The 221,638-nt window shown below is 63.6% G+C and carries 229 protein-coding genes, 1 tRNA gene and 2 riboswitches (2 of these 232 only partly in view); of the genes, 113 read left to right on the top strand and 117 right to left on the bottom strand.

Features of this window, described 5'->3' with window-relative positions:
- The 5 genes from H5P29_RS01705 to H5P29_RS01690 form a co-directional block, all read left to right on the top strand.
- Positions 1–1,840: the 3' portion of a transglycosylase domain-containing protein gene (locus tag H5P29_RS01705; RefSeq protein WP_154384556.1), read on the top strand. It extends 404 nt beyond the left edge of the window; only the last 1,840 of its 2,244 coding nucleotides appear in the window; its start codon lies beyond the left edge, outside the window; its stop codon occupies positions 1,838–1,840.
- A gap of 176 nt (positions 1,841–2,016) precedes the next feature.
- The gene (locus H5P29_RS32395; RefSeq protein ID WP_246670727.1) at positions 2,017–2,472 is read left to right on the top strand and encodes a hypothetical protein; all 456 of its coding nucleotides are present in this window, start codon (positions 2,017–2,019) and stop codon (positions 2,470–2,472) included.
- Positions 2,469–2,996 carry a hypothetical protein gene (locus H5P29_RS32390; RefSeq protein ID WP_246670728.1) on the top strand — a complete coding sequence of 176 codons (528 nt, stop codon included), beginning with the start codon at positions 2,469–2,471 and terminating at the stop codon, positions 2,994–2,996. The genes H5P29_RS32395 and H5P29_RS32390 overlap by 4 nt, the downstream gene beginning before the upstream one ends.
- Before the next feature lie 118 nt (positions 2,997–3,114).
- Positions 3,115–3,825: a DUF2865 domain-containing protein gene (locus tag H5P29_RS01695; protein WP_154384557.1), complete on the top strand. Its 711-nt coding sequence runs from the start codon at positions 3,115–3,117 to the stop codon at positions 3,823–3,825.
- A gap of 49 nt (positions 3,826–3,874) precedes the next feature.
- A complete protein-coding gene (locus H5P29_RS01690; RefSeq protein WP_067954914.1) occupies positions 3,875–4,729 on the top strand; it encodes a hypothetical protein in 855 nt (284 codons plus the stop codon).
- A gap of 89 nt (positions 4,730–4,818) precedes the next feature.
- On the opposite strand, the gene ybaL is transcribed toward H5P29_RS01690, so the two are convergent.
- Complete coding sequence (ybaL, locus tag H5P29_RS01685; RefSeq protein WP_154384558.1) at positions 4,819–6,630, bottom strand: YbaL family putative K(+) efflux transporter; 1,812 nt, start codon at positions 6,628–6,630, stop codon at positions 4,819–4,821.
- Between the two features lie 191 nt (positions 6,631–6,821).
- On the bottom strand, positions 6,822–7,271 hold the full coding sequence (locus H5P29_RS01680) for a host attachment protein (protein ID WP_067954909.1): 450 nt from the start codon (positions 7,269–7,271) through the stop codon (positions 6,822–6,824).
- 421 nt (positions 7,272–7,692) lie between these two features.
- Here H5P29_RS01680 and cysG point away from each other — a divergent pair, with 421 nt between their 5' ends.
- Genes cysG through H5P29_RS01655 form a run of 5 tightly spaced genes read left to right on the top strand, consistent with a single transcriptional unit; the run spans position 7,693 to position 12,419 of the window.
- Positions 7,693–9,144 (top strand): siroheme synthase CysG, encoded by a 1,452-nt coding sequence (gene cysG / locus H5P29_RS01675; protein ID WP_154384559.1) that lies wholly within the window; start codon positions 7,693–7,695, stop codon positions 9,142–9,144.
- Positions 9,141–9,446: a DUF2849 domain-containing protein gene (locus H5P29_RS01670; RefSeq protein ID WP_067954908.1), complete on the top strand. Its 306-nt coding sequence runs from the start codon at positions 9,141–9,143 to the stop codon at positions 9,444–9,446. Before cysG ends, H5P29_RS01670 begins: the two co-directional genes overlap by 4 nt.
- A gap of 20 nt (positions 9,447–9,466) precedes the next feature.
- Positions 9,467–11,137: a nitrite/sulfite reductase gene (locus H5P29_RS01665; RefSeq protein ID WP_067954905.1), complete on the top strand. Its 1,671-nt coding sequence runs from the start codon at positions 9,467–9,469 to the stop codon at positions 11,135–11,137.
- Positions 11,112–11,870: a phosphoadenylyl-sulfate reductase gene (locus H5P29_RS01660; protein ID WP_067954904.1), complete on the top strand. Its 759-nt coding sequence runs from the start codon at positions 11,112–11,114 to the stop codon at positions 11,868–11,870. The genes H5P29_RS01665 and H5P29_RS01660 overlap by 26 nt, the downstream gene beginning before the upstream one ends.
- A 12-nt stretch (positions 11,871–11,882) precedes the next feature.
- On the top strand, positions 11,883–12,419 hold the full coding sequence (locus H5P29_RS01655) for a DUF934 domain-containing protein (RefSeq protein ID WP_154384560.1): 537 nt from the start codon (positions 11,883–11,885) through the stop codon (positions 12,417–12,419).
- A gap of 55 nt (positions 12,420–12,474) precedes the next feature.
- Here the strand turns inward: H5P29_RS01655 and H5P29_RS01650 are convergent, their stop codons facing one another.
- Positions 12,475–12,684, bottom strand: a complete 210-nt coding sequence (locus tag H5P29_RS01650) for a hypothetical protein (protein WP_154384561.1) — start codon at positions 12,682–12,684, stop codon at positions 12,475–12,477.
- A 253-nt stretch (positions 12,685–12,937) separates the two neighbouring features.
- Here H5P29_RS01650 and grpE point away from each other — a divergent pair, with 253 nt between their 5' ends.
- From grpE to H5P29_RS01630, 4 genes are all read left to right on the top strand, one after another.
- Entirely contained in the window at positions 12,938–13,570 is a 633-nt protein-coding gene (gene grpE / locus H5P29_RS01645) for a nucleotide exchange factor GrpE (protein ID WP_067965778.1), read from the top strand.
- Positions 13,571–13,691: 121 nt separating this feature from the next.
- A complete protein-coding gene (locus tag H5P29_RS01640) occupies positions 13,692–14,324 on the top strand; it encodes a trimeric intracellular cation channel family protein (protein ID WP_067954898.1) in 633 nt (210 codons plus the stop codon).
- A gap of 69 nt (positions 14,325–14,393) precedes the next feature.
- Positions 14,394–15,746 carry an NAD(P)/FAD-dependent oxidoreductase gene (locus tag H5P29_RS01635; RefSeq protein WP_083948264.1) on the top strand — a complete coding sequence of 451 codons (1,353 nt, stop codon included), beginning with the start codon at positions 14,394–14,396 and terminating at the stop codon, positions 15,744–15,746.
- Between the two features lie 25 nt (positions 15,747–15,771).
- Positions 15,772–16,119 carry a hypothetical protein gene (locus H5P29_RS01630; RefSeq protein ID WP_154384562.1) on the top strand — a complete coding sequence of 116 codons (348 nt, stop codon included), beginning with the start codon at positions 15,772–15,774 and terminating at the stop codon, positions 16,117–16,119.
- A 26-nt stretch (positions 16,120–16,145) separates the two neighbouring features.
- Here the strand turns inward: H5P29_RS01630 and H5P29_RS01625 are convergent, their stop codons facing one another.
- The 8 genes from H5P29_RS01625 to H5P29_RS01590 all read right to left on the bottom strand — a co-directional run bounded on the left by H5P29_RS01625 (position 16,146) and on the right by H5P29_RS01590 (position 24,002).
- A complete protein-coding gene (locus tag H5P29_RS01625) occupies positions 16,146–16,625 on the bottom strand; it encodes an SRPBCC family protein (protein ID WP_067954894.1) in 480 nt (159 codons plus the stop codon).
- Between the two features lie 20 nt (positions 16,626–16,645).
- Positions 16,646–16,999 (bottom strand): MmcQ/YjbR family DNA-binding protein, encoded by a 354-nt coding sequence (locus H5P29_RS01620; protein ID WP_067954892.1) that lies wholly within the window; start codon positions 16,997–16,999, stop codon positions 16,646–16,648.
- A 4-nt stretch (positions 17,000–17,003) separates the two neighbouring features.
- Complete coding sequence (locus H5P29_RS01615; protein WP_246787043.1) at positions 17,004–17,834, bottom strand: GNAT family N-acetyltransferase; 831 nt, start codon at positions 17,832–17,834, stop codon at positions 17,004–17,006.
- Between the two features lie 201 nt (positions 17,835–18,035).
- Positions 18,036–20,327, bottom strand: coding sequence for an ATP-binding protein (locus H5P29_RS01610; protein WP_067954889.1), 2,292 nt, complete (start codon positions 20,325–20,327; stop codon positions 18,036–18,038).
- A 101-nt stretch (positions 20,328–20,428) separates the two neighbouring features.
- The gene (locus tag H5P29_RS01605; protein ID WP_169808288.1) at positions 20,429–21,058 is read right to left on the bottom strand and encodes an SH3 domain-containing protein; all 630 of its coding nucleotides are present in this window, start codon (positions 21,056–21,058) and stop codon (positions 20,429–20,431) included.
- 396 nt (positions 21,059–21,454) lie between these two features.
- Positions 21,455–21,946 carry a signal peptidase II gene (gene lspA / locus H5P29_RS01600; protein ID WP_067954885.1) on the bottom strand — a complete coding sequence of 164 codons (492 nt, stop codon included), beginning with the start codon at positions 21,944–21,946 and terminating at the stop codon, positions 21,455–21,457.
- Between the two features lie 113 nt (positions 21,947–22,059).
- Positions 22,060–22,896: an RNA methyltransferase gene (locus H5P29_RS01595; protein ID WP_067954883.1), complete on the bottom strand. Its 837-nt coding sequence runs from the start codon at positions 22,894–22,896 to the stop codon at positions 22,060–22,062.
- Positions 22,893–24,002 carry a class I SAM-dependent rRNA methyltransferase gene (locus tag H5P29_RS01590; protein WP_067954881.1) on the bottom strand — a complete coding sequence of 370 codons (1,110 nt, stop codon included), beginning with the start codon at positions 24,000–24,002 and terminating at the stop codon, positions 22,893–22,895. The genes H5P29_RS01595 and H5P29_RS01590 overlap by 4 nt, the downstream gene beginning before the upstream one ends.
- 142 nt (positions 24,003–24,144) lie before the next feature.
- Here H5P29_RS01590 and H5P29_RS01585 point away from each other — a divergent pair, with 142 nt between their 5' ends.
- The 3 genes from H5P29_RS01585 (at position 24,145) to H5P29_RS01575 (ending at position 25,727) form a co-directional block, all read left to right on the top strand.
- Complete coding sequence (locus H5P29_RS01585; RefSeq protein ID WP_154384564.1) at positions 24,145–24,837, top strand: YafY family protein; 693 nt, start codon at positions 24,145–24,147, stop codon at positions 24,835–24,837.
- Between the two features lie 66 nt (positions 24,838–24,903).
- Positions 24,904–25,281, top strand: coding sequence for a VOC family protein (locus H5P29_RS01580; RefSeq protein ID WP_154384565.1), 378 nt, complete (start codon positions 24,904–24,906; stop codon positions 25,279–25,281).
- A gap of 2 nt (positions 25,282–25,283) precedes the next feature.
- Positions 25,284–25,727, top strand: a complete 444-nt coding sequence (locus H5P29_RS01575) for an EVE domain-containing protein (RefSeq protein ID WP_154384566.1) — start codon at positions 25,284–25,286, stop codon at positions 25,725–25,727.
- On the opposite strand, the gene H5P29_RS01570 is transcribed toward H5P29_RS01575, so the two are convergent.
- The 4 genes from H5P29_RS01570 to sppA are packed head-to-tail and all read right to left on the bottom strand — an operon-like array spanning position 25,711 to position 28,394.
- On the bottom strand, positions 25,711–26,682 hold the full coding sequence (locus H5P29_RS01570; RefSeq protein WP_154384567.1) for an ornithine cyclodeaminase family protein: 972 nt from the start codon (positions 26,680–26,682) through the stop codon (positions 25,711–25,713). The genes H5P29_RS01575 and H5P29_RS01570 overlap by 17 nt on opposite strands.
- 36 nt (positions 26,683–26,718) lie before the next feature.
- Entirely contained in the window at positions 26,719–27,048 is a 330-nt protein-coding gene (locus H5P29_RS01565; protein ID WP_067954871.1) for a LapA family protein, read from the bottom strand.
- A 44-nt stretch (positions 27,049–27,092) separates the two neighbouring features.
- A complete protein-coding gene (locus tag H5P29_RS01560) occupies positions 27,093–27,377 on the bottom strand; it encodes an integration host factor subunit beta (RefSeq protein WP_055981346.1) in 285 nt (94 codons plus the stop codon).
- 42 nt (positions 27,378–27,419) lie between these two features.
- Positions 27,420–28,394, bottom strand: a complete 975-nt coding sequence (sppA, locus tag H5P29_RS01555; RefSeq protein ID WP_067954869.1) for a signal peptide peptidase SppA — start codon at positions 28,392–28,394, stop codon at positions 27,420–27,422.
- A gap of 267 nt (positions 28,395–28,661) precedes the next feature.
- Between sppA and lptC the strand changes: the two genes are divergently transcribed.
- The 6 genes from lptC to ptsN all read left to right on the top strand — a co-directional run bounded on the left by lptC (position 28,662) and on the right by ptsN (position 33,870).
- On the top strand, positions 28,662–29,381 hold the full coding sequence (gene lptC, locus H5P29_RS01550; protein WP_067954867.1) for an LPS export ABC transporter periplasmic protein LptC: 720 nt from the start codon (positions 28,662–28,664) through the stop codon (positions 29,379–29,381).
- 40 nt (positions 29,382–29,421) lie between these two features.
- On the top strand, positions 29,422–29,931 hold the full coding sequence (locus H5P29_RS01545; RefSeq protein ID WP_172582912.1) for an LptA/OstA family protein: 510 nt from the start codon (positions 29,422–29,424) through the stop codon (positions 29,929–29,931).
- Positions 29,932–30,753 carry an LPS export ABC transporter ATP-binding protein gene (gene lptB, locus H5P29_RS01540; RefSeq protein WP_067954865.1) on the top strand — a complete coding sequence of 274 codons (822 nt, stop codon included), beginning with the start codon at positions 29,932–29,934 and terminating at the stop codon, positions 30,751–30,753.
- 190 nt (positions 30,754–30,943) lie between these two features.
- The gene (rpoN, locus tag H5P29_RS01535; protein ID WP_067954863.1) at positions 30,944–32,476 is read left to right on the top strand and encodes an RNA polymerase factor sigma-54; all 1,533 of its coding nucleotides are present in this window, start codon (positions 30,944–30,946) and stop codon (positions 32,474–32,476) included.
- A 280-nt stretch (positions 32,477–32,756) separates the two neighbouring features.
- Complete coding sequence (hpf, locus tag H5P29_RS01530) at positions 32,757–33,341, top strand: ribosome hibernation-promoting factor, HPF/YfiA family (protein WP_067954861.1); 585 nt, start codon at positions 32,757–32,759, stop codon at positions 33,339–33,341.
- Positions 33,342–33,405: 64 nt separating this feature from the next.
- On the top strand, positions 33,406–33,870 hold the full coding sequence (gene ptsN / locus H5P29_RS01525; RefSeq protein ID WP_067954859.1) for a PTS IIA-like nitrogen regulatory protein PtsN: 465 nt from the start codon (positions 33,406–33,408) through the stop codon (positions 33,868–33,870).
- A gap of 93 nt (positions 33,871–33,963) precedes the next feature.
- Here ptsN and H5P29_RS01520 read toward each other — a convergent pair whose 3' ends face one another.
- Both H5P29_RS01520 and H5P29_RS01515 read right to left on the bottom strand, forming a co-directional pair.
- Complete coding sequence (locus H5P29_RS01520) at positions 33,964–34,221, bottom strand: DUF1150 family protein (RefSeq protein WP_067954857.1); 258 nt, start codon at positions 34,219–34,221, stop codon at positions 33,964–33,966.
- 62 nt (positions 34,222–34,283) lie between these two features.
- Positions 34,284–34,709 carry an Hsp20 family protein gene (locus H5P29_RS01515; RefSeq protein WP_154384569.1) on the bottom strand — a complete coding sequence of 142 codons (426 nt, stop codon included), beginning with the start codon at positions 34,707–34,709 and terminating at the stop codon, positions 34,284–34,286.
- A 129-nt stretch (positions 34,710–34,838) separates the two neighbouring features.
- Here H5P29_RS01515 and H5P29_RS01510 point away from each other — a divergent pair, with 129 nt between their 5' ends.
- Entirely contained in the window at positions 34,839–35,780 is a 942-nt protein-coding gene (locus H5P29_RS01510; protein ID WP_154384570.1) for a nucleoside hydrolase, read from the top strand.
- A gap of 72 nt (positions 35,781–35,852) precedes the next feature.
- Here the strand turns inward: H5P29_RS01510 and H5P29_RS01505 are convergent, their stop codons facing one another.
- The 7 genes from H5P29_RS01505 to H5P29_RS01475 all read right to left on the bottom strand — a co-directional run bounded on the left by H5P29_RS01505 (position 35,853) and on the right by H5P29_RS01475 (position 40,204).
- The gene (locus H5P29_RS01505; RefSeq protein WP_067954851.1) at positions 35,853–36,467 is read right to left on the bottom strand and encodes a LysE family translocator; all 615 of its coding nucleotides are present in this window, start codon (positions 36,465–36,467) and stop codon (positions 35,853–35,855) included.
- Between the two features lie 67 nt (positions 36,468–36,534).
- Entirely contained in the window at positions 36,535–37,434 is a 900-nt protein-coding gene (locus H5P29_RS01500) for a ribokinase (protein WP_067954849.1), read from the bottom strand.
- A gap of 66 nt (positions 37,435–37,500) precedes the next feature.
- Entirely contained in the window at positions 37,501–37,932 is a 432-nt protein-coding gene (locus H5P29_RS01495) for a hypothetical protein (protein WP_246790358.1), read from the bottom strand.
- A gap of 32 nt (positions 37,933–37,964) precedes the next feature.
- Complete coding sequence (locus H5P29_RS01490; protein WP_067954846.1) at positions 37,965–38,462, bottom strand: hypothetical protein; 498 nt, start codon at positions 38,460–38,462, stop codon at positions 37,965–37,967.
- On the bottom strand, positions 38,429–38,818 hold the full coding sequence (locus H5P29_RS01485; protein ID WP_067954844.1) for a hypothetical protein: 390 nt from the start codon (positions 38,816–38,818) through the stop codon (positions 38,429–38,431). The genes H5P29_RS01490 and H5P29_RS01485 overlap by 34 nt, the downstream gene beginning before the upstream one ends.
- A gap of 34 nt (positions 38,819–38,852) precedes the next feature.
- Complete coding sequence (locus H5P29_RS01480) at positions 38,853–39,326, bottom strand: hypothetical protein (protein WP_067954842.1); 474 nt, start codon at positions 39,324–39,326, stop codon at positions 38,853–38,855.
- Positions 39,327–39,937: 611 nt separating this feature from the next.
- On the bottom strand, positions 39,938–40,204 hold the full coding sequence (locus H5P29_RS01475) for a hypothetical protein (protein WP_067954840.1): 267 nt from the start codon (positions 40,202–40,204) through the stop codon (positions 39,938–39,940).
- 218 nt (positions 40,205–40,422) lie between these two features.
- On the opposite strand from H5P29_RS01475, the gene H5P29_RS01470 reads away from it, so the two are divergent.
- Positions 40,423–41,337, top strand: a complete 915-nt coding sequence (locus H5P29_RS01470; RefSeq protein ID WP_154384572.1) for an EamA family transporter — start codon at positions 40,423–40,425, stop codon at positions 41,335–41,337.
- Here H5P29_RS01470 and H5P29_RS01465 read toward each other — a convergent pair.
- Positions 41,267–42,193 carry a methylated-DNA--[protein]-cysteine S-methyltransferase gene (locus tag H5P29_RS01465; RefSeq protein ID WP_154384573.1) on the bottom strand — a complete coding sequence of 309 codons (927 nt, stop codon included), beginning with the start codon at positions 42,191–42,193 and terminating at the stop codon, positions 41,267–41,269. The genes H5P29_RS01470 and H5P29_RS01465 overlap by 71 nt on opposite strands.
- A 62-nt stretch (positions 42,194–42,255) precedes the next feature.
- The gene (locus tag H5P29_RS01460) at positions 42,256–42,750 is read right to left on the bottom strand and encodes a DUF2244 domain-containing protein (protein WP_154384574.1); all 495 of its coding nucleotides are present in this window, start codon (positions 42,748–42,750) and stop codon (positions 42,256–42,258) included.
- Positions 42,751–42,772: 22 nt separating this feature from the next.
- Here H5P29_RS01460 and nth point away from each other — a divergent pair, with 22 nt between their 5' ends.
- Positions 42,773–43,579, top strand: coding sequence for an endonuclease III (gene nth / locus H5P29_RS01455; protein WP_154384575.1), 807 nt, complete (start codon positions 42,773–42,775; stop codon positions 43,577–43,579).
- On the opposite strand, the gene H5P29_RS01450 is transcribed toward nth, so the two are convergent.
- Positions 43,573–44,013: a DUF2214 family protein gene (locus tag H5P29_RS01450; protein WP_154384576.1), complete on the bottom strand. Its 441-nt coding sequence runs from the start codon at positions 44,011–44,013 to the stop codon at positions 43,573–43,575. The genes nth and H5P29_RS01450 overlap by 7 nt on opposite strands.
- 141 nt (positions 44,014–44,154) lie before the next feature.
- Here H5P29_RS01450 and H5P29_RS01445 point away from each other — a divergent pair, with 141 nt between their 5' ends.
- On the top strand, positions 44,155–44,382 hold the full coding sequence (locus H5P29_RS01445; protein ID WP_067954828.1) for a YdeI/OmpD-associated family protein: 228 nt from the start codon (positions 44,155–44,157) through the stop codon (positions 44,380–44,382).
- 176 nt (positions 44,383–44,558) lie between these two features.
- On the top strand, positions 44,559–45,119 hold the full coding sequence (locus H5P29_RS01440) for a GNAT family N-acetyltransferase (RefSeq protein WP_154384577.1): 561 nt from the start codon (positions 44,559–44,561) through the stop codon (positions 45,117–45,119).
- Here the strand turns inward: H5P29_RS01440 and H5P29_RS01435 are convergent.
- A complete protein-coding gene (locus tag H5P29_RS01435) occupies positions 45,099–45,671 on the bottom strand; it encodes a transglutaminase-like cysteine peptidase (RefSeq protein ID WP_067954824.1) in 573 nt (190 codons plus the stop codon). The genes H5P29_RS01440 and H5P29_RS01435 overlap by 21 nt on opposite strands.
- Positions 45,672–45,953: 282 nt before the next feature.
- On the opposite strand from H5P29_RS01435, the gene H5P29_RS01430 reads away from it, so the two are divergent.
- The 5 genes from H5P29_RS01430 to H5P29_RS01410 are packed head-to-tail and all read left to right on the top strand — an operon-like array spanning position 45,954 to position 49,771.
- The gene (locus tag H5P29_RS01430; protein ID WP_067954822.1) at positions 45,954–46,625 is read left to right on the top strand and encodes an amino acid ABC transporter permease; all 672 of its coding nucleotides are present in this window, start codon (positions 45,954–45,956) and stop codon (positions 46,623–46,625) included.
- On the top strand, positions 46,625–47,296 hold the full coding sequence (locus H5P29_RS01425; protein ID WP_154384578.1) for an amino acid ABC transporter permease: 672 nt from the start codon (positions 46,625–46,627) through the stop codon (positions 47,294–47,296). The genes H5P29_RS01430 and H5P29_RS01425 overlap by 1 nt, the downstream gene beginning before the upstream one ends.
- A complete protein-coding gene (locus tag H5P29_RS01420; RefSeq protein WP_067954817.1) occupies positions 47,297–48,028 on the top strand; it encodes an amino acid ABC transporter ATP-binding protein in 732 nt (243 codons plus the stop codon).
- Position 48,029: 1 nt separating this feature from the next.
- Positions 48,030–48,953 (top strand): isoaspartyl peptidase/L-asparaginase, encoded by a 924-nt coding sequence (locus tag H5P29_RS01415; RefSeq protein WP_067954815.1) that lies wholly within the window; start codon positions 48,030–48,032, stop codon positions 48,951–48,953.
- A 20-nt stretch (positions 48,954–48,973) separates the two neighbouring features.
- A complete protein-coding gene (locus H5P29_RS01410) occupies positions 48,974–49,771 on the top strand; it encodes a transporter substrate-binding domain-containing protein (RefSeq protein WP_154384579.1) in 798 nt (265 codons plus the stop codon).
- A 47-nt stretch (positions 49,772–49,818) separates the two neighbouring features.
- On the opposite strand, the gene H5P29_RS01405 is transcribed toward H5P29_RS01410, so the two are convergent.
- A complete protein-coding gene (locus H5P29_RS01405; RefSeq protein ID WP_154384580.1) occupies positions 49,819–50,817 on the bottom strand; it encodes a LacI family DNA-binding transcriptional regulator in 999 nt (332 codons plus the stop codon).
- A gap of 84 nt (positions 50,818–50,901) precedes the next feature.
- Here H5P29_RS01405 and H5P29_RS01400 point away from each other — a divergent pair, with 84 nt between their 5' ends.
- Together H5P29_RS01400 and H5P29_RS01395 are read left to right on the top strand one after the other, a co-directional pair.
- Entirely contained in the window at positions 50,902–51,816 is a 915-nt protein-coding gene (locus H5P29_RS01400) for an ROK family protein (protein WP_154384581.1), read from the top strand.
- A complete protein-coding gene (locus tag H5P29_RS01395) occupies positions 51,809–52,534 on the top strand; it encodes a copper homeostasis protein CutC (RefSeq protein ID WP_154384582.1) in 726 nt (241 codons plus the stop codon). Before H5P29_RS01400 ends, H5P29_RS01395 begins: the two co-directional genes overlap by 8 nt.
- A gap of 7 nt (positions 52,535–52,541) precedes the next feature.
- Here H5P29_RS01395 and H5P29_RS01390 read toward each other — a convergent pair whose 3' ends face one another.
- The 3 genes from H5P29_RS01390 to H5P29_RS01380 are packed head-to-tail and all read right to left on the bottom strand — an operon-like array spanning position 52,542 to position 57,396.
- Complete coding sequence (locus H5P29_RS01390) at positions 52,542–54,098, bottom strand: SpoVR family protein (RefSeq protein ID WP_067954801.1); 1,557 nt, start codon at positions 54,096–54,098, stop codon at positions 52,542–52,544.
- Positions 54,099–54,107: 9 nt separating this feature from the next.
- Positions 54,108–55,424, bottom strand: coding sequence for a YeaH/YhbH family protein (locus H5P29_RS01385; protein ID WP_067954800.1), 1,317 nt, complete (start codon positions 55,422–55,424; stop codon positions 54,108–54,110).
- A 22-nt stretch (positions 55,425–55,446) separates the two neighbouring features.
- Entirely contained in the window at positions 55,447–57,396 is a 1,950-nt protein-coding gene (locus H5P29_RS01380) for a PrkA family serine protein kinase (RefSeq protein WP_067954797.1), read from the bottom strand.
- A 403-nt stretch (positions 57,397–57,799) separates the two neighbouring features.
- Here H5P29_RS01380 and H5P29_RS01375 point away from each other — a divergent pair, with 403 nt between their 5' ends.
- The 10 genes from H5P29_RS01375 (at position 57,800) to H5P29_RS01330 (ending at position 68,449) form a co-directional block, all read left to right on the top strand.
- Complete coding sequence (locus tag H5P29_RS01375; protein ID WP_067965774.1) at positions 57,800–58,237, top strand: OsmC family protein; 438 nt, start codon at positions 57,800–57,802, stop codon at positions 58,235–58,237.
- Between the two features lie 135 nt (positions 58,238–58,372).
- A complete protein-coding gene (locus tag H5P29_RS01370; protein WP_154384583.1) occupies positions 58,373–59,323 on the top strand; it encodes a sugar-binding transcriptional regulator in 951 nt (316 codons plus the stop codon).
- 200 nt (positions 59,324–59,523) lie between these two features.
- Positions 59,524–60,834, top strand: coding sequence for a sugar ABC transporter substrate-binding protein (locus tag H5P29_RS01365; protein WP_154384584.1), 1,311 nt, complete (start codon positions 59,524–59,526; stop codon positions 60,832–60,834).
- A 93-nt stretch (positions 60,835–60,927) separates the two neighbouring features.
- Complete coding sequence (locus H5P29_RS01360) at positions 60,928–61,800, top strand: carbohydrate ABC transporter permease (RefSeq protein WP_154384585.1); 873 nt, start codon at positions 60,928–60,930, stop codon at positions 61,798–61,800.
- Between the two features lie 10 nt (positions 61,801–61,810).
- On the top strand, positions 61,811–62,635 hold the full coding sequence (locus H5P29_RS01355) for a carbohydrate ABC transporter permease (RefSeq protein ID WP_154384586.1): 825 nt from the start codon (positions 61,811–61,813) through the stop codon (positions 62,633–62,635).
- Positions 62,636–62,656: 21 nt separating this feature from the next.
- Positions 62,657–63,655: an ABC transporter ATP-binding protein gene (locus H5P29_RS01350; protein WP_154384587.1), complete on the top strand. Its 999-nt coding sequence runs from the start codon at positions 62,657–62,659 to the stop codon at positions 63,653–63,655.
- Positions 63,652–64,428, top strand: a complete 777-nt coding sequence (locus tag H5P29_RS01345) for an L-iditol 2-dehydrogenase (RefSeq protein ID WP_182573578.1) — start codon at positions 63,652–63,654, stop codon at positions 64,426–64,428. Before H5P29_RS01350 ends, H5P29_RS01345 begins: the two co-directional genes overlap by 4 nt.
- Positions 64,429–64,606: 178 nt before the next feature.
- A complete protein-coding gene (locus H5P29_RS01340) occupies positions 64,607–66,085 on the top strand; it encodes a mannitol dehydrogenase family protein (RefSeq protein ID WP_154384588.1) in 1,479 nt (492 codons plus the stop codon).
- A gap of 157 nt (positions 66,086–66,242) precedes the next feature.
- The gene (locus tag H5P29_RS01335) at positions 66,243–67,814 is read left to right on the top strand and encodes an FGGY-family carbohydrate kinase (RefSeq protein ID WP_154384589.1); all 1,572 of its coding nucleotides are present in this window, start codon (positions 66,243–66,245) and stop codon (positions 67,812–67,814) included.
- Between the two features lie 65 nt (positions 67,815–67,879).
- Positions 67,880–68,449, top strand: coding sequence for an isochorismatase family protein (locus H5P29_RS01330; RefSeq protein WP_154384590.1), 570 nt, complete (start codon positions 67,880–67,882; stop codon positions 68,447–68,449).
- A 12-nt stretch (positions 68,450–68,461) separates the two neighbouring features.
- Here the strand turns inward: H5P29_RS01330 and H5P29_RS01325 are convergent, their stop codons facing one another.
- The 4 genes from H5P29_RS01325 to H5P29_RS01310 form a co-directional block, all read right to left on the bottom strand.
- Positions 68,462–68,626 carry a hypothetical protein gene (locus H5P29_RS01325; protein ID WP_182573575.1) on the bottom strand — a complete coding sequence of 55 codons (165 nt, stop codon included), beginning with the start codon at positions 68,624–68,626 and terminating at the stop codon, positions 68,462–68,464.
- A gap of 165 nt (positions 68,627–68,791) precedes the next feature.
- On the bottom strand, positions 68,792–69,184 hold the full coding sequence (locus tag H5P29_RS01320) for a hypothetical protein (RefSeq protein WP_115729565.1): 393 nt from the start codon (positions 69,182–69,184) through the stop codon (positions 68,792–68,794).
- Positions 69,185–69,254: 70 nt separating this feature from the next.
- A complete protein-coding gene (gene groL, locus H5P29_RS01315) occupies positions 69,255–70,880 on the bottom strand; it encodes a chaperonin GroEL (protein WP_154384591.1) in 1,626 nt (541 codons plus the stop codon).
- A 39-nt stretch (positions 70,881–70,919) separates the two neighbouring features.
- Positions 70,920–71,234 (bottom strand): co-chaperone GroES, encoded by a 315-nt coding sequence (locus H5P29_RS01310; protein ID WP_154384592.1) that lies wholly within the window; start codon positions 71,232–71,234, stop codon positions 70,920–70,922.
- Positions 71,235–71,493: 259 nt separating this feature from the next.
- On the opposite strand from H5P29_RS01310, the gene H5P29_RS01305 reads away from it, so the two are divergent.
- A complete protein-coding gene (locus H5P29_RS01305) occupies positions 71,494–71,721 on the top strand; it encodes a hypothetical protein (RefSeq protein WP_067954773.1) in 228 nt (75 codons plus the stop codon).
- Between the two features lie 406 nt (positions 71,722–72,127).
- Here the strand turns inward: H5P29_RS01305 and H5P29_RS01300 are convergent, their stop codons facing one another.
- From H5P29_RS01300 to H5P29_RS01285, 4 genes are all read right to left on the bottom strand, one after another.
- Positions 72,128–72,970 (bottom strand): ChaN family lipoprotein, encoded by an 843-nt coding sequence (locus H5P29_RS01300; RefSeq protein ID WP_154384593.1) that lies wholly within the window; start codon positions 72,968–72,970, stop codon positions 72,128–72,130.
- A gap of 5 nt (positions 72,971–72,975) precedes the next feature.
- Complete coding sequence (locus tag H5P29_RS01295) at positions 72,976–73,698, bottom strand: hypothetical protein (RefSeq protein ID WP_185910226.1); 723 nt, start codon at positions 73,696–73,698, stop codon at positions 72,976–72,978.
- Between the two features lie 9 nt (positions 73,699–73,707).
- Complete coding sequence (locus H5P29_RS01290; RefSeq protein ID WP_154384595.1) at positions 73,708–75,444, bottom strand: ABC transporter ATP-binding protein/permease; 1,737 nt, start codon at positions 75,442–75,444, stop codon at positions 73,708–73,710.
- Positions 75,445–75,508: 64 nt separating this feature from the next.
- Positions 75,509–77,809 (bottom strand): TonB-dependent hemoglobin/transferrin/lactoferrin family receptor, encoded by a 2,301-nt coding sequence (locus H5P29_RS01285; RefSeq protein WP_154384596.1) that lies wholly within the window; start codon positions 77,807–77,809, stop codon positions 75,509–75,511.
- A 358-nt stretch (positions 77,810–78,167) separates the two neighbouring features.
- Between H5P29_RS01285 and H5P29_RS01280 the strand changes: the two genes are divergently transcribed.
- The 8 genes from H5P29_RS01280 to H5P29_RS01245 all read left to right on the top strand — a co-directional run bounded on the left by H5P29_RS01280 (position 78,168) and on the right by H5P29_RS01245 (position 92,049).
- The gene (locus H5P29_RS01280) at positions 78,168–79,928 is read left to right on the top strand and encodes a peptidase domain-containing ABC transporter (protein ID WP_154384597.1); all 1,761 of its coding nucleotides are present in this window, start codon (positions 78,168–78,170) and stop codon (positions 79,926–79,928) included.
- A 75-nt stretch (positions 79,929–80,003) separates the two neighbouring features.
- Positions 80,004–80,216, top strand: a riboswitch (cobalamin riboswitch).
- A 109-nt stretch (positions 80,217–80,325) separates the two neighbouring features.
- Entirely contained in the window at positions 80,326–83,211 is a 2,886-nt protein-coding gene (locus H5P29_RS01275) for a ribonucleoside-diphosphate reductase subunit alpha (protein WP_154384726.1), read from the top strand.
- Between the two features lie 27 nt (positions 83,212–83,238).
- A complete protein-coding gene (locus H5P29_RS01270) occupies positions 83,239–84,366 on the top strand; it encodes a ribonucleotide-diphosphate reductase subunit beta (protein ID WP_154384598.1) in 1,128 nt (375 codons plus the stop codon).
- Positions 84,357–84,590, top strand: coding sequence for a hypothetical protein (locus tag H5P29_RS01265; RefSeq protein WP_154384599.1), 234 nt, complete (start codon positions 84,357–84,359; stop codon positions 84,588–84,590). Before H5P29_RS01270 ends, H5P29_RS01265 begins: the two co-directional genes overlap by 10 nt.
- Positions 84,587–85,345 (top strand): precorrin-6A synthase (deacetylating), encoded by a 759-nt coding sequence (gene cobF / locus H5P29_RS01260; protein ID WP_154384600.1) that lies wholly within the window; start codon positions 84,587–84,589, stop codon positions 85,343–85,345. Before H5P29_RS01265 ends, cobF begins: the two co-directional genes overlap by 4 nt.
- Positions 85,346–85,531: 186 nt before the next feature.
- Positions 85,532–89,269, top strand: coding sequence for a methionine synthase (gene metH, locus H5P29_RS01255; protein WP_195763176.1), 3,738 nt, complete (start codon positions 85,532–85,534; stop codon positions 89,267–89,269).
- Between the two features lie 87 nt (positions 89,270–89,356).
- Positions 89,357–89,564: riboswitch (cobalamin riboswitch) on the top strand.
- A gap of 117 nt (positions 89,565–89,681) precedes the next feature.
- Positions 89,682–90,929: an aromatic ring-hydroxylating dioxygenase subunit alpha gene (locus H5P29_RS01250; protein WP_154384601.1), complete on the top strand. Its 1,248-nt coding sequence runs from the start codon at positions 89,682–89,684 to the stop codon at positions 90,927–90,929.
- A 22-nt stretch (positions 90,930–90,951) separates the two neighbouring features.
- Positions 90,952–92,049 carry a hybrid-cluster NAD(P)-dependent oxidoreductase gene (locus tag H5P29_RS01245; protein ID WP_154384728.1) on the top strand — a complete coding sequence of 366 codons (1,098 nt, stop codon included), beginning with the start codon at positions 90,952–90,954 and terminating at the stop codon, positions 92,047–92,049.
- Positions 92,050–92,098: 49 nt separating this feature from the next.
- On the opposite strand, the gene H5P29_RS01240 is transcribed toward H5P29_RS01245, so the two are convergent.
- The 16 genes from H5P29_RS01240 to exbB all read right to left on the bottom strand — a co-directional run bounded on the left by H5P29_RS01240 (position 92,099) and on the right by exbB (position 109,967).
- Entirely contained in the window at positions 92,099–92,857 is a 759-nt protein-coding gene (locus H5P29_RS01240) for an ABC transporter ATP-binding protein (protein WP_154384602.1), read from the bottom strand.
- Positions 92,854–93,795: an iron chelate uptake ABC transporter family permease subunit gene (locus tag H5P29_RS01235; RefSeq protein ID WP_246787010.1), complete on the bottom strand. Its 942-nt coding sequence runs from the start codon at positions 93,793–93,795 to the stop codon at positions 92,854–92,856. Before H5P29_RS01235 ends, H5P29_RS01240 begins: the two co-directional genes overlap by 4 nt.
- Positions 93,788–94,750 (bottom strand): ABC transporter permease, encoded by a 963-nt coding sequence (locus H5P29_RS01230; protein ID WP_154384603.1) that lies wholly within the window; start codon positions 94,748–94,750, stop codon positions 93,788–93,790. Before H5P29_RS01230 ends, H5P29_RS01235 begins: the two co-directional genes overlap by 8 nt.
- A complete protein-coding gene (locus tag H5P29_RS01225) occupies positions 94,750–95,655 on the bottom strand; it encodes a siderophore ABC transporter substrate-binding protein (protein ID WP_067954745.1) in 906 nt (301 codons plus the stop codon). Before H5P29_RS01225 ends, H5P29_RS01230 begins: the two co-directional genes overlap by 1 nt.
- A 72-nt stretch (positions 95,656–95,727) precedes the next feature.
- Positions 95,728–96,573: a sugar phosphate isomerase/epimerase gene (locus tag H5P29_RS01220; RefSeq protein ID WP_067954744.1), complete on the bottom strand. Its 846-nt coding sequence runs from the start codon at positions 96,571–96,573 to the stop codon at positions 95,728–95,730.
- Positions 96,570–97,871 (bottom strand): DUF6005 family protein, encoded by a 1,302-nt coding sequence (locus H5P29_RS01215; RefSeq protein ID WP_067954742.1) that lies wholly within the window; start codon positions 97,869–97,871, stop codon positions 96,570–96,572. The genes H5P29_RS01220 and H5P29_RS01215 overlap by 4 nt, the downstream gene beginning before the upstream one ends.
- Positions 97,871–99,139: an AMP-binding protein gene (locus tag H5P29_RS01210; protein ID WP_185910225.1), complete on the bottom strand. Its 1,269-nt coding sequence runs from the start codon at positions 99,137–99,139 to the stop codon at positions 97,871–97,873. Before H5P29_RS01210 ends, H5P29_RS01215 begins: the two co-directional genes overlap by 1 nt.
- Positions 99,140–99,149: 10 nt before the next feature.
- Entirely contained in the window at positions 99,150–100,862 is a 1,713-nt protein-coding gene (locus H5P29_RS01205) for an IucA/IucC family siderophore biosynthesis protein (RefSeq protein WP_067965769.1), read from the bottom strand.
- The gene (locus tag H5P29_RS01200) at positions 100,846–102,627 is read right to left on the bottom strand and encodes an IucA/IucC family siderophore biosynthesis protein (RefSeq protein WP_067954738.1); all 1,782 of its coding nucleotides are present in this window, start codon (positions 102,625–102,627) and stop codon (positions 100,846–100,848) included. The genes H5P29_RS01205 and H5P29_RS01200 overlap by 17 nt, the downstream gene beginning before the upstream one ends.
- 92 nt (positions 102,628–102,719) lie before the next feature.
- Positions 102,720–103,004, bottom strand: coding sequence for a DUF2218 domain-containing protein (locus H5P29_RS01195; protein WP_067954736.1), 285 nt, complete (start codon positions 103,002–103,004; stop codon positions 102,720–102,722).
- A gap of 59 nt (positions 103,005–103,063) precedes the next feature.
- Complete coding sequence (locus tag H5P29_RS01190) at positions 103,064–105,370, bottom strand: TonB-dependent receptor (RefSeq protein WP_067954734.1); 2,307 nt, start codon at positions 105,368–105,370, stop codon at positions 103,064–103,066.
- A 130-nt stretch (positions 105,371–105,500) separates the two neighbouring features.
- A complete protein-coding gene (locus H5P29_RS01185; protein WP_067954732.1) occupies positions 105,501–106,472 on the bottom strand; it encodes a FecR domain-containing protein in 972 nt (323 codons plus the stop codon).
- A 114-nt stretch (positions 106,473–106,586) separates the two neighbouring features.
- The gene (locus H5P29_RS01180; protein ID WP_169808286.1) at positions 106,587–107,090 is read right to left on the bottom strand and encodes an RNA polymerase sigma factor; all 504 of its coding nucleotides are present in this window, start codon (positions 107,088–107,090) and stop codon (positions 106,587–106,589) included.
- A gap of 371 nt (positions 107,091–107,461) precedes the next feature.
- Positions 107,462–108,364 (bottom strand): energy transducer TonB, encoded by a 903-nt coding sequence (locus H5P29_RS01175; RefSeq protein ID WP_067954729.1) that lies wholly within the window; start codon positions 108,362–108,364, stop codon positions 107,462–107,464.
- On the bottom strand, positions 108,361–108,822 hold the full coding sequence (exbD, locus tag H5P29_RS01170) for a TonB system transport protein ExbD (RefSeq protein ID WP_067954728.1): 462 nt from the start codon (positions 108,820–108,822) through the stop codon (positions 108,361–108,363). Before exbD ends, H5P29_RS01175 begins: the two co-directional genes overlap by 4 nt.
- A gap of 11 nt (positions 108,823–108,833) precedes the next feature.
- Entirely contained in the window at positions 108,834–109,967 is a 1,134-nt protein-coding gene (gene exbB, locus H5P29_RS01165; RefSeq protein ID WP_083948245.1) for a tonB-system energizer ExbB, read from the bottom strand.
- A gap of 421 nt (positions 109,968–110,388) precedes the next feature.
- On the opposite strand from exbB, the gene H5P29_RS01160 reads away from it, so the two are divergent.
- The 7 genes from H5P29_RS01160 (at position 110,389) to H5P29_RS01130 (ending at position 116,448) form a co-directional block, all read left to right on the top strand.
- Entirely contained in the window at positions 110,389–110,784 is a 396-nt protein-coding gene (locus H5P29_RS01160) for a cupin domain-containing protein (RefSeq protein WP_067954724.1), read from the top strand.
- Positions 110,785–110,813: 29 nt separating this feature from the next.
- A complete protein-coding gene (locus H5P29_RS01155; protein ID WP_067954722.1) occupies positions 110,814–111,809 on the top strand; it encodes a hypothetical protein in 996 nt (331 codons plus the stop codon).
- A 10-nt stretch (positions 111,810–111,819) separates the two neighbouring features.
- Positions 111,820–112,512: an HpcH/HpaI aldolase/citrate lyase family protein gene (locus H5P29_RS01150; RefSeq protein WP_067954720.1), complete on the top strand. Its 693-nt coding sequence runs from the start codon at positions 111,820–111,822 to the stop codon at positions 112,510–112,512.
- Entirely contained in the window at positions 112,509–112,859 is a 351-nt protein-coding gene (locus H5P29_RS01145; RefSeq protein WP_067954718.1) for a RidA family protein, read from the top strand. Before H5P29_RS01150 ends, H5P29_RS01145 begins: the two co-directional genes overlap by 4 nt.
- A 107-nt stretch (positions 112,860–112,966) precedes the next feature.
- Positions 112,967–114,142: a Gfo/Idh/MocA family protein gene (locus H5P29_RS01140; RefSeq protein WP_083948239.1), complete on the top strand. Its 1,176-nt coding sequence runs from the start codon at positions 112,967–112,969 to the stop codon at positions 114,140–114,142.
- The gene (locus H5P29_RS01135; RefSeq protein ID WP_067954715.1) at positions 114,139–114,966 is read left to right on the top strand and encodes a sugar phosphate isomerase/epimerase; all 828 of its coding nucleotides are present in this window, start codon (positions 114,139–114,141) and stop codon (positions 114,964–114,966) included. The genes H5P29_RS01140 and H5P29_RS01135 overlap by 4 nt, the downstream gene beginning before the upstream one ends.
- A gap of 12 nt (positions 114,967–114,978) precedes the next feature.
- The gene (locus tag H5P29_RS01130; RefSeq protein WP_154384604.1) at positions 114,979–116,448 is read left to right on the top strand and encodes an amidase; all 1,470 of its coding nucleotides are present in this window, start codon (positions 114,979–114,981) and stop codon (positions 116,446–116,448) included.
- A 2-nt stretch (positions 116,449–116,450) separates the two neighbouring features.
- Here the strand turns inward: H5P29_RS01130 and H5P29_RS01125 are convergent, their stop codons facing one another.
- The 6 genes from H5P29_RS01125 to H5P29_RS01100 all read right to left on the bottom strand — a co-directional run bounded on the left by H5P29_RS01125 (position 116,451) and on the right by H5P29_RS01100 (position 123,350).
- A complete protein-coding gene (locus tag H5P29_RS01125; protein WP_083948237.1) occupies positions 116,451–118,160 on the bottom strand; it encodes a glycoside hydrolase family 3 N-terminal domain-containing protein in 1,710 nt (569 codons plus the stop codon).
- Between the two features lie 110 nt (positions 118,161–118,270).
- Positions 118,271–119,071: an ABC transporter permease gene (locus H5P29_RS01120; protein WP_067954711.1), complete on the bottom strand. Its 801-nt coding sequence runs from the start codon at positions 119,069–119,071 to the stop codon at positions 118,271–118,273.
- A complete protein-coding gene (locus H5P29_RS01115; protein ID WP_067954708.1) occupies positions 119,064–119,984 on the bottom strand; it encodes an ABC transporter permease in 921 nt (306 codons plus the stop codon). The genes H5P29_RS01120 and H5P29_RS01115 overlap by 8 nt, the downstream gene beginning before the upstream one ends.
- Complete coding sequence (locus H5P29_RS01110; RefSeq protein ID WP_067954706.1) at positions 119,981–121,030, bottom strand: ABC transporter ATP-binding protein; 1,050 nt, start codon at positions 121,028–121,030, stop codon at positions 119,981–119,983. Before H5P29_RS01110 ends, H5P29_RS01115 begins: the two co-directional genes overlap by 4 nt.
- Positions 121,031–121,060: 30 nt before the next feature.
- Positions 121,061–122,122: an ABC transporter substrate-binding protein gene (locus tag H5P29_RS01105; RefSeq protein WP_154384605.1), complete on the bottom strand. Its 1,062-nt coding sequence runs from the start codon at positions 122,120–122,122 to the stop codon at positions 121,061–121,063.
- A gap of 538 nt (positions 122,123–122,660) precedes the next feature.
- Positions 122,661–123,350 (bottom strand): TetR/AcrR family transcriptional regulator, encoded by a 690-nt coding sequence (locus H5P29_RS01100; RefSeq protein ID WP_154384606.1) that lies wholly within the window; start codon positions 123,348–123,350, stop codon positions 122,661–122,663.
- A 282-nt stretch (positions 123,351–123,632) separates the two neighbouring features.
- Here H5P29_RS01100 and H5P29_RS01095 point away from each other — a divergent pair, with 282 nt between their 5' ends.
- Positions 123,633–124,121 (top strand): RidA family protein, encoded by a 489-nt coding sequence (locus H5P29_RS01095; protein WP_067954698.1) that lies wholly within the window; start codon positions 123,633–123,635, stop codon positions 124,119–124,121.
- A 71-nt stretch (positions 124,122–124,192) separates the two neighbouring features.
- On the opposite strand, the gene H5P29_RS01090 is transcribed toward H5P29_RS01095, so the two are convergent.
- Positions 124,193–124,432 (bottom strand): hypothetical protein, encoded by a 240-nt coding sequence (locus tag H5P29_RS01090; RefSeq protein WP_067954696.1) that lies wholly within the window; start codon positions 124,430–124,432, stop codon positions 124,193–124,195.
- Positions 124,433–124,446: 14 nt separating this feature from the next.
- Here H5P29_RS01090 and H5P29_RS01085 point away from each other — a divergent pair, with 14 nt between their 5' ends.
- Positions 124,447–124,656 carry a cold-shock protein gene (locus H5P29_RS01085; protein ID WP_067954694.1) on the top strand — a complete coding sequence of 70 codons (210 nt, stop codon included), beginning with the start codon at positions 124,447–124,449 and terminating at the stop codon, positions 124,654–124,656.
- Positions 124,657–124,796: 140 nt separating this feature from the next.
- Positions 124,797–125,021, top strand: coding sequence for a hypothetical protein (locus H5P29_RS01080; RefSeq protein WP_067954693.1), 225 nt, complete (start codon positions 124,797–124,799; stop codon positions 125,019–125,021).
- Between the two features lie 285 nt (positions 125,022–125,306).
- On the opposite strand, the gene H5P29_RS01075 is transcribed toward H5P29_RS01080, so the two are convergent.
- The 11 genes from H5P29_RS01075 to H5P29_RS01025 all read right to left on the bottom strand — a co-directional run bounded on the left by H5P29_RS01075 (position 125,307) and on the right by H5P29_RS01025 (position 137,930).
- Positions 125,307–125,462 (bottom strand): hypothetical protein, encoded by a 156-nt coding sequence (locus tag H5P29_RS01075; protein WP_154384607.1) that lies wholly within the window; start codon positions 125,460–125,462, stop codon positions 125,307–125,309.
- A gap of 155 nt (positions 125,463–125,617) precedes the next feature.
- Positions 125,618–126,805: an efflux RND transporter periplasmic adaptor subunit gene (locus H5P29_RS01070; protein WP_083948234.1), complete on the bottom strand. Its 1,188-nt coding sequence runs from the start codon at positions 126,803–126,805 to the stop codon at positions 125,618–125,620.
- Positions 126,806–126,807: 2 nt separating this feature from the next.
- Positions 126,808–129,171, bottom strand: a complete 2,364-nt coding sequence (locus H5P29_RS01065; RefSeq protein ID WP_154384608.1) for an ABC transporter permease — start codon at positions 129,169–129,171, stop codon at positions 126,808–126,810.
- Entirely contained in the window at positions 129,168–129,917 is a 750-nt protein-coding gene (locus tag H5P29_RS01060; protein WP_067954687.1) for an ABC transporter ATP-binding protein, read from the bottom strand. Before H5P29_RS01060 ends, H5P29_RS01065 begins: the two co-directional genes overlap by 4 nt.
- A gap of 200 nt (positions 129,918–130,117) precedes the next feature.
- Complete coding sequence (locus H5P29_RS01055) at positions 130,118–130,819, bottom strand: VIT family protein (RefSeq protein ID WP_067954684.1); 702 nt, start codon at positions 130,817–130,819, stop codon at positions 130,118–130,120.
- Positions 130,816–132,720 (bottom strand): heavy metal translocating P-type ATPase, encoded by a 1,905-nt coding sequence (locus tag H5P29_RS01050; protein WP_154384609.1) that lies wholly within the window; start codon positions 132,718–132,720, stop codon positions 130,816–130,818. The genes H5P29_RS01055 and H5P29_RS01050 overlap by 4 nt, the downstream gene beginning before the upstream one ends.
- Positions 132,721–132,724: 4 nt before the next feature.
- Positions 132,725–133,702 carry an FAD:protein FMN transferase gene (locus H5P29_RS01045; protein WP_154384610.1) on the bottom strand — a complete coding sequence of 326 codons (978 nt, stop codon included), beginning with the start codon at positions 133,700–133,702 and terminating at the stop codon, positions 132,725–132,727.
- On the bottom strand, positions 133,683–135,890 hold the full coding sequence (locus H5P29_RS01040; RefSeq protein WP_154384611.1) for a PepSY domain-containing protein: 2,208 nt from the start codon (positions 135,888–135,890) through the stop codon (positions 133,683–133,685). Before H5P29_RS01040 ends, H5P29_RS01045 begins: the two co-directional genes overlap by 20 nt.
- A gap of 10 nt (positions 135,891–135,900) precedes the next feature.
- Positions 135,901–136,371, bottom strand: a complete 471-nt coding sequence (locus H5P29_RS01035) for a DUF2271 domain-containing protein (protein ID WP_154384612.1) — start codon at positions 136,369–136,371, stop codon at positions 135,901–135,903.
- Positions 136,372–136,411: 40 nt separating this feature from the next.
- Positions 136,412–136,795 (bottom strand): hypothetical protein, encoded by a 384-nt coding sequence (locus H5P29_RS01030; RefSeq protein WP_154384613.1) that lies wholly within the window; start codon positions 136,793–136,795, stop codon positions 136,412–136,414.
- 823 nt (positions 136,796–137,618) lie between these two features.
- Entirely contained in the window at positions 137,619–137,930 is a 312-nt protein-coding gene (locus H5P29_RS01025) for a PepSY domain-containing protein (protein ID WP_154384614.1), read from the bottom strand.
- Positions 137,931–138,072: 142 nt separating this feature from the next.
- Here H5P29_RS01025 and H5P29_RS01020 point away from each other — a divergent pair, with 142 nt between their 5' ends.
- The 9 genes from H5P29_RS01020 to H5P29_RS00980 all read left to right on the top strand — a co-directional run bounded on the left by H5P29_RS01020 (position 138,073) and on the right by H5P29_RS00980 (position 144,593).
- Complete coding sequence (locus tag H5P29_RS01020; protein WP_067965767.1) at positions 138,073–138,732, top strand: response regulator transcription factor; 660 nt, start codon at positions 138,073–138,075, stop codon at positions 138,730–138,732.
- Positions 138,733–138,788: 56 nt separating this feature from the next.
- Positions 138,789–140,081 (top strand): ATP-binding protein, encoded by a 1,293-nt coding sequence (locus H5P29_RS01015; protein ID WP_246787009.1) that lies wholly within the window; start codon positions 138,789–138,791, stop codon positions 140,079–140,081.
- Between the two features lie 501 nt (positions 140,082–140,582).
- Positions 140,583–140,918: a hypothetical protein gene (locus H5P29_RS01010; RefSeq protein WP_154384616.1), complete on the top strand. Its 336-nt coding sequence runs from the start codon at positions 140,583–140,585 to the stop codon at positions 140,916–140,918.
- A 15-nt stretch (positions 140,919–140,933) separates the two neighbouring features.
- Complete coding sequence (locus tag H5P29_RS01005; RefSeq protein ID WP_185910224.1) at positions 140,934–141,299, top strand: hypothetical protein; 366 nt, start codon at positions 140,934–140,936, stop codon at positions 141,297–141,299.
- Entirely contained in the window at positions 141,283–141,972 is a 690-nt protein-coding gene (locus H5P29_RS01000) for a hypothetical protein (RefSeq protein ID WP_154384617.1), read from the top strand. The genes H5P29_RS01005 and H5P29_RS01000 overlap by 17 nt, the downstream gene beginning before the upstream one ends.
- Positions 141,972–142,346 (top strand): hypothetical protein, encoded by a 375-nt coding sequence (locus tag H5P29_RS00995; protein WP_154384618.1) that lies wholly within the window; start codon positions 141,972–141,974, stop codon positions 142,344–142,346. Before H5P29_RS01000 ends, H5P29_RS00995 begins: the two co-directional genes overlap by 1 nt.
- Complete coding sequence (locus H5P29_RS00990; protein WP_154384619.1) at positions 142,339–142,791, top strand: hypothetical protein; 453 nt, start codon at positions 142,339–142,341, stop codon at positions 142,789–142,791. The genes H5P29_RS00995 and H5P29_RS00990 overlap by 8 nt, the downstream gene beginning before the upstream one ends.
- 223 nt (positions 142,792–143,014) lie before the next feature.
- On the top strand, positions 143,015–143,578 hold the full coding sequence (locus H5P29_RS00985) for a hypothetical protein (protein ID WP_154384620.1): 564 nt from the start codon (positions 143,015–143,017) through the stop codon (positions 143,576–143,578).
- On the top strand, positions 143,571–144,593 hold the full coding sequence (locus H5P29_RS00980; protein WP_154384621.1) for a DUF5131 family protein: 1,023 nt from the start codon (positions 143,571–143,573) through the stop codon (positions 144,591–144,593). The genes H5P29_RS00985 and H5P29_RS00980 overlap by 8 nt, the downstream gene beginning before the upstream one ends.
- A 4-nt stretch (positions 144,594–144,597) precedes the next feature.
- Here the strand turns inward: H5P29_RS00980 and H5P29_RS00975 are convergent, their stop codons facing one another.
- The gene (locus H5P29_RS00975) at positions 144,598–144,852 is read right to left on the bottom strand and encodes a DUF982 domain-containing protein (RefSeq protein WP_154384622.1); all 255 of its coding nucleotides are present in this window, start codon (positions 144,850–144,852) and stop codon (positions 144,598–144,600) included.
- A 47-nt stretch (positions 144,853–144,899) separates the two neighbouring features.
- Between H5P29_RS00975 and H5P29_RS00970 the strand changes: the two genes are divergently transcribed.
- From H5P29_RS00970 to H5P29_RS00925, 10 genes are all read left to right on the top strand, one after another.
- A complete protein-coding gene (locus tag H5P29_RS00970; RefSeq protein WP_154384623.1) occupies positions 144,900–145,202 on the top strand; it encodes a hypothetical protein in 303 nt (100 codons plus the stop codon).
- Between the two features lie 4 nt (positions 145,203–145,206).
- Entirely contained in the window at positions 145,207–145,464 is a 258-nt protein-coding gene (locus H5P29_RS00965; protein ID WP_154384624.1) for a helix-turn-helix domain-containing protein, read from the top strand.
- A complete protein-coding gene (locus H5P29_RS00960; protein WP_154384625.1) occupies positions 145,457–146,503 on the top strand; it encodes a hypothetical protein in 1,047 nt (348 codons plus the stop codon). Before H5P29_RS00965 ends, H5P29_RS00960 begins: the two co-directional genes overlap by 8 nt.
- Entirely contained in the window at positions 146,500–147,003 is a 504-nt protein-coding gene (locus H5P29_RS00955; protein WP_154384626.1) for an ASCH domain-containing protein, read from the top strand. The genes H5P29_RS00960 and H5P29_RS00955 overlap by 4 nt, the downstream gene beginning before the upstream one ends.
- Positions 147,000–147,446 (top strand): hypothetical protein, encoded by a 447-nt coding sequence (locus H5P29_RS00950; protein WP_154384627.1) that lies wholly within the window; start codon positions 147,000–147,002, stop codon positions 147,444–147,446. The genes H5P29_RS00955 and H5P29_RS00950 overlap by 4 nt, the downstream gene beginning before the upstream one ends.
- The gene (locus tag H5P29_RS00945; RefSeq protein WP_154384628.1) at positions 147,443–147,994 is read left to right on the top strand and encodes a hypothetical protein; all 552 of its coding nucleotides are present in this window, start codon (positions 147,443–147,445) and stop codon (positions 147,992–147,994) included. The genes H5P29_RS00950 and H5P29_RS00945 overlap by 4 nt, the downstream gene beginning before the upstream one ends.
- Entirely contained in the window at positions 147,991–148,188 is a 198-nt protein-coding gene (locus H5P29_RS00940) for a hypothetical protein (RefSeq protein WP_154384629.1), read from the top strand. Before H5P29_RS00945 ends, H5P29_RS00940 begins: the two co-directional genes overlap by 4 nt.
- Complete coding sequence (locus H5P29_RS00935; RefSeq protein ID WP_154384630.1) at positions 148,178–148,420, top strand: hypothetical protein; 243 nt, start codon at positions 148,178–148,180, stop codon at positions 148,418–148,420. Before H5P29_RS00940 ends, H5P29_RS00935 begins: the two co-directional genes overlap by 11 nt.
- On the top strand, positions 148,417–148,626 hold the full coding sequence (locus tag H5P29_RS00930) for a hypothetical protein (RefSeq protein ID WP_154384631.1): 210 nt from the start codon (positions 148,417–148,419) through the stop codon (positions 148,624–148,626). The genes H5P29_RS00935 and H5P29_RS00930 overlap by 4 nt, the downstream gene beginning before the upstream one ends.
- Before the next feature lie 100 nt (positions 148,627–148,726).
- On the top strand, positions 148,727–149,524 hold the full coding sequence (locus tag H5P29_RS00925; protein WP_185910223.1) for a glycosyltransferase family 25 protein: 798 nt from the start codon (positions 148,727–148,729) through the stop codon (positions 149,522–149,524).
- Between the two features lie 317 nt (positions 149,525–149,841).
- On the opposite strand, the gene H5P29_RS00920 is transcribed toward H5P29_RS00925, so the two are convergent.
- The 6 genes from H5P29_RS00920 to H5P29_RS00895 form a co-directional block, all read right to left on the bottom strand.
- Positions 149,842–150,126, bottom strand: coding sequence for a hypothetical protein (locus tag H5P29_RS00920; protein WP_154384633.1), 285 nt, complete (start codon positions 150,124–150,126; stop codon positions 149,842–149,844).
- Between the two features lie 2 nt (positions 150,127–150,128).
- Positions 150,129–150,383, bottom strand: coding sequence for a hypothetical protein (locus H5P29_RS00915; protein WP_154384634.1), 255 nt, complete (start codon positions 150,381–150,383; stop codon positions 150,129–150,131).
- Between the two features lie 17 nt (positions 150,384–150,400).
- Positions 150,401–150,733, bottom strand: a complete 333-nt coding sequence (locus H5P29_RS00910; RefSeq protein WP_154384635.1) for a hypothetical protein — start codon at positions 150,731–150,733, stop codon at positions 150,401–150,403.
- Positions 150,734–150,756: 23 nt separating this feature from the next.
- Positions 150,757–151,149 carry a hypothetical protein gene (locus tag H5P29_RS00905; protein WP_154384636.1) on the bottom strand — a complete coding sequence of 131 codons (393 nt, stop codon included), beginning with the start codon at positions 151,147–151,149 and terminating at the stop codon, positions 150,757–150,759.
- An 11-nt stretch (positions 151,150–151,160) separates the two neighbouring features.
- Complete coding sequence (locus H5P29_RS00900; protein ID WP_154384637.1) at positions 151,161–152,015, bottom strand: N-acetylmuramidase domain-containing protein; 855 nt, start codon at positions 152,013–152,015, stop codon at positions 151,161–151,163.
- Between the two features lie 110 nt (positions 152,016–152,125).
- Positions 152,126–169,273, bottom strand: a complete 17,148-nt coding sequence (locus H5P29_RS00895) for a PLxRFG domain-containing protein (RefSeq protein ID WP_154384638.1) — start codon at positions 169,271–169,273, stop codon at positions 152,126–152,128.
- Positions 169,274–169,429: 156 nt separating this feature from the next.
- On the opposite strand from H5P29_RS00895, the gene H5P29_RS00890 reads away from it, so the two are divergent.
- The gene (locus H5P29_RS00890) at positions 169,430–170,275 is read left to right on the top strand and encodes a hypothetical protein (RefSeq protein WP_154384639.1); all 846 of its coding nucleotides are present in this window, start codon (positions 169,430–169,432) and stop codon (positions 170,273–170,275) included.
- Here H5P29_RS00890 and H5P29_RS00885 read toward each other — a convergent pair whose 3' ends face one another.
- From H5P29_RS00885 to H5P29_RS00745, 29 genes are all read right to left on the bottom strand, one after another.
- Entirely contained in the window at positions 170,276–171,475 is a 1,200-nt protein-coding gene (locus H5P29_RS00885; RefSeq protein ID WP_154384640.1) for a hypothetical protein, read from the bottom strand. It lies immediately after the preceding gene.
- Between the two features lie 26 nt (positions 171,476–171,501).
- Entirely contained in the window at positions 171,502–172,857 is a 1,356-nt protein-coding gene (locus tag H5P29_RS00880; protein WP_246787008.1) for a tail fiber domain-containing protein, read from the bottom strand.
- Positions 172,806–173,258: a GNAT family N-acetyltransferase gene (locus H5P29_RS00875; RefSeq protein ID WP_154384641.1), complete on the bottom strand. Its 453-nt coding sequence runs from the start codon at positions 173,256–173,258 to the stop codon at positions 172,806–172,808. Before H5P29_RS00875 ends, H5P29_RS00880 begins: the two co-directional genes overlap by 52 nt.
- A complete protein-coding gene (locus H5P29_RS00870; RefSeq protein ID WP_154384642.1) occupies positions 173,255–173,674 on the bottom strand; it encodes a hypothetical protein in 420 nt (139 codons plus the stop codon). The genes H5P29_RS00875 and H5P29_RS00870 overlap by 4 nt, the downstream gene beginning before the upstream one ends.
- Positions 173,671–173,928 carry a hypothetical protein gene (locus H5P29_RS00865; protein ID WP_154384643.1) on the bottom strand — a complete coding sequence of 86 codons (258 nt, stop codon included), beginning with the start codon at positions 173,926–173,928 and terminating at the stop codon, positions 173,671–173,673. The genes H5P29_RS00870 and H5P29_RS00865 overlap by 4 nt, the downstream gene beginning before the upstream one ends.
- Positions 173,925–175,544, bottom strand: coding sequence for a hypothetical protein (locus H5P29_RS00860; protein WP_246670734.1), 1,620 nt, complete (start codon positions 175,542–175,544; stop codon positions 173,925–173,927). The genes H5P29_RS00865 and H5P29_RS00860 overlap by 4 nt, the downstream gene beginning before the upstream one ends.
- 140 nt (positions 175,545–175,684) lie before the next feature.
- Entirely contained in the window at positions 175,685–176,206 is a 522-nt protein-coding gene (locus tag H5P29_RS00855) for a DUF4376 domain-containing protein (protein ID WP_154384645.1), read from the bottom strand.
- Positions 176,207–176,216: 10 nt separating this feature from the next.
- Positions 176,217–177,317, bottom strand: a complete 1,101-nt coding sequence (locus tag H5P29_RS00850; protein WP_154384646.1) for a hypothetical protein — start codon at positions 177,315–177,317, stop codon at positions 176,217–176,219.
- On the bottom strand, positions 177,317–177,604 hold the full coding sequence (locus H5P29_RS00845; RefSeq protein ID WP_246670729.1) for a hypothetical protein: 288 nt from the start codon (positions 177,602–177,604) through the stop codon (positions 177,317–177,319). The genes H5P29_RS00850 and H5P29_RS00845 overlap by 1 nt, the downstream gene beginning before the upstream one ends.
- Positions 177,601–178,110: a hypothetical protein gene (locus H5P29_RS00840; RefSeq protein WP_154384647.1), complete on the bottom strand. Its 510-nt coding sequence runs from the start codon at positions 178,108–178,110 to the stop codon at positions 177,601–177,603. Before H5P29_RS00840 ends, H5P29_RS00845 begins: the two co-directional genes overlap by 4 nt.
- A complete protein-coding gene (locus H5P29_RS00835; protein WP_154384648.1) occupies positions 178,103–178,528 on the bottom strand; it encodes a hypothetical protein in 426 nt (141 codons plus the stop codon). Before H5P29_RS00835 ends, H5P29_RS00840 begins: the two co-directional genes overlap by 8 nt.
- Complete coding sequence (locus H5P29_RS00830) at positions 178,528–179,151, bottom strand: hypothetical protein (protein WP_185910222.1); 624 nt, start codon at positions 179,149–179,151, stop codon at positions 178,528–178,530. Before H5P29_RS00830 ends, H5P29_RS00835 begins: the two co-directional genes overlap by 1 nt.
- Positions 179,151–179,846: a DUF6682 family protein gene (locus H5P29_RS00825; protein WP_154384649.1), complete on the bottom strand. Its 696-nt coding sequence runs from the start codon at positions 179,844–179,846 to the stop codon at positions 179,151–179,153. Before H5P29_RS00825 ends, H5P29_RS00830 begins: the two co-directional genes overlap by 1 nt.
- 6 nt (positions 179,847–179,852) lie before the next feature.
- A complete protein-coding gene (locus tag H5P29_RS00820; RefSeq protein ID WP_154384650.1) occupies positions 179,853–180,533 on the bottom strand; it encodes a hypothetical protein in 681 nt (226 codons plus the stop codon).
- Between the two features lie 100 nt (positions 180,534–180,633).
- Positions 180,634–181,092 carry a hypothetical protein gene (locus H5P29_RS00815; RefSeq protein WP_154384651.1) on the bottom strand — a complete coding sequence of 153 codons (459 nt, stop codon included), beginning with the start codon at positions 181,090–181,092 and terminating at the stop codon, positions 180,634–180,636.
- Between the two features lie 77 nt (positions 181,093–181,169).
- On the bottom strand, positions 181,170–182,270 hold the full coding sequence (locus H5P29_RS00810; protein ID WP_154384652.1) for a N4-gp56 family major capsid protein: 1,101 nt from the start codon (positions 182,268–182,270) through the stop codon (positions 181,170–181,172).
- 87 nt (positions 182,271–182,357) lie between these two features.
- Positions 182,358–182,585 carry a hypothetical protein gene (locus H5P29_RS00805; RefSeq protein ID WP_154384653.1) on the bottom strand — a complete coding sequence of 76 codons (228 nt, stop codon included), beginning with the start codon at positions 182,583–182,585 and terminating at the stop codon, positions 182,358–182,360.
- 21 nt (positions 182,586–182,606) lie between these two features.
- A complete protein-coding gene (locus H5P29_RS00800) occupies positions 182,607–183,524 on the bottom strand; it encodes a hypothetical protein (RefSeq protein ID WP_154384654.1) in 918 nt (305 codons plus the stop codon).
- Between the two features lie 92 nt (positions 183,525–183,616).
- The gene (locus H5P29_RS00795; protein WP_154384655.1) at positions 183,617–185,821 is read right to left on the bottom strand and encodes a portal protein; all 2,205 of its coding nucleotides are present in this window, start codon (positions 185,819–185,821) and stop codon (positions 183,617–183,619) included.
- The gene (locus tag H5P29_RS00790; protein ID WP_154384656.1) at positions 185,814–186,248 is read right to left on the bottom strand and encodes a hypothetical protein; all 435 of its coding nucleotides are present in this window, start codon (positions 186,246–186,248) and stop codon (positions 185,814–185,816) included. The genes H5P29_RS00795 and H5P29_RS00790 overlap by 8 nt, the downstream gene beginning before the upstream one ends.
- Entirely contained in the window at positions 186,245–186,709 is a 465-nt protein-coding gene (locus H5P29_RS00785; RefSeq protein WP_154384657.1) for a hypothetical protein, read from the bottom strand. Before H5P29_RS00785 ends, H5P29_RS00790 begins: the two co-directional genes overlap by 4 nt.
- A complete protein-coding gene (locus H5P29_RS00780) occupies positions 186,706–188,322 on the bottom strand; it encodes a hypothetical protein (RefSeq protein ID WP_154384658.1) in 1,617 nt (538 codons plus the stop codon). Before H5P29_RS00780 ends, H5P29_RS00785 begins: the two co-directional genes overlap by 4 nt.
- Positions 188,319–188,957 carry a terminase small subunit gene (locus H5P29_RS00775; RefSeq protein ID WP_154384659.1) on the bottom strand — a complete coding sequence of 213 codons (639 nt, stop codon included), beginning with the start codon at positions 188,955–188,957 and terminating at the stop codon, positions 188,319–188,321. Before H5P29_RS00775 ends, H5P29_RS00780 begins: the two co-directional genes overlap by 4 nt.
- On the bottom strand, positions 188,957–189,217 hold the full coding sequence (locus H5P29_RS00770) for a hypothetical protein (protein ID WP_154384660.1): 261 nt from the start codon (positions 189,215–189,217) through the stop codon (positions 188,957–188,959). The genes H5P29_RS00775 and H5P29_RS00770 overlap by 1 nt, the downstream gene beginning before the upstream one ends.
- Entirely contained in the window at positions 189,214–189,528 is a 315-nt protein-coding gene (locus tag H5P29_RS00765) for a hypothetical protein (protein WP_154384661.1), read from the bottom strand. The genes H5P29_RS00770 and H5P29_RS00765 overlap by 4 nt, the downstream gene beginning before the upstream one ends.
- On the bottom strand, positions 189,525–189,755 hold the full coding sequence (locus H5P29_RS00760) for a hypothetical protein (RefSeq protein WP_154384662.1): 231 nt from the start codon (positions 189,753–189,755) through the stop codon (positions 189,525–189,527). The genes H5P29_RS00765 and H5P29_RS00760 overlap by 4 nt, the downstream gene beginning before the upstream one ends.
- A gap of 280 nt (positions 189,756–190,035) precedes the next feature.
- Positions 190,036–190,287: a DUF2312 domain-containing protein gene (locus tag H5P29_RS00755; protein WP_154384733.1), complete on the bottom strand. Its 252-nt coding sequence runs from the start codon at positions 190,285–190,287 to the stop codon at positions 190,036–190,038.
- A gap of 125 nt (positions 190,288–190,412) precedes the next feature.
- Positions 190,413–191,312 carry a hypothetical protein gene (locus H5P29_RS00750; RefSeq protein WP_154384663.1) on the bottom strand — a complete coding sequence of 300 codons (900 nt, stop codon included), beginning with the start codon at positions 191,310–191,312 and terminating at the stop codon, positions 190,413–190,415.
- Positions 191,309–191,710 carry a hypothetical protein gene (locus H5P29_RS00745; RefSeq protein ID WP_154384664.1) on the bottom strand — a complete coding sequence of 134 codons (402 nt, stop codon included), beginning with the start codon at positions 191,708–191,710 and terminating at the stop codon, positions 191,309–191,311. Before H5P29_RS00745 ends, H5P29_RS00750 begins: the two co-directional genes overlap by 4 nt.
- A gap of 94 nt (positions 191,711–191,804) precedes the next feature.
- Here H5P29_RS00745 and H5P29_RS00740 point away from each other — a divergent pair, with 94 nt between their 5' ends.
- The 10 genes from H5P29_RS00740 (at position 191,805) to H5P29_RS00695 (ending at position 198,085) form a co-directional block, all read left to right on the top strand.
- Positions 191,805–192,194: a hypothetical protein gene (locus H5P29_RS00740; protein WP_154384665.1), complete on the top strand. Its 390-nt coding sequence runs from the start codon at positions 191,805–191,807 to the stop codon at positions 192,192–192,194.
- Positions 192,195–192,465: 271 nt separating this feature from the next.
- Positions 192,466–192,678 (top strand): helix-turn-helix domain-containing protein, encoded by a 213-nt coding sequence (locus H5P29_RS32885; protein ID WP_371818660.1) that lies wholly within the window; start codon positions 192,466–192,468, stop codon positions 192,676–192,678.
- A gap of 729 nt (positions 192,679–193,407) precedes the next feature.
- A complete protein-coding gene (locus H5P29_RS00730) occupies positions 193,408–193,668 on the top strand; it encodes a hypothetical protein (protein ID WP_154384667.1) in 261 nt (86 codons plus the stop codon).
- Between the two features lie 111 nt (positions 193,669–193,779).
- The gene (locus tag H5P29_RS00725) at positions 193,780–194,241 is read left to right on the top strand and encodes a MucR family transcriptional regulator (protein ID WP_371818598.1); all 462 of its coding nucleotides are present in this window, start codon (positions 193,780–193,782) and stop codon (positions 194,239–194,241) included.
- Positions 194,242–194,298: 57 nt separating this feature from the next.
- On the top strand, positions 194,299–194,610 hold the full coding sequence (locus H5P29_RS00720; RefSeq protein ID WP_154384668.1) for a hypothetical protein: 312 nt from the start codon (positions 194,299–194,301) through the stop codon (positions 194,608–194,610).
- The gene (locus H5P29_RS00715; RefSeq protein WP_154384669.1) at positions 194,607–194,951 is read left to right on the top strand and encodes a hypothetical protein; all 345 of its coding nucleotides are present in this window, start codon (positions 194,607–194,609) and stop codon (positions 194,949–194,951) included. Before H5P29_RS00720 ends, H5P29_RS00715 begins: the two co-directional genes overlap by 4 nt.
- Positions 194,951–195,502 (top strand): hypothetical protein, encoded by a 552-nt coding sequence (locus tag H5P29_RS00710; protein WP_154384670.1) that lies wholly within the window; start codon positions 194,951–194,953, stop codon positions 195,500–195,502. The genes H5P29_RS00715 and H5P29_RS00710 overlap by 1 nt, the downstream gene beginning before the upstream one ends.
- Positions 195,503–195,517: 15 nt before the next feature.
- Positions 195,518–197,176: a ParB/Srx family N-terminal domain-containing protein gene (locus tag H5P29_RS00705; RefSeq protein ID WP_154384671.1), complete on the top strand. Its 1,659-nt coding sequence runs from the start codon at positions 195,518–195,520 to the stop codon at positions 197,174–197,176.
- Position 197,177: 1 nt separating this feature from the next.
- Positions 197,178–197,873: a hypothetical protein gene (locus tag H5P29_RS00700; protein ID WP_154384672.1), complete on the top strand. Its 696-nt coding sequence runs from the start codon at positions 197,178–197,180 to the stop codon at positions 197,871–197,873.
- The gene (locus H5P29_RS00695) at positions 197,870–198,085 is read left to right on the top strand and encodes a hypothetical protein (RefSeq protein WP_154384673.1); all 216 of its coding nucleotides are present in this window, start codon (positions 197,870–197,872) and stop codon (positions 198,083–198,085) included. Before H5P29_RS00700 ends, H5P29_RS00695 begins: the two co-directional genes overlap by 4 nt.
- Here the strand turns inward: H5P29_RS00695 and H5P29_RS00690 are convergent.
- Both H5P29_RS00690 and H5P29_RS00685 read right to left on the bottom strand, forming a co-directional pair.
- On the bottom strand, positions 198,063–199,385 hold the full coding sequence (locus H5P29_RS00690; RefSeq protein WP_246670730.1) for an integrase: 1,323 nt from the start codon (positions 199,383–199,385) through the stop codon (positions 198,063–198,065). The genes H5P29_RS00695 and H5P29_RS00690 overlap by 23 nt on opposite strands.
- Positions 199,386–199,500: 115 nt before the next feature.
- Positions 199,501–199,590, bottom strand: a tRNA-Ser gene (locus H5P29_RS00685).
- Positions 199,591–199,937: 347 nt separating this feature from the next.
- Between H5P29_RS00685 and H5P29_RS00680 the strand changes: the two genes are divergently transcribed.
- The 5 genes from H5P29_RS00680 to H5P29_RS00660 all read left to right on the top strand — a co-directional run bounded on the left by H5P29_RS00680 (position 199,938) and on the right by H5P29_RS00660 (position 203,390).
- Positions 199,938–200,651, top strand: a complete 714-nt coding sequence (locus tag H5P29_RS00680; RefSeq protein WP_154384674.1) for a hypothetical protein — start codon at positions 199,938–199,940, stop codon at positions 200,649–200,651.
- 70 nt (positions 200,652–200,721) lie between these two features.
- Positions 200,722–201,042: a hypothetical protein gene (locus H5P29_RS00675; RefSeq protein ID WP_067954665.1), complete on the top strand. Its 321-nt coding sequence runs from the start codon at positions 200,722–200,724 to the stop codon at positions 201,040–201,042.
- 45 nt (positions 201,043–201,087) lie between these two features.
- A complete protein-coding gene (gene msrA / locus H5P29_RS00670; RefSeq protein WP_154384675.1) occupies positions 201,088–201,753 on the top strand; it encodes a peptide-methionine (S)-S-oxide reductase MsrA in 666 nt (221 codons plus the stop codon).
- A 194-nt stretch (positions 201,754–201,947) separates the two neighbouring features.
- The gene (locus H5P29_RS00665; RefSeq protein WP_067954662.1) at positions 201,948–202,937 is read left to right on the top strand and encodes a BMP family protein; all 990 of its coding nucleotides are present in this window, start codon (positions 201,948–201,950) and stop codon (positions 202,935–202,937) included.
- A gap of 81 nt (positions 202,938–203,018) precedes the next feature.
- Entirely contained in the window at positions 203,019–203,390 is a 372-nt protein-coding gene (locus H5P29_RS00660) for a VOC family protein (RefSeq protein ID WP_067954660.1), read from the top strand.
- A 20-nt stretch (positions 203,391–203,410) separates the two neighbouring features.
- Here the strand turns inward: H5P29_RS00660 and H5P29_RS00655 are convergent, their stop codons facing one another.
- The gene (locus H5P29_RS00655; protein WP_067954658.1) at positions 203,411–203,620 is read right to left on the bottom strand and encodes a SlyX family protein; all 210 of its coding nucleotides are present in this window, start codon (positions 203,618–203,620) and stop codon (positions 203,411–203,413) included.
- Between the two features lie 181 nt (positions 203,621–203,801).
- On the opposite strand from H5P29_RS00655, the gene H5P29_RS00650 reads away from it, so the two are divergent.
- From H5P29_RS00650 to deoA, 6 genes are all read left to right on the top strand, one after another.
- A complete protein-coding gene (locus H5P29_RS00650; RefSeq protein WP_154384676.1) occupies positions 203,802–205,334 on the top strand; it encodes an ABC transporter ATP-binding protein in 1,533 nt (510 codons plus the stop codon).
- Positions 205,331–206,473 (top strand): ABC transporter permease, encoded by a 1,143-nt coding sequence (locus tag H5P29_RS00645; RefSeq protein ID WP_067954655.1) that lies wholly within the window; start codon positions 205,331–205,333, stop codon positions 206,471–206,473. The genes H5P29_RS00650 and H5P29_RS00645 overlap by 4 nt, the downstream gene beginning before the upstream one ends.
- 1 nt (position 206,474) lies before the next feature.
- Positions 206,475–207,446 (top strand): ABC transporter permease, encoded by a 972-nt coding sequence (locus tag H5P29_RS00640; protein ID WP_154384677.1) that lies wholly within the window; start codon positions 206,475–206,477, stop codon positions 207,444–207,446.
- Between the two features lie 327 nt (positions 207,447–207,773).
- Positions 207,774–208,163, top strand: a complete 390-nt coding sequence (gene cdd, locus H5P29_RS00635; protein WP_154384678.1) for a cytidine deaminase — start codon at positions 207,774–207,776, stop codon at positions 208,161–208,163.
- Positions 208,160–208,966 (top strand): purine-nucleoside phosphorylase, encoded by an 807-nt coding sequence (locus H5P29_RS00630; protein WP_154384679.1) that lies wholly within the window; start codon positions 208,160–208,162, stop codon positions 208,964–208,966. Before cdd ends, H5P29_RS00630 begins: the two co-directional genes overlap by 4 nt.
- Positions 208,967–209,029: 63 nt before the next feature.
- Positions 209,030–210,349, top strand: a complete 1,320-nt coding sequence (deoA, locus tag H5P29_RS00625) for a thymidine phosphorylase (RefSeq protein ID WP_154384680.1) — start codon at positions 209,030–209,032, stop codon at positions 210,347–210,349.
- A gap of 33 nt (positions 210,350–210,382) precedes the next feature.
- Here the strand turns inward: deoA and H5P29_RS00620 are convergent, their stop codons facing one another.
- Entirely contained in the window at positions 210,383–211,597 is a 1,215-nt protein-coding gene (locus tag H5P29_RS00620; RefSeq protein WP_154384681.1) for an MFS transporter, read from the bottom strand.
- Between the two features lie 75 nt (positions 211,598–211,672).
- Between H5P29_RS00620 and H5P29_RS00615 the strand changes: the two genes are divergently transcribed.
- On the top strand, positions 211,673–212,629 hold the full coding sequence (locus H5P29_RS00615; protein ID WP_067954635.1) for an AraC family transcriptional regulator: 957 nt from the start codon (positions 211,673–211,675) through the stop codon (positions 212,627–212,629).
- Between the two features lie 3 nt (positions 212,630–212,632).
- Here H5P29_RS00615 and H5P29_RS00610 read toward each other — a convergent pair whose 3' ends face one another.
- The 3 genes from H5P29_RS00610 to H5P29_RS00600 form a co-directional block, all read right to left on the bottom strand.
- Complete coding sequence (locus tag H5P29_RS00610; RefSeq protein ID WP_067954630.1) at positions 212,633–213,175, bottom strand: TIGR02281 family clan AA aspartic protease; 543 nt, start codon at positions 213,173–213,175, stop codon at positions 212,633–212,635.
- A 100-nt stretch (positions 213,176–213,275) separates the two neighbouring features.
- Positions 213,276–213,902, bottom strand: coding sequence for a uracil phosphoribosyltransferase (upp, locus tag H5P29_RS00605; RefSeq protein ID WP_067954623.1), 627 nt, complete (start codon positions 213,900–213,902; stop codon positions 213,276–213,278).
- 102 nt (positions 213,903–214,004) lie between these two features.
- Positions 214,005–214,979, bottom strand: a complete 975-nt coding sequence (locus H5P29_RS00600) for an adenosine deaminase (protein WP_154384682.1) — start codon at positions 214,977–214,979, stop codon at positions 214,005–214,007.
- A 110-nt stretch (positions 214,980–215,089) separates the two neighbouring features.
- Here H5P29_RS00600 and ubiE point away from each other — a divergent pair, with 110 nt between their 5' ends.
- The 7 genes from ubiE to kdpA all read left to right on the top strand — a co-directional run.
- Positions 215,090–215,866, top strand: coding sequence for a bifunctional demethylmenaquinone methyltransferase/2-methoxy-6-polyprenyl-1,4-benzoquinol methylase UbiE (gene ubiE, locus H5P29_RS00595; protein ID WP_154384683.1), 777 nt, complete (start codon positions 215,090–215,092; stop codon positions 215,864–215,866).
- A gap of 13 nt (positions 215,867–215,879) precedes the next feature.
- Positions 215,880–217,454, top strand: a complete 1,575-nt coding sequence (gene ubiB / locus H5P29_RS00590) for a 2-polyprenylphenol 6-hydroxylase (RefSeq protein WP_154384684.1) — start codon at positions 215,880–215,882, stop codon at positions 217,452–217,454.
- A 7-nt stretch (positions 217,455–217,461) separates the two neighbouring features.
- On the top strand, positions 217,462–217,686 hold the full coding sequence (locus tag H5P29_RS00585; protein ID WP_154384685.1) for a type II toxin-antitoxin system VapC family toxin: 225 nt from the start codon (positions 217,462–217,464) through the stop codon (positions 217,684–217,686).
- 9 nt (positions 217,687–217,695) lie between these two features.
- A complete protein-coding gene (coaBC, locus tag H5P29_RS00580) occupies positions 217,696–218,913 on the top strand; it encodes a bifunctional phosphopantothenoylcysteine decarboxylase/phosphopantothenate--cysteine ligase CoaBC (RefSeq protein ID WP_154384686.1) in 1,218 nt (405 codons plus the stop codon).
- 126 nt (positions 218,914–219,039) lie between these two features.
- Positions 219,040–219,645 carry a glutathione transferase GstA gene (gene gstA / locus H5P29_RS00575; RefSeq protein WP_154384687.1) on the top strand — a complete coding sequence of 202 codons (606 nt, stop codon included), beginning with the start codon at positions 219,040–219,042 and terminating at the stop codon, positions 219,643–219,645.
- Positions 219,646–220,014: 369 nt separating this feature from the next.
- A complete protein-coding gene (gene kdpF, locus H5P29_RS00570; protein WP_067954606.1) occupies positions 220,015–220,104 on the top strand; it encodes a K(+)-transporting ATPase subunit F in 90 nt (29 codons plus the stop codon).
- A gap of 31 nt (positions 220,105–220,135) precedes the next feature.
- Positions 220,136–221,638, top strand: the 5' portion of a protein-coding gene (gene kdpA, locus H5P29_RS00565; RefSeq protein ID WP_154384688.1) for a potassium-transporting ATPase subunit KdpA. The gene runs 201 nt beyond the window's last position; only the first 1,503 of its 1,704 coding nucleotides appear in the window; its start codon is at positions 220,136–220,138; the stop codon falls past the right edge of the window.

Here is a 221,638-nt window from a genome sequence, read left to right as displayed (position 1 = left end):
CGGCCTGCACCAGATGTCGCCCTACATCCCGCAAGCCGTGATCGCGATCGAGGACAAGCGCTTCTATTCGCATTTCGGCTTCGACCCGATTGGCCTGGCGCGTGCCGTGTCGACGCGGTTCCTCAATGGCCGCTTCACCCAGGGCGGCTCGACGCTGACCCAGCAGCTGGCCAAGAACCTGTTCCTGAAGCCCGACCGCACCTTGGAGCGCAAGGTCCAGGAAGTGCTCCTGGCAATGTGGTTGGAGCAGAAGCACACCAAGGACCAGATCCTTGAGATGTATCTCAACCGGGTGTTTTTCGGCTCCGGTTCTTATGGCGTGGAGGCCGCCTCGCGGCGCTATTTCGGCAAGTCCTCGCGCGACGTGACATTGGCCGAGGCGGCACTTCTGGCCGGCCTGCTCAAGGCGCCGTCGCGGCTGTCGCCGGCACGCGATCCCAAGGCCGCGGGCGACCGCGCCCAACTGGTCCTTGCCGCCATGCGCGACCAGGGCATGATCGGCGACAAGGAACTGGCCAACGCAATGAATGCGCCGGCGACCCGTGTCGCCTCGTTCTGGACCGGTTCGGAAAACTACGTCGCCGACCGCGTCATGCAGGAGTTGCCCGAGCTCATCGGCGAGGTGCAGTCGGACATCGTCGTCGACACGACAGTCGACATGACGCTGCAGGAGATTGCCGAGAAATCGATCCGGCGGCTCGTCGACGAGAACGGCCAGAAGCTGAATGTCAGCCAGGGCGCGCTGGTGTCGATCGACAATACCGGCGCCGTGCGCGCCATGGTCGGCGGCTACGACTATGCCACCAGCCAGTTCGACCGCGCTTCCGAAGCGCGGCGCCAGCCGGGCTCGGCGTTCAAGCCCTTCGTCTACATGGCGGCACTTGAGCAGGGCCGCACCCCCGACAGTATGCGCAACGACGCGCCGATCAAGATCGGCAAGTGGACGCCGGAAAACTACAACGGCAAATATTATGGCCGGGTGACGCTGAAGACGGCCCTGGCGAAGTCGCTGAATTCGGTGGCGGCACAGCTCGCCATGGAAGTCGGGCCCAACGCTGTCGTCGAGGCAGCCCATCGCATGGGCATCGAATCCGAGTTGCAGCCCAACGTATCGATCTCGCTCGGCACATCCGAGGTAACCCCGCTCGAGCTGACCGCTGCCTACGTGCCTTTCGCCAATGGCGGCTACCGGCCCGAAGTCCACATCATCCGCCGTGTCACCACCACCGACGGCAAGGTGCTCTACGAGAACACGGCTGGAGGCGGGCCGCGGGTGATCAGTCCCGAGGTCGTCGGCATGATGAACGCGATGATGACCGGCGCGGTCGAGGAGGGTACGGCCAAGAAGGCTGCCTTTGCCTGGCCGGCAGCCGGCAAGACAGGCACAAGCCAGAACTCGCGCGATGCCTGGTTCGTTGGTTTCACCGCCAACCTGACCACCGGCGTGTGGTTCGGCAATGACGACGGCAAACCGATGAAGAAGGTCACCGGCGGCGCACTGCCGGCGCTGGCCTGGCACGAATTCATGGTTGCAGCCCACGAAGGCGTGCCGGTGGCGGCGCTTCCGGGCTCGTGGACACCGGGCAGCGGGGCACCTGACGTCGCCGTTGACGACCAGCCGGCCCAGCAAATGGATGAAAACACCTTCCCGCCAGCGCCGAAGCCGGCAAAGCAGCAGGTCGGCGCCGTCAACGTCCGGCAGGACCAACCCACCGCCTCGATCGGCCGACCCGTGCCGCCCGCAGATGTCGGCGGCGGCCGCCCGGTTCCTCCCGGCGAAGTCGGCGGTCCGACCCAGCGCCGCGAAACGTCGATCCTGGACGTGCTTCTGGGGAACTAGGCACTCCAAATCCCTGATGATCTGCGTATGTCTGTGACGTTCGCAACAGACGTGCGCGGACGTCTATCGGTCATGATGCTTTCCGGAAATATCCCCGACGGTTGTTGTTGACGATCGGTGAAGTATTCATTTGATGTTATGAGTTTTCAGAACATCGAATATTTCATGAGGATGTTATGACGATATTGCTCCGAATTCTCCGTATGGCATTTTGCGCCGTCATGGGGATCGTGATCTTTGCCGCATTGATTGAGTTCGTAAACGCACTCCCTGTCGCAAATGGCTTCCCATTACACGCGCTGTGGTGGGGCGTTGTATTTCGTGCGCCAGCGTACGTCTTCTTTGGTGCTGCGCCATTGCTTTTCATGCTCACCATCATGGAACTGCGCGGTGTGCAAAAGCAGTGGCCCTACTTTCTCGTCTGGACAGCCGGAGGGCTGTTCCTGGGGCGAGCAAACTTGCTGGCTGCGGCGGTTTCGGCGCCGGCCGCAGGCTACTTTTACTGGCTGTCGGCCGGTAAGTCGGCGGGCGACTGGATTTCGGCTTGGCGTGAACAAAAGAGTCAGCCGGGGTTCAGCCCGGAACCTATCTCGCTTACGCAGTCGTTGCCTATTTTGCTGCCCAAGCAGTGAGCTACGGCTACTATGGAGGAAAACTGCTGTGGGTAAGCTACGTAAGCGAACCCGGCTTGGGAACGCCGCCCGTGCCTTTGCGGAAGATGTCCGCAGCTCGGAAGGTGGCGTTGATGGATTTTCCCGACGTGGCATCCTGCCTGTCGAGGAACGCCGATAAGGCCTCCCCAAATTACCTTGAGCAGATGGATTGGGACCGCATCAACAACGTGAGTGAGGCCGAGGTCTGCATGTTCAGGCTTCTTGCTTCCTACAGAAACATTTCGCATGCAACGAAATGGTTCGAAGCCCAAGGCTTCACAGTGCCCAAGTCGTTCAGCAGCGCACGTCCAAACATCAGTTATGACGGCACCCAGCATGTTCATGGCTCCTACTCTATCCGCAAGAATGGTCCGAAATTTCCGACACGCGGGGTATTTCGACGGCTGTTTGGTTCGATCCCCTATGGCATGAATTCGGCTTCGACTTGGAGCAAGGACGGGACTCAACTCCTCCGGGTCGATATCTCACTCAACATACTTTGACTGCCGAAACCACTCGCCGCAGCCTCACGGGGCGGCTCGCTCGCTGCGAGCTGTCGCCGTCAAGCGCGAAATCCAGGCCGCACCGCGCCGAGGCAACGGCGCTGCGATCAGGGCGCGTATGTCGGCATTGGGCTGCAGCCAGATGGTGCGCGCAGACCGGGCAAGTCGGACAGGCCCCTGTCATATGCCGGGCTGGCGATGCTCTGCTGCGTGCGGCTCAAGGACGGGTACTATTCTTCCGGCGCCCAACGCCCAGTTCGTCAATGCCGGCCATTACGACAACACGCTCGATCGTTGCCGGTACATCTGCAACGACAAGGCAATGGACGTCTATGAGCTTGACGACATCGGGCGTGAAACCGAGGAGATGGTTTCGGTGAGGACGCGCCAGTCCTACAGGGACCTGCCACCTGCTTTCGCTTATCGCGAAATGGCCGATTTCCACGGCTGCGACCTGCCACGCTATTATCGCCGCGCCGACGAGATGCGGGCGCGGACGGTGATCCCGCTGCCGCAAGCCAAGTCCGAACTGTTTCTCGACGGTACCGTCACCGATTTTCGTACCCGATGCGCCGGCGACGACGCGCAAGGTCCGCATCGTCGGGGCGCCGTTCCTGCTGACCGGTTCGCTTCAGTCTTTTTCGCGCTGAGTCGTCATCTCTGCGCGCTTGGCGTCGCCAAGATGTCTGCCCCGGATGTCCGCAAGGGGGAAGCTTGGAGCGGGCAAGGGCGCGCCGGTGTGACCGCCTGTTGCTGCAATGTATCACTGTTGCCGGAAAACCAGCCAGGGTTGTGCTTGGTCGGGTTCTGTTATCTTTCCCTTGCGTAAATTAGCGATATGAGATGTTGCATCGCATTTTTTTGACGAGGGGCCATCCATGAAGAAACTGCTCGCTGCCGCCGGGCTTGTCGTGCTCACGACGCCGGCTTTCGCCGCCGATCCGACGCAACCGGTCGAGGAAACCGTTCGCCAAGTCTCCGGCTACGGCCAGATCTATGGCGGCGGGCTGTGGATCAGCGAATTCTCCGACGAGACCCTGTGGGCAGCCGGTGGCGCGGCGCGCATCAACGTGCCGTTTGCCGAGCGCTGGAACGCCCAGGGCGACTTCACCGTCGATGCCGTCGGCCAGGACGGCAACAGCCTGCACGGCGTTGGTGGTGCGGCGCACATCTTCTGGCGCGACCCGGCTTCCTACGCTTTCGGCGGCTTCGTCCAGGCCAGCACCTACGGATTTTCAGGCGGCTCGGATGAGGACCTCTGGAGCTGGAAGGTGGGCCCCGAGGCCCAGGCCTATTTCGGCAACGTGACGCTTTATGCGCAGGCCTATTACGGTGCCCTCGAATCCGACTTCCTGCCTTTTGACGTCGATCTCATGGGCATTCGCGGCGTCGTGCGCTATTTCGCCCAGGACAATCTGCGTTTCGACGGCGAGCTCGGCTTCCATCGCGCCAACCTGAGCCAGGGTGGCCTGGAGGCCGATTTCGACACCATCGCCGCAGCATTGCAGGCGACCTACCGCTTTGACGGCACGCCCTGGTCGGTGTTCGGCCGCTACCAGTACGAGAACATCTCGATCTCGCAAGGTTTCGGCGAGGCAAGCTTCGATTCGCACAAGGTGATGGTCGGCCTGCGCGCCAGCTTCGGCAGCAGCACGCTGATCGACGAAGATCGCAATGGCGCGACGATGGACACCTATCAGCCCAACTTCGTCATGCCGTTCCCCTTCCTCTGAGGAAGGCTGCGGGCTTTGCCCGCGCGCCAATGAAAAAGGCCGCGCTGATTGCGGCCTTTTTTGCTTTGGAGGGCTTTGCTTCGGCCGGCTCAGGCCGCCGCCGGCGGGGCGTCGGGTTCTGGATCGTTGGCCGGCGGTTTGCCCGAACCTTCCAGTACCTGTTCGACGATGCCGCGGGCGATCTCGCGCTCGCCCATGATCACCTTGTCGGCGCCGAGCCCGGTCAGGTGCTCGACCTCGGCGTCGGAATGGGCACGAGCGATGATCAGCATGCCGGGGTTGGCGGCCTTGGCCTTAAGCACGATCTGGCCGGCCTCGAAGGCATTGGGGATGGCTAGGATCAGACGCCTGGCGCCGGCGGCATTGGCCGCGCCGAACACCTCGCCCTTGACCGCGTTGCCGGCGACAGTCTCTACGCCGTCTGCCATCAGCTTGGCGATGGTCTTGTCCGAGTCCTCGATGACCAGGAAGGGCAGGCCGGCGTCCTTGAGCGACTGGCCGACCAGCGAGCCGACGCGGCCGTAGCCGATCAGGATGGTGTGGTCGGTGAGTTTTGTCGGCGGCGGCGTGTCGTCGTCGACCTTGGCCGATGCCACTGGCGTGGTGGTGGCGACTTCGCCGGGCTCGGTGGCCGGGCCGATCGGCACGGCTTCGACTGTTTCCGGCACCTTGCCCGAGCGCTTTTCCAGCCACGGCTTCAACCGCGCGACGCCGGCAAAGACCACCGGGTTGAGTACGATCGACAGGATGGCGCCCGCAAGGATCAGGTCACGGCCTTTTTCGGGCAATAGGCCTAACCCCACGCCGAGCTCGGCCAAAATGAACGAGAACTCGCCGATCTGCGCGAGGCTGGCCGAGATGATCAGCGCTGTCGCCACCGGATAGCCGAAGGCAATCACGATCAGGAAGGCGGCGACCGACTTGCCGATGATGATGATGAACAGCGTGGCAAGGATCGGCCAGGTGTTGCTGAGCAGGCTGGTCGGGTCGAACAGCATGCCGACCGAAACGAAGAACAGTACCGAAAACGCGTCGCGCAGCGGCAGCGTTTCCTCCGCCGCCTGATGGCTGAGCTCGGATTCGCTCATGATCATGCCGGCGAAGAAGGCGCCCAGCGCCAGCGAGACGCCGAACAGCTTGGCGGCACCGAAGGCGACGCCGAGCGCGATCGCCAGCACCGACAGGCGGAACAGTTCGCGCGAGCCGGTGTGGGCGACGTAGTGCAGAACCCACGGGATGACCCGGCGGCCGACGACCATCATGACCACGACGAAGGCCGCGACCTTGGCCAACGTCAGGCCGATGACGCCCCAGACGCCGAAATCGAAGCGCAGGGCAAGGATGTTGGGAGTCTCGGTCGTCTGAGCTTCGCCGCCGAGTACGCCGGCAAGCGCGGGCAGCAGCACCAGCGCCAGCACCATCGCGAGATCTTCGACGATCAGCCAGCCGACGGCGATGCGACCGCGTTCGGTCTCGATCATCCGCCGCTCCTGCAGCGCGCGCAAAAGCACGACGGTAGAGGCGACCGAAAGCGCCAGGCCGAAGACGAGGCCGGCGCCAAGCGACCAGCCGAGCATCCAGGCAAGGCCTGCGCCAAGCGCCGTGGCAAAGGCAATCTGGACGATTGCGCCGGGCACCGCAATGGCGCGGACGGAGAGCAGGTCCTTGAGCGAGAAATGCAGGCCAACGCCGAACATCAGCAGGATGACGCCGATCTCGGCGAGCTCAAGCGCCAGCTCCTGGTCGGCGACGAAGCCGGGCGTGTTCGGCCCGACCAGCACGCCGGCGATCAGATAGCCGACGAGCGGCGGAACCTTGAAGCGATTGGCGAGCGCGCCGAAGATGAATGCCAGCCCCAGACCGGCGACGATGGTTGCGATGAGGGGCGTGTCATGCGGCATTGTCCCGGCGGCACCTTTCGAAAATGAGCATTGTTTTGGGATGCAGCGGCGAAATCCGCTGCATTTCCAATATGGTGGACGCAGGCGCGCATGCGCAACCCTAAGCGGCCAAGAAACTTGGCCGATATCAAGAAAAGTGCCGGCAATCGCTGCCGGCACGCAAGGACTGGAGTTCTGAACGACAGCGGGGATCAGGCCGCCATCAGGATGGTCTCGATGTCGCTGACGCTGTGATTGGTCAGCGTCTTGGCGATCTCCGCCGCAACGCGCACGTCGACCTCCTTGTGCAGCTTCTTGCGCAACTCGCCGAGCACCAGCGGCGGTGCCACCAAGATGATCTCGCGGAAATCGCCGGCATGGGCAAATGTGTACAGCCGGGCAGCGATCTCGTCGGCGAAGCGCTCCTTGGCGATACGGTGCCAGTCGGTGTCGTCGACTGCGCTGCGGTGGATCGAGGGCCCGTCGCTGGAGCGGCCGGGACGATCGCTGCCCTGTTCGCGCGTCGGCGGGTTGTCCTGCTCCATCTCGCGCACGACCTCGAGGTTGGGGTATTTGGTGTCGCCCCGGTTCTTCAGGAACAGCGCCTTTTCGCCATCCGCTACCAGCACCCAGATGCCGTGCTTCAGTTTGAGGTGGGTCATGTCGTGCTCCTTCTGCTGTCAGCCCCTTTTGCGGAACGTCGACGGTTGATGGATGTTCCGGACAAGTGGCAAATCGAGGATTGAGCGCCGTCACGCTTAATTCTACTAACTTAGTAGAAATTAGGAAAAACGCATCCGGGCGGCTTTTCGGTTCGGTACCGCGTCTCGGCACAAGTGGGGCATCGCCAACCCTTGTAACTCCGGCGATTTCAAGGGCTGCGGGCGGTCAGCCTGACATTTGCGGGCATTGTCGCAGGCGTAGCTCGGAAACATGTGCGTCGACCAGCAGTTGGAATAATTTTCTCTTGAGGCATCAGGGCGGGCAAAAGCGATTGCCTCCCTTCTCGGCGCGCGCGAGTGCATTTCTTCTGCAGCGCAGCAAGGGCGGCTAAAAATGGCAGACATTCCGGAACCCTGCGTCATGACCCCAGCTGCCGCCAAGCTCAACGCATTCCCGATCTTCCTCAAGGTCGAAGGCGAAGCCGTGGTCATCGTCGGCGGTGGCGACGAGGCGCTGGCTAAGGCCCGTTTGCTTACCCAGTCGAGCGCCGAAATCCGCATCATCGCCGACCATGTCGAGCCGCATCTGCGCGACTGGATCGCCGCCAACGGCGCGACCCGCATCCATGCGCCCTATGACGCCTCGCTGATCGAGCGCGCCGTGATGGTGTTCGCTGCGACCGGCGACGAGGCGCTCGACCGTCGCATCTCTGTCGATGCGCGTGAACTGGGCATTCCGGTCAACGCCGTCGACCGTCCCGAGCTCTGCGATTTCTTTACCCCCGCTCTGGTCAATCGTGCGCCGGTCGCCGTTGCTATCGGCACCGAAGGGGCAGGGCCTGTCCTGGCCCAGATGATCCGCGCCCGCGTCGACCGCATGCTGTCGCCGCAACTCGGCGCACTGGCGACGCTTGGCGCCGGCTTCCGCGACGCCGTCGAGCGCCTGCTGCCCAAGGGCAATGTCCGCCGCGGCTTCTGGCGCGAATTCTTCGAAGGCGCGCCGGCGCGTGCGCTCGACAACGGCCAGCTTGCCGAGGCGCATGACGCGGCGACCGAGCTTTTGCTGCAGAAAGGCGCGATCAAGGGTCACGTTGCGCTCGTCGGCGCCGGTCCTGGCGCCGAGGATCTTCTGACGCTACGCGCCCATCGCCTTTTGATGGAAGCCGACGTCATTGTCCATGACGCGCTGGTTCCCGAGGCGGTGATCTCGATGGGCCGTCGCGATGCCGAGCGCCTGCCGGTCGGCAAGCGCAAGGGCTGCCACTCCAAGACCCAATCCGAGATCAATGACCTGCTGGTCGAGCTGGCGCAGGCCGGCAAGCGCGTCGTCCGCCTCAAGTCGGGCGACCCGCTGGTGTTCGGCCGCGCCGGCGAGGAAATGCAGGCGATGCGCGATGCCGGCGTGTCTTACGAGGTCGTGCCGGGCGTTACCTCGGCCTTCGCCGCCGCCGCCGACTTCGAGTTGCCGCTGACGCTGCGCGGCGTCACCTCCTCGATGGTGTTCACGACAGGCCACGACCTCAAGGGCGGTTCGCTGCCCGACTGGGCCAAACTCGCCATCTCAGGCGCGACGGTCGCCGTCTATATGGGCCGCTCGGTCGCCGCCGACGTCGCCGGCCGCCTGATCGACGCCGGGCTGTCGCCCGATACGGCGGTGGCCGTCGTCGAGAACGCCAGCCTGAAGAACCGCCGCCGCTTTCACGGCACGCTCGCCGACCTGCCGTCGCTCGAAACGCGCAGCGATCTCGACGGCCCGGTCATGACGATCATCGGCGATGCGGTCGCCGGCGCCAACTTTGAACTTTCCGAGCCGCTCGCGGCACATAGGCACGAACAGGCCGCCCGCGCGGCGCTCGAAGGAAGCAGGGCATGAAAATCCTTACCGCCAACAGGCTGACCGACGGCGAGGCTGTGTGGTTCGCGGCCGACGGTACCTGGGCAGAGACAATCGATGTCGCCGAGACCGTCGGCGACAAGGCCGGCGAAGCTCGCCTGGAGGCGATCGGCAAGGCCGCCTACGACAACAACGAAGTCGTTGACGTCAACCTCATCGACGTCAGCGTCGTCAACGGTGCGATCCAGCCGCTCAGGCTGCGCGAGGTCATCCGCGCCGCTGGTCCCAGCAATCGCCTCGACCTTGGCAAGCAAGCCCGGCCCGCCGCCGGCGCCGCCTGAACACAGACCGGAAGACGACCATGTACCGTTACGACGAGTTCGACCATGATTTCGTGAAGGCCCGCGTCGCCGATTTCAGCGACCAGGTCGAGCGTCGCCTTGCCGGCGAGATCACCGAGGATCAGTTCCGGCCGCTGCGCCTGATGAACGGCGTCTATCTCCAGCTGCACGCCTACATGCTGCGCATCGCCGTACCTTACGGCACGCTGAGCTCAAAGCAGATGCGCATGCTCGGCCACATCGCCCGCAAATACGACAAGGGCTACGGCCACTTCACCACGCGCCAGAACATCCAGTTCAACTGGCCCGCACTGTCGGATATTCCTGCGATCCTCGCCGACCTCGCTTCGGTCGAGATGCACGCCATCCAGACCTCGGGCAATTGCATCCGCAATGTCACGGCCGATCACTTCGCTGGTGCTGCCGCCGACGAGGCTGCCGACCCGCGTCCCTATGCCGAGATCCTGCGGCAGTGGTCGTCGGTGCATCCGGAGTTCTCGTATCTGCCGCGCAAGTTCAAGATCGCGGTGACGGGTGCCGAGCGCGACCGCGCCGCCATCCAGACCCACGACATCGGCCTGCATCTGAAGAAGAACGACAAGGGCGAGCTTGGTTTTGCCGTCTATATCGGCGGTGGCCAGGGCCGCACGCCGATGGTCGCCAAGAAAATCCGCGACTTCCTGCCGGAAGAGCACCTGTTGTCCTACACCACCGCGATCCTGCGCGTGTACAATTTGCACGGCCGCCGCGACAACAAGTACAAGGCGCGCATCAAGATCCTGGTCCATGAGACCGGCGTCGACGAGATCGTTCGCCAGGTCGAGCATGAGTGGCAGGCACTGAAGGACGGCGAACTCAGGCTGCCCGAGGCCGATGTCGCCGCGATCCAGTCCTATTTTGCGCCGCCGGCGCTGACGGCTCGGCCGGGAGGCGACGAGGCCGTCAAGCTGGCTCGGCTCGATTCCAGGAGTTTTGGCGACTGGGTCGACCAGAACGTCTTCACCCACCGCAATCCCGACTACGCCGCGGTGACGATCTCGCTCAAGGGCATCGGCGAAGTGCCGGGCGACGCCACCGACAGCCAGATGGAGGCTGTCGCCGACATCGCCGAGAAATACGGCTTCGACGAGATCCGCGTCAGCCACGAGCAGAACCTGATCCTGCCGCACGTCGCTCGCGCCGACCTCAAGGCGGTCTATGACGCGCTGGTGGCGATCGAGCTCGCGACGTCGAACTCCAACCTGATCAGCGACATCATCGCTTGCCCGGGCCTCGACTATTGCGCCCTGGCCAACGCCCGATCGATCCCGGTGGCTCAGGAAATCTCCAGGCGTTTTGCCTCGCTGGAACGCCAGCGCGACATCGGCGAGCTGAAGCTCAAGATCTCCGGCTGCATCAATGCCTGCGGCCACCACCATGTCGGCCATATCGGTATCCTCGGCGTCGAGAAGAAGGGCGCGGAACTCTACCAGGTGACGCTCGGCGGCTCGGCCGACGAGCACACCTCGGTCGGCGAGATCATCGGCCGCGGCTTCGGCCCGGAAGAGATCACCGACGCCATCGAGACGATCGTCGAGACCTATCTCGGCATCCGCCTCGACCGTTCGGAAAAGTTCCTCGACGCCTATCGCCGTGTCGGCCCAGCGCCGTTCAAGGAGGCGCTTTATGCTAGCGAAGCCAAGGCAGCCTGACGCCGGGACCGAAGCTCAGGTTCTGGCCGAGGCTGTGGCGCTCGACGCGCTCTACGGGCATCTGTCACCCGTCGAAGTCATCGCGCGCACTGCCACCGAGCGCTTTGTCGGCGAGATTGCGGCCGTCTCGTCCTTCGGGGCGGATTCAGCCGTGCTGCTGCACATGATTTCAGAGGTCGACCGCAAGCTGCCGGTGATCTTTCTCGACACCGGCAAGCACTTCGGCGAGACGCTCGACTATCGCGATGCACTGGCCGCCGATTTTGGCCTGACCGACATTCGCATCGTCACGCCCGACGAGGCAGCACTTGCCCGCATCGATCCGACCGGCAATCTGCACCAGACGAGCACCGACGCCTGCTGCGACGTGCGCAAGGTCGAGCCGATGGCGCGTGGCGTCGAGCCGTTCCGGGCCTGGTTCACCGGCCGCAAGCGTTTCCAGGCCGCCACACGCGCGGCCCTGCCGGTGTTCGAGCAGGTCGGCCCCCGCTTCCGCATCAATCCGCTGGCGCGCTGGACCACCTCCGACCTCGCCGACTACATGCGCAAGCACGCGTTGCGCGAGAACCCGCTGGTCGCCTATGGTTACCTTTCGATCGGCTGCTTTCCCTGCACGCAGATCGTCAAACCGGGCGAGGACGCGCGCAGTGGACGCTGGGCCGGACAGGCCAAGACCGAGTGCGGCATCCATCTTTCGGGTCTCGAACAGTCGCTGACCGACGCATCACTTTAGGAATTCTTTTTCATGACCGAAGCGACACCGGCGCCGCGCCTCTGGACACCAGAAGGCTTCAGGGACGATGGCTGGACCCATGCCGAGGATGCGAGCGCGCTTTCCGGCAACAGCCGGGTGATCCTGCCGCTTCAGGCCTTTCTCGAGCTTTCGGCCGAACAGCGCGAAGCCGCAAAGGAACGTCTCGGCGTGTTGCTGCAGCCCGGCGACCAGCTCGAGGAGATCATCGACCATCTCGCCCACTTGTCGCTGGTGGCGCTTGCCTTTCCGGCCTTCAACGACGGCCGGTCCTTCTCCAAGGCCGAATTGCTGCGCAGCCGCCACGACTTCGAAGGTGTGGTGCGCGCCACCGGCCAGGTGCTGATCGATCAGTTGCCGCACATGTTGCGCGTCGGCTTCAACGAATTCGAGGTGTCGCACCCAGTGCTGTTGAAACGGCTCGAGGCCGGCCAGGTCGGCGGCTTGCCGCTCTACTACCAGCCGACCGCCAAGCCGGCGGCAACGCCTGGGGGAGGCGCGAAGTATTCCTGGCGCCGCAGCGCGACCTGAGCGCCGCAGAGCGACGGGAAAATGGCTGGAACCCTGGACTGAAGCGCGCAGCGCGCTAGCTTCTGCGGAGCATCTTGCGAAGCGGCTTGTCGTGCTCGGCGGCATCCAGCCTGTCGAGCAGGCGGCGCAGTTTCTTGGGCAGATGTTCGTCGGCCTGGAACGCCGGCAGCGCTTCCAGCACGCGCAGATTGCTTTCGGAGGCCAGCTCTCGCCTGATGTTCGTCGCCACCTTGGCTGCTGTCTTGCTGATGCGTGCGCTGGACATGATCGAGACCTGTTTTCGCTGGCAAAACTCCCGCCAGATGCAAATGGTTCCCACATTGCTTGCCCGCCGCAGACATGGTCGGCCCGGATGGTAAAACTTGAATTAACATTGAATGGCTGGTGCCGGCCGCACCGGCGATGAGGCGCCGAAAGGCGCGGCATCCGGTCCCGGCGGCCCTTGCCCCTTGATTTTTGGCACCCAAACCTCGATATCGGGCGCAACTTAGAACGTGTCCAAACAACGGGAAATGGCGATGAGCGATCAGGCAAAAGACGAACGCGTGCTCGACGAAGCCGCGACTGCCGAGGCCCAGGCCGACAAGATCGAAGGCAGCGTCGAAGGTGATTATGAAGCCCTCGTAAGGCTGCTCAAGGAAAACGAGGAGCTGAAGGACCGCGCCCTGCGCGCCGCGGCCGAGATGGAAAACCTGCGCCGCCGTACCGCGCGCGACGTGCAGGATGCCCGCGCCTATTCGGTCGCGAATTTCGCCCGCGACATGCTGTCGGTCTCGGACAACCTGCGCCGGGCGATCGAGGCCGTCACGGACGATGCCAAGACAGCTGGCGGTGCTGGACTGGCCAGCCTGATCGAGGGCGTCGAGGTGACCGAGCGGTCGATGCTGTCGGCGCTGGAGCGTCACGGCGTGCGCAAGCTCGACCCTCTGGGTGAGAAGTTCGATCCGAACTTTCACCAGGCGATGTTCGAAGTGCCGAACCCCGACGTCGCCGCCAACACGGTCGTGCATGTCGCCCAGTCCGGCTACACCATCGGCGACCGCGTGCTGCGCCCGGCCATGGTCGGCGTTGCCAAGGGCGGCCCCAAGCATGTCGCCGATGCCCCGGCCGAACCTGGCCCGGTCAACGAGCAGGCCGAGAAAGACGCCTGAAAAGCGAATAGCGAATAGGGAGTAGCGAACAGGGAATTCATCGCTACAGTGACCCCAAAGACAGGGGGGCTGCAATGTTCTTTCCCTACGCGCGATTCACCACTCCCTATTCGCTCCTTCCATGAACCCTCTGCTCTACCTCGACTATGCCGGCGTGGCGGTGTTTGCCGCCACAGGTGCGCTTGCCGCCTCGCGCAAGGAGCTCGACGTCATCGGCTTCCTGTTCCTGGCGAGCTTTACCGGCATCGGCGGCGGCACCGTTCGCGACGTCATCCTCGGCCTGCCGATTTTCTGGGTGATCAATCCGGCCTATGTGCTGGTCTGTGCTTCGGTCGCGGTGCTGGTCTTCTTCACCGCCCATCTTGTCGAATCCCGCTACAAGCTGCTGCTCTGGCTCGATGCGCTCGGCATGGCCGCCTATGCCGCCATCGGCGCGGCCAAGGGGCTGGAGGCCACGGGGTCGCCGACCGTCGCCATCATCATGGGCATGCTGACAGCCACTTTCGGCGGCATCCTGCGTGATCTGCTTGCAGGCGAGCCGTCGGTGCTGCTGAAGCCCGAGATCTATGTTTCCGCGGCGATGACGGGCGCCGCCATCTACACGCTTGCCGAACTGGCGGAATTGCCGACTGAGTTGTCGACCGTCGTTGCCTTCGTCGCGGCCTTCATGGTGCGTGGCGGTGCGCTGAGGTTCGGCTGGACCTTTCCTGCCTATCGCAGCCGTCCCGGCCGCCGCCCCGAAGATATTCCCTGAGAAAGCTGGCTCTATACCTGTCCGCGGCGCCGGTTCTACTATGTGCCGACGAAGCAGAGGACAGGTCGGATGCAGCATCGCGTGGTGGTCGTGGGCGCCGGCTTCGGCGGGCTTGAGGTCGTCAAGGGGCTGGCAGGCGCAGCAGTCAGCGTCACCTTCATCGACCGGCGCAACCATCACCTGTTCCAGCCTCTGCTCTACCAGGTAGCGACGGCTTCGCTGGCCACCTCAGAGATCGCCTGGCCGATCCGTTCGCTGGTCTGGAACAGGCCGGACGTGACAACAATCCTGGCCAGCGTCACCGGCGTTGATGCCGAACGGCGCCACGTTCTGCTCGAAGGTGGCGAGACGGTACCCTATGACAGCCTGGTGCTGGCGACCGGGGCGCGGCACGCATATTTCGGTCACGACGAGTGGGAGCCCTTTGCGCTCGGCCTGAAGACGCTCGAGGACGCAACTACCATCCGCCGCCGCATCCTGGTAGCGTTCGAACGCGCCGAACGGGAGACAGATACGGAAAAGCAGGCGGCACTGCTGACCTTCGTCATCGTCGGTGCCGGCCCCACCGGGGTGGAAATGGCCGGAACGATCGCCGAACTGGCGCGGGACACGCTGCCGCGCGATTTCCGCAACATCGACACCGGCAAGGCGCGGGTGGTGCTGATCGAGGCCGGTCCGCGCGTCCTTGGCGGGTTCCCCGACGACCTTTCCGAATATGCGTTGCGCTCGCTGCGCAAGCTCGGCATCGAGGTCGAACTCGGTCGCGCCGTCTCCGACTGCAACGCCGACAGCGTCACCTATGGCGACACCAGGCTGGCGACGAAGACCATCATCTGGGCCGCCGGTGTTCGCGCATCGCCCGCCGCCGAATGGCTCGGTGCCCCGGCCGACAGGGCCGGCCGTCTCCAGGTCATGCCCGACCTGACGGTGCCCGGCCACGCCGAGATCTTCGCCGTCGGCGACACGGTGACGGTGAACGGGCCGGACGGGAGGCCGGCGCCCGGCATCGCTCCCGCCGCCAAGCAGCAGGGCCAGCACGTCGCCTCCAGCATCAAGGCTCGGCTGCGCGGCGACGCCGGGCCGCGGCCGTTCCGCTACCGCCACCAGGGTAGCCTGGCGCAGATCGGCAAGCGACGCGCGGTCATCGATTTCGGATGGATCAAGCTGAAAGGGGCGCTGGCGTGGTGGTTGTGGGGCATCGCCCATATCTACTTCCTCATCGGCTCGCGGGCGCGGCTGAGCGTCGCCATCAACTGGTTGTGGATTCACGCCCGCAACCAGCGCGGCGCCCGTCTGATCACCCAAGGCGAGGCGCAGATCGACGCGAGCGGCGTTGCCGCCGTCGACGAGCTGGCAACCGCCGACGCGTTGCGCCGGCCCCCTGCGGCGGACGCCATGCATGCGCCGCCCACGCCTCAATGACCGCCTTCGCCGGGGCGCCGCTGGCATGACCGGGCAGAACCAGCCGCACCGCCTCATAGCTATCCTTGGCCATGTGGGCCTTGTCGTCGCACTGCCCATCGCCTTGTTCGGGCTGATGCCAGCGAACGAGTATACGGCTTGGGGCGGCGCGGGCATCGACTGCGACGGCCCTGGCCCGGTGCTGCTCTTCAGCACTCTCGGATTGGCGATCTATGGCGCGGGCGCGGTCCTCAACGGCAGGCATTTCAGAAAACCGTTGCGGCTGCTGGTCGCCGGGACCTGCATGCTGGTCTGCCTGGCGCTGATGGCCAACATCGCCGACGCCGTCAGGGAGCAGCGGGTCAACGATCTCGCTTCCGATACCTGCGGCTGATCAGATGCCTCGCGCGACTGGCACCCTTAGCGGGCTTCGACGAAGGCCGCGAGGTTTTCAAGCGACGAGGCGATGCCCTCGCGATGGTCGTCCTCGCTGATGCCCGGGGGCACGTTTTCGCAGCTGACGGTGACCCGTGTGCCGCCTTCGACCGGTTCCAGTGTCGTCACGATCCGCATGGTCCCGGCAAAGGACGGGTCGTCCGATTCGAATTCGACGAGCTCGATGACGCGGCGGCCAGGAATCAGTTCGGCAAACCGGCCCTCGAAGACATCGGCATTGTCGGTGGTCTTGCCGTGCCCATGCTCGTCTTCATAGATGAAGGCCATACGAAAGGTGCCGCCCTCGCGCGCGTCGAAGGCCAGGACTTCGCCGCGCATGCCCTGTGGCGGACGCCAGCTCGCCACGGCTTGCGGCTCGATCAGCGCCCGGTAGATGATGTCGGGCGTAGCCTTGATGAGGCGCGATCCCGTGTCCGTCCGTCCGTGCTCACCAGCGCCTGCCATCTGCGCCTCGTCCCTGTTCGTCAGCCGGCTGCTTGCCGCGCCTTGAGCAGGCTCTTCGGTGCCTGCCTCAACCAGGCGTGTTCGAGCTTTGTCCTCAGCTGATCGGCTGGAATGTCGTGGATGCGCACCAGGAACACCGGCCAGCCCTTGTAGTGGGCGGTCTCGAAATAGAGATGCGGATCGGCCTCCATCAGCATCTCCTTTTCCTCGAGCGCGCACACCACCGCCACCGTGTCGGCATCCTTGACGCGGCAGAGGAATTTCTTGCGGACGTGAAGCGACGGCGTGCCGTAGGAGGTGCCTTCGACCACCTCAGCCAGTCCTTCGGCCGCAGCTAGCAGCTTGTCGAAGGCAGGCCGGAGGTCGTCGGTCATGGCACTAGGCGGCGAAGCGCTGGGTTTCGCCGCCGTAATAGTTGATGTAGCGGGCGCCGATTTCCTTGACCGGCATGACGATGAAGACGTCGGTCGTGCCGAAGTCGTGGTCGATGACGCAGCCGTCGCCGATCTTGGCGCCAACGCGCAGATAACCCTTGATCAGCGGCGGCATCGCAGCGATCGCCGACTTGGCGTTGACTGCTTCGATCGGCATCAGGTCCATGGCGCAATAGCGTCCGGCAACTGCCCGCACGTCCCAGTCTGCGCTGGTGCGGCAGTGATGGGCGAGATAGGTCAGCGCCTCGGCATGCGCTGCGGGCACAGTGCCGTGGAACGATGCGCAACCGGTCATGACGTCGATGTCATAGCGGTTCAGATAGGCCCAGATGCCTTGCCACAGCGCCTCGATGGTGCGCTTGGAGCGGTATTCGGGCAGCACGCAGGAACGGCCGAGTTCGAGGAAGCGCTGGCCGGGATGGCGGGCGATGAGCTTGTTCAGCTCGAACTCGTCGTCGGAGTAGAAGCCGCCGGCCGCCGTTGCGCGCTCTTGGCGCAGCAGGCGATAGGTGCCGACGATTCGGCGATGCTCGGGGCCATTGATCGAGGTATCGAAGACCAGCAGGTGATCGCAAATATCGTCGAACCGGTCGGCGTCGCGCCGCTCGATCGAGTGCAGCGCCTGCTTCCTGGCACCGAGTTCGTCGAAGAACACGCGGTAGCGCACTTCCTGGGCGGCGGCGATTTCCGCCTCGTCCCGGGCGAGGCGAACCTCAAGCGTCCCGATCCGTCCGAGCGGCGTCCCTGGCAGTAAAGGTTTGGAAGGCACTGTCACCTTGGCGCCGTTGGCTTTCTGAGTGTCACTGTCCGGCAAGGCTGTATGCACGGGTGATTCTCCTTCGAGCCATCCCTCCTGGCGCGGGGATACGGTGTCGGTGCTACAGGATTGTGACAGTATCGTGATCAACCTGTCGCGGCAAGTCTGGGCGGGCAAGCAACGTCGAGTAGCCGGCTAGGAAAATCACCGTGATTTAGTTCACGCAGCGGCCCGCTGCTCGACGAGATTGATCAGGACATCGGGGTCGAGCGGCTTGGTGACGAAGCCGCTGGCGCCATGGGCGAGCACCGCGTGGCGGGTTTTTTCCTGGCTGTCGGCGGACAGCACCATGATCGGCACGGCAGCCAGGCCATGCTGCTCCTCATGCCTGCGAATGGCCGAAATGGCGTCCAATCCGTCCATCACGGGCATATGCATGTCCATCAGCACGACATCGTAGCGCCGCTTGCGGCTGGCGCCCGTCACCGCTTCGACGGCGGCCTTGCCATTGTTGACGACGTCGACGCGATGGCCTGCTTTCACCAGCACGGCGCGGGCGAGCATGGCATTGATGTCGTTGTCCTCGGCGATCAGCACCGACAGGCCGCGAAGCTGCGAATGATTCGCGGGCTTGGCCGCAGCGCGACGGCTGGCAAGCTGCGGCTTGCCCGGCACCACGCCCTGATTCGCCAGAAGTATCCGCAGCAGCGTCTCGCCGCGAACCGGCCGGGCCAGGAAGGTGGCATAGCCGCTGGCGCGCAGTTCGCCGAGCAGTCCGCGGTCGGTCGGCGCGATCAACGTGATCGCCTCGCTGGCGGAGAAGCCGGTTTCGCGCAATTGCTTGAGCAGACGGCCGTCATTGTCCTCGAGCGCGGCGTCGACCAGCAGCGCGTTGCAGCCTTCGGCGAATGCGGCGGCCTGTTCGGGCGTCACCGCAATGTCGGCGCGGCCGCCATGCGCGCGAATGGTTTCGGCCAGTGCTTCTGCCTCGGTGGTGTTTCTTGACAGGATGACGGCACATCGGCCGGCCAGCGCATCGGCATTGGTCTGGGGCGTATCGGTTGCGCCAAAAGCCGGCAGTTCGAAGGCGAATTGCGAGCCTTCGCCGGGTTGGCTGGTGACGGTGATCGTGCCGCCCATGGCGGTGACCAGCCGTCTGGAGATGGCGAGCCCGAGCCCGGCGCCGCCATGCGAGCGTGTCGAGGTGCCGTCGGCCTGCTCGAACTCCTCGAAGATGCGCTCGACGTCCTCGGGACGCAGGCCGGGGCCGGTATCGCTCACTGTGAAGCGGATCTTGCCGGGATGGTCGTCGCTGGTCCGCTTGACGCTGAGCCGGACGCCCCCGGCGTCGGTGAACTTGATGGCGTTACCGATCAGGTTGAGCAGCACCTGGCGGACGCGGCCAGGATCGGCCGAGATCATCTGCGGCACGTTGGACGCGACATGGCAGCCGAGCCCGATGCCCTTGGCGAATGCGCGCGACGCCAAAAGCTCGACGACACTGTCGGCGATCTCGCGCGGCGACATCGGCTGGGGCTCGGGATCGAAGCGGCCCGCCTCGATCTTGGAGTAGTCGAGCAGGTCCTCGATCAGCGCCAGAAGCGCGCTGGCCGAGGTCGAGACGGCGCCGACATAGGTGCGCTGCTCGGGCGACAGTTCGGTGTCGTGCAGAAGCTTGGCCATGCCCATGATACCGTTCATCGGCGTGCGGATCTCGTGGCTTACGGTTGCCAGGAAGCGCGACTTCGCCTGGCTGGCATATTCGGCGCGCTCGCGGGCGCCGATAAGGGCGGCTTCGGCGCGCTTGCGGGCGGTGATGTCGCGGGCGATGGCCCGGTGCGACACTGCGTTGCTGGCCTTGTCGCGCACCGAAAGCTCGATCCACGAGAACCAGCGCACGACGCCGTTGGAGCGGATGCCGACATCGGTAGAGCTCAGGCATTCGCCGTCTGAGAAGGCGGCGTCCGGCACCACGCCGACATCGACGCCGAGTTCGGCAAGCGTGCGGCCGGCGAGATCGCGCGGGTCCTGGCCGATGAGTCCGGCGAACACCTTGTTGGCATAGACGATGCGACCGTCGCGGTCGCGATGGACGACAAGATCGCCAAGCGCGTCGATGAGGCCGCGGAAGCGCTCTTCGCTTTCCTGCAACTCCCACATCCGGTCGGCAAGGGTCTCGATCTCGGCCCGGTTGCGCGAAGCGTTCTCGGTGATCTCTTCCGCGGCTCGCGCGCGCTCGCCCAGGCTGCGCGACAACAGCACCATGCCGGCGAGGCCGATGGCAAACAGGCTGGCGCTGATGAAAACAGGCGCGCCGGTCAGATGCGCGAGGCCCGACAGCACCAGCACCGCGACGATGATCGCGAAATAGAGGCCGCGCGGCGGCTCCTTCGGCAAAGCGGGGGCAAGCGGTGGCGGCGTGATGATACGGCGGTGCGACTGGGCATCGGTGTCGGCGATGGCCGCGCCTTGCGTCGTCTTTTCTCCCGTCGTGCCAGATTCCGTCATCATGGCGGAAGCCTAGCACCGAGAGCTTAGGGAAGATTTTGGCAGATAGATCGAATTTTAGCGGTCGTGCTTTTTAGCAATAGGACGGCCGGGAAATACTGCGATTACTGGACGTAGCTCTTGTAAACGTAGCCGCGCTTGCCGTTGAAAACGATTTCGCACCATTGGGTGCAGGAAACCAGTTCGACTGAGGTCTTGGCCGGAATGACGCCGAGCACCGCGCCGCCTTTTTGCGGTTTGGCGCGCATGTTGACCGAGCGCTTGATGACGGCAGCCTTGCCGCCCTCGCGGGCCTCGGCAGGCTTCGCCTCGGCGTCGATCGCCTTGACTGCTGCGGTTTCGGCCGGATCGGTCTTGGCGTTGGTGTCGGTCAGCGCGAGTGCCGCCGTCTCGGTCGGGTCCTTGGCGATGACCTTTTCGGCGCCGGGAATGGCCGGCATGGCTTCGAGCGGTTGGGTTGCGCCCGCCTTGACCACCTGCGCCCATCGCGGGTCGGCGGCCAATGGCATGTCGGAGGCTTCCTCGGCGGCAGCATCCGAAACGATGATCGAGCTGGCAGCGGAAGCGACGCGGCTCTTGCGGCCGGTTGGCTCGGCGATGATGGTGGTGATCTTTTCCTTGGATGGCTCGGTCTCGACCTGCCTGGCTTCCTGCACGGTGTCGGCCGAGTTCTGGCCCATATGAGGCACGATGAAGAGGGCGGAGACGGCGGTTACGCTCATCAGGGCGGTCATTGCCAATACACCGCAAACCAAGCCGCGGTTCGGCGCGTTCTCGCGCCAGGAAGCCGGCTCGGCTTTCATAAACATCATCGCGGAGCGCGGCTGATTGGCTGCGCCCAACCCGAAGGGCATTTTCACTAGCAACTCTCCACTCAGGCCCCAAGTGCTCGGAATAGCGAGCTCCCCCACCTGTCGTTTTGACCCGCAAATCTACGCCGCGTAGCCGCCAGACAGTTCAGTCGGTACCTTTCGGCCCGTCCACCAAACGCACCATGATGAGCGATTGTGGCAGACCTTGGACCCGATTGCGACCTTAGTGAAAAAAATCTTAACCGCTTAGTCAAGTCTGTGGGTAAGCTGCGGATGACCTCACGGCTCTGTCACATATTGTATTGTGACTTGATCGACCTATTTGTCGGCCGCCTTGGGTTCGCTGCGGCTGCGCCGCCAGGCGATGAATTCATCCAGCACCACCAGCGCTGCGCCCACCGAAATGAACACATCCGCCAGGTTGAAGATGGCAAAAGACCACACCGGCGTGTGGAACAATATGTAGTCGATGACGTGGCCGTAGACGGTGCGGTCGATGAGGTTTCCCAGCGCGCCGCCGACGATCAGCGCAAAGCCGAAGCGCGAGATCACCTGCGCTGGCGTGGTCTTGATGGCGAGGAAGGTGACGAAGGCGACGACGACAGTCGTCAGCACGATCAGGCCGGTATCGCCGACATTGGAGAACATCGAGAACGCGATGCCGGTGTTGTAGGTGCGATAGAGCGCCAGGAACGGCAGCAGGTCGACCTTGTCGTGCATGACAAGATTGGCCTCGACGAGCACCTTGATCCATTGGTCGAGTGCCACGGCAAGAGCTGCGACGATCCCGTAGACTGCGACTGGCTTCAACAGCGGCCTCCTTCAGCGCCGCGTACCCTCCCGGGCACGCATGGGACGCCGTAACAGTTTGATTTCGTGCATGATCCTTTCCAAAAATCGAAGCTGATTTTTGGGGTCATGCACTAAAGCTTCAGCGCGCCGCGCCGGATTTCGAACAGCATGACGCCGGTAGCGACAGCCAGATTGAGCGAATCGGCGCGGCCCGCCTGCGGGATGCGCAAAAGCTTGTCGCAGGCGTCGGCGAGATTGTCGGGAAGGCCCTGCTGCTCGTTGCCCATCATCAACAGCACCGGGCGGTTGCCAAAATCGACGGACCGGTAATCGACAGCGCCCTTGAGATGCGTGCCGGCGACGGTGCCGGGGAAGTTCTTGCGCCATTCGAGGAAGGCATCCGGATGCGTCTTGGCAACAGGCACGGCGAAGATCGAGCCCATGGTCGCCCGCACGGTTTCGAGTGAGAAAGGGTCGGTGGTGTCGCCGACCAGGATGACGCCCTTGGCGCCAACCGCATCGACGGTGCGGATGACGGTGCCGAGATTGCCGGGATCGCGCACCCGGTCGAGCGCCACCCAGACGTCGTTGCCTTTCGGCCTGATGTCCTTGAGCGGCACGAAACGCTGGCTGAACACGCCGACAACCGCCTGCGGATTGTCGCGGCGGGTGATCGCCGTCAGCACTTTTTCCGAGACTTCGAGCACGTCGCCGCCCAGCGCCACGGTGCGCGCGGCGATCTTTTCGACTGCCTGGTTGCCGAGCGCCGACTTGGCGAAGATCAAAGTCTTGATCGTCCATCCGAGGTCGAGCGCGTCGATCACCAGCTTCAGGCCTTCGGCCAAAAAGGCGTTCTGCTGGTCGCGGAATTTCTTCAGCGAGAGCGCCTTGATGTCCTTGACCAGCGGGTTGGCCAGGCTGGTCACTTCCTTGACGCGGCCAGGGGCTCCGGTGCGGTGTTCGCTCATTTGGCCACCCAGCGTGAGAACAGCGATGTCGAAAGCGCCCGTCCTGCCGACTTCTCGCGGATGACGAGTTCGCCCGATTCGATGGTGCCGCCCATGCCGGCGAAGGTATCGCGCATCAGGGCATGGATGGCGAAGAACGAGGCGCGGATCGAATAGGCAGTAAGCACCACCGCCAGCGGCTTCGGCGTCAGGATCGAGCGGCAGATGTCGGTCATCGCCGGCAGGCTCTCGAACAGCTGCCACACCTCACCCTTGGGACCGCGGCCATAGGCCGGCGGATCGAACAGGATGATGTCGTAGCGGCTGCCGCGACGCTCCTCGCGCTCGACGAACTTCATCGCATCCTCGCAGATCCAGCGGATCGGCTTGCTGGAAAGGCCTGCCATTTCCTGGTTCTCGCGGGCCCAGCCGATGGCCTTCTTCGAGGCGTCGACATGGGTCACTTCGGCGCCGGCACGCGCCGCGACCAGCGAGGCAAGGCCGGTGTAGCCGAACAAATTGAGCACCTTGACCGGGCGTTTGGCGTCGTCGATCAACCGGGCCATGTGGTCCCAGTGCGTCGCCTGTTCGGGAAAGACGCCGACATGGCGGAACGAGGTGAAACGGCCCTGGTAGGACAAGCCGTCATGACGCATCGGCCATGTTTCGCCGAGCGGCGCCTTCGGAAAGCGCCAGCGGCCAATGCCTTCTTCGTCAGTGTCGCCGGTGAAGACGGCGTCGGCGCGGTCCCAGTCCTTCGCCGGCAGCGCGCGCTGCCAGATCGCCTGTCCCTCTGGGCGGACGATGCGGTAGGGGCCGTATTGTTCGAGCTTCTGGCCGTCGCCGCTGTCGAGCAGCGCATAGTCATCGTTCGGCGCAACCTCGAGGATCAGCGGCAGGCGTTCGGCCGGCAGTGCGCCTTCGCGGCGGGCAAGCTTGCGCGGTTCCGATTTCGGCTCGGCCTGATGCTTTGGTTCTGCCTGATGGTCCTGGCGCAGGGTTGCGCGTTGCTCCGGCTTGCGCTCTGGCTGCCGCTCGGTGCGGTCGCGCGTCTGTGCGGGAGCGGCACCGCCCTTGCGGGGCGGCTGCGGGCGGCTGTCGCGGCGTTTGTCGCGCGGATGCTTCAAGGAACGGCGTCTCCGGATGGTTGGCCGCTTTTGACACAGGCCACGGTACACCGCAACCGGACGGGCGGTCGCGGGCGTCTCGCAGCCGCCTTCCGGCGCCGCCGTCTCCGCTCTATCGTGCTGCCAAACCCGCCCGAGAATCATGTCGCGCTCCGAACGCCTGCTCGACCTCATCCAGATCCTGCGCCGCCACCGCCGGCCGGTGAGCGGCTTGACGCTTGCCGGCGAGCTGGACGTGTCGATCCGCACGCTCTACCGCGACATCGCTACCCTGCAGGGCCAAGGAGCGCCGATCGAGGGCGAACCGGGGCTGGGGTATGTGCTGAAGCCCGGCTTCATGCTGCCGCCGCTGATGTTCACCGACGAGGAGATCGAGGCGATCGTGCTCGGCTCGCGCTGGGTGGCGAAGCAGCCGGACACAAGGCTGTCTGCGGCCGCCGCCGATGCGCTCGCCAAGATCGCTGCCGTGCTGCCCGACGATTTGCGCGAGGAGCTTGACGCCACGGCCCTTCTGGTTGGCCCGAGTGCCGAGGCGACACGCGAGGGCGCTGATCTCGGCATCATCCGCCAGGCGATCCGCGCCGAGCGCAAGCTAGAGATGACCTATCAGGACGCTTCGGGCACCGGCTCGCGGCGCATCGTCTGGCCCTTTGCGCTCGGGTTCTTCGACAAGGTCCGCGTCATGGTGGCGTGGTGCGAGATGCGCCAGGATTTTCGCCACTTTCGCGCCGACCGCATTTCGGAACTCGCCGCGATCGACACTCGCTATCCGCGCCGCCGCGCCGCCATGCTGAAGGAATGGCGGGCGACGCTCGACACCACAAGGAAGCTTTGAACGCCACTGCCAGAATCTGACAGTGGTGCCGGCTAGGGTTCTCCGCATCCAACAAGGAGAACAGCGATGCGCAGCCCCAGCTTCATTATTCTTTATGTCGACAAGCCGGAAGCCAGCGGTGCCTTCTATGCCAAGCTGCTCGGCCGCCAGCCGGTGGAGACGTCACCGACCTTTGTCATGTTCGTGCTCGACAACGGTTTCAAGCTCGGCTTGTGGTCGCGCCGCACCGCTCAGCCGGCGGCGTCCGCAGCGGGTGGCGGAGCGGAACTGGTGCTTGCCGTGGAATCGCCCGGGGCGGTTGACGCGACCCATTCAGACTGGGCGGGCCGTGGACTCAACATTCTGCAGGCGCCAACCGACATGGATTTCGGCCGCACCTTCGTCGCGCTCGACCCTGACAATCATCGCTTGCGTGTCTACTGCCTCGACGAAGCGGCGGTGTAGCTATGGGCACGGGCAATTGGCTGGCCGTCGCCTCGGCCGATCATGTGCGTATCGGCAGGGTCAGCGGCTTCATGCAAGTCTGCCATGGCAAGGTAGGCCCACTGCGGCGGATCGGTGCCGGAGACGGGGTGGTCTATTATTCGCCGGCGAACGTCATGGGTGGTAAGGACGGGCTGAAATCCTTCACCGCAATTGGTTGGGTGCGGGCGGGCGACGCCTATCGGTTCGACATGGGCGGCGGCTTCGCGCCTTCCCGCAAGGATGTTGATTGGGCGGCGGCACGGGAGGTACCCGTAGCGGCGCTTGCCGGCCAACTCGACTTCACCGCCATGCCCAATTGGGGTTACCAGCTGCGTTTCGGTCTCTGTCCGCTGTCCGCGCACGACTTCCGCCTGATTGCGGAAGCCATGGAGGTGGACGAAGTGGAGCTCAGGCCTTCGGCTTGAGCGACTCGTAAACGGCGATGCCGGCGGCAAGATCTTCCAGAGCGGCACCGACCGACTTGAACAGGGTGATCTCGTCCGCCGACTGGCGGGCGGGCTTCTGGTCGCGGGCGAGTTCATGCAGGTCGGCGACGATGGCGTCGGCCGTTAGCACGCCTGCTGCGATCGGCTGGACGATGTCGCCGGCTTCCTTTGTGGCGCCGGCGCGGGTGTCGACATAGACTCGCGCCTTGGCGATCGCGTCGTCATCGGCCTCACGCATGCCGGGCGTGAAACCGCCGACGAGATCGACATGGGCGCCGGGCTTGAGCCTGGCACCCTCGACCAGGGGCGTGGTCGAGATCGTGCCGGCGGTGATAATGTCGGCCCAGCCGAGTTCGGCATCGAGGTCGGAGACGGCAGTCGCCTCAAACCCCTCGTCGCGCAGCGAGGCAGCAAGCGTTTCGGCGTTGGCCGGCGTCCGGTTCCAGACGCGGATCTCTTTGATCGGCCGCACAGCTGCATGTGCCCGTGCCAGGAACCTGCACTGGGCGCCGGCACCGATGACCAGCAGCTTCGAGGCGTCCTCGCGCGCCAAGTAGGACGCGGCGAGTGCCGAAGCGCAGGCGGTGCGCCATTGGGTCAGGCGCGGGCCGTCCATCAGCGCCTGCGGCTCGCCGGTGATCCCATCGAGCAGCAAATAGAGCCCGACGACCGCCGGCTTGGCGATGTCGTTGTTGTCGGGCGAGACAGTGACGATCTTGACGCCGATATGCCCGTCGGCCCCTGCACCCGCGGCCTTGAAGTCAGTCCAGGCCGGCATCAGCAGCAGGGTCGAATCGGTGCCCTTGGCACGCTCCACTGTGTGGTGATGACGCACGGGCTGCACCGCACCCTCGCGAAAGGCCGTGCGCAAAGTCTCGACCAATCCCGGAAAGGTCAAGGCGCGGTCGATGTCATCGGCCGAAAAGTGCAGCATGAAGTTCTCCCTGAAAGGTGGTCGCGCCCAAGCGGATCAGTTGGGGCGCGGCAGGGCCGGGCCCTGGGCAACCGGCGGCCGCTGGGCGGCTGCCTGGCGAAGGCTTTCGGCCTCGAGGCCGCGCTGGCGAGCGATCTTGCGAAAGCGGCCCTGTTTGAACCAGGTCACGGCACCGCCGAGAATCACCCCGAGCGCCAGTGCAACGAACAGCAGCACGAACAACGGTGCCTGGATGGTCAAAGCCGGATTGCCCGGATTGAATGGGTCGAGCGTGAACGCAGTCGGTGCGCGATTGGCCACGGCAAGCGCGATCAGCACGATCGCCACCGGCACGAAGACAACGATGAGCATGAAGCGGTTGAACATGTATTTTCCCGTTTAAAGTCCCGCCGCCGCAGCCGCCTGGCGGTCTATTTGGCCGAGTTCAGCCGCTCGCGCAGCTCCTTGCCGGTCTTGAAGAAAGGCACCCACTTTTCCTCGACCTCGACGGATTCGCCGGTGCGCGGGTTGCGGCCGGTGCGGGCAGGGCGGTTCTTGACCGAAAAAGCGCCGAATCCGCGCAACTCGACGCGGTTTCCGTCGGCAAGGGCATCGGTGATTTCGTCGAAAATGGCGCTGACGATGTTCTCGACATCCCGCAAGAACAGATGCGGATTGCGTGTGGCAATGATTTGCACCAGTTCAGACTTGATCATGTGCTCGGTCCCCGTCGAGATGGTGATGATTTTATTTGTTTTTCAGCCGCCTGAGACAGCTTTTTCAGCCTGCCAGAGCGACAGCATACCGTCAAGGAACAAGCGGTCGGCGCCGATTTCCTTGAGCAATTCCGACGAGACGTCGCCCATGCCGAGTGCGTGGCCAAGGGCCTGGGCAATCGAGTTTGGCAGGAGGAAGCTGCCGGTGCGGGCCGGCTTCCATTCGATGACCTCGAGCTTGGCGTCGACGCCCTTGGTGCCGAGCCAGGCGATCGCCTGGTCCTCGCCGCCGACCTCGTCGATAAGCTTGTTGGCGAGTGCCTGGCGTCCGGTCCATACCGAGCCGTCGGCAAGGGCGGTGGCCTCGGCCTTCGACATCGAGCGGCGTTCAGCGACGGTACCGACGAACCAGTCGTAGCTGTCGAGGATCATGTTGCGCATCATGGCGCGCTCTTCGTCGGTCGTCGGGTTGAATGGATTGGGCTCCGCCTTCAGCGGCGACGACTTGATCTCCTCGAGCTTGACACCAAGCTTGTCCATCAGCCCGGTCAGGTCGGGAAACTGCACAAGGACGCCGATCGAGCCGACGATGGACGATTTGCGCGCCACGATATGGTCCGATGCCGAGGCGATCATGTAGCCGGCGGATGCGGCAAGCGTGCCGACCTGGGCGACGACAGGCTTTTCTGCCGCGATCTTGCGCACGGCGTCGTAGATCGCCTCGCCGCCGGCGGTGGTGCCGCCGGGCGAATCGATCGACAGGATCACGCCCTTGACGGAGGCCGACTTGCGGACCTCGTCGAGGCGGCGCAGCAGGTCCTCGTCCTCGGTGATCGTGCCTTCGATGCGGATCTTGGCGATATGGCTGGCGGTCACGCCCGGAATGCGCTCGCCGGCCAGCCATGTCGACATGCCGACGACGGCGAAGGCTGCGATGAGAAACGCTACGACCCGCCAAAAGGTCAGCTTGCGTCGCAAGCGGCGTCGGTCGATCAGATCGTCGGCTTTCATGGACATGGCGTGCCTCGCATGCTGTGCAGGCTAGCGCTTTTAAAGCAACGCTTTGGCGAGAGCCACAGCTTTCCTGCCGCAGCTGACGTTGCGGGAGTTGGGATTTGTAAGCTAAATAGCCATATTGGGGTTTGCATCCAGGCAGCCGGACGCGGGGCAGCAGTGCGTTCGGTCGCAACTCTTTGACCTTATGGTCATATTTTCGTGGCTTTCATCCGCTTCACCGTGCCGGCCTGAAGGGCGGCTTGGACAGTTTGAAGAAGGACATTGCAGTTGGCGCGACCAATCGAGACGAGTGGCGGCGGAGGCGGCGTCGCGGCTGACACCGCAATTGCGCTTGCGACTTCGCGCGCCGATGCTTTCGACCTCGCAGCGCGTCATTCGCGCCGCGTCCGTTTCCTCAAGCGCGCTTTGCCGTTGGCGGCGCTCGCGCTGGCGGCACTGTTCGGTGGCTACACCTACCTTGCCGCGCCGCCGTCGCTGAAGGTCAAGGCGGAAGGTGCCGCCTTCTCCGAAGGCAAGCTGGTGATGGCCAAGCCCCAACTCAGCGGCTTCACCCGCGACAACCTGCCTTATTCGATGACCGCCGACCGTGCCGTGCAGGATCCGGCCAACCAGGGCGTCGTCGAATTGCTCGGCATCGATGCCAAGCTACCGATCTCAGCCGAGAACGTCGCCCAGGTCGATGCGGCGCGCGGGGTCTACGACCGCGAGGGAAATACGCTCAATCTGACCGAGCAAGTAATCGTAAAGACCAGCGACGGTATGGTCGCCAAGCTCAAATCGGCGTATCTCGACATGGGCAGTGGCGCGATGAAGTCTGACGAACCGGTTGAAATAAGCCTTGACGGTTCAAAGATCACGTCCGATTCGATGTCCATGCTCGAAAACGGCAAGGTTGTCGTGTTCGAGAAAAAGGTACGCGTGGACATCGATCCCGCGCGAATGAAGGCGGCGCAGAATGGCAGCGGAGGCGGGAGTGCGGCAAATTAGGTCTTGGCGGTCATTGGCCGCGTTAACATGCGCGGGCGTGATGCTGTGCACCGCCGGCGCTTTTGCGCAGGATAGCCAGAGCAGGCTTTCAGGTCTCAAGCTCTCGGGCGACCAGCCGATCCAGATCGAGAGCGACAAGCTCGAGGTCCGCGAATCGGAGAATCTCGCGATCTTCACCGGCAATGTCAGCGTCACCCAGGGCCCGACTGTCATGAAGTCGGGCAAGATGACCGTCTATTACGCCAAGGATGGCGGCTCGGCCGCCACCGGCTCGGCCAACATCGACAGGCTTGAAGTCGACGACAAGGTCTATGTGAAGTCCGACAAGCAGGTGGCCACCGGCGACCGCGGCACCTTCGATATGAAGACCGAGGTGCTGGTGATGTCCGGCAAGGAAGTCGTGCTGTCCGAAGGCGATAACGTGCTGGTCGGCTGCAAGCTCACCGTGCAGATGAAGACCGGGCTTGCCCAGGTCGACGGCTGCAACAAGGGCACCAAGGGCAATGGTCGCGTTATGATGTCGATCACACCGGGGTCGCAGAAGAAATAAATGACTGAGGCATCTTCGCTGTTGTCGCGTCTGAAGCCTGGCTCGGCGCAAAAACTTGCCGCGCCCGCGACAACAGGCAGTGCCAAGAGCGGTAAGTTCAAGGGCACGCTGATCGCCAAGGGGCTGACCAAAGCCTACAAGGGCCGGCAGGTGGTCTCGGGCGTGACGCTCGGCGTCCGCGCCGGCGAGGCCGTCGGCCTGCTCGGCCCCAACGGCGCCGGCAAGACGACCTGCTTCTACATGGTTACGGGGCTCGTTCCCGTCGACCAGGGCACGATCGAGATCGACGGCTTCGACGTCACGGCCATGCCGATGTACCGCCGTGCCCGTCTCGGCATCGGCTACCTGCCGCAGGAAGCCTCGATCTTTCGTGGCCTGTCGGTCGAAAACAACATCCGCGCCATTCTCGAAGTGGTGGAGAAGAGCCGCAAGGAGCGCGAGAAGTCGCTCGATGCGCTGCTCGAGGAGTTCCACATCAGCCATCTCCGGAAGTCGCCGGCGATCGCCTTGTCGGGCGGCGAGCGCCGCCGCCTCGAGATCGCGCGCGCCTTGGCGAGCCGGCCCAACTACATGCTGCTCGACGAGCCTTTCGCCGGTATCGACCCGATCGCCGTCGCCGACATCCAGCAACTCGTCCGACACCTGACCAAGCGCGGCATCGGCGTTCTGATCACCGACCACAACGTCCGCGAGACGCTGGGCCTGATCGACCGTGCCTACATCATCCATGCCGGCGAGGTGCTGACCCATGGCCGCGCCGACGAGGTCGTCGCCAATCCCGACGTCCGCCGTCTCTATCTCGGCGAGGGCTTCACCCTTTAGGGCTGCCCGCCAGCGCACAACGTGCCGGTGAAATGCGCAGCCTTCCTTCACCATTGCCGGGCAATGCGCCGGCAATCTCGATAGCGAATCCCCAATCTGCTTGACATGCAAAAGCCGGGCCAGTTTTATCGCGGCTGGCGAGCGCGCCGGTTTTCGGCTGCGCAGGATCGGGATCGGACCACTTCGAGCAATGGCGCTGTCGGCGAAACTACAGCTACGGCAGTCCCAATCGCTGGTGATGACGCCACAGCTGATGCAGTCGATCAGGCTGCTGCAGTTCACCCATACCGAGCTTGAACGTTTCATCGACGACGAGATCGAGCGCAATCCGCTGCTCGAACGGGCAGAAGTGCCTGACGACGCGCCGGCTGACCAGTTCCCCAAGATCGAGACCCAGGGCGAGGCCAGCGCGGCCGGCGAGGACTGGTTCGAAGGCGAGGCCGGCTGGAGTTCCGAGGCCATCTCCGAAAAACTCGACACCTCGCTCGAAAACCTGTTCCCCGATGACCCCGGTGCCGTCGAGCGCATGGGACCCGACCTTGCCATGCAGTGGAAGTCGGCGTCTTCCGGCTCCGGTTCGGGCGGCGGCTCCGAAGGTTTCGACATGGAGGACATGGCGGCGGCCGCCGTCACCTTGCGCGACCATGTCGGTGAGCAGATATCCTTCGCCTTCACCGACCCGGTAGAGCGGCTCGTTGCCTCCGAATTGAGCGACTGGCTCGACGAAGCGGGCTATTTCCGTGGCGAAGCCGACGAGATCGCGGCGCGCTTCGGTGTCGACGAGGCCTTCGTGCTGAGGGTCCTTGCCGATTGCCAGGCTTTCGATCCTGCCGGCTTGTTTGCCTGCGACCTGGCAGAATGCCTGCGCATCCAGCTCATCCGCCGCGACCGGCTCGATCCGGCGATGGCAGCGTTGATCGACAATCTCGACCTTCTCGCAAAACGCGACTTCCAGAGCCTGAAGCGCATCTGCGGCGTCGACGAGGAGGATCTGCTCGCCATGCTGGCTGAGATCCGCGCACTCGATCCCAGGCCCGGCGGAGCCTTTGTCGGCGGCTCAGCCGATACCATCGTGCCCGATGTCGAGGTGCGCCAGGCCGCCGACGGCAGCTGGGCGGTGGAGCTCAATCCTGACACCCTGCCACGCGTGCTGGTCGACCAGGTGTATTTCGCCCAGGTCACCGGTCGCACCAAGGACGCGGCTGAACGCAACTTCCTCAGCGAGTGCTTGCAGAACGCCAACTGGCTGACCCGTAGCCTCGACCAGCGCGCCAAGACCATTCTCAAGGTCGCCTCGGAGATCGTGCGCCAGCAGGATGCCTTCCTGGTCCACGGCGTGCGCCATCTCAGGCCGCTCAACCTGCGCACCGTGGCCGATGCCATCGGCATGCACGAATCGACCGTCAGCCGAGTCACAGCCAACAAGTACATGCTGACGACGCGTGGCGTGTTCGAACTGCGCTACTTCTTCACCGCCTCGATCGCCTCGGCGGAAGGTGGCGACGCGCATTCGTCGGAGGCGGTACGCGACCGTATTCGCCAGATGATCGAGGAAGAGCAGGCCTCCGACGTGCTGTCCGACGATGCCATTGTGGATATCCTCAGGAAAAGTGGCGTCGACATCGCCCGCCGTACGGTCGCCAAGTACCGGGAAGGCATGAACATCGCCTCGTCGGTGCAGCGCAGGCGTGAAAAACGCGCGCTGGCAGGTGCCGCCGGCTAGGCCGAAAGGCGCGGAATTCAGGCCTCTCCCGCGCTTGATTGACAATCCTTAATGAAGTGTCTAGAAGCCCGCCCGCATGAAGAGGGCTCAGCCCACCAAGGAAAGATGCGGCACAGGATGGCTTGTGACACGAGCCTGCGGCTGCCGGCGGGTGGCCCAAGATCAGCCGACAAGTTCGGACTTAAAATTGGTGTGACAGGCGAGCCAACGCTTGTTTGCATCTGCCACGGGTATAAACTCGGACCGGTTTGAAGTCTGAACAGAAAAGGTCAGTTTTCAGATGAGCCTGCGCATATCAGGAAAACACATGGACGTCGGCGATGCGTTTCGTACGCGCATTGAGGGACGTATCGGCGAAGCGATCGGCAAGTATTTCGATCGCGGCTTCTCCGGGCACGTCAACGTCGTGAAGGCCGGCTCGCGCTACACCGCCGATTGTGTGGTACGGCTCGATTCGGGCATGTCGTTGCAAGCGACCGGTGACGCACAGGAACCGACTGCCGCGTTCGACGCGGCGGCCGACAAGCTCGAGACTCGCCTGAGGCGTTACAAGCGCCGGCTGAAGTCGCACAATCTGGGCGCCGGCAACGGTGAATTGACCGATGTCGCCTATTCGGTGGTCGCAGCGCTCGTCGATGACGACGAGGATGTGCCCGAAGATTTCGCGCCCGCCATCGTTGCCGAGTCGACGATGGTTCTGAAGACGATGTCGGTTGCATCGGCCGTCATCGAACTCGACACCAAGGATAGCCCTGTTGTGGTCTTCCGCAATGCCGGCAATGAGCACCTCAACATCGTCTACCGCCGGTCTGATGGAAACATCGGCTGGATAGATCCCTCGACCGCAAAGGTCGCCCAGGGATAGTAGCCGCCACCGCATGTGGGGTTTTGGGGCAATGCGGCGGTGAGCACAGCAAGGGAATTTCAGCATGGATCTGAGTGATCTGATCGAGGCTCCGGCAATCATGCCGGCCTTGAAGGCGAATTCGAAGAAGCAGCTTCTGCAACTTCTCGCCGAAAGGGCCGCATCGATTTCCGGTATCCCCGAGCGGGAGGTGTTCGACACCATCCTTCAGCGCGAGCGTCTTGGCTCGACGGGTGTCGGCAATGGCATCGCCATCCCGCATGGAAAGCTCGCAGGCGTAAAGCGCATCACCGGCGTTTTTGCGCGTCTGGAAACGCCCGTCGATTTCGAGGCGCTGGACGACCAGCCGGTCGATCTGGTCTTCCTGCTGCTGGCCCCCGAAGGGGCGGGAGCCGACCATCTCAAGGCGCTGTCGCGCATTGCACGCGTGCTGCGCGACGCCGATACGGTCGCCAAGATTCGCGGCACGCGTGATGCGGCGGCGATCCACGCGCTGCTGTCGGAAACGCCGGCTTCGCACGCCGCCTGATTTCGATGTTTCGGAAAAGTTTGGGAAGGGCCGCATTTTGCGGCCCTTTGCCGTTTCGCCATCCTGTCGCCGGCCGAAAGCGCGGGCTACAGGTTAGTGGATGGCTACGGTCGTCAGGTCGTTTTCCATCGCACCCGCAAGCGCGCGGTCACGGGCATCGGACAACAGGATCGGTTCGCCGGTCGCGGCAAACAGCGCCCACAACTCGAGGCCGGGATCGATCTCGGTCAGGCCTGGGAAACGGCCGCGCAGATCGTCGCTGGATACCTTCCTGAGATAGGCGACGGAGCCTTCGCCGAGATGGGCGAGCTCGCCCGTGGTCATCGTGTGTCTCTGGGCAGTATTGGGCATTGTAGCCTCCTTCTAGCCAGGATGCCGTATTGGCCATCCCGCATGAGAGCCATCGGCAGTGCTTAGTCTGCTACCGATATGTTTATTTTCCGTACCAGTCGCTCGGCTTCCGGCCGGTCGAGATCGACCGAGAGCAGACCGTTCTTCAGATCGGCCGCAATCACCCGCATCCCGTCGGCCAGCACGAAGCAGCGTTGGAACTGTCGTGAGGCGATACCGCGATGCAGGAACTCGCGCTCCTTGTCGTCGCTCTGTCGACCGCGCACGATGAGCTGATTCTCCTCGACGGTGACTTCGAGATCGTTTTCGGCGAAACCGGCGACCGCAAGCGTGATCCGCAGCCTCTCGCTCCGTTCATCGGCATCCCTGATGCGTTCGATGTTGTAGGGCGGGTAGCTGTCGCCCGACTTGGCAAGGCGCTCCAGCGTCTTTTCCATCGTGTCGAAGCCCAGGAGAAGCGGGCTTGAGAAGGGCGTCATACGGCTCATGTTACAGCTTGTCCTCCGAGAGCGACATAATGCGGAAAAACCCGGATGGCATTTTCCCGTCTGTTGTTGATATGGTCCGCGCCGTCGGCAACTTCAAGACTGCAAAAAACTGCCCAACAAGGAAAGAAAATGCCCGTACCGCGCAAGATAATCATCGACACTGACCCCGGTCAGGACGATGCCGTCGCCATTCTGCTGGCGCTGGGGAGCTCCGAGCTCGACATTCTGGGAATTACCGCTGTTGCCGGCAACGTGCCGCTCAAGCTGACCGAAAACAATGCCCGCAAGATCTGCGAGCTGGCAGGCCGTCCCGACATCAAGGTCTATTCCGGCGCCATCAGGCCGCTGATCCGCGAACTGGTCACCGCCGAGGAAGTGCACGGCAAGACCGGCCTGAACGGCCCCGATCTGCCCGAACTCACAATGAAGCTGCAGGAACAGCATGCCGTCGACTACCTCGTCGAGACGCTGATGCGCGAGGAAGCCGGCACCATCACTTTGTGTCCGCTCGGCCCGCTCACCAACGTCGCGCTCGCCCTCATCCGCGAACCCAGGATCGCCCCACGTATCAAGGAGATCGTCTTGATGGGCGGCGGCTTCTTCGAAGGCGGCAACGTCACCCCTGCCGCCGAGTTCAACATCTATGTCGATCCGCATGCGGCCGACGTGGTGTTCCGCTCGGGCGTGCCGATCGTCATGATGCCGCTCGACGTCACCCACAAGGCGCTGACCACGACCAAGCGCATCGACGCCTTCCGCAAACTCGGCACCAAGGTCGGCCTTGCCACGGCGCAGATGCTTGAATTCTTCGAACGCTATGACGAAGGCAAATACGGCACCGACGGCGGCCCGCTGCATGATCCGTGCGTCATTGCTTACCTTCTCAAGCCGGAGCTGTTCCAGGGCCGCCACTGCAATGTGACAGTGGAAACCTCCTCGGAGCTGACCATGGGCATGACCGTCATCGACTGGTGGGGCGTCACCAAGCGTCCGAAGAACGCCATGGTGATGCGCGACATCGACCATGACGGCTTCTTCGCGCTGCTCGTCGAGCGCCTTGGCCGGCTGTGAAGCCGCCAATGTTTGGAGGAAGAAGGGGCGGTACATGGCCGCCCCTTTTGCATTGCCGATCTGGCGAAAGATCTACCGCGTCCGCGAAAACGCCAGCCAGACGCCGCCGCCGACAAGGAACGTGCCCGAGATGCGGGTCATCAGCTTGAGGCGTTTGGCCGACAGGAACTTGCCGGCGCGGCCTGCGGCAATCGCGTAGGCCGAATCCGACATCGCCGCGAAGACCATCGCTGTGACGCCCATGATGACGATCTGTTGGGCGTAGTTGGCGCTCGGGTCGATGAACTGCGGGATGAAGGCGCCGAAGAAGATCAACGTCTTGGGGTTGCTGATCGCAACCAGGAAGCCCTGCAGGAAAAAGCCGCCGCGCGGCCGCCTGGGCGTGCCGTCGGCGGCGAGCTCGCCTCCCGAGCGGAACATCTGAATGCCGAGCCAGATCAGATAGGCGGCGCCCAAAAGCCGGACCCATTCGAACCAGTGCCCCATCGCCTCGATCATCTGGTTGAGGCCGATGCCGACGATGGCGATCATCATGGCGACGCCGATCTGCGTGCCGGCGGCGTTGGCGAGGCCGGCGCGCGTGCCATGCCTGATGCTGGACGCGATGATCAGCGTGACCGTCGGCCCCGGTATCAGCACGATGACGATGCAGGCGACGACATAGGCGGCGTAGAGTTCAAGCGACATGTTCCATTCCTCCGGCGGTCGACCGACACTAAGCACGCGAAGTTTTTGCGTGTCTAGTGGGCGGAACTCAACCCATGAGTGCTGTGTCCACCTCGGCGGCCAGCGGGATCGCCGGCTGGGCGCCTGGCTTCAGGCAAGCGAGCGATCCGGCGGCGGCGGCGCGGCGGAGCGCGTCCTTGAGGTCGAGTCCCGCGGACAGGCCGGCAGCGAGATAACCGCAGAAGGTGTCGCCGGCACCGACGGTGTCGACAGGGGTAATCTTTAGCGCCTCGACATGGATGAGCTCGTCGCCTCTTGCCGCCAGGACACCATCCCCGCCGAGCGTGACGATGACAGTGGCGCCGGTGCTCCGGGCGAATTCGCCCATCCGCTCCGGCCGTTCGCCCGCGGGCAGCGAAAGCGCCTCGGCGTAGAGGTCGAATTCGGTTTCATTGGCTATGACATAGTCGGCCTTGCCGACGAAGCTTGCCGCCTCGGCGCGGAAGGGGGCGGTGTTCAGTATGGTCACGGCGCCGGCACTGCGTGCCGCCTCAAGCGCCGCGTCGACGGTCGCAAGCGGGATCTCGTGCTGCAGGAGCACGATGTCGCCCTTCTTGAACTGTGCCTTGGCGAGATCGCCCGGCACCACCGAACCGTTGGCCCCCGGCACCACCGCGATCATGTTCTCGCCGTCACCGCCGACAAGGATCAATGCGATGCCTGTGGCGGCCTGGATCTCGGCCACGCCGGAAAGGTCGACGCCGCCGCTTTTGAGGAAGGCGACGGCCTCGCCGGCGAAGGCATCCTTGCCGACCGCGCCGACCATGCGCACCTCAGCGCCCGCGCGTGCGGCGGCAAGCGCCTGGTTGGCGCCCTTGCCACCGGGCGCCGACTTGAAGTCGCCGCCGGGTACGGTCTCGCCCGGGCCGGGCAGGCGGCCGACGGTTGCGATGAGGTCGAGGTTGATGGATCCGACAACGGTGATCACGGCAGTCTCCTGAAAAGTCAGCCGGAAACTACATTGTGTCGCGGTCGCTTGCCAGATGGTGCCTGGTCATTCGCAGCGGAAGACGACCTGGGCCTGGTAGGTGCCGGCCGGGAATATGCCGGTCGACTTGGTGGCTGTCAGGTTCACCGGGATGATCCTGGTTCCGTTTGACACCCGCGTGATCGTGCTGCCGCCATAAGTCACACTATCCACCGTGTAGGTGGAGGCGAAGGTCACGTTGGCATCGCCGCCGCTTGGCGCCGAGAGGAAGTTGACCGGGGCGGGTGCCGACAGGCCATAGCAGTCGAGCAGGTTCAGGATCGAGCACAATAGCGAGCTGGTTGTCACTGTCACCGAGGCGGCCGAGCCCCCGGCCTGGCTGGAGCCGAAGACATTGATCGTCGGATTGGGCGACAGCGTGCCCGTTGTCTGGACGTTGATGGTGCAGGTGCCGATGATCGCCGCCTGCGCAGGCGCAGCGGTGAGCCAGAGGCTCAAGATCCCCAGGACAGAAGCGCCGGCGCGCATGTTCACTGCCCCGTCTGTTTTGGTGGCGGCGTCTTGCCATCGGTCCAGCCGCTGTCTGCCCAGCCCGCCTTGGAATGCTGCACCGAGCCGGTGACATCGCCTCCGCCGGGTGCACCCAGCCCCATCTTGAGCAGCTTCAGCTCCATCTGCAGCCGCGCCACTTCGAGCTCATAAAGTTTGGAGCAGTCGAGCCGTTTCGGCGTGCGCCCGATCGGGATGACGACGCGGCCATAAGTGGCGATGTCGTTGTTCTCGCGGTTGTTGCCCTGGATCACGCCGACATCGAGATAGGCGCCGCTGCCCGATACGGCCGAACGGCAGGTCGTGCCATCCGCGGCGCGCACCTCGTCCTGGCCTTGCGGCAATGTCACGCCCGGCAAGGAGAAGCCGCTCTGGTTCTGGTTGAGATTGTAGACGTCCTCTGCCCAGGACGCGCAAGGCGTCAATGCGGCGAGGCTCGTGAGCGTCAGAAACGCCGCTGTCCGAGGAATTTTCCGCATATTTGAGCCTTGATCTGCGTCTGTTCATTTGGAAATGGCACGCTTTCCGTACATATACGCACTTTACGCTCATTGTTGCCGTCGAACGGCACGACCACGAGGACCGGTCGTGACGCCTCTGCCCCCAGCATGAAACTGTCGGGCGCTATCTTGGCGTCGACCGGCTGGAAGTTCTGGTCGTAGACCCGGACATCGATCCGGATCTTCTTGTTGTAGGGGTTGGATGGAAACACCCGCACAGCGAAGGCATCGGTGAAACTCGTCACTTCGCCGCGCATCGGCGACATAGACTGTGCGGACGCGGGGCTGGCCGCCAGACCCATTCCGAGAAATGGAATTGCCAGACTGCGTAACATCAAGCTCTCCCTGTCTTTCCTGTCTGCGCAGGCGTTACTGGCATGTGACCGTGACGGTGGCCGAATAGTTGCCGGCGGCGAAGATGTCGGAGCCGGTCTTGGTGCCGGTGAGGTGGACGGTGACGGTGTCGACGCCGGGCGTCGACAGGTTGGAGGAGGCCCCTGTTTCCGCAACCGTATGGGCACCTGCCACCGAATAGGTCGGCGCCCAGGTGATCGGGGTGACATCGGCCGGCGGCACGGTGATTGCAGTTGGCGCGCCAATGCTGATCGCGACATTGCCCGTTGTGGTGGCCGTGATAGTGCCGGCCACGCCGCCGGCATTGTGCGAGCTCAACGATTGCAGGTCTGGGCTCACCGTCATCGTGCCGCTGCCGTTGGTGACGACCAGCGTGCAGATTGCCGCGACAGTGCCGTTGAAGGTGACGTTGCCGGTGGCCGCGAGCGCCGGCTGGGCAATAGAGCAAGCCGCTACGGCAAGACCTGCAGTGAGAATGCAGTATTTCATTCTGCTCTCCGGGACCGCAAAAAAATGCATCTGTCCTGGAGGCGACGGTGATCCAGTATGGTTAATTTGATATTAACGCCAAACTCTGACCAAAAGTTCGTTTGTATGCATATAATTTATTCTACATGAATTCGAGATTTTCGACACGGCGTCAATCTCGTTTGCTGTGTTGAATTAAAGTATATTTTATAAATTGTTTTGTCGCAGCAAATTATTTGCTCGAATTGAGCGGCCATCCCGTCAAGTATCTGTGCGTTACGATTGAACCAGCCGTGAGGTGAGTATGGTCCACAGCAGCAAGAATATGCTCATCGACTAAGCATGGCGAGACTTTGCCGCAGTCTCTTTCAAACAATATGATCGATGGCTGATATAATCTCGCCATGGCGCGCAGCACAAGCATACGAGCTTATGCGGCGTCAGGCCCGCAGTTGACCCAACAGCAGCGGGCGCGAGTTAGCCAAGCTCAACCAACCAATGAAGATTGGCGAACCAGCTGATTAGATTGAGCTTGAAAAGCGTCGCCTGGAACTCGATACCTTCAAGGAGCCAAGACGAGAACACGATTTCGTCACCGCCGGAGGCGGGCCGTCATCATTTGCAGATTGGTGCTACTGCTTGGAGCCGCCACTGGGTTGCTTTGACGCTTCGATCAGGTCCGCCTGGCGGACGAGGCCTTCTGCGATTTTCCGTGCCTGGTGCGGCTTTATCAGAAGTTCCACACTCTCAGCCGTGGCCTCTCCACGACGAACCCGCTCGATATGCTCCTGGGAGGTCACATACTCAAGACGAACAATAAGGTTCCCCGGCTCCAACGCGTTGATATGCACGTTGATCAGGTTCGGTGTGTTGGTCGTGTTTTCAAATTTTGCAGGCATGGGCGTTCCTTCCGAATCTGCGGATCATGCCGCTCCACCAACCAATAGTCCATCAGCCGCCTCAACGCACTTCTCGCCAACGAGTGCGATCGACCGTGATCAGAGATGAAACCCGAAGCCGTCGCAATGGGCAGGTCTTTCCCTCCGGGTCATCATCGTATAGGATAAAAAGTCAATAAATTCAAATATTTGATCGATAGCGTCAGGAAAATTGAAGCATGCGCCCGCGCCATCTGCTGCTCGCCCTGAGCATTGTTCTGATCTGGGGCGTCAACTTCGCCATCATCAAAATCGGCCTCAAGCAGGTGTCGCCACTGGCCCTCGGCGTCGCCCGCTTCTTCCTGGCTGCCTTCCCGTGGGTCTTCTTCATCAAGCGCCCGAACGTGCCGCTGTCGATGATCGCTACCTATGGCCTGCTGATTTTTGCGTTGCAGTTCGGCTTGCTGTTCACGGGGATGAAGATCGGCATGAGTGCGGGGCTGTCGTCGCTGATCCTGCAGTTGCAGGTGTTCTTCACCATCGGCCTGTCGATGATCCTGCTCGGCGAGCGGCCGACACCCTGGCAGTTGGCCGGCGCTGCGCTGGCGTTTGGCGGCGTCGGGCTGGTTGGGCTGCATGTCGGTGGTGACGTGACCATGGTCGGATTGTTGCTGCTGATCGCAGCGGCTGCTGCCTGGGGCGGCGGCAACGTCGTTTCCAAGCAGATTTCGCAGCGTGCCGCCACGGCACCCAACGTGCTCGGCCTCGTCGTCTGGGGCAGCCTCTTCGCCTTGCCGCCGCTGCTGGTCGTGGCATTGGTCCTCGACCCCGAGCATTTCGTCAGCAGCTTCACCGGGCTCGACTGGGCGTCGGTCGGCTCGATCGCCTATATCGTCTATCTCTCCACGCTGTTCGGCTTTGCGGCCTGGAGCGGGCTCCTGGCGCGCTATCCGGTTTCGACCGTTGCGCCCTTCACCTTGCTGGTGCCGGTGTTCGGTTTCCTCGGTTCGGCGGTGCTGCTGGGCGAGCCACTACAAGACTGGAAGCTGGTGGCTTCCAGTCTTGTCATCGCCGGACTGTGCATCAACCTGTTCGGGCCACGGCTGTTTTCGCGTCCGCAGCGGTCAGTTGCCCCGCCTCCCAGCCCAGAATAGCCCGCTTGCGTGTCAGACCCCAGTGGTAGCCGGTCAGCGCGCCCGACTTTCCAAGCGCCCGGTGGCAAGGCACGACGAACGACAGCGGGTTGGCTCCGACGGCAGCGCCAACCGCCCGGCTTGCCTTGGGCGAGCCGACTTCCGAGGCGATCGCAGAATAGCTGCAGGCCCGACCCATCGGGATCTTGAGCAGCGCCTCCCACACCCGCACCTGGAAGTCGGAGCCGATCATGACCACGCGCAAGGGCTGATCCTGGCGCCAGCGCGTCGGGTCGAAGATGTGTGCGGCATAAGGGGCCGTTGCACTCATGTCCTCGACATAGGTGGCGTTCGGCCAGCGGCCGGACATGTCGGCGAAGGCGGCGCGCTCTTCGCCGGCGTCGTTGAAGGACAGGCCGGCGAGGCCGCGGTCGGTGACCATGACAAGCGCCACGCCGAAGGGCGAGATGTGAAAGCCGTAGCGGATGGTGAGCCCGGCGCCGCGTGTCTTGTAGTCACCCGGCGACATCGCCTCATGGGTGACGAACAGGTCGTGCAGGCGGCCCGGCCCCGACATGCCGACCTCGAATGAGGTTTCGAGCAGCGGCAGGCCGTCGTCGAGCAGCTTGCGGGCGTGGTCGAGCGTCACCGCCTGCAGGAAGGCTTTCGGCGACAGGCCGGCCCAACGGCTGAACAGCTTCTGCAAGCTTGTCGGTGTCTCGCCGACCTCGGCGGCCAGCGTCTCGAGCGACGGCTGGTCGCGGTAGTCGAGGCTGATCTTTTCGATCACCCGGCGCACAGTCTCATACTCCGAACCGGTCGGCGTGATGTCGTGCTGCAGCGTGGCGACAGGTTTCATTTGCGTCTGGGCGTTCATGGCTTGATCTCCTTGGACGCCAATGTCGCGTTGGCTGTGGGTATTTCCCACCCGATTCCTGCTCATCTGCTCCTTGCGGTTGCAAGAGCCCGCGAAAAAGCCGTGGCAAAGCTCTCGCGGTCATCGGGGTTGAGGAAACTTCCGATCGCTACGCTGTTGTCACGCGTCTCGACCGCCATGCCGGTGATGCCGATCTCGTCATGACGGGAAACTGCGAATCGCGTCCAGAACGGATTGAAATGGTATTGCTCCGACTTGCCCGACGGGGCGGTCTTGAGGATGTCGAGGCTGGTGCGGGAGACGCTGACCTCCTCTCGGGCGCGCGCGGCGCGATAATTGAGCCGGAAGGCGACATAAAGGGCTACGACGTCGAGGCCGAGGAAGCCGAAGATCGGCCAGGCACCGTGGCTGAGAAATATGGCGCCGGTGACCATGCAGCCAAAGGTCAGCGAACCCATCAAGATCATGAATCCGGTGTGCCCGAGCGAGCGGTGCGGCAGAAGCAACGCTTTGAAGAATGGCTCGTCGGCTGCAAAAGTGGCGTTTGTCTCGCTCATGCCTGACAATTATAGAGGGGCGATGAAAAACCCCAAGCCCAAAGATAAGGCCAAGGCCCTGCCGAAAGGCCGCACGTCCGGTGCCGCAGCCAAACCGCGCGCCACGCGCCGCCGTTCACTCTATTCGGCGGCCGAAGTGCACGAGATCTTCCGCCGCTTTTCGGTCCAGCGGCCGGAGCCGAAGGGCGAGCTCGAACACGTCAACGCGTTCACGCTTTTGGTTGCGGTGGTGCTGTCGGCGCAGGCGACCGACGCCGGCGTCAACAAGGCGACGCGCGCGCTGTTTGCCATCGCAGACACGCCCGAGAAGATGCTGGCACTGGGGGAGGAAATCGTGGGCCAGCACATCCGCACCATCGGTCTGTGGCGCAACAAGGCCAAGAACGTGATCGCCCTGTCCGAGGTGCTGATCCGTGATCATGGTGGTGCGGTGCCCGACGACCGCGACCAGCTCGTCGAGCTGCCCGGCGTTGGCCGCAAGACCGCCAATGTCGTGCTCAACATGGCCTTCGGCCAACACACCATGGCCGTCGACACCCACATATTGCGCATCGGCAACCGCATCGGTCTGGCACCTGGCAAGACGCCCGAGCAGGTCGAAGATACGCTGGTCAGGATCATCCCTGACGAGTTCATGCGCCATGCCCATCACTGGCTGATCCTGCATGGCCGTTATGTCTGCAAGGCACGCAAGCCCGACTGCTGGCGTTGCGTCATCGCCGATATCTGCAAGTCGCCTGACAAGTCGACCAGCGAACCGGCGCCGCTGGTGCCTCTCGACGACATCGACCCGATCGAGGTCGCCGAAGCCGAAGTGGCGGCTCAGTAGCCGCGCGCCATCGCCGCCGCAAATATCGGGATCAGCGCGAACACGGCGATCTCGGCCTTGAGGAAGTTGCGCACCCTGGCAATCTCGGCATTCGGGACGACATAAGCCTCGCCACCGCCGGCGCCACGCCAGCGCGCGATACGGATCGTGGGTGCGATCGACAGCAGGCCTACGGCCGCGAACGCCACCATCTTGGCCCAGAAGGTCGGGTTGTAGATATAGAACTCCCAGCCCTTCAGTCCGAAATAGACACGCGACGCGCCGATGAGCACCAGCAGTGCTGCAAGTCCACCATAGACCGCGTCGATGCGTCCGAGCAGTGCGAGATTGCGCCGGCCGAGCCCGGGGCGAACCAGTATCACCTCGGCAGCGAGCACGCCCGCAAGGGAGAATGCCAGGAGGTGGTGAATGATGGTCAGGATAAGGTCAGTCATCAGTGCCTCGTGATGCGACTCGACCGCGGCACCTTAGCAACGGACGTAGGGCAAGCATATGACGAGGCAGATGTCAGCAAATGTCAGCTGTCTGTCACTTGTCGAATTGACGAAGAGACTGAGGAAATACACGTTTCAACCATGGCGCTGACACGACAGATCAATCCGATGCCCGACTGGATCCGCAACGAGCTCGTCTCGCGTGGCTTGGTCGGCGCCTATGAGGGGCGGCCAGACTACCAGCGCAATGATTATCTTGGCTGGATCGATCGCGCCAAGCTGGCGACGACCCGCCGCAAGCGGCTCGACCAGATGCTGGATGAGCTCGATCGTGGCGACGTCTATATGCGGATGGCCTGGCACGGTTAGAGCATGGTTCTGAAAGCAGGGACGGTTTCGGATAAGACCCCACGAGGAAGCCCGGGCCGTTCCATTTCTCGGACTAGGACAGGTTGGCCACTGGCGGACAGCGTCACTGGGTTCTGGCCTGCTGTTCTGCCGGCCATCTGTGCTAGACCCGCTGCCATTGTCCATGGAGATCGACGATGGCCGCCTTTTCCCTTGCCGACATTCCCGTCATCGAGACCGAGCGAACGGTGCTGCGGCCGCATCGGCTTGAAGACTTCGATGCCTATGCCGGGATGTGGGCCGATCCGGTCGTCACGCGCTTCATCGCCAAGCCGCGCACACGCGAGGAAAGCTGGCAGCGTTTCCTCCGTCATGCCGGTTCATGGTCGCTGATTGGCTACGGTTTCTGGGCGATCGAGGAAAAGGCGACGGGCCGCTTCATCGGCGAAGCGGGTTTCCACGATCTCAAGCGTGACATCACGCCTTCGATAGAAGGTATCCCTGAGGCCGGCTGGGGTTTTGTCGCTGACATGCACGGCAAGGGCATCGCCAGCGAGACGGTCGCGGCCTTCGTGCGCTGGGCCGACAGCCGCTTTGCCGGCCCTACCGTCTGCATCATCGATCCGGCAAACGGTGCGTCGTTGCGGGTCGCCGAGAAGAACGGCTACCGCGAGACCGGCCGGACCACCTATCACGGTGAGCCGACCATCCTGCTAGAGCGGAGAGGTTCGGTTGGGTCAGCCGCCCACGGCGGTTGAGGTGACCGGCTTGGCGCCGCCGATGCGTTCCCAGCTTCGGCCGTTGCCCTGAGCCTGGCGCGCGAAATAATTGTAGGGCGTGCTGGACCAGTCGCGGACCGAACTGGTCAGGTTGTCCAGGATCAGGTCGCCCTCGTTGGTGCGCACCGTCAGCACCGTGTGGCCCTGGCCGCGGTAGCGCGCCACCGTCAAAAGCAACGCCGAACCGGGCCAGCCGCGCTTCAGCAATTCGCGCTTCTTCAGGATCGCGAAATCCTCGCAATCGCCTGATGAAACCGGCACGCGCCAGTCATCGCCGATATCGTTGCGTTCCTTGATGCGCGAATTGACGGCGCGGTTGATCTGCTTGAGCTCGGACTTGAGGTCGGCGTGCAAGGCAACAACCTTGCTGCCGCCGGATGTGCTGCACAGGCCCGGCTCACGGCCGCAGAACGAGGCGAATGCGGGCGGCGCAAAAGCCTTACCCTTGGTCTCCATGGTCGTTCCGGCCTGGGCAGCAAGCGTACAGGCAAACGACGCCGATAGCGCGATCAGCGCGACGATACTTTTCACAGTGGTAGTCCCCGATGCGTAGAAAAAGGATGACGTGTGTCGGTTAATGAGCGGTTGCTAAAATGACGATTGGTCGCAAACGAGGCAGCGCCCCTAACAAATTGTAAACCGAACACATAAGAGTTGAGACATTGTCCCACCGGCCGGTCGCAGGGGCGGCGAACCGAGGCTCTTGGCGGGACGTTCCCCGATGAAAAAACTGCAACTCAGCCTGTCGAGGCGTTGACATCGCTTCGGCCGTTTTGCAGAGTGAAACCGGTTTCACTTTTGGGAACGTGCCGCTTGAAGTTCGACCTGTCGATCCTTGCCAAGCATATCCCCTTCCTGTTGGAAGGGGCGTGGCTGACGTTGCAGGCCTGCACGCTTGCCGTCGTCGGCTCGCTGGCGCTGGGTCTTGTCGTTGGCGCGATGCGCACCTCGGCGTCGCCGCTGCTCAACCGGGTGGCTGCGGTCTATATCGACATTTTCCGCAACATCCCGTTCATCGTGCAGCTGTTCTTCTTCTATTTCGGCCTGCCCGAGATCGGCATCTACATCGACGCCTTCACCACCGGCGTCGTCGCGCTGTCGATCGCCGGCGGCGCCTTCACCTCTGACGTCATTCGCTCGGGCATCCTGGCAATCGACCCGGGCGTCATCGAGGCAGCGCAGGTCAGCGGTCTGAGGAAGATCACAATCTTCCGCAAGATCATTCTGCCGATTGCCCTGCGCGCCTCGGTGAGACCTTTGGGCTCGGTCTTCATCAACCTGATCCTGACCTCGTCGATCCTGTCGACGATCACGCTCAACGAACTGACCGGCTCCGCCAAGATCGTCGCATCGAACACCTTCCGTCCGTTCGAGGTCTATTTTGTCCTGCTCGTCGCCTACGCCGCGCTGACCTATGCCGTTTCGATCCTGATCGGCATGCTGCACCGCTACCTCAACCGTCACCAGGAAGAGGGAGCCGTCTGATGCGCTACGGGGATTTCACGCCGTTCGACATCATTCTGCTGCTGCAGGGTCTTGGCGTTTCGCTGGCCTTGTTCGTCTCGACCACGCTGATCGGCCTCGTCATCGGCACCGCATGGGCGGTGGTCCGCTTCTACCGCGTGCCGGTGCTGATGCAACTCGTCACCTTCGTCGCCGAACTGCTCAAGAATTCGCCTGTCCTGGTGCAACTGTTCCTGGTGTTCTTTGGCCTGCCGGCGTTCCTCAAGATCAACGTCACGCCGACTGAAGCCGCCGTCATCACGCTCTCGGGCAACAGTGCCGCCTTCATCTACGTCATCGCCGTTTCGGCCATCGAGTCGGTCGGTCGCGACCAGATCGAGGCCGCGCGGGTCTTCGGCCTGACGCGTTGGCAGATCCTGCGCCGGGTGATCGCGCCGCAGGCGACAGCCTTCGCCATCGGGCCGCTGACCGGCCTTCTGGTCAACCAGTTGCAAGTCACCTCGCTGATCTCGGTCATCGGCGTGATGGATCTGACCAAGGTCGGCAACATTCTCAACCTGCGCACGCTGAAGCCGTTCATCGTCTGGACCGCCGTAGGCCTGGTCTATTACCTCACCGCCAAGCTGGTGACCTATGCCGGCGCGCGCTTCGAGAAGCGGCTTCGCGCCCATACCGCCTGGAAGGGTCTGTAAATGATCAGCATCACCGGCCTGCGCAAATCCTTCGGCGCCGCCACTGTCCTCAACGGCATCGACCTCGAGATCCGCCAAGGCGAGGTCGTCTCGGTGCTCGGCTCGTCCGGCTCGGGCAAGTCGACGCTGATCCGCTGCATCAACGGCCTGGAGAAGATCGACGCCGGCAAGATCACTGTCGACAATTTTGACGTCTCCAAGCCGCGCGAGCTTGCCGAGGCGCGCAAGCGTTCGGGTACCGTGTTCCAGCTGTTCAATCTTTATCCGCACATGACTGCAGTGCAGAACGTGGCACTTGCCCCGGTCGAGGTGCTGAAGGTGCCGCGCAAGCAGGCCGAGGCAGAGGCGCGCGAGCTGTTGAATTCAGTCGGGCTTTCCGAGCGTGCCGACGCCTATCCTTCCCAACTGTCAGGCGGCCAGCGTCAGCGCGTCGGCATCTGCCGGGCGCTGGCGATGAAGCCGAGCTATCTTCTGCTCGACGAGGTCACCAGCGCGCTCGACCCCGAGATGACGTCGGAGGTGCTGTCGATCCTGGCCAATCTCGCCAAGGGCGGCACGACGATGGTCTTCGTCACCCACGAGATCGAGTTTGCGCGCTCCATTTCGTCGCGCATTGCTTTCCTCGACAAGGGCCAGCTCATCGCCGACCTGCCGACCGAAGATTTCTTCTCCGCCACGGGCATGGCCCTGCCGCGCGTGGCCCAGTTCCTCTCCAAGATGCGTAAAGACTGAAATGATCCTGCTTGCCAATTCCGAGGCCTGGCCCGGCTTCTCCAAGAGCGTCGAACTTCTGAAGGCTGGCCGCCACGGCATCGATGCCATGGTTGCCGGCATCAGCGAGGTCGAGCGCGAGGTCAAGGTCCGTTCGGTCGGCTTCGGCGGCTGGCCGAACATGCTCGGCCGCATGGAGTTCGACGCCGGCGTCATGGACGGCACGACGCGCGAAGTGGGCTCGGTCGGTGCGGTGCCCGATACCATCCCGGTGGCAGCGCTCGCCCATGAGGTGATGAAGAGGCTGCCGCACGTCATGCTGACCGGCGACGGCGCCCGCCGCTTCGCCACCGAGATCGGCTTCGGCGTCGACGAAACGCTCTACGAAGACAGCAAGCGTGTCTGGTGGCAGCGGCTCGAAAAGGAACTGTCGCCGGAGGAGCTGGCGAAGTTCCCCGACATCGCGCTCGCGCCGCTCAGCCGCACCATCACCGACCCCGAACGGGTACGCGACACCACAGTATTCCTGTCCAAGGACAGCCTTGGCGGGCTCAATGTCGTGACCTCGACGTCGGGCTGGGCGTGGAAATATCCCGGCCGTCTCGGCGACTCGCCGATCCCAGGCGCCGGCTTCTACGCCGACAGCCGTTTCGGCGCCGCCGCTTGCACCCATACCGGCGAGATGACCATGCGCTGCGGCACCGCGCGCACCATCGTGCTCGCCATGCGCCTCGGTCATTCGCTGGAGCAGGCCATAGCCCTTGCCATCGACGAGCTGCGCGAGCTGAAGGACGGCTTCTTGGCCGGCGTCGTCATCCACGCGCTCGACGCCAAGGGCAACCACAAGGTTGTCAGCCTGAATTGCGAAGAGCAGATCAAATACTGGTTCTGGGACACCGATTTGCCCGAACCGGAACATCGCTTCGCCGAACCGTTCACATCCTAACAACCCGAGGGAGAGGGAATATGAAGAACCTGATCACGAAACTCGCCGGCATGGCCCTGGCCGTGGGCCTTGCGGCCACCGGTGCTGCCCAGGCCGGCAAGATCGACGAGATCCGCGAGCGCGGCACCGTGCGCATCGGCGTGTCGCTTGGCGGCGAGCCGATCGGCTTCCGCGACGCCCAGAACAACCCGGTCGGCTATGACGTCGACGTTGCCACCCAGCTCGCCGAGAAGCTCGGCGTGCCGGTCGAATTCGTGGACGTGTCGGGCGACGCCCGCATCTCGATGCTGGTGTCGGGCCAGATCGACATCGCGGTTGCCAACACCTCGGCGACGCTCGAGCGCGCCAAATCGGTGGATTTCTCGATCCCTTACAACCGCGCCGGCCTGCGCATCATCGTCCAGAAGGACGCCGGCATCACCTCGCTGGAAGGCCTCGCCGGTAAGAAGATCGTCGTCGGCCGCGGCTCGACCGGCGAGACCTTCATCAAGAAGGCAGCACCTGAGGCCGAGCTCGTTTATACCGACAACTTCTCGCCTGAAGGCGTGCTGCTGCTGCAGCAGAAGCGGGTCGACGCGGCCATCGAGGACTCCTCGCTGCTCGACTATCTCGCCACCAAGAACGAGAACCTGGTGACGCTACCGGGCCTGCACTCCAACGACCCGATCGGCATCGCTGTCGCTAAGGGCGACGAGGGCTTCGTCCGCTGGATCGACATGTTCGTCTCCGACTATATCCAGAGCGGCGCTTATGAGACGAACTACAAGAAGTGGTGGGGCGAAACAGCCAACCCGCCGGCACTGACCCCGCTCTGGTAAGACAGGGCTGAGGCAGCGGGCAGGCGGGAAGCCTGCCCGTTTTGCATTCAGGACGTTGCCCTTGCCACGAAGAAGGTCGGCACCGTCACCTCGGCATGGCCGTTGCCAAACTGCTCCGGCGTCGCCAGGAAGCGCAGGATTTCGCCGACATAGGTCTTTTTGTCATAACCGATCGACGAGATCGGGTAGGCCTCGAAATCGGTCAGCGACAGATTGTCGAAGCCATAGAGGCGGAAGCGCTCTGGCCTGTTGCCGGGAAAGGCATCGCGGTGGACGTCCATGATGCCCATGGCCATCGCATCCGAGGTGCAGAACACCGCGTCGGTCGTTGGCCATTCAGGCGACAGCGCGACGTGGCGGCCGCTCTGGTAGGAGTAGTCACCGCGCAGTTCGGCAACCAGCCTTATGCCGCGCTTGGCCATCTCGGCCTTGTAGTTGGCGATGCGCTGCTGCTCGACCGGTGAGGACACGCGGCCGGTCACAAGCGCTGCGGTGGCAACGCCCTTGCTGGCGGCGTCGGCGACAGCTCCGGCAATGCCGGTCGCTTCATCGGGCACGACTGAAGGCGACGAGCCGTCATGCATGCCGTTGAGCATCAGAACGTCGTCGCTGCGGAACATCTTGCGTACGCTTTCGGCGTCGGCGAAGTCGGAAAACACCAGTGCGGCATCGACATGATAGGCAACGCCGTTGCGCAGGAACTCCTCGATGCGCTCGACCGAGCCGACGCGCAGGAAGATCACCTGCTTGCCGATCGACTGGATGTCGCTGATCAGCAGGTCGAACAGGTCGAGGTCGGAGAAGTCGTGGATGTGGTTGACGATGACGGCAATCAGGTTGACCGTCTTGGTGGTCAGGCTGCGGGCCAGAAGATTGGGCTTGAAGCCGAGCTTGTCTGCTGCTTCAAGCACACGCGCGCGCTTGTCGGCGGAGACGGGACGGCTTTCGCTCGACAGCGCCCGCGAGGCGATCGCGCGCGACACGCCAGCCAGCTCGGCGACATCGGCGATGGTCGGCGACGTTCGTCGTTTGCGCGTACTGTCCATAAGTGCCTTTGCGAGTTTTGGTCTTGAAATTCGGGCGCCGTGGCCAGACGTCCCGCAGCATTCATCCATCCGGGAACTGATTTCATGCTTACCTGCTTCGACATTGGCGGTTCAACGATAAAAAGCGCGCGTGCGCGCTCGCCCGGCGAAATCGAGATCATCGACCGGGTGAAGACACCGCTCGACGACTTCACGGCTTTCGCCGCCGTCATTGCCGAACGCGTGGCGCTGGATCGCGGCACAACACGGGGCGTTGCCATTTCGATCGCCGGCGTCGTCGACCCGGCCTCCGGCAGCCTGAAATGCGCCAACATCCCTTGCGTCGACGGCCGCATCATCGCCGCCGATCTCGAGGCTGAGATCGGCCTGCCGGTGTGGATCGCCAACGATGCTGACTGTTTTGCCATGGCGGAAGCGACTGAAGGGGCAGGGCGCGGCCATCGCAATGTCTTCGGCATCATCCTTGGAACCGGCGTCGGCGGCGGCCTGGTCATCGACGGGCGCTTGGTCACCGGTGCTGGCGGTTACGCCGGCGAATGGGGCCACGGCCAGGCGCTTGCCACAAGGGTCGGCACGCCGCCAGTCGACATCCCGCATTTCACCTGCGGCTGCGGCCAGGTCGGCTGCGTCGACACCATCGGCGGGGCGCGCGGGGTCGAGAAGCTGCATCATTTCCTGTGCGGTGACGCGCTGTCGAGCACCGAGGTCATCGACCGCTGGCGCGAAGGGGAGCCGAAGGCGCGCCGCACCATGGGCATTTATCTCGAGCTCGTCGGCGTTCCGCTGGCGCTGACCATGAACATCATCGGCTCGTCCATCGTTCCCGTTGGTGGCGGCCTGTCCAACGTGCCCGAGCTGATCGAGGCGCTCGACAACCAGGTGCGCAGCCGCACGCTGCGGCGTGCGCAAGGCCCGCTGGTGGTCAAGGCCGCCTTGACCACCGAACCGGGCCTCATCGGCGCCGCAGCCGTCGGTTTCCAGGAGCTCGCCAATGTCTGAGAAAATCCGTCTCGAAGTCTGCGTCGACAGCCCGCAAAGCCTGGCTGCGGCGATTGAAGGCGGTGCCGACCGCATCGAATTGTGCGCGGCGCTCGAAACCGGCGGCCTCACGCCGTCGCCCGGCCTGATGGCGCTTGCCGCCCAGGCGCCGATCCCGGTCTATGCAATGATCCGCACCCGCCCCGGTGCCTTCGTCTTTGACGATGCGGATGTTGCTACCTTGCTGGCCGACATCGACGCGGTGCGTGCCGCCGGGCTGGCGGGTGTCGTGCTCGGCGCCAACAGGCCGGACGGTTCGCTGGACCACGAGTTACTTGCGCGCCTGGCCGGCCAGGCCAAGGGGCTCGGCATGACGCTGCATCGCGCCTTCGACCTTGCCGGGCCTGACTTCAGCGAGGCGGTCGAGCTCGCCGTCGCTCTCGGTTTCGAGCGCATCCTGACCTCGGGCGGCGAAACCACGGCATTGAAGGGGCTCGACGCGCTGGCTAGGTGCTTCGACCATGCGCAAGGCCGCATCGTCATCATGCCGGGATCCGGCGTCAATCTCGACACTGTCGGCGCGATCAAGGCGCGGCTGCCGCTGCGCGAAATCCACTCGTCCTGCTCGTTGGCATCAGACGCACCCGCCGACAAGGCGCTGGAACTCGGCTTTGTCGCGCTCCGGCCAAAGCACACCGACACAGGCGTCGTGCGCAGGATGAAGGCGGCACTGGCGTAGGGTGGGCTCAGGCCTTCTCGCCCAGTTCTTTGGACGAGACCTCGTAGAGTACCTTGTCAGTCTGGGCGTCGACACCGACAAGGCTGACCTCATGGCCCCAGAGCCGCTGGATGTAGCGTATCGTCTCGTTGCGCGTTTCCTCGACCAGCGTCGCGCCATTGTGCACGGTGTGCTTGATGCGCAGCTTGCGGTCGCCCTTGAGGTCGGCATCCACTGCCTGGATGTCGGGCTGGGTCATGCCGACATCGTAGCTGTTGGCGAGGCTCGAACGCACGCGTTCGTAACCGCGCTCGTCGTGAATCGCCATCACCTCGTAATAGGGGTCCGATGATTCTTCCTGCAGCGAAAACAGCCGCATGTCGCGGATCAGCGCCGGGCTCAGGAACTGCCGGATGAAGGATTCGTCGCGGTGCGTGGCCCAGGCGTCGAGCAGTGTGCCGCACCAGTCGCCATTGCCGGCGAAGTCGGGGAACCAGTCGCGGTCTTCCGCCGTCGGTTCGGTGCAGATGCGCTGGATGTCGCGCATCATGTTGAAGCCCAGCGTATAGGGATTGAGCCCACCGTAGCGCGGGTCGTCGAAATGCGGCTGGAACACGACGTTGGAATGGTTCTGCAGCACCTCCAGCATGGTGCCTTCGCTGATCTGGCCCTTGTCATAGAGGCTGTTCATGATTGTGTAGTGGACAAAGGTGGCGCAGCCCTCGTTCATCACCTTGGTTTGCCGCTGCGGGTAGAAATACTGCGCGATGACCCGGACGATGCGCAGGATCTCGCGTTGCCAGGGCTTGAGCACGGGGCTGTTTTTCTCCAGGAAGTAGAGCAGGTTCTCCTCGGGATACTCGATCGCCGACTGCCGTTCCGACATGTCGGTCTGGACCTCGCGCGGGGCTTCTGCCTCGGCCGCTTGCGGCAGGGTGCGCCACAGGTCGCTGAAGGTGCGCTCTTCGTGCTCCAGCCGCTCTCGAATGCGTGCCCGCTCGCGCTCGACCGACAGGCGCGGACGGCGGCGGTAGCGGAACACTGCCTGCGGCATCAGCGCGTGCGCTGCATCCAGCACGGCCTCGACGGCAGCCGGGCTGTAGCGTTCCTCGCAACGCGCGATGAAGCTCTTGGCAAACTCCATATAAGGGAGGATTGCGCCAGCGTCGGTCCATTGCTGGAACAGGTAATTGTTCTTGAAGAAGTGATTATGGCCGAACGACGCATGCGCGATGACCAGCGTCTGCAGCGCCATGGTGTTTTCTTCCATGAGATAGGTGATGCAGGGATTGGAGTTGATCACCAGCTCATAGGCGAGTCCCATCCGCCCCTTGCGATAAAGGTTGGACTCGTGGACGAAATGTTTGCCGAAGGACCAGTGCTGGTACATCAGCGGCATGCCGATCGAAGAATAGGCGTCCAGCATCTGCTCGGACGAGATCACCTCGATCTGGTTGGGGTAGAAGTCGAGGCGAAGCTCGTTGACCGCGATCTCGCGGATCGCGTCATAGGCGCGCGACAGGTCGTCAAAGTTCCAGTCGGAACTGGTGAACAGCAGCGGCAACTGTTTCGAACGTTTTTCCAACTTGCATCCTCATCCGCGTTTGGCCGGGGCTGGCGCCTTGGCGAACAACTCGTGAAAGACGGGATAGATGTCGGACGGCTTGGCAATGCGTGTCATCTCGAAGTTCGGCCATTCGGCGCTGACTTCGCGGTAGGCATTCCACAATGACGTGCCGTTGTCGGCGTGGCGGAACATCTCGCTTTCGCGCTCGTCGATGATCTCGACATAGGCGTAGTACTGGCAGAGCCGCATCAGCGTGCTGTCGAGCATCGACACGCACTTTTCTGAATCGTTGGGGATGTTGTCGCCGTCGGATGCCTGGGCGGCGTAGATGTTCCACTCCTTGGCCGGATAGCGCTCACGGATGACGCGCAGCATCTCGTCGAGGGCGGTGGAAACGACGGTGCCGCCGCTCTGGGTGCTGTAGAAAAAGGTGTCCTCGTCGACCTCCGATGCCTCATGGGTGTGGCGGATGAAGACGATGTCGGTCTTGGCGTAACGCCGCTTGAGAAACAGGTGCAGCAAGACAAAGAAGCGCTTGGCGAGGTCCTTCTCGCGCTCGCCCATCGAGCCGGAGACATCCATCAGGCAGAACATGACGGCATTGGCATTGGGCACCGGCTGCGGCTCGAACCGGTTGAAGCGGATGTCGATGGGGTCGATGTAGGGGATCAGCTTTCGCCGCCGCGCGAGTGTTGCAAGCTCCTCGCGCAAGGCCGCGATGCGTTGCAGAATGGCGGCGCTTGGCCGCCTCTCACCCTCCAGCTTGGCGAGCTCCGCCGCGACCGCGTCGATCTCGGCCTGCCGCGGCCGCCGCAGCGCGATGCGCCGGCCGAAGCTGTTGAACATGGTGCGCCCGACACTGATGCTCGTCGGGTTGCCGCTCATCGTGAAACCTGCCCGGCGCGGCCGGAACGTCACCACTTCCTTGAGGTTGAGCTTGACCAAGTCGGGCAGTTCGAGGTCCTCGAAGAACAGGTCGAGCACTTCCTCACGCGACAGCACGAAATTGAAATCGTCCTCGCCGTCGCCCGAGGACGATGGGTCCGACCCCTTGCCGCCGCCGGCGGCCGGGCGCGGGATGCGGTCGCCGGTGCCAAACGTCTTGTTGCCGGGAAGGACCTCCTCTCGGCGGCCCGAATGTGGTGCGCGTTGAAAGGTCGGCTCCCCGATCCCCTTGCGCGGGATCGGGATGACCTGGTCTTCCCCCACCGCGTCGATCTTTCCGGACCTGACCCGCTCGTTGATCGCCCGTTTCAACTCGTCCCGGGCGCGCCTCAGAAAACGCTGCCTGTTGCCAAGGCTCTTGTCCTTGGGATTGAGGCGCCGATCGATAAAGTTCGGCATTTCGGTCCCCGCTCGCTCCCGGTCAGCCTGCCTTGTTGACCCGCATGTACCAATCGACGAGGCGCCGCACCTGGCGCTGCGTGTAGCCGCGTTCGGTCATGCGTTCGACGAATTCAGCATGCTGCTTCTCGGTGGTGCTGTCGCGCTTGGCGCCGAAGCTGATCACCGGCAGAAGGTCCTCGACCTGGCCGAACATCCGCTTTTCGATCACCTCGCGCAGCTTCTCGTAGCTCGTCCAGGACGGGTTGCGACCATTGTTCTTGGCCCGTGCCCTCAGCGTGAACTTCACCACCTCGTTGCGGAAGTCCTTGGGGTTGGCGATGCCGGCCGGCTTCTCGATCTGCGACAGCTCGGAATCGAGGATGCCGCGGTTGAGGATCTGGCCGGTGTCGGGGTCCTTGTAGTCCTGGTCCTCGATCCAGGCATCGGCATAGGCGATATAGCGGTCGAACAGGTTCTGGCCGTATTCGCTGTAGGATTCGAGATAAGCCTTCTGGATCTCGTGGCCGATGAACTCGGCATAACGTGTCGCGATCTCCGACTTGATGAAATCCAGGTAAGAGGACTCAATCTCGCCCGGGAACTGCTCGCGCTTGATCGCCTGTTCGAGCACATACATCAGATGCACCGGGTCGGCGGCGATCTCCTTGGTGTCGTAGTTGAACGTCTCCGACAGCACCTTGAAGGCAAAGCGCGTGCTGACGCCGTTCATGCCTTCGTCGACGCCGGCGGCGTCGCGATACTCCTGCATCGACTTCGCCTTGGGATCGACGTCCTTCAGGTTCTCGCCGTCATAGACACGCATCTTGGTATAGAGCGGCGAGTTCTCATGTTCGGCGAGCCGTGTCGAAACGGTGAAGCGGCTCAAAATGTCGAGCACTTCGGGTGCGCATGGATTGCTCACCAGTTCGCTCTCGCGCAGCAGCTTTTCGTAGATCTGGCGCTCTTCGGTGACGCGCAGGCAATAGGGCACCTTGACCACCAGGATGCGGTCGAGGAAGGCCTCGTTGTTCCTGTTGCTCTTGAATTGCAGCCATTCGGACTCGTTGGAGTGCGCCAGCACGATGCCCTGGTAGGGGAAGGCGCCGAAGCTTTCGGTGCCGTTGTAGTTGCCTTCCTGGGTCGCGGTCAGGAGCGGATGCAGAACCTTGATCGGCGCCTTGAACATCTCGACGAATTCGAGAAGCCCTTGCGTCGTCCGGTTGAGGCCGCCGCTGTAGGAGTAGGCGTCGGGATCGGCCTGGCTGAAATTCTCGAGCTTGCGGATGTCGACCTTGCCGACAAGCGCCGACACGTCCTGGTTGTTCTCGTCGCCGGGCTCGGTCTTGGCGATGCAGATCTGCCGCAGCCTGGACGGCATCAGCTTGACGACGGAGAACTTGGAGACGTCGCCGCCGATTTCTTCGAGCCGCTTGGCGGCCCATGGCGAAATCAGGCCGGTCAGCCGGCGTCGGGCGATGCCGTATTTGTCCTCGAGAAGGCCGGCCATGCGTTCGGGATGGAACAGGCCGAGAGGTGATTCGAATATCGGGCTGAGCTGGCCGTTGACCTTGAGCGTGTAGATCGGCCGCTCCTCCATCAGCTTCTTCAGCCGCTCCGCGAGCGACGACTTGCCGCCGCCGACCGGGCCGAGCAGATAGAGAATCTGCTTGCGCTCCTCGAGCCCTTGGGCGGCATAGCGGAAGTAGCCGACGATGCGCTCGATCGTGTCTTCCATGCCGTAGAACTCGGCAAACGCCGGATAAACCTTGATTGTTCGGTTCGCGAAGATGCGGCCCATGCGCGGGTCGGCACTGGTGTCGATCAACGTCGGCGCGCCGATCGCGTCGACCATTCTTTCGGCTGCCGTGGCGTACATGGAAGGCTGGTCGCGGCAGGCGAGAAGATATTGCTGGAGGCTCATCTCCTCGGTCGTCTGACTGCTGTAGATTTCCGAGAAGAGATTGAAGACGTCGTTTTCACGTGTTTGCATGGCACCCTCACAATGCCGAAGACGGTGGGAGTGTAACACCACTTCGACCTTTTGCCTTCCTCTCAACTTCCCTGAACAGGCAAAGTTCCGCACAGAATGTCGTGATCGAAGATTTAGTTTGCATGCGTCGAATTGTGGCGCGGCGCGGGCTTCGATCTGCCTCGGTCAACGCCGGATTCCACGGGCACTCGACAGGGCTTTCGTCTCAACTTTCGGCTGCACGCGACGCAGCCTCTCGAACACACGGTCGCTCGGCAGGACAAGTTTCGGATCGTCGTCCGCGACGATTTTTCCGGCTCAAAAGGCCTCCCACTCATGGCCAAGTACTCGACGCTCCGGCCGGCATCCGGCTATGAACGTTGACCGCAGTCGCGGAACGTTTTTGCAGGGAAGGATCGCCGTCATGAAGGCACGCATCAAATGGGTTGAGGATCGCACCTTCGTCGGTCAGTCGGGCAGCGGGCACAAGATCGTGCTCGGGACCTCCAAGGAACCGGGTGGCGAGACGCCTGGTCCGAGCCCGATGGAGCTGATGCTGATCGGCGCCGGCGGCTGCTCGGCCTATGACGTCGTCCACATCCTGGAAAAGGGCCGCGAGGCGATCGAGGACTGCTCCGTCGAACTCGATGCCGACCGCGCCGACACCGACCCCAAAGTGTTCACCCGCATCCACATGCATTTCGTCGTCAAGGGTCGTGGCCTTGCGCCGGCCAAGGTCGAGCGCGCGGTCAACCTGTCGATCGAGAAATACTGCTCGGCTTCGGCGATGCTCGCCAAGTCCGCCGTCATCACCCATGACTTCGAGGTCGTCGACACCTCCGCGCCGGCCAGCGCCGACTGACCCGCGCCGACTGGGAGTGGCCGTGGCTGCCGCGTTCTGTCCAGAATCGATGCCGAGCAAATGCGCGATTTCAGGGCAATTGCGCATTTCCGAAAACCCTGCGAAACTGCCTCGTCAGATGAAGAGGCGTGACGCATGAGTTCCCGGAGCGAAAACCCAAGGCTCGACGAGGCAGCCCGCGCCGGCTGGCTCTATTATGTCGCCGGCAACACCCAGGACCAGATCGCAACCAAGCTCGGCGTCTCGCGCCAGACCGCGCAACGGCTGGTGTCGCTCGCCATGTCGGAAGGCCTGATCAAGGTTCGGGTCGACCATCCGATCGCCAACTGCCTCGATCTTGCCGCCAAGCTTCGCTCGCGCTTCGCGCTCGACCTCGTCGAGGTCACGCCAAGCGATCCGGATTCGTCGTCGACGACCATCGGCATCGCGCAGGCCGCGGCCGCCGAGATCGAGAAGTGGCTGCGTTCGCCCGAGCCGATCGTGATGGCGATCGGCACCGGCCGCACGCTGAAGGCTGCGATCGAGCAACTGCCGCCGATGGAGTGTCCGCAGCACAAGGTGGTGTCTTTGACCGGCAACATCTCGCCGGACGGTTCGGCCGCCTTCTACAACGTCATCTTCACCATGGCCGACACCATCAAGGCGCGCAGCTTTCCCATGCCTTTGCCGGCGATCGCCTCGTCTTCCGACGAGCGTCGCATGCTGCATGGCCAGCCACTTATCCAGCCGACGCTGGCGCTTGCCGCCCAGGCCGACGTCACCTTCGTCGGCGTCGGCGACATGGGCCCACAGGCGCCGCTCTATGAAGACGGCTTCATCACCGAGGCCGAGCTCAAGGCGCTGCAGAAGGCCGGCGCCGTCGGCGAGATCGTCGGTTGGGCCTTCGACCGCGACGGCAAGCTGATCGAAGGCATCACCAACGATCGCGTCGCCTCGGCACCGCTGCCGTCGCGCGAGCGCTCGCTGGTGGTGGCGCTGGCCATGGGCGAGCGCAAGCTGCCAGGCATCCTCGCCGCCATCACCCGCCGCCTCGTCAACGGACTGATCACCGACGAGCGCACCGCGGCGGCACTGCTCGCCGGCTAGCACCGTCCTTTTCCGAATTGCCCGGTGCCGCGCTTCAGTGCGCCGTCTTACGCCATTTCCCGGCATTCTTTCCTGCGCGTCGCCCGCCGGACTGGCGGTTGCACTGTCATGTCCAGATTCCCGCTTGACATAAATCACATCAGATGAATAATTGCCCACAGCCAAGGCAAATGCTCACTTTGGCTTTTGGGAGGAATTCGATGAAACTGAACACGCTCTTCCTGGGCCTGTGCGGAGCGAGCGCGCTTGCGTTTGCCGCTCATGCCGAGACCATCACCATCGCCACTGTCAACAATGGCGACATGGTCCGCATGCAGAAGCTGACGGACGACTTCACCGCCAAAAATCCCGACATCCAGCTCGAATGGGTCACGCTCGAAGAGAACGTGCTGCGCGAGCGCGTCACCACCGACATCGCCACCAAGGGCGGCCAGTATGATGTGATGACCATCGGCACCTACGAGGTTCCGATCTGGGCCAAGCAGCAGTGGCTCTTGCCGCTCGACAACCTTGGTGCCGACTACGACGCCGCAGACATCATCCCGGCCATCGCCGGTGGCCTTTCGGCTGATGGCAAGCTCTACGCCGCGCCCTTCTATGGCGAGAGCTCGTTCGTCATGTACCGCAAGGATCTGATGGAGAAGGCAGGGCTGACCATGCCCGACGCGCCGACCTGGGATTTCATCGCCGACGCGGCGCGCAAGATGACCGACCGCGCCGCCGACATCAACGGCATCTGCCTGCGCGGCAAGGCTGGCTGGGGCGAGAACATGGCCTTCCTGACCGCCATGTCCAACTCGTTCGGCGCGCGCTGGTTCGATGAGAAATGGCAGCCGCAGTTCGACCAGCCCGAATGGAAGAAAACACTGCAGTTCTATGTCGACCTGATGAAGGACGCCGGCCCGTCCGGTGCCTCCTCCAACGGCTTCAACGAGAACCTGGCGCTGTTCCAGCAGGGCAAGTGCGGCATGTGGATCGATGCCACCGTCGCTGCCTCCTTCGTCTCCAATCCGAAGGATTCGACGGTCGCCGACAAGGTCGGCTATGCGCTTGCTCCCGACACCGGTCTCGGCAAGCGCGGCAACTGGCTGTGGGCATGGTCGCTCGGCATTCCGGCCGGCACGCAAAAGGCCGAGGCGGCGCAGAAGTTCGTCTCATGGGCGACCGGCAAGGGCTATCTCGACCTCGTCGCCTCGAAGGAAGGTTGGGCCAACGTTCCGCCCGGCACGCGCACCTCGCTCTACAACAACCCCGAGTACCAGAAGGCCGCGCCCTTCGCCAAGATGACGCTCGACTCGATCAACTCGGCCGATCCGACCAAGCCCACCGTCAAGCCGGTGCCTTATGTCGGCGTCCAGTTCGTCGCCATTCCCGAGTTCCAGGGGCTGGGCACGACGGTCGGCCAGTTGTTCTCGGCGGCACTCGCCGGCCAGTCGAGCGTCGATGACGCGCTTGCCGGTGCACAGACCGCAGCGGTCCGTGAGATGACCCGCGCCGGTTACATCAAATAGGCAGATCCTCCCTGCCTGGCCGTCCGGTCTCCCAGTTCGGACGGCCCCTTTCGGTGACCTGAAACATCATCTGTCCGAACCGGGGTGATCGCCATGGCTACTCGACAGACCAGTTCGCTGGCGCGCCTGATGATGGCGCCTTCGGTGATCCTCCTTTTCATCTGGATGATCGTGCCGCTGGCGATGACCCTGTGGTTCTCGTTCCAGAACTATAATCTGCTCAATCCGGCCAATGTCAGCTTTGCCGGCCTGTTCAACTACAAGTTCTTCTACACCGATCCGGCCTTCTTCCAATCGATCTGGAACACGCTGGTGCTGGTGGTCGGGGTGTTGTTGATCACCGTCGTTGGCGGCATCGCGCTGGCGCTTTTGCTCGACCAGCCGATGTTCGGCCAGGGCATCGTCCGCATCCTCGTGATCTCGCCTTTCTTCGTCATGCCGCCGGTGGCCGCACTGGTGTGGAAGAACATGATCATGCATCCGGGCTATGGCGTGTTCGCCGACATCGCCAAGTTCTTCGGCGCCCAGCCTGTCGACTGGTTTGCGCAGTACCCACTGTTTTCGATCATCATCATCGTCGCCTGGCAATGGCTGCCATTCGCGACGCTGATCCTGTTGACGGCGCTGCAATCGCTCGACGGCGAGCAGAAGGAAGCCGCCGAGATGGACGGCGCCGGCTTCGTCAGCCGCTTCATCTATCTGACGATCCCGCACATCTCGCGCGCCATAACGGTCGTCATCCTGATCCAGACGATCTTCCTGCTCGGCGTCTACGCCGAGATTCTTGTCACCACCAATGGCGGCCCGGGCTACGCCTCAACCAACCTGCCATTCTTGATCTACCGCACGGCACTGCTCGGCTACGACGTCGGCGGCGCTTCGGCCGGCGGCATCATCGCAGTCATCCTTGCCAACATCGTCGCCTTCTTCCTGATGCGCGCCGTCGGCAAGAACCTGGACAAGTGAGGAGGAGACGATGGCACGCGCAGTTTCGACACGTCGCAAGATCGGCTTCACCGTTGCAGCCTGGGTGGTTGCCCTGCTGATCTTCTTCCCGATCCTCTACACCATCATCACCAGCTTCAAGTCGGAGACCGAGGCGATCGCCGGCTTCAGCCTGGTGCCTTCGGGCACGCTGGAGAGCTACGCCGAGGTTCAGGCGCAGAGCAACTATTTCAAGTTCTTCCTGAACTCGGTGGTCATCGCTGTCGGCTCGACGATCCTGGCGTTGCTGATCGCCATTCCGGCCGCCTGGTCGATGGCGTTTTCGCCGACCAAGCGGACCAAGGACATCCTGATGTGGATGCTCTCCACCAAGATGATGCCGGCTGTCGCCGTGCTGGTGCCGATCTACCTGATCTTCCGCGACGCCAACCTGCTCGACACCCGCATCGGGCTGACGGTCATGCTGATGCTGATCAACCTGCCGATCGTGGTGTGGATGCTCTACACCTACTTCCGCGAAATCCCCGGCGAGATTCTTGAAGCCGCACGCATGGACGGCGCCACCCTATGGGGCGAAATCGTCCATGTGCTGACGCCGATGGCGGTGCCCGGCATCGCCTCGACCATGCTGCTCAACATCATCCTGGCGTGGAACGAGGCCTTCTGGACGATCCGCCTGACAACCACCAACGCAGCACCGCTGACCGCCTTCATCGCTTCGTTCTCCAGTCCACAGGGGCTTTTCTGGGCGAAACTGTCGGCGGCATCGACGCTCGCCATCGCACCGATCCTGATCATGGGCTGGTTCTCCCAGCGCCAGCTCGTCCGCGGCCTGACATTCGGCGCCGTGAAGTAGTCGACCCCGCGGGAGGAAACCATGGGAAACATCACCCTCAAGAAAGTGTCGAAGTCATTCGGCGCAACGACAATCATCCCGGAGATCGATCTCCAGATCGAAGACGGCGAATTCGTCGTTTTCGTCGGGCCATCGGGCTGCGGCAAGTCGACCTTGCTCCGGCTGATCGCAGGATTGGAGGACACGTCAGGCGGCAGCATCAGCATCGATGGGCGCGATGTTACCGGCGAGGCGCCGGCCAAGCGCCGGCTGGCGATGGTGTTCCAGTCCTACGCGCTCTATCCGCATATGACCGTCTACAAGAACATCGCCTTCCCGCTGAAAATGGCGGGCGAGGACGCAGCCGTCATCGACAAGAAGGTCAAGGACGCGGCGCGTGTGCTGAACCTGACCAACTATCTCGAGCGCCGTCCCGGCCAGCTCTCGGGCGGCCAGCGCCAGCGCGTCGCCATCGGCCGCGCCATCGTGCGCCAACCCTCGGCCTTCCTGTTCGACGAGCCTCTGTCCAATCTCGACGCCGCGTTGCGCGGCACGATGCGGCTGGAGATCAGCGAGCTGCACCACCAGCTCAAGACGACGATGATCTACGTCACCCACGACCAGGTCGAGGCCATGACCATGGCCGACAAGATCGTGGTGCTGAACGCCGGCAACATCGAGCAGGTCGGCTCGCCGATGGAACTCTACAAGACGCCGAAGAACCTGTTCGTCGCCGGCTTCATCGGTTCGCCCAAGATGAACCTGATCAACGGCACCGCCGCCGCCAAGCATGGCGCGACGACGATCGGCGTGCGACCCGAGCATCTGGGCATCTCGACCACATCAGGCGAGTGGAAGGCGACAGTCGGCGTCGCCGAACATCTCGGCTCCGACACGTTCCTGCATGTCCAGGCAGGCGACGTCGGCACGCTCACGGTACGGGCCGATGGCGAGCTTGGCGTGCGCCATGGCGAAACTGTCTACCTGACACCGAGCCCGAACAAGATCCACCGTTTCGGCGCCGACGGGAGGGCCATGTGAGCGGTCGTCTCGAGGGCAAGTCGGCGCTCATCACAGGGGCCGCGCGCGGTATAGGCAGGGTGTTTGCCGAGGCGTACATCCGCGAGGGGGCTAGGGTCGCCATTGGCGACATCAATCTCGACGCGGCGATGAAGACGGCAGCCGAAGTCGGCCCGTCGGCCTATGCCGTCAGCCTTGACGTCACCAACCAGAGCTCGATCGAGGCGGCGATCAAGGTCGTCGAGCAGAAGACCGGCGGGCTCGACATACTGGTCAACAACGCCGCGCTGTTCGATCTCGGCCCGATCGTCGAGATTTCCAGGGCGAGTTACGACCGGCTGTTTTCGGTCAACGTCGCCGGCACCTTGTTCACCTTGCAGGCCGCCGCCCGCTCGATGATCGCACGGGGTAAGGGCGGCAAGATCATCAACATGGCGAGCCAGGCCGGGCGTCGTGGCGAAGCGCTCGTCGCCGTCTATTGCGCCACCAAGGCGGCTGTCATCAGCCTGACCCAGTCGGCCGGGCTCGACCTGATCAAGCATGGCATCAACGTCAATGCCATCGCCCCCGGCGTGGTCGACGGCGAGCATTGGGAGCATGTCGACGAGCTGTTCGCCCGTTACGAGAACCGGCCCCGCGGCGAGAAGAAGCGCCTCGTCGGCGAGGCCGTTCCCTTTGGCCGCATGGGCACCGCCGAAGACCTCGTCGGCATGGCGATCTTCCTCGCCGGAGCCGAGAGCCAATATGTCGTCGCCCAGACCTACAACGTCGATGGCGGCAACTGGATGAGTTGAAATGTCCTTCTCCCTTGGGGAGACGGTGGCCGAGTGGGGCGAGGTCGGATGGGGTGTTCCAGTGTGACGCTCCGTCCAGCAACCCTCATCCGTCTCGGCACTGCGCGCCGATCCACCTTTTCCCGCAAGGGGAGAAGGTGTCGCGAAAGTCGGCGCCTAAACAGGAAAGCGTCGAACCATGACCGTGAAGCTCTCCCTCGCCACACTGCCGGATTTGCCTGCCAAGGTCGCGCGCCCGACTTACGACCGCGCCTCGCTGAAGGCCGGTATCGTCCATTTCGGCGTCGGCAACTTCCATCGCTCGCACCAGGCGATCTATCTCGACGAGCTGTTCAACACCGGCCTCGGACATGACTGGGCGATCGTCGGCGCGGGCGTGTTCGAGGGCGAGAAGGCCGGACAAGCGAAGCTCGCCGGGCAGGACTGGCTGACATCAGTCGTCGAGCAGGACAGCGGCCATATGAGCGCCCGCGTCACCTCGGTCATGGTCGATTTCCTGACCCCCGGCGATGCTGCGGCCGTCATCGAACGTCTCGCCGACCCGGCGATCCGCATCGTCTCGCTGACCATCACCGAGGGCGGCTATTTCACCGATCCGGCGTCGGGCATCTTCAACCCGACCCATCCCGATATCGTCGCCGACGCGCAGAACGTCGCGGCGCCCCGGACCGTCTTCGGCATCATCCTCGCCGGCCTCCGGCGTCGTCGCCAGGACGGGGTCGTGCCATTCACCGTGATGTCCTGCGACAACATTCCCCACAATGGCCGGGTCACGGCCGATGCGGTGATCGGCCTGGCGCGGCTCGCGGACGAAACCTTCGCCGACTGGATCCGCGATAACGTCGCTTTTCCGAACTCGATGGTCGACCGCATCACGCCCGCCACCACCGATCGCGAGCGCGGCATTCTCGCCAGCGACTTCGGCGTCGAGGACAGCTGGCCGGTGTTCTGCGAGCCGTTCAAGCAATGGGTGATGGAAGACCATTTCACTGACGGCCGTCCGGCGCTGGAAAAGGTCGGCGTCCAGTTCGTCCATGACGTCGCTCCGTTCGAGCTGATGAAGATCCGCATCCTCAATGGCGGCCACGCCACGATCGCCTATCCCGCCGGGTTGATGGACATTCATTTCGTCCACGAGGCGATGGAAAATCCGCTGGTGCGCGCCTTCCTGGCCAAGCTGGAGCGCGAGGAGATCATGCCCACGGTGCCGCCGGTACCCGGCGTGGTGCTGGAGGAGTATTGCCAGCTCATCGAGCGCCGGTTTTCCAATCCCAAGATCGGCGACACCGTCCGCCGCCTCTGTCTCGACGGTTCCAACCGGCAGCCGAAATTCATCATCCCGACCATATCGGATCGCCTGAAGGCGGGCGCTGGCATATCGGGGCTGGCGCTCGAATCGGCACTCTGGTGCCGCTATTGCTTCGGGGTGACCGATTCCGGTGCCATCATCGAACCCAATGACCCGAGTTGGGACCGCCTGCAACGAACAGCGCAGGCGGCGAAGAATGCGCCTGCGACCTGGCTTGCGATGGAGGACATCTATGGCGATGTCGGCAAATCCGCAGCCTTCGCGGCTGCCTTTGGCGACAGCCTCGACATGCTCTGGCAGTTGGGCACGCAGGAGACATTGACGCGCTATCTCGGCGATCGCCTCTGAACCAAATCCGGGGCGTCGCTGACCGCTGGAATTGGCCATGGCGCGCATATAGACTGCGCGTCATGGTGTTGATCTCCACGTCCTTGCCTCATCTGAACTCGCCGCCGGAAGGCTCTGGCTGTCGCGCGGTCGCGCCGTTCGGGGCGTCGTCGTTCTGATGGCGGCCTATCTATGTGCGGTCGATGTCGGTACCGGCAGCGCGCGCGCCGGCATCTTCGATGCCGCAGGCAAGCTGCTCGGGCGCGCTGAACATCCCATCGTCATGAACCGCTCGCCATCGGGCCATTGCGAGCATGACTCCGAGCAGATCTGGTCGGCTGTCTGCGACGCTGTGCACGGAGCCCGCAAGGCTGCCAGCGTCGACCCGGCTGAAATTGTCGGTATCAGCTTCGATGCGACATGCTCGACGGTGTTCCGGGGCAGGGCGGGCGAGCAGGTTGGTATTTCGAGCAATGGCGAGCAGCGTTGGGACACCATCGTCTGGCTCGATCATCGCGCACTGGCCGAGGCCGACGAATGCACCGAGACCCGCCATGACGTGCTCGGTTATGCCGGTGGGGTGATGTCGCCGGAGATGGCGACGCCCAAGCTGATGTGGGTCAAGCGTCACTTGCCGCAGAGCTGGGCGCGAACCGGGCAGCTTTTCGACCTTGCCGATTTTCTCAGCCACAAGGCCTCAGGCTCGTTCGCCCGCTCGCAATGCACGCTGACCGCCAAATGGACCTATCTGGCCCACGAACGTGAGGCCTGGCGTCACGATTTCTTTGCGGCGGTCGGCCTCGCCGACATCTTCGAGCATGCCGCTCTGCCCGAGCGCGCCAGCCCGGTCGGCGCCGACCTCGGTCCGCTCACGCCTATCGCCGCCGCGGCGCTCGGCCTGACCACGGCCTGCCGCGTCGGTGCGGGCATGATCGACGCCTTTGCCGGCGCCATAGGCGTCATCGGCGGCCTGTCCGGTATCGAGCGCCATCTCGCGCTGATTGCCGGCACCTCGAGTTGTGTCATGGCGATGTCGCCCGAGCCGCGCGCCTTTGCCGGTGTCTGGGGGCCGTATTTCGGCGCCGCCTTGCCCGGCCTGTGGCTGAGCGAAGGCGGCCAGTCGGCGACGGGTGCGCTGCTCGACCACGTCATTCGCTGGCACGGCGCTGGCGGCGAACCCGACGCAGCGCTGCACCGGCGCATCACCGAGCGCATCATGGACCTGCGTGCCATCGAGGGCCTCGACCTCGCCGGTCGCCTTCATGTGCTGCCCGACTTCCACGGCAACCGCTCGCCGCTGGCCGATCCGCACGCCCTTGGCGTGATCAGCGGGCTGACGCTCGATTCATCCTTCGACAGCTTGTGTCGGCTCTACTGGCGTACCGCGGTCGCCATCGCGCTCGGCCTGCGCCATGTGCTCGACGCGCTCAATGCCAATGGCTACGGCATCGACACGCTGCACGTCACCGGCGGCCACACCCGCAATCCGCTGCTGATGGAACTCTATGCCGACGCCACAGGCTGCACCGTCGTCGAGCCGCTGGGCGGCGACGCCGTGCTGTTGGGCACGGCTATGGCGGCTGCGGCCGCTGCCGGTCTCTATCCGAGCCTCACCGGTGCCTGCACCGCGATGCGCCAGGAAGGCCGCGCGCGCCAACCCAATCCTTCAGCGCGCCAACGCTTCGACCGCGACTACCGCGTGCTCCTCGAAATGCACCGCCAGCGCATGGCGCTCGATGACATCGTCTGAGCCGCTCACCATATGCTTGTCGTTCGGGCGAGGGGGTATCGGTGCAAGCAAGTCGGGAGGTTTACATGGGCGAGGTGCCGACCGTCGAAGCGTTGGTCATAGTCGACGTTCAGCGCGCCTTTGTCTCGGGCGCCGAAGCGGTCCCTGATCACCTCAGCCTTCTGTCAGCGGTGACGCTGTTGCTGGATCAAGCGCGCCTTGCAGGCGTACCCGTCATCTTCATCCAGAACGACGGCCCTTTAGGCGCCGTCGACGAGCCATATACGTCAGGCTGGCAGCTGCATTTCCCGCCGCGCCCTGGCGAGCATGTCGTGCGCAAACAGGCTGATGATGGCTTCGTCGGCACCAACCTGAACGACTTGCTGGTGGCAGCTCGCGTCGGGACCATCGCCATCTGCGGCATGCTGTCGGAGATGTGTCTGGCGACGACGGCCCGAACCGCGATGGCGACCGGCTACGGCGTGATCCTGCCGCATGACGGGCACGCCACTTACGACGTGCCGCCTGGCCCTGGCGGTTCTGAGGGCGTTCCTGCGCATCTCGCCGCGCGGGCAGCGGAATGGTCGCTGGGCGACGAGGTGACGATCGTGGCTTCGGCGGGCGACGTCAAATTTGCCCGCCACCAAGCGGGCTAACTGCCCCGCTATTCATTCCGTTTGGTCGTCTTCCGCAGTTTGCCGTTCGCGCCGCCTGGTGTCATCGTCAGACTTCTTGTGTTGCGCGGCTGCCGTCTTGCGGATGAAATCAAACCGGTTTTCTTCGGCATCTGCGAGCTTCGGCGGCGTGCCGGTCTTGCTTGAAAACTTGATCATGGGCGAAATCCTATTCTGCTGAAGCCGAGGAACCCGCCGGGACATGTCCTGGCGGCGGCGGCACTAGTCTTTCGGGAAGAAAATCAGGCTGAGTTTGACAACTGGCAGTGCGCGAACTGTCCGCGCCGGTGTCTCCGGCGCGGACGTAGGAAGATACGCCAGATATCAGGCTGCGAGCGCGGTGGCGCAGCCGATGGAGGCGCGGCGGTCGGGAGAGGTTTCGCCCGGCATGGTGGCCCAGCCGCCGGTCTCGACAAACTTCTGCCTGTCATAACCGACCGACTTGGCCTTCAGTTCGACCAGCTTTGCCGCTGCGTCGGGTGCCGCATTGAACCGCTCGACGCAGATGGTCGAGGCGAGCTGACCGCGCGCCACGTCGCCGGCCGTCTGTGCAAGTGTCTGCGAAGTGCCGCCGGTGACCCAGCCGCCCCAGCTGAAGCCGACGATCATCGTGGCGACGGCGGTGCCGACGCATGTCCAGACAAGCGTTGATTTGGACGGCTGGTAGCTTTCCCAACGTGCGGCGAGGGACTGCTTCTGGTTGCTCTGCATAGCCATGGAAACGTTCCTTGTTGATGGTGGGAAGTCACCATCCAGCCGTGTCGCGGCCAGATGGTTCAGGTGTCGCTTAGTAACCCATGCCGGCTGGGCTGCCGCCGTTGGAGGCTTCCTTCGCCGGACTGTCGGCGATCATGGCTTCGGCGGTGATCAGCAGGGCGGCGACCGAGCCGGCATCCTGCAGGGCCGTGCGAACGACCTTGGCGGGATCGACGATGCCGGCCTTGATCATGTCGACATAGGCTTCTGTCTGCGCATTGAAGCCCAGATTGGCATCCTTGCTTTCCATCAGCTTGCCGACGACGACGGAGCCTTCGACGCCGGCGTTGTCGGCGATCTGCCGGATCGGCGCCTCGAGCGCCTTCAGCACGATCGAAATGCCGGCGGTGACGTCGGCGTTCGCTCCGGTGAGCGTCTCAAGCGCTGCCTTGGCCCGCAGCAGGGCCACGCCGCCACCGGCGACGATGCCTTCTTCGACGGCAGCACGCGTGGCGTTCAGCGCATCATCGATGCGATCCTTCTTTTCCTTGACCTCGGTTTCGGTCGCTCCGCCGACGCGGATGACGGCGACCCCACCAGCGAGCTTCGCCAGGCGTTCCTGCAGCTTCTCCTTGTCGTAGTCGGAGGTGCTTTCCTCGATCTGCATCTTCAGCTGTGCGATCCGGGCGGCAATACCGTCCTTGCCGCCGGAGCCGTCGATGATGGTTGTCGTGTCCTTGTCGATGAGCACGCGCTTGGCCCGGCCGAGCATCTCGATGGTGACGTTCTCGAGCTTGATGCCGAGATCCTCCGAGATCATCTGGCCGGCGGTCAGGACAGCAATGTCTTCCAGCATCGACTTGCGGCGATCGCCGAAGCCAGGTGCCTTGACGGCGGCGACCTTCAGGCCGCCACGCAGCTTGTTGACGACGAGCGTGGCCAAGGCCTCGCCTTCGACGTCTTCGGAGATGATGAGCAGCGGCCTGCCGCTCTGCACCACCGCTTCGAGGATTGGCAGCAGGGCCTGCAGATTGCCGAGTTTCTTCTCGTGGATGAGGATGTAGGGGTCTTCCAGTTCGGCACGCATCTTGTCGGCATTGGTGACGAAGTAGGGGCTGAGGTAACCGCGGTCGAACTGCATGCCTTCGACGACGTCGAGTTCTGTCTCGGCGGTCTTTGCTTCCTCTACGGTGATGACGCCCTCATTGCCGACCTTGTCCATGGCCTTGGCGATCATAGCGCCGACAGAGGTATCGCCATTGGCGGCGATGGTGCCGACCTGGGCGATCTCGTCCGAAGACTTGACCTTCTTGGCGCGCGCATGGATGTCCTTGACCACGGCAGCCACGGCAAGATCGATGCCGCGCTTGAGGTCCATCGGGTTCATGCCGGCGGCCACCAGCTTGGCGCCTTCGCGGAGGATGGATGCAGCCAGCACGGTTGCCGTCGTTGTGCCATCACCGGCGAGGTCGTTGGTCTTCGAGGCCACTTCCCGCACCATCTGCGCGCCCATGTTCTCGAACTTGTCGGATAGCTCAATCTCCTTGGCGACGGTGACGCCGTCCTTGGTGATGCGCGGCGCGCCATAAGCGCGGTCGATGATGACGTTGCGGCCTTTAGGGCCGAGCGTCACCTTGACGGCGTTGTTGAGCAGCTCGACGCCACGCAACATGCGGTCGCGGGCATCGGTCGAGAATTTGATTTCCTTGGCAGGCATGATTTTCGTCCAGTTCGTTCTTGAGGTCGCAAAGCCGGATCAGGCGGCTTTCTTGGCGGCTTCGCTCGTGTCGACGATGCCCATGATGTCGGCCTCCTTGATGATCAGGAGATCCGCGCCGTCGATCTTGACCTCCGTGCCCGACCATTTGCCGAACAGCACTGTGTCGCCGGCCTTGACGTCGAGCGGGATCAGATTGCCGCTTTCGTCGCGGGTGCCCGGGCCAACGGCAAGGACTTCGCCCTGCTGGGGCTTTTCCTTGGCATTGTCGGGGATGATGATGCCGCCCTTGGATTTGATATCGCCTTCGGCGCGCCGAATGACGACGCGGTCGTGAAGTGGTCGGAATTTCATGAATGTTCTTTCTGCAGCCGGCGCATAGGGGACCGCATGTCCTATATACGCCCTTTGGCACTCGAATGACAGGAGTGCCAAAAATTATTCGCTATGCACGAGAGTATTCAAAAATAACAGGCGCCAGGGGGCGGATTAAAATTATGATTCAGTGCAAATAGGCTGGGAATTTGAATTCCAGGTCGAGAAACCCTATTTAAGGTGCAGTGGAATTTTTATTTTCCGCGCACGAAGAGGATTTCAGATATTGGATGTAGCCATGGAAAATTTTCTGGAAAAAGCGCAGTCCCGTTCGATCGAGGCACAGAAGAAGGCAGCAGAGCGCAACAGCGCCATGGCTGATTATCAGTCAGAAGCAAAGGCTCGGGCCATCAAGACGGCAAAGTTGCGGGAATTGCGCTTGGCCAAGGACGAGGCTGACCGCGCTGCCGAGGCCCTGAAACCCGTAGAAGCCAAGAAGAAGCGCGTGGCGCGCGCCGCAAAGTAGCAAGCGCATCACCTGACTGCCAATCCTGCCTGGAGCGTCAGCCCATGTGTACGCACCTGGGCGTCGTGCTTTCCGAAAAACGACTCCGATTTTCGGGCCGATGCGCGGGGCAGGATGCCAGTCGGTCGATGTACGATCAAGAATGCCGGCCTTGCTGTCAGCTAGCCTATTGTTTTGTAGAACATCCCTCCCCATATGAAGGCTCATCGGCACTCCGCCGGGAGCGAAACGCTCATCGAGATACGATGGTGGGTTTTGCCGCGGAATGCTGCATTTGCCCTGATTGACAGCTGGCCGACCACGAATGTACCGGCGGCATGCAAGTTTCAGGAGCCAGAGGGAAGCGGGCCTATGCCCGCTTTTTTCTTTTCTGGAGAGCTTTTGCCAAAAGCAGCTTCTGCCCGCGTCAGGCGGCTGGCCTGGCGTCGGCTTGAGGCAGCAGCCGGAACAGCGCCCGGGCAATTCCCCCGACCTTGCCCTGGTCGACCTGCGCCGTGTCGTTGGGCAGCAGCGTCGTCACCTTGTCGACGCCGAGATCTTTCAGCTGGAACGGCGTGCCATGGCCAAATTCGAGATGTCCGCGGCCGATGATGCCGATCACCAGCGGCGAGCTGTCGGCCGTCCGCGCTTTGGCGATGTTGCAGGCAAACGCCCGATCCCAGGTCTGCTGCGCCCGGACGAAACGGTCGAACTCCGGCGCCTCGGGCGCTTTCACCTTGCGCGCCGGCGAGCCGCCGCCGGTGGTATCGAACAGATATTGCCGATAGGCCGGCGTCGCGTTTGCCGAGGGCGTGAGACCGTCACGCTCGTCGACAGGAACGGCGTCCCAGCCTTCCTTGCCGACCCGCGTCACCAGTTCGCGGTAGCAATTGAGCGCCAGCATCGGCACGCCAAACTCGCGGCAGAAATGGAAGATCGGAAGGTAGAGCTCGGCCGGGAACCCCCAGACCTTGCCCCATTCGGCAGCCTTCAGAAATTCGTCCCGCTCAAGACTGCCGGCGACCCACTGGTCGAGCACCGGCTGCAACCGGCGCGGAAACATCTCGAAACCGATGACGATGTCATTGCGCAAAGTCCGCATCGCCGTGCAGACATGCAACTGCCAGCGGTGGATGTCGAAGCGGTCATGCGTTTCGCCGAGCAGCAGCACGTCGCTCTGCGCGACCTCGCGCATCAACGCCGTATGATCGAGCAAAGCTCCGCTGTCGGCGTCGAGCCATGTCGCGACAGGGTGGTTCCATTCGGTCATGACGGTCACCCGAAGCTCGTCTGCGCGCCCGAAACGGTGAGCCCGGTCTCGGCGCCTTCGGCGGTCAGCGCGACGAAGCGCGCCTCGCCTGCGTTGTCCTCGCGGCGCCAGCCGCCGACCGATCCGCCCTTGAGATGAAGATGGAAGTCCGGCCGCATGACGTTGACGTAGCCCATGACAGGCTTGACCACCGGCATGTCGCCTTCCCAGGCCTGCCAGAAGGACGGACGGCTGAACTCGATCCTGACGCGGCCGCCGTTGCGCTCGGCCGCGGCGAAGGGTTCGAGCCCGGCATCGTCGGCGTCCAGTTCCTTGCGCTCGTCCAGGCTGCCGGTCCGCTCTTCGGCGGCAAGCTCGGTGCCTTGCGGGAAGGCCGCAAGCACGGCGTCGAACGGTTCGAGGCCCTCGAAGCCGGTGACATTGGCGATGCTCTCACCGTCGGCGCCGCGCAGTTCGATGCGCGGATAGGATTTTTCGCGCATCACCGACGTGCGATCGACGATGATTGTGACGACCGCCGCCAGCTCGATGCGGGAGTTGTGCTCGGCCCCTTCGCAGACCAGCCAGCCATCCTCGATGCGAACTTTCTCGACCGGGCCGATGCGCTCGTGAGTGGCGCCCATGCTTTCCGAGTTGATCATCACCCGGCCGATGGCCGGCAGCCGCGCCAGCAGGGCGGTGGGGGCGACGTCGAGGCGTTCGCGTTTGTGGGGCGTGCGGGCGGTCATGGGCATTTCCTATGCGAATTGCAGTGCTGGATTTTCGTTCGCCGCTTCGGCTTTCGGATCGAGATCGATGACGCGAATGGTCCCCAGCGCCTTCGGGCTGCGGTGCGCGACGATAACGAATGTCGTGGCCGGCAACTCTTTCTTGAGCACGGAAAACAGTTCGGCCTCGGCCGTCTCGTCGAGCGCGCTGGTGGCTTCGTCGAGGAACAGCCAGTCCGGCTTCAGCACAAGCGCGCGAGCCAGCGCCAAGCGCTGCAGTTCGCCACCAGAGAGGCCAGACAACACCAGCGGATGGCCTTCCCAGGCATCTTCGAGCCGCAGCATGTCGCTGTCGCCGAAGCCGACGGCTTCGATAGCCTGTCGCAATTCCTGTCGCGTGAAGGCCTCGGCTGGCGCGGGGTAGGCGACCGCTTCGAAGACGTCGCCTTGCGGGAAATAGGCCTTCTGCGACAGGAACAGCTTGCTGGCCGAGGGCATCTCGATGCGACCGTCGCCATGGTCCCAGCCGCCGGCCATCGCCTTGAGCAGAGTGGTCTTGCCTAGCCCCGACTGCCCGCGCAGCCACACTGCTTCGCCGGCGCCGATATCGAGGCGCGGTAGCGGCAGCAGCTCGCGCCCCTCCGGTGTCCGCAGCGTGAGCTTGTGCACATGCAGTCCGCCGGACGACGCCTCTTGGACGATGCCCGAAGCACGGCCGCGCACCGCCTCGGTCGCGGCGAGGAAGCCATCGAGACGGGAAGACGCGGCGACGAGGTTCGACAGCGGCTTGTAGGAGAAGATGAACCAGGACAGCGTGGTGACGACGTTGGAAAACGCCATGGCGATCTGCATCAGGCCGCCAAGCGCAATGCTGCCGGCGAGAAAGCCGGGCAGGGCAACGAACAGCGGGATGCGCAGCACCGTGTGCGAATAGGGAAAGGTGAAGCAGCCGAGCAGGAATTCGCGGCCCGCCATCTTGCGCCAGTTCTGTGCGATGCCGTCGAAGCGGCGGTCGAGCCCGGTGCGCTCGACGTTCTCGCCACCCATCAACGCGATCTCGTCGGCCGACTGGCGGATGCGCGCCATGGCGAAGCGGAAATCGCCTTCGCGCTTCTGCTGCGTGTAGAACAGCGATTTCAGCGGCCGGCCGAGCAGATGCGTCAGCCCGCTCGACAGTGCGACATAAATGAACGCCGCCCAGACCATGTAACGCGGGATCGAGACGTCGAAACCGAACAGCGAGAAGTTGAGCGCGAAGGTCGACAACCCCCACAGCAGCGCGAGAAAGGAGAAGATACCGACGATCTTGGTGATCAGCTCGATGCCTTCGTCGAGGATACCCTTGACGAACAGGCCGCAATCGTCGGCGATGCGCTGGTCGGGATTGTCGACGTCGCGCGGGCAGTCGCCCTGGGTCAGTCGCCAATAGGCGCGGTCGGCGAACCACGAGCCGAGGGCTGCCTCGGTCAGCGACTTGCGCCACCTGATATGCAACATTTTCTGCAGGTAATCTGCCGTCAGTGAGCGCACCGAATTGGCTGCGACGATGCCGGCAAAGATCCAGATCTGCCAGACCGCCGCCTTGGCGTCGACCTTTTCCAGCGCACCGTAGAATTCCGAGGTCCAGCTCACCAGCCTGATGGTGAAATAGATGCCGGCCAGTTGCAGCGCGATGACCGCGGTGAGGCAGACGAGGCTCGTCTTGCCACCCTTGCCGGCAATGCAGAGCTTGAGCAGGCGAACGAACTGCCTGAGGACGTTGGTCACCGCGATGGCCTTTCATGCAAGACGCAGGGCAACGTGCCCTGCGTCGGATCGCTGTCGATCTGGCTCAGAAGCGCACCGTTGCGCCGAGCTTGAAGGTGCGGCCTGGCGCCACCTGCATTTCCGGATTGTTGGCGTTGGCCACCGGCCCCGAGATCACGTTGGTGACGCCAGTGAGGGTGTTGGGGAAATAGCGGCGGTCAAAGATGTTCTGGATGCCGAAGTCGACATCGACATTTTCGGTCGGCTTCCAGCGGGCATAGGCGTCGAACACCGCATAACCGCCCGGCTTGAAGGCGTTGGGGTCGGCGCGTTCGGTGACGCCATGGGCGAAGGTGGCGACCAACTCCGTTTCGAGGTTCCAGTCGGGGACAAGGTAACGCCCGCCCAGCACCGCGGTGAGCGGTACCGCACCGTCGAAGGCCGTTTCGGCAGCACTTGCCGAAATCCGCTGCGTGCCCTTCTGGTAGGAGATCGAGCCGTTCAGGTAGAGGTTTTCGTAGACCTCGTACTCGCCGCCGAACTCGATGCCCCAGACCTTCACGTCCTCGACATTGTCTGAGGTGTAGTGGTTCGGCCTGCCCGGAACCTCCTGCAGAGAGCGGATGAAATCCTTGTAGTCGGCATAGAAGGCCGTGAGGCTGAAGTAACCCTTGTCGAGCTCGCCACGAATGCCGGCCTCATAGCTGCGCACGGATTCAGGCTTCAGGTTCGGATTGGGAATCAGGACGGATGGCGGAGACGTAAAAAGATTGTCCGACGACACGAACAACTGCTGCGACGTCGGCATCTTGAAGCCTTCGCCATAGCCGGCATAGAGCGTATAGGTGTCGTTCAGCTCATACATCGCGCTGATCCGCTTGATCAGCTTGGTCTCGTCGATCTTCTTGGGCTCGAAGCCGGGCTTCGGCTTGTAGTCGGCGTCGCCGGTGGGATCGATGGAATAGTGCGCCAGGCGCGCGCCTGGGGTGATGGTCAGCCGGTCGTCGAACAGCTTGATCTCATTTTGAAGGTAGATGTCGGCGCGGACGGTGTCGACCTTCGGGAAGTTGAAGCCCTGGTTGTTGGCGGTGGTCGTGGTGCCAGCTGTCAGGTTGTTGGTGATGTTGTAGCCGTCATAGTTGCTCTTGGTCAGATCGCCGTCGAAACCATAGGTCAGCTTGTGCGACAGGCCGCCCAGTTCGAAGGACGAGTTGGCCTGCACGTCGGCCTCGAGGAAATCCTCGCCATAATTGCGGACCTGGATGTTCTGTTGGCGGCGCGTTGGGTAGGTGCGCAGCTGATTGCTGTAGGTGTCGCGCTTCTGCGGCGAATAGGAGATCTGCCACTTGATCTCATCGAGCCACGGCGCGTCGACCTTCCAGTCGTGCGACAGGGCCAGCCTGTAACGCTCCATCTCCAGTTCGCGCTGCCAGCTGGTGTTGACGTACGTCGATCCCGCAGACGAGTCGTACATCTGCTGGATCGTCGTGTTGCGGTTGAACCACTCGCCGGTCAGCTTGACCTCGTGATCCTGGGTCGGGTTCCACTGCAGCTTCATCAGACCGTTGAAGGCGTCGGTGTCGGCGGGAAACGCCTTGTTGCACGGCCAGATCGCCTGGCGTGGACAGCCCCACTGGCCGCCATCGGCGCGGCTGTTGCTGAAATCGCCTTCCGACGCCCCGAGATGACCGAAGCTGCCGAGGAACTTGAAGTCGCCGGATTCAGCGGCCGCACTCACCTGCTTGCGGAACGAATCGTCGTAGCTGTCATAGGCGGTCTTCATCTCGACTGCCCATGGCTTCGAGCCGTTGAGAAGATCGTCGGGGTCGAGCGTGCGGAATGCGACTGCGCCACCCAGCGCATCGGCGCCCTGGAGCACCGAGTTCGGACCGCGTACGATCTCGGCGCTGCGCATGTTGAAGGGGTCGACGAAGTCGCGGCTGCCGTCGATGATCTGCTCCTGGATGCGGCTGCCGTCGACACTCATCTGGACGCGGTTGCCGCCCATGGCGCGGATGTTGAAGCCGGTCAGCTGGCCGAACGGATTGGTAAGCGATGTCGTGCGCGAGACGGTGACGCCCGGCTCGTAGCGAACCATGTCCTGGATGTCGCGGACGACATGGCGCTGCAGCGTCTCGCGGTCGATGACCGACACCGACATCGGAATGTCGAGCACCTTGCCGGTGGTGCGCGCCGATGTGACGACGAGCCTGTCGAGCACGATGCGCTCTTCATTGCTCAGCAGCGGCTTCGTTTCCTCGACCTTCTTGGCCGGTGTCGTTGCCGTCTGGGCACTGGCGATACCGGCCGATTGCAGCAACAGAAGCGAAACGCCGGCCAGAAGCATTTGCGACCGCGAACCGCGGCCGGTGTGAACGTTAGACATGACAGCCCCCTCGAAAAATCTGGAAAAGCTGGCTGTCCGCGAACGAAGGGCTGGCGTAAGTTAATATGAGTCTGTGACTCAAGATTGGTGATGGCTGTATAATGGGTCCTGCGGTGTGTGCAAGCCGGGTGATGCGCGGCGCGACACCTGGCCTCACCTGGAACAGACACATGCCGGCGCCGCCCAGCTACGGCTGGCGAGGATCTGGAAGACTTGTTTTGTGCGTCGTTCCGCGAGGCGGGCGCTTTTCGCCGAAGCGTTTCACAATAATATGACTATCATTGTCATATTATTTGACAGGAAAGCGCGAATGACCTAGCGAACCCGTCCCTGTTGTTCGAGCGGCGTCGGGTAGGCAATGAAATTTCGAGAGAAACTGAACGCCTTGCGCAAGATACCGCTCGGCGATTGGCGGATACTGATGCGGATCATGGGCATCTACCGCCGTGAATTTTTTCTTGCCATTGCACTTTCGCTAGCCGGAATCGTGCTCTCGGTGACGGTTCCGATCCTTTCGCAGAAGATCGTCGACAGCGTCATGGTCGGCAAGGACGGTTGGGCAGCGACCCAGTTCGCCGCCATCGCCATCGTGGCGGCGGTTATCAGGCACATGACCTCACGCTGGCACAACTCGCCGATCAACGACGTGGACGCAAGGTTCACCGCCCGGCTGTCGAGACGCATCTACTTCCGCCTCATGCGCATCCCCTATGAGAGTTCGGCATCCGCAGGCGGAAGCACGATCAACCTCCTCAACGAATCCCAGCGTGTCGCCACCTTCATGCTGAGCGCTGCGCCGAATTTCTTCCTCACCATGTTGGGTGCTGCCGTCTCGTTCGCCGTGGCGCTGTACTACGACTATCTCATCTGCCTGCTGGCCTTTGTCGTTGCCCTGATCTTCGCCGTTTTTGCCCGCAAGACCAATGCCCAGCTGGGCGAGGCGAGCCGCAGCTCGTTCCGCCTCAACGGCGCCCTGCAGGGGGCGACCGCTGAAACGGTAGGCAACATCCGCGGCATCAAGTCGAATGCGGTTGAGCGCTTCTTCATCGGGCGCTGGTCCGCGAAGTCGGCCGAAGCCATCAAGGCGCGCTGGCACATACTCGACCTCTCGCACTCCTATTCGTTCACGCTTGGCCTGCTGAGCGAGATCCTGACGCTGCTCGTCGTCCTCGTCGGCTGCTGGCGCATCCTGCGCGGCGATCTCACGATCGGTGGCCTGCTTGCGCTGCAGCTGCTCGTCACCCGGGCGACCATGCCGATGCTGACCAGTGCCGGCATCCTGATCCAGTTCCATTCGGTGAGCGCCACCGTCTCGGCCCTCGCGGCTTTCCTCAAGCGCCAGCCGGAGCGCGCCATCGTTGCCCCGGCGCTGCGTGCTGCTGATTTCGGCCCGATCACGGTCGAGGATCTGACCTTCCGCTATCCCGAGGCGACGGCTGCGGCACTCAACGGTGTCAGCCTGGTGCTGCCGGCGACGGGCGTCGTGGCGATCGTCGGCCGCAATGGCTCCGGCAAGTCCAGCCTGCTGCGCGTGCTTTTGGGACTGGAGCGCGATCATGCCGGCAAGGTGGCAATCGGCGGCATCGACGTCCGCGCCTACAATCCGCGCTGGCTGCGCGGCCGCATAGGTGTTGTCGACCAGGAGACGTCGCTGTTTTCGGGTACCATCCGCGAGAACCTTCAGGCGTCGCTGCCGCGCCCGCTTCGCGACGACGAGATCGACAAGGCGCTGGCGTTTTCCTCCGCCGACAAGTTCACCGCCGGCCTGCCCAAAGGCATCGACACCGAACTGGTCCAGGCAGGGCAGAACCTCTCCGGCGGCCAGCGCCAGCGCCTGGCGATTTCGCGCGCCGTGCTGCGCGATCCGCACATCGCCGTTTTCGACGAACCGACCTCGGCGCTCGACGCCGAATCGGCGATGGCGCTCGAACGTGAACTGCTGGCCTTCGGCCGCGACCGCCTCGTCATCATCGTCACGCATCATCTCTTTTCGGCGCGTTCGGCCGACATGATCGTCGTGCTCGACGATAGCAGGATCGTCGGCACGGGCAGCCATGAGGCTCTGACTGCCGAATGCCCGGTCTATCAGGCGCTGTGGCGCGACTACGTCAGGGATTGATCGGCCGCCGGCGTTGATCGGTCGATGAGGGTGGAAATGATTCTTCCACCTGTTGACACGACGCCGGGCAGTCATACTATATGTAGACATCGTGGTCTTCCGAGTTGATTCCAGCTCGGGAGCTAAGAGGGAAGCCGGTGCGCGATTTCGCAATGCCGGCGCTGCCCCCGCAACTGTAAGCAGTGAGTTGCTGTCGCGTAGTGCCACTGGCGCCAATGGGCGCTGGGAAGGCCAGACAGCAGCAATGACCTGCGAGCCAGGAGACCTGCCGCGATCGAGTCTGAACGTCCACGGGCGGGGTGTCCGGTGGTGCGCTTGCGTTCTGCTGGCTTGCGCCGGCCGAAATCCGGCATGCGTCCGCCCAAGGCCCTTCGCCCCCAAACCATCGGGGAAGATGATGCCGGCGACCTCTACACTTCAATCCAGCGGAACCGACAGCGTTCCGTCCGCTCTCAGCCAGGGTTCCGAGACCGCGTCCGAACCTGGCTACCGTGTCATCCGGCGCAACGGCGCGGTGACGCCGTTCGATGCGATCAAGATCACTGTGGCGCTGACCAAGGCATTTCTCGCCACCGAGGGTTCGGTGGCCGCCGGTTCGCGCCGCGTCCACGACGTCGTCGAGGAACTGGCCGGCCAGGTGTTCGCCGCGCTGACCAGGCGGGCAGATAGCGGCCGCACCTTCCACATCGAGGAAATCCAGGACCAGGTCGAACTGGCGCTGATGCGCTCCGAGCATCACAAGGTCGCCCGCGCCTATGTGCTCTACCGCGAGGAACGTGCCCGCGAACGCGCTGCCGCCAAGGTCACGTCGGTCGAGGTCGCCGCACCGCCGCTCCAGGTCAAGGCCGATGACGGCGGCCTGGCACCGCTGAACGAGACGCGACTGGCCCGCATTGTCGACGAGGCCTGCAGCGGGCTCGAGGCCGTCTCAGCGGATGCGATCCTGGCCGAGACAAGGCGCAATCTCTATGACGGCATCACCGCCGACGAGCTTTCGCTGGCGCCGATCCTGGCCGCCCGTACGCTTGTCGAAACTGAACCGAACTACGCCTTCGTCAGCGCCCGGTTGTTGCTGGACCGGTTGCGGCGCGAGGCACTGAGCTTCGTCTCGGCCAGGTCTGAGCAGGCCACCCAGGCCGAAATGACCCAGCGCTATGCCACCTATTTCCCCGCCTTCATCGCCACCGGCATCAAGGCCGAATTGATCGACCCCGAACTTGGCCGTTTCGACCTTGCCAGGCTCAGTGCCGCGCTAAAGCCCGAGCGCGACCTGCAGTTCCAGTATCTGGGTCTGCAGACGCTCTATGACCGCTATTTCCTGCACAGCAAAGGCAAGCGTTTCGAACTGCCGCAGGCCTTTTTCATGCGCGTGGCTATGGGCCTGGCAGGCCGCGAGATCGACCGCGAGAGCCGCGCCATCGAGTTCTATGATCTTTTGTCGTCCTTCGATTTCATGGCCTCGACGCCAACGCTGTTCAACTCCGGCACGCTGCGCCCGCAATTGTCGTCCTGTTTCCTCACCACCGTCGCCGACGATCTCGACGGCATCTTCAAGGCGGTGAAGGACAATGCGCTGTTGGCCAAATATTCCGGCGGGCTAGGCAATGACTGGACCCCGGTGCGCGGCCTCGGCGCCCACATCAAGGGTACCAATGGCGAGAGCCAGGGTGTGGTGCCGTTCCTCAAGGTTGCCAACGACACGGCTATCGCCGTCAATCAGGGCGGCAAGCGCAAGGGTGCTGTCTGCGCCTATCTCGAGACCTGGCACGTCGATATCGAGGAGTTCCTCGACCTCAGGAAGAACACCGGCGACGACCGCCGCCGCACCCACGACATGAACACCGCCAACTGGGTGCCGGACCTGTTCATGGAGCGCGTCGAGGCCGATGGCGTGTGGACGCTGTTTTCGCCCGACGAGGCGTCCGACCTGCACGATCTCTATGGCACGGCGTTCAAGGCGGCCTACGAAAGCTACGAGGCCAAGGCTCTGGCTGGTGGCATCAAGGTGTTCCGCACGGTCAGGGCGCTCGACCTGTGGCGCAAGATGCTGACCATGCTGTTCGAAACCGGGCATCCGTGGATCACCTTCAAGGACCCGTGCAACATCCGCTCGCCGCAGGGCCACATCGGCGTCGTGCATTCGTCGAACCTCTGCACCGAGATCACCCTCAACACTTCGAAGGACGAGGTCGCCGTCTGCAATCTCGGTTCGGTCAATCTTGCCAATCATATCGCAGCCGAGGGGCTCGACATCGACCGTCTGGCGCGCACCGTGAAGACGGCGATGCGCATGCTCGACAATGTCATCGACATCAATTTCTACACCATCCCCGAAGCCAGGCGCTCCAACCTGCAGCATCGTCCTGTCGGCCTCGGCCTGATGGGATTCCAGGATGCACTTCAGGCGCTGAAGATCCCCTATGCGTCAGACGCTGCCGTGGCCTTCGCCGACGCCAGCATGGAGGCGATCTCCTACAACGCGATTTCGGCGTCCTGCGACCTTGCCGCCGAACGCGGGCGTTATCCGAGCTTTGACGGTTCGCTGTGGTCGAAGGGCATCCTGCCGATCGATTCCATCGACCTCTTGGCCAAGGCGCGCCCCGGTGTCGACATGGACGGCGCCTCGACGCTCGACTGGGATGCCTTGCGCAAGCGCGTCAGGAAGACAGGTATGCGCAACTCCAACACCATGGCGATCGCGCCGACTGCGACCATCTCCAACATTTGCGGTGTCGCGCAGTCGATCGAGCCGGCCTACCAGAACCTGTTCGTCAAATCGAACATGTCCGGCGACTTCACCGTGGTCAACGCAGCACTGGTGCATGAGCTGAAGGCGCGCGGCCTGTGGGACGAGGTCATGGTCTCCGACCTCAAATATTTCGACGGCTCGATCGGCCGGATCGACCGCATCCCCGACGACCTCAAGGCGCTCTTCGCTACCGCCTTCGAGATCGACAGTGCCTGGCTGATCGAGGCAGCGTCGCGTCGGCAGAAATGGATCGACCAGGCCCAGTCGCTCAACCTCTACATCGCCGATCCAAGCGGCAAGAAGCTCGACGCGCTCTACCGCCTGGCATGGAACAAGGGCCTGAAGACGACCTACTATTTGCGCTCGCGCTCGGCCTCGCATGTCGAGAAGTCGACGCTGAAGGGCACCGACGGCAAGCTCAATTCCGTCTCCGCTGTCGCTGTTGCAGCGTCAGCCCCAATCATCGTCAACGCCGATGTCGCATGGGGCAAGGCCTGCGCCATCGACGATCCCGAATGTGAAGCCTGCCAGTAAGCGGCGATCAGGAAAAGGAACAACAAGATGCTCGACTGGTCCGAACCAAAGGCTGCCGCTGCAACCATCCACCCCGCCTTCACAGGCGACGTCCCGCTTGCCGATGCCACGGGGCTGGGTGTGATCGAACGCGGCGGTGGCCGCGTCCGCGTCGACGACAAGCGCATGATCAACGCCCGTGCCGACGTGAACCAGCTTCTGCCGCTCAAATACCGCTGGGCCTGGGAGAAATATCTCGCCGGCTGCAACAATCACTGGATGCCGACCGAAGTGTCGATGCAGGCCGACATCGGCCTGTGGAAGTCGAAGGATGGGCTGACCGACGACGAACGGCGCATGATCAAGCGCAATCTCGGCTTCTTCGCCGCGTCGGAGAGCCTGGTTGCCAACAACATCGTGCTGGCCATCTACCGCCATCTGACCAATCCGGAATGCCGGCAATATCTGCTGCGCCAGGCATTCGAGGAGGCGGTGCACACCCACACCTTCCAGTACATCGTGGAGAGCCTCAGCCTGGACGAAGGCGAGCTGTTCAACATGTACCGCGAGGTGCCCTCGATCACCGACAAGGCGGCATGGGCGCTGAAGCACACACAGCATCTCGACGATCCGGATTTCAGGACCGGCACGCCTGAAGCGGACCAGGCCTTCCTGCGCGACCTCGTCGCTTTCTACGTCATCTTCGAGGGCATGTGGTTCTACACCGGTTTCGCCCAGATATTGTCCTTGGGCCGGCGCAACAAGATGGTCGGCATTGCCGAGCAGTACCAGTACATCCTGCGGGACGAGTCGATCCATCTGAACTTCGGCATCGACGTCATCAACCAGATCAAGCACGAGAACCCGCATCTGTGGACGCCGGCGTTCCAGGATGAGATCCGTGGCATGATCCGCACGGCTGCTGAGCTCGAGGCCTCCTATGGCCGCGATACGATGCCGCGCGGTTTCCTTGGCCTCAATGCAGCGCTTTGCGAAACCTATATGCACTTCATCGCCAACCGGCGCTGCGCCCAGCTCGGCCTGCAGCCGGTCTTCGCCGAAGTCGAGAACCCATTCCCGTGGATGTCCGAGGCGATGGATTTGAAGAAGGAGAAGAACTTCTTCGAGACCCGTGTCATCGAATACCAGAATGGTGGAGCACTGGCATGGGACTGACCTGGAACCGTCCCACCATTGCATCGGTCATGCCCGAACCCGAACAGGTGTTCCTGGCTTGGCTGGTCGCGCAGCCTGAAGGCGGCAACCTCCACGAGGCCGCCTCGCGGCAGGCCACTCGGCTCGCCGAATATGGTGGCAGGCATCCGGGGCCGCGCCGGCTCAGGCAATTGTTTCTGGACCTTGCCGCCGAACTCGGCGGCGGCACGGCCATGCCGTCATGAAGCGAAGGATTCTTGTCATCGGCATCGGTGCGGGCAATCCCGACTATGTCACGATCCAGGCTGTCGATGCGCTCAACCGGGTCAACGTCTTCTTCATCCCCGACAAGGGTATCGAGAAGGACGGGCTGGCGCGGGTCAGGCGCGAGATCTGCGAACGCTTCATCCGCGACCAGAGCTATCGCACCGTCGCGTTCGAGGTGCCTCGCCGCAGGCCGGCGGCGGAGGACTACGGCACCGCCGTCGCAGATTGGCATGACGCTGTCGAAGGCGTCTACCAACAGCTGCTCATGGAGGAACTCGAGGAAGACGAGTGCGGCGCGTTCCTCGTCTGGGGCGATCCGACGCTTTACGACAGCACCCTGCGCATCCTCGACAGGCTGCAGGCCAAGGGCGGCTTCGAACTCGAATATGATGTCATTCCGGGTATCACCAGCATTCAGGCGCTTGCCGCCCGGCACAAGGTCACGCTGAACAGGATCGGCCAGTCGATCGCCATCACCACCGGTCGCAAGCTTGCGGAGGGTTTTCCCAACAATGCCGACAGCGTCGTCGTCATGCTCGACGGCGAAGGTGCCTTCGCCGGTCTCGATGGTGATCTCGACATCTGGTGGGGCGCCTATGTCGGCACGCCGGATGAAATCCTGGTGTCGGGTAAGTTGCGCGAGGTCGTCGGCGACATCGAGCGCATCCGCAAACAGGCGCGCGAGCAAAATGGCTGGATCATGGACACCTATCTGCTGAAGCAGCCGGACTAGCCGGCAGGCTGGTCGTGTTGCGCGTGGTCGCAAATGCGATAACGACACACTCGACATATTGACATAAAGATGTCTTTATGTGACCTGACGGCTTTGTCGCCGAAAGGATGAAAAGTGTCGCAAAACGCCACCTCGCTCGACGCCCTGTTTGGGTCGGTTGCCGCCAAGCCAGACGGTTCGGAGGTGATGGCAGCGCTGAAAGCGGCGGCGCGCGAGCGCATCCTGATCCTGGATGGCGCGATGGGTACCCAGATCCAGGGGCTCGGCTTCGACGAGGACCATTTCCGCGGCGACAAATTCACCGGTTGCGCCTGCCATCAGCAGGGCAACAACGACCTCTTGATCCTGTCGCAGCCCAAGGCGATCGAGGAGATTCACTACAAATACGCCATCGCCGGCGCCGACATCATCGAGACCAACACCTTTTCGTCGACCTCCATCGCCCAGGCCGACTACGGCATGGAGGACATGGTCTATGAGCTCAATCGCGACGGCGCGCGGCTGGTCCGCCGCGCCGTCGTCCGGGCGCAGCAGGAAGACGGCAAGCGCCGCTTTGTCGCCGGCGCGCTCGGGCCGACCAACCGCACCGCCTCGATCTCGCCTGACGTCAACAATCCCGGCTACCGCGCCGTCACCTTCGACGATTTGCGCATCGCTTACGGCGAACAGCTGCGTGGCCTGATCGACGGCGGCGCCGACATCATCCTGATCGAGACCATCTTCGACACGCTCAACGCCAAGGCGGCGATCTTTGCCTGCGACGAGATCTTCATCGAAAAGGGCGTGCGCCTGCCGGTGATGATTTCGGGCACCATCACCGACCTGTCCGGCCGCACATTGTCCGGCCAGACGCCGTCGGCCTTCTGGAATTCGGTCCGTCATGCCGAACCGTTCACGGTCGGCCTCAACTGCGCGCTTGGTGCGGCCGCCATGCGCCCGCATCTGGCCGAACTGTCCGATGTCGCCGAGACCTTCATCTGCGCCTATCCCAATGCCGGCCTGCCCAACGCCTTCGGCCAGTATGACGAGAGCCCCGAATTCATGGCCTCCCAGGTCGAGGAATTCGCGCGCGAGGGTTTCATCAACATTGTCGGCGGCTGCTGCGGCTCGACGCCTGAGCACATCCGCGCCATCGCGCAGGCTGTCGCCAAATATCCACCGCGCCAGGTGCCGGAGCTCAAGCCGCAGATGCGCCTGTCGGGCCTCGAGCCGTTCACGCTCACCGACGAGATCCCCTTCGTCAATGTCGGCGAGCGCACCAACGTCACCGGCTCGGCCAAGTTCCGCAAGCTGATCACATCAGGCGACTATGCCGCCGCCCTCGACGTCGCCCGCGACCAGGTCGTCAATGGCGCGCAGATCATCGACATCAACATGGACGAGGGCCTGATCGACTCGAAGAAGGCGATGGTCGAGTACCTCAATCTGATCGCCGCCGAACCCGACATCGCGCGCGTGCCCGTCATGATCGACAGCTCCAAATGGGAGGTGATCGAGGCCGGGCTGAAATGCGTCCAGGGCAAGCCGATCGTCAATTCGATCTCAATGAAGGAAGGCGAGGAAGCCTTCCTGCATCATGCCCGGCTGTGCCGGGCCTATGGCGCTGCCGTCGTCGTCATGGCATTCGACGAGCAGGGTCAGGCCGACACCAAGGCGCGCAAGGTCGAGATCTGCACCCGCGCCTACAAGCTCTTGACCGAGCAAGCCGGCTTCGCGCCCGAGGACATCATCTTCGATCCCAACATCTTCGCTGTCGCCACCGGCATCGAGGAGCACGACAATTACGGTGTCGACTTCATCGAGGCGACGCGGGAAATCACCCAGACCCTGCCGCATGTCCATGTCTCGGGCGGCGTGTCGAACCTGTCGTTCTCGTTCCGCGGCAACGAGCCGGTGCGAGAGGCGATGCACGCCGTGTTCCTGTATCACTGCATCCAGGCCGGCATGGACATGGGCATCGTCAATGCCGGCCAGCTCGCCGTCTATGAATCGATCGACCCGGAGCTGCGCGAGGCCTGTGAGGACGTCGTGCTCAACCGCCTGCCCAAGGCCGGCGGCACCGCCACCGAAAGGCTGCTGGACATTGCCGAGCGCTTCAAGGGCGCGGCCGGCAAGGAAGCCAAGGAGCGCGATCTCGCCTGGCGCGACTGGCCGGTCGAGAGCCGTATCAGCCACGCGCTGGTCAATGGCATCACCGAATTCATCGACGCCGACACCGACGAGGCGCGGCTGCAGGCAGAGCGTCCGTTGCATGTCATCGAAGGCCCGCTGATGGCCGGCATGAATGTCGTCGGCGATCTGTTCGGTGCCGGCAAGATGTTCCTGCCGCAGGTTGTCAAGTCGGCCCGTGTCATGAAGCAGGCGGTGGCCGGCTTGCTGCCACATATGGAGGCGGAGAAGGCGGCCAACGCCGCCAATGGGATCGACAATGGCGAACGCCAGACTGCCGGCAAGATTCTGATGGCGACCGTCAAGGGCGACGTGCACGACATCGGCAAGAACATCGTCGGCGTCGTGCTCGCCTGCAACAACTACGAGATCATCGACCTCGGCGTCATGGTTCCGGCAACCAAGATCCTCCAGGTTGCCAAGGACGAGAAGGTCGACATCATTGGCCTGTCCGGCCTGATCACGCCCTCGCTCGACGAAATGGCGCATGTCGCCGCCGAAATGGAGCGCGAGGGGTTCGACATTCCGCTGCTGATCGGCGGCGCCACCACGAGTCGTGTCCACACCGCGGTGAAGATCCATCCGCGCTACAGCGCCGGCCAGACAGTCTACGTCACCGATGCCAGCCGCGCTGTTGGCGTGGTGTCCAACCTGCTGTCCCCTGAGGCCAAGGGCGGCTACGTTGAACAGGTGCAAGCCGAATATCAGAAGGTCGCCGACGCCCATCACCGCGCCGAAGCTGACAAGCAGCGATTGCCGTTGGCCAAGGCGCGTGCCAATGCGCACAAGGTCGACTGGTCATCTTATGCGCCGCCGAAGCCAACCTTCCTCGGCACCAGGGTGTTCGAAGCCTGGGACCTGGCCGAACTGGCCCGCTACATCGACTGGACGCCGTTCTTCCAGACCTGGGAACTCAAGGGCCGTTACCCCAAGATCCTCGAGGACGAGAAGCAGGGCGCCGCGGCGCGCCAGCTGTTCGACGACGCGCAGGCGATGCTGCGCAAGATCATCGACGAGAAGTGGTTCGCGCCCAAGGCCGTCATCGGCTTCTGGCCGGCCAATTCGGTCGGCGACGACGTCAGGCTGTTCACCGACGAGGCACGCAGCGAGGAGCTTGCCACCTTCTTCACCCTGCGCCAGCAGCTGACCAAGCGCGACGGCAAGGCCAATGTCGCACTGGCCGACTTCATCGCTCCCGCCGACGGCGGCAAGCCGGATTATCTCGGCGGCTTCGTGGTCACTGCAGGCATCGAGGAAGTGGCGATCGCCGAGCGCTTCGAACGCGCCAATGACGACTACTCCTCGATCATGGTCAAGGCGCTGGCCGACCGTTTCGCAGAGGCCTTCGCTGAACGCATGCACGAGAAGGTGCGCAAGGAGTTCTGGGGCTACGCACCTGATGAAAACCTCGCGCCCGACGACCTGATCGGCGAGCCCTATCGCGGCATCCGTCCGGCGCCGGGCTATCCTGCCCAGCCCGACCACACCGAAAAGGTGACCTTGTTCCGCCTGCTCGATGCCGAGAAAACCGCCGGCGTCAGCCTCACCGAAAGCATGGCGATGTGGCCGGGCTCGTCGGTCTCCGGCATCTATCTCGCCCACCCCGAGAGTTATTATTTCGGCGTCGCCAAGGTCGAGCGCGACCAGGTCGAGGATTATGCGCGGCGCAAGGGCATGACCATCGCCGAGGTCGAGCGCTGGCTCGGGCCGATCCTCAACTATGTGCCGGCATCGTTCGCCGAAGCGGCCGAATAGCAACACGATGACATCACATGGGCTCTGTCGCCTTTGCGCTGAGCCCGTGTCGTTTTCATGCTCGTGCCCGGCCACCAATCCGTGGTCTGATCCGGTCATGTTCAAGGTGCTGCTTCGAGTGTGAGACGAAGCGGAGAATTGGGAAGCCGGTGAGAAGCCGGCGCTGCCCCCGCAACGGTGGCGGAGTTATTGTTTCGACGGGAGACCACTGGGCCAGCCGGCCTGGGAAGGTGTCGAGACAGTCCGAAAGGACAGCTCCGAAGCCCGGAAACCAGCCTTGAACCTGACAGAACTCGACTGATCGCGGTGGGCGGTCAAGAGGCGGATCGTTGCTGCACGGACCTCTGCGTCCGCCGGCTGGCGTTCTTCCCAAATCAAGCCACCCGTTCAGTCCTTGGTGCGAGGACAGGACATGGATGCGAAGAACGAAATGCTGAAGCTGCTGCGCGGACGCCGCGACGGGTTCAGCCTGGCACAGCCCTTTTACACCGACCCGGATTTCTACCGGCTCGACCTCGAGCTGATCTGGTACCGCGACTGGCTGTTTGTCGGCCATGACTGCGAACTGGCCAAGCCGGGCAGCTTCTTCACCGTCCAGGTCGGCGACTATCCCGTCGTGCTCGTCCGCGACCAGAAGGGTGAGCTGCGCGCCTTCCACAATTCCTGCCGCCACCGCGGCAGCCGCGTCTGCACCACGGACAAAGGTACGGCGGCCAAGCTCGTCTGTCCTTACCACCAGTGGACCTACGAACTCGACGGACGCCTGCTGTTTGCGCGCCAGATGGCGGAAGGTTTCGACAAGAGCCAGTTCGGCCTGAAGCCGGTCGCCTGCGAATCCGTCGGCGGCTACATCTTCATCTGCCTCGCCGACGAGCCCGCCGACTTCGCGCCGATGCGGGCCATGGTCGAGCCGTACCTGCTGCCGCACCGGCTGCGCGAAGCCAAGGTCGCCTTCGAAAGCACAATCGTCGAGAAGGGAAACTGGAAGCTGGTCTGGGAAAACAACCGCGAGTGTTACCACTGCGCCGGCAATCACCCTGAGCTGTGCAAGACCTTTCCCGAGGCGCCGAACGTTACCGGCGTCAATGGCGCCGAAAGCGATCCCGAAATGCTGGCGCACTGGGCAAAGTGCGAGGCGGTGGGGTTGCCGAGCAAGTTCCGCATCGATGCCGGCGGCCAGTACAGGGCGACACGCGCGCCACTGCTGCGTGACGCGGTGAGCTACACCATGTCGGGCAAGCGCGCAGTGCGGAAAAACCTCTCCGACAGCGTCTCGGCCGACAGGATCGGCACGCTGCTGCTCTATCATTATCCGACAACCTGGAACCATGTGCTCGGCGACCATGCCGTCACCTTCCGCGTGCTGCCGATCAGCGCCACGGAAACGGCCGTCACCACCAAATGGCTGGTTCACAAGGATGCCGTCGAAGGCGTCGACTACGACCTGGCCGAACTGACCCATGTTTGGACCGAGACCAACGACCAGGACCGCCGCATCGTCGAGGAAAATGCCTTCGGCATCAAATCGCCGGCCTACGAGCCCGGGCCTTATTCGGAGGAACACGAGGGCGGCGTCATGCAGTTCATCGAATGGTACGTCGGCTTCATCGAACCGCGGCTGGCCGACGGTGGCAAGCCGGTCCTGCGAAACGTCGCCTGACCGGGAGAAGGGCATGAACGCGATGACCGAGCTTGGCCTTTACCGCAACCTCGACGAAATGGCGCCCTGGAACGACCGGCTCCAGGTACTGGAGGTCATCGGCGTCACCGACGAGGCGCCCGACGTCAGGACCTTCACCTTCCGCTCCGACAACCAGACCTGGTTCCGCTACAAGCCGGGCCAGTTCGTGACGCTCGAACTGCCGGCCGAACCGGCACCCGTCATGCGCACCTACACGCTGTCGTCCAGCCCGTCGCGGCCGTTCTCCATCGCCGTCACCGTCAAGGCGCAGGCGGGCAGCGTCGGCACACGCTGGATGTTCGACCATCTGAAGCCGGGCGTCCGCATCAAGGCCTATGGCCCTTCAGGCGACTTCTCGCTGCACCAGCATCCGGCCGCCAAATATCTGTTCGTCTCGGCCGGGTCCGGCATCACGCCGATGATGTCGATGCTGCGCTGGCTAAACGACTGCGCGCCGTGGACGGACGTTGCCTTCGTCAACTGCGCGCGCCGTCCGGAAGAAATCATCTTCCGGAAGGAGCTCGAACTGCTGGGCACACACATGCCCGGACTGTCGCTCGGTTTCATGATCGAGGAGCGGTCGAGCCGCGAAGGCTGGTTCGGCCATATGGGCCGCATCGATGCGGTGCGACTGCCGTTGCTGTCGCCCGACTTCCGCGAGCGTGAGGTGTTCTGCTGCGGCCCAGATCCCTTCATGCGCGCCGTGCGCGGCATGCTCGAGTCTTCCGGCTTCGACATGTCCCGCTACCATCAGGAAAGCTTTGCCGCACCTGCCGTCGAGGAGGTCCCCGCGCCGTTCTCGACGCCGGGCGGGGACAGCGAGACTGTGCCGGATGCCGTCCTGCCGGTTCGTTTCGCGTTGTCTGATGTCGACGCCGACTGCCTCTCGGGCCAGACCGTGCTGCAGACGGCGCGTGCTTCGGGCGTGCGTATTCCGGCGGCCTGCGAGTTCGGCCTATGCGGCACCTGCAAGGTCAGGAAGCTCTCCGGCGAGGTCGAGATGAGCCACAATGGCGGCATCCTCGACCACGAGATCGACGATGGCTTCATCCTTGCCTGCTGTTCGAAGCCGCTGTCGGCGATCGAGGTCGAGGCGTAGCGCAAGTCAGGAAAACCGTGCAGCGGTTTCCGTCCGGAGTTGGGAAAAGTCAGCGGTGGTGCAGCACCAGCGGCGCGCCGCCGACGTCGATGACGTCCATGCCGTAGCCGAAGACGCGGGCCAGCATGTCGGGCTGCAGCACCTCCGCCGGCGATCCGTCGGCGACGACGCACCCCGATTTCATTGCAACGATCCGGTCGGCATAGACGGCGGCGTGATTGATGTCGTGCAGCACGACGATGACGGTGCGTTTGTCGTTGTCGGCGGCCGCGCGCAGGTCACGCATCAACTGGCGGGCAAACAGCATGTCGAGATTGTTCAGCGGTTCGTCCAGCAGCATGTAGTCGGTGCCCTGGCAGAAGGCCATGGCGACCATGGCGCGCTGGCGCTGGCCGCCCGACAGATTGTCGAGGAAGCGGTCGGCGAGATCCATCAGGCCGAACTGCTGCAAGGCCGCCTCAATCAGCTTCATGTCGTTTGCGTCGATTCGCCCGCGCTGGTGCGGAAAGCGGCCGAAGCCGACGAGTTCGCGCACCTTGAGCCGGCTTGCCACCGCCGGGTCCTGGCGCAATATGGCGAGCGTCCTGGCCAGCTGGCGGCTTGGCGTCGTGTCGACCGGCAGGCCGTCGACCGAGATCGATCCGCTCTGCAGCGGCTGCAGCCGGGCGATCAGCGACAACAGGCTCGACTTGCCGGCGCCGTTGGGCCCGACCAGCGCCGTCACCCCACCCTTGGGCATGGTCAGCGACACATCCTCCAGGATTTGCGTGTCGCCGAGGCGCAACGAAACATTCTTGATCTCGATCATCGCTTGCTCGTTGTGATCAGCATGGCCAGGAAGACGAGGCCCCCCACGAATTCGATGACGACGCCGAGCGTCGCGGCACCGCCCAGAAGGTGCTGCAGCACCATCTGGCCGCCAAGCAGCACGATGACGGCGGTCAGCATCGCCGCCGGCAGCAACAGGTGATGGCGGCGGCTATCGACGATGCGCTCGGCCAGCGCCACCACCAGAAGCCCGAAGAAGGTTACCGGCCCGACCAGCGCCGTCGACACCGCAACCAGGGCAGCCACCAAAAGCAGCAGCCCGGTCAGCGCCTTGGTCCATGACACGCCAAGCCCGGTGGCACTGTCGGCGCCGAGTGCCACGATGTCGAGCAGGTGGCGCTGGCGCCAGAGGATGATGGCGGCAATCGTCGTCACCACCAAGCCGATGACGACCAGGTCCGGCCGCACCGTGTTGAAGTCGGCGTAACTCGAACCTTGGACGACGGCGAATTCGTTCGGGTCGATCAGCCGCGCGATAAGCGAGGCGAGGCTGCGGAAAAGCACGCCGAGCACGACGCCGGTCAGCAGCAGCAGGCCGATGTCGAACCGCCGCCGCAGCATCGGCAGGAACAGTACCAGCGCCATGACCATCATCAGGCCGGCCTCGCCGGCGAATTTCAGGCGCGGGTCGAGCGCGACGTAACCGACGCTGCCGAGCGCCAGCACCAGCGCCATCTGGCCGAACAGGTAAAGCGCGTCGAGCCCCATGATCTGCGGCGTCAGCACCCGGTTTGCGGTCACCGTCTGGAACACCACCGTCGAGATGGCGATTGCCACGCCGACCTGAATCAGCGTCACCAGCCGCACGGCGCGCAGTTCGAGCGCGAAGGCGATGTTGCCGCGCAGGCCGATGGTCATGAAGGCGACTGCCACCACCGCTGCAAGGGCGGCCAGGATCAGGAGACGCTTTTCAAGCACGCTGCGCCCGCCCGAACAGGATCCACAGGAACAGCCCCGAACCGACGACGCCGAGCACGGTACCGACAGGAATTTCGTAGGGGTAGCGGATGACGCGGCTGACGACGTCACAGGCCAGCAGGAGTGTAGCGCCGGTGACGGCGACCCAAGGCAGGGCGCTCTTCAGATTGTCGCCCATCAGGCGCGAAACGAGATTGGGTACCACCAGTCCGACGAAAGGGATCATGCCGACGACGACGACGGCCAGCGACGAGATCACCGCCACCATGACCAGGCCGAGCTGGACGATGCGTTGGTAGTTGAGGCCGAGCCCGAGGCTGACCTCGCGCCCCATCGCGGCGATGGTCAGCCGGTCGGCGACCCACCAGGCCAGCGCCACCATGGCAGCCGTGATCCACAGCAGCTCGTAGCGTCCGCGCAGCACGCCGGAGAACTCGCCATTGGTCCAGACGTCGACATATTGCAAAAGGTCGGTCTGCCAGGCGATGAACGTCACCGCAGCCCCGATGACGCCGCCATAGACGAGGCCAAACAGCGGGATGAGAAAGGGCTGCGTCGGCGGCAGCCGATGCGCGATGCCAAGGAAGATCGACGTGCCGGCAAGTGCGGTCACGCTGGCGCCCAGCGTCTTCATCGCGATCGAGGCGGTCGGAAACAGCAAGGTCACGGCAAGCACGCCGAGCGCGGCGCTCTGGCCGGTGCCGGTGGTGATCGGCTCGACGAAGCGGTTGCGCACCAGGATCTGCAGCACCAGCCCCGCAATCGCCAGGCCGGCGCCGGTCAGCACCACGGCCACGGTTCGCGGCAGGCGGCTGACCAGGAGAAGCTGTAGCGCACCGGCATCGGTGAACACGCTGTCCACAGGCAGATCATCGACGCCGATGCTCAGGCTGACGGCAAAAAGCCCGACGAGCCCGGCGGCGACGAGCAGCCGGATGTTGGGCAACGCTGCCATCACTTGGCCTTGGCGAAGGCTTGCTCGATGGTGGACAGCACGCGATGCGTCGACTGCACGCCACCGGCGGCGATGTAGAAGTCGGGCGACGGTAGGAAGATCACCTGGCCCTTCTTCCATGCGGTCGTCTGGGCTACCAGCTCGTTGTCGAGCGTTGCCTTGGCGCCCTGGTCGTTCGAGCCGATCGCGGCGGCGCGGTCGAGCACCAGCAACCAGTCCGGGTTGGTCTTGCTGATGAATTCGAACGAGATCGCCTCGCCATGCGTTGCCGCCTCGACGTCGGCGACAGCCGGCTCCAGGTCGAGCGTCTTGTGCACCCAGCCGAAGCGCGAGCCGGGGCCGTAGGCGGTGATCTTCGGGCCGTTGGTCATCAGGATCAGCGCCTTGCCCTTGCCCTTGACGGCCTGCCTTGCGGCTTCGACCGCGGCGTCCAGCTCCTTGGCGGCAGCGGCTGCTTCGTCCGGCTTGGCGAACAGCTCGCCATAGGCGGCGAGGCGCGCCTTGGCCTGGGTCACCAGGTCGTCGCCATCCATCGTCATGTCGATCGTCGGCGCCACGCGCGACGTCGCCTCGACCTGCGTCGACGAACGGCCGCCGACGATCACCAGATCGGGGGCGAGCGCATTCAGCGCCTCGAGGTCTGGCTCGAACAGCGTGCCGACGACGGTAGCGCCCTTGGCGACGCCGGCGAGTTCCGGCACGAACAGCTTGTCGGGGATGCCGGCCGGCTGGATGCCGAGGCGGTTCAGCGTATCGATCGCGGCGATGTCATAGACGGCGACCTTGGCCGGCACCTTGTCGATGGTCTTGGGGCCGGTTGCGGTGGTGATCTCGACCGCAAGGGCGGGTGCGGTGGCAATAGCCAGTGCCGCCGAAAGAGTGGCCAGCAGGCGAACAAACTTCATCTGTTATCTCCGTCCTTGTCGGTGGGCGTTGGTTGGATAAAACCTTCGCCAAATACTCTTCTTTTGCGCATATCAGAAGCTGCCGGTGCGCAGCAAGACTTCGTTGGGGCTTTTCAGACGCTTGATTGCTTGTCGGTCACTGCGCAGGACATTGAAGCAATCATTGCCGAACCATTCGAGCGAGGCCTCGACAGTGGGGTCGTCGCGCAGCTCTGCAAGGAAGCGCCGATAGTCGACCTTGCCGTCGAACAGCGGCGTCATGCCTTCGCGGCTGCCGGCTGCAGCATAGACATTAGCCGGCTCGAAGACCCTGAGATCGGCGCGCGAGCGCACATTCTTGAGATGGTAATGGCGGATATGGGGACGCATCGCTGAATGCGCGGCGACGGGGTCATCGCCGCCTTCCCAGACATGCAGCGTGTCAAAATTGATCTTGAACGCCGGATGGTCGACCTCGGCGACCAGCCTGAGCGTCGAGGCGCCGCAATCGGCCAGCGTGCCGGGATGCGTTTCGGCCAAAAGTTCTAGGTCGAAATCCGCGGCCATCCCGGCAACCTCGTGCAGCCGCGCGGTGAGGATACGCCTGACCTCGGCCGGGGTATCCCGGCTGCCGCGGCTGCCGGCAAAGGTGCGGATCTTGCCCGCCCGCCAATGCCGGGCGAGGCGGCACAGGTCGACGGTCTTCTTGCGCAAGGTTTCGGCGTCGCCGTCGAGCGGCAGGTAGTCGCTGACCATCGGCACATAGAGCCCTTGCCCGGCCAGCCAGTCGGCGTCGCATTGCGGCTGGTAGGCCAGGTTACGCGCATGCGCGCCCCACAGCTCGATGCCCTGGAAGTCGTTGGCCCCAGCCCATCTGGCGATGTCCTCGAGCGAGACGAGATGATGGCGGAAGGTGATGGTGCAGAGCGAGATTTTCATTCGGCTGCTCCGAGCAGTTCGGCGGGAAGTGTGTGGGGAATGCCCTTTGTGGCGCACCAGGCCTGGAAGGCTTCGCCGAGGTGCGCCTTGATCCGCTTTTCGAGCCCGTCCAGCGTGTCGAGGCGGCAGAACACGTCGTCGGCGAGGCTGTGGTCCTCGGTCTGTGCCAGCTTCATGACGGCGTAGTGCAGCGTCTTGAAGTCCTGGATCACCCGCTCGATCTGGTCGCACCAATGGTCGAAATCGGCATTGGCCAGCTTCATCTCGCGCCAGAAGAAGGCGAAGCCGTGCTCATAGGCATATTTGCGGATCGAGATGACAGGCACCTCGCGCAGCGCCGCACCAAGATCGGCGAGCTTGACGCCGTCCCTGCCGTCGAGATGGGCTGCAACGATGCGACGCACGCCGTCGACCAGCGGATTGTGGTCGGGCTGGTAGCAGGCAAGGAAGAAGTCGCGCAGGTCGGTGGCGGCGGGCACGCGCGCTTCCAGCCGGTCGAAGATGTAGCCGCCGCCCACGGTTGGCTGGCGGATGGCGTGGATGACCTTGTCGCGGGCGATCTGACCTTCCCAGCGGAAGTCGGGATCGTTGACCTGCCAGATCTTCGGATCGTCGGTCTTCTCGATCATCAGATAATGCGGGAAGGGGTTCTGGTTGAACTTGTTCTCCCGCTCCGGCAGGTGGAACAGGTCCAGCATCACCATCAGATATTCGCTGTCGCGCTTGCGCTCGAGCAGGTCGAGCATGACGACGAGGTTTTGGTCCTTCGACCGTGCCGGGTCGTACCAACAATGCATGCCGACGCCGTAGAGCCGCTGGTACCAGGCGTGGAAGAAATCGTGGTTGATCGACTTGTCGTGATAGGCGAGCTGCCAGCGCTCGTTGATGGCGAAGCCGGCGTCCCAGACACTGAAATAGAACGGCCGCTGGTCGATGCCGGAGCGCTTCAGCGCGTCGCAGACGCTGCTGACGAAGCAATGCACCTTGATGTCGATATAGTCCTCGCCATGCACGCCTTCACCGGCCGGCGCGGAGCGCTCTGCAGCGACACTCGCCTCGCCGGTGAACAGCTGCGCCAGCTCGCGCACCGTCTCGATGTCCTGGCGGTTGATTGCTTCCTCCGGCGCGGCCAGGCCGAACTCGAGCTCCAGGCTGAGGAAGATCTCGAGAATCAGCACCGAGTCGAGATAGAGGTCCTCGTTGAGCCGTGCCTCGGGTCCGAAACGCTCGACATGGGCGTGCTTCATGTGATCGTGCAGCACTGTGCCGATCGCTTCGATCACCTGTTCGGTGTTCATCACGCGACCTCCCTCGCCACTGCCGTGAACTGGCCGGCGGCATGCTGTGCCGCCACTTCGCGCCGGCTGATCTTGCCGTTGGCCTGGCGTGGTATCGCGTCGACCTGGACGATCTCCATCGGCAACTGGTGGCTGGCGAGGTTCTGGGCGCACCATTGCCGCACGACGGGCCCCTCCAGCCGCTCGGTGGCGCTGAACAGCAGGCCGACCCGCTCGCCGGCCAGCGTGTCAGCCTTGCGGAAAGCGACGGCGTCGGTGACCGAAGGCATCGACATCACCACGTCTTCGACCTCGCGCGGATAGACGTTGAGGCCGGAGACATTGATGGTGTCGTCGAGCCGAGAGACGAACACCAGCATGCCATCAGGCCTGTAGTAGCCGAGGTCGCGGGTAGCGACGGCGCCATTCGGACCGCTGACGACAATTTCGGATGGCGCAACCGCGCTGTTGCTGCAGCTGACCGCGTGATGCGGCAGGACGAAGCCCATGTCGGCCGCGTCGGTGACATCGGGGTTGACCGCGATGCAGCCGGTTTCCGAGCAGCCATATTGCTGGAACAGATGCGTGGTGCGTGCCCGGATGCGGGCGAACCACGGCTCAGGCAGCACCGTGCCGGAGGTCATCGCCGCGAACAGCTTCTCGCCCTCGGGCATCAGCCGGGCCAGCGTGTGCAGCACCGCCGGCGACGAATAGAGCAATGGCCGCTCGATAGCGCGCAGGGTCCTGAGCAGGTATTTCGGATTGCCGGCATCGACGATGACGGGCGTCCGGCCGCGCTTCAGGGCGACGAGGATGCCGCAGATCAGCCCGTAGGAATGCGTCGTCGGGCAGGCGATGACCGGCGTCATCTCCTCCGGCTTGCGGAAGGTCGCGACATAGCTTGCCACCTCGGCGTCGATCTCGGCCCAGCCGCGGGCGATGCATTTCGGCGCGCCCGTCGTGCCCGAGCTCATCTGCAGGAGCTGACCGGTGGCGCCTGGCGGGGTTTCGCTCGACAGCGTCTCGGCGTCGAGGCTGTTGAAATAGAGCGCGTGGCAGTCCGCCGCGACGGCCAGGCGGCGTGCCGCGGCATGCGGCGTTGCCGGATGGATAGGGAAGACGCTGGCGCCGATGTTGCGGATGGCGAAGAACAGCGCCAGCCAGGCCGCCGTGTCGCTGAAACAGACGGCATAGCGCCCGTTCGGGTCAAGTCCGGCCCGGTCGGCGCTTTGCGCCACCATCTGCTCGAACTTCTGTCGGTCATAGTACCTGTCGTCGATCTGGAGCATCGATTTTCCTTCAGGCGTCGGGGGTGGAGAGGGGGTTGGGGACGGCATGGCTGGAGCGGCCGGTGTTCAGCTTGCGGGCGAGCAGGGCTTCAGCCGTCAATCTCGGGCGCGCGAGGCCGAGCATGTCCTGCCGGTGGCCGAGCCCATGAGTGGCGGCGTACTCGGCCAGCATCTGCCGGACGGCGTTCCAGAAGTCGGCTTCGCGCAGACCGTAGAATGTCTGCAACAGGTGCGAGACCTCGGCCAGGTTGAAGACGAACAGCGCGTCCGTCACCAATTCGCCGAGCGTCTCGACATCTTCCATCCAGTAATACTGGTCGGGCGGTGCGTCCCGATAGTCTGGGTCGAGCGCCAGGAAATCGGGCGCCCTGTCCGGCTCATGCAGGAAGCCAGGCACGTATTCGACACTGTCGTGGAAGTCGCGTAGCACGAGCCTGACAGGCCAACCGTCGCGGTGGACGAGCACCATGTTCTGTCCATGCGCCTCGGTGGCGATGCCGTGCCCGACGAGCAGATGCCAGACAGGCAGCACAGCGACTTGCAACAATTGCTCCAGCCAGTTGCGGAAGCCGTGGCGGTGCACCCACGCGTCGATGAATGGGCGTCCGTCATGCTCGACAGCCATCAGTGCGTTGAACGGCACGGCCTGTTCGCCGTCACCGAGCGTTGCGCTGACGCTGCGGCGCCAGATCGCTGCGAGCTGGCCGGCCAGCGGCCCGTCGCGGCCAGCGATGATGCCGGCATATTCGTCGAGCACGACAAGCGGATAGGTCGTTTCGAACAGCGGATCGCCGGCGACGATTTCGCCGAGCCAGCGCGAGATGACAGGCGCCGTGCACACCGAATGCGGCTCGATTGTCCGCAGCGACGACGAGTTGCTCATGTTCATCGACAGCTTGACGTTTGCCGCCTCGGTGCGGTCGGTATTGAGCAGCGTCCGGATCGACTGGCTCGCAACGTAACGGTCGCCGGCGATGCCGGCGAAATGCGCCGTGCCATCGGCAAGCCATGGCTCAAGCAGCGTCTCCCGCAGCGACTGCCACTGCCAGGGATGCAGCGGCAGCAGGCAGTAGTCCGCCCAGCCAAGGCCGAGGCGCGCGCGCTCGCGGTCGAGCTGCGCACAAACGTCCGCCCCAAGCTCGGCGATCCAGAACGCGCCTTCATCCCCAGGCAAGCGCTGGCTCACCTCTGTGCGCTTCATCAGCAGCCAGGCGAGCTGGAAGCTGTTGCCGGCTTCGGGGCCGAAATCGCGATGGTCGCTTTCGCTGAACCCCGTCCGCGCCTTGAAGCATGGGTGATAGGCGTGGCCCTCGTGCAGGGCGCCTTCCAGCGCGGCGAAGGCCAGGTCGCGACGCGGACCACTGTGCAGGTTGCGCTCGTTCCAACTGCAATGCGCCACCGTGCTGTGCAGCTCGCTGAGCAGCCGGCGCCGGTCTTCCACCGAGGCCGGCAGGCTCGCGACCAGCTCGTCGAGTGTCGCCGGTTGCCAGAAGCCGTCGCGGCCCTCGCTCTCGACCGAGCCGGCCGAAAGGCGGATCCGGCCGAAAGCGCCTGCCATGCCCGAGCAGCGAAACCGCTTGGCGCCATCCGACCAGGTGAAGACGAGCTGTGCGCCGTCGCCGGTTACACCAGCCACGACGAGCCCCTCATACAGCACCGCCTCGACCAATTGCCTGACCACGCGCTCATCGGGGCGGCCGGGCAGGTCAAGAGGCAAGGGCACTGCCATCTCCGTGATAGAGGCCCGCAATGGCCGCGAAGAGGGGGTTGGGCTGGCGGGCATAGAGCGAGCGCTCGTTGCTTGTCTGCAGCTCGTCGACATCGAACAGCCGCGTCATCAGATTGGCCTTGAACGCTACCGTCGGGCGGTCGAGTACGCCGCGGACGAATTCGCGGCCGACGCCCGATGTCGTTCGCGACAGCACCTCCAGCCGGTCCCGCAGCATGTTCAGCAGGACCTCCTCTTCGACCAGGCCGTCATGGCCCATGCGGGCGATGACCGAGAAGATCTGGTTGACGATCAGGTAGTAGGCGAAGCGGTCCTGGATATCGCGGTCGTCGTAGTAGAGCGAGGCGATCTCCGCCGCCTCCGGCACATGCTGGCTGAGGCGAGCGCGGTGGCGTTTCGAGAGGTAGAAGCCCTGATTGTCGCGATAATAACCCGTGCTCGGATAGCCCTGGCTGATGTCGATCAGGCTGTTCTGCTGGTGCGCTTCGAGTGCCAGGCCGAAATCGTCATAGAGGCAGACCAGCGGGTCGAGCGCGCAGTCGAGATAGCGCTGGAACCAGTAGCGGCAGATCAGCTCGGGATGCGTGCCGTCTCTTAGGCCGATATTGTAGATGATGCGTTCGAGCCGCGACCATTCACCCGGCAGCGGCTCGGCGGTCAGTGCTGCGATGGTGATCTTGCCATTGCCCTTGCAGGCGACAAACGGGTTTTCGCGCAGGATCACCTCGAACCCGCTTTCGCCGCGACCGGGCAGGTCGAGCGTGATGTAGACCGGATCGGAAATGATTCTGAAGCGGCCGTCGCCGCCGCCGATGCCTGCCCGCTGCACGAGCTTGGCCATGGCAACGCCGGCCTCCAGCTCCTTGCGGCTGTTGACCCTGAGCGAATTGGTGATCCGCACCGGCAGCGAGAACTTCAGCATCCATGGCAGATCTTTGTTGTAAACCGTGCGCACGGAGGACGTAGCGGTGAATGCCGGGCCGGCCGGACCGATGAGGCGCAGCTTGCCCGATGCCTGCAGGTCGCGGATGCCGTCGTCGAGCAAGAGCGCTTCGGCCTGCAGCGGATGCATCGGCAGCAGCATCTCACCACGCCGCGTCTCGATCTCGCCGGGACCTGCCAGCGACGCGACGATCTCGGGCGCGGATTGGCTGGCCGCGGACTTGTGGCTGACGATGGAGGCGTCGGCGGCGAAATAGACGAGCTGGAAATTGCCGCGCAGCTCAGGCGCATAGCTCGGCTCCTGCCAGGAGGTCATGCCTTGCCGGCTCTTCGGCGTCGGGTGCAGCGAGTGGCCGAACACCAGCGACTGTTCGGCTGCGATGAAGCTGTCGTCGTCATCGTCGACGCGATGTGCCTCGATGTAGCGCAGCGTCTGCTGGTAGCTCTGCAGCGCCCGCCCGAGCAGTTCGAGTTCGCAGCCGCGCATCGCATCGCCGCGCTCGTCATGCAGCTGCCTGTAGGCCTCCTGCAACAAAAGCTGGAGTGCGGCGAAAGGCTCGACATTGCGCCAGCCGCCTTCCGTCGCCCGGCGCTGCCAGACCTGTCCGAAGCGGTGCGGGCCGCAGAGCGAGTGCGACCGAAGCTCGGCGAGCAGCACCAGCTGCTGTGCTGCCAGAACCAGTTCGATGCAGTCGATGGGGTCTTCCGGTCCGACCCTGTGCTGGGTCACCCTGCCGGGCGAGATTTCGCGGACATAGCAGTTGGCGAAATTCTGGAACGTCGCGTGTTCGGCAACCTGCCGCTGCGTGAGCTTCATCTGTCGTCACCACATGGTTTGACCGATAGAGTCCCTTGCAGCAGCTGGGTATCTGACGGATTTTCTCGGGAACGTAGGCGCTGCCTGGCGCCTCAGGCACTCCACGCGATGCTGCGTTCCGGCTCGCGGAAGGCGAAGCGGACGAGGTGGTCGTCGATGACGGCCTTGGTCCGCGCCAACTGATCGGCGTCGGGCGCATCCACTTCGATCGCTAGGCCAGTGACATCGGCCTTCATCACGGCATGGCCGAACGGGAAATGGCATTCGCCATGTCCGTCGCCATGGCTCACCTCGATCTTATGGGCAAAATGCTTGCACAGCTGGGTCAGGTACTTCACGCCATGCGCAGTCTCGAACCGTCCTGTCGATTGGAACATGATCTCTCCGTCCGTGCTTCAGTTGAAATGGCCACGGACAACGCCCGTGGCCATCAGGGTCAGAACTTGGCCGTCGCGCTCAGCCGGAATGATCGGCCCGGCTCCAGCAACGGCTTCACATCGTTGAACTCCTGGCCGTAGGTCGCGCGGCTGGCATAGTTCTCGTCGAACAGGTTCTTCACCTCGCCGCGGAACGTCAGGTTCGGATGCGACTCCGGCTGGTACTCGACGAAGACGTTGACCACCTCGTGCCCCTCGATCCGCTTCGAGCCCTTCGGCAACTTGTCGTAGTCAAGGGCGATCTCGACGTCGCCGCCAACGGTTACGCCCCAGTCGTCGAAACGGTGTACGGCGGCGAGCGTGAAAATCTGGCCGACCGGGGTCGCTAGGTAGTTGCCGAGGTAAGAATCCGCCGGTCCACCGTCGATGGTCACGTCGATGTTGACATATTTGACGCTGAGATTCCCTGCACCCCAGTCATAACCACCGCCGAGCGAGAAGCCCTGTGAGCGGACATCATGTGCCTCGATGGCTCGTCCGGGAGCCCAGTAGGCGGTGCGCGCGTCGTAGATGTCGGTACGAAAGATGCCGCCCTCAAGGGTGAAGCCTTCATAGGTCGCGACCAGTCCTGCGGTGAAGTTGTCCGATGTCACCGGCTTCGGACCGTCGCCGTAGTTCCACTTCGGATTGAAGTTGAAATTCTCGGCCAGCGGCACCCCGGCCCAGATATGCGAATATCCGGCCTTGGCAGTGAGGAATTCGGGAACGAGGTCATATTCGCCCGAGATGTTGCCACTCAGACCGGCATTGGTCCATTCCTGTCCCGTCGTTCCCTCGAACCACTGGTTGTCGCCGCGTGCGCCGAATGACAGCCGCGCCCGCTCCCATGGCTCCAGCCGGGCCTGAGCGTAGAGGCCGACATTGCTGGCATGCTCGGTGGACGAATCTTCCTTGGCGTCCAGATCGGCGGTGTCCTTGTAGAAATCGAAGCCGGCGGTGATGCTGCCCATGTCGAGCGCGAAGCGATTTTCTGCCTTGCCGTTAAGGCTCTCGGTCTTGCCGATACCGGTATAAGTGGCTGAAACGGTGCTCGGTGCCACGGGCCTCGGATAGATGAGCGTCTCCACGGTCGCGCTCGTGTAGGCGATCACCACTTTCGGATCCCACCATCCTTCGGGAGAATCGTCAGTGAACGTGAAGACGGTGCTGCTGCGGTCTAGCGTATAGTCGCGGATCTTCGGCTCCCAGTACTTGGGAGGATCGAGTTCGCCCATGTTGGCGCGGAACGGCCGGGGGGCGTCGTCGCGCAGCTGTTCGTGGCTCAGCTCGAAGCGATAGCCGTTTTCCGCCTGGTAGGCGACCTTGCCGATGCCGCTCAACAGATTGGCGCTGGTCCCGCCGACCTCACTGCCATTGCCGGCGGTGTAGTTGTCGCCCTTGGCGAAGTTCAGATAGCCGAAGAACTCCAAGCCGTCCTTCATGCCATATGCGGCGAGACCGACAGTCGAGGTCTCGCTGTTGAAGTCGTAGGTGCCGGTGACCAGGCCGCCGAGGCTCTTGCCCGGCTCGAGCAGGTCGCGCGCGTCCTTGGTCTCGTAGGCGATCGAGCCGCCGAGCGCGCCGGGGCCGGCATCGGCCGGGGCTACACCCGCGTCGATGCTGACGGCTTTGAGCAGTGAGGGGTCGATCAGGTTGGTCGCGTTGTGGTGGAAGACCTTGTTGTTCTGGCGGGCTCCGTCGACAGTAACTGCAAGATTGGTCTCTTCGATGCCTTGCACATAGACCTTTTGCGACATCGGAAGTGAGCTGCCGACCGCGACCTTGGGTTCGTTGGCGAACACTTCCTGCAGATCGGCAGGCGCCTTCTGCGCCAGATCCGCGGTGTTGATCTGCACATTGTTGACGCTGCCGCCGGAGCCCAGCGTGGTCACGTCGATGGTGTCGAGAACCACAGCGCCATTGGCCGAGACGCTAAGCCCGCCCGTAGCCGCGCTGGCGGAGGCCGACTGGACCGAAACCGTATTGGGCCCGGTGAAGCGGTAGTTGAGGCCACTGCCCGCGAGCAGGCGCTGCAGCGCCTGTTCCGGCGACAAGTTACCCGAGACGGCAGGGGCGGCTGCCCCTCCGACGTCAGCGGTTCCGAAGGCGATCTGCAGGCCGGTCTGCGCCGCCAGCTGCCTCAACGACTGGCCGAGCGACTGTGCCGGCAGGCTGATGCTCTGCGCGCGCGTCGCCGATTGTGCATGGGCAACACTCATCGCCGTGCCAGCCGTCAGCATACCGGCGCCAAGCGCCGTGCCCACAAGAAGCCGTGCCAGCAGGCGCCCCGACGCCCTGCTGCCAAAATCCATGTTGCCGTTGCCCATCGTGCTGGTCCCCAAAGGTCTGGCGCACGCATCCACCGCGCGCCCTCGATGGTGTGACGCGCGAACAGGCCAACTGCCTAAAGAGCCAGTTGCGATTTTTCTGAAATAAGTTGGATCGACTTCGTCGGGCTCAGGAGATGACGATGACGACGCCCGGAACCCGATGCACCGACATCCCTTGCGTCTGGGCCAGGGCCTCGATCGCGTCATGGGCGTCGCGCGTCAGGAACACGGCGCTGACAGGGCTCGCATCATGGGTGTGCGTAGCGATCACGAGGCGTTCGGGCACGTAGCGACCAAGCTCGCCGATGGCGCTGACGAAGGGCTTGCCCTCGAATACCACGCGGCCGCCACGCCAGGCGAGTTCGCTCTCGAGATTGACGTCGGCAACTGCGAGCGGCGCCTTGCCAGTGAGGTAGCGCGTCTGCTGGCCGGTGGCGAGCGACACGGTGTTGGCCGCATCGGCCTTGGCGCCGCCCGAGACGGAAATGCGTCCTGCCGATGCCGTGACCGTCACTTCGTCTGCGATGGAACGAACAGCATAGGTGCCTTCGACGGCATCGCTGTTGCCACCGAGGGCCGCAACACGGAACGGTGCGCGGGTATCGGGCCTGACCGAGAATTCGACTTCGCCCGAAAGCAGGTTCACCAGCCGCAGGCCCGGTCGGAAATCGACATCGACGGCGCTGTTGGTGTTGAGCAGCATGGTCGAGCCGTCGGGCAGGGTGGCAGACACTTGTTCGCCCGCGCCGGTTGCGAAGTCCGACCGCATCCAGGTCAGGACCCGCGGAGCAGCGACAGCCGCCGCCGAGGCGGCGACGGCGCCGCCAACGAGGAATTTGCGCCGGCTGACGGCCGACCGAGGCATTGGCATAGCAACCGGGGCGACATCCAGGCCGCTGCCGTCGACATTTTGCAGCAGCTGCCAGAATTCCTTTTCGCGGGCGAAGGCCCGCGCATGCCCCGGGGACTGGGCCCGCCAGGCGTTGAATCGGTCGAGATCCTGCCGGCTGACATTGCCGGCGCTTAGTCGAACGATCCAGTCGCGCGCATCGAGTGCGATGCCGCGGTCGATCTCGGATCCGTGTTGCCCTTTGCCCATCGCCAGTCACGCAAGCGGTGCCCATCGGTTCGGGCACACTAACCATCTTGCTATCATAGACACGCGAGATGGCACCACGCCTAAGCGTCACGGCAAAATAAATCTTGGAACAGGTCAGCCGTTGCTGTCGCGCAGCTCGGCCAGGCGCTCGACGACGCGGCGGATATGGTAGTAGACGGCCTCGTCGCTGATGCCGAGCTGGCGGGCGATCTCGCGGTGCGAGACGCCGTTGACCCGGTTCATTAGGAAGATGCGCCGGCTTCTCTCCGGCATCGTCTGCAATGCCTTGTCGACGGCGCGCAGCATGTCGCGACCCATGACGATGCGTTCGGGCGAGATCTCGTCCACCGACGTCGACAGAAGCTCATTGACCTCGGCGTCGATCTCGTTGCGCCGCTGCTGTTTGCGGAAGTGCCCGATGGCAGCATTCTTCGCCGCCTGCATGGTGAAGGCGGCGTGGTTGTCGATGGCGTCGTCATGACGGACGTTGGACAGCCTGATCCACGTGTCCTGAACGATGTCCTCGGAGGTCGCGCTGCAACCGACGCGGCCACGCGTCAGCGCCTCGATGCGCGGACGCAACGTCGCAAAGCTGGTCATCAGCCTGGTGAGTGTCATTTTTTCACTCTTGTTTGCACCAGTTCCGATCGCGCATGCCTGGGGGGCGGCCGCGACGGACGTTCGATAGGCCATCAAAAAAGTGCCTGCAACCCCAACACCTTAGGGAAAACACGGCACTGCCGGGGTTGCGGGCTAAAACCTTCCTATTTTTATCATGTTTAGTGTTTGATTCTGCTGAACTAACGGCGGCAGTCGCATCGCGGCCTGCATGAATTGTCGCAGTAAGAAAGTCTTACGGGTGTAGCAGAAACAACACACGATGCTTGCAGGCGCAAAGTGATCGCCAGCCGACCATGGAAGCCGGACGTGAACCACGAGGCGTTTCGATGAGGGACTGCGCCTGGCTGCACCTGACAGGGAGGCGCCCGTCAGCGCTTGAAGTCGATCGGAACAACGATCACTGACGGCACCGCCGGCGGCGGCGCCGGGATCGGCGAGGACCGGCGCACCAGGCTGACCGCAGCTTCGTCGAGCGCCGGGTCGCCAGACGAATTGATAAGCTTGACCGACAGCACGTCGCCGCCGGAATTGAACGAGAACTGAACTGCGGCAACGCCCCGGTTGCGCACGTTGCGCGGCTTGTGCCTGTTCAGATGGGCGAAGACGCGTGACTGCCAGCGCGCCGGCGACATTGCCTTGCCGCTGCCCTGGCCGGGTGCGGGCGCGCGCACGCTGTCGGAGTTCTGCGCCGACTTCTTCGCCGCGGCGCTCTGCTGCGACGGCTTCTTCTCGATCTTGGCTTCCTTGACCGGCTCGGGCTTCTTCTGCACCGGCTTCTTTTCGCGCACCGGCTTTTCCACCGGCTTCGGCTTCTTGATCTCGGGACGCGGTTCGGGGATCGCCATCGCCACTTCAGGCAGCGGTGCCTCGACGAGGTCGGGGATCACGTCCTCGATCGGCTCGGCCTCGGTGACTTCTTCCAGAGGCTCCGGCGTCAGCTCCGCGACCTGCTCGACCGGCTCCGTCACCGGCTCGACTGGATCGGGCGAAATGGTCTCGGTCATTTCCTCGACGTTTTCGGCCGCCGCACTGTCGACCATGTCGGTCACGTCCTGCTCAACGGCTTCCGGGGCCATTGCCATCGGCGCGAGGTCGATCATCACGGCGGACTGCGCCTGCATGTCTTCCATCATCATTGGCGGTTGCTGGTTGAGATACCAGGCGCCGGCCATGTGGACGGAAAAGATGACGGCCGCCGCCGTCGACCACAGCAATGCCTCGCTGCGGCTGATGCCGCCGAAGCTGAACTGGTCATGCGTTGCAGCGCTCATTGCGCCTGCCCCTCGCTGACCGCAGGCGGAGTGGCCTGCACCTGCTCCAGCCCGACGAGCGCTATCTTGAGGTAGCCCGCGCCGCGCATCAGGTTCATCACTTCCATCAGCTCGCCATAGTCGACGCCGCGGTCGGCGCGCAGGAAGATGCGGGTTTCCTTGTCGGCCTTGGCGGCGGTATCGAGCTGCTGCTGGAACGCGGTGCGGGCAACCGCGTCCTGGCCGATCGAGATGCTGAGGTCTTCCTTCAGCGTCACGTAAAGCGGCTCCTCAGGGCGCGGCGTGGCGGTCGCGGTCGAGGCCGGTAGGTCGACATTGACGTCGACGGTGGCCAGGGGTGCTGCCACCATGAAGATGATCAAGAGCACCAGCATGACGTCGATGAACGGCGTCACGTTGATCTCGTGGTTTTCCTGGAGATCGTCCTCGTCAACGGATTGTCTGATGCCGCCGGCCATGGTCCCGACTCCTAGACAGCGACGGCGGGCGCGCCACGCCCGTTGCCGCGCATGGCTTCATTGGCCGGCAAGCGCTCACTGCGCTGTGGCTGGCGATCGAGATCGCGGCTGACCAGGCGCTGCACGCCAGCCGCGGCGTCGGCCAGGCCCTGGCGGTAACCGGTGATCGAACGCGCGAAGACGTTGTAGATCACCACCGCCGGAATGGCGGCGATCAGGCCGACCGCGGTCGCGAGAAGCGCTTCGGCGATGCCGGGAGCGACGACAGCGAGGTTGGTCGTCTGCGATTCCGAGATGCCGATGAACGAGTTCATGATGCCCCAGACGGTGCCGAACAGGCCGACGAAGGGTGCCGTCGCGCCGATCGTGGCGAGCACGCCGGTGCCGCGGCTGAGGCGGCGGCCTGCCTGCGCCTGAATGCGCATCAGCCTCGACTCGACGCGCTCCTTGATGCCGGAGGCGTCGGCATGGCCGAATTCGTGGCCCGACATTTCGAACTCGTCGACGGCGGCGCGAACAAGCACGCCGCCGATGCCGGCGCGGTCGCCGAGCGTCTGCGAGGCGTCGGCGAGCCTGCGGGCGTGCAGGATACCGCGCAGCGCCTTCTTCAGCCGCGCCTTGCTTGCGGCGATCTCGAGTGATTTGGCCAGCCACACGGTCCAGGTGATCAGCGAGGCGAAGGCAAGGCCGATCATCACGCCTTTGACCACCCAGTCGGCGGCCATGAACATGCCCCAGGGCGAGAGGTCGTGCGGCAACAGGCTCTTGGGAACGTCCGTGCCGGCAGGTGCACCGACGGTCGTGTCGATCGGCGCGGACACAGCAGGCTGCCCGGTTGCAGGCGCCGTGGCCGCCGGTGCGACCGTCGGCTCACCGGCAGCCTGGTCCGGTTGTGGTGCGACGTTGGCGCCCGGCTGCGGCAGGGCGTTGATACGTGGCTGCGTTGCTTCGGCTGCGAGGGCGGCCGCATTGGGAGCATCGCCGGGCGCTGCTGGCTGGGCGGTCGGCGTGGCGACGGCTGCCGTCGGATTTGCTGGAGCTGTTGGAGCGCTCGTTGCGGGTGCCGTGGGCTCCACCTCAGCCGGCGCGGTCTGCTGGGCGAAAGCCGCGCCCGCGCTCAGCGTGATGTACAGCGCCGCTGCCATGATGCGTCCGGACCGATACTGAGCTTGCGACCCGAAAGCCGTCCCGGTGCTTGTGATGCCCCAGATGCTTCTCATGTCCGCAGTCTCCGATCGCACGCAAATGACTCAAAGGCAGGTGTCGTGCCGGGCCTCTAACATTGTTGACTTCTTTAATCAAGAAAAGCGCCCAAGAAACATGAGAATGACACACCAGAATTCATGCGTCGAGGACGAGGCGCGATCGAAAGGGCTGAGGCGCAGGGAAATCGGAGGCTCGGCTGACCGCCTTCGACGTTCGCACGAGCGCGCTGCGGCTTATCAATAAAGTTGGCGATAACCCATTTCTGGCCAGCGCCGAGGGCCGTTCGTAAGGTCCGGTCCATCGCAGGGCCCCGAGGCCCAGACAACAAGATCAGCATTGGCCGGCTAAAGGAGCGCTCCGATGGACATCCGCTCGAGCGATTTCACGCGACCGACACTCGAGCACCAGGGCACCACGCCGGTGTGGTGGCTGGTGCCGCCGCGCGCGATGCGGGACGCGACGCTGGGCGGCCATCTCGAACTGATCAGCGAGTTCGAGATCCGCGCCGGCGGTGAGGTCAACACCCACCACCACCCCACCTACGAGTTCTATTTCATGCTCTCCGGCCGGGCGCTGATGACCATCGAGGACGAGACCCGCGAGATCGGCCCCGGCGACCTGGTCACGATTCCGCCCAATGCGCGGCACTCGATCAAGCCGGCGCACGAGCATAACGGCATCCGGGCGCTGGCCATGGCCTTCGGCGTCAAGGATGCGCCCGTCGTCGACTATTCGACCGACCCGGAAAGCTACTGACCCCTTTCATCCAGGCTGCGACCACGACAATGACCATCACCCTCTATGCCGGGCTCGCCGGCGACACCGATCCCGGCCGCTTCATGAGCTCAGGCCTGCTGCGCAGCCGCGATGGCGGCGCCTGGGAGCGGATCGAGAAAGGCTTTCCCGCCGTACCGCAGACATTCGCCCTGCTCGCCGATCCCAGACGTCCGGGCGAAGTGTTCGCCGCCGCGCAGGACGGCATCTTCCGCAGCACGAACTATGGCGACAGCTGGTCCCGGCTCGACGCGCCGAAGCCGGAGTTCGCAGTGTGGTCGCTGACCCGTCATCCGCATGAGCCGGACACGCTGTTTGCCGGCTACGAGCCGCCGGCGATCTTCAAGTCGACCGACAATGGCCGCAGCTGGCGTAGCCTCGACGTCTCGGTCGGCTACCCCGACATCACGGCCGGCATGCCAAGGCGCATCACCCGCATTGCCGTCGACCCCACCAATGCGGACAGGATCTACGCCAGCATCGAGATCGGCGGCCTGATCATGTCGGAGGACGGCGGCCGCAGCTGGCGCCAGGCGCTCGACGGGCTCTATGTCGTCGAGGATGCCGTCGACCTGCATTCGGTGCTTGTTGATGCCGAGGGCAAGGTGTCGGTGACGACACGTGTCGGCGCTTTCCAGAGCCGCGATCACGGCCGCCGCTGGCGCAAGCTGCCGGTGCCGGCACTGCGCGAAAAGGGCTCCTATTGCCGCGTCCTCGGCCAGGGCCCGGCTGACACGATCTATCTCGGCGCCGGCAACGATTTCGATGGCGACCTGGGCGACTTCTTCCGTTCTACAGATGGCGGCGCGAGCTTCCAGCGCCTTGATCTCGGCGCGCCCCTGAAGAGCACCGTCTTTGCCATGGCTGTCGACCCGACCGACCCGAAGCGGCTCGTCTGCTCGGACAAGTTCGGCCAGGTTTTCCTGAGCGACGATGCCGGCGACAGCTGGCGTGCGCATCCGCTTCCCCGTGGCATCGGCCATGTCTTTTCCATCGCCATCGGCTGAGGGGCGCATCATGGCCAATCCGTTCAAGCAACGCCTTCTGCGGGACGAACCCGTCGTCGTCCTCAACCCCGACCATCCCTCGCCGGCATTGACCGAGTTCCTCGGCCGGCTTGGGATCGACGGCGTGTTCATCGATTGCGAGCATGGCACGGCCTCGATCCAGACCGTACAGGACATGTGCCGCGCGGCGCGTGCCGCCGGCCTGCAGTCCATCGTCCGGCCGGAAGCCAATCTCGACCATCTGCTCACGCGTTACCTCGACGCCGGCGCCGGCGGCCTGATCGTGCCGCATGTCGACGATGCCGACGGCGCCCGCAGCATCGTCGCGGCGGTCCGCCGGGCCCGACCGCAGAACCATGAGGATACCGTCGTGGTGGCGATGATCGAGTCGCTCGAGGCGGTCGCCAACCTCGATGCCATCGTCGCCGTCGAAGGCGTCGACGCGTTCTTCATGGGCCCCAACGACCTGTCGCATTCGATGGGCCTGAACGGCCAGACCCACCATCCCGACGTCAAGCGCCTCGTCCTCGATTGCGCCGCCAAAATCCGCGCCGCAGGCAAGGTGCCGGGAACGCTGGTGACGCGCGACACGGTCGCCGCCTTCGTCCGCGGCGGCTGCCGCTTCCTCTACGAGCATGCCAACAATTTCCTGGTCACCGGAGCCAACGACTTCCGGCACATAATGAAAGAGAGCAACACATGAGCAAGATTGAACGGCTGCGCCAGGGCGAGCGCATGTCGCAGATCGTCATCCACGGCGACACGGTCTATCTCGCCGGCCAGACGGCCACCGATCCGGTGCCGTCCGTCGCCGAGCAGACACGGCAGATCCTCGCCAAGATCGACACCTATCTCACTGAGGCCGGCACCGACAAGTCGAAGATCCTGTCGGCCAACATCTGGCTTACCGACGTGGCCACCTTCGAGGAGATGAACGCGGTCTGGGACGCCTGGGTCGCCAAAGGCAACACGCCGGCGCGCGCCACCGTCGGATCGCCGCTGGCGCGGCCGAAGAACCTGGTCGAAATCGCCGTCATCGCGGCGCGTTGAGCGCCGCGCCAAACCTCAACTGAAAACCCGGTCCGAACCGGCAAGCGCTTGCTCGACCTGTCGAGCGGGAATGCCGGCCTGCGGCCAGAGAAAACGGAAGAACTGCCATGTCACGTCAATTGGGAGTGGGGCTCTACGGGGCCGGAAATATTGTCCACGACGGCCATGCGCCGGCCGTTGCGGCTGGTGTCTCGACCAGGCTCGCCGCGGTTTGCGACATCGATGAGGCGCGCGCCCGGACGCTGGCCGACGCCTATGGCGGCGCCAACATCTACACCAGCCTGGACAAGATGCTCGCCGATCCGTCCGTCGACATCGTCATCATGGCCACGCCCAACAACCTGCATCGCCGCGACTTCGAGGCCTGCGCCCGTGCCGGCAAGCATGTGCTGTGCGAGAAGCCGCTGGCCGTCACCTATCCCGACGCGATCGCTATGGCCAGGATCGCCGAGGAGCACAAGATCGTGCTCAAGACCGGCTTCAACCAGCGCTACCTCAATCAGATTCGCATGGCCAAACTCGCCATTGAGGCCGGTCTGATCGGCGAAGTGTTCTCCTTCCGCACCGTGTTCTCGGCGAAATGGGACAACTGGGTCGACGGCTCCAACTTCCGCTGGGATCTCGAACGGTCGGGCGGCGCCACCACCAACGACAACCTGATCCACCGCTTCGACATGCTGCGTTACCTGCTCGATGACGACTATGCCGAAGTCGTGGCCGATGTCAGCCACTGCGTCATCCCGCCGGTCGTCGACGACAACGTCCATCTGATGGTCCGCACCAACAAGGGCGCGCGCGGCTCCTTCATCGCCGACCGCTATTCGCCGGTGCTCGGCGATGCCACCGAACTCTACGGCACCAAGGGCTCGCTGTCGTTCTGGACCAATGCCGGCTCGCCCTTCTTCGACGTGCCGCTCGCCATCAACACCACGGTGCCGATGAACGAGTTGCCGGAACCGATCAGCAAGGCCGTCTACCCCACTGCGCGCTCCAAGCAGAACCGCCATGCCTGGGACGGCTGGCTGTCGATCTGGCCGCCGCGCAACGAATGGGACACCTATGCCGAGCAACTCGCCGGCATGGCTGAGGAAATCCTCTCCGGCACACGCGACGGCATCGGCGCCACCGGCTTCGACGGCGCCCGCGCCACCGAGCTGGTCCATGCCGCCTACAGCTCGCAGATTGCCCGCGCCTGGGTGTCGCTGCCTTTGGCCGACGACGCGCCCTTCGCATTTCCCGATTTCGAGGGCCACGGCTACGATGCCAAGGCGGGCCGGTCATGATCAGCGCCGGCTTCTACAGCACCTTCCTGCACCAGCTGCCCGTCACTGAGTTGGCGGGCAAGCTGTCGCAGGCCGGCTACAGCTCGGTCGAGCTCAATGGCGACCTGTGGAGCAACGGCTTCGTGCCGCATGTGACGCCGGCACTCGATGCGGCAGGCCGGGCCGAGGTCGCCCGCGCCATTTCGGCTGCCGGCATGAACATCTCGGCACTGAGCGCCTGCCTGCATCTCGCCAAGGAGAAACAGGAGGAACGCCGCGCCGGCATCGACTATCTCAAGGCATCGGTAGACCTGGCGCGCGACATCGGCGCGCCTATGGTCTGGGTCTTTACCGGCCGCGCCTTCGGCGGCATCGACATCGCGACGGCGCGAAAGTACCTGGCCGCCGCCCTGGAGGAGGTCTGCGACCACGCCAGGGATCGCGGCGTCAAGTTCGGCATCGAAGGCTGCTCGATGCACATCGTCGCCAAGGCCGACGAATATCTCGACCTGTTCAAGGCGATCCCCGGCTCTGATGTCCGCGTCGCTTTCGATCCGACCCATTTCCAGCTGCGCGGCGAGGATCCGGTCAGGGCGGCGGAGCTGCTGTTCGACCGCATCAGCAATCTCCACGTCAAGGATTCGGTCGGCCTCTATCCCGACTTCAAATGCGTGCCGCTCGGCACCGGCGAGGTCGACCTGAAGGCCGTCACCGACACCTTGCGGCGCCTTGGCTACGCCGGTTCCGCCTCGGTCGAATATGAATCGCACCTGTTCGGCTGGGAGATCCCGGCTGACGACGTCATCCGCGACAGCCGCGCCTTCCTGCGCGTGCTCGGCATCTGAACGGAGACGCCCATGTCGCGCTCGCCTATCGGGCCGTTCAAGGAGTTCGACGATTACGACGCGCTTGGCCTTGCCGATCTGGTGCGCCGCCGCGAGGTCAGCTCCCGCGAACTTCTGGAGACGTCGATCGCCCGCATCGAAGCGCTCGACGGGGTGCTGAATGCCGTCGTCATCCGCTGTTTCGAAAAGGCGCTCGCCCTTGCCGAGACCGCGCCGCCCGCCGGACCCTTTGCCGGCGTGCCCTATCTGGCCAAGGACCTGCATACCTCATGGGCCGGCATTCCCTCGACAAACAGCATCTCGTCCGTCGCCGGCACTGTTTCCCAGTCGGATTCGCTGATCACCCAGCGGACCAAGAACGCCGGCTTCATCCTGCTCGGCAAGACCAACACGCCGGAATGGGGCTGGTCGCTGACGACAGAGTCGCCGATGCATGGCCCGGCGCGAAACCCCTGGGCCTTCGACAGGACACCGGGCGGTTCGAGCGGCGGGGCGGCAGTGGCGGTCGCGGCGGGATATCTTCCGCTCGCCGACGCCGGCGACGGCGCCGGTTCCACCCGTGTACCGGCGGCGATCAACGGGCTGGTCGGCCTCAAGCCGTCGCGCGGCCGGATTTCGCCGGGACCCGAGGCGGCCGACTTCTGGTTCGGCGGCGGACAGTCCTCATGCGTGTCGAAAACGGTGCGCGACACAGCGGCCATGCTCGACGCCTTGCAGGGCGGTTATCCGGGTGAGCCCTATTACATCAGGGAGCGCCCGTCGTTCCTCGACAGCACTGCGCCCTCCAATCGGCGTCTGCGCATCGGCTTCAGCCTCAACAACCCACGTGGCGATGCCAACAGCATCGTCGTCGACGAGGCCGTCTGCGATGCGGCGCGGCTCTGTGGCGCGCTCGGGCACGAGGTCGAACCGTTCGATTTCGACTATGATTTCGAGAGCCTGTGGCGTGCCTATACCGGCATGATCCGGGTCCAGACCGCGGCTCAGTTTGACGATCATGCCCGGGCGCGGGGTGTTCCCAACAAGCCGTCCGACATGTCGGCGACGATCTGGACGACGATCGAACACGGTCGGGCGACCAGCGCCATCCAGCACAGCCGCGACATCGAGGCGATGCGCCGGCATTCCCGCCACATCGCCACGCTGACCTCGCGCTACGACGTCGTGCTGCTGCCGGTCCTGCCGCAGGGTACCCGCCCGCTCGGCTATTACGACATGTCCAAGGACATCGACGCCTATGACGCCTCGGCGATGGGCGAGGACACGGTCTACATGATGCCGTTCAATGTCTCGGGACAGCCGGCACTGTCGCTGCCGCTCGGCATGGACCGTTCGGGCCTGCCACTCGGCGTCCAGCTTGTCGCCCCACCGGCCGGTGAAGCCGCGTTGATCGAGCTCGCGGCATCACTTGAACGGGCCCGCCCCTGGTATGATCGGCGCGCGCCGTTCCATGCCGCCAACGGGGTCGGCGGCAGGTTCTGAAGTCAGTGCCGGACGCCGTTCGCCATGTGATGGGCGAACGGCCGGTCGAAATGCGCCGCGCACAATTTGCCCAGGCGCTCGAGGTCCTGGTCCTCCAGCGCCTTCACCATCTCGTCATGTTCGGCGAGCGACGGCTCGACGAGGGTGTCGGCCATCAGGCTCGCGGCATCGATGCTGCGCATGCCGGCATCACAATCATGGATCGAGCGGGCAATGAACTCGTTGCCGGTCGCTTCGAGCAACAGATCGTGGAAGGCGCGGTCCTGGACATAAGCCAGCTCGAGATCGCCGACCGAAATCGCCGAGCGATGGATCTGCCTTGCATGTTCGAGTTTGTTCATCAGCACCGGCGACACCGGCAGGCGAATGCGCTGCACGGCGGCGGCGATCAAGAGCTGGCGCACGTCGTGCAGCTTGACCAGGTCGTCCGGTGACAGGTGGCGCACCACCGCACCGCGATAGGGTTCGAGCTTGACCAGCCCGGTGCGTGCCAGTTCCTGCAGCACGGCACGTGCGACGTGGCGCTTGACGCCGAGGCCGTAGACCAGCTCGTCCTCCATGATCCGCTCCTTGGGCAGGATGCGGCCGAGCACGATATCGCGCTCGATCTTCTTGGCGACATTGCCGACGATCTCGGACGAGCGCGTCGTACCCGACTGGCGGGCCCGCGCGCCAAGCGGCTTGAGCAGTTCCTCCAGCTTGCGTGCGGTTTCGGCCAGGTCGATCGCCGAAGGCCGGCGACGCATGCGCTCGGCGCGGTGCAGACGCTCGACCGCATTCTCCGACAACGGCATCGCGGCATCGGCGACACGCTGCATCTCGTCCATGTCGCCGCTGCCGTGCAGGATGACGTCGCAGCCGGCCTCCTGCGTCGCGCTGACCTGGGCATCGATCGGATGGGTGCGGCTGATGTCCGAGACATCGTCGCTCATCAGCACGCCGTCGAAGCGGATCATGCCGCGGATGATCTCATCGATGACGGTGCGCGAGGCGGTAGCCGGCGCGTCGCGGTCGATGGCCCGGTAGATGACGTGGGCTGCCATGGCGCAGGGCATGTCCTGCAGCGAGCGGAACGGCACGAAGTCGGCCGACTGCATCTCGTCGAGCGAGGCGTTGACCACCAGCAGCGCCTCCGACTTGTCCTGCCGGGCGCGGCCATGGCCGAGAATATGCTTGATGACGGGCAGCACACCGCCGGCCAGCAGCCCCTCGCAGGTGGCGCGGCCGAGAATGCTCGCCATTTCAGGCGTGTCTCCCAGCGCCCGGTCGCCGATCACCAGGTCGCCCTTGCCGATCGGCAGGTCGAGCACAGGCGCGATGTTGATGTCGATACCGAGGTCGAACAGTTCGGCCGCGACGAGGCGTGCGTTGAGGCGCACGGCATCGAGTGCCCGCTTGACGTCGGTGCGGGCGATCTGGGCGAACAGCGAGGCCGGCGGGGGCGCGCGCCAGTGCGGTGGCGCCAGCCTGGCGACGCGGCCGCCCTCCTGGTCGATCAGCACGCGCACGTCGCTGCGGCCAACGCTTTCGCGCAGTTCCGCCACCAAAGTGCGCAGTTGTGCAGGGTCGGCGCAATTGCGCTTGTGCAGGATGAAGCCCCAGGGCTGGGCGGCGCGGAAGAAGCTGCGTTCGGCAGCGTTCAGGCTGGTGCCCGCGCAGCCGAACACCACGGCCTTCGGTTGGGTTCGGTCAATTGTCAGCGGCATGGTCATCACACTCTCGGCGGACTGCACAAGACCGACTTGTCGCCACCACGGCCATCAACTTGGCAGAAAAGCTGTCGGCGCGGAAGCCGTCAGCGCCCGTGCCCACCGCCTGCCGGTCACGACGGCTCCTGCCGCTGGCGCCCGAAGACCACCGTGACGACCATGGCGACAAGCACGATCCAGATCGTCGAGATCACTGCGGCCTGAGGGTCGACGCGGTCGCGCAGGCCGAGGAACATCACCTTGGTCAGCGTCGTGTTGGCGCCGCCACCGACGAACATCGACACGATCACTTCGTCGAGCGATGTCAGGAAGGACAGCAACGCCGCCGACAGCAAGGGAAAACGCATCTGCGGGATGACGACAGAAATCATCGTCCGCCACCAGCCGGCGCCAAGGCTGCGCGAGGCCTTCTCCTGGGTGAAATCGAAGCGGGCAAAGCCGGCGGACAGGATGACATAGGCGGTCGGAATGGCGATCACCGTATGCCCGAGCCAAAGGCCCGGGAACGAGCCGACGAGATGCAGGCGGGCCAGCACGAAGAACAGGCCGATGGCGACGAGGATCGGCGGCACGGTGGCCGGCATCAGGAGAACGCCATAGAGCGGCAGCCTGGCCCAGCCGAGCGAACGCGTGGTGGCGTAGGCCGCGGCAAAGGCGATCGGCACGGCAACCGCGGCGGTGACGGTGGCCAGCAGCAGGCTGGTCTTGGTCGCCGGCATCCACAGGTCGGACTGCCAGTACTGCTGCCACCAGCGCAGCGAAAATTCGGTCGGCGGGAACTGCAGCAGTTCGGAGGCCGAGAACGACATCGGCACCACGATCAGTGAAGGTGCCAACAGGAAGGTCGCCACCAGCGCGGTGAAAATGCCGATCGCCAGGCGCAGCGGCCAGGAGACGTCGAAACCGTCAAACATTGGCGCTGCCTCCGAGGGCCTTGATGCTGCGGCGAAGCAGGAACGTGACGAGGAACACCAGCCCGACGGACAACAGCAAGAGCACGCCGAGCGCGCTTGCCGCCGGCCAGTCGGACAGCACCGAGACGTTCTGTTCGATGCGGGTCGAAATCATCGGCACGCGGCCGCCGCCGAGGATGGCGGGGGTGACGTAGAAACCGAGGCTGAGGACGAACACCAGCACAGCACCGGCGAAGATGCCGTTGGCGGCCAGCGGCAGGATCACCGCCCGCAGGGTCAGGAGCTTGCTGGCGCCGAGGCTGGCTGCGGCGCGAATGATGTTGTGGTCGATTTGCTTGATCGCGGCATAGACCGGCAGGATGAACAGCGGCAGCATCACATGGGTCATGCCGACGATGGTGCCGAAGAAGTTGTTGATCAGCGGCAGCGGCTCCGAGACCAGCCCGGTGTCGATCAGGAAGCTATTGACCAGGCCGTTGCGCTGCAACAGCACCGAGAGCGCGTAGGTGCGGACCAGAAGCGCCGTCCAGAACGGCAACATCACCACGAGCAGCAGGATCGAAGCGAGCCGCTGGCCGGCGCTGGCCATGACCAGCGCGAATGGCGTGCCCAGGAGCATGCAGGTCAGCACCGTCATGCCGCTGACCTGGAAGGTGGTCAGTACCGAGCGCGTATAGACCGGAGTGCTCAGGATCCTGAGATAGGTGTCGAGCGACACAGAGCCGTCGGGCCGGGCGATCGATATCCAGAACATCGCCGCCAGCGGCACGACGATGGCGATGGTGACCAGCAGCACCGCCGGCAGCGCCAGACCGAAGAGGCCGATCTGCGCCAATTTGCGGTCCCGCCGCAAGAGGGCTGAGTTGTCGAAGGCGCCGTCTGCCGCCGGCAAGGTCATAGCCGGCGCGCTCATGCGTCGATCACCGGGATCAGCGCATCGCGCCGCACATGCAGCTTGAGCGGCGCACCTTCGGCCAGCGCCTCGAGGTTGAAATTCGCCGCCTCGGCAGCGGCGATGCGCGCCGAGACGGCTCCGCCGTTCGCCAGATCGACGGAGATGAGCCAGCTGTCGCCCTGGAACACCGAGCGCGTCAGCGTGCCGCTGAGTGATACATGGTCGTGGCCGCTGGCATCGGAAAGCGACAGTCTTTCGGCGCGGATCATCAGCTTGCGGCCAGCACCAGTGGCATCCCGCTCCGGGGCAACGAAGCTTTCCACCGCATCGAGTTCGAGAATGTTGGCCTCGCCGAGGAACTCGGCGACAAAGCGCGACGTCGGCCGATGATACAACGAAGCCGGTGTTCCGAGCTGGCGGATGACACCGTCGCGCATCACGGCAATGCGATCCGACATCGTCAGCGCCTCGCGCTGGTCGTGCGTGACATAGACGGTGGTCAGCCCTAACCGGTCGTGCAGCTTCCGAATCTCATACTGCATCTGCTCGCGCAGGTTCTTGTCGAGCGCCGACAGCGGCTCGTCCATCAGCATCAGTCGGGGTTCGAACACCACGGCGCGGGCGAGCGCCACACGCTGCTTCTGCCCGCCGGACAGCGTGGCGATGTCACGTTCGGCCATGTTGGCGAGATCGACGATGTCGAGCGCCTTTCTGGCACGTTCGGCAGCCTCTGCGCGGCCGATGCCGCGGACGCGCAGGGGAAACATGACGTTGGCAGCAACATTCATGTGCGGAAACAGGGCGTAGTTCTGGAACACCACGCCGATGCCGCGCTTGTTGGCGGGCAGGCGGACAAGGTCGCGTCCATCGACGGAAATCTGTCCGCGATCAGGCCTGACGAACCCGGCAAGCGCCATCAGAAGCGTGGTCTTGCCGGAGCCCGAGGGGCCGAGAATGCTCAGGAATTCGCCGCGCCCGACGTCGAGGCCGACGTCGTTGAGGGCGCGGAAGGATCCGTAGGCTTTCGAAAGATTGCGGATTTCGATGAACGCAGCACTTGTCATGTCGCTTGAGCCGACCTGTTCCTGCCGCGCTCAGCGCGACATCATTTCCTGGAAGCCGAGCTGGGCTTCGCCGACATGTTCGACCCACCATTCATTGCGTTGGGCAAGCTGGTGCGCGGCGTTGTCGGGATAGGTCGGCAGCTTCTTCGAGGCGTCGTCGGGGATGAGGCCGGTCTCGTAGGCACGCTTGTTGGCCGCGCCATACTTCACCCCGACCGAAAACTTGGCCTGGGCTTCCGGCTTGGACATCTCGTTGATCATCTTCATCGCTTCGGCGGCATGCGGGGCTCCGACCGGCACCGCCCAGCAATCCATGCTCATGACGCCCTGGTTGAAGGTGTAGTCGATCTTGGCCCCGTCCTTCTTGGCGGCTTCGAAACGGGCGTTCCAGCCCACCGACATGTCCACTTCCTTGTCCTTCATCAGCTGCGCGTGCTGGGCACCCGAATTCCACCACACCGCGATGTGCGGACGCAACTGCTCGATCTTGTCGAGCGCGCGCTGCATGCCGCCCTCAGATCCCAGCACCTCGTAGACCTTGTCCATCGGCACGCCGTCGGCAAGCAACGCGATCTCGAGTTGCGCCTCGGCGTCGTTGCGCATGGCGCGGCGGCCCGGGAACTTCTCGACGTCCCAGAAGTCGGCCCAGCTCTGCGGCGCCTGGTCCTTGTAGGCGTCGGTATTCCAGGCCATGACCCAGGAGAAGATCAGCGCCGAGATGCAGTATTTCTGCGCCGTGCCTTCGATGAAGTCCTTGGAGTCGATGACGCTGTAGTCGAGCGGCATGAACAGGCCCTCGCGGCCGCCCTTTTCAGCCTGGAAGGCGTTGGTCTGTACGAGGTCGAAGCTCACCGCATTGGCCGCCGCCTGCAGCTTCACCGAGGCATAGGCGTCGTTGATGGTTTCCTCGCGCACGGTGTTGCCGAGCGTCTTGGCCGCCGGTCCCCACAGGGTCTCGCGGCCGACCTCCTGGATCACGCCGCCGCCGACGGCGACCGTCATCTCAGCCGCCTGGGCGGCCTGGCCTGCAATGCCCCACGCGGCAAGCAGCGCACAGGCAGAAAGAGAGTTCCTCACATTTTTCCGGATCATGGTAATTCCCCACGGGGCTGGTTTTCGTCCAGCAGTTTTCTTTTCCCTGAACAGCACTGGAAGGCTTGGTTTGCCCGGTGTTCAGCGCCCTTGGCTATGTCGCCAGGGCCAGGTCCAGAATTACCGTAGGGCATGTTGGGCAGGTATCCGCGATTTATCGATCCGCTTATCGATAATTTTGTTCTCGCTATTTCCCAAGTCTCGCCGGCGGCGCTTCGCAAGCGCCGCGGGCCCGTCACGCCGATGAGGCTCACCGGGGAAGGCTGCGCCGGTCCATCTTGTCGCGACAAGCCAAGGTTAGGGGGCGAAGCCATCGCCAGGCTTGCGAGGCCTGCAAGCCGATGTTCCCGCCATAGTTGAGCCGAGGTCTGGTTGCACCAAGAGGGGCGGAAGCCATCGGGTCAGTCATTTCGGTGGTGGCCCGGAGGCGGCATAGGTCACACCGGACCTCGACGAGCCCTCCGCGCCGGCCTGTCCATGGCCAGACCAAAACGTCTGCCCAAGAACTGGTGCATGCTGCGCTAACGAGAACCAGCGTTCATCGTATTGGGGCAAGACCATCGAGCAGATAGTCGAGGCCCTTGCGGAAGGCGCCGTCCCAATCGCTGTCCAGCAACAGGCGGGAGCGTTCGATCGTGGGATAGCGTTCGCTGAGTCCGGCGAGGCGTTGCTGTGCTGCGGCCTGGTCGTCGTCGGTGAGTTCGAAGCTCGCCCGGGTGATGGTCGAGCCCATCACGTGGTTCCACAGTGACCAGATCGCGACGTTCAGATCTGCATCCGCTACACCTGCTTTGGACAAGGCGTTGGCAAGCAATTCCAGGCGACCGAGGATATTCGGGCCGAGTGCCCGGCGCGGCAACAGCGATGCCGACCAGGGATGGCGCAGCATGCTGGCGCGCCAGCCCTCGAGCACATGTACGGCCTCTTGCCGCCACCCCTGGGGTTCGGCCCTGTCGGACGGCGCGCGGTATTCGAGCACCTTGTCGAGCGCAAGGTCGAAAACGTCCTCCTTGTTGTCGACGTGCCAGTAGAGGCTCATCACCCCTGAGCCGAGACGATCGGCCAACCGTCGCATCGTCAGTCCGTCGATGCCTTGGGTGTCCAGCAGCTCCACCGCGGTCGCCACGATGCGTTCCAGAGACAGGGGCGGCTCGCCGCGCGGCTCGCGCGTCGGTCTTGGCGACTTGCCGGGCTGAGGCCGTTTTTTGCCGCTGCGTTTGCCTGCCATCCGTCGTCCCCACTTGCGCCACGATTTCTGAATTCGCTACCGACATTCGTTTTGCAGGCGGACGTCGCAATCGAATGGCCTGAAATCAATAAGTTGCCGTCATCACGGCACGGAGTTCTGCCCGTCGCCTGATTTCCAATTCGAGCGAAAACACCGTTCGTGAGCTTCGACTTTGGCAGTCGACGTCAGGAAAGTCGATGCCCGGCAGTTGACTAGTACAATGTACCATAGGACTAATCGCACGGCCGCCAGTGGCGGGCCGCGGAACCAAAGAGAAAAATCATGTCACGCAAAATCAAGCATCTGCTTGTCGGAGGCCTAATCACCATGACCATGTCACTTCCCACCGCGACGACGGCCAACGAGAGCGATCTCAGGCTGACAATCGTCAACCCCGAGAACCTCTACGACCCGACGCCGAACGGCTACAGCACGGCGGTCATCGTTCCCGCCGGTGCGCGTGTCGCCTACATCTCGGGGCAGGGCGGCCAGGACGCCACCGGCAGCCTGTCGCCCGACTTCTCCGTTCAGGTGAAGCAGGCCTATGCCAATCTGCGTAGCGCTCTCGACGCTCTCGGCGCAAAGCCCGACCAGGTCGCCAAGCTCACCGTCTACGTCGTCGACCACGACATGTCGAAGCTCGGCGTGCTGACGGAGAGCGTCAAGGCGATGTTCGGCAACACGCTACCGGCCCAGACGCTGATCCCCGTCCCCAAACTCGCCGTCGACCCAATGCTGTTCGAGGTCGAGGCTGTCGTCTTGCTGAAATAGTGGTGGTGGCTCGCCCGGGGGTGACTGATGCGTCGGCGCACGATGTTTGACCGTCAATCGGGAGGCCGGCCTCACCGGGGGTCGCGCATCCCGTTGAAACTGGAATTTCCAACCGGAGAAACGTCTGTCCTGGAGAGCAGAATAATAAAATTGACATCGACAGCCAATAAATATAAAACCCGGCTGTCGATATTTGCTTGTTCGATTTTTGTTATTGCGCAAAATCGCTGTGCGCCAACGAACATCCCTTCAAATAAAATCGCGATGTAAAACAGCCACGCAATCGCTTGGTTGTCGATGAATATTGCCATGAAAGGGGTTTGTTATGACCACTGGCACAGTGAAATGGTTCAATGCTACCAAGGGCTTCGGCTTCATCCAGCCTGACAACGGCGGTCCGGACGTGTTCGTCCACATTTCCGCGGTTGAGCGGGCCGGCATGCGTGAAATCGTCGAAGGCCAGAAGATCGCCTACGAGATGGAGCGTGACAGCAAGTCGGGCAAGATGTCTGCCGGCCAGTTGCAGGCCGCCTGATCGGTCTTGGTGCCCTTCGGTGACCACGGATGTACTGGCACCGTCACAGGGCGCGATCGACTTACAAAAGCCAGGCAGTTTGCCTGGCTTTTTTGTTGGCAGCGTTCAGTCCTCTTTTCGAGAATGTAGGGATAACAAACATGACTGATTCCCAGAGCAAGGCACGAGAGCAAGCCGAGTCAGCCTTCGGCAAGACGCAATCGCAATCTCTTGCCCGCAACCGGATCAACTCGGAGATCGACGCGGTCGTTCAGCAGCGCGAGGAAAAGACGCTGCGCTTGCGCGCTCTGCGGCTGGAAAGGGAAGCCACCGAGCTTGCCGCCGGTCCGTCTACCGTTCGCGAGCGCGCAGCCGGCAAGAAGTAAGAAACAGATATAAGATCAACGGCCTAGGTGATCAAAGTTGCTGGCGGAGAGAGCGCCCGCCCAACTAGCGTGCAGCTCAATCCAATACAGTTCAACAACTATTTGATACTCTGTAGATTTCTACTGCGCCTGTCCTGCGGCGTCCATTGCGATCCGCCGCCATCGCTGATAGTTTGTGGGTCATAATGTGGGGTAACGAGTTGGGCGGAGCGTGAAAAGCCAGGGGCGACATCCTGGAAAGGCACTAACAGCCGTGCAAGTGAGACAGACGAAGGCAGCAGGCCGTTATGCCGATGGCGCATGGCGCGGGCCGAGAAATCCCCACACGATACGTGCAGGAACCAGCACGCCGACGACGTAGCCCGCCCAGACGTGCACGGTCATCACGTCTTCCGTCAGGTAGGCAACGAAGAACCCAAGGGCAAGGGTCCAATGGGCCATTCGGACGAATGGATCCCAGACTTGTATCTCGGAGGAAGATCGAGTGTGCATGCTGTCTGCCCCTTGTCGTTGTCCTCACAACAAGCCAACTCGACTTCCCATGCATTGACCTGGATCAAAAGGATGCGGCGTGGGTGGCGCGCGGCCGATTCCTCTTACCGGAGCTTGATCCTACTCCCGTCGGTAAGGCTGGAGGGCGGATAGACGACGACGATTTCGCCCGGACGAACGCCCTGCGCCACGGCGGCAATGCGAGTCGAGAGGCGCGCAATCTCTACCTCTCGGAGCTGCGCGCGGCCCCCCTCCACAACGAAGACGCTCCAGGCATCGCCGCGCCGGAACAGTGCTCCGATCGGCACGACGATTGCCTGGTCGATTTCGTCGACCACGATCCTGACCTCGACACGGTAGCCGTCCCCCAGGCTGGTCCACATCTCCGGCGTCGAGGTTATGTCGACGACGACCCAGACGCGCTGCTCTTCGACGCCGAGCGCGGAGACTTTGGTGAAGCCGGAGGGCTCGACGCGTCGCACGGCCCCCTGCAAATCGGTGGGACCGCCCCATCGCTCAATGATCACCTTGTCGCCCTCCCTGATGCGGGTGGCATCGGTCGTCAGAACGTCAACCGCGATTTCGAGATCTCCAGGATCGGCCAGCTCGACCAATAGGGCGGCCTGCGCGACAGTGGTCTCACTCTCCTGGAGTATCCTGAGAACCCGACCGTTTATGGGGGAAGATACCGGGAAAGCCTCGCTAGCCTCCGAGTTGCCTGCGGACGTCAATGCCGCGCGAGCCTGCTCCAGAACATGTGTCGCCGCGTGCCAGCGGCGCTCGGCTGCATAGGCCTGTCTCTCCGCGGAGCGAAACAGGAACTCCTCACGCTCCAATTGCGCCGCAGGCGCCACATTCCGCTTGGCGAGCGATCTGGTGCGTTCGAGGTCTGCACTGGCTTGGGCCAGAAGCACTTTGGCCTGCTCGTGAAGCGATTCCGCCTCCTCGACTGCCGCTTCGGCGGCGCCGACCTGCGCCTCGAGTTCCAGCCGCACGCGAGGATCAAGAAGCGGAGAAACAGGCGGCGTGATGGTCGCGAGCATCTGCCCCGCCTGCACGGCATCACCCGCCTCGAGCACCAGCCGCTGTAGGCGTCCGGACAGAGGGGCCGACACCAGATAGCGGTCCCGCACGCGCGTGCGGCCGTCTTCTTCGATCGCGTCCTGGAACTGTGAGGTCTTTACCTCGCCGGTTTCGACAAGGATCGGCTGCGGCATCAGGATCCAGTAGAGGCCAAGCGCTGCAAGCGCCAATACCAGTCCGCCGACGATCGAAGTTGTTCGAAGCTTCATATTCAGTCCCGCGCTTTCAGGACTGCCACCAGATCGAGCGTGTCGATCCGTCGGCGAATCGCAATGAAACTGGTGACAGCTGCACCGATCACCAAAAGCGCCGCTATGGCGTAGCTGCTTGGATCGATCACAGCGGGGATCTGAAATGACTCGCTCGCACGCGCTGACGCGATCAACTCGATCAAGTACCATCCAATAAGGAGCCCAGCAGGAACGGCCACAATGAGTTCCACGGCGAGCTCACCGAAAATGACAGCGGATACCTCACGCCTTGTCAGCCCCACTATTCGGAGGCTAGCCAGTTCCCAGGCGCGCTCCTGCAGGGCGATGCGGGCGCTGTTATAGACTACCCCTATCGCAATCAGCATTCCAAACCCCGCAAGAATTAGCGCCCCGACCAGCACCATTCCACCGATCGTCTCGTTGAACAACGCAAGCCACAGGGCCTTGACGGAGCTTCCCTCGACCTTCGGCATCAATCTTATACTGGACCAGAGCAGTTCGGATTGGCGCGGATCAATCCTGAGGGTTGCGACATTGCCGACATCACCCTCCCGCATCAAGCGATTGAGTGCCGTGCGCTCCATCGTCACCGATGCCCCAAGGATATCGTCCGATATCTTGCGAACGGCGGCGTCCCTCACGGTCCGGTTTCCTTCAAGCACTTCGATCGTGACACTGTCGCCCAGGTCGAGATCAAGCTGCCGCGCGATTGTCCGGCTGAGCATGATGCCGTCGGAGGGAACGGCAATTGGCTGCAGCGCGCTGTCTCTCGGAATCTTGAGTTCAGAGCCAGATTCCAGCCCCGTGACCGATGTGCGATAGGTTCGGTGGCCGGCCCGCAATCTGATCGGCACGACTCGCTGGAGCTCAGCTTTCAGCACGCCGGGGATCGCTTGCAGTTCGTAGAGCGCATCCGCCGAGACAGGTTCCGTAAAGGTAATGAATGCATCGCCACGCTCGATGCGCCCGAAGCTCACATCGATCATGTGGTCGATTGCATCGAACCAATAGAGCCCGAACAGAACCAGCGGAATGGCCAGAGCGATGCCGACGGTTGTCAAGAGCGTTCTCAACGGCCGTCCGAGGATGGTGCGCGCCGCCATGACATACTGGAGCGGGATTTGCTTGCTTCCAATAGTCTGCAGCCAACCAAATGTGCGTAGCGCGGGCGGCGTTCCGGGTCGCATGGCTTCGGCGGGAGCAAGCATGGCTATCCGATATACCGCCGTCGCCGCCGCGAGATTAGCCGCGGCGACGCTGACAAGCATCGCAACAACGAGCAGCCACGGCTCAAGCTGCGCCTCCAGCAACGGAAAACGGAAGAAGGCGCGATAGGCTCCGACGACTCCAACCGCAAACCAGCGCCCCAGGGCAAGACCTATCGCCGTTCCCAGCAACGCAATGGCGGAAACCAGTTTAAAGTAGTGAAGCGCAATGGTGAGGTTTCTGAACCCCAGTGCCTTTAGCGAAGCGATCTGTCCCCGCTGCGCCTCGACCATCCTGCCGATGACGACGTTGAGCAGGAATGCCGCGATGCCGAAGAAGACCGACGGCATCACCATGCTCAAGGTTTCCTGCTCCGCCAGTTCGTCTTTCAGGAAGCGGTGCGAAGGCTGATCGCTCCGATCGTAGGCTCCCGTTCCGCCGTATGGTGCGAGCAAAAGATCGACCTCTTCCAGGACATGCGGCACGCTTGCGTTAGGTGCCAGTGTCATCAACACGTCATTGAATGCGCCTTGCATGTCGAATGCGCTGGCTACCGCATCCTCACTGGCCCACAGTACGACAAAGTTCCGATCGTCCGGCAGTGGCACGGCGGCGCGTGTTGCAAAGACGAACTCGGGCGACAGGGCGGAGCCAACCACTCGGAAGTCCTGCAATCGCCCGTTCAGAACCACATCGATGGTGTCACCCGTCCGCATGGCGCGTGCCTCGGCGTAAGCCGCGTTGACGATTATCTCCTCCGGATGCAGCGGATCGGGCCAACGTCCCTGCACGAGATGGAGGCGATTGAGCAACGGCTGCCCCGAGGCTGGAAGCGAGATAACGCGCCCCGAGATCGGGAGGTTTGTGTCCTCACGGATTACGCGCACTGCCTTCGCGACGCGCGGTTCCACAATGCCGACGCCGTCAATTTCGCGCAGCCGGTCGACGATGACGAGCGGCGCGCGCGTAATGCTCGCAAAAACGTCGGCGAACCGTTCATTGCGGTAGTGCGCCTCCATGGCGCCTACCAGCGCCAGGTAGTTCGACAGGGACATTACAAAGACGGCGACGCCGGCGGCAACGAGCAGCGCGATGCTGAGGACCTGAAGCCGCATCGACCAAAGATCGCGCAGGACCTTGATATCGAGCACGTTCACCACGTCACGTCCTCGGCCCGTATTCGTTTCGGATTCGGTTCCTCCTTGACGATGCGCCCACCGCTTAATCGCAACACGCGATCAGCCATCCCAGCAATTGCGGAGTTGTGGGTGATGACCGCGGTCGTCGTGCTTAGTTCCGCGTTGACCTTTGCGATTGCTGCAAGAACCAGTCGGCCGGTATCTACGTCGAGCGCGCCGGTCGGTTCATCACAAAGCAGGATGTCCGGCCGTTTCACGATAGCGCGGGCCACCGCAACGCGCTGCTGCTCGCCGCCCGAAAGTTGCGAGGGAAAGTGACCGGCGCGATGCGTCAGCCCAACGAGTTCAAGCGCCTCGGCTGGCCTCATAGGGTTGCTGGCGATTTGCGCGACCAGCCGCACGTTCTCTTCAACGGTGAGGCTCGGTATCAGGTTGTAGAATTGAAACACGAACCCGACATGCTCGCGCCGGTAGGTCGTGAGTTCATCGTCGCCGGCGCCGGTCAGTTCGTGGTCCCGCCAGGTCGCCGTTCCTGACGTTGGAGCATCCAGCCCGCCGAGAATATTGAGTAAGGTCGATTTGCCTGAGCCGGAGGGCCCAAGAAGAACGATGAATTCGCCTTGCCGGATATCGAGATTGACATCCTTCAGCGCTACGACTTGCGCATCGCCTGATCCATAGACTTTGGTCAACCCCCTGGCCACGAACACGGGGGCCTGAGGTTGTGTCGCTGGATTCGTTGCCTCTCGTTCACGGACTTGCATGCAGGCTCCGGTCTCCGCCGAGATTGCAGAAGTCCTACACATTGCCTCGTCCCGTCCCTTGATTCTTATCAAATTTGGAACGTGGTAAGGAAATTCAGTCCCACTGAGTATGTGGCCGACATCCCGTTCGTGCTGCTTCAGAGTCCTGACAGCATGGCGGAAACTACACGGTCGCGCCCACAATGTATTCTGGTGTGGGTCTAGCCGACACTCACTCCGAAGACCGCACCGACCGCGGCGGTGACGCCCATGGCAAGCGCACCCCAGAAAGTAACGCGGACCGCCCCCCGCATCACGCCCGCTCCTCCGGCCGTGGCGCCGAGGCCACCAAGGATGGCAAGCGCAACCGCGGTGGTTCCGGCTACGAGTACACTGGTTCTCTCAACGGGGGAGGCGAGCGCGACCAGCACCGGAATGACCGCGCCCGCCGCGAAGGTCAGGGCCGATACGACAGCTGCCTGCACGGGACGGGCGGCGACCGTTTCGGAAATGCCGAGTTCGTCGCGGGCGTGCGCCCCCAACGCATCTCGCTCGGTCAGCTGGACTGCGACCCGCTCGGCCAGTTCCCTGTCGAGCCCGCGGTCGACATAGATCCGCGTCAGCTCTTCCAGCTCGGCCTTTGGCGTTTCTGCAAGCTCCCGCCGTTCCCGGGTGAGATCGGCGTTCTCGGCGTCGGTCTGGGAACTCACCGAGACATACTCACCCGCCGCCATGGACATCGCTCCGGCCACAAGGCCAGCAAGGCCGGCGATGAGGATTTCGATCGAGCCAGATCCGGCAGCTGCAACACCCACCACGAGGCTCGACGTGGACACAATGCCATCGTTAGCGCCGAGCACGGCCGCACGCAGCCAGCCGATGCGGTGGACCATGTGGACTTCGGAGTGCGAAAGGCGGCTCATGTCTGGTTTCCTTGCAATAGGGTCGGCTGGTGTCCGGTGGCGGTAGACCTGGGTGACCATGTCTCTGCCGGAGAGATGCGAAGCGCACGGAGCGCGTTGAGGATCACGGCCACGTCGATCGCCTCCTGAATGAGCGCCCCTTGGACGGGCGTGAGGTAGCCCAGCGCCGCCGCGACCATGCCCATCACCGACAAGCCTATGCCTGCGACCACGCTTTCCAGCGCGATGCGGCGCGCGCCGCGGGCTATCTCGATCCCGGGTGCGAGCCTGTCGACGCGGTCAACCAACAGGACCACGTCGGCTGCCTCGGCAGAGGCGGCCGCACCACGCGCGCCCATGGCGACGCCCACATCGGCCGCGGCGAGAGCCGGAGCGTCGTTTACGCCGTCGCCCACCATCATGACCGGGCCGCGCTTGCGTTCGGTGAGCACCAGCAGAACCTTCTGGTCGGGCGTGAGACCGGCACGGATACCGTTGAGACCGAGGCCCTCGGTCACGCGCTCGGCCACCTCCTGGCGGTCGCCTGTCGCCAGCAGGATCCGACCTATCCCCTGACGACGCAACCTGGCCAGCATGTCATGCGTCCCCTCGCGAAGTGGGTCTGCCATAACCAGATGGCCCGCCAGCCGCCCGTCGACCCCAACAGCCACAAGGACCGACCCGGCGGCGAGTGCCGGATGCTCCACTGCAGCCTCGCCAACACGGCCGGTGACAAACCCGTGCCCGCCGACGACAACGGACCTGGCGTCGACTTGTCCTGTCAGCCCTTCGCCGGGAGCTTCGGCCACGTTCGTCGGAACCGGGAGCGACAGGCCGCGCTCCCGTGCCGCGGCGACGATCGCCTGCGCCACCGGGTGTTTCGTGGCCTGGTCGAGTCCCGCGGCGAGCCGGAGGACCTCGTCAGGATCCGTTCCGTCATGGCTGTCGATCGTCACGATCTGCGGCCTGCCGTCCGTCAGCGTGCCGGTCTTGTCGAGGATGAGCGTCTGCGTCCTGGCCATTGCCTCCAGAGGACCCGCGCCCTTGATCAGCACGCCGAAGTGCGCCGCCCGCGAAAGGCCCGCCACAAGCGCCACCGGAACCGCCAGGATCAGCGGGCATGGCGTGGCCACCACGAGGACCGCGACTGCCCGGATAGGGTCACCAGTGAACCACCATGCGGCGAAGGCTATGGCGACCGTGACCAGCAGGAAGCCGAGCGACCAGCGATCGGCCAGCCGCGACATGGGCGCCTTCGACCGCTGGGCTTCTTCCACGAGCCGTACGATGCCCGCATATGTGCTGTCCTTTGCAGGACGCGTCGCGACGAGGTCGAACGCTTCGCCTGCGTTTGTGGAACCGCTCATCGCATCGCCTCCGTTCTGCGCACGGATCGGGAGGGATTCGCCCGTCAGGGCGGACGTGTCGAGGAAGGCAGAGGCGGACGCCACCGTGCCGTCGACCGGGACAACGTCGCCCTGACGGATAAGCAGGCGGTCGCCGGGCATGATGTCGTCGAGCGGAACTTCTTCCAGGCTGCCGTTCTGATGCCGGGTCGCAGTGCGTGGCACACGCGCAAGCAGGTCGCGCATCTCGCGGCGCGCCCGCCCTTCCGCAAAGCTTTCGAGAAAGGTTCCACCGGAATACATGAGCGCCACGACGGCCGCCGCCAGAGTTTCTCCGAAGAGGAGCGCGGCCGACATCGAAAGTGCGGCGACGATGTCCAGCCCAATTTCGCCACACCACAGGCTGCGTAGGATCTCCACGAGCAGCGCGCCGAGCACGGGGAGCACGCCCACAAGCCAGACCGTCGAGGCCAAGTCTGGCCGTCCGCTGAAGTAGAGGGCAAGCCCACCCAAGAGCCCGCCCACGGCAGCCAGCAACAGCGCGGTCTTCAACCGGTCTCCGTTCGAATGCTCCATACAATCAGCCCTCTGCGTTTCCGGTCGGCAGTTGTTCGTCCCCGAATACCCGCCCGACGCGGCATGCGTCGATGCTATCTCCTTCGCCCCGAAGCAGGAACAGCGCATCGATCCCGACCTTCCGCGCCAGTTCCCCGCCCTTGCCGGGGCCGAGCACCATCAGGGCCGTCGCCCAGGCGTCGGCGGCGGCACAGGACGGGGCAAGCACCGTGACCGAGGCAGGCGCTTCCAGAAGCGGTGCGCCCCGGCGTGGATCCACGGTATGCGAGAGCCGCCGTCCCTGCACCTCGACCCAATGCCGATAGTCGCCCGAGGTCGCCACGGCGCAGTCCTGCAGGGACAGGACCGAATGCGGTGCCCGCCGGTCCGGGTCGGGCAGTTCCACGGCGACCGTCCAGGTCTCGCCGTCCGGCCTCAGTCCCATGGCCCGCATCTCGCCGTCGATGCCCACCAGCGCATCGCGGATGCCAAGTCTGCCGAGCGTCTCGGCCAACCGGTCTACTCCGAAGCCTTTGGCGATGCCGTCGAGGTCGAGCGCGAGCTGGGCGTGCTTCCGCACGCTCCCGTCGCCCAGCTCGATCGCCTCATGCGCGGGAACACGGCGCGCCGTCATGGCCGTACTGATGAGGCCGGGGGCAGCGGCGGCCGGGCCGAAGCCCCAGGCAGAGACGGCATCGCCAACTCCAATGTCAAAAGCGCCGTCGGATGCCTTGCCGACCGCCAGCGCCAGCCTCAGAACTTCCATCATCATGGCCGGAACAGGCACCCGTTCTCCCACGGGCGCACGGTTGAGCCGCATCAGGTCGCTGTCGGGCTTCCATGTCGACATCTGCGCGTCGACCTCGTTGACCGCCGTCTGGAGGGCTTTGCGGGCGGCTTCGGCATCGAACCCTGGTGGCGCGAAGAAGAGAGCCGACCAGCGCGTGCCCATGGTCGGCCCGTTGAGCGCGTGGCGCACGAACTCAGTAGACGTCTTCGACATAGCGTCCCTCCGCCTTGAGCATCGCTGGCGACATGCCGAGGGGCTCCAGCATCCGTGCCATCGCCTCGGCGACCCCTGCCGCCATGTCCCGGCCGCCGCAGACCATCACACGCGCGCCGTTGCGGATCGCGCCGAGGACCTGCCGGTGTTCGGAAGCGAGAGCATCCTGCACGTAGTGGGGCCGGATGCCGCGCGAAACCGCGGTGGATAGGCGCGAGAGCCTGCCTTCGACCGCCCAGGCTTCCAGTTCCTCACGGTACAGGAAGTCGCTTTCCGGATGACGCATGCCGAAGAACAGGTGAATCGGCCTGCGCCCGCTGTTGGCCCTGATGAAGCCCGCCAGCGGTCCAAGCCCCGTGCCCGCTCCGACGAGGATCAGCGGAGCACGGTCCGTGCCCGCATGGAAGGCCGGGTTGCGGTGGAGGAAGGCAGCAAGCGTGTCGCCCGGTTCGAGTGCCATCAGCGCGCCTGAACACAGGCCCCCGACATGCTTGCGCACCACGATCTCGACGAAGCCGTCGCCGCTACCCGATGCCAGCGAATAGAAGCGCGGATTGGTCGAGCCCTCCGGCACGACGCCGAGGAGGTCTCCCGCCTCGAACCTGGCGAATCCTTTCCGCGTGAGCCGCTGCCAGAGGGACAGGCGTGGTACCGCGAAACGCAGGATCGCCGTGGGCGCCTGGACGTCCTGGCCGTAGTTGCGCCGCGAGGTGAGCCTGAGGGAAGTTGTCTCGGGGCGGACGGGCCGATGGTCGAGTTCCAGTTCAATTGCCAGCGCCTCGCCGAGCGCACGCCCCCATCGCGCGAACTCCTGGGGCGACTGGCGGTCCACCGTGTCCAGCGGAAGCAGCGTCGGCCATCCCTTCGCCTTCGCCGCCGCCTCGACTGCTTGGGCGTAGCCACAGAAGGCCGGGAAGCCGCGGTCACCGAAGCCTAGCACCGCCAGCGGCGCTGAGGGGGCGACGGACAGCCTGGCCAGGCGGTCGAGGAACCCCTTCGCTGACGCCGGGGCATCGCCGTCGCCATAGGTCGCAGCGAGGACCACGTAGCGGCGAGCAGCGGGGGTCCGCGCCGGATCGAAGGCCGACATTGGCGCGACGTGAACCGGATGCCCGGCCCGAGTGAGCGCATCGTGCAGCGTCGCTGCAAAGCCCCAGGTGCTGCCGCCCTCGCTCCCAACCAGTATGACCGTCTCGCCGCGCGACGCCGGGACGTTGCCGCGGATGCGCGGTCGCCCGCGGCGTCCTGCCAGCCATATGACGGCGCCCGTAGCGCCCACCACAGGAACCGCGAGCGCCATCAGTCCGAGCAGCAGGCCGAGCACCGCGGCACCCTGTCCGGTATGCAGCATGTAGATTGTTTCGGAGGCACGCTCCCAGCCACTCAGGTTGGACCAGCCCAGCGTCGCTCCCGTCCCTTGGTCAAGGTACCCCGTGCCGAGGTCGGTCTTGAGCGTGAAGACGTCGCTCGCATCGCCTGGATAGGGGAAGCTGAGTTCGCGCAGGCTGGAGACGGGGGTTGAGACGAGCATGGGCATCCCGGCCAGGGGCATGCCTGTATCCCCGCTCACCGTGGACGGCAAATCCGGGACGACAGCCTGGTCCGGAAGGAACCCGAAGGTCGACGCCGTCATCCAGATCGCGGTCGCCGAGGACAGCAGGAGGCCGAGCACGGCCCCGCGCGCGAGCTCGGCATGAATGCGTCCCGTCATCGGCCCCCGCAGCGGGGCAAACCACCGCCTCCAGCCTCCGGCGCGGCGGGCGACGAGCATCGTTCCCGAGACGGCAAGGACGAGCATGGCTACCGCCCCGGCAGCCGAGACGAAGCGGCCGGCGTCGTCCATGAACAGCGAGCGGTGCAGGTTCGTCAGCCAGCGTTCGACCGGGTTCGCGTCGGCAGAGGCGACACCCGCCCCCGTGGCAGGATCGACCACCGCCGAACCCGGCGTTCCGTTGTCGAACCAGTAGGCCGTGATGCGTCCCGAGGGGGAGCGTTTAATCTGCTCCACCCCCGGATAGACGACATGGATGCGGGTCGCGAGATCGGCAACGCTCATCGTAGCTTCAGCCTGCGGCGCGCCCAGCCGCTCCGCCGCTGGGAAGACCGAAAGGGCGGCCCCGCTGAGCGCGAGCAGGCAGACCAGGGCCAGAGCCACAAGCCCAGGCCAGCGGTGAAGAGCTCGGATCATGCGTCCGCCCTCACATGCCGTAGCCAAAGCTGGCGACGTAGCGTCGGCCCTTGACGGACTGGCCGGCGCCCTTGGACGTGAGCGGCACCGCGACTTCGTTGGGGCTGTCGCGCATGTCCTCGACCGCGGCATCGATGTGCAGCGTGTAGCCGGCGTCGAAAAGCGCGTCAGCCAGGTCGAGTGTGATCTCGAGCTTGCGACCGGCCCCCACACTGGCCCCCGTTATGCCGTTGATCTCGGCGATGTTGCCGCGCGTCGCGCGGTACCAGTCGCTGAGATGCTCGTAGTATTTGGACTTGCCCCCCGCCATCCAGAGGGTGCCGGCATAGGCGCCCTTTGGATCGGTGACATAGATGGCGAGATAGGCTCCATCGCCGCCGTAGTTGTTCAGGGTGGTCGTCAGCGTCACCGGCCGCGCCATCGCTATGCCGGGAAGGGTGAGTGCGGTGGTGAGCGCCAGGGCGGCGAATATCGTTCTCATGACGAAGTCTCCAGGATTCGCGGGAAAGGTGGCGGGTGGCTCAGTTCACCTTGACCTTCGGCGCTGCGCCGCTGCCGAACAGGCCGTTGTTCGGCGGGGCAACTGTGCCCGCCCGAGCGGGTCCGACCGCGGCACCGCCCCGGTATCCGTCGTCATCATCGTCATCATCGTCGCTGTCGTCGTCGTCATCGCCTTCGTGATGACCGTCGTCATCGTCGCCACGGCCGAGGCGGGGGCCATGATCCCGGTCAAGGCGGCCGTCATCGCTGGCGAACAGCAGGTTGGCGCCCTCATCGGAAGCGTCCTCGACGGTCTCGCGAGATGCGTGAGGCTGCGCTGCGTCATGCATGGCGCTCCACGCCGGAATGCCAGCGCCCACGGCCAGCGCAGTCGATGCGAACAGGATGGTGAATGTCTTCTTCATGGCAGGGTCTCCTTTTCTGATGGTTTCGTTCTGAAGGCCTCGCCTGATCCCTTCCTGACGGAAACGGAGTTTCTGCTTCAGCTTGCCGTCAGGAATCTAAAGGCCCCGTCGCAATGGCGAGGCCTCGGAAAGCACCTGCTTGTCCGGACGAGGGATCAGACGATATCGCCAGGACCAGCAGGTCTCTTCCGGCCCGTAACCAGGGCGCAGGCAAGGTTCTCCCGGTGGCGGAACGTCGCGAGCGCCATGCCCCCAAGGTGCAAGGTGACAAGGGGCAACATGGCGTTCGCCAGCGTCTTGGGGATCTCCTTGAGTGGCCCTTTGGCCTCGCCTTCCGCGTCGACGTCTCCCTGGCCAAGCCCTCGCCGTCGTCATCGTCCGCAAGCACCGGGGCCACGAACTGCAGCAGGTGGGTTGCGGCTGCGGCGCGGGCCGGCTCTTCCATGAGCCATCCTGTGAAGGCCGTTCCGGACAACGTCACGAGCAGTGTGATGATCATGGCCGCGCCTGCCGGGTTGTGGCCCAGGTAGCGCACCTCTCGCCCCTGGCGACATGGGCGACGTAGGTGAGCATGGCGGCGGGACTCCGGACGAACTGACCGAAACGGGCGTAGCGGCTCCCGACAAAACCCCACACGATTGCGAAAGTGATGCGGAACAGCGCCGCTACCACTTAGCCCGCGAACTCGTGAACCGGCTGTATCTCCTCGGCGGTGAGCCAAGCCGTGGCGAAGGCACCGACCAGTGGAAGATGCGGACAAGCGGTCCCATACCCCGACCCGGTGGGCGGGGTTCTGTGCGACACCGTCGCGGGCGATGGCAGGTCATTGATCGTTATTGTGGGTTTTTCCCTCGCGAGGCCGATCGCCGTCCCTGTGTTCGATTTCCAGTATATCGAGGGTTGCCGGATGAACTGTCGCTTCGATCTGTTGCCCCCTGAGATCGGTACCGTCGATCTCGTAACAGCCGTCATCGATCTTGATCCGTCGCACCGTCCAGCCTTGCTGCGCCGCCAGGGCGGCAACGGCCTCCCTCGGCTTCCAGTCGGCCATCGGCACGAAGCACTCGTCATCGGCCATCGCGCTGCCGACCGGGAAGGCCGTGACGAATGCGAGAATTGTCAGGACGAGCCGCATGGCGAATTACTCCGTTCACCTGGATTTGCGCTGAACCTGCAGGGCCAACCTTACGGCACCCTGAAGTTAGCCCTCTATTCGCTTCAGCAACCCGTCAGGAAAATCTGATAGTAGAGGCAACGGCAGCGGAACAGGTGTGAATATGCGAATCCTGCTTGTAGAGGACGACGCCGTGCTGGGCGCCGCCGTGCGCGACCAAATCGCTGGGGACGGCCATTCGGTCGACTGGGTCACCAGGTTAGACGGGGCACGCGACGTGATGGCGAGCGCGGGCTATGACCTCATCCTGCTCGACCTCATGCTGCCCGACGGAAGGGGCATCGTCTTCCTCAAGACGCTGAGGAATTCGGGGGACGTCACGCCCATCATCATCCTCACCGCGCTCGACCAGGTCTCCGACAGGATCGAGGGCCTAAAGGCCGGAGCGGACGACTATCTCGTGAAGCCTTTCGACCTCGATGAACTTTCCGCCCGCATCGGCTCCGTCGCCCGCCGCTATTCGGGCAACCCGAACCCTATCATCCGGCATGGTGCGCTCAATATCGACCTCGCGCGGCGGAGCGTGCTCCGGGAGGGCAAGCCCGTTCAGCTTACCTCGCGCGAATGGGCACTGCTGGAGGCCTTCCTGACGCGTCCCGGCCAGCTCCTGTCTAAGCCGCAGCTGGAGGAGAAGCTCTACGACTTCGACGTCGAGATCGAGAGCAACACGATCGAGGTCCATGTGAGCCGCCTTCGGAAGAAGCTGGGCACCAACCTCATCGAGACCGAGCGCGGCCTCGGCTATAGGCTTGCGCGGGCATGAGGGGGGCGCGAAGCCTCCAGGGTAGGCTCCTTCTGTCGCTCGGAGCAGTCCTGCTCGTGGTCTGGATCGCCGCAGCCTGGGCAACCGCCGTCCTGCTGAGGCACGAGATCGAAGAAGTCTTCGATTCCTTCCTGCAGGAAACCGCGCAGCGCCTGCTTCCGCTTGCCGTCCTTGACGTCGTCGGGCGCGAGGATGGTGACACTGCCAGCCAGAGACTCGGAGCGATCCGAAGCCATGACGAGCTTTTCACCTACGTGGTCCGCGACGACAAGGGCAAGGTCCTGCTCCGGTCACACGCGGCCGACCTCTCCACCTTCCCGCCATATACAGGAGCGGGGTTCGGCCGGACCGCAACGCACCGCCTCTACAGCGAAGAAGCTCTGCAGGGCACGATCCGCATCACGGTTGCGAAGTCGCTGGCACATCAGGACGCGGTTATCCGCGAAATGCAGATGGGCCTCGGCTTGCCCGTCCTGCTAGTGATTCCCACCGCGTTTGCGGCTGTCGCCTTCGCGGTGAGACAGAGCACCCGTTCGCTGCGGGCCTTCCGGGACCAGTTGGAGACCCGCAGCGAGAAAGACCTCGCCCCGGTTGCCTCCGGCGACCTGCCGAGCGAGGTCGCCCCGATGGCGGCTAGCATGAACGCACTGATCGAGAGGCTTCGAGCAGCGTTCGAGGCGGAGCGCAGCCTTACCGCCAACACTGCCCACGAACTCAGGACACCGCTCGCCGGAGCGATCGCCCAGGCCCAGCGCATCCGAAAGGAAACCGCCGAGCCTCAGACGGCCCAGCGCGGAGCCGACATCGAGGCGACGTTGAAGCGGCTGACGGCGCGCGCCGAGCGGCTCATGCAACTGGCGCGGGCGGAGGGGGGACGGCTGAACCTGGACCGGGAGTCCGACCTGCGCGATACACTGGACGTCGTGATCGGAGACATGCGCCGGAACGAGTCGACCGGGCGCATCTTGCTCAGGCTGCCCGACACGCCCGTCATGTCAGCCGCCGATCCCGACGCGGTCGGAATCCTCTGCCGCAACCTGGTCGAGAACGCGCTGCGCCACGGAAGCCGGTCTTCCCCCGTCGAAGTGGCCCTTTCCTCCAACGGCCTTATGACGGTGTCCAACGACGGCCCCGTCGTGCCCGCTGAGACACTGGCGAGGCTAGCGGACCGCTTCGAGCGCAGCGGCGCGGCGGGCCGCGGGAACGGTATCGGCCTGTCCATCGTCTCGACCATCGCAGACCGCATGGGTGGCGCGCTGACGCTCAGGTCGCCGCGCCCAGGCTGCCAGACCGGATTCGAGGCAAGCGTCCCGCTCGCGAGCGCAGGTACTGCCGAGACAAGGACCTGAACTGAAGTTCATTCGGCCGCAACACGTCGAAAGAAACCGAAAATCCTGCATCGTATCCGCCGGTGGAACCGAGAGCTTCGAGGCAAAAAACCCACGGCGCGATCCGGGCCGATGGTCCGCGACCTTCAGCGAGGGCGCCGGTAGTGTCCGCTTTCGGGCAACGGCAAAGCTTATCTCTGCGGCCGAGATTAGGCGCAAAGCTGTCTTTCGATTTTCGCGTGCGATCCGCTCCAAGTTGAATTGGGACGTCCGGAGCGATCCAGTGCAATCCTGAAATAATGTGGGATAATGTGTGGGATGGTTATCAGGATGTTCAGAAAAATACAACAAAAACAAATGACTTCGTGAAAGTCTGGCGGAGAGAGCGGGATTCGATAATCCGCTGAAACCCGCAGAAAACCGGCATTCCGGCCGGAATTTGTTACTCAGTTTGTTACACGTTTTTGCCCCCGTCAGGAGCCCGCATTTCGTTGCGACATGGCGCCCGGCGGGAGCCTTGGCATGACTGGCCCGTCAGACCCCGCGCACATCCCGCTCGCCAGTCAACGCGCCCCTCTCGGCAAGTACAGGATCATCTGCTCTCGGTGGAAAAACAACTCCCGAGTGGAATCGTGGATTGCCGAGGACGTGGAGCACAAGCGCCTCGCGTTCGCAAAGGCGCGCGCCCTGCTGGAGCCAGGCCTGCAGGTGCTCCTATTCGATGAACGGGGCAACACCTTGCTGAATATCAGCAAGGACGTCGTGCCAGTCGATCACAACCACCCGATCTCCGTAACCCAGCTTGCCGGCCTTGGTCGCGACCCACGCGCCAAGTCTGGCGGCTATCGCCGTCGATAGACATCAGGAGGAACCATGACAGAGACACCCGCCGCCGAGGACGACGGCTTTGAATGGGCAATGGTCGAGATATTCGGCCACCGGTGCCACGCCGGCCGTGCCAGGGAGGAAGAACGGTTCGGAGCCAAGATGCTGCGCATCGATGTCCCCGCGGTCGAGTGGAAAGAGATCGATGGCGAATTCCAGCGCGTCGCGACGAAGTGGGTAAGCCGCTTCTACGGCGGTGCCTCCATCTTCTCGTTCACGCTGACCGACGAGGAGACAGTGCTTCGTGCGAACAGGCCCTACTCGCCGCCAAACCGCTTGCTCGCGCCGCCGGCTGAAACCTTCACCGAGACCGATCACAACAGCGAGGAGCAAACTAATGACCGCGAGCACTAACGCACCAGCGAACCTCGCTGATTTCATCGTGGCGGAAGTCCATCGCCAGACGAGCGAGGATGGCATCCGCCAGATGGTTGAAAAGAAGATCGGCGAGGCTGTCGAATCCGCAGTCAAAGCGGCCTTCTCCTGGGGGGATGTCGGCAAGCAGATCGAGAAAGCTGTCAGCGCGTCCCTGGCGATCGGCGGCCGGATTGACGTTCCTGCATACGGCAACATGGTCATGGGGCTGCTCCGGGCCAAAATGGACGAAAAGTTGAGCGCCTTGGTCAACGAGCGCTTGGCGACCGAGATGGATGAAATCCTGTCGCTCGCTCCAAAGGAGTTGAAGCTCACCGACGTGGTCGAGGCCCTTCGCGAAGAGATCGACGTTCAGGACCGCTACGGATCGAGTTTCACCTGCATAGTCGAGGAAAGCACAGCGGTGCTGGGCTATTGGCACATCTACCTTGATAAGGAGCAGAAGACGCGGAAGCACGAATGCGAGCTGCAGTTCGCCATCTGCTCTGAAGGCAGGATCTACAGCCTGACTTGCGACAGGAAGGACGCGAAAACCGTCATCGTCATGGGGGCGATGCACGGCTTCAAGAAGATGGTTTTCGCGGCCTACTGCTGCGGCTCCAAATTCATCGTGGATGACGCCGAGCCGTCCACCCACATCGGAGATTACTGATGCAGGCCGCCGCGGAGAAACCCGCGATGGACGTGCAGCGCGCTAATGCCATCGTAAAGGCGATCAACCAACGCGCCTTCTTCGCAATGGGCATCGCCGAAACGGTCGACACGCTTGAGGGAGTGACGTTGGCTGACATGCTCGAGGCGAAAGAAATTGTCCAGGCCGCCAACAAGGCGGCCGCGTCGATCGACGGCAAGACCGAGCTCCGCGTCGTCCCCGATGATCGCCTGATAGCGGCTGCTTACACCCTCGAACACTATTGGCCCGACAACGAGGCCATCGTCGTCGTCCCCACACATCAATGGCCGTACAACCGCCGCGCCCTCGGCGTGGTCGGCCTCGAACCTTCCAAGGAAACCGAGCATGACTGAATGGCTCCCGTCCGAATGGATGGACGAGGTGAACCCCGCCTTGCTGGCGTCCCCCGACGCCTACATCACCCGCGAAGGCGATGCTTGGGTGCTGCGCCTGCCGAAGGACGCCTTAGACTACGAAAACCCCTTCTACCGGCTGCCGGTCGAGCCCGGCCAGGTCGTCGGCTTCAGCTGGCACGAGCCGCATGGGGATGTTCAGCTGCTGATCCACGCCGATGGCACTTGGACCGCAACGACGCCTGTACCGTCCGCCGCCACCCACTTCTTTGAGCAGGGTGAAGGGATCATCGCCAACGAGCTGGATGACTTCGTAACGGGTTCCGATCGGCTGGAAGAGGGCGAGTATCATATCCAGGCCTACACCTGGGGCGATGTTTCATTCCGGTTCGAGCTAGACGTCGACGGCGCCGGCCGCTTCGTCTCCTGCGCGGGGGCGAACTGATGCCGGCCACCGAGGCACCTTGCTACACCTGCGGGCAGACGCGTTTGTTCCGCCACACCCATGAACAGGCGCACGGGCTGCCAGGCACACACATGGCCGGGTCCGAGCGCTTCACATGCACAACCTGCGGCGAGTCGATCACCGCCGGGGAAGCCTATCCACCCCTCAACTTCATTTTCGATGGCGTCGAGCAGGGCTCCGCCACCAGCGGAGGCTCACACTGATGGCGCGCGATTTCGTACCTGACATCATCATCGAGCGCGGCGTCGAGCTGTGGTGCCGTGCCTTGCGAGCTCCGAGGTTCGACAACGGCGCCCCGTCGTTCATGGCCTCTGGTCTGGCTGCAATCAACTCGGAGACGGCAATAGCCAAGGTCGACGACTATGGAGCGGCCATAGAGCGCTTCCGCGCGATCCTCACTGAAAGGCTCAAATTCCTGCGCGACAATGCAGGCAAGCCGACCGGCAAAGAAAGCCAGTATGGGCCGGAAACCTACCACTTCGATCGATGGCTTTCCGTCGACTATGGCCCCGAAAAAAACCTTGCTGAGGCGGCGACGGCTGCTGGCCTGCCCACCAAGGCTTTCTCTTGGAAGTCGACTGTAACGCTCCTCTCAAACAGTGTCTGCGCGAGCTTCGGCTACGGGGCCGAGGACCGGTATCATTACCCCCTCAAGGACGGCTCTTGGCTCATCTGTGACCTACGCGGCGGCGATATGCCGGCGATCATAAAGGCCGTCGAAGACGGGCGCCTGCCGGATATGATCGTGGAGCGCGCCGATGGGTGAGAAAACCGCCATTTCGTGGTGCGACCACACGTTCAACCCGTGGCTCGGCTGCACGGCGGTCTCACCGGCGTGCGATGGCTGCTACGCCGAGGCGCTGATGGACAAGCGCTTCGGCCGCGTCCAGTGGGGGCCGCACGGGGAGCGACGGCGCACGTCGGCCGGCAACTGGCATCAGCCCATCCGCTGGAACAAGAAGGCCCTCGCGGATCTACAGGCGTGGGAGGACAGCAAAGAAGCCGCTGCGGAGCTTCGGGGGGTACGCCCAGCGCCGCCGTTCGTCTTCTGCGCCTCATTGTCTGACGTCTTCGACAACCAGGTCGACGCGGGTTGGCGCTCGGACCTGTTCGAGCTCATGCGGAAGACGCCGGCGCTGGTCTGGCTGATGCTTACCAAACGCCCCCAGAACATCCTCAAGATGGTCGAGCAGGCCGGCGGTCTCCCCGACAACGTCGCGCTCGGCACCACCTGCGAAGATCAAAAGCGCTGGGACATCAACGTACCGCATCTAATCTATGCCAAGTCGGAGTTGCGTCCGCAGTTTGCATTCGTCTCGGCCGAGCCACTGCTCGAGCTGATCGTGCCGCATGTGCCGATCACCCAAGAGCTGCGGCATCGCAACCTGTTCCTCGCACAGAGCGAGCTTTTTGACCCATTTCACCCGTTGACGCCCTGGGAGCTCCGCATCGATTGGATCATCACCGGGGGCGCCAGCGACCAGCCTTTGATCGGTTTCGAGGCACCTCCCACCAACCCCCGATGGGTTCGGAGGCTTCGCGATGCTTGCCAATGGATGGATACCCCGCCGCTAGAGCAGACCGCGTTCCACCATAAGCAGAACGGCGAGTGGGCAGTGTTCGACGGCGAACCTGTTCTAGACCCACTTGGCACAGCCTGGCTTTACACGTTCAACGACCTGACGACGATGCAGAAGGTGGGCCTGGAACGCGCCGGCCGGATGCTCGACGGTGTGGTTCACGATGCGCGGCCGGCGCTGCGGGGTGCCCAGCATGCGTAGCAGCTCAGCGCGAGCGCAGCACGCCTGCCTCCGCGGCGGCGGCCTCGAACGCATCTCGGGCGGCCTTGGGCTCACCCATGCCCTCCAGGGCGGCGTAGACGGCCTTCTCGGCCTTCTTCCATTTCGGGCCACGCTTGCCAGTGTCCGGTACTGGCCAAGTGTGCATCTGCTCGAGGCAAATCTCGACCGCCTTCACCTCATAGGTGATCCCAGAGTTGGCGATCAATCGCACCGGCACGGGCGGCCAGAACCACATCATGGCCAATTGTCTCCCATCGGGGGGCAGCCGTCAAAGGAGGATCGTCCATGAGCCCACGCAACAGCCGCGTGACGGCCACCCATGTCATCTATGGTTTCTGGCTGGTCTTCGAGGAAGGCGGAGGCGTCCGTCTTACACGCACTGAGCCGGCCCTCGATCGCGCGGAACGCTCGATGTTCCTCAACGCCACTCTTCCCCGCTCCCTTTGGAATACCCCGACCCTCAGGGCCAACATCGGCGTCAAGCACGGACCCGAAGGCGGTTTCAATATCGACCTAGACGTCGCGGCGGACGCGCTGCGCGCCGCCCTCGGCGTCGACGTCGATCTGCGAGTTATCGAAGGAGAATGAGACGATGAAGCACTCCACCCTTTCGGCGGCCGATATCGACAAGATCGTCGGCGCCAACATCCGCCGGATCAGGAACGTGATCGGGATGTCGCAGCAAGCTCTGGGTGACGCGCTCGGCGTCACCTTTCAGCAGGTGCAGAAATACGAGAAGGGCACCAACCGCATCAGCGCCGGCAAGCTCTACCAGTCTGCCGAGATCCTCGGTTGCAACATCACGAAGTTGTTCGAGGGCGTCAAAGGCGAGGTGCGCACCCGTGCCTGAATTGTGTAGCGAATGGCCGTCGTGTGAATGCGGCAGCGGCGGCCCCGATCTCTGCGCCACGCCGTCGGCGACGCAGAGCGATGCCGATCTCTGCCCGGTTTGCTTGGTGCCCTTCAAGGCTGGCGACACCTGCGCGACCGACATCGAGCTCGGCGAGTGCCACGCCGAATGTCTGGAGGGCTCGCCTGTCGTCGATCTGGAAACCGGAGAGCCAAGTGATGGGCCCATCACGACCTACGCCTACGAACCATACGAAGTGTCGGGTGGCAGCAAAGAGCTATTGCGACCGCTTCTTGACGCGCTGGAAAGCGACTTCGTCGGTGACAACTGCAAGAACGAGCCTAGCGACGAACCTGTCGGCGGAAGTGTTAACGGGCCGATGCAGCTAAAGTTCGGCCACATTGCCGCCCTTCGCGACTTTCTTACTTCCGCCCCTTCAGAGGCGGAGCCCATTGCCGCCCAGCGCATACGCGAAATCCTCGGGGAGGCGAGTGCCAACGATGCTGCGGCAGGCTGGCGTCCATGCACCGGCTGCCACGAGACCAACGAGGGTGCGGAGACCGGTCTCTACCCCTACAGCAACTCGTTTGGCAGCTACATCGGCGCGGGCTGCTCCGAATGTGGCGGTCTCGGCGTGCGGTGGGAACACTATTCCAAGGCCGAGCTCGACGCCATGCAGCACGAGCTTGCAGGCCCAACCACCGATGCGGACACGATTGCTGATATGGCCCAAAAGCTGTTCGACCGGCCAGCGTTCATGACCGCTCGATCCGGTCCCGGCAAGCCGAAGGTTGTGATCGAATTTACGTCACTCAGCGAAATGCAGTCCTTCCATGCTGACTTCGTCTACCTGAGCCAGACGACGAAGGCGCAGGTGTCGGGCAGCTTTGGCGTCCCGTCCGATCGACTCCAGGCGAGAGTTCCAGCGAACTGTCGAAACCGCCTACGGGACGAGGGCAAGCCTTATCCGAGAAGCGGCTGCGCGTCGTGCGGCAGCGGGCTGATGGGGTGTCCCTACGAGCCGGGAGCCAGGGCATGAAGGCGCTCACCATCTGGCAGCCGTGGGCCTCGCTCATCATGATCGGCGCCAAACCCTACGAGTTCAGGTCCTGGAAGCCGCCGCTATCGCTGATCGGCCAGCGCCTGGCTATCCACGCCGGCGCGCGGCCGGTCAGGGCGAGCGAGGTGCGGGCGCTCGTCATGGCCTTGAAGGGAAACCCCAACATGGCCAATCCCTGCCTGAAGGCGGACATAGCCCTGCCTATGCTCGATCGCGTGCTGCTGGCGCTCTCCAAGTCGCCTGACACGCTCTGGGGAACGTCCGAGCAACTCACCCTTCCGATATCCCATGTGCTGGGGACCGTCGTCGTCGGCGAGCCCAAGCGCGGCGATGAGTGCGCGGCCGAGTTCGGCGAGGCCGCCGGCAACGACAGCGACAGGGAAGGCACCTTCAATTGGGGCTGGCCCATGCTCGACATCAAGCACGAGGAGCCGCCTCGGCAAGCGAAGGGGGCGCAGGGCCTATGGGATTGGCGATGAAGGCCGCCGGCACGCCCTACCATCCGACCTCAGCTGACTGGCGCGAGGCGTTTGACATGCTGTGTGGCCACTGCGCCGCTCAGCCGCGGTGCGAGATCGTCGAGAGCATGATCGAGCTCAAGAGCGGCGGCCAGTGGCCAGGAGGTGGCTGGGTCCACAATGCCGGCGCCGGTGTGACGTGCCTGTCGTATGAGGCGCGGCCGGCCACGCCGATGCCGCGCCAGCAGCGGCGGGCCATGTGTCGCCAGAAGGAGGCCGAGCTGCCTCCGGTGTGCGACGGCTGCGCCGCTCGCAAGGGAACGGACGCGTCGGTGAGCCTCCACACCCAGCGCGACTACCAGGCGGCCGTGCGGAATCGATCTCCGTTCGTCTGCCATCAGGATCCAGAAGGAAAACGACTGTGCGGCGGCTGGTGTCGCGCCATCCGCCAGAGGGAAGCATGACGATCACCGCCAACAACATCATCGAAGCTCTCATAGCGTCGTCATCCGCGAAAATATGGGCCAAGGAGCTGGCGTTCTTCGGCGGTGATAGCCGGATCGACTTCTGGACGCTTGAGCCGACAGCGTCCCAGCAGTTCCGAGCCACGGCCTATGAGGTGAAGATCAGCCGGGCCGACTTCAAGCGCGACAACATCACGAAGCAGGGCGGCGCACTCAGATGGTCGGATCGGTTCTGGTACGTCACGCCGCCGGGTATCCTCAGCAAGGCCGATTTGCCGCCGTGGGCCGGCCTGATGGAGTGGGATGGGACGTTCTTCACGATCATCCGCCGGGCGCCCAAGCGCTCTAAGGCGGAGCCGGATTGGGCTTTCGTCGTCTCGCTCATGCGCAACTGTGGCGACAGTCGCCGCGACGTCGAGATCCTGAAACAGGAGGCCGCATTTTGGAAGAACCGTGCAGCAACCCAAGAGCGCCTGCAGAGGCTGAACCAGACCATGGAGTTCGAGCGATGGAAGAAGCGGCACGCACCGAAGGAGCCTGCGCAATGACGGTCGAGCAGAGAGCTATCGAGGACGCGCGCCGGCGAGGCGGCATTGCCATTGCGACGGCCTTAACAATGAACTTGGGCGAGGGCCTGATGACCGTCGTCCAGATGGAAAGCGGCGAGTTCTACTGGCGTGTGACGGACGCCGGCGCCGTTCACTTGGCCAGCCAGGCCGAGGACGCGCCATATGAACCGTGACGAGGACATGGCGATCGTGCCGCCTACCGATCTGCCAAGGCCGAGCCGGCTCACGATCGGGTGCCCATACTGCGGCGCCAGCATTGAATACGAGCCGGCCGAAGACGACGCCGGCGCATTCCACGCCATGGAAGACTGGCCGGTTTGCGAGCCCTGCCAGATCGTCATCGACGTCCCACCGGTCAGCATCTGCCGGGTTGAGGCCATTTACTATGCTCTGACCAACCTATGAGCGACGGTTTCAAGACCTACCTTTTCGAGTACTCGTTCGGCGGCAAGACCTGGGCGCTCGACATCCTAGCGACGTCAGAGCAGGAAGCCCGCCATCGCCTGGTAGCTGCCGCAAAAGCTGAATTCAAAGGCGAGCTCGTTTCGACCGACGCCGGGCTGTCGGTGCCTATTTGGCGCAGCCTGTTGAACTGGCTGCGGTCGCCCTGATTGCGCGCCCAGAGTATAGGGTGCAGGACAACTTGCCGTACTTGCAATGGGGTAGGGATAAGCTATTAGACGGCAATATTTTAGCAGTTCGATGAAGCACATGCATATTCCGATCTTTCTCATTAACCTCGATCGGTCGAAAGACCGCCTAGCAGCAGTTACGGCCAGCGCCCACGAGTATGGGCTACAGATTACACGCATTGCTGCCGCTGATGGGCGTGCCCTCGACGAACAGCAGCTTCGAACCCTCGACGAGCCCAAGTTCCATGAGATGTGCGGGAAGGGCGTCCTGTTGCCGGAGCTCGGTTGCTACATCAGCCACCTGCAGGCACTGAAACAGATAGCCGAGGGCACGGCGGAGATGGGCGTGGTGCTAGAGGATGACGTGCGATTCACGCCCGATTTCGCGCCAATGCTCGATCGCTTGTCGCGTGTCGGCGGCTGGGATGTGGTGAAGCTGATCAATCATCGCACCGTCGGCTTTGTGCGCCATTTGAAGCTGACCGATACCTACTCGCTTGGCCGATGCCTTCACGGCTCCATGGGCAGTGCCGCAGCGTACGTTGTTCGGCGGGATGCGGCTCGCAAGCTCCTGGTGGCGATGGAAAAGATGTCGTTGCCATACGATGTCGAACTTGAGCGCGCGTGGATCCACAAGGTCGACTTCTTCACGCTCGACAATGCGGTTGTCCGCATCCTCTACGCGGAAAGCACCATTGCGGGCATTGGTGCCTACAAGCGGATGAAATTCCCCTTCTATCGGCGTTGGCGCACCCTCATCCACAGAACGGTCAATTACCTCCAGTGCGTCGCCTACGCCGTCTCGTCGAGCCGGCTTCACGTCGTTGCAAGGACGGAACAGGCGGACGAGGGCGCCGAAGCGGTCAACGCGGCCTAAGGCCGACTTCTAGCTTGATGCCAACATAAAGTTGGCGGCATAATAGGAGCATGTTCCTATATCAGGCCGCGCCAGGCATCCCATATTACGCGATCCGCTTTTCGGATATCGCGCCCGAATTCATCATGGGCGGGAGCTGCATTGTATGCCGCAGGTGCGGTCCGATCGATCGCGCGCGTGTCGAAGCGCGCTGGGGCAAGGAATCGTTCCTCCGACGCGTTGACCGCAAGCTCCACTGCCTTGGCTGCGGCAACCCCTACGAAAATCGGTTCACTGTGGTCGGCAAGGCGCTTACGCCCGCAGATTTCCCAAGCGGCTCAAAAGCCTCGGGCGCGGCCGTAGGCGTTGCTGGTGCGCCCCTGCCGCAAGGCATCATGGTCGAGGACGTGGGTGACGCTGACAACGCGGTGCGAGCGGCCGGCCTCGCGGCATCTTGAGCAGGGCAGCTTGTGGTGGATGTCGCGCTGCTCGGCGCTGTGCTTCTCGCCAAGCACGTCGACCAGGGTATCGATCGAGAGTGTGGCCACATGGTCGCATGCAGCGTTCTCGCAGCGGACCTGCAACGTCTTCCCGGCCTTCTTGAGTTCGCCGAGAGTGGCCACTTTCAGTGGCCGCCGGCCGAACTCATCAGCACCAGGGCGCAGAGAGCCAAAGCGAAGCCGATGTAGGCCAGCGCAACAGAGGCTGCGCGTGAGATAGGTGATCGATCCTGGCCCGCAAACTGCGACAGCGCGCCGGCGAACCCTGCCCAAAGGGCCAGTGTGCGTTCGATACCCCCACCGAATGTGACAATCCCGATGAGCACGAACAGCGCCAGAGCGGCGGCGCAAATGGCCATGATTTCGTTGCGTACGAGCATGTTTCCTCCGTTGTCGATCAGGCTTGGCCTGGCCCTTTGAACTTGCGAACGAGTGTTTCGAGTACGATGTCGGCTACCCACATCGCGCAGGTGCCAATCAAGAAGGCGATTGCACCGTTGGTGACGTCCGAGGCCTCTGGCAGAGGCCACCCGATCGCACGGAGATAATGTGCAGTCGGCATTGCCAAATAGCCGGCAGCCAGCGCGCCACAGATGGGTGAGGCGATGATTTCGCGTGGCTCGTAGCGTCGACGCGACAGCGCGCGCAGAACGCCGCCTAGCAGGCCGGCAATGACCAGTGGGGCCTTGATGCCCAGGTAGTCGAAAAGTTCTTGCACTGGCTTTACCATTGGCTCGACGGCCGATCTGAGGGTTAGGCCCCGAAGGGCTTCTTGGCGGCAAACCGGCCGTAGAGCGCCCACACGCCGCCGACGAGCACGGTGATCGGCGCCGAGTATTCCATGGGCGTGTTCGGCACCCCGTTGGTCCAGAGGTCGACCACTTGGGTTGCCGCGCTCATCATGGCGACGAGCGCGCCTTGAGCCACGCGCGACTGGTAGACGGGTTCGGCGTTGGTGGCGTGGATCTCGCGCTGCGCCAGCTCGTCGTTGACGCTCTTGGTCACGATCTCGCGGACCGCGCCCACATCCTTCGGCTCAAGCGAGATACGGGGGTTCGAAGCCACGCGATCGAGCGCTTTGCCGACGACGATCTCGATGACCTTGCCGGCGATCAATCCGCCGAGAAATGACTGCTTCTGTGCCATGGGTCTACCTTTCAGGAGAAGAAGGACAGGATGCGGGCGAACAGCCCGGGCTTCGCCGGCGCGGGCACTGCGGCGGGAGTTGTCTTTTCCAGCGCCGCCCAGGTCGCGGAGCCGGCGACGCCGTCAACCACCAGGCCGCGGGACTTCTGGAATTGCATGAGGGCGGCGTCGGTCTTCGGGCCGCGCACGCCATCGACGTCGACAGGAAAGCCGCTCGCCTTCAGGAGCTCCTGCAGGCGCGCCACGCGCGCATCAGCAACCGGCGCGGCCGGTGCGCCGCGCTTGAAGACGGCGTACCGGTTCGCGAGCTTGGTATCGTAGGAGTTCTTCTTGTAGCCGGGTCCGTTGTAGCCGCGACCAACCGTGTCCCAATCATGGGCGCGCATCGCACCCTTGAGCCCAGCCTTGTCGACATAGCGCAGCATGACCGACACTTGGCCGTCGATCGACGCCCGACAGGTGTTGACCATCTCGGTCACGGAGGCGAAGCCGAGCCATTCCCAATGGGCGCCCATGACCTGACCGCAACCCCATGAGCAGCTTTCGAGAGCTGCCTTGGCATCAATCTCGATCGCACGATGCAGCATCGTCCACCGCGCCGCCTGGCTACTCGGGTTTGCGATCGCGCCGGCGGTGGGCGAGGCGAGGCCTGCGGCCCGAGCCTTTTCCCGCGCTGCGCCGCTCAAGCGCCTGTCGAAATAGTGACCTTCGAAGCGGATCAGCGGCTCATTCCGGCCGTTCACGGTCGCAAAAGGGACGCCATTGCTTTCGACGGCGGCGAGCGCGAGCACGGCAGCCGGCTCGAACCCTGCAGAAGTCGCAGCATTCGTGATGGCATCAATGACAGGCTGGCTGAAGGCGGACATGGTGCGGGCTCCTGTGCCAGCACGTCCTGCGCTTCGCTCGGAGTGTTACCAGAATCGCTTTGGGGGTGAAAGCCCGGCGCCGGCAGATGATTGCCAGCGCCGAAGCTTGATCAACGGTAAATCGGCTCGGGCAGCTTGGCCCGTAGGTCGCGGCCAAGACGCTCGTTTTCGATCAGAACACCGTCTTCCCGCTTGCGGGCATTGCGCTCGCGCACTGCCAGCGACCGTTGCAAGGTGTCGGCGCCGATCGCCATGCTCTTGGTGAGCGGATCTCGGTTGAACCGCTTGATTGCGTCCATCGCATCGCGGCGGCCGTCAGCGTCACCCAGCTTCGCAGCAAGGGCAAAGGCGTTGATGAGCTTTTGCCTCCGCTTGTTCAGCCGCGCTTCCGCGTTGATGAGTGCGCTGTTGCGGTCGTAGGTCTCGGCAACGCTGGCAGGCGTAAAGCCGGAGGCCTGCGCGATGACGTCCCATGCATCGATGTGCTCGGGTGCCATGATCTGGTCGCCGCGCAAGTTCACCAGCCCTTCGTCCATGTAGCGGTAGGCCTTCATCAGATCCCGTGCGAACTTTGGCGTCAGGACCTCCACGCCGCGCGCCGTCTGCCCATCGTTGATGAGCGAGATGCCGCGCCAGGCATCACCGAGCATGCTGACCGACGCACCCAGCGAGTTCATGACCCAATAGTCGAACTCTTCCTTGCCCTGTAGGTCGCGGGTAGGGGAACGGAACCACAGGTCTGGCATGCCGATGCGGCTACTGAGGTCGACGCCGAGATAGTGCCCGGGCACGCCGTTGAGCACGACGCCGCCGAGCTCCGGCCCGAGGATGTCGAGCGCTGCCGCGCGGAACTTCATTTCGAAGTCCATCGGGTCATCATCGTCACCGAAGATCGCGCCCAGCACAGCCATGGCGAGATTGAAGGCGATGACGCCCTTCACGCCAGACATGAGCACCTGCATGCCGACGACGCCGGCGAGCTGGTAGCGCGCTTCCTTCCTGGCTTGCGGGCTCTCGCCCTTGAACGACTGCTGGATGTCCCGACCGACACGATAGAGCATGTTGATGTTGTGCGACCTGAACACCAAGGCGACCTTGGCGAAGTCGTTCTGCATCAACCGTGGCCGCGACGAGTTCGCATAGTCGAAGTGCGTCTTCCATGTGAGGTCATGGGCAGTATCAATGGCATCGGTGACGTTCTGGCCCGCCTCCCGCGCCATGCGGTAGGCCGCCAGAGCCGTCACCTCGCGGTTCCAAACCTCGGCGCGGTGGAACGCCCACGACATCACTGCCATCACCCGGGCCCGCAGCGGCGAGTATTCGACGCCCGTTTCGCCAACGCCGGCGATGTCGTGCGACTGTGTGCGATCGATAAGTCCGCTCTCGTAGAACGCCTCCAGCGCAGCCTGTTCGTCATTGGAGAGGTTCGCACGCGCGACAGAACCTCGTCCGACAACCGAATCGCGCGACGCCTTGAGCATGGCTGTTGCCGCTTTGGCAACGCCGCCGAAGCGGGCGCCGAGGATCGGAATGCCCATCATAGGCGTCTGGGTCATGTTGAGCAGCGCCGACGCCGGCGACGTCGCGAGGTACCAGACGAACGCAGCCGAGGTCATCGTCTGCGCCACCTTGCCACCCGTCGGGTTCATAACCCACTCGTGGCGCCGGCGCAGTTCGTTCGCCAGTGTCATGCCGGCGGTGGTGTCGTCGGAGTTCTTTGCTTGATCGGCGGCCTTGTTCGAGAGCTCCTGCAGCTCGAGCCCATATTTCAGCCGGCCCATCTGGTGGGCGGCGTGGAACATGTGGGACGAGAAGGCGCGCAGCGCGTCGGCATCGAAGCCGGCCGTGCCCTTGCGATGGATGAAGCGCTTGCGCGCCGACAGGTCAGGCATGCTTTCGAGATAGCGCTGCCAAATCTGGTCCATGACGGTCGCATCAACATTGGCGCCGCCAAGAAGCTCCTCGATCTCGGCGACCATGCGCGGGTCCATGGCATTCCGCAATTCGCCGGAGCTTTCCATGACGCCCGTCTCGACTTTGGCAGTCGGGAAGGCCTTTCGCATTTCGACAGCCAAGCGGTCGCGATCGGCCGCACCCTCTCGCCTGGTGAAAGACAGCACTGTGCCGTCGATGTCCCGGACAGTGACGAAGTACCGGCCGAAGCGCGCCAGAGGGAAGTACGGCTCTTCGACGCGGCTCGATTCGAATGCGATGCGCATCTTGGTCATGCGGGCCTTCGCCGACCACTGCGCCCGCATGCGCTCGGCCTTGTAGGCGCGTTCCGCCTCGTCCAGGGCGTCCTTGCGAGCTTCCTTCGAAAGCTTCGGCGCCGAGCTGATCCGGTCGACCTCCTTGCGGTACCGCTCTTCTGCGCGGCGCTGCGCGATTTCCTGCGCCTTGCGCACGTTGTCGAGCAGGATCTCGTCGAGCTCGGCCGCCTGCTGCTTGTAGGCGTCGCGAACTTTGCCAAAGAGTGCGCGACCCGCCGGTGCGAGCTCCTGGAACCGCCTCCGCAGCCCCGGATACTCCGGCTGCCTGGTGTGCTCGCCTTCGGTTTTCGACGGATCGACGCCGGCAAGGGTGGCGTCATGCATCAGATCGGCCAAGGCTTTTGCCTTGTCCTTTCCGAGGCGCACGAACTTGAGCCAATCCTGTGCGACAGTGTCCATTGCCGCATGCTTCTTGCCGCGATAGGCGTCCATCAGCCGTTTGACGCGGAGGTATTCCGGTACCGCGTCCATGTTCGGGCGGGCGAGGTCCGTGAAATAGTTCAGCGGAATCGCCGACAGCAACGATGGCTTGAAGTCGGTCAGCTTGCCCCGCAACTCGTCGACGATGCGCTTCGGGCTGATGGTGCGATCGTTACGATCGGCAGCTATCGAGTATTCGAACTCATCATCAAAGCCATCGCTGTTTTCGAGATATTCCGGCGGCATCGCTTCGGACATGTCGAGGACCGAGACGCGGCTTTCGTCATAGATGACGTAGTTGTACGTGCCGGCGCCGGCATCACGGGAATCGCCATCGAGATAGCGGTGGCCCGGAATGCCTGCACCGCGAAGAGCCTCGGAGGCCGCCTTGTCGGAGCCGAACCCGCCCTCCTGCTCACCAGACATCCACTGATAGACGTCACGGAAGGTCAGATCGCTGGCTTTGCCATCGAACATGTCCGTCGCCACCTGGTCGTAGTCGATGCCGAGGGCGTCGAGCTTCGCTCGCTGTGCCTTGGGCTGCCGCCGCAGCAGGGCATCCCATGTTAACAGTTCGCCATCGTCGGGGATGTCGACGTTGTAGAGGAACCCGCCGTACGTGGCATGGGCCTTCTGGTAGGTTTCAGCGACCGCCTTATCGCCAGCAAAGTATAGCCCCCAACCGAACGTTTGGTTGCCTTCGCCGGAATTGATCGCGTCCATCGAGAACCGACGGAACAGGTGGCGAGTGCCATGCCAAGCGACCTGAAACTCTTTGCCGAATTTCGAAAGCGTGCGGGGCCGCCCAGGTTGCCTGGAAGCGGTCTCGCCGCGGCGTGCCCTGTTGAACACGTCCTCTGCCGTCTGGTACCCACGACCGGCAATGAAGTTGCGAACTCGCCTGATTGCCGCTGCGATGCGGTCCCAGGCTGCACGCAATACCCTGTGCGGCGTGCCGCCGGCGGGCTTACCATCGCTCCCAGCATAGATTGCGAATGCCTCGGCCTCGACTTCCTTAGTCGACATGTCGGCTGCTTGACCTTCACGCCCAGATGACATCGAGACGATGCGACGCAGTCGGCCGATCTCAGCATTGAGCACACTGCGCTCTTGCTCGGTGAGGAAGAAGCGCTGCAGTCGGTGGAAGGCTTCGTGGTAGGCCGAGCGAGGGGTTGCGCTGTCTAGCGCCAGCGTGATGGCGTCTTCAGCCGGCGAATAGTAGCCAGCTGCGGTGGTGGGGGTATTAGTCCCCCAGCCAGGCGCCCCATTCGGCAAGTCGATGCGCTTGCGCCACTGGACGGAGGTAAGTCCGGAAACCTTACGGATAATGCCGGTGATTTCGGAAAGATCAGTGTCCGTGAGACCGCCATTGGAGGCGCCGCCTTCGACGTCGCTCCAGCCTGCCGGTGCTAACTGGCTTTCTTCACCTTCGGGCGAAGGTGCTCGAAGGCCTTTTTGTAGAAGTCGCCGCTCTCGATCTTGTCTTGCCGCAGCAATTCGATCTCGGAGGGCGTCAGCATCTCGGCTGCCGAGGACAACAAGGGCTTCGTCGCCGGTGAGGGCTGCTGGCTCGACGTGGAGTTCTTCTCGGATGGTGTTACCATAGCGCTCCTCCATCAGTCGGACATGCTGCTTCGGTGCGGTCCTTATACCGGAGCGGCTGGCGTTTACAAGAGTTGCAGCCCCCACCACTTCGCCGCCGTTCGCGATGATGTGGTCGGAAAGCTCGGCCAGCGTGCCGCCCATGACGGTCACGTCGTCGACAAGGACATACTTTCTGCCCCGCAGGACCGGCCCGCCGAAGCGGGGTCGGCCAAGCAGGCGGTCCATCGGCCGTGCTCCAGTATGGAACGCGCGATTGACTTGAAGGATGCGCTGGTCGGCTTCTGCGCCCGTCGCGGCCGCAAGGAAGTGTGCAAACGCATGAGGGATGGCGTTCTTGCCCGATGCCTCGACGGCATGCGGAGCGACAAAAATGACGTCGCTGCCGAACGCCGCCGCGAACCGGTCAAAGGCATCCCCGTCGATGAGGTCGGAGACCAGCCGAACCGCAGCGCTTCGATCACCGCCCTTGGCCGCCTTGTAGTCGCGATGTGCCTTGATCGCATCATCGGCCGGGAAGATCGACAGGACCTTGAAGTTCTTCGATGGCAGGCCGCTTTGCCGGCGCGCACCAGATGCGATGGAATATTCACGCGCGCCGTCGGCGCCGTCCGACTTTGTGGCCAGCTTCGGCGCCGTGAACAGCCGCTGTTCATAGACTTCCATGCCCTGGGCATCGCGGGCTTCGGTATAGGGGATGGCAACAGTGCCGGCGTCGTCATCGGCGAGCACATACCAGCCGTCGTCGGTCCACCGATGCCCGGTCACGATGAAGGGCTTGCCCTTCCACTGGATCGGGGTTTCCACCGGAGCACCGCTGCGGAGCCAGTAGGGCGGTGCAACCGGGTTGGCCTCGATATCTGCCTCAAGGTCAGCGAGTTGCCTTTCGACGGACGTCAGCTGGTCTGCCAGATGGAAGGGTTCACCGGCCGCCACACGCATGCGCTCGACAGTGCCGCGATCCCGCTCGATGTCCGACACCAGGTCCTGCTCGGCGGTGAGAACCTTACGGATGTTGCCGGCGAGGCTCGCCAAGCTCGGGCCACGGCTCTCGAATGTCTCGCCTTCGATCGACAGGGAGACGAACGGGTCTTTGAAATCCCAGCCACCGTTCAGCACGTAGCCGCCATAGCGGCCGATGGCGCGGTTCTGCCCCATGCGCATCTGCTGCGGCAGCTCCTCCTTGAGGTAAGCGCTGGCGTCGGCAAAGGTGTCGAACTCCTTGCCGAAAATCGTCGCGCGGAACGTCTCGCCCCGCTGCTGGTCAAGCAGAGCGGTGGCCTTTGCCACCACTCCACCGTCTCGGAGCTTGGCAAGACGCTTCTCGTTGTCGGCGATGCCCTCCGATGTGCGACGCGCCTGCCGGCTTGCGTCGGCCTTGCCCTGCGTGTGGATCCGCTCGCGGCTCTGCAGCTGCTCCAGCTTCTTTTTGTACTTCTCGCGCAGCAGCACGCGAGGATCACCGGCGGCGTCCGCGAAGGTGCTGATGATGTCGCTCTGCTCGTCGCTGGCGGCGTCGCCTTCGATGACACGGACGTCGCCCTTCGACTTCATGAAGTCGGTGATGAAGCGCTGCTTGATGGCCAGTACCTGCCAACGGCGGCCGTCGAGCCGATCGGTCAGGTAACGGTACTCGTCAACGGTGTTCCACTGGTTGCCCTGGCGATGGCCGCGTCCATTGCGCTGTTCGAGCTCTCCGGGCATCCACGGGGCGTCCATGTGGTGCATGGCGCGGAGGTTCCGCTGCATGTTGACGCCGACGCCCAGCGAATCGGTGGAGCCGAACACGATGCGGATGTCGCCACGGTTCATCGCATCGGCGATTTCCTTTCGCTTGTCCTTGGATGTGGCGCCGGTGACGGTAGCAATCTGGTCGCGCGGGATGCCCGCCTGAACCAGGCGCTCGACCATGTCGGCCAGGGTCGAGAATGCCTTGTAGCTGACGGGGCGTTTCTCCCCGGCCGGCCCTTCCGAGCGCGTGACGCTCTTTGCCATGCCCTGTTCCATGAACACGACCTGGTTGGCCTGCGGGTGGGAGCGGTAGATATCGATCAGCCTGGCAACCACACGTGCCGGCTTGCTCGATGGATGAGGCTCCATCTCGCGCGTGCCTTCAAGACCGGCATTCTCGATCGCGTTGACAAGACGGACGTCGAAGGACGCCTTCTCCGCGATCTGGTCATGGATGATCGGGACCTCTGGCGCGCCGGCCGCCATCGCGTCCTTGCGCTCCTTCTTCCCCATGTTGCGCCATTTCTTGGCGAGCAACTGCACGCGCTCGAAAACGGCCGTCTGTTCGGCCGACATGTCGGCGGACATGTTGACGACGCGCTTGTACGGGCGGTCGGCTGCGTTCTCGGTGCGGCCGTGCAGCAGCTCTGCGCGCTCGGCCTCGGTAAGCGACGGGTCGGAGAGGGTTTTGCCGTTGATGCGGCGCGGCTGCATCTCCGGCATGTCATCGGCGAACACCACGTCCATGTACTGGCCGATCATCCGGCGCAGCTCGGGAACGTTGATGAATGCCTGCAGGCGGACGACGGTCTCGTACTCGTTGGTCGAGCTCAACTCGACGTCTTCGACCTCGCGGGCGAAGGAGCCGAACCAGCCGTCCCAATCGGCCAGCGACACGCTCTCCATCTCCTCGAGCATCATGTACCGCATCATGTGGAACACCTCGGTCATGGTGTTCGTGATGGGGGTGCCCGTGAACAGATGGACGTTGCCGCCACCATTCATGGCGCGGGTGTAGCGGGTGATGAACGCCATGGCGACGGAGCGGTTGGAGACCTGCGTCTGCAGGCCCTTCATCGACATCTTCGTCGCCATCGGCGGTTTCTTGAACTCATGGGCCTCGTCGACAAGCACCATGTCGACACCGAGATCCTCGAACGAGATCGAGTCGGCGCGGCTGGACTGCTGGGCCAGCTTCTTGATCGTCTCGACGATGCGGAAGCGCTGCTTCACCAACTGCTTGGCGGTGACCGAACGGAGCTTTTTAGCCTCCTCGGGGTCATCCAGCATCGCGTCCTTGATCTCGACGCCATCCTCTTCGGCCGCCTCACGCGCTGCGGCTTCCAGGTCGGCGAGGTCCTGCTGGGCCATGTCCATCAGCGTTTCCTCGCGGAAACCGATGCGGTCGATCAGCGAGTGAGGCAGAACAACGGCGTCCCAATCGTCGTTGGCGATCTGCATCATGCGGACCTTGATGTTCTCCTTGGACAGGTTGTCGACGTAGAGGACCTTGGCAGACGGATACATCTGCTGGATCTCGTCGGCGACCGACTTGGAGTTGGCGTTGTGCGCGAACAGCATCGGCTTCTTGGCGATGCCATAACGCCGGCTCTCGACGGCGATGCCGCCCATCGTGAAGGTCTTGCCGGTACCGACCTCATGTGCATTGAGGCTCTTGCGGGTGACCAGCGCACGCCAGATTGCGTTGACCTGGTGTTCGCGCAGATTGAAAGGCCCGCGGCCGAGCGACAGTGCCATGCCCTGGAAGCCAAGGAACGAACCGTCGAACTTCGGCGTGGCATAGGAGTTGCGCGTCTCGTTGTACTCGCGCTCCAGGTCGGTGCGCCGCTCCGGGTCGCTCCAGAGCCATTCGGCAAACTTGAGCCGGATCTCGGCGATGCGACCATTCGCTTCGGCGGTGGCCGCTCGATCGACATACTCGTTGCCGTCGGAATCCTTGCGCTTGACGTTGATGGTCTGGTTGGCGATCGCCGCGCGGACCAGTCGCTTGAACTTAACCTCCGTCGTGCCGAAACCGGCATTGGCTTCCGGCCGGTGGTTGAACTCGGACGGGAACTCGATCGACCAAGCGCCTGCCTGAAACGCGACCTTGATCGCCGCTGAGCTATCGAGCCCCAGCATGTGCGCCACATAGTCGGCATAGGCCGCAGGGGTTACCCACGTCGCGCCGAATTGGGTCTCGATCTTGTAGTAGGGGATGTCCGCCGGCACGGCCGCTTCCAGCGCCGTGACGTTGCGCTGCATGGCCTGGTTGCCATCGGCCAACGCGGCACGGGCTTGCCGCAGCTTTTCCCGCACGTTGCCGGAAAGGTAGCTGTCAGCCGGAACGAATGCTCCCGCCGGCGTCTCGAACGCGGCGCCGGCGTCGATCAGTGACGACTTTGCCTCGGCGACGGTAACCTTCGCCAGTTCGGCGATCCGATCGGCCGTGGGACTAACTGCCTCGTTGCGGGCGAGCACGAAGGCGTCGGCGACGGAGGGGTTCTCCATGCGCTTGACGCCGCGCATCGTGCTTTCCGTCAGGATTGCTGCAGGCCGGAAGGTGACCTTGCCCTTGGTCTCTACCCGCGATTCCAACGCCGCGAGGGCAGGATAGAACGGGTCATCGATCTTGCGCAGGTAGGTGAGGCCGAAGCTTTCCGACAGGCTGCCGTGATCCTGCTTGAACGCCTCGTAGGCCTTGCGCAGCGCCTTACGATCGCTGTTGGCGTCACCAGCGCGCTCTGCGTCGATCAACGAACCATAGAGCTTGCGCATGTCGACCAGGGCCGACAGCTGTGCCTCGCGCTTGGCCGTCGCATCAGCGCTTGCCAGGCGGTACTTCATGACGTCGTTGGCAGGGGCAAGGAACTCGCCCTGCACGACGAACAGACCATCCTTGGTCTTGGTCAGCGAGTTGGTGCGATCGGAGGTGTGGTTGGCGACGTAAGCCAGCTGCTTGGCCTGCTCGCCGCCCGAGTAGGCGCGCTCAGGAACCATTTCCACGACGCGGCGGAGCTCGGCCATCATGTCGGCCGGGCGATGTACCACGAGGCCTGGCCGGAACGATGTCGTGCCTGAGCCGTAGTCGATCTCCCCGATGACGTGGTGAGGATTGGCATGGAAATACTCGTTCACCACGACGTCGGTGCCCGATCGGGTCGCGTGCGGCTTCGCGGTGATCCACCCTTCCTTGGCGACGACGCCAAGCGGCTCGGCGCGCTTGCGCAGGATGAGGATGTCGGTCACGACCTTCGTGCCCGCATATTCCTCGAAAGCACCCGTAGGAAGCCGGAAGGCGGCGACGAGCTCGGCCTTCTTGGCCATCTCCATGCGGATGGCGGGCGCCTGCTTGTCCATGGTGCCCTTGGTAGTGATGCCGACCACCAGACCGCCGGGCCGCACCTGGTCGATCGCCTTCAGGAAGAAGTAATCATGCAGGAGCGGTGACAGGCGGTTGTAGCGCCGATCGGCCGGCGAAAAGTCGGCAAACGGCCAATTGCCGATGACCAGGTCATAGAAGCCATCCGGCGTCTGCGACTGCTCGAAACCTTTGATCTGGATGCTGGCCGAGGGATACAGCATCTGGGCCATAGACCCCGTCACAGGGTCGAGCTCGATGCCGGCGCGGTGGCTGCGCGCCGCCATGTCGGCCGGCATCATTCCGAAGAAATTGCCAATGCCTATCGACGGTTCAAGCACGCGGCCGCCGGTGAAGCCCATCCGGCGCACCATGTCCCACATGGCGAGCACGGTCGGTGGATCGGTATAGTGGGCATTGATGATGGAGCGCTGCATGCCCTCCCACTCATCCTTGCCCAGATTGTCACGGAGCCATTGGTCGCGCGCTTCCCAGCCTTCCTTCGGGCGCGAACGGTCCCATGAGCCCTGAAACAGTTCCTGACCGAAGCTACCCCAGCCGGTGTAGCCGGCGAGCACTTCCTGTTCCTCGCGCGTCGGCTTGCGGCCAGCGTCAACGAGCTCGTTGCGGAGCTCGATCGCAGCCTTGTTTTTGTTGAAGCGCGCTACCTGGCCGCCGCCGACGACGCGCAGCGGGTCATCGATGACGAAGTCGCCCGGGCCGGCGTTAGCCGGGCTGACGGTGTCAGGTGCCTTGGTTAGTTCAGGCGGGCTTGCCGGTGCTCGGCCACCATCCGCCGGCTCTCCGCCAGCACCTGGTCGAGCTCCTGCCACACGCTGCTTGCGCTGTCGGTCGCCTCGGGTTCGAGCATCAGGTGCTCGCGTTCCGCCATCTCGCGGGCGTCCGTCACCGGCATCCCCGAGCGCATCAGCTCGTCCTGCCGATCCCACATCCTCTGCTGCGAAACGAAAGCTAGCCTGTCCGTCAGGTTCAGCTTCTGCAGGCGCGCCCACATCTCGGGGCTTTCGCGCTGCCACGTTGCCAGTATCTGCTGATGTAGCGCCTTGTTGTGCAGCCGGCTCTCGTCCCGAACCATCGCGCGATAGTCCAGCTCGACCTGCTTCAGGAACGCCTTGCTCAACTTGTTCTCGTCCATCGGACGACGCCTCCGCAGCTACAGGGCGCTTTACAGCGCCTTCGTTCATCTTATCAGCATCTTTGCCGGCGGCCATCCCTTCGGCGTGTTCGCGCGCCGAATCCTCGGACGAGGTCATGCCGGTGGTGTCGAGCCCAGGGTAATGGCGTGCGCCCTCCCAGAACGACAGCAGGTACGGCCGGACACCTGTTCCGAAGTCGTCGACCATGTGCTTGGCGAAATCGCCGAACTTTCGGACCCCAGCCTCGATGTAGGCGCCTGCGATGGTCATGCCGTCGATGAGCACCTCGGGGTCGATACCCGAGTTCGCCTGGTTCATCTTCGCCTTGAGGCGGGCGCGGGCTGCTTCCACCTTGTCGGCTGTGAACAGCTTGTTCTCCGCGAACAGCTGATCGATCTTTTCGGCGACTCGAGGTCCCTTGGCCTTCTCGATCACCTTGCCGGGCTTTGAATTTGCCGGCAGCAGCCCACGGATGGCATCGTTGGCCGCGTCATCATCGAGATCGATATAGTAGGGATCTTCGACAGCCGTGGTGATCTGAGCCGGTGTGACACCCGCATCGATGGCGCGGCCGATCAGTTCCTTGTCGAGACGGTCGAACTTGTTGGAAACGGCCATAGCGGCATGGTCATGCGCATTGTTGGCCATGAAGAAGCCATAGGAGAACCCTTCTGGCGTTTCGCTGCGGGCATTCTTCGTGGCCAGCGACTTTCCGCCATACTGGCTGTGCATCTTGGAGCCTTCGGTCGGCTCCACCGGCGCAATCGGGAGATCCGCGTTGAAGCGTCCCCAAATCAGCGTCTTCTTGGTGTAGGTGTCGCCCAGGTGGAAGGGGTCGAACGCCAAGCGCCAGTTGGGCAGCCCGCCGAGCTCCGCGATCCGGCCGACGGGATTTTCGAGTGCCCAAACGGCCGGCTTGAAATACTCGATGACGCGCAGGGTCTGATGCACAAGCTTGACGCTGGCGACAGTACGGCCGTCGGCGTCCTTGGCCGCGAAATGTAGGGCACCTGAAGACGCGAAGTCTGTGCAGGGGCACGCGGCGAGCACGGCATAGATGTCCATGCCATCGAAATCGCCAAACCAATCGCCGAAGAACTCTGTCGAGAAGTTGTTGACGTCGCCAACGGTCGGATCGTCCTGAATGTCGAAGCGGAAGACCTGATAGCCTGCTTCTTCCCAGGGCTTGGACCATTCGCCAGAAAGGTCGAACAGCGACAGCACAACTTTCTGGCTGTTTGCGCCCCGAATGGCAGGATCTTTCCCCTGAGCCTGGGCATGCGCCTTCCAATTGGCAATCTTGGCCTTTGCCTCGGCTGGTGTCATCCAGCCGAGTTCGCGATGATAAACCCGCTTGCCGTTGGTTGACCGCTCGGTCACGCCGGCCTTCTTGGCGAGGCGCACAACATCGCCCTTCGCCGGCTGCTGGAAGATGTTCGACACAGGGTGGTCGCCCTGCATCATGTCTGCCTGGACGTCCTTGAACTCCTTGACGATCTGGCCGAGCTCGCGGTCATCGACGCCAAGTTGCGTGTGCTCAGGCGCGGTCGCGTTCGGGAGCGGTGAGGGCGCCTGCTCGCGCTCCCTCTTCCTCTCGAGGATGTTCACCTGGTCCGGAGACAAGGCGATGTAGCTGTCGCCGCCCTGCTCGGTGCTGTTGGCATAGACGATGCCGTCATAGCCCTTTGCCGCAAGCTTCTTGGCCGCCCATTCACGGTCAATGACCTCGTTCTCGGCCGCCGTCGCTTCTGCCGCGTCCAGCACACCAGCATCCTTGAGCGCCGCTACCACATTCGCAGGCGACCAAGTGCCAAGATCAGGCAGGCGCAACGGCTTGCGAATGTCGACGCGGGCGCCGACAACGATGCGCGGCGCGGCCCCGACCTGATCCAGGCGCGCCCGTGCCGTCTCGGCGCTGCCGAAATGAAAACCGATATCATCCGAGCGCTCGAAGCGATCGAAGTCCTGATCGGTGCCATGGTAGAGCACCGCCGGCGGCGCGGCCTCACCGGTTGCACCGGGTGCGGAAAAGGCCATACGGATGGCATCGGCGAGCGCCTTGCCCTTCACGACAGGCTTTAGGGCCGCGCCATTGGTACCGGGCATGGTCACATGCAGCGCCTTCCCGCGAGCCGTGGCCATCACCCGATCGAAACTGGCCCCAGCAACGGCCGCGCCGGCGGTCGCCCCGAATGCCGCCAGCAGCTCCCCATTCGTGGCATCGGCCCTTACGAGCTTGGCGAAGCGGTCGCCGTGACCGCCAACCTCGATGACCGCGCGCGCTGCAGACGCCAGCGTCTGTTCGCGGGTAGGCTCGGGCGATGACGGTTCTACCGTCGGTGCAACACGTCCATCGCGGCGCGCGAACGGCGCACGGGTGTCGCCGTCGGCAAGCCAGCCCTTGAATGCGCCGAGGGTGGTGGGGGTGATGTCGCGCAGGCCGGTCCAGCCAGGCGTGTAGTTCTCCATGTAGGCGTTGCGCGCCTCATCGACCGTTTCGAAGCCGAGCATCACTTTGTGCTCGTCGAACCGGCCGCTTTTCTGCTGCTGATCGACAACGAACACGGGCGCATCGTCGCCGAGCTCCGCAGCGACGCCCGGCTTGATGAAGGTGTCGATGTGATCTTTGTCGCGGCCGACAGTCCCCTTGAAGTAGCCGTAGTGGCTTTTCATGGTGATCGACCAGGGTTTGCCGTCGGCGTCGCTGCCAGAGCGCTCCGAGCCTGCCGGGTTCTCGATCGAGACGTTCAGGCCGCCGACGCGCGCGTGACCCTTGGCATAGTTGCCGGCTTCCTTCTGCGCTGCCGTGGGCTCGGGCCGGTCATTTGTCGGAGACGTGGCCGCGTTCTGCGCGGCGGTGTCGACCACGGATGCGGCGGCCGCAATCCGAGCATCGCTGATCTTCTTGCGGATGTTGGCCGGGAAGTCCGCCCAGCGCGTCTTCTCAGAACGCTTGACGCCGGCAGCTGCCAGAGCAGCCTTGCGCGCATCAGCATCGAGAGTGGTGTCCCACCACTCCGGGCCTTCATCTGTCGTTGATGCGGCCGGTGGTGCGTCCATAGCGACGACGCCGTCGGCCGCCGCGGCGAACAGATCATTGGCCGGGCCACCATCGCCCTTGCTGCGTTCACCCTGCCACTGCTTGAGGCGTTTCGGGTTGACCGCATGCATCTTCACGGGAAGGTCGGAGCGAGCCTCCTTACCAGCGCGCTCGACGCGATAGCGATAGTCATCAGCCATCTGGCCGAGCGCCTCAGGCGTGACACCGAACTGGTCAGCAAGGGCGCGCTGTTCGGGTTCGCGCGCTCGATCGAGATCCAACTGCGACGTGCCAAGAAGCCGCTTCGATTCCATGCGCGCCTTGCCCAGGTCGTATAGGCGGGCGTGGCGATCATCGGGCATGTCGACGGTGTGCTTGCCGACGCGCCGGGCAGTGCCTTCCAGCGATACCGGGTCACGCTCCACAGGCGGGTTGCGCCGAAGGTCCTCGGCTTCAACCTGCTTTTTCGACTGATTGCTGACGAAGAGGTGATCGAGCGATACCTGCAGGGCCTGGCCGTCGTCGTTGACGACTAGCGCCTCAGTCGCACCTTCCTCGTAACTCTCGATGCGGGCGGCAAAGCGCTCGATCCCGGGCGCATCGACGATGATGCGGTTGCCAGGCTTCGGTGCACCAAGGAAGCGCTCAAGGATCGGCTTCTGTTGGTCCGCCGGCGGGAGCTCCGAATTGACCCTCTCGACGGTTGCGTCGGCCGGCTCAAGGGCTGGGTCGTTGGGGTCGATCTCGACCGGATTGTCGGCCGACCGGATGACGTTGGCAGCGGTTTCCGGCCCCATCTCGCGGATGGCCTGGTTGTCATAGCCAAGCTGACCGAGACGGTCGCGCATGCCACGGGTGATCACCGACGGCGCCGCCGGCGCCGATCGCGCGGGCGCGTCGGCAATCTGGGTCAGGTTGCCGATCGGGACCTGATAGACCTCACCGCTGGCGGCGTCGAACAGGATGGCTTCGTTTCCATCGTATCCGTCAATGCGGCCCATGAAGGGGTCGATGCCCTCGGCGTCGACACGGACAGTCGCGCCAATCTCGAACGCGCCTTCGGGTATCGCGGCTGCCTTCTGGGAAGCTGCGGTGGATGGCGCCGCCTGTTGCGGTTGCTGCGCGAGAAGCTGCTCGCCGATTACGCGTTGGGAGCCGTCCCCCAGAACAACACGGCGCATGCCAGCTGGCACGCCATTCTGGTCTGGCGCCATTTGCGCCGACTGGCCGTGCAGTTCGCCGGCGCCCATGTCGCCGACAGCGGGGTCATTGATCGTGAACCTTACGCGCGCGGCCGCCTGACGCTCACCATGCTCCAGCGCGTTCGCCAACGGCCCCTTCTTCGGTTGAGGAACGGGCTCGGCGGCATTCAGTTCGCCGGCGTCGACGGGTGCGGGAGCATCAGCACGCTTGGAAGCTGCGCCGGCGGCCGCGCCTGGCACGCCGCCACCCAGCGCGCCGAGCACGAAATCCCCAAAGGTGCCTTCGGTGACAGAGACGTCGGTACCAGCGCCGGAATTCACGCCGGAACGGGTAGCGATTGTCTCGGCCGCCTCCTGCGCGCCCTCTTCAAGGCCCGAAAGCGCCGCGCGGCCGCTAATGCGGGCGGCGATGTTCTTCCCGGCGAGAACTGCGGTACCGGGATCAACCAACTTGCCAGTCGCTGCGCCGCCGAATGCCGATACGGGCGCGGTGTAGATGAAGGCCATCTTCGCCGCTGCTTCCTTGGTTGCATCCAAGGCTTGCTCTGGCGTGCGGCCTGCGGCGATCTGCTCGCGATAGTAGGCCGATTCCTTCTCAAGCTTGCCGGGCTCGGCAGCCATGGCGTCTACGATATCGCGGGCGGATTGATCGGCCGCACCACCGCCCTGCAGGCCGCCGACTAGTGCGCCGCCGGCCGGGCCCGCCACGACAGCAGCCGCCAGCACCGGCGCCATCGAGCCAAGCACATCGAGGCCGAGCGCGGTGTATCCGACCAAGCTCGGGTTTTCGCCCAGCGTCCAGGTCGAGGGCGAAAACAAGTCGCCGCCCGGTTGCGACTGCTCAAACGCTTCACGGGTCGCGGCTGACATGCCTTGCTGCACGCCTTCGCCGTACTTGGCAATCCAATCGGCCGGCACGTTCAGTGGGTTGCCGGGCTGGAAGTCGGTACCGAAAATGGGATTGATGACATGCTCAACCCAATTGCCGCCGACCAGGTTGGCCAGCGCGCCGACGCCGCGCACGATGTGTCCAGCGCCCTTGATGACGCCGCCGCCGCCGATGCGCGCCATATCCTCGACCATGCCAGGCTGATCGGCCTGCCACTGCTGCTGCCACTGCTCAAGGTTGCCTTCATCAACGATCTGGTAGCGCCCGGGCTCTTTCGCCTCGAGCTCCTTCCATGCCGCCTCGGCGGCGTCGCCCGTATCGGCCGGTGCGACTTGAGCTGCTTGCTGCTCGATCGGCGCAGCAGCGGCTGCGGAGAACGGATTATCCGACCCTGCATAAAGCCCCATTGGGTCGACGGTCTTGAAATCCTCGGCGACGACGATGCGACCGTCTTCACGCTTGGCTGCCGGCCGCTCGGGCTCGTGGCCGCTGGCCATGCGCTGGAACCATTCCGGCGCCTTGCCGAGGCGCTTATTGGTCCGGTCGTACATGAACCAGGGCGAGCCATCGCCGGTCTGATCCTTCATGTCGACGTGCAGCATGTCGGGGGTGTTCTTGTAGATGCCGAAGCGCTTGACGCCCTTGTCCTTGAGCAAGGACACGAGCTGCATACGCTCTTCCTCGTTCATCCCTTTCATCGAAATGTCGGAGGCGCTGTGGCGCGAGTGCTCGCCGGGACCGCCGGCCTTAGCGGCTTCAACAGGATGGGTGGGCGCGCGATAGCCAGAGGTGATGGTGAAGTCGCGCCCCATCAGTCCGGAGACATCTGAAAGGATCGACTGAAATTCAGGGTTCAGCTTGTCCTGGCCCTTGTGGACGAAGTGCAGATTGCCGCCGGCGCCGGTGGGCATGACGGGTTCCGGCGGTGCCAGGCGCGCGAGACCTTTGGCGTCGGGGTTCCCAGCGACACGTTCGCTCGACCGTTCGCTCGCAATCCTGTCCACTGCGCCGGTGATCATGTCGTCGCCATAGGCTGACGACGCGCCACCGTGTTCCTGGGTGACGAGCGCGCGCATAAACTTCTGCGCTTGTTCCGGCTTGTCGAGTTGCAGGTCCTCGTCGGGGCTGACCCCCATCATCCCAGCGATATTGGCCGCCGCCTGAGTATTGCCTGGCGTCCAGCCCCCATCGCCTGCGATGAGATCGTTGGCCGTCTTCTGTCCGCGATCGTACTTGTTGCGCGCCAGCTTGACGGCGGCGCGCATGCCCATTTCGGGGCTGTCGAACACCGCCTGGGGGTCGCCTTGATCCGTGTTTTCGGACGGACCAACAAGGCCTTCCCACTGCACGTCCTGTGCAAACTTGATGTTGCCGGGGTTGTTGTTCCGCATGCCGGCGGGCAACCGATCAGCGCCGGTTTCTGTCGTCGGCGTCGGCCGATCGGCTGCCGGCGGCGTGGTCGTGGAAGCCGTGTCGGCAGGCTTGGCAGCCGGCTGCATCAAGCCCGGGGCTCCAGAGTAGAGCCCCATCGGATCATTCAGCTTGAACTCGGAATCGGAACCAAGACCAACGACGATTGGCGGCATGAACGTGCATCCCTCAGACAAGGTGGGATCGCACGTCCTGCGCGATGGTTTGACGGGACTATAGTGCTTCGCGATTCGACAGGCGAGGGGGCTTGGCGACTATGTTGCCGGGTCCACAGAGCACCGTTATGCTCTGAAGGCGGCATGGGGGATGAAATGAAGCTGCTGGTAAAGACCACTCTCGCGGCCATAGCACTCGCCACCGCGCCGGCTGGCGCGATGACATTCGAGGTGCAGCGCCAGGATGGCGTTTCGTGGATCTACGCGACAGGACCAGTCGAGGCGGATGATGCCGCTCGCTTCGAGACAATCGCCAAGGAACACGGTGAGGGCGGGTGGCTCGTGCTCGATTCAGGCGGTGGCAGCCTATGGGGTAGCGTGAAACTAGGCCGCGCGGTGCGTGAACATCGCTACACCACATACCTTCCTTCCAGTGGGCGTTGCCTATCGTCCTGCTTTTTCGCCTTCATTGGTGGTGCTGACCGAGTGATAGACGATGGCGGCCGCCTCGGTGTCCACCAGTTCTATGGAGGTACCGACGAAGCACCGGCCGACAAGGCGCAAGCCAATGCCCAGACCATTGCAGGCGAGCTTTACGCCCACGTCACTGCAATGGGCGTCAGCACCGACGTCATGCAGCCTGCTCTGCGCACTCCCTCGACGTCGATGTATGAGTTCAGCCGCGACGAGCTGGTCGCCTACGGGCTTCACATCGAGGTCGACGAGGAGGCGAAGAAGGCTTGGGCTGACGTGACAGTGCCTGCCTTCCTCAAACAGCATCCACAGTATGCGAAGGGTTCGCAGCTCTACCGCGCACTCGATGCCGAGGTGCGCCGCCTGCAGGCGGGAGCCAAGAACCCCTATGACGCGGCAATCCTTGACCAGGCCCACAACACGGTTGAAAGCGCGATTGCGACGCTGGCCGTTGGCGAGCCTGGTGTCGCACGTGTCAACCAGGACCTGGCGCAGGAGCTACGCCAGCGACTTTCCAAGCCGCTGTAACTATTGCCCGAGGCCAAAGCCCGGCTGCTGCTGACGCTTGACCATCGCCTGCTTCAGCTGATCGGGCCATTCGTTCTGGGGAATGCCGGCCTGCATCAAGCGCTGCCCGACGAGCTCGGGATTGCCACCCTTGACGACATGGTCTGCCGCCTCGGCGATGACTTCCTGTCTGCTGGGTGCGCGGGGGCGCGGTGCGGGCGCCGATGCGGGTGACGGTGCAAGGCCGTGAGACGGGTTGGCATCAGGAAGCGGAGCCCGCTGAACACCGTCCACACCCACCGGCTGCTTGGCCGCCGGCGACGGCGCAGGCGCTGCAGCAGGGTTGGGCGCAGGCACAGACACTGCCTTGCCTGTGTTCTTATCCACCAGCACGCGCTTAGGTGCCGCCGGCGCTTGTGCCGAGCCGCCTCCATTGCGCGATCGCGCATAGCTGGTTGCTGCGTCGAGATCCTGACGAACAACCTTGTCCTGCTCGGCCTGGCTAAGGCCAGCGAAGTCCAGATCGTTTTTCATCCGGGCTTCATGCGCTTTGCGGTAGGCGTCCTCGCCATCGCCAGCACCTTTTTCCTCGCTGTCGATCTTCTTCTTCGCTCGGTATGTTTTGAGTTCCTGCTCCTGCTTGGCGTCCTCGGCCTTCTTTGCGATCTGGCTCTGCCAGGCAGCGTCGGGGTTGGCGAACGTGGAGATCATGCGCGGGATATCGTTGATGGCGATGTCCTGCTTGAGTTCCTTGCCCTTGGCGTCCTTCACGGTGAGCTGGAAGCCGAGCAGGTTGCCATCCTTGTCGACGAGCTGATCCTGGCCGACGAGCTCGTAACCGTGGTCGATGTAGCCCTGCACCTGCCCAGCCTTGATCACGTCGCCGAGCGCGCCAGCCGGGTCGCCGGTCTGCGCCTTCAGCATGGCGGAGGAAAACAGGCGGCCGCCGCGCAACGCGGCATCGCTGTTCCCCCACTCCTCCAGCTGCTTTGCTCCGGCGACGTCGCCTTGACGCAGAAGCTCCTGCTTGCGGCGAGGCAAGGCATATTGCTTCCAGAACTGGTCGTAGTTCTTTTCTTCCTGCTTGCCTGCCGCTACCTCGGCGTCGAACACCTTCTTGGTGTCCGTTTCAATGGTTTCCAGCGCTTTGCGGTTCTCGTTTTCGCGCTTCCGGTTGTCGATGCGATCGCGCGCGGCCATGCCGCGTTCGAAGCTGTCCATGAAGGCACCGAGGCCAACACCAAGGCTCATGCTGCACCTCCGAGACCAACTGGCGCATTCTTGTGACGCGCCATTGCGGCCGGCGTCGGTTTGGGCTGAGCAGGGGTCGAAGTCGGGCGCGCGGCCGTGGGCTGCTGGCTCTTGCGGCGTGCCGCAGGCGGACGCGCCTCGCCACCGCCGAGGCCGACAGCCTGGGCGATCTTTTCAACCTTGCCGTCGAGATCCTGCACCGCCTTCATTGTGATGCCGAGGGCGTCCTGCACGGCAATGGTCTTGCCATCGCCTTTGCCCGTGGCCTCCTGGAAGTCCTGCGCATACGGCCCCACGTGGCGGCCGCCGTCGCCTACACCTTCCTTGTAGGTCCATTCCTCGACCGGCATCGAGTTGACAGCGTCCAGTGCATCGCCCTCGGGGATGGCCGCCTTGTCTTCCTTGGCGTTCTCGTCCGAGGCGAACAGGCCCGCGATACCACCGATAAACGAGCCGATACCCGAAGCGTTGGCCGCCTTCGCACGGTTCCCAGCATCCCATGCGGCGATCTGGTTGCCATACTGCGCGTTCAGGAGCTGACCCTGGCCTTGGTAGCCGGCCATCTGACCCTTGAAGCCCGAGCCCATGATGTCGGTGGACGCAAGATACTGCGCGTTGGTGCCCTGGTTGAGGCCAACTGCACTGCCGCCGGCACTCAGGCCAAGCGAGGCCGCCTGCGCGCTCTGAGTGGGCAAGCCACGGCCGAGGTTGACGACGTCCGCTTTCAGGGCGAGGCCCTTGTCCCTGACCATTTGGCGGGCGTTGTTCTGCGCGCCGGCGCTCGCGGCCGTCGTAGCGAGCTCGCCGGCCCGCTCGACACCCGCAAAGCGGCCAGAGTTTGGATTGACGCCCATGGACGTAGCCTCGCGGCGCGCCGTTTCACGGGAATCGGCCGCCGCGGACTGCACGTCAGCTTTCGCCGTCGCGGCAGCCTCGGCCTGCTTTTCCGGAGACGCATAGTTCGTCGCCTCCTGGATGAACTGGTCCTCAATGGGCTTGAACTTGGTGTCGTATCGCTCTCTATCCTGACGCGCCCACGAGACCTGGTCCTTGGCCAGGCCAATCTGAAGGTCGGAAACCTCCTTGGTGAGCTTGTCGAGTTCGACCTGACGCTTTTCGGAGACGGCGAAGGCGTCCTTTGCAAAGGACAGCCACTCTTTGCCGGTCTCCGCCTGTAGGAGAGCGGCCTTGCCAATCTGCGGATCGGGTGCGGGTGGGTTGCTGGAGCCTTTGCCCATGGGTGCTGTTGTCCTCGTGAGAGAACCGCACCTCCTGCGCGGGAATTGCGGACTTATACCGTCTACAGAGCGGATATGCCAGTGGTGCCGACGGTCGGCGGCAGGAAACGACACTCGCGGCGCAGCATTCCGAACAGGATCATATCGCCGCCGTCGAGCGCGCCCTCGCGCAGCCTGCCTTCTTCCACCCAGCCGAATTGCCGGGTCAGTCGCAGCGACAGCCGGTTGCTGGCCGCGACGACGCAGTTGATCCGTGGGAAGCCGCACTGGACGAAAGGATAAGCCATCACGCGAACGGCGAATTCCGGCGTGATCCAGCGGCGCGACGAGGCGGCGACGCTCACGAAGCAAGAGGTGGGGGAGAAACCATCGAAGACAACGGCCGCGACGAGCTCGCCATCGCGCTCATGTCCGATTGCCTTGGCATCGTCACGGAACAAGCAGCCGTCAATTCTGTCGGACACCCATTCCACCAGGCGCTCGTCCTCGCCGTAGATGTAACGATTGTCGTTCAACGAAGGGCGCCCCACTCGCGAAGGATGCCTTCGCCCTCGTCGGCCGAGCGCATCACACGATGTGGAACGCGGCGTGCCGCGCACCACGACGCAAAGTCCACCTGTCTGGGGGTCAGGTCGTTCTTCCCGGCTTTGGCCTCGATGACGCCGCAGCCGCCATCCCAGAGAAAAACATAGTCGGTCGCGCCCGAGATCAGCCCGAGCGCCCGCGCGATAGCGTACCTGATGCTCGCATTCTTGGTGCCGCCGGCGAGCTCGTTGCCGATGTGCGTCCAGACCCCTGACAGCCGGCCCTCGATCGTCCATGCGCGCAGCCGGTTGGCGAACTCGATGCAGATACGGTCTTCTGGCCCGAGCTGCAGCGTCTTGCCAAGCAGTGGCCGCTCCATCAATCGCAGGAGCACTGCCGGCGTCATTTCATCAGCTTCGGCTGGAGGGCTTGGACGATGGTGCTCAATCGGTCGTGAATTGCCTTCACGTCGTCCACCAATGCGTTGAACTCGTCGGCCGTCGGCGCTGCGCCGGCGCGCGAGGCTTTGATCTTCGGCGTAAGTAAAAGCAGTCCAGCCAGGTCTTCGATACGCACGGCAGCCTTTTCCGCGGCACGCGGCCGCTTTCCAGCAAGCGTGTCGACGGTCTCGGTAAGGTCGGAAAATTCTCTCGAGCTCATGCTGACTTCAACTCGTCCATGGTGGTTGCGACGATGATCTGCTCGATCTGGACGTCGCCGTAGACGTCGATCTCCCATTTGCGCGCCTTGAACCCGGAGGGCAGACGGATAGGCTTGTTGGTGCGGTCGATCTGGGCGACCAGCTTGCCGTCGGCATAGATGCCAATATTGAGGTTGCCCCCAAATTCGGGGAGAAGCGTCAACAGGTCGCCATTCAACGCGAAGGCGTTCAATGGCGTGTCGTTCACCTCGCCCATGGCCTCACCCGTGGCAAGGATAGCCGCATTGGCGGCCTCGATCTCGGCCAAGGCTGCAGCATTGATCGCCTTCTCGTGCCCGCTGAGCTCCATATCGGCGTCGACCTGAATCGCGCCGAAGTTGATGGGGGCTGTCAGCACGAACGGCTTGGAACGCCAATACTGCTTCTGCCGCACGCCGTTGGGGGCATCGAGCCGGTAGACGTTGTTCTCGGACTTGCGCAGAAAGTACAGCGCGCCCGTTTCGATCTCGTAGGCAACAGCCTGGGCGCGCTCGCTCGACCGGATCAGGAATGGCGTCGGGCCGATGTCAAGGAACAGTGCGCCGCCGACCAGGTCGCCGGCATCGTTGACGTTCTCGTAGAAGGCCACATATCGGCCCCCGATCTGCCCCGCGATGATGGTGCTGGGCTTCAGTGCAAGCCAGTCATCCCGATCAAAGAGGTTCGCGCTTACGATGCCGATGGAGCCATCTGCCTTGGCGGCAACAAGGCCTTCGTTCGAGGGATAGGCGATCGCGAAGCCGAGATCCGCGACACCACGAGAGTTGATGCAGGGCAGGTTGGCTTCCATCTTGGCCGCCTGCATCGTTGAAGGGTGAGAGCCGCTGACCAGGTGAGGATTGCCTGTCGTCATGACGACGACTGACGTACCTATGGCGCCGAGGGCGACGATAGGCGAGCTCATGCCGAGCGAATACTTCTCCGGCCAAGCATGAGGCCGCCACGGCTCGCAGAAATAAAGGTCACTGCCGGCGAAGGCTGCCATCATGCCGTTCGGCAGCGAGATCAGCCCCTTGAGGTCATCCGGTGGGGCGTTCCAAAATGCCGACGGCAATGGTTCCTGAAACCCGTCGACGGGAATAGTATCGGCGAAATCAGCGGCCGAGGCGGCGCGCTCGGCAATCAGATAGAACCACGTGCCACTCTGCCCGGTCTGAGTGCGGTAGATGCGCTGGTGCGTGATGCTGCGCCCGCCAGGGGTGGCAGCAAAAGCGCTCAGTGTGACAGTATTGCCCGGCTTCCAGGCGATTTCGTTGCTGGCGGGGCAGGGCTCCGATTCCTCGCCGAAAGACGTTACCCAAGTGTAGACATAGCTGCGCGTGACGACGTCGCCCGCGCCGGCACCGCCCAACGTGGCAGTGAGGGCTACGGCCGGCCGAGGAACGGCCAGATCGTACACTGCGCCACCGACGCGCATCTTGGGCTTGCCGTCGCCGGTATAGTACAAGCGATCGGTCGCCACCGGCCCTGGGGCGGCGTGAACTTCGGTGTTCCATTTCAGCCAGGCGCCGAGATGCTTGTAGATGGTCTTGAAGGTGCTGCCGCCGATCGCCGCCTCAAGCGTTGAGGTGCGCATCGGCGTCAACCCGCCATCGTCCAGCCTGGTGTTGACCGCTGCTTGGGCCGCAGTGTCAGGGAGAAGGCGCGGAAGGATGCGCGGCTGCTCTCCGGTGAAGGCGACCAGCTTAATCCCTGCCATGACGCGCCCCTCCGATGTTAGCCATTCGCTGGCCAGCCGCCGTTGATGTCGATCGCGTCGAGCGCGGGCTTCGTTGCGGCAGCGACAATGGCGGCCGTGAGGACGGATTCGCGGTCGAAGGAGGCTTGGATGTGGTCAAACAGGGCATCACCCAGCGCAATGGCGGTAGCCGCGTCGAGGGTCACCCAGCCAGCAGCTGACTTGAAATTGATGATGACGGCCGGGTCCTTTTCAGCTTTCCGATATGCGCCGTTGATGAGCAGCTTGGAGCGGTCATCGGTGAAAACGGCCATGCCTCCCACCACCATGCCGCCGTTCTCGACCTCCCAGCGCTTTGCAGCCAGGCTGGCAAGTTTTCTGGCGCGCCATTCGTCGAGCGTGGCTGCGATCGGAACTGGCGAATAGGCTTCGACGACGCCAAAGGCTCCGGCGATCGCCTGGTCGTGAAGCTCTGAACCGGGATCGAGGTAGGCCGTGCCCTCGGCGTGGTCGACAAGGATGCCGCCGAGTTCGTTCATGACCCGTGGATTGGTGTACATAGCTGCCCCGCTAAATTACTGCGCCAAAAGCCGGCGTGCCACTGAGGATGCGGAAATCCGCCATGGTGGTCGTGTCGCTGCCGGTATTGCCGCGGACTTGGCCGGTGATAACGTCACCTGGCACCACAGCGACATCCACCATGCCGCTATTGCCACCGCCGCCCGAACTGGTCTCGTAGATCTGTGTTCCGTTCTTGAGAATGCGGCACCAACCCCAATTGCCTTGCGTGTAGCGCACTCGGATCGTGCCGGCCCGCACTACCAGCACAGATCCTTGCGTCGTCTGCGACTGGCGGATGCCAGATACAACCGCGTTGTAGCCGGTGCCTGTTTTGATGAAAGCGCTGCCGCCGTTGTGGTTCAGTATTACGTACGTGTCGCCGGCAGTCGGCGCGGGAATATCGGCATCAGTCAGAAGGTGCCCCATGTCGGTGTTATCGACGGTCACGCCGATCTTGGAGTTGGCCTTCCAGCCAATCTTTACCGCGTTGGCAAGCTGCCCAACGCCTGTACCCTGCTGAACCGGCGTGAAACCCAGCGAGGCCTGCTTGCCATTCAACGCGGCTGTTGTCGCTGCTGCGTCGGCCTTGTTGTTGAGCGCAGCTTGGGTCGCGTTCGAGATGGGCTTGAGAGCATCGGACGTGTTGTCGACGCTGCCAAGGCCGACATCGGCTTTGGCGAGCACGACGGCCCCCGTCTTGGTGTTCACCGAAGTAACGGCTTGGGGCTGAGCTCCGGCTGATACGCCGTCCAGCTTGGCCTTGTCAGCAGCCGTCATGAGCCCGTCGCGGAGCCCCGTTGCGTCGCGCAGTGCCGGGTTCACCGCAGCGGCCGTCATGCGGATGTCAGCGCGAGAGCCGGCGAGGAACGCCTTGGCCGTGGTGCCTTCCTGTCCGCGCTGAACGGTCAGGATCGCGCCGGCCCGAGCGGTGACCTTCATCACCTCCATGTTGCCGCCGGCGTCGACGACAGTCAGCGGGAACCAGTCGCCGCCGGCGGGAGAGGGGAAGCGGACCGCATCGCCTGCCTGGATGGTGATGGCGGTGACGGCATTGTCGATGTTGGCGGCGAGCGTCGAAGTGGCGTTGTTGGCCAGCAGGATAGCAACCATCAATGGCACTCCTTGATGCGCAGGCGGAAACACACCTCTTTGGTGCGACCGCCCATGGTGGTGATGGTGAGGGTGATGTGGGCGGTCTGGCCGTCGGCGCCGCCAGAAACCCACGTCTTCGCGGTGGTGTCGGAGTGTTCCGTCAACGTGACCGCGACGGCGGTGCCCGGGGCGACAACCGCTACTGCGCTCGTGATGGAGTCACCGTCCGGTAGCCAGCGCCCAAAGTCGACATCGTAGTCGAGCACTTCGGCCGGGGCTTTCGTCATAGTGGCGAGCATGTTCATGCCCTCTCTGGCTGAAGCACAACGATCGGCGTCTCGCGCGGCAGCGAAGCCACCCGGCGAGGGTCAGGCCCAGCGGTGAGAAAACGGCGCTCGGTACTCACCACCAGGTAGCGGGCGTGAGGCGCCGGTACTCGGTAGCGCCAGCGCAGGTTCGCCGCCCCACCGATGTCGATCGTCATGCTTCCCATGAGCCTGGGACGCCTGTTCATCGCAGCGGCGGCAAGGAGATCGACCTTTGCTGCACCGGCCAGGTGCCGACGGCGCGTGGCAGCTGCAACACAGCCGAAGCCAGTAGAACCGGCCGCCGCAAGGCTACGCCGGCGGTTTACTGCGACCTCGGCCAGCAGCGCGACGTTCCCGGACATTGTCGCGGCATGCCGACGGGTGAGCGCTAGCTCGCTGGACATCGCCAAACCACCCGACGCGCTCAAGTCCACCTGAAAGGAGCTGGCGTTTACGGCAAGCTTGTTGAGTTCGCGCCCGTTGACGGCTCCATGACTAAGCAACGGCGTCCACCCCTACATCGAGTTCTCCGATGTGGATGACGCACTCATCCGTCGGTTCGAGCGTTTTCGGGAACTTGAGCGGACCCCCGATCAAGCAGTTGCCGCCGACATCCGCATCCCAAATGGCCCAATGGGTAACGTTGATCGGAGCAGGACCGTCCATTGCCAGCCACAGCATCTGTTTGGCGTTCGCCGTCACCTTGGCCGCTGCGGCATCGAAACCGCTGGCAATCGCAGCCCCTAGAGCGGGGTCAATACGCGCGTATGCAGGCCAGGCTACCGCGCCTACTTCATTCGCGCCTGTCAGCCCTGGGTCGCCAATGTGCAGGGAAACATAAACTCGCGCCGGCGTGGCAAAGGCCACGCCACGGAGGATGTGATTGATAAGGGCGTTTCCGAGATAGGTTGATGCGGGCATCAGAAGTAGCTCCCTTTCGTGCGCAGCCGGGCGCCGACCTGGCCTTTCTCGGTGGTTGTCTTGATGGTCGACAGCTTGGCCTCGAAAGCAGCCGTCAGCGCCGCGCCGAGATCGGGCTGAAAGAGCTCGCCAGGGATCAGCAGCACAGCACCAGCCGCGCCCTTGCCGATCTCCTGCCCATACTGTTCGACCAGAAATTCAGGGATGGTCGTGGCACGCCGCGACGGATGCAGGATCAGCCGGGCGCGAAGCAGTCCGGCCGCCTTTGGTACGATCGTCACGGTGTTCGGCGCGAGCTGGGTGATGAAACGACCAACGCTCGCAACCTCGGTTTCGGTTTTCCAGCGCGGCCGATGCTCATCGAGCCATGCGATGGTTTTCGGCAGCAGGTCCACGTCGTTGAGCTCCGCCGACTGGATCTCGTGAATGGACGCGTCAGGAATAGTGCAGATGCCCTCGCAATCGGGCGTGGTCACCTGGAACTCGTCGGTATCGCGCCAGATGTTGGTGCGCTTGCAGAGCAGCCGAGCAGCGTCGCGGATGGCCTTGAGAGCCGTGGGCTCGGGGCAGTTCGGCGCGTAGGTCAGGACTTCGGGCAGGAGCTCGTCTAGATCGATCTGCACTACTTCCTCGCATTCGGGCTGTGGGCCCCTTCGACCTGGATCTTGAGGCCGACGGCCGTTGCGAATTGCTGGTAGTGCGCGACGCTGCGGCCGGGATTGCCGGCCTCATCGTCCTTCATCTGCGAACGGAAGAGCACATAGTCGAGCAGTGGTACGGAGTAGGGTTCGGGCAGCCCGACGTCGCCAGCGTAGGATGAGAGTTGCGCGGCATCGCCTGTCGCAGCCAACGGCGCCGGCAAGACAGAGAGCACCGCCTCGACCACGCCAGCCCCGTCATTGCCTGGGTAGACGTAGAATTCGAGTGGGTTGAGCTCGTCAAAAATGAAGTGCTTGACCACGCGGGCGAACCGGGTGCGGGTCTTGTCGTGCCAATAAGGGTCCTGTGCGTCGAGCAGTGACCGCGCAACCGGTCGCACTACGCGGCCGCCGACGCGCGGAGCGCTCATCCCAGCGAGGTTCCGGGTGATGTTCAGCAGCGCTAGCGGCGTTGGTGTTCCGCTGGTGGGGACCGATTGAAGTGTGCCGGCGACCATCTGCAAGGGCTGCGAAAGCGACGATGCCGAGGGCTTGGCGAGCACGATGGCTTTCACGCCGTCGTTGATCCACTCGCACAGTTCGGCAAGCGGCCAACGGACGTGCTCCTCATCCATGAGAAGCACGCCGGCACGCACCATGATGTCCTTGCCGGTCGGCATCGGGGCTTACTCCGACACCTGCGGCTGCAGCAGCTGCCGGGCCTGCTCGATCCAGCCATAACGTTCGAAGCGGCCGCTGAGATCGAGCTTGGCGTCAAGTTCCGCAATCTGCTCGCTCGTGAGCGCGGCAACATGGGCGACGGTCGTGATGCCTACGGTAGCGAGCTTGCTCTTGATGGCCGGTCCGATGCCGGCGATCGCCTCGATCGGCGGCACGATGCCCGGCATCGAGGCAGGGTCAACCGGCGGCACGGGAGGCGTTGTCGGCGTTGCAGGCGGGGTCGGCGCCGGCGGCGTCTGGTTTACAGAAGCGGCATCCGAGTTGACACTCTGGTCCCCAGACTTGTCATCAGCGGTATCCGGGTTGGCATTCGGGTTGCCCGAGTTGTCATCCTGCTCGAGGTCCTGATCGAGGTCCCCATCGAGGTCCTGGCCAAGGTCCTGGTCCTGCTCGTGATCGAGGTCCTGATCGTCGTCCGCAAGCTGAACAACAGTCTGGACGACAGGAACGACGACTGGCTCGCCAGTGCCGAGCTCGCGGTAGTGCGCGACTGACAATAGGCACTTGATGACGCGGGCGTTGTAGACGTCGGCGACGAAGCGCCCCTCGTCATCGCGAACAAAGCTGACGTTGTCGCCGGCGACGGTAAGCTCGACAGCGCGGCCGAGAGTGCATTCAATCTTCATGGCATTTCCTCCGTTGAAACGAGACGGCCGCAGACGAGAAGGAGGAGGTTCCCGCCTGCGGCCGCCAACTGCATGACTGACTGGTCCCGCCCCGAGTGGACTAGTCCGCCGCGCAGATTACGGTCAGGCCGATATCGCCCAGCTGGGCGGTTGCCGCCTTAGTGACGATCTTGACGCCGATCGAGCGCGCGTAGGGCGCGGATGGCACCCGAACGGCGGTTTTGGCGGTCGGTCGCGCCACGCCGCCAGCCTGGGCAGTCGTCGCGCCTACGAAGAACTCCTGGCCGCACGTGCGGGTATTGTCATTGTCGCCCCAATCGCCCGACATCAGGCCGACGTCGACGACGATGGCCGGAGCGCCGTTGCTGTCGAGGTCATCGCTGTCCAGAATGATATCGATCGGGCGGCAGGTGGCCGGGATGCATGCCAGTTCGATGATGTCGCCGTTCTCGACGTCGACGGGTACGGTAAAGCTGAAACGCTGGCCGGTAAGATGGCCGGCGAGGGCAGGATAGGCGACGGGGAGGATGCCGAGTGCGGCGCGGCTCTGACGAAGCATGGTGTTCTCCAAGTGTTGGGTGGCGGTCGTGCTGACCAGATGGAGGAGCCGCCACGCGGGGCGCGGCGGCTAGCTCACTATGCGGCGTTCGGGTCCTTGGCCGCCGTATCGATCGAGATGACGCCGAAGTCCTTGTTGTTGAAGCGGGTCTTCTTCACGCCAAGGATGACGCCCGATGCGATGGTCGGCTCGTTGCCATGGTCGGTCGTTTCTTCGGTCCAGGCGAAACGCAGGCCCGACGACGAGCCGTAGGCCACAACACCAGCCTGGCGGCCGAGGAAGAGGGCGCGGGCAGCCTCGACATTGTTGCCGGCGCCGTAATCGTTGAACCGGATCGCGCTCTCGTGCGAGTGCAGCACGACGTTATTGACCATGCCGAGGCCACCCTTGAAGATCGGGTTGTTCCGGCCTTCCGATGCGGCCGCGGCCTTCTGGATGTCCAGCCAGTCGCTGCCAGCGCTGGTGCGCATGTCGTGTTCCTGGAAGGGCGACATGATGCAGACATAGTGCCCTTCGCCATTGATCATGACGGGCAGCATGTTGGCAGTGGTCGGGTCCTTGGAGCGCATCATGCGCGCCTTGACCGTCGCACGCTCGATGATGGCGCGGGACATAGTCGAGCCGGCCACAATGGACGCCTTCGAGTTGGCGGCACCACCATACATGAGGTGGGTGCCGTCGGGCGCTTCGATGGGGTTGCCACCGTGACCGACCCATGCCGTGTCCTCGGTGAAGTCCTCATTGATGCCGCGTGCGCCCGACAGGTAGATGAAGTTCATCTCATCGACGTACTTCGACCAGTAGTCGGACAGACGGTCGCGAGCGACTTTGCGGATGTTGTGCAGGGTGCGCTTGCGGCTCATCTTGCCGCCGGCCGAGACGCCGTGGCGCATCTGGTCGATGTAGATCTCGTCCGAGAAGAAGCGGAGGTTTTCCTCCTTGCCCTGCAGACGGTTGTCGCCAGTCACCGGCTTCTGGCGAAGCTGGACGGACAGGTCGAAGGTGATGGTGTCGCCGGCGTCGGATTCGAGATCGGTCAGACGCTGGATGACGGCGTTGTCGTCTTCGGAGACGAACTTGCGGTCGAAGTAGCTCTTCTTGACGGTGTCAAGGAAGAGCGAACCGCTCCACTTTTTCTGGGCCTTGGGGTCGCCAAATTTGATGACGGTCTTGGGCATGACGTGCTCCGGGTAAGAGAGAAGCACGTCCTGCGCTTTGCGGTATCCAGATACCGCGAATGCCATGCAAACGCAATATGGCGGCTATCAGCCGGTCCGGGCCCAATGGCGCACCGGGTCGACGGGCACACGGCGAGCTTCGCCTGTGATGCCGTGGGTGTAGCGTGCGGGGATGAGCCCATCCGCCATGTGGCGAATGGGCAAGTCGGTGAAGAACGAGAGCCGCACATTGCGGCCTGATTTTTCGTCCACGCGGATGCATGCGACGTCGCCGATTTCGACGGCTTCACCAACGCGGATAGTCTTGGAGAACATGCGTGGCCCTCGTTCTGGGGGTCAGGATTGGAGATAGAGGTCCCGTTCGGCGTCCGAGAGCTTGCCAAGCTGCTTCTCGTATTCGACGCCGTCCTTTTCAGCCAGGCGATCGAGATAGGCGAACTTGCCGCCGTCCTCGTCGTCATTGTTGTCGGCCGCAGGAATCGCACTGAGGTTTGGCGGAAGATCGCGCTTCTTACCCGGGTCCTTCGGCGTCGGCGTTCCACCACCAAACTCGGCAACGATCCGCTCGTGGGCCTGCTTCAGAATGGCCGGGTCAAAGGGGTTATCTGCCTCCGCCTGCAGCTGGCGAACCAAACGATCCAGGTTCTCGTACCTGAGACTGCCCGGCACATATTCCTTGTTCTTCGCAAGGAAGCCCGGCACCGTCGATTTTGACCAAGTGTTCAGGGACGTGTCCCGCGACAGGTCGGCCTTGAACAGCGTATTGCGAAGCTCCTGCTTCTGCTCCTCGAGCGGCTTCATCTGCGCGCGCATCTCGGCCGCCGTCAGCTCGCCTTCATCGAACTTCTTGGCAATATCGTCCAGCTGCTCATCGAGCGAGGTGATCTTGTCCTTGGTGTCGGCCGGCGCCGTCCAGTTGGGGAGGGAAGTCGCTACTTCCGACGCCGGCGCCGAGGTCCCCTCGGCCGCTGCCGGGCGCGCATTATCGGCAGCACCATTGCCCTTGCCGTCGCCAGCATCGGCATTGCCGCCTTCACCAGCGCCCTCGTCGCCCTCACCTTCGTTGCCCTGGTCGGCATCGCCGGCATCATCATCATCGCCGGCAACACCGTCATCAGCATCGCCATCAGCATTGTCTTCATCGTCCCCACCTTCATCGTCGGGATCGTCCAGCAATTCTTCATCCAACAGTCCCTGGCGTTCTTCTTCAGTGAGCAGTTCGAGCTCGGCTTCGCTAAAGTTTTTCGGCGGCATGGTGTGTCCTTTTCAGTGTGTCGTTGCCTCCCGGCGAGCCGGGGCATTTTCGGGAATTGAGGGGGCGAGGGCTCCTGTTGGTCGGCCGATGGCTACGCCGCCATCTGCATCAGTCCGTACTGCTTGCCGTCCGGGGGCGGGGCAGCTGCCATCGGCTGCTGGGACGCTGCTGCCGCGTCTTCGACAGAGATGAACCCAGACCCGGCAAGGATGTGATCGGCGACGTGCGTAGCGGCCGGAAACGCGATAGCGGTCTGAGCCGCGCCGAGGGCCTGCTGCTGCGCACCGACGCGCAGCGCGACGATCTTTTCCCGCAGTTCTGCAGCCTGAGCCTCGGCCTTGGTGGCTTCGGCCTCGGCCTTGCGGAGCTGGGCAGAGAGCAACGCCTGCTGCATCTGCTGACCCTGCTGCTGGGCCGACTGACGCTGCATTTCCTCCTCGGTCGGCTCCTCGGCGTCTGGATCGGCCATGCCCGTGACAGCGCGGATGCGCTTCACCAGCTCCTCGCGGTTCGGCAGGTCCATGTTCTCGATGACCAGGTCCATGAACAGGACGGCGAGCTCGGGCGACATCCTGGTCATGACGTCCATCAGCTGCTCGGCGGCCGCCTGGCGCATGCTGGCATGGAATGCGCCCTCCGACATGATGAAGTCCGCCTTGGAGCGGGTGATGTCGTTGTCAGGCAGGCCATCATTGATGTCGATGAATTCGGCCTTGCCTCGCATGTTCGTGATGCGGAAGGTCTTTTCTTCGGTGAAATACTGCTCTGTGTTCGCTAGCAGCTTCTCGCCGTGGATCTGATTGGCCAGCAGCAGGTTGTCGAAGAACCGGGCTGTCGCCATAGAGCCCTGATCCTGCCTGCGTTGGATAGCCACGCCTGATGTGGCATTAGTGCGCCGGCCGAGAAGCTCGTCGGTGACACCGGACGCCTGTTGCACCATCGCGATCGAGCGCGACATGAGCTCAAGATGGTACTGCGAGAGATCGCGATCGGCATTGAGAGTGACCTCGGATCCTCGTTTCTTGCGGATTAGGGCGTCGGGCCGCGAGGCCTCTTCAAGGAACTCCTCGACCGTCATGTCATCGGGGATTGCGTCCTCGTCCATGATGATCTTGGACGTCGACAGGATGTGGAGCGCCTTCGAAGCGCGCTTGTTGATGTCCTGCTGGATGTCCTTCAGACGCCGGATCATGCCGTAGGGCATGTTGTCCTTGCCGCGGCGATAGCCCCAGAGGGGCGTGAATGGGAAGCGGTTGTGCCGGTATGGCGATTCTGAAAACCAAAGCATGCCAGCAGTGGTGAAGATCGCCACGTGCATGCGCATGGTCATGCGGGTGATGAGCTCGGCCTCGCCTCGCGCAACTGCATCGCCATGTGCGCGAGAATACTGGTCGTAGATCTCGCCGTTGAAAGGGCCGCCGCGAATGCGCTTTGTCTCGACGGGCATCATGATCCACCCTTCGATCAGGCGCACCCGCCGGCGCTGGTAGCCGGTGATGCGTGCCGAGGTGGTCGACTGCCCATTGTTCTGGATCGCGTTCTCGACGTCATCCATGGCGTCATCGCCATATTGGTCGAGCTGCGAGTAGGCATCGCTGTCAGCTGCCGAACGTTCCAGCAAGGCCTTCCGGTTGCGGAACAGCGCCTGTGCGATGTCGAGGTCGGCCCATTTGGAGCGGAACACGTAGCGCGCATCCGACAGGTCCAGTTCCGTGGACGCCGAATCCCACAGCATGTTCCGCCAGCTCTCATAGCGGGTGTACGTGGGTTCGTCGTCCGAGTCGTCGCGCACACCATCTTCGATCCAGCCGAGGCCCACCTTCACCTGGTCCTCGAACGCGCGCGATATGTGGAACGGCTCGCGGTTCGTGTCGGACAGGTACTTGAGCAGCTGCGTCTTCCGCTCGGCCGACTTGCCGTCGGTCTTGCGGCGCGGCAATACCTTGAAATCAGTGCGTGCCCGGCGTTCGGTGCCGGTCACCCAATCGATCGATGCGGAAATGACGTTGTAGACCAGGGGCACCTGGCCGCGATCTCGCACCTCATCAGCATCTTCTTCGTCCCACTGCTCGTTGTCATAGTAGGCCTCGTCCTCGGCCTGTTGAGCGCGGTTGTTGTGCTGCCGATCGAGTTCGGTCGTGTAGTAGTCGAGCAGTCGATGGTGCATCCGCACCATGCCTTCGCCGTCGAGCTTGTTGACGCGCCGGCCCTTCGCGGGCGCCTCACCCCCATCGGGGATGGGCGACTTGTACGCCTTCTTGCGGACGGTGCCGTCGGTTGCCGCCAGATCAAACATCTTCGGATATCTCCACTTCGCGAATGCGGCCGGTTTCGCGCTCCTGGATGGTGACATCCAGGATCGGGGTGGAGCGATCAGCCTGATAGGGTGGCATCTTGAGCAAGTCGCCGAGATGGTCGGCGATCAAACTGAAGACGCGGTGATGGTTGCGGAAGTTCTGCGGGTTGAGACGAAGCGCCTCAAGGAAACCCACCATACTGCGCGCCGCCTCGCGTGAATCGCCGATCTCCTCCGACCAGATCCACGCCTTGTCGATGGTCACCACACATGGGATGGCGCGCTCGCTGCCGTCATCGCCTGTGCGGATGATGGCCATGCACGGCCGCCAACGGTCATCAAGCCGTATCCAAGAGCCGATGGCCATGAGCTCGCCGCGCGTGGCAGTCCAGTGGCGCTTGGTGAGATCCAGTGTGGGCGCGTTCATCTCGTCTCCTCGTTCGGGGCGAGGTCGGCGCTCAACGAGAGCTTGGTGATTCGACCGCCCGTGTAAACGTCAAATTCTGATACGATGCGGACGGCCTGCTCTGCAGACGCGCCCATGGCCATGGCACCCATGGCGATCTCGTTGCCGCTGCCTTGTGCGTGGAAGGCCGCGTTGGCCCACTGCATGACGCCTTCAGGGGAGAGCACAGCGACGCGCTTGTCTGAAACGGCGACAAGACCCCAGACCGGACGTTCCGCCGACACCTTGGGGTAGTCGGCGCGAACAGCGCCGGCGTCCAGCCAGGCAATAACCTCATCGAGCATGCCGCTCGCGCCCGAGATGCCTACAAGCCATCCCTTCTTGGTTCGGCCGACTTTCTGGGCTTCGCCACGGGCCATGTCGCCGCCCGTCACCTGGCTATCCGCCGCCATGACACCGTCTCGATAGGCAATCGTCGTCATGACGACATCCCACTTCTCCGTCTCTTGGGGGCGCCGCGGCCGTTGCTGTTGGCGCTACGCAGCAGGTGCGCAACCTGAGCCTTCTGGCGCAGCGCGTCGGTGGCGTGCGTATGCTCGTTGTCGAGCACCGTCTCGCTCCAGATGCCCATGCGCTCGTTCCAGACCTTGGAGTAGCCGTCGAGATGACGGACACCACCGGCGCAGCGCTCCTCGTCGTATCGATGGTTGACCATGTCCTGGCGCAGCTGATCGATGCCGACTGTGAGGTCGTGGATGCGAGGGACGATCTCGATGTTGCGGAGGCCGAGGTCGTAAAGCATGTCGTGCGGCGTCTTCATCTGCTCCGCACCCTCATGCTTGGTATTGCCGTCGTGCGGCAGGTAGTGCTTGCCCCAAACGAAGGTGTGTTCGGTCATGAACTTGTTCAGCTCGCGAACGACGGTGATGTAGGGCTCGCCGCTCATCTCTATGCAGGAGATGAAGTTGTCCCAGGGACCGTCCTTCTGGTGCAGCCACACGACCTTGTTGTCGCGCAGATCCCAGAAGGTGTTGACCGGCCGGTCCTGGAGGATTGGGAGCTTGCAGATGCGGCGCTCGCGGCGGACACGTGCCATCTGCTCGGAGAGCCACAGGCCTTCCGACGAGACTGTGAATGCCTCATCAAGCGTCGACGGATATTGCCGCCACATCTTTTCGTTCGAGCCGCCGAAGTCGCTGTCCCGCTTCTTGACGTACCAGGCGCGCTTGCGGACGCTGATGTCGCGGCCGATCGCAGCCTCGACGCGGAAGAAGTAGGCGTTGTCCTCGGGGGTGATGATGACGTGTTCGGGGTCGAGCTCATACTCGGGCGCATCCCACCAAGAGGCGAAATGCAGCATGTAATCCATCGGCGTCAGCGGCGTGCCGAGCTGCTTAATCTTGTCGGCCGCGCGCACCATGTCGGAGAAGGTTCCGAACGGGCTTTCCACCGTCGATTCGATGACGATGACGCCGTACGTGTCGACAGATGGCAGTGAGCCTTCCTGGATTTCGTTAGCGTGGTGCGGGTTCTTCGCGCAGATTTGGCCGTACTCGGAAACATGCAGGTACTGCAGCGTGTTGCCGCGCGTTGAGGTGGCGACAAGGATGCTCGACCCGTGCAACCACACCAGTTCGTGCTTGTTGTCGTACTTGAGCGGCGCCATCTGGTGGACGATCGGCGGCAAGCGGTCCCATGCGAACTTCACCTTCTTGGCGAAGATCTGAAGCGCCGTCGTGTCGTCCTGGGCGATGACGACAGCCGAGGTGTTGGGCACGAAGATGCAGGCGTCCAGCATCATGATCTGCACGACGGTGGAGAAGCCGCGCTGCCGGGCCTTCGGGATAACGTTTCGGTACCAGATGTTGTCGAGGAAGCGCTGTTGCTCCGGCCAGGGCTGGAACAGGACCGCTTTGCCCTCCTTGTCGGACACCCAATAGATGTTCCGCATACGCCAATGAGGGCGCTTCAAGGCAAAGATCAGCTCGGCCTCGATCATCAAGCCGATCGGCTTGGCAAGAATGGCCTCCTGCTCCTCCGGTTCCAGCTCCTCGAAAAACTTCGCCTGCTCGGCCGGCGTGAACCGTGGCTTCATCGGCTGCTATCCTTCGGACGGATAGACTGGCCGGCAATCTGCTCGAACAGTTGGCGCAAGGGCTCGTCAGCCGACACCACCTTGCGGTCTTTCCAGGCCTGCACGTCGACGTGTCGACCTAGCAGCTCCTTGATGCGGGATTTGTCGGCCCACTTGATCTTAGTGAGGACAGCGTTCGGCTTCCGCGAGCGCTTCAACGCGCCGCCATGTGCTTGGGCCTCTCTCTCATCGGTGGCGTCGTCGTCTTCGGTGGCGATGGATACCACCTCAAGCCCAGTCACCAGGCCCTGACGCCAGATCGCCGGCCATTCCCGCACGGGCTTGAGACTGCCGTCGTCGTTGTACAGGTCGCCGATGTCTGCTTCTGCCTCGGCGCGCAGGCGCTTTCGCAGCCATTCGGCATCGCTCAGCGCCTGATCTTCGCGCTTGGCGACCGCCGCTGCGATGGCCTTCGCGATGTCAACATTTGACAACAGGCGGGAACCGATCTGCCGCGCAGTCTTGGGGCTGTAGCCTGCGCGCACGGCCGCTTGGGTGGCGTTCAGGTCCTTGAGGTATTCCGCCACGAACAGACGCTCGCGCGGGCTATCGCGCCGCACGGTTGGCTGCTTCTTCGTGGCGGCCTTTTTTGCCATCAGCGATAGGTGCCCTTCGCCTCGCGGATCGCGGTTTCGCGGCGATCGTGCCAATGCTCCAATGACGCATTGACGATGTGTTGGGGCACGCCCGCTTCGACTGCGGCGGCCGCGATGTCCTTGATGCTCTCCTCAAGGGCGGCGCTCTGATCCGCCAGCCGCGACCTGGCCAAAGCAATCTTGCCGGCCTCTACGCCGGCCGTGGCGATGAACACGCCGCTGGCCGCCGACATCTTCGCCTCGAACTCGTCGATGGTCATCGCGTGCCTCCGAGCACCACAGCAATGCGTTCCATCTGCTCGCGGATCTTCGATGCCAGCATGTTGATGTCGATCGACGAACGTTCGACCTGTTCGAAGAAGCTGCTGGAGGTTTCGCGTCCCAATGGTCCGCTGTCATTGGGCTCGTGGCCGCACAGCCCGTCGGTAACAGACGTGACGAGCTCAAGCGTCTCGCGCAGGAAGTTAACGCTTTCGGTCAGCTTGCTTGCCAACGGTATTGCGATTGGGCTGCCTACACGGCCATGGCCGGATAGGGCGCTTTCGGCGGGGGTCAGCTTCTGCTGCTTCACTCTTCCGTCTCCTTGGTGTTGTCGTTCGACTGCTTCAGCGCCAGGTGGATGCGCATGTTCATGGACAGCAGGACCGTGTTCACGGCGTTGCCGTCCAGGCCGGCCACGCTCGCAGCGTCGATCAAGCCGTTCATCGTCGTCTCGTAGGCGTCGGTCTGTTCCGCCAGCCCCTTGAGGTAGGCGTTGGTGACTGCCAGGGCTTCCTCGCGCAGTTCTTCGAGGGTCATTGCACGATGCCCCGTATCGCTTGCAGCATCTGACGTTCGAAATCTGCGTCGACAGCCCGAGCACGACTGGCGATTTCGGCTCGGAAACGGTGAGCAGTCGCGGGATGCATGATCATGGTGTCGCCGACCATCAAAACACTTGGGTCAGGTAGTGCTTTCGAAACGATATTCTGCGCATGACCTCGACGGAGACGTCGGCGTGCGCGGCCAGGTGAGCGGACGCGCGACCAATCCTCTGGGCCTGGCACAGTGCGCGAATGGTCCTCGACTATCCGTAGCATCAGGCCATCCCCATCGCGGCCATGTAGAGGTCGAGGATCGTCTGCGCCTCATCGCGCTCGGCCTGGTCCTGCTTGCGCAGACGGATCAGTGTGCGAATGGCTTTGGTGTCGAAACCTGTGCCCTTCGCCTCCGCGTAGACGTCCTTGATGTCGTCGGCGACCGTCTTCTTTTCCTCCTCGAGGCGTTCGATACGCTCGATGAATGCGCGCAGCTGGCCAGCGGCGATCGTCTGTGATGCCTCAGTGCCCATATCGGTGTCGGAGAACATCTCGGTCGTTTGCTTGCAAACGTCCTGGCCGGCAGCCTTCTTCAAGGCGCTCATCGGGATAGGGCCTGTGGTCTTGCCGTTAGCGGTGATTGTGAAGGTGTCTTCGCTCATGCCATGGCCCTTTCTCGTGGCGCTTGGGGGATGTCAGACGTGACCGGCCACCGGGTCTTGCGAAGCAGCTTCCCAAGCCGAACCGTGCTTTCGACGGCTCGCTCGCCATGCTCGCCACGTATGTTGCCAAGCCACTGACGCCATTCCGGCCGGTCAGGCGTGATGATGAAATCTCCGTCCCGATCGAATGGAGGCGCGCCGTCCAGTTCGACGAACAAACGGGACTTGAGGTAGGGCATCATCAGCGGGGCCTTGCCCCGGGCGACCATCAGGCGACAGTACGTGCGTGCTAGCGCGGCAGCCTTCGGCCGATCGGCCTCGCTCAACCGAGAGAACAGCGCGAAGGCGGCATCGATGCGGTCAGGCAGGTGTTCCTTGCTCCAACCTTCGACCATCTGGTCGAAGTCGGCGCCTGCAGGGGGTAGGGGGGAATGGGTATTATTTTCTGGGTTCTTATTTATCCGTCCTGATTTTCCAGTTTCTGGATTTTCAGGAAGTGGGTCGGGGGCCACTTCCGGCTTTTCAGGAAGTGGTTTTGCCACATCCGGATTTTCAGGAAGTGGCTCCGATGCGGGCTGGGCATCCAAGCGCATGCGCGTCAGCACTGCGCAGTCGTAGACAAGATAGTTGTGGGCGATGATGCGCCGGCTCTCATCGCGCTGCACGTCGACCTCGATGTAGCCCGCGTCCTTGAGCTCGCCGAGCAGGCGATAGGCCTTATCGCGGCCGATGTTCCCGGCACGACGGATGTCGTCGATCTGGACGCGCCAATTGTCCGGCTTGGCGAGCAGGTAGCAGAGCAGCCCGCGCGCCTCGAACGAGATGGTCTCGTCTTCAGCGACGGCGTTCGGGATGATGGCGAATTTGTCGGAGCGTTGGCGGGTAATGACAGTCACGAGCCGCTGTCCTCCCGGCGTCGCTGTCGACGCCCCATCTGCTTGGCGAGGCTACGGGCCTCTTTCTTGCTGCGAACGCGCAGCTTGTGCGTCGCCGTCGGCGGCCGCTCCATGATGGTCATCACCACACCGGTCTTCGGATCGAGTTGTGCCCGGAAATCGCGGGCGAAAGCTTGTGACAGGCCAGACAGGGACGCGGCCACGACTGACGGAACGAGGATCAAGTCCCGCACCGCCTCAATGGTCGTGCCGGCGGCCGTACAGTGTTGAAACGCGACTGCCGGCGGCTCTTTCGGCGGGTCACTGGCAGGAACAAAGATGCCAAGCACGCGCTGGACGTAGCGCGTGACCGCGTGAAAGCTGACTTTGTCGGGTGGCGGTGGCGGCGCTACCTGCATCGTGGCCGCTCCTGCCGCGACCATCTGGCCCAACCCTCTACGTCTCGCTGTGCCAATCGGTCATAGACTTGGCTGACCGACGTCACGGGCTGCCATGGTTGGGCAAGTTCGAGCGCAGCCAAGAAAGCGTGCGCAGAGCTTCCGCAAGGCACTCCAAGCGGAAGCGGTCGTGCTCGCTTCGGCGCCTGCGGCGCGTTTTCAGCTGTCGCTCGAACAATGTCGCCGAGAGTTCGCAAATCTGCGCGTCGAGGCTGGGCGGATCGTTCAAGCTCTGGCTTCATTTGGCCGCCTCACCATCCCCCATAGGTCCGGCGATGCCTTGAAGTTCATGGCTTCCAGGTCTGCGCTCATCCTCACGAAGAACTTCGGCGGTATCTTCCTGCGGGTGCGCCAGACCCTGACGGATTCCGACGTATTGAGCCCGTACATCGAAGCAACAGTGGGATTGCCGCCCAAGGCATCGAGCACTTCGTCTACGGAGTGAAGGGTGGTTGAACGAGGCAAATCAGTCGCTCGATATTTATGAAAATCGTCGCGAACATACCAACAAATGATTGGTGCGCAAGCCGCCAACGTATTCGAACTAGACGCCAACAAATTTTTGGTACAAATTGTTGGTACCCAAGTGTAGATGAGTATTGCGTGGGGGAGTGTTGGGCGTGGCGGATACCGGTGCGGAAATAGATACCAGCAAAGAGGCCATCGGGCGGAGGCTCAAGGCTGTCCGCGCAGTGTATGGATGGCCGCAAACCCAGATGGGTACACTCTTAGGGATAACCGGCCAGCGCTGGAATACCTACGAGCAGGGGAAGTCAGTACCTCCGCCAGACATACTATTCAAGATTTGGCAGCTAACAGGCGCAAGTACGGACTATGTGCTCATAGGCCGGAAATACGGCATGCCTGCCGAGTTGCTTACCAAGCTCGACGATCATCTGAGGACCCCTGCGACGCGGAAGCGCGCTTAGTCCATCTGTTGTTGCGAATGAAAAAGGCCAGGTGCATTTCGCGTCTGGCCTTTTTGCTGTCTCGCGGTCCCGACTAGTTGTGCTCGGATGAAATCACCCTGAGCTCGACAGTGCGCGCCGCCAGCGCGGTAGCAGGGCTGGGTGGGCACAGGAAGACATCGTGGATCTCCCTGAGGTAATCGATCACAGCGCGAGCGTCGTCGGGGTCCTCGGGTAGCATCGAAAGCAGCTGGGCTGCTTGGCGACGCCTCCATGCATCTCTCCCAGGCGAATCGCTTCCATTTGCAACGTACATTCTCTCACTCCTCTTATACCGATGGTCGCCGCCAATTCATTGGAGACGACTGCGTATCGTCACCAATAATTTGTTGGTACGTGCGTTGACGCACCAACAAATCGTTGGTAATCATCCGACATAACCGATGCCCCCGCCGCCCGAGGTGAGAGCGTCTAAACGTCGCGAGGAGGTGTAAGACGTGCGCGGTTGTTTAGAATTTAAATTAATCATGAAAGGTCGAATCATCGGCCTAGTTGTGTTGGTCTATATTGCCGCAGCCCTTGCCAGCACTGGCGAGACTACGGCGATGGCTAAGTGCTTGGACCATTCTTCTTTCGACAACTGCCATAGCTCCATCGTTCGTTGAGGTTGCTGTGGCCGTCGCCGTAATCGTCCCATTCCCTCAGGAACGTCCGAACGCCGCAGGCGCAAGCATTGCGGCCGCAGTCGGCATGTTCAGCAGCTGGTCTATCGATATGCCGCCGACCGGAAGCACCGGGGACAAGGCGCTCGATAAGCGGCTCTCCGATGATTTCCGTGGGCTCATCGCCCACGATGGCCTGCAAGCTCGCCTCGACTGGCTTCGCGACGAAGTAGGGCTTGAACACGAAGCTCCGGCGATCGGCGCCCAGATTGACCCGCGCCTGAATGTACTTCGGCGCTGGTGGCTCGATCTGTTCGCCGCCGGCTTCCCTTTCGAAGATCTCGAATAGTCCGCGCGTAGCGTTTTGCGGACTGGCCCGGCGAGGTGCTCCCCCAAGCCCCCCCTCGCTGCACCTCGCCGGGCAATTGCGTTTCATCACCCACAACACAGGAGAATGCCTATGCGAACGCACCATGCCCCGGCGGCAGAGCCGACTTACAACGAGCGTGACCATCAGAGGATGGAAACACTGCTGCACCTGACATCCGACATCGTTAGGTCGGTTGCAGCGTCTGTGCCGGCCAATGCTATCCCGACCCTGATTAAGGACGTTCACACGGCTCTGTCAGAGATCGCCACACCGTCGTCTCAGACCTCGGCGGCGACCGAGCTCGTCCCCGCCGTAAACCCCAAGAAGTCGGTTTTTGATGACTTCATCATCTGCCTGGAAGACGGCAAGAAATTCAAATCTCTCAAGCGTCACCTCAAGACGAGCTACGACATGACGCCCGAGGAATATCGGGCGAAGTGGAGCTTGGCCCGTGACTATCCGATGGTCGCGCCCGCCTATGCCGCCCAGCGTTCGCACCTGGCGAAGACTATGGGCCTAGGGAAGAAGCCCAAGCGCGCCGCGATGCAATGACCCTCGCACCGGCCGTCGCGAGGCGGCCGGTCGCTAATCTCCCACCTGGGCGCGACAATGACCTTCCCAACCGCTGAACAAATTGCCACCGCCATCGTTTTGGCCGCCCGACAGTTCGGCGACGACCCGATGGCTGTAGCGCGGGGCGAGCCGTTCCATCGCTCGCGTCACATGGCTGTTGTCGCGCTGATGGAGGTCTTTCCGGATGCGCCCAAGCGCGGACTTGCCAGATGTTGCGGCTACGGCGCTCCGAAGGGCCTCGCGTCAAGCCTCAAATACGCCCGCTCCCAGCCGTGGTGGAGCGACGATCTCATAGATGAAGTGGTCGGTGCCCTTGTCGCCGACCAGTATGGGGAGCAATCCGAATGAACGACCATGCTGACGCGCCGGCTGGCGCGGCCGATGACATTGAGCTCGACCCCGCCGAATTCGCGGAGCCCGATGTGGTGCTGCAAGAGCTTGAATACCTTCGCAAGGACGTCCAGCGTCTCGGCGACTATCACAAGTCCACCGTGATCGAACTCGGCGAGGCTGAAACCAGCCGGGCGCAGCTGCGCGCTGCCATGGATCGGGCATTCGCTGCATTCAAGAAACAGGACGCCGAACTTGCCACCGACATCGGTCGCCTGCGTTCGAAGTCGGCGACCGCCAAGGCAGTGCTCGCCAGCCGCCAGCGCGCGGTGCTGGAGCTTGAGCAGGTGCTCGCCTGATGGCCAAGGCCAAGAAGTACCCCGACGGGCCGGGCAACAATCACCAGACGCCTTACAGCGCTATTCCGGCGCTCCTGCCGCATCTGCACGGCATCAGGCGGTTCGCCGAGCCGTGCCAGGGCGAGGGGAAGCTTGTCCGGTGGCTGGAGTACCACGGGCTGGAATGTGCCTACCGCGGTGACATCATCACCGGCCAGGACGCCATGGAAGTGCCGTTCGATCTTTTCCCGATCGACGCTATCATTTCGAACTTCCCCTGGGAGCGAGCCATCCTGCACCCTCTTATCGAGCGGTGCATGCAGTTCGCCCCAACATGGCTGCTGTTCGATACCGATTGGGCGTTCTCGCAGGCGGCAACGCCTCTGATGCCGCATTGCAGCCACATCGTAACTGTCGGCCGCCTCCGTTGGGTGCCGGGCACTCGGCATGGCGCGATGGATTACTGCGCCTGGTACCGGTTTCACGCGCAGCACGTCGACGGCCCGCGCCTGATCCCCGCACGCACAGACAACCTCGACCACAACTACGAGCCCGCGCTCGTTGACCTTTGACATGGAGGAAGCACCTTGGAAATCACCCAACGCGTATCTCTGCCGCTGAACGCCCTGCAGTTCGGCCATGAAGCCAATCCGCCGATCAATGCACGCGTCGTCGGCCGCGCCGAGGCCGTACAAGCACTGTCAGCGTCCATCCTTGCCCACGGCCTGATCCATGCATTGTCGGTCAAGGATCAGGATGGGACGTGGTATGTCGCGGATGGCAACCGCCGCCTTGCCGCCCTGCGGCACTTGGCCGAGCAGGGCAGCATCCCGTCCGACTGGCAGGTCAAGTGCGACCCGCTCGCCGAGGGACAAACGGCTGACGAGATATCGCTGGCGGCCAACTTCGAACGCGTCCCGCTTCACGAAGCCGACCAATACGCCAAGTTCTACGAACTGACTGCGCGCGGCCTTAAGGAAAAGGCGATCGCCCAGCGCTTTGGAATTGACCCCAAGCGCGTCGGCCGCATGCTGGCACTCGGCAGACTTTCCCCGAAGATTATTGATTGGTGGCGTGAGCAGGAGATCAGCAACCAGGTCATCGAAGTCGTACGCGCTTTCACCTTGGCACCATCGATCGAGGAGCAGGAGCGTGTCTTTGAAAGCACCCTCGAAAGCGGACGCATGTGGGCCCATTCCATCCGCGAAGCCTTCGGCGCCGGCGACCACAACGCAAAGAAGCTGTTGACGTTTGTCGGCACCAAGGCATTCCGTGCCGCCGGCGGGTCAGTAATCGAGGATCTGTTCGGAGAAAACAATTCGATCTCTGATCCCGCTCTCTTGGCTCGTCTGGCCGACAACAAGATGCGCGCTAAGGCGGACGAGCTTGAAAAGGACGGCTGGTCGTGGGTCGCACTTGGGTCGGAGCTTCCCGACAACTGGCGTTACTACTGGTCGAAGCTTCCTGAGCCTGTCTCCGACGAGGACAAGGCCCGTTCCGGCGCGGTGGTTCATCTTGACCATGATGGTAAGCTGGAGGTTCGTCTCGGCGTCCTAAAGCCGGCCCCTGCCACCGCCACGTCGAGATCCACAGGTGAGAGCGAAACCAACGAGCCATCTATCTCCAATGCGATGTCTGACCGCTTGTCGGTTCAGGCGACCAATGCTCTCCGTGTCGCCTTGGCTGATGAAGGCCGCATTGGTCTGGTCGCGTTGCTGGCAGGCTTTCTATCTGGAGCCACCAACGCGCCGGTGAAGGTCAAACACGAAGGGCACGGTCGGACCGGCGGCTACGATCCCAACACGGAATCCTTCACCGGGGCTTTCAACCGGCTGGCGGCAATGACAGACGAAGCGCTGTTTTCTGTCGCTGCTGGAATCGCCGCCCAGGCGATCGACCTGACATCCCCGTATGCTCCAGCCCAACGCGGTTTCCGTCCCCCGGTTCGCACGCTAGCCGATGCCATTGACGGAAACCGGATGTATGTCGCCCTGCGCGACCAGTGCGACTTCAAAGACTATTTCGCCGGCATCTCCAAGCCGCTGATCCTCAAGGCGATATCCGAAGCCGTCAACGAGGATGAAGCGCGCAAAGCAGGTGCGCTTAAGAAGGCCGAGCTCGTCGCGTTCGCGGTTAAGAACGTGCCTCCTACCGGCTGGCTGCCGCCGCAGCTGCGTACTGCGAGCTACCCGATGGGTGACATCGACGACACCGGCGAACTCGTCCAGGCCGCTGAGAACAAGTGAAATGATCGCGACTGTCCCGCTCAAGGCATATGCGGTGCTTGAGCATTCCGAAAACACAGGTGCAGTCTTCTTTGCGCGCTACTCCATCGTGGCGCGCAGGAAGGGAGCCGACGAGTTTGCCGATGGCGACATAGCCGGCGTCTCCTGTCGCCGCGCACCTTGGGCGGACGCCTACGCGACGACCGGCCTCCCAGCGGCTGTGTGTATCGATCACGGCTGGAATTTCGAATGCTGGGGGTGCGGGGCAAAGATCGATGAGTATTGGCTGGACGAGAACAGCCTGACGTCTGCCGACGTCGTCGGAAACCAGCGTGGCTCTGTCTATTGCTGCGCCGGTTGCAAGGAGCGCTCCGAGGAACGACAGCGCCAGGTCCAGTTGCGCAAGGCAGAGGCCATCGAAATGGCCAAGCGCCTGGTACTGAACCGCTTCCCTGGCGCGCAGTTCCGCGAAGGCGACGGCTTCACCCACGCCTACGTCACAGATTGGGACGGTCATTGGCTCATCGCCAGTGTCCAGGTCGCCTTCGACTTCCCCGGCATGGCCGTCGCGCCGGCGACCTTCCGCATAGAAGCGGATGCGCTTCGCTTCCCGATCGGCAACCACGTGCCACGCTATTACTGCGCCGCCGGCGACCGCGAGGCGTTCGAGGCCTATGCCGCAGCGACCAAGGCGAGGGGGCTGCCGGCCGCCCAATGAGCAGCAAGCGCACCTTCACCGTCGAGGAAATCGAGCGCGTCCTGGCGGCCGTGGCCTACATCGTCGTGCGACACGGCGAGGAATACGTGCCGCTGCTGGACCGCGTCGAGCAAGAGCTCGAGGAGGCGCGCAAGCGGAGCTCGCAGCGCGATCGCGCGCGCCGGATCCTCGCTTCTCTCACAAAGGAGGTCAAAGGTGCGCAGGCGGTATGAACGCGATCTTCAGCATGTGCCTCTGCTTTTGCTCCAGCGTCGGCCCCGACCCGTATTTCGGGCGATGCCACTTGTGGCCCATGAGCGATGCAACCACCTTCTCGGGCGCCTCAACGGCTGTCAGCCTGTCCTCGAATGTGTGACGAAGGCTGTAGAGCGAATGCTTGCTCGTCGGCAGCAGCTTCTTGGCAACGAAGCAGTCGTTGACCAGTGCCGAGAGAGAATCGGCCTTGTCGTGGTAGCGCGGGAAGCCCTTGGGTTGAAGTCGCATCGCTGCCAGTGCCACACCCACCAACGGGATGTCCCGCTCCGAATGGTCAGTCTTGAGCTTGCGGCCAACTGCGCGGATCTGGACGTGGGGCACCGGGGCATCAAGCCGAATGTGCTCGGGAAGCAGGTTTGCCGCCTCGGACAGGCGCATGCCGGTGTCAGCAATTACATACACCAGTCGCCGGGCCTCGGGGTTAAGGTCGTCCAGAGCGCCGGTGGCCAGTATCACCTTCTGAACATAGTCGGCTTCGAACGCCGCACGCTGAGCCTTTATTTCACCGCTAAGGCGCAGCTTGGTGAAAACGTCAGGCAGGCCAAGCTGCAGATTGAGGTCCACAGCGCTCCACATCTTGCTGACATGGCCGATATCCTTGTTGGCAGTGCCAATGTTGATCTCCTCGGCAAGAACCCGGTTCTGCAGCCATATACGAAACTCGACGCCATCGGCTCGTTTGACGGTGCGGATATCCTTGTCGGTGACCACCGAAATCAGGTTGTCGAGTGCCCGCTTCTTCGGGTTTCGCCACTTGCGCACCTGGTTGTCCGACATCTGTTTCAAGGTCACGGCCTCGATCTTCTCGAACTCGGGGAGCAGGTTGGACAGCTTGAACGAAGGCTTCGGCGCGCCACCGAGAACAGCATCGACCTCGGTGCCCAGATCAAGGGCCTTGCGCTCCAGCAGGCTGTTAACCCGGTCCACGATCTGTTCGAAAGCGCCGGCCGAAAGCTCGGCCACGGTTTGGTACTGCATCCCCAGCGCGCGGGCTCGCTTTTGGGCTGCCTCGAACCTTTGACGAGCTTCGGCGGATTCGCCATTGGTGAGCGCCTGCCAGTACGAGGTGAGCTCGGCGTCGAGCTTGGTGACAACCTCCTTGGCACGCAGGCCGCGGGGATCGTCGGCAACGGCTATATCGGTGCTGATGCGCACCAATCCACGATTGTCGACAGCCTCGAATGCCTTGGGCACTCGGCGCACGAGATACCAAATGCCGTCCCGCTTGTGCGGTTTCGGCTTCCCCACTTTACGCATTTCGCCCGCCCCATTGTTACGCAGTTTGTTACACAGTATAAGGGGCAGAACGTTTCTGGAAAGTCAATGAAAGCGGAAAAGATGAGGTTTTACAGGTCGATGAGGGTAGGGCAGCTGGCGGAGAGAGCGGGATTCGAACCCGCGTTACGGTCTCCCGTAAACACACTTTCCAGGCGTGCGCCTTCAACCACTCGGCCACCTCTCCGCATGCGCGCTGTGCGCCGGCTGGTTATGCCGGGCCGGTTGGGAGTGCGCGCATCTCCTTGGCGTCGGCTCGTCGAGCCGTCATTCGGGTGCAGCCAACCTGCCGGGCACCCATCGCCTGCCACCGAACACATTAGCGTCCGGCTGCGGGGCTCATCTAGTCGATCCTGCGCCGCTTGCCAAGCGCTGACGTGGCAAATGTTATCAGGCAAAACGATCGTCGTGCTGCGCAGCGCCGGCAAAGCCACCATCCGCAGCGGCGAGGCGCCTTGCTGGCACCGTCGCCGCCCTTATTGCAAGTGCCTGGCGCTCTGTCACAAACTGCTTTGAAGGGCAGGGGGAGATTCGATGTCGTCAGAGAGCGAACCGTCCGGCTGGGACATCTGGCGCTGGCTGCCGGTGGCCTGGCTGTGCCTCGTCATGGCGCTCAGCGCGCGCGGCATCGACGCCAGCTTCGCCATCATGCTGGATTTCTCGATGCCGTCGGCAGTGCTGGGGCTGATCTATGTCTCGGTCGCCTTCAGCGCGGTGACGATCGGCTGGGGCATCTACCTGGCCGTGCTCGCCTACAATCGCGATCGCAGGTTCCGGCGCGCCTTCACCATCTGGCAATGGGCGATCATCGCCTTCCTCGTCCTCAAGCAGGTCTATATTCTTGTCATGCCGAATTTCGCCTTTGGCCTCGTCGGTCTCGCCTGGGACGGCGGCGAGATCGCCATCGGCCTTGCCATGATCTGGCTGGTCGGCCGACAGGACCAGCCACAAGCCTTGTTGAGCAGTGGCCCGCACGAGCGGCCGCGTCTGCTGGTTTCGATCGTCGCCGCCATCCTCGGCGTCATCGTCGGTGCAGCAGTTGGCGCGGGTGTCGGGCTCGCGCTGGGCACGGGCATATCCGAAGCCACCGATATGAGCTGCTTCGAGGGCGCCTGCGGCTATTTCGTCGTGCTGATCGGCCTCGGCGGCCTGCTGGTCGGCGCGGTTGCCGGCGGCATCTTCGCCGTCTGGCGGGCCAATCGCCGCAAGTCGAAGCCGCCAGTCCCGCCGCAAACGTCTGTCAATTAGCCGTGTCTTCGATTGCACCCACCGGCGGCGCGGCCTATTTCTCGTTCATAACCGATATCCAGGACCGCCGATGATCCGCTTCGTGTTCCGTCTTGCCGCCGCAATAGCGCTTTCGGTCGCCGTCATCATGGCCGTGCTCGACGCCACCCGCACCGTCGCCGTGTCACGGCTGGTGATGACGCCGCTCGATACCAGCTGGTCGACGGCCTCGCCCGATACCCTCGCCGCGACCGAGACATTCGTCCGTGACAAGACCGGCCCGGCTGTCTGGGACAGCGTCGTCGTGCCGGTGCTCAACCAGCCGGGCTTCGCGGTCTTTGCCGTGCTCGCCTTCCTGCTCTACGCAATCGGCCACCGGCGCCGCGCCGGCCGCTTCACCGGCGAGGTCTGACGCGACGCCAGCAAGCTTCGGCGCAACGACGAGGAGGGAAGGCAGATGTTTTTCCTGAGCGACATGCTGAACAAGAAGCTCAAGCTGCCGACGTCTGGCGAAGCGCTGCCCGGCCGCGCGCGGGCGATTCCGACCGCATCGAAGCACTACGTCTCCAGGCGCCCGCTCAAGGGGCCATATCCCGAAGGCTTCGAGCAGGCGCTGTTCGGCCTGGGCTGCTTCTGGGGTGCGGAGCGCCTGTTCTGGCAGATCCCCGGCGTGTGGGTGACGGCAGTCGGCTATGCCGGCGGGCTGACGCCCAATCCGACATATCAGGAGACCTGCACCGGCCTTACCGGTCATGCCGAAGTCGTGCTGGTGGTCTACGACCCCGCACAGGTCAGCTACGGCGAGTTGCTGAAGATCTTCTGGGAGGCGCACGATCCGACCCAGGGTATGCGCCAGGGCAACAACGTCGGCACCACCTACCGTTCGGCGATCTACACCTTCTCCGACAGCCAGCAGGCCGAGGCGGTTGCCTCGCGCGATGCCTATCAGGAAGCGCTCAAGGCTGCCGGTCGCGAAAAGATCACCACCGAGATCGCCGCAGTGCCTCAGTTCTACTTCGCCGAAGACGATCACCAGCAATACCTTGCCAAGAATCCCTATGGCTATTGTGGCCTCAAGGGCACCGGCGTTGCTTGCGCGATCCCCGACAAGGCGGCCGTTTAGACATTCGTTTCAGACGCCATTTGCGATGCCTGTGCATTTTTCCAAAAGGTCAAGATTCCGCGTGAATTTTGTCTTGGCCCGTGCAAGATATGGCCATGCGCGGGGGGAGAGATCCTCGCCATGGGCCGTGCGGCAGCCGGAGGAACGGCTCGCGCGGCGATTGCAAAAAAGACAACCGACAGGGTGTGGATCACATGAAACGTATCGTCCTCGGCCTTCTGGCGGCCACCGCCATGTGCCTTCCGGCGCTCGCCGCTGATGTTCAGCCGGCGCTGCTCTACGATCTCGGTGGCAAGTTCGACAAGTCGTTCAACGAAGCGTCCTACAACGGCGCCGAGAAGTTCAAGGCCGAAACCGGCATTCCTTATGTCGAGTTCGAAGTCTCCAACGCCTCGCAGCGCGACCAGGCCCTGCGCCGCTTCGCCGAGGATGGCCGCAACCCGATCGTCATGGCCGGCTTTGCCTGGTCCGAGGCGCTCGCCAAGGTCGCTGCCGACTATCCGGACCTCAAGTTCGCCATCATCGACATGGTCGTCGAAAAGCCCAATGTGAAGTCGATCGTGTTCAAGGAGCATGAAGGCTCCTACCTCGTCGGCGTCATGGCAGCCCTTGCCTCGCAGTCCAAGAAGGTCGGCTTCGTCGGCGGCATGGACGTTCCGCTGATCCGCAAGTTCGGCTGCGGTTATGTCGGCGGCGCCAAGGCTGCCGGTGCGACCGAAGTCATCCAGAACATGACCGGCGACACGCCTGCCGCCTGGAACGACCCGACCAAGGGTGGCGAAATCACCAAGACCCAGATCTCGCAGGGCGCTGACGTGATCTACGCCGCGGCCGGCGGCACCGGCGTCGGCGTGCTCCAGGCTGCTGCTGACGGCGGCAAGCTCGGCATCGGCGTCGATTCCAACCAGAACGGCCTGCAGCCGGGCAAGGTGCTGACCTCGATGCTCAAGCGCGTCGACGTCGCCGTCTACAACGCCTTCATGGATGCCAAGAACGACAAGTTCGAAGGCGGCATCAACAATCTCGGCCTCAAGGAAGGTGGCGTCGACTACGCCATGGACGACAACAACAAGGCGCTCGTCACCGACGAGATGAAGGCAGCCGTCGAAAAGGCCAAAGCCGACATCATCGCCGGCACCATCCAGGTGCATGACTACACCTCGGACGACAAGTGCCCCTATTGATCCCTGCCTGAATGAAACGCGCCGCCGGATCCTGGTCCGGCGGCGTCGATCATTGTGGGCCAGTCCTCGGGACGGCAATCGATGTTCACGGTTACCGGAATTGGTGGCTTCTTCTTTCGCGCCAAGAATCCTCAGGCACTCGCTGCCTGGTACGAACAGCACCTCGGCATTTCAGACATCTCGCGCGCTGTCTGGCAGCAGCAGGCGGGGCCGACGATCCTTTCGCCTTTCAGTCGCGACACCGAGTATTTCGGCCGTCCAGAGCAGCAATGGCTGATCAACCTGCGCGTCGATGACCTCGATGCCGCGATGGCCGAGCTGAAGGCAGCCGGCATCGCGGTGGAAACGCGGGCGGAGTGGGACTCCGAGGTCGGCCGGTTCTGCCGGATTCACGATCCTGAGGGCAATCCGATCGAGCTGTGGCAGCCATCCGAAGCGGCTGGTCTGGCCTGAGGCTTGGCTCTGGCGCGGCGTCACCAGTGGGGCGGCTTGGTCACCGGCGTGTCGGGTGCCGTCTGCTCCTCGAGCACCAGGAAGCGCTCGGTGAGGGCGTCGAGCTTCTTCTGCATCCGCTCGATGGTCTTCCACTGTTCGGCGATCTGGCCGGAAAGCTCCTCGATCGTATGCTCCTGCTCAGCGGCGCGTATTTCGAGCGTCGTCAGCCGGTCATCGGGCGTGGTCATGGTCGATCCTCATTGGGGCGATCCTCATTGGGCCGTCATATCGGTCGTTGCCTCGAAATCGGCCGCGGAGCGGTCAATTCCTTGGGGTCACCAGGCGAGCCGATTGGCAGGGCAGTATCGGCGTGCTAGCTCTTTCGGCAAGCCATAACAAGAACATAAGAACCTGAGGTGGGACGGTCGTATGGCGGAAGCAGCTATCGAACTGATCGGCATCAACAAGAGTTTTGGTGCTGTCCGCGCCAACCGCGACATCGCGCTCGAGATACCGCGCGGGACGATCCACGGCATCATTGGAGAAAACGGCGCCGGCAAGTCGACGCTGATGTCGATCCTCTACGGCTTCTATCAGGCCGACAGCGGCGAAATCCGCGTCAACGGCAAGCCGGCCAGCATCAAGACACCCAACGATGCCATCGCCGCCGGCATTGGCATGGTGCATCAGCACTTCATGCTGGTCGAGAATTTCTCGGTGCTGGAAAACGTCATTCTCGGTGCAGAAGGCGAGGCGCTGCTCAACAAGTCCATCGCCAAGGCGCGCTCCGAGCTGCGCCGGCTGGAACAGGAATACGGCCTCGAGGTCGATCCAGATGCGATCATCGAGGAACTGCCTGTCGGCCTGCAGCAGCGCGTCGAAATCCTAAAGGCACTGTATCGGGGTGCTGAAATCCTGATCCTCGACGAGCCCACCGGCGTGCTCACCCCAGCCGAGGCCGACCACCTGTTCCGCATCCTCCAGCAGCTCAAGGAACAGGGCAAGACGGTGGTGCTGATCACCCACAAACTGCGCGAGATCATGGCCATCACCGACAACGTCTCGGTGATGCGCCAGGGCACGATGGTCGCCACACGCAAGACCAGGGAAACCACTGTCGAGGAGCTGGCCGAGCTGATGGTTGGCCGCCGCGTGCTGCTGCGCGTCGAAAAGGGCGAGGCCACGCCCGGCGCCGTCAAGCTTTCGGTCAAGAACCTGACGGTCAAGGATTCGCGCGGCGTCACCATGGTCGACGACGTATCCTTCGACATCCGCGCCGGCGAGATCGTCGGCATCGCCGGTGTCGCCGGCAACGGCCAGTCGGAACTGATGGAAGCCGTTTCCGGCATCCGCAAGGCGGTCTCGGGGACGGTCATGCTCGACGGCAAGCCGATTGATCTGACCGGCCAGGCCGACCCCGGCGAATTGCGCGACCGCGGCCTCGCCCATGTGCCGGAGGATCGGCATCATGTCGGCCTGGTGCTTGCTTTCGACGAAAGCGAGAACTCGATCCTCGGCTATCACGACAAGCCGCAATATCTCAAAGGACCGTTCCTCAATCTCGACGCGATCCAGAAGGACGCGCAGGAAAAGATCGAGAAATACGACATCCGCCCGGCCAATCCTCGGCTCAAGACCGCCAATTTCTCCGGCGGCAACCAGCAGAAGATCGTGCTCGCGCGCGAGATCGAACAGGACCCCGGGGTGCTGATCGTCGGCCAACCGACCCGCGGCGTCGATGTCGGCGCCATCGAATTCATCCACAAGCGCCTGATCGCCATGCGCGACCAGGGCAAGGCGGTTCTGCTGGTCTCGGTCGAGCTCGACGAGATCCGTTCGCTCTCCGACCGCATCCTGGTGATGTTCGCCGGCCGCGTCGTCGGCGAGCGCGGACCCGAAACCGGTGAAGGCGAGCTGGGGCTTCTGATGGCAGGCGTCGAACACAAGGAGGCCGCCGAATGAGCACGCCTTACGCAAAACTCCCGGCCTGGGCCGACTACGGGCTCATTCCACTGATCAACCTGCTCGTCGCGTTCGTCGTCGCTGGCCTCGTCGTGCTGCTTGTCGGCGAAAACCCGCTGCGCGCCGCCGTCATCCTTGTCGAAGGTGCCTTCGGCAGCGGCCAGGGCCTCGCCTACACGCTGTTCTACGCCACCAACTTCATCTTCACCGGCCTGGCGGTCGCGGTCGCCTTTCATTGCGGCCTGTTCAACATCGGCGGCGAGGGCCAGGCCTATATCGCCGGCCTCGGCATCGCCATCGTCGTCCTTGCCTTCGACAGCACGCTGCCCTGGTGGGTCGTCTTTCCGATGGCGATCATCGCCTCGGCACTGTTCGGCGCGTTGTGGGCGCTGATTCCGGCCTATCTCCAGGCCAAGCGCGGCTCGCACATCGTCATCACCACCATCATGTTCAACTTCATCGCCGCCTCGGTGATGGTCTACATGCTGGTCAACGTGCTGAAGCCGGCCGGCTCGATGGCGCCGCAGACGCGCCAGTTCGTCGAAGGCGGGCAATTGCCCAAGCTCGGCTGGCTGCTCGCCGAATTCGGCCTCACCGTCCGGCCCTCGGCGCCGCTCAACGTCTCGTTCCTGTTGGCGCTGGTCATGGCCTTCCTGGTCTGGGTGCTGATCTGGCGCACCAAGCTCGGCTACGAGATCCGCACCTTCGGCTTCAGCTCGAAGGCGGCGCGCTACGCCGGCATCTCGGAAACCCGCATCATCATCGTCACCATGCTGATTTCGGGCGCGCTCGCCGGCATGATGGCGCTCAACCCGATCATGGGCGACCAGCACAATGTGCCGCTCGATTTCGTCTCCGGCGCCGGCTTCGTCGGCATCGCGGTGGCGCTGATGGGCCGATCGCATCCGGCCGGCATCGTGCCGGCGGCGGTCCTGTTCGGCATGCTCTACCAGGGCGGTGCCGAACTGGCCTTCGAGATGCCGAACATCTCCCGCGACATGATCGTCATCATCCAGGGCCTGGTGATCCTGTTTGCCGGCGCGCTCGAGCACATGTTCCGCCCGGCCATCCAGGGCATCTTCGCGAGCTTCAGCCCGCGATCCGTCGGCATCACGGCGACCAAAGGGGAGCGCGCCTGACATGGAATTCATCGACGCGCTCGTCAACATCCTGAACTCGACAATCCGTGTTTCGGTGCCGCTGCTGCTCGCCTGCCTGGCCGGCCTCTATTCGGAACGCGCCGGCGTTTTCGACATCGGCCTTGAAGGCAAGATGCTGGCCGGCGCCTTCGCCGGCGCGGCCGCCGCAGCCGTCTTCGCCTCGGCGTGGATCGGCCTGCTTGTCGCCGTCCTGGTGTCGGTCGGCATGGCGCTGGTCCATGGCTTTGCCTCGATCACCCATCGCGGCAACCAGATCGTCTCTGGCGTCGCGATCAACTTCATCGCTGCCGGTTCGACGATCATCCTCGGTCAGGCCTGGTTCCAGCAGGGCGGGCGCACGCCCTCGCTGCCGCCGGAAGGCCGCTTCGGCGCAGTCAACCTGCCTTTCGCCGATGCGCTGCGCGACGTGCCTGTCGTCGGCCAGCTCTATTCCGGCCTGCTATCGGGCCATTCGCTGCTGACCTATGTCGCTTTCCTCGCCGTGCCGTTCACCTGGTGGGTGCTGTTCCGCACCCGCTTCGGCCTGCGCCTGCGCGCCGTCGGCGAGAACCCGGCGGCCGTCGACACCGCCGGCATCTCGGTTGCCTGGCTGCGCTATCGTGCCGTCATCTGCACCGGCATCCTGACAGGCCTTGCCGGCTCCTACATGGCGCTCGCCCAGAACGCCGGCTTCGTCAAGGACATGACGGCCGGCCGCGGCTACATCGCGCTCGCTGCGCTGATCTTCGCCAAATGGAAACCGGTGCCGGCCATGTTCGCCTGCCTGTTGTTCGGTTTCCTCGACGCGCTGTCGATCCGCCTGCAGGGGTCTCCCCTGCCGATCATCGGCAAGGTGCCGGTTCAGCTGATGCAGGCACTGCCCTACATCCTTACCGTCATCCTGCTTGCCGGCTTCATCGGCAAGGCCATCCCGCCTCGCGCCGGCGGCGTTCCTTATGTGAAGGAGCGCTGAAGCCTGTGTCTGACTTGACCGCCTATTTTCATTATGGGCTGGTTGGACTTTGCGTTTTGGCCCTAATCATGTTCGCCCGACGAAACCGGTCGGAATTCGATGTCTCGCAGGATTGGCCACTTGTTCCAGCTGCGATAGTCGACAGAGCATATGTTGGGGGTGGAGAAATGGTGAGCCATCGGCTCACTGTCGAATATGATTTTCGGGAGACTCGATATACGAGCCAAGTTACCAGCGATCTTCGCTCCACGCCGAAGGTGGGAGACACGGTCCTGCTTCGGATAGACCCAGCAAGTCCCCGGAAGATCCACCTCTGGAGCACAGACAATGCATGATCTCTTTCAGGCGGCGATTGCCGCCATGGCCAAGGCCTACGCGCCCTACTCGAAATTCCCTGTCGGTGCGGCACTGCGCACCGAGGATGGACGCATCTTCGCCGGCGCCAACATCGAGGTTGCGTCCTATCCCGAGGGCTGGTGCGCCGAGACCACGGCTCTTGGCCACTACATCATGGGCGGCGGCGGCAAGATCACCGAGATCGCCGTCGTTGCCGAGCGCATGGCCCGCATCACACCCTGCGGCGGCTGCCGCCAGCGCCTGGCCGAATTCACCAGTCCGGACACCAAACTCTATCTCTGCGACGATGCCGGCATCGTCGAAACTGTCACCATGGGCCAGATGCTGCCCTACGGGTTCCAGGGGGAGATCCTGAAATGAAGGAAGCCGTCGATCGTCTCGTCGAGCAGCTCGACGGTCTTGCGCCGGCGACCGCCATGGTGCTGGGTTCCGGCCTTGGCGGCCTCGTCGACGAGGTCGAAGACGCCGTCCGCATCCCTTACGCCGCCTTGCCCGGTTTCCCCAGGAGCGGCGTGACCGGCCATGCCGGAGAGCTCGTTGCCGGCCTGTTCGGTGGCCAGCCGGTCATCATGATGGCCGGCCGCGCGCATTATTACGAGCATGGCGATGCCTCGGTCATGCGTCCGGCGCTCGAGACGCTCGCCGGCATCGGTGTCACCCAGCTCGTGCTGACCAATGCCGCCGGCTCCGTCGATCCCGGCATGCTGCCCGGCTCGATCATGCTGATCGAGGACCACATCAATTTTGCCGGCGCCAATCCGCTGTTCGGCGAGCCGACCGACCGCCGCTTCGTCGGCATGACCGAGGCCTATGATGCCGGTCTGCGCAAGGCGTTCGAGACCGCCGCCGCGGCAGCAAGCATCGACCTGCACAAGGGCGTCTACATGTGGTTCTCCGGCCCGTCCTTCGAGACGCCGGCCGAGATCCGCATGGCCCGCATGTTCGGCGCCAATGCGGTGGGCATGTCGACGGTGCCCGAAGCGATCATCGCCCGCTTCCTCGGCCTCAAGGTGCTCGCCTGCTCGGTCATCACCAACCTCGCCGCCGGCATGACCGGGGCCGAGCTGTCGCATCGCGAAACCAAGGACATGGCCCCCATCGGCGGCGGCCGCCTCGCCACCGTCCTGCGCAAGATGTTCGAGAAGGGCCCGATCGATGGCTGAGGGCAGGGCGGAGACCGCGGAGAACGCCGAGCGCCAAGCTTCGCCGGCCGCGAGCGCCATCTGATGCTCCCGCAGGAAATCATCCGCCGCAAGCGCGACGGCAAGGCTCTCGCCCCGGCCGAAATCGCCGCCTTCGTTGGCGGCATCACCTCTGGCGCCGTCTCGGAAGGCCAGATTGCGGCTTTCGGCATGGCCGTCTTCTTCAACGGCATGAGTCGCGACGAGGCGGTGGCGCTGACCACGGCCATGCGTGATTCCGGCGATGTGCTCGACTGGTCCGACCTGCCGGGTCCCGCCACCGACAAGCACTCCACCGGCGGTGTCGGCGACAATGTCTCGCTCATGCTGGCGCCCATCGTTGCCGCCTGCGGCGCCTATGTGCCGATGATTTCGGGCCGCGGCCTCGGCCACACCGGCGGCACGCTCGACAAGATGGATTCGATCCCGGGCTACGCCAGCCAGCCCGACCTTGCGCTGTTCCGGCGCACGGTGCGCGAAGCCGGCTGCGCCATCATCGGCCAGACATCAGACCTCGCGCCTGCCGACAAGCGTTTCTACAGCATTCGCGACGTCACCGCGACGGTCGAATCGGTGCCGCTCATCACCGCTTCGATCCTGTCCAAGAAGCTTGCTGCCGGCCTCGGCTCGCTGGTGCTCGACGTCAAGATCGGTAACGGCGCCTTCATGGAAAGCGCGCGCGACGCCTCGGCACTGGCCACCAGCCTCGTCGAGGTCGCCAATGGCGCGGGCCTCAGGACCACAGCCCTAATCACCGGCATGAACGAGCCGCTGGCCTCCGCCGCCGGCAACGCGGTCGAGGTCCGGAACGCCGTCGATTTCCTCACCGGCCGCTTCCGCGACCCGCGCCTCGAAGAGGTCACGCTGGCGCTCGCCGCCGACATGCTGCTGTCAGCCGGCCGGGCGAGCTCGCAGCGCGAGGGGCTTCAGCGGGCACGCACGGCGCTCGAAGACGGCACCGCCGCCGACATCTTCGGTCGCATGGTTTTTGTGCTCGGCGGCCCCGTGGATTTCGTGACGAACGCGGCCAAATATCTGCCCAAGGCAGATGTGGAACTGGTGGTGAAAGCCCCGCGCGGCGGCTTCGTCTCGGCAATCGCAACCCGTGACATCGGCCTTGCGGTCGTCGCCCTGGGCGGCGGCCGCACCCGGCCCGAGGACAAGGTCGACCATGCCGTCGGCATTACCGGGCTGCTTCCTGTCGGTGCCGAAGTGAGGGCCGGTGAGGCGCTCGCCCGCATCCATGCCCGCAGCCCGCTTGCAGCGGAGACGGCTGCCGCTTCGGTGTTTGCCTGCTACACGCTGGATGAAGCCAGGCCAGTGGCGGCGAAGGTGGTCGCCAGACGCATTGCGCCGCGCAGCTAGAAAACCACGCGGCGCAAGTCACATCCCTTGAGGTCAGCTTGCGTGCTTCCTGCCGAAGCAGGCAACGGCGATTGCAGCCAGCAGGGTCGCGGCACCGCTGTAGATGAAGGCACTGTTGACGCCTGCAGTGTCGACCAGCACGCCGCCGAACACCGCACCCAGCGCGATCGCCACCTGGAAGGTCGCGACCATCAGGCCGCCGGCACTTTCAGCCTGGTCGGGCGCTGCGCGTACCATCCAGGTCTGCACGCCCACCGGCACCGCGCCGAAGGCAAAGCCCCACGCGGCGATGGCGACGCCCGCGATCCCGGCCGACGAACCCGCCAACAGCAGCGCCAGCGCCGAGATGGCGATGAGCAACGGAGCCAACGTCACCGCCGACCGCAGGCTGCGTTCGGCCATGAAACCGCCGGCGAGATTGCCGAAGAAGCCGCCAATGCCGAAGGCCAGCAGCACCAGCGATATGGTCTCGATGCCGAGTGCCGGCACCTGCTCGAGGAAGGCTCGGAAATAGGTGAAGCCGGCGAAATGGCCGGACGCGGTCAGGATGACCAGCAGCAGCCCCACGCGGATCATCGGGTTGCGGGAGACGTCACGCAGGGCACCGAAGCTGGCGATGCTGATGGGCGGAAGCTTGGGCAGCGTGGCGAACTGCACGATCAGCGTGACCAGACCGACGCCGGCAGCGATGATGAAGGCGCTGCGCCAACCCCAGACGTCGCCGACATAGGCGCCCACGGGGGCGGCGCAGACGGTCGCCACCGAAACGCCGGTCAGGATGATCGACATGGCGCGCGGCAGCACCTCGCTGGGCACCAGCCGCATCGCGATGGCCGCCGACATCGACCAGAAGCCGCCGAGTGCCACGCCCAGGAGCACACGCGCGAACAAAAGCGACGGCAGTGACCAGGCGGTTGCCGCGAGCAGGCTCGACATGACCAGCAACAGCGACAATCCGATCATCACATGCCGTCGGTCGATCTTCCTTGTCGCGATCGCCATTGTCGGCGCGGCGATCGCGGCGACGACGGCAGTCGCCGTCACCGCTTGTCCGGCGGTGCCTTCGGTGATGCCGAGATCCTGCGCCAGCGGCGTCAGCAGGCTGGCCGGCAGGAATTCCGCCGTCACAAGGCCGAACACGCCGAGCGACAACGACAGAACGGCGCCCCACAGGGGTTCCGCGCGCTCCTCGGCCTTCGCTTTCTGGATCGGAATGCCGTCCAGCGTTGCGGTTGCGATATCGTTCATTTGGGAGGCTCTCCGATTGCAGTGCGGTGCAACATGGGGGTGACGATTTGGCGTTTCCATGCTAGAAACGCCAGTATGAATGATCGTTCGTCCAAACTTGCCGCCGACCCGCTGACCGATATCCTCAGGGGTTTGCGCCTCGAAGGCGTCGAATATGGCCGCTGGGAACTGAAGGAGCCGTGGAACATCGAATTCCCGGCCCAGGCAACGGCACGCTTCTACTTCGTCGGACAGAAGGCGTGCTGGCTGCGCCAGCCCTCGGGCGAATGGGTCGAGCTTCGCTGCGGCGACGCCGTGCTCCTGCCGCGCGGCGTGGCCCATGTGATCGCCAGCGAGCCAGGCGCAAAATCGTCGCCGATCAATGGCTACGAGATCAAGCAGATCTGCGAGAAGGTCTTCTGTCTTTCGACCGAGGGCTGCCGGCCGGGCACGCTGCTGTTCTGCGGCAGCATGTATTTCAACCTCGACGGCCTGCACCCGCTGCTCGGCATGATGCCTGACGTCATGCGCACGACCGAACTCGAGGCGCATGACCCCGGTATCACTCACATGCTCGAAACCATGGCCCGCGAGGTCAAGCTCGAGCGCGTCGGTTCCGCCGGCATCGTCGCCCGGCTCGCCGACGTGCTCGCCGCCATCATCATTCGTTCATGGGTCGAGCGCGGCTGCGGCGATTCCAGCGGCTGGATCGCCGCGGTCAGGGATCCCAAGATCGGCAAGGTGCTGGCCGCGATCCATCTCGAACCGAGCCACAACTGGACGGTCGAGGCGCTGGCTCGGATGATGGGCGCATCGCGCTCCGGCTTCGCCGACCGCTTCGCGGCGATCGTCGGCGAAACGCCGGCGCGCTACGTCACTCAGGTCAGGATGCACCAGGCGCGGCAGTGGCTGGTCCGCGACCGCCTGCGCATCTCGGTCGTGGCGTCACGGCTGGGCTACGATTCGGAAGCTGCCTTCAGCCGCGCCTTCAAGCGCGTTATCGGCCATCCGCCCGGCCACTTCAGGACTGCGGATCAGCAAACCGCGGCCTGAGGCTCACTGCACCAGAAGCAGCGCGCCATTTTCGACCTGGTACTTCTTGAGTCGCGACAGGAAGCTCATTCCGATCAGCGTGCCGTCGAGGGCCTTGTCCTCGAGCACCACCACCGGCACCTCATCGACGCTGATCCGGCCGATCTGCAGCCTGTCGATGCGCGAAAGCGCTGCGCGCGCAGCACCATTTGCCGTGTTGACCTGCTGGGTGAAATCCCCCGGCGCGACTTTCACCCCGGCCTTGCGCGCGGTCGAAACGTTGATCGCCACCAGCGTCGCCCCGGTGTCGACCATTGCGTCGACCGAGCGACCGTTGATCTTGAAGCTTGCCGTGAAATGGCCGCGCATGTCGGCGTCGATCTTGACGCTGCGTCCGGCGGTGGAGGCAGTCGCAGCACTGGCTTCGACGGGCTTGGGCGCCGGCGTAATGGTGCCCGTCGCCATCTCGGTCAAAGCCTTGAACTTCTCACCGTCCTTGTCCCACAGCATGGGCACCGACGCGGATGCGCCGGCACAGACACCGAATATGATGAGCTTACGCAGCATGTGACGCCCTGATTTGAGGCGTCACGATAGTCCGGACAAGGTGATCGTGGCTTTAACGCAGCCATCCCGATGTCAAAGGCGGTAAACCGTGGGTTAAGGCCTATTTGGTGCCGTACATACGGTCGCCGGCGTCGCCGAGGCCGGGGATGATGTAGCCCCGCTCGTTGAGCTCGCGGTCGATCGAGGCGGTGAACACCGGAACATCCGGGTGCGCCTTGGTGAAGCGCTCGATGCCTTCGGGCGAGGCCAGCAGGCACAGGAAGCGCAGGTTGGTGGCGCCGCGGCCCTTCAGCTTGTCGATCGCCGCGATCGCTGAATTGGCGGTGGCCAGCATCGGGTCGACGACGATCACCAGGCGGTCGCCGAGGTCGCTTGGCGCCTTGAAGAAATACTCCACCGCCTCCAGCGTCTCGTGGTCGCGATAAAGCCCGACATGGGCGACGCGGGCTGCCGGCACCAGGTCGAGCAGGCCTTCGAGCAGGCCATTGCCGGCGCGCAGCACCGAGGCGAACACCAGCTTCTTGCCTTCGAGCGTCGGCGCCTCCATCGTCTCGATCGGCGTTTCGATCATCTTGGTGGTCAGTTCGAGGTCGCGCGTCACCTCGTAGCCGAGCAGCAGGGAGATCTCGCGCAGCAGCCGCCGAAAGCCGGCCGTCGAGGTTTCCTTGTCGCGCATGATGGTCAGCTTGTGCTGCACAAGCGGATGGTCGACGACGGTCACGGTCATGGCTTACGCTCCTGAAACTCGGGTAATTCAGGCCATTCTATCGGCTGGCGCGCCGCCGACCAATGTCGCGCCAGCCTTGAACCACAGTTTTGTCGGCCAAATTCAGCGTTTATGGCCGTCGAGACGGGCAAGAAGTGCTGCTTTGGTCTTCCTGTCGACGAAAGCGGCCTCGATCGCCGTGCGGGTCGTCGCCATCAGCGCCTTGTCGTCCATGCCGAAATGCTCAGTGGCAATGTCATATTCGCGCTTCAGGCTGGTCCAGAAATAGGGCGGACAGTCGGAGCTCAGCGTCACCTTGCAACCAGCCGCCCGGAACTTGGGGAAGGGGTGGTCGGCAAAGCTGTCGAACACCTTGAGCGCGATGTTCGACCCCGGGCAGACTTCCAGCACGATGCCTTCGTCGGCGATGCGTTTGACCAGATCGGGGTTTTCGATGGCGCGTACGCCATGGCCGATGCGCGATGGCTTGATGTGGTCGAGCGCCTGCGCCACGCTCTCCCAGCCCAGCAGTTCGCCGGCATGGATGGTGATGCCGAGGCCGGCCTCGCGGGCGATCTCGAAGGCGCGCACATAATCCTCGAACTCGCCCATACGCTCGTCGCCGGCGACGCCGAAGCCGGTCACCAGTGGATGGTTGCACCTGGCGGCAAAGCGTGCCGCCGCCTCGATCGATTCGACACCAACATGGCGCACGCCGGTGACGATCATCCGGCCCTCGATGCCGGTCTTGGCCTTGGCCCGCAGCATGCCTTCGCCGAGCGCGTCGGTATAGGCCTTGGGCGACAGCCCGGCTTTGATGGCATGGTCGGGCGAAGTGAACACTTCCGAATAGATCGCGCCGTCACGGGCGAGGCTGGTCAGGTAGTGTTCTGAAAGCCGGGCGTAGTCCTCTTCGGTGCGGAAAAGGTCAGCGGCGAAGTCGTAGGCCGCAAGGAACGAGGTGAAGTCGTTCCAGACGAAGGAGCCGTTCTGGATGAAGGGTGAGACGTCCTTGCCGTATTTCTGCGCCTGGCGGACGACGAGTTCGGGTGCCGCCGCACCTTCTATGTGGCAGTGCAGCTCGGCTTTCAAAGGCATTCCTTGTTCCTTGTGTTGTCGGCGCGGGCGCGGCCTAAAACCGCGCCTCAAACAATAGCGCCCGCTGGTGTGATCGGCTATGGTCCCGCCGGATTTGATTGGACAACAAAATGTCAGAACAACGGACGACGGCTGTCGGCGGCATGGAAACCTCCTACGGTTTCCGCAATGTCGGAGCTGGCGACAAGCAGGGCCTGGTCAACGAGGTCTTCCACAAGGTCGCCGACCGCTATGACGTGATGAACGACCTGATGTCGGGCGGCCTGCACCGTATCTGGAAAGACGCAATGGTTGCCTGGCTCAACCCGCCCAGGCGTCCGGGTTGGAAGGTGCTCGACGTTGCCGGCGGCACCGGTGACATCGCCTTCCGCATCGTCGACGCCTCGCATGGCAACGCGCATGCCACCGTGCTCGACATCAACGGCTCGATGCTTGGCGTCGGCCGCGAGCGCGCCGAAAAGCGCGGCCTTGCCGACAAGACGGATTTCGTCGAGGCAAACGCCGAGGAACTGCCCTTCGCCGACGAGACCTTCGACGCCTACACCATCGCTTTCGGCATTCGCAACGTGCCGCGCATCGATGTGGCGCTGTCGGAAGCCTGGCGCGTGCTGAAGCCGGGCGGGCGCCTTTTGATCCTCGAATTCTCCGAGGTCGAGATGCCCTTGCTCGACAAGATCTACGAAGCCTGGTCGTTCAATGCCATTCCGCGCATCGGCCAGGCCGTGACAGGCGACGGCGAGCCCTACGCCTATCTCGTCGAATCGATCCGCAAGTTTCCCAACCAGCAGAACTTTGCCGCAATGATCACCCGCGCCGGCTTCGACCGCGTCACCTTCCGCAACTACACCGGCGGCATCGCAGCACTGCACTCGGGCTGGAAGCTTTGACGGACGGCGCGCGATGAGCAGTCTCGGAGCGTCGTTCCGGCTCGCGCGTGCGGGCTGGGTGCTTGTGCGTGAAGGCGTGGTCGCGGCGTTGCCCGGCGACCAGCTCGAGGGCCTGCCGAAGATCGGCTGGCAGGTGGCGCGCCTGCTGACCCGGCGCCGCGCCCGCAAGAGCGTGCGCAGCGATCGCCTTGCCAAGGCGGTCGCCCGCCTTGGTCCGTCCTACGTCAAGCTCGGCCAGTTCCTGGCGACCCGCCCTGACGTCGTCGGCGACGACATCGCGCTCGACCTGGCGTTGCTCCAGGACAGCATGGCGACCTTCCCGATGTCGGAAGCCGTCGAGGCGATCGAAGGTTCTCTCGGCCGCAAGGTCTCCGATCTCTATCTCAGCATCGGCGCGCCGATTGCCGCCGCGTCCATCGCCCAGGTCCACCCGGCCGAAGTTGCGACGCCGGAAGGCCCGCGCAAGGTCGCCGTCAAGGTCATCCGCCCCGGCGTGCGCCGCCGCTTCTTCCAGGATCTCGAAAGCTACTTCCTGGCAGCCCGGCTGCAGGAGCGTTTCGTTCCGTCGAGCCGCCGCCTGCGTCCGGTCGAGATCACCGAGACGATGGCCCAGACAACCAAGATCGAGATGGACTTCCGCCTTGAGGCGGCGGCCTATTCCGAACTTGGCGAAAACACCAGGGATGATCCCGGCTTCCGCGTGCCGTCTGTCGACTGGGAGCGCACCGGCCGCGACGTGCTCACCATGGAGTGGATCGACGGCGTCAAGCTCAACGACATCGAAGGGCTGCGCGCCGCAGGCTTCGATCTCCAGGCGATCGCCGCGACGCTGGTACAGTCGTTCCTGCGGCATACGCTGCGCGACGGCTTCTTCCATGCCGACATGCACCCCGGCAACATGTTCGTCGACGCCAATGGCGACATCGTTGCCGTCGATCTCGGCATCTCCGGCCGTCTCGGCAAGAAGGAGCAGCGCTTCCTTGCCGAGATCCTCTACGGCTTCATCACCCGCAACTACATGCGTGTCGCCGAAGTGCATTTCGAGGCCGGCTATGTGCCGCGCCACCACAATGTCGCGGCCTTCGCCCAGGCGATCCGCGCCATCGGCGAGCCGATCCACGGCCAGCCGGCCGAAACCATCTCGATGGCCAAGCTCTTGACCCTTTTGTTCGAGGTCACCGAGCTGTTCGATATGGAGACGCGGCCCGAACTGGTGCTGCTGCAGAAGACCATGGTCGTCGTCGAGGGTGTTGCCCGCACGTTGGACCCGGCCTTCAACATGTGGAAGACGGCCGAACCCGTGGTCGGCAACTGGATCGCTGGAAATCTCGGCCCGCGCGGCCTGATGATCGATGCCCGTGACGGTCTTGGCGCGCTTCTGTCGCTGGCCCGCCAAGCCCCCGACCTCTCCGCCCGCGCCGAAAGGCTGTCGCGCGAGATCGACGCCATGGCCGAAAACGGCCTGCGCTTCGACGAGGCGACGGCGCGCGCCATCGGCAAGGCCGAAGCGCGCCACACCCGCTCCGGTCGCATTGCGCTGTGGGTCATTGCGCTGACGCTGGTCTACATCGCCTGGCAACTGCTCTGATCGGACAATGCCGGCATTGCTGGCAGTGCCGGCATTGAATGCGCCCCCCGTCGGCGCTACTTTTGCGTCAGACGCGCATCGCCGCTTCGGGAAGGGTTCGAGCCATGCGGTCAATCTCAACTTCGGCGACTGCTGTACTCAGCTGCTCGCCAAAACCCGGAACGTGCCGCCGCTTTTCAAGGGCGATGATTTCATCCATACCGACATCGTGCCGGCGCTGAAGCCGGCTTGAGGGCCAAGCATGTTCCTTTCCGGCAAGCGCATCCTGCTTATCATCGGCGGCGGCATCGCGGCCTACAAGTCGCTCGACCTGATCCGTCGGTTGCGCGAGCGCGGCGCATCCGTCCGGGCGGTCATGACCTCTGCCGCCCAGGAGTTCATCACGCCTCTGTCGGTTAGCGCACTCACCGCCGACCACGTCTTCACCGATCTCTTCGACCGCCAGGACGAGCAGGATGTCGGCCACATCAGGCTGGCGCGCGAGGCCGACCTGATCGTCGTTGCCCCGGCCACCGCCGACCTGATGGCCAAGCTCGCCAACGGCCATGCCTCCGACCTCGCCTCTGCCGTGCTGCTTGCCGCCGACAAGAAGGTACTGTTTGCGCCGGCCATGAACCCGCGCATGTGGTCGAATCCGGCGACGCGCCGCAACCGCGCCACGCTGGAAAAGGACGGCATCCATTTCATCGGCCCGATGAAAGGCGAGATGGCCGAAAGCAACGAGGCAGGCGAGGGCCGCATGGCCGAGCCTTTGCAGATCGTCGGAGCGGTCGAGGAACTGCTCGACATCAGGCCGAAGCCGCTGTCGGGCCGCAAGATCATCATCACCTCAGGCCCGACGCACGAGCCCATCGATCCCGTGCGCTACATCGCCAACCGCTCGTCGGGCAAGCAGGGTCATGCGCTCGCCGCCTCGCTCGCCCGGCTCGGCGCCGATGTGCGCCTCGTCTCCGGCCCGGTGACCATTCCAGATCCTGCCGGTGTGAAGACGGTGCATGTCGAAAGCGCGCGCGAGATGCGCGATGCGGTCGAACAACTGCTACCGGCCGATGCCGCCATCTTTGTCGCCGCCGTCGCCGACTGGCGCACAGCCGCCTCTGCCGATGAGAAGATCAAGAAGGTGGCGGGCGAGGGGCCGCCGGCGCTGCAGATGGTCGAGAACCCCGACATTCTCGCCGGCGTCGGCCACCACGCCAAGCGTCCCTATCTGGTCATAGGTTTCGCTGCCGAGACCCAGGACGTTCTCAAAAATGCCCAGGCCAAGCTGGCCAGGAAGGGCGCCGACTTCATCGTCGCCAACGATGTCAGCCACGAAGGCGGCGTCATGGGTGGCGACCGCAACCGGGTTAAGATCGTGAGCAAGGCGGGCGTCGACGAATGGCCTGATTTGCCCAAGGAAGAGGTCGCCGAGCGGCTCGCCCAACTGATCGCCGAAAGGCTCAGGACAGTCACGGTCTGAGCCCCGGCGATCTTTTCGCTGACGGGTCTGCGCCGGCGGCAACAGAGTGTTCACCGGATGGATGCTTGGCCACCCCGCACGCGCATGCGAGGTGAGGGCCGACCACCATCCGGAGTTCTCCAAGACATGAAGCTTTTCTACATGCCCGGCGCCTGTTCGCTGGCCCCGCACATCGTCGCCAACGAAGCCGGCATCGACCTCGAACTCGTCAAGGTCGACGGCAAGACCAAGACCACTGAAACCCAGCAGGACTTCCTTGCCACCAATCCCAACGGCTATGTGCCGGCGCTGGTGCTCGGCGATGGCGAGCTGATGACCGAATCCTCCGTCCTGGTGCAGTACCTCGCTGACCAGAAGCCCGAGAGCGGCCTGATGCCCAAGGCCGGCGACATGGCGCGCTACCGTGTTCAGCAGTGGCTGGCCTTCGTCGCCACCGAACTGCACAAGGTCTTCGGCGCCTTCTTCAAGCCCAACACGCCCGAGGCCACCAAGGAGATCAACCGCGAGCTGCTCGCCAGGCGCCTGGCCTATGTCGACGGCCAGCTCGACGGCCGCGCCTATCTGATGGGCGATGCCTTCACTGCGGCTGACGCCTATCTCTGGACGATCCTCGGCTGGGCCAAGCATGTCGGCATCGATCTGTCTTCCTTTGCCAACATCCAGCGCTATCTCGGCACCGTGGCTGCCCGCCCGGCCGTGCAGAAGGCCCTGCGCGCCGAAGGCCTGGCCTGATCTCCGGCTCCAGCAACTGCCGCCGCTGTTGAACCGGCAATTGCAGACTTGATTATTGACGGCCTCGAGGCTCACGCCTTGGGGTCGTTTTCTTTATGGCATTCCTATTTCTTTGTCCGCCCCGCTCTCTCGAACCTTAATGTGGTTCGGAGCCATATTCCTTTGCGAAATCCAGACCCGGCCAACGTCGTCAGCATGCCTGACGCCGTCGTTTGGCGCGTGGGGATGGTCCTTACGCCCTCGGCTTAAGGTTTCAACGGAACAGGAGTTTTCGAAGATGGACATCTTCGTTCTCGCCATAGGCGTGGTCTTCTTCGCCTTGTGCTTCGCCTACGTCAAAGCCTGCGACATCCTCTGAAGGAACGCCAAATGTTGCTCGAATACATCCTCGGCGGCGCAGTGACCGTGTTCCTGCTTGCCTATCTGACCTACGCGCTCATCCGCCCCGAACGGTTCTGACCGCTCAGCGCTCGCACGGAAAGCTTCTCAAATGACCATCAATGGCTGGATACAGATCGCCGCATTCTGCGCGGTCATCATTCTGCTCGTGAAGCCGCTCGGCGGCTACATGACCCGCGTCTTTACTGGCGAGCGCACGTTCTTGTCGCCGCTGCTCGGCCCGGTTGAGCGCGTGCTCTACCGGCTTGCCGGCACCAGCGAGCGCGAGGACCAGCACTGGACTGGCTATGCCGCCGCCATGCTGTCTTTCAACATCGCCGGCTTCCTGCTGCTTTATGCGATGCAGAGGTTCCAGGGCGCGCTGCCCTTCAACCCGGCAGCCATGGGTGCTGTGCCGCCCGAGCTCGCCTTCAACACTGCCGTCAGCTTCATGACCAACACCAACTGGCAGAACTACGGCGGCGAAAGCACGATGTCCTATCTCGTGCAAATGGCCGGCCTGACGGTGCAGAACTTCGTCTCGGCCGCCACCGGCATCGCCATCGGTATGGCGCTGATCCGCGGTTTCGCCCGCGCCTCGGGCAAGTCGATCGGCAACTTCTGGGTCGATCTGACGCGCACCACGCTCTACGTGCTTTTGCCGCTCTGCATCGTGCTCACGCTCGCTTATGTCTGGCTCGGCGTGCCGCAGACGGTCGGTTCCTACATCGCTGCCACCACCGTCGAGGGAGCTCAGCAGACCATCGCTGTGGGACCAGTCGCCTCGCAGCTCGCCATCAAGATGCTCGGCACCAATGGCGGCGGCTTCTTCAACGCCAACTCCGCACATCCGTTCGAAAACCCTAACGCCATCTCCAACTTTATCCAGATGGTCTCGATCTTCGCGCTGGGTGCTGCACTCACCAACGTTTTCGGACGCATGGTCGGCAACCAGCGCCAGGGCTGGGCGATCTTCGCCACCATGGGCATCCTGTTTGTCGCCGGCGTCGCCATCACCTACTGGGCCGAGGCTGCCGGCAACCCGCTGGTGCACGCGCTGGGCATCGACGGCGGCAACATGGAAGGCAAGGAAGCCCGCTTCGGCATCGTCCTGTCGTCGCTCTTCGCCGTCATCACTACGGCTGCCTCCTGCGGTGCGGTCAACGCCATGCACGGCTCGTTCACAGCCCTCGGCGGCATGATCCCGCTGATCAACATGGAACTCGGCGAGGTCATCGTCGGCGGCGTCGGCGCCGGCTTCTACGGTATCCTGATGTTCGTCGTCATTGCCATCTTCGTCGCCGGCCTGATGGTCGGCCGCACGCCGGAATATCTCGGCAAGAAGATCGAGGCCAAGGAAATCAAGATGGCCGTGCTTGCCATCCTGTGCCTGCCGCTCGCCATGCTCGGCTTCACGGCCATCGCCGTGCTGTTGCCGAGTGCCGTGGCTTCAGTCGGCACGCCGGGTCCGCACGGCTTCTCCGAGATCCTCTACGCCTACACCTCGGGCGCGGCCAACAACGGCTCGGCCTTCGGCGGTCTCACCGGCAACACGCCCTGGTACAACATAACAATTGGTCTCGCCATGCTGATGGGCCGCTTCCTGGTCATCATA

Origin of the sequence: Aminobacter sp. MDW-2 (genome assembly GCF_014250155.1) — a bacterium.
Classification (GTDB): domain Bacteria; phylum Pseudomonadota; class Alphaproteobacteria; order Rhizobiales; family Rhizobiaceae; genus Aminobacter; species Aminobacter ciceronei.
The sequence above is the reverse complement of the archived record's forward strand: the minus strand, read 5'-3'. Positions and strand labels throughout refer to the sequence as shown.

Bases quoted from the DNA above. Each gene is read 5' to 3' on its own strand.
- H5P29_RS01475 (WP_067954840.1), bottom strand. From the start codon at position 40,204: ATGCCTGCAAAATTTGAAAACACGACCAACACACCGAACCTGATCAAC.
- H5P29_RS01625 (WP_067954894.1), bottom strand. From the start codon at position 16,625: ATGGCAGGCGCTGGTGAGCACGGACGGACGGACACGGGATCGCGCCTC.
- H5P29_RS00825 (WP_154384649.1), bottom strand. From the start codon at position 179,846: ATGCCGACCGGCAAGGACATCATGGTGCGTGCCGGCGTGCTTCTCATG.
- H5P29_RS01480 (WP_067954842.1), bottom strand. From the start codon at position 39,326: ATGAAATACTGCATTCTCACTGCAGGTCTTGCCGTAGCGGCTTGCTCT.
- H5P29_RS00700 (WP_154384672.1), top strand. From the start codon at position 197,178: ATGATCGCGACTGTCCCGCTCAAGGCATATGCGGTGCTTGAGCATTCC.
- H5P29_RS01130 (WP_154384604.1), top strand. From the start codon at position 114,979: ATGTCGCGCTCGCCTATCGGGCCGTTCAAGGAGTTCGACGATTACGAC.
- H5P29_RS01265 (WP_154384599.1), top strand. From the start codon at position 84,357: ATGGGACTGACCTGGAACCGTCCCACCATTGCATCGGTCATGCCCGAA.
- H5P29_RS00890 (WP_154384639.1), top strand. From the start codon at position 169,430: ATGAAGCTGCTGGTAAAGACCACTCTCGCGGCCATAGCACTCGCCACC.
- H5P29_RS01340 (WP_154384588.1), top strand. From the start codon at position 64,607: ATGACCGTGAAGCTCTCCCTCGCCACACTGCCGGATTTGCCTGCCAAG.
- H5P29_RS00850 (WP_154384646.1), bottom strand. From the start codon at position 177,317: ATGGTTGCTATCCTGCTGGCCAACAACGCCACTTCGACGCTCGCCGCC.
- H5P29_RS01610 (WP_067954889.1), bottom strand. From the start codon at position 20,327: ATGATGACGGAATCTGGCACGACGGGAGAAAAGACGACGCAAGGCGCG.
- H5P29_RS00925 (WP_185910223.1), top strand. From the start codon at position 148,727: ATGCATATTCCGATCTTTCTCATTAACCTCGATCGGTCGAAAGACCGC.
- H5P29_RS01210 (WP_185910225.1), bottom strand. From the start codon at position 99,139: ATGCTCCAGATCGACGACAGGTACTATGACCGACAGAAGTTCGAGCAG.
- H5P29_RS01410 (WP_154384579.1), top strand. From the start codon at position 48,974: ATGAAGAACCTGATCACGAAACTCGCCGGCATGGCCCTGGCCGTGGGC.
- H5P29_RS00900 (WP_154384637.1), bottom strand. From the start codon at position 152,015: ATGTCCGCCTTCAGCCAGCCTGTCATTGATGCCATCACGAATGCTGCG.
- H5P29_RS00665 (WP_067954662.1), top strand. From the start codon at position 201,948: ATGAAACGTATCGTCCTCGGCCTTCTGGCGGCCACCGCCATGTGCCTT.
- H5P29_RS01275 (WP_154384726.1), top strand. From the start codon at position 80,326: ATGCCGGCGACCTCTACACTTCAATCCAGCGGAACCGACAGCGTTCCG.
- H5P29_RS01505 (WP_067954851.1), bottom strand. From the start codon at position 36,467: ATGTCGCTTGAACTCTACGCCGCCTATGTCGTCGCCTGCATCGTCATC.
- H5P29_RS01405 (WP_154384580.1), bottom strand. From the start codon at position 50,817: ATGGACAGTACGCGCAAACGACGAACGTCGCCGACCATCGCCGATGTC.
- H5P29_RS01145 (WP_067954718.1), top strand. From the start codon at position 112,509: ATGAGCAAGATTGAACGGCTGCGCCAGGGCGAGCGCATGTCGCAGATC.
- H5P29_RS00790 (WP_154384656.1), bottom strand. From the start codon at position 186,248: ATGAACGCGCCCACACTGGATCTCACCAAGCGCCACTGGACTGCCACG.
- H5P29_RS01160 (WP_067954724.1), top strand. From the start codon at position 110,389: ATGGACATCCGCTCGAGCGATTTCACGCGACCGACACTCGAGCACCAG.
- H5P29_RS01010 (WP_154384616.1), top strand. From the start codon at position 140,583: ATGACTGGCCCGTCAGACCCCGCGCACATCCCGCTCGCCAGTCAACGC.
- H5P29_RS01250 (WP_154384601.1), top strand. From the start codon at position 89,682: ATGGATGCGAAGAACGAAATGCTGAAGCTGCTGCGCGGACGCCGCGAC.
- H5P29_RS01655 (WP_154384560.1), top strand. From the start codon at position 11,883: ATGACCGAAGCGACACCGGCGCCGCGCCTCTGGACACCAGAAGGCTTC.
- H5P29_RS01180 (WP_169808286.1), bottom strand. From the start codon at position 107,090: ATGACACTCACCAGGCTGATGACCAGCTTTGCGACGTTGCGTCCGCGC.
- H5P29_RS01445 (WP_067954828.1), top strand. From the start codon at position 44,155: ATGGCGCTGACACGACAGATCAATCCGATGCCCGACTGGATCCGCAAC.
- H5P29_RS01350 (WP_154384587.1), top strand. From the start codon at position 62,657: ATGGGAAACATCACCCTCAAGAAAGTGTCGAAGTCATTCGGCGCAACG.
- H5P29_RS00915 (WP_154384634.1), bottom strand. From the start codon at position 150,383: ATGCTCGTACGCAACGAAATCATGGCCATTTGCGCCGCCGCTCTGGCG.
- H5P29_RS00755 (WP_154384733.1), bottom strand. From the start codon at position 190,287: ATGGGCACTGAGGCATCACAGACGATCGCCGCTGGCCAGCTGCGCGCA.
- H5P29_RS01670 (WP_067954908.1), top strand. From the start codon at position 9,141: ATGAAAATCCTTACCGCCAACAGGCTGACCGACGGCGAGGCTGTGTGG.
- H5P29_RS01330 (WP_154384590.1), top strand. From the start codon at position 67,880: ATGGGCGAGGTGCCGACCGTCGAAGCGTTGGTCATAGTCGACGTTCAG.
- deoA (WP_154384680.1), top strand. From the start codon at position 209,030: ATGCTCCCGCAGGAAATCATCCGCCGCAAGCGCGACGGCAAGGCTCTC.
- H5P29_RS01565 (WP_067954871.1), bottom strand. From the start codon at position 27,048: ATGTTCAACCGCTTCATGCTCATCGTTGTCTTCGTGCCGGTGGCGATC.
- H5P29_RS00805 (WP_154384653.1), bottom strand. From the start codon at position 182,585: ATGTTCTCCAAGACTATCCGCGTTGGTGAAGCCGTCGAAATCGGCGAC.
- H5P29_RS01030 (WP_154384613.1), bottom strand. From the start codon at position 136,795: ATGAAGAAGACATTCACCATCCTGTTCGCATCGACTGCGCTGGCCGTG.
- H5P29_RS00845 (WP_246670729.1), bottom strand. From the start codon at position 177,604: ATGAACATGCTCGCCACTATGACGAAAGCCCCGGCCGAAGTGCTCGAC.
- H5P29_RS01465 (WP_154384573.1), bottom strand. From the start codon at position 42,193: ATGAACGCCCAGACGCAAATGAAACCTGTCGCCACGCTGCAGCACGAC.
- H5P29_RS01520 (WP_067954857.1), bottom strand. From the start codon at position 34,221: ATGCCCAATACTGCCCAGAGACACACGATGACCACGGGCGAGCTCGCC.
- H5P29_RS01075 (WP_154384607.1), bottom strand. From the start codon at position 125,462: ATGGCCCATTGGACCCTTGCCCTTGGGTTCTTCGTTGCCTACCTGACG.
- H5P29_RS00885 (WP_154384640.1), bottom strand. From the start codon at position 171,475: ATGGACAGCTTCGAACGCGGCATGGCCGCGCGCGATCGCATCGACAAC.
- H5P29_RS01420 (WP_067954817.1), top strand. From the start codon at position 47,297: ATGATCAGCATCACCGGCCTGCGCAAATCCTTCGGCGCCGCCACTGTC.
- H5P29_RS00895 (WP_154384638.1), bottom strand. From the start codon at position 169,273: ATGCCGCCAATCGTCGTTGGTCTTGGTTCCGATTCCGAGTTCAAGCTG.
- H5P29_RS00795 (WP_154384655.1), bottom strand. From the start codon at position 185,821: ATGTTTGATCTGGCGGCAACCGACGGCACCGTCCGCAAGAAGGCGTAC.
- H5P29_RS01510 (WP_154384570.1), top strand. From the start codon at position 34,839: ATGCCCGTACCGCGCAAGATAATCATCGACACTGACCCCGGTCAGGAC.
- H5P29_RS00620 (WP_154384681.1), bottom strand. From the start codon at position 211,597: ATGAACGATATCGCAACCGCAACGCTGGACGGCATTCCGATCCAGAAA.
- H5P29_RS00610 (WP_067954630.1), bottom strand. From the start codon at position 213,175: ATGCTGCGTAAGCTCATCATATTCGGTGTCTGTGCCGGCGCATCCGCG.
- H5P29_RS01385 (WP_067954800.1), bottom strand. From the start codon at position 55,424: ATGCCGAACTTTATCGATCGGCGCCTCAATCCCAAGGACAAGAGCCTT.
- H5P29_RS00655 (WP_067954658.1), bottom strand. From the start codon at position 203,620: ATGACCACGCCCGATGACCGGCTGACGACGCTCGAAATACGCGCCGCT.
- H5P29_RS01005 (WP_185910224.1), top strand. From the start codon at position 140,934: ATGACAGAGACACCCGCCGCCGAGGACGACGGCTTTGAATGGGCAATG.
- H5P29_RS01695 (WP_154384557.1), top strand. From the start codon at position 3,115: ATGTCGGCATTGGGCTGCAGCCAGATGGTGCGCGCAGACCGGGCAAGT.
- H5P29_RS01440 (WP_154384577.1), top strand. From the start codon at position 44,559: ATGGCCGCCTTTTCCCTTGCCGACATTCCCGTCATCGAGACCGAGCGA.
- H5P29_RS01570 (WP_154384567.1), bottom strand. From the start codon at position 26,682: ATGCTGCACTTTTCGGCCGATGACATCGACCGCGCCTTGACCTTTCCG.
- H5P29_RS01300 (WP_154384593.1), bottom strand. From the start codon at position 72,970: ATGACCGAATGGAACCACCCTGTCGCGACATGGCTCGACGCCGACAGC.
- H5P29_RS32395 (WP_246670727.1), top strand. From the start codon at position 2,017: ATGACGATATTGCTCCGAATTCTCCGTATGGCATTTTGCGCCGTCATG.
- H5P29_RS00855 (WP_154384645.1), bottom strand. From the start codon at position 176,206: ATGTACACCAATCCACGGGTCATGAACGAACTCGGCGGCATCCTTGTC.
- exbD (WP_067954728.1), bottom strand. From the start codon at position 108,822: ATGGCCGGCGGCATCAGACAATCCGTTGACGAGGACGATCTCCAGGAA.
- H5P29_RS00715 (WP_154384669.1), top strand. From the start codon at position 194,607: ATGAACGACCATGCTGACGCGCCGGCTGGCGCGGCCGATGACATTGAG.
- H5P29_RS00865 (WP_154384643.1), bottom strand. From the start codon at position 173,928: ATGAGCTCGAGAGAATTTTCCGACCTTACCGAGACCGTCGACACGCTT.
- H5P29_RS01425 (WP_154384578.1), top strand. From the start codon at position 46,625: ATGCGCTACGGGGATTTCACGCCGTTCGACATCATTCTGCTGCTGCAG.
- H5P29_RS01680 (WP_067954909.1), bottom strand. From the start codon at position 7,271: ATGACCCACCTCAAACTGAAGCACGGCATCTGGGTGCTGGTAGCGGAT.
- H5P29_RS01035 (WP_154384612.1), bottom strand. From the start codon at position 136,371: ATGAGAACGATATTCGCCGCCCTGGCGCTCACCACCGCACTCACCCTT.
- H5P29_RS01365 (WP_154384584.1), top strand. From the start codon at position 59,524: ATGAAACTGAACACGCTCTTCCTGGGCCTGTGCGGAGCGAGCGCGCTT.
- H5P29_RS01090 (WP_067954696.1), bottom strand. From the start codon at position 124,432: ATGGCAATATTCATCGACAACCAAGCGATTGCGTGGCTGTTTTACATC.
- H5P29_RS01470 (WP_154384572.1), top strand. From the start codon at position 40,423: ATGCGCCCGCGCCATCTGCTGCTCGCCCTGAGCATTGTTCTGATCTGG.
- H5P29_RS01690 (WP_067954914.1), top strand. From the start codon at position 3,875: ATGAAGAAACTGCTCGCTGCCGCCGGGCTTGTCGTGCTCACGACGCCG.
- H5P29_RS00815 (WP_154384651.1), bottom strand. From the start codon at position 181,092: ATGCTTCGTCAGAGCCGCGCCGCACTCGGCATCCTCCCCGTCGCCTAT.
- upp (WP_067954623.1), bottom strand. From the start codon at position 213,902: ATGACCGTGACCGTCGTCGACCATCCGCTTGTGCAGCACAAGCTGACC.
- H5P29_RS01640 (WP_067954898.1), top strand. From the start codon at position 13,692: ATGAACCCTCTGCTCTACCTCGACTATGCCGGCGTGGCGGTGTTTGCC.
- H5P29_RS01125 (WP_083948237.1), bottom strand. From the start codon at position 118,160: ATGACCATGCCGCTGACAATTGACCGAACCCAACCGAAGGCCGTGGTG.
- H5P29_RS01000 (WP_154384617.1), top strand. From the start codon at position 141,283: ATGACCGCGAGCACTAACGCACCAGCGAACCTCGCTGATTTCATCGTG.
- H5P29_RS01375 (WP_067965774.1), top strand. From the start codon at position 57,800: ATGAAGGCACGCATCAAATGGGTTGAGGATCGCACCTTCGTCGGTCAG.
- H5P29_RS00965 (WP_154384624.1), top strand. From the start codon at position 145,207: ATGAAGCACTCCACCCTTTCGGCGGCCGATATCGACAAGATCGTCGGC.
- H5P29_RS00585 (WP_154384685.1), top strand. From the start codon at position 217,462: ATGCCGGCATTGCTGGCAGTGCCGGCATTGAATGCGCCCCCCGTCGGC.
- H5P29_RS01215 (WP_067954742.1), bottom strand. From the start codon at position 97,871: ATGAACACCGAACAGGTGATCGAAGCGATCGGCACAGTGCTGCACGAT.
- H5P29_RS01370 (WP_154384583.1), top strand. From the start codon at position 58,373: ATGAGTTCCCGGAGCGAAAACCCAAGGCTCGACGAGGCAGCCCGCGCC.
- H5P29_RS00820 (WP_154384650.1), bottom strand. From the start codon at position 180,533: ATGAAGATTGAATGCACTCTCGGCCGCGCTGTCGAGCTTACCGTCGCC.
- H5P29_RS01045 (WP_154384610.1), bottom strand. From the start codon at position 133,702: ATGTCGAAGACGTCTACTGAGTTCGTGCGCCACGCGCTCAACGGGCCG.
- H5P29_RS01605 (WP_169808288.1), bottom strand. From the start codon at position 21,058: ATGACCGCCCTGATGAGCGTAACCGCCGTCTCCGCCCTCTTCATCGTG.
- H5P29_RS01110 (WP_067954706.1), bottom strand. From the start codon at position 121,030: ATGACAAGTGCTGCGTTCATCGAAATCCGCAATCTTTCGAAAGCCTAC.
- H5P29_RS01240 (WP_154384602.1), bottom strand. From the start codon at position 92,857: ATGATCGAGATCAAGAATGTTTCGTTGCGCCTCGGCGACACGCAAATC.
- H5P29_RS00935 (WP_154384630.1), top strand. From the start codon at position 148,178: ATGAACCGTGACGAGGACATGGCGATCGTGCCGCCTACCGATCTGCCA.
- H5P29_RS00985 (WP_154384620.1), top strand. From the start codon at position 143,015: ATGGCGCGCGATTTCGTACCTGACATCATCATCGAGCGCGGCGTCGAG.
- H5P29_RS00800 (WP_154384654.1), bottom strand. From the start codon at position 183,524: ATGCCGCCGAAAAACTTTAGCGAAGCCGAGCTCGAACTGCTCACTGAA.
- H5P29_RS00930 (WP_154384631.1), top strand. From the start codon at position 148,417: ATGAGCGACGGTTTCAAGACCTACCTTTTCGAGTACTCGTTCGGCGGC.
- grpE (WP_067965778.1), top strand. From the start codon at position 12,938: ATGAGCGATCAGGCAAAAGACGAACGCGTGCTCGACGAAGCCGCGACT.
- H5P29_RS01575 (WP_154384566.1), top strand. From the start codon at position 25,284: ATGGGCACGGGCAATTGGCTGGCCGTCGCCTCGGCCGATCATGTGCGT.
- H5P29_RS00690 (WP_246670730.1), bottom strand. From the start codon at position 199,385: ATGCGTAAAGTGGGGAAGCCGAAACCGCACAAGCGGGACGGCATTTGG.
- H5P29_RS00680 (WP_154384674.1), top strand. From the start codon at position 199,938: ATGTCGTCAGAGAGCGAACCGTCCGGCTGGGACATCTGGCGCTGGCTG.
- kdpF (WP_067954606.1), top strand. From the start codon at position 220,015: ATGTTGCTCGAATACATCCTCGGCGGCGCAGTGACCGTGTTCCTGCTT.
- H5P29_RS01595 (WP_067954883.1), bottom strand. From the start codon at position 22,896: ATGAGCGAACACCGCACCGGAGCCCCTGGCCGCGTCAAGGAAGTGACC.
- msrA (WP_154384675.1), top strand. From the start codon at position 201,088: ATGTTTTTCCTGAGCGACATGCTGAACAAGAAGCTCAAGCTGCCGACG.
- H5P29_RS01380 (WP_067954797.1), bottom strand. From the start codon at position 57,396: ATGCAAACACGTGAAAACGACGTCTTCAATCTCTTCTCGGAAATCTAC.
- lptB (WP_067954865.1), top strand. From the start codon at position 29,932: ATGACTGAGGCATCTTCGCTGTTGTCGCGTCTGAAGCCTGGCTCGGCG.
- rpoN (WP_067954863.1), top strand. From the start codon at position 30,944: ATGGCGCTGTCGGCGAAACTACAGCTACGGCAGTCCCAATCGCTGGTG.
- H5P29_RS01220 (WP_067954744.1), bottom strand. From the start codon at position 96,573: ATGAAAATCTCGCTCTGCACCATCACCTTCCGCCATCATCTCGTCTCG.
- ubiE (WP_154384683.1), top strand. From the start codon at position 215,090: ATGTCAGAACAACGGACGACGGCTGTCGGCGGCATGGAAACCTCCTAC.
- groL (WP_154384591.1), bottom strand. From the start codon at position 70,880: ATGCCTGCCAAGGAAATCAAATTCTCGACCGATGCCCGCGACCGCATG.
- H5P29_RS00745 (WP_154384664.1), bottom strand. From the start codon at position 191,710: ATGCAGGTAGCGCCGCCACCGCCACCCGACAAAGTCAGCTTTCACGCG.
- H5P29_RS01630 (WP_154384562.1), top strand. From the start codon at position 15,772: ATGACCGGGCAGAACCAGCCGCACCGCCTCATAGCTATCCTTGGCCAT.
- H5P29_RS01585 (WP_154384564.1), top strand. From the start codon at position 24,145: ATGTCGCGCTCCGAACGCCTGCTCGACCTCATCCAGATCCTGCGCCGC.
- H5P29_RS01320 (WP_115729565.1), bottom strand. From the start codon at position 69,184: ATGGCTATGCAGAGCAACCAGAAGCAGTCCCTCGCCGCACGTTGGGAA.
- H5P29_RS00835 (WP_154384648.1), bottom strand. From the start codon at position 178,528: ATGCCCGCATCAACCTATCTCGGAAACGCCCTTATCAATCACATCCTC.
- H5P29_RS00615 (WP_067954635.1), top strand. From the start codon at position 211,673: ATGAATGATCGTTCGTCCAAACTTGCCGCCGACCCGCTGACCGATATC.
- H5P29_RS00760 (WP_154384662.1), bottom strand. From the start codon at position 189,755: ATGACCCTCGAAGAACTGCGCGAGGAAGCCCTGGCAGTCACCAACGCC.
- H5P29_RS00725 (WP_371818598.1), top strand. From the start codon at position 193,780: ATGCGAACGCACCATGCCCCGGCGGCAGAGCCGACTTACAACGAGCGT.
- H5P29_RS01460 (WP_154384574.1), bottom strand. From the start codon at position 42,750: ATGAGCGAGACAAACGCCACTTTTGCAGCCGACGAGCCATTCTTCAAA.
- H5P29_RS01490 (WP_067954846.1), bottom strand. From the start codon at position 38,462: ATGCGGAAAATTCCTCGGACAGCGGCGTTTCTGACGCTCACGAGCCTC.
- H5P29_RS01095 (WP_067954698.1), top strand. From the start codon at position 123,633: ATGTCACGCAAAATCAAGCATCTGCTTGTCGGAGGCCTAATCACCATG.
- H5P29_RS00995 (WP_154384618.1), top strand. From the start codon at position 141,972: ATGCAGGCCGCCGCGGAGAAACCCGCGATGGACGTGCAGCGCGCTAAT.
- H5P29_RS01085 (WP_067954694.1), top strand. From the start codon at position 124,447: ATGACCACTGGCACAGTGAAATGGTTCAATGCTACCAAGGGCTTCGGC.
- H5P29_RS00630 (WP_154384679.1), top strand. From the start codon at position 208,160: ATGAAGGAAGCCGTCGATCGTCTCGTCGAGCAGCTCGACGGTCTTGCG.
- metH (WP_195763176.1), top strand. From the start codon at position 85,532: ATGGCAGCGCTGAAAGCGGCGGCGCGCGAGCGCATCCTGATCCTGGAT.
- ubiB (WP_154384684.1), top strand. From the start codon at position 215,880: ATGAGCAGTCTCGGAGCGTCGTTCCGGCTCGCGCGTGCGGGCTGGGTG.
- H5P29_RS00990 (WP_154384619.1), top strand. From the start codon at position 142,339: ATGACTGAATGGCTCCCGTCCGAATGGATGGACGAGGTGAACCCCGCC.
- H5P29_RS01335 (WP_154384589.1), top strand. From the start codon at position 66,243: ATGGCGGCCTATCTATGTGCGGTCGATGTCGGTACCGGCAGCGCGCGC.
- H5P29_RS00780 (WP_154384658.1), bottom strand. From the start codon at position 188,322: ATGAAGCCACGGTTCACGCCGGCCGAGCAGGCGAAGTTTTTCGAGGAG.
- hpf (WP_067954861.1), top strand. From the start codon at position 32,757: ATGAGCCTGCGCATATCAGGAAAACACATGGACGTCGGCGATGCGTTT.
- H5P29_RS00860 (WP_246670734.1), bottom strand. From the start codon at position 175,544: ATGCGCACCTCAACGCTTGAGGCGGCGATCGGCGGCAGCACCTTCAAG.
- H5P29_RS01185 (WP_067954732.1), bottom strand. From the start codon at position 106,472: ATGGGCAAAGGGCAACACGGATCCGAGATCGACCGCGGCATCGCACTC.
- H5P29_RS00785 (WP_154384657.1), bottom strand. From the start codon at position 186,709: ATGACGACGATTGCCTATCGAGACGGTGTCATGGCGGCGGATAGCCAG.
- H5P29_RS01060 (WP_067954687.1), bottom strand. From the start codon at position 129,917: ATGCAAGTCCGTGAACGAGAGGCAACGAATCCAGCGACACAACCTCAG.
- H5P29_RS01310 (WP_154384592.1), bottom strand. From the start codon at position 71,234: ATGAAATTCCGACCACTTCACGACCGCGTCGTCATTCGGCGCGCCGAA.
- H5P29_RS00810 (WP_154384652.1), bottom strand. From the start codon at position 182,270: ATGCCCAAGACCGTCATCAAATTTGGCGACCCCAAGGCCCAGAAAAAG.
- H5P29_RS01140 (WP_083948239.1), top strand. From the start codon at position 112,967: ATGTCACGTCAATTGGGAGTGGGGCTCTACGGGGCCGGAAATATTGTC.
- H5P29_RS01200 (WP_067954738.1), bottom strand. From the start codon at position 102,627: ATGAAGCTCACGCAGCGGCAGGTTGCCGAACACGCGACGTTCCAGAAT.
- cdd (WP_154384678.1), top strand. From the start codon at position 207,774: ATGCATGATCTCTTTCAGGCGGCGATTGCCGCCATGGCCAAGGCCTAC.
- ptsN (WP_067954859.1), top strand. From the start codon at position 33,406: ATGGATCTGAGTGATCTGATCGAGGCTCCGGCAATCATGCCGGCCTTG.
- H5P29_RS01150 (WP_067954720.1), top strand. From the start codon at position 111,820: ATGGCCAATCCGTTCAAGCAACGCCTTCTGCGGGACGAACCCGTCGTC.
- gstA (WP_154384687.1), top strand. From the start codon at position 219,040: ATGAAGCTTTTCTACATGCCCGGCGCCTGTTCGCTGGCCCCGCACATC.
- H5P29_RS01360 (WP_154384585.1), top strand. From the start codon at position 60,928: ATGGCTACTCGACAGACCAGTTCGCTGGCGCGCCTGATGATGGCGCCT.
- H5P29_RS01285 (WP_154384596.1), bottom strand. From the start codon at position 77,809: ATGTCTAACGTTCACACCGGCCGCGGTTCGCGGTCGCAAATGCTTCTG.
- H5P29_RS00940 (WP_154384629.1), top strand. From the start codon at position 147,991: ATGACGGTCGAGCAGAGAGCTATCGAGGACGCGCGCCGGCGAGGCGGC.
- H5P29_RS00660 (WP_067954660.1), top strand. From the start codon at position 203,019: ATGTTCACGGTTACCGGAATTGGTGGCTTCTTCTTTCGCGCCAAGAAT.
- H5P29_RS01155 (WP_067954722.1), top strand. From the start codon at position 110,814: ATGACCATCACCCTCTATGCCGGGCTCGCCGGCGACACCGATCCCGGC.
- H5P29_RS01270 (WP_154384598.1), top strand. From the start codon at position 83,239: ATGCTCGACTGGTCCGAACCAAAGGCTGCCGCTGCAACCATCCACCCC.
- H5P29_RS01190 (WP_067954734.1), bottom strand. From the start codon at position 105,370: ATGGGCAACGGCAACATGGATTTTGGCAGCAGGGCGTCGGGGCGCCTG.
- H5P29_RS01120 (WP_067954711.1), bottom strand. From the start codon at position 119,071: ATGTTTGACGGTTTCGACGTCTCCTGGCCGCTGCGCCTGGCGATCGGC.
- nth (WP_154384575.1), top strand. From the start codon at position 42,773: ATGAAAAACCCCAAGCCCAAAGATAAGGCCAAGGCCCTGCCGAAAGGC.
- H5P29_RS01070 (WP_083948234.1), bottom strand. From the start codon at position 126,805: ATGAAGCTTCGAACAACTTCGATCGTCGGCGGACTGGTATTGGCGCTT.
- H5P29_RS00975 (WP_154384622.1), bottom strand. From the start codon at position 144,852: ATGATGTGGTTCTGGCCGCCCGTGCCGGTGCGATTGATCGCCAACTCT.
- H5P29_RS01280 (WP_154384597.1), top strand. From the start codon at position 78,168: ATGAAATTTCGAGAGAAACTGAACGCCTTGCGCAAGATACCGCTCGGC.
- H5P29_RS01560 (WP_055981346.1), bottom strand. From the start codon at position 27,377: ATGATCAAGTCTGAACTGGTGCAAATCATTGCCACACGCAATCCGCAT.
- H5P29_RS01635 (WP_083948264.1), top strand. From the start codon at position 14,394: ATGCAGCATCGCGTGGTGGTCGTGGGCGCCGGCTTCGGCGGGCTTGAG.
- H5P29_RS01665 (WP_067954905.1), top strand. From the start codon at position 9,467: ATGTACCGTTACGACGAGTTCGACCATGATTTCGTGAAGGCCCGCGTC.
- H5P29_RS01080 (WP_067954693.1), top strand. From the start codon at position 124,797: ATGACTGATTCCCAGAGCAAGGCACGAGAGCAAGCCGAGTCAGCCTTC.
- H5P29_RS01355 (WP_154384586.1), top strand. From the start codon at position 61,811: ATGGCACGCGCAGTTTCGACACGTCGCAAGATCGGCTTCACCGTTGCA.
- H5P29_RS01650 (WP_154384561.1), bottom strand. From the start codon at position 12,684: ATGTCCAGCGCACGCATCAGCAAGACAGCAGCCAAGGTGGCGACGAAC.
- H5P29_RS01305 (WP_067954773.1), top strand. From the start codon at position 71,494: ATGGAAAATTTTCTGGAAAAAGCGCAGTCCCGTTCGATCGAGGCACAG.
- cobF (WP_154384600.1), top strand. From the start codon at position 84,587: ATGAAGCGAAGGATTCTTGTCATCGGCATCGGTGCGGGCAATCCCGAC.
- H5P29_RS00870 (WP_154384642.1), bottom strand. From the start codon at position 173,674: ATGACGCCGGCAGTGCTCCTGCGATTGATGGAGCGGCCACTGCTTGGC.
- H5P29_RS00905 (WP_154384636.1), bottom strand. From the start codon at position 151,149: ATGGCACAGAAGCAGTCATTTCTCGGCGGATTGATCGCCGGCAAGGTC.
- H5P29_RS01020 (WP_067965767.1), top strand. From the start codon at position 138,073: ATGCGAATCCTGCTTGTAGAGGACGACGCCGTGCTGGGCGCCGCCGTG.
- cysG (WP_154384559.1), top strand. From the start codon at position 7,693: ATGACCCCAGCTGCCGCCAAGCTCAACGCATTCCCGATCTTCCTCAAG.
- H5P29_RS01135 (WP_067954715.1), top strand. From the start codon at position 114,139: ATGATCAGCGCCGGCTTCTACAGCACCTTCCTGCACCAGCTGCCCGTC.
- H5P29_RS01660 (WP_067954904.1), top strand. From the start codon at position 11,112: ATGCTAGCGAAGCCAAGGCAGCCTGACGCCGGGACCGAAGCTCAGGTT.
- H5P29_RS01325 (WP_182573575.1), bottom strand. From the start codon at position 68,626: ATGATCAAGTTTTCAAGCAAGACCGGCACGCCGCCGAAGCTCGCAGAT.
- H5P29_RS01050 (WP_154384609.1), bottom strand. From the start codon at position 132,720: ATGGAGCATTCGAACGGAGACCGGTTGAAGACCGCGCTGTTGCTGGCT.
- H5P29_RS00710 (WP_154384670.1), top strand. From the start codon at position 194,951: ATGGCCAAGGCCAAGAAGTACCCCGACGGGCCGGGCAACAATCACCAG.
- H5P29_RS01415 (WP_067954815.1), top strand. From the start codon at position 48,030: ATGATCCTGCTTGCCAATTCCGAGGCCTGGCCCGGCTTCTCCAAGAGC.
- H5P29_RS00910 (WP_154384635.1), bottom strand. From the start codon at position 150,733: ATGGTAAAGCCAGTGCAAGAACTTTTCGACTACCTGGGCATCAAGGCC.
- H5P29_RS01245 (WP_154384728.1), top strand. From the start codon at position 90,952: ATGACCGAGCTTGGCCTTTACCGCAACCTCGACGAAATGGCGCCCTGG.
- H5P29_RS01115 (WP_067954708.1), bottom strand. From the start codon at position 119,984: ATGAGCGCGCCGGCTATGACCTTGCCGGCGGCAGACGGCGCCTTCGAC.
- H5P29_RS01105 (WP_154384605.1), bottom strand. From the start codon at position 122,122: ATGATCCGGAAAAATGTGAGGAACTCTCTTTCTGCCTGTGCGCTGCTT.
- H5P29_RS01580 (WP_154384565.1), top strand. From the start codon at position 24,904: ATGCGCAGCCCCAGCTTCATTATTCTTTATGTCGACAAGCCGGAAGCC.
- H5P29_RS01040 (WP_154384611.1), bottom strand. From the start codon at position 135,890: ATGATCCGAGCTCTTCACCGCTGGCCTGGGCTTGTGGCTCTGGCCCTG.
- H5P29_RS00775 (WP_154384659.1), bottom strand. From the start codon at position 188,957: ATGGCAAAAAAGGCCGCCACGAAGAAGCAGCCAACCGTGCGGCGCGAT.
- H5P29_RS01295 (WP_185910226.1), bottom strand. From the start codon at position 73,698: ATGACCGCCCGCACGCCCCACAAACGCGAACGCCTCGACGTCGCCCCC.
- H5P29_RS00980 (WP_154384621.1), top strand. From the start codon at position 143,571: ATGGGTGAGAAAACCGCCATTTCGTGGTGCGACCACACGTTCAACCCG.
- H5P29_RS00970 (WP_154384623.1), top strand. From the start codon at position 144,900: ATGAGCCCACGCAACAGCCGCGTGACGGCCACCCATGTCATCTATGGT.
- sppA (WP_067954869.1), bottom strand. From the start codon at position 28,394: ATGTCCATGAAAGCCGACGATCTGATCGACCGACGCCGCTTGCGACGC.
- H5P29_RS01485 (WP_067954844.1), bottom strand. From the start codon at position 38,818: ATGTTACGCAGTCTGGCAATTCCATTTCTCGGAATGGGTCTGGCGGCC.
- H5P29_RS01395 (WP_154384582.1), top strand. From the start codon at position 51,809: ATGTCTGAGAAAATCCGTCTCGAAGTCTGCGTCGACAGCCCGCAAAGC.
- H5P29_RS00645 (WP_067954655.1), top strand. From the start codon at position 205,331: ATGAGCACGCCTTACGCAAAACTCCCGGCCTGGGCCGACTACGGGCTC.
- H5P29_RS01175 (WP_067954729.1), bottom strand. From the start codon at position 108,364: ATGAGCGCTGCAACGCATGACCAGTTCAGCTTCGGCGGCATCAGCCGC.
- H5P29_RS00675 (WP_067954665.1), top strand. From the start codon at position 200,722: ATGATCCGCTTCGTGTTCCGTCTTGCCGCCGCAATAGCGCTTTCGGTC.
- H5P29_RS01055 (WP_067954684.1), bottom strand. From the start codon at position 130,819: ATGAGCCGCCTTTCGCACTCCGAAGTCCACATGGTCCACCGCATCGGC.
- ybaL (WP_154384558.1), bottom strand. From the start codon at position 6,630: ATGCCGCATGACACGCCCCTCATCGCAACCATCGTCGCCGGTCTGGGG.
- H5P29_RS00955 (WP_154384626.1), top strand. From the start codon at position 146,500: ATGAAGGCGCTCACCATCTGGCAGCCGTGGGCCTCGCTCATCATGATC.
- coaBC (WP_154384686.1), top strand. From the start codon at position 217,696: ATGTTCCTTTCCGGCAAGCGCATCCTGCTTATCATCGGCGGCGGCATC.
- H5P29_RS00720 (WP_154384668.1), top strand. From the start codon at position 194,299: ATGACCTTCCCAACCGCTGAACAAATTGCCACCGCCATCGTTTTGGCC.
- H5P29_RS00740 (WP_154384665.1), top strand. From the start codon at position 191,805: ATGGTTGGGCAAGTTCGAGCGCAGCCAAGAAAGCGTGCGCAGAGCTTC.
- H5P29_RS00695 (WP_154384673.1), top strand. From the start codon at position 197,870: ATGAGCAGCAAGCGCACCTTCACCGTCGAGGAAATCGAGCGCGTCCTG.
- H5P29_RS01620 (WP_067954892.1), bottom strand. From the start codon at position 16,999: ATGACCGACGACCTCCGGCCTGCCTTCGACAAGCTGCTAGCTGCGGCC.
- H5P29_RS00770 (WP_154384660.1), bottom strand. From the start codon at position 189,217: ATGACCATCGACGAGTTCGAGGCGAAGATGTCGGCGGCCAGCGGCGTG.
- H5P29_RS01195 (WP_067954736.1), bottom strand. From the start codon at position 103,004: ATGTTCCAATCGACAGGACGGTTCGAGACTGCGCATGGCGTGAAGTAC.
- H5P29_RS00950 (WP_154384627.1), top strand. From the start codon at position 147,000: ATGAAGGCCGCCGGCACGCCCTACCATCCGACCTCAGCTGACTGGCGC.
- H5P29_RS32885 (WP_371818660.1), top strand. From the start codon at position 192,466: ATGGGTACACTCTTAGGGATAACCGGCCAGCGCTGGAATACCTACGAG.
- H5P29_RS00600 (WP_154384682.1), bottom strand. From the start codon at position 214,979: ATGCCTTTGAAAGCCGAGCTGCACTGCCACATAGAAGGTGCGGCGGCA.
- H5P29_RS01025 (WP_154384614.1), bottom strand. From the start codon at position 137,930: ATGCGGCTCGTCCTGACAATTCTCGCATTCGTCACGGCCTTCCCGGTC.
- H5P29_RS00730 (WP_154384667.1), top strand. From the start codon at position 193,408: ATGTTCAGCAGCTGGTCTATCGATATGCCGCCGACCGGAAGCACCGGG.
- exbB (WP_083948245.1), bottom strand. From the start codon at position 109,967: ATGGCAGCGGCGCTGTACATCACGCTGAGCGCGGGCGCGGCTTTCGCC.
- H5P29_RS00650 (WP_154384676.1), top strand. From the start codon at position 203,802: ATGGCGGAAGCAGCTATCGAACTGATCGGCATCAACAAGAGTTTTGGT.
- H5P29_RS01230 (WP_154384603.1), bottom strand. From the start codon at position 94,750: ATGGCAGCGTTGCCCAACATCCGGCTGCTCGTCGCCGCCGGGCTCGTC.
- H5P29_RS00945 (WP_154384628.1), top strand. From the start codon at position 147,443: ATGACGATCACCGCCAACAACATCATCGAAGCTCTCATAGCGTCGTCA.
- H5P29_RS01515 (WP_154384569.1), bottom strand. From the start codon at position 34,709: ATGAGCCGTATGACGCCCTTCTCAAGCCCGCTTCTCCTGGGCTTCGAC.
- H5P29_RS01400 (WP_154384581.1), top strand. From the start codon at position 50,902: ATGCTTACCTGCTTCGACATTGGCGGTTCAACGATAAAAAGCGCGCGT.
- H5P29_RS01225 (WP_067954745.1), bottom strand. From the start codon at position 95,655: ATGAAGTTTGTTCGCCTGCTGGCCACTCTTTCGGCGGCACTGGCTATT.
- H5P29_RS01100 (WP_154384606.1), bottom strand. From the start codon at position 123,350: ATGGCAGGCAAACGCAGCGGCAAAAAACGGCCTCAGCCCGGCAAGTCG.
- H5P29_RS01545 (WP_172582912.1), top strand. From the start codon at position 29,422: ATGCTGTGCACCGCCGGCGCTTTTGCGCAGGATAGCCAGAGCAGGCTT.
- H5P29_RS00640 (WP_154384677.1), top strand. From the start codon at position 206,475: ATGGAATTCATCGACGCGCTCGTCAACATCCTGAACTCGACAATCCGT.
- H5P29_RS01450 (WP_154384576.1), bottom strand. From the start codon at position 44,013: ATGACTGACCTTATCCTGACCATCATTCACCACCTCCTGGCATTCTCC.